This window comes from Pseudomonas sp. LBUM1651 (assembly GCF_059716135.1).
In genome coordinates, this window is the sequence record NZ_CP166805.1 from 1,259,296 (window position 1) to 1,484,939 (window position 225,644).

Sequence of the window (225,644 nt, forward strand, 5' to 3'; positions counted from 1 at the left end):
TATCCAGCACATCAACGTGGTGGGTAACACGGTCTTCCCTGATGAAGACCTGATCGACCTGTTCGAACTCAAGACCACCAACTGGTTGTCGTTCTTCAAGAACGACGACAAGTACGCTCGTGAAAAGCTTTCCGGTGACCTGGAGCGTCTGCGTTCCTACTACCTGGACCGTGGCTATATCAACATGGATATCGCGTCGACCCAGGTGTCCATCACCCCGGACAAGAAACACGTCTACATCACCGTCAACGTCAACGAAGGCGAGAAGTACACCGTTCGTGACGTCAAGCTGAGCGGCGACCTGAAAGTCCCTGAGGACCAGGTCAAGTCGCTGCTGCTGGTGCAGAAAGGCCAGGTGTTCTCGCGCAAGCTGATGACCACCACGTCCGAACTGATTACCCGTCGTCTGGGTAACGAGGGCTACACCTTCGCCAACGTCAACGGCGTGCCTCAGCCGCACGATGAAGACCACACCGTCGATATCACTTTCGCTGTCGATCCGGGCAAGCGTGCCTACGTCAACCGCATCAACTTCCGTGGCAACACCAAGTCCGAAGACGAAGTGCTGCGCCGTGAAATGCGTCAGATGGAAGGTGGCTGGGCCTCGACTTACCTGATCGACCAGTCCAAGACCCGTCTTGAGCGCCTGGGCTTCTTCAAGGAAGTCAACGTCGAAACCCCGGCCGTTCCAGGTGTCGATGACCAGGTTGACGTGAACTACAGCGTTGAAGAACAAGCTTCCGGTTCGATTACCGCCAGCGTCGGCTTCGCACAGAGTGCCGGTCTGATCCTCGGTGGTTCGATCACCCAGAACAACTTCCTGGGTACCGGTAACAAGGTCAGCCTCGGCTTGACCCGCAGTGAATACCAGAGCCGCTATAACTTCGGTTATGTCGACCCCTACTGGACTGCTGACGGTGTGAGCCTGGGTTACAACGCGTTCTATCGCACCACTGACTACGACGACCTCGACGTTGACGTAGCCAGCTATGCCGTAGACAGCCTGGGTGCGGGCGTGAGCGTCGGTTACCCGATCAGCGAAACGTCGCGTCTGACCTTCGGCCTGACCGCGCAACAAGACAAGATCAAGACCGGCCTGTACACCGTTGACGAGATCTTCGACTTCGTTAACAAGGAAGGCGACAACTACCTGAACTTCAAGGCTTCGGCCGGTTGGTCCGAGTCGACCCTGAACAAAGGTGTACTGGCGACCCGTGGTCACTCTCAAAGCCTTGTGCTGGAAACCACGACACCGGGCAGTGATCTGTCGTTCTTCAAACTCGACTACCGTGGCCAGTTGTTCCAGCCATTGTCTGATAACTACACCGTGCGCCTGCACACCGAACTGGGGTATGGCGACGGCTACGGTTCAACCGATGGCTTGCCGTTCTATGAAAACTACTATGCTGGTGGTTTCAACTCGGTTCGTGGCTTCAAGGACAGCACCCTGGGCCCGCGCAGTACGCCTAGCCGTGGCACGAACCCGGGGACCGCGTTCGATCCGGACCAGGATCCACTGCCGTTTGGTGGCAACGTCCTGATACAGGGTGGTGCAGAGCTTCTGTTCCCTCTGCCGTTCGTCAAGGATCAGCGCTCCCTGCGTACCTCGGTATTCTGGGATGTGGGTAACGTTTTCGACTCGCAGTGCAAGGACGCCACCAACGCAAACGGTTCGTCGTCCAATACCCAGTGCAACGATATCAGCCTGAGCAACATGGCCAGCTCTGTCGGTGTAGGTGTGACATGGGTTACCGCACTGGGTCCTCTGAGTTTCGCGTTGGCCATGCCGATCAAGAAACCGGATGAGGCTGAAACTCAAGTGTTCCAATTCTCCCTCGGCCAGACGTTCTAAGCGTCTGACCCAAGATAACGACAATGGATTTTGTAGGAGTGCATCGTGCGTAAGTTGACTCAATTGGTTCTCCTGGCGACCGTACTGGTAGCAGGTCCGGCTTTTGCCGACATGAAAATCGCCGTTCTGAACTATCAGATGGCTCTGCTGGAATCCGACGCGGCCAAGAAATACGCCGTGGATGCCGAGAAGAAGTTCGGCCCGCAGCTGACCAAGCTCAAGACCCTGGAAAGCAGCGCCAAGGGCATTCAGGACCGTCTGATGGCGGGCGGCGACAAGATGCAGCAAGGCGAGCGTGAGCGTCTGGAACTTGAATTCAAGCAAAAGGCCCGTGACTTCCAGTTCCAGTCCAAGGAACTGAACGAAGCCAAAGCCGTTGCTGACCGTGAAATGCTGAAGCAGCTCAAGCCGAAACTGGACAGTGCTGTGGAAGAAGTCATCAAGAAAGGTGCTTTTGACCTGGTCTTCGAGCGTGGCGCAGTGATTGATGTCAAACCTCAGTACGACATCACTCGCCAGGTTATCGAGCGCATGAATCAGCTGAAGTAATCCATGACAGCGACCATAAAACTCGGCCAGTTGGCCGAGTTCCTCGGCGCCACCCTGCGTGGCGACCCGGAGAAGGAAATTACTGGGCTAGCCACTTTGCAAGAGGCTGGCCCAGCTCAGTTGAGCTTTCTGGCAAATCCTCAATACCGTAAATTCCTGGCCGACAGCCGGGCTGCAGCCTTGTTGCTGAAAGCCGCTGACGCCGAAAGTTTTTCCGGTGATGCGCTGGTCGTGCCCGACCCTTACCTGGCCTATGCACGTGTTTCCCACCTGTTCGATCCCAAGCCCAAGGCGGCTGCCGGTATTCATCCGACAGCGGTAGTGGCGGAGGATGCGGTGGTCGATCCGGCTGCGAGTATCGGTGCCTTTGTGGTCATCGAAAGCGGGGCGCGAGTTGATGCGGGTACGACCATCGGCGCGCATTGCTTCATCGGCGCCCGTAGCGTCATTGGCGAAGGTGGCTGGCTCGCACCGCGCGTCACGCTGTATCACGACGTGCGCATCGGCAAGCGGGTGGTGATTCAATCCGGTGCGGTACTGGGTGGCGAAGGCTTCGGCTTTGCCAACGAGAAAGGCATCTGGCAGAAAATCGCCCAGATCGGTGGTGTGCTGGTCGGTGACGATGTGGAGATCGGCGTGAATACCGCCATCGACCGCGGTGCGCTGGCCGATACCGTCATCGGTAATGGCGTCAAGCTCGACAATCAGATTCAGATCGCCCACAACGTCCAGGTCGGTGATCACACCGCCATGGCCGCGTGCGTGGGGATTTCCGGCAGCACCAAGATCGGCAAGCATTGCATGCTCGCCGGTGGCGTTGGGCTGGTGGGGCATATCGAAATTTGCGACAAGGTTTTCATCACCGGGATGACCATGGTGACCCATTCGATTACCGAACCGGGTTCCTACTCTTCCGGTACGGCCATGCAACCGGCTGCCGAATGGCGCAAAAGCGCGGCACGTATCCGTCAGCTCGATGACATCGCGCGGCGACTGCGACAGCTGGAAAAGCGGACAGGGGAAGTGACCCCTGACGGTAATGCTTCATCAGATGGCTGATACCATTTCCATATCAAGTGTGCACAGCCGCTAGACTGCCTCCTTGATTTGCTAGAGGAACGCGCGTCAGTCGCGCGTTTCCAATCTTTACATAGGCTTCCCCCCGAAATGATGGACATCAACGAGATTCGCGAATACCTGCCTCACCGTTACCCGTTCCTGCTGGTGGACCGGGTCGTGGAACTGGACGTGGAAGGCAAGCGCATTCGCGCCTACAAGAATGTCAGCATCAACGAACCGTTCTTCAATGGTCACTTCCCGGCGCATCCAATCATGCCGGGTGTACTGATCATCGAAGCGATGGCTCAGGCTGCCGGGATCCTTGGTTTCAAAATGCTCGACGTGAAACCGGCCGACGGCACCCTTTACTACTTCGTCGGCTCCGACAAGCTGCGCTTCCGTCAGCCAGTGCTGCCGGGCGATCAGTTGATCCTCGAAGCCAAGTTCCTGAGCTGCAAGCGCCAGATCTGGAAATTCGAATGCCAGGCTTCGGTCGATGGCAAGCCAGTCTGCTCCGCTGAAATCATCTGCGCGGAACGCAAACTATGAGTTTGATTGACCCTCGTGCAATCATCGATCCGGCGGCCATTCTGGCCGACGACGTTGAGGTCGGCCCCTGGTCGATCATCGGCGCAGGTGTGGAAATCGGCGAGGGGACAGTGATCGGGCCGCATGTGATTCTCAAAGGCCCGACCCGAATCGGTAAGCACAATCGCATCTACCAGTTTTCTTCGGTAGGCGAGGACACGCCCGATCTGAAATACAAAGGTGAAGAAACCCGTCTGGTCATCGGCGACCATAACGTCATCCGTGAAGGCGTGACGATTCATCGCGGGACCATTCAGGACCGTTCGGAAACGACCCTGGGCGATCACAACCTGATCATGGCCTATGCCCATATCGGCCACGACAGCGTCATCGGCAACCACTGCATCCTGGTCAACAACACCGCGCTGGCGGGCCATGTGCACGTTGAAGACTGGGCGATCCTGTCCGGTTTCACCCTGGTTCACCAGTATTGCCATATCGGCGCCCACAGCTTTTCCGGTATGGGCACCGCCATCGGCAAGGACGTTCCAGCCTACGTCACCGTGTTCGGCAACCCGGCCGAAGCGCGCAGCATGAACTTCGAAGGCATGCGTCGCCGTGGTTTCAGCGAAGACGCGATCCACGCCCTGCGTCGTGCCTACAAGGTGGTTTACCGCCAGGGCCTGACCGTCGAGCAAGCGCTCGCCGAACTGGCCGAACCCTCGGCGCAGTTTCCGGAAGTCGCGGTGTTCCGTGATTCCATCCAGTCTTCGACCCGCGGCATCACGCGTTAATCATGGCTAATCTGCGTATTGCGCTGGTGGCGGGTGAGGCTTCCGGTGACATTCTGGGCGCCGGTCTCATGCGTGCGCTCAAGGCACAGCATCCGGCGGTCGAGTTCATCGGTGTCGGTGGTCCGCTGATGCAGGCCGAGGGCCTGACCTCGTATTTCCCGATGGAACGTCTCTCGGTCATGGGCCTGGTGGAAGTGCTGGGTCGGCTGCGCGAGTTGCTCAAGCGCCGCAAGAAGCTGGTTGCTGACCTGATCGCCGAGAAGCCGGATGTGTTCATCGGTATCGATGCCCCGGACTTCAACCTGAATATCGAACTCAAGCTGCGTCAGGCCGGGATCAAGACCGTGCATTACGTCAGCCCGTCGGTGTGGGCGTGGCGGCAGAAGCGGGTATTGAAGATTCGCGAAGGTTGCGACCTGATGCTGACGCTGTTTCCGTTCGAAGCAAAATTCTATGAAGAGAAAGGTGTGCCGGTGCGGTTTGTCGGGCATTCCCTGGCCGATGCGATCCCGCTTGAAGCGGATCGCGCTGCTGCACGGGCCGAGCTCGGTCTGCCGGACGGGCCGTTGGTCGCGCTGATGCCCGGCAGTCGCGGTGGTGAAGTGGGTCGTCTGGGGGCGTTGTTCCTCGATACCGCCCAGCGTCTGCGCGCCCTGCGTCCTGGTGTGCGGTTCGTCATGCCGTGCGCCAGTCCTCAGCGCCGCGCGCAGCTTGAAGAGTTGCTCGTCGGTCGCGATCTGCCGCTGACCCTGCTCGACGGCAAGTCCCATCTGGCGCTGGCAGCTTGCGACGCGGTGTTGATCGCCTCCGGAACGGCTACCCTTGAAGCGTTGTTGTACAAGCGGCCGATGGTCGTTGCCTATCGTTTGGCGCCACTGACGTTCTGGATTCTCAAGCGCATGGTCAAGAGCCCCTACGTCTCGTTGCCGAACCTGTTGGCCCAGCGCCTGTTGGTGCCCGAGTTGCTGCAGGACGACGCGACCGTTGAAGCGCTGGCCCAGACGTTGTCGCCATTGATCGAAGGTGGCGAAGAGCAGACTCGCGGCTTTGATGAAATTCACCGGACCCTTCGTCTGGATGCCTCCAACCAGGCTGCAGATGCAGTGCTGAAGCTGATCGGCCAAGTACAATGAGTAAAACAAGCATGCAAATGGGGCTGGATTTCACCTTGGTCGCTGAAGTCGAAGATCTGGTTGCCGGTGTTGACGAAGTCGGTCGCGGCCCGCTTTGTGGCGCCGTGGTAACCGCGGCTGTGATCCTCGATCCGAACCGTCCGATCCTGGGCTTGAACGATTCGAAGAAGCTCACCGAAGCCCGTCGCGAAAAGCTCTACGACGAAATCTGCGAAAAAGCTTTGAGCTGGTGCATCGCGCGTGCAGAAGTCGAAGAAATCGACGAGTTGAACATCCTCCATGCCACTATGCTGGCCATGCAGCGCGCGATCGAAGGCCTGCACATTCAGCCGAAACTGGCGATGATCGACGGTAACCGCTGCCCGAAACTGTCCATGCGTGCCGAAGCGGTGGTCAAGGGGGACAGCAAGGTTCCAGCCATTGCTGCTGCATCGATTCTGGCCAAGGTCAGCCGCGACCGCGAGATGGCCGCCTTCGAATTGATTTACCCGGGTTACGGCATCGGTGGTCACAAAGGCTATCCGACGCCCGTTCATCTGGAGGCGCTGGCACGCTTGGGCCCGACTCCGATTCATCGCCGCTCGTTTGCGCCTGTGCGGCTGGCGTATGAGGCGCGCGAAAGCTTCATAGAGAGTTAGTCGCAAGGCTGATGTTTTTCCCAAGGCCCGGTACAATCCGGGCCTTGTTGTCTTCACGTTTCTAGACAGGATCACTATGCCGGCTTCATTCGTTCATCTACGCCTGCACACTGAATATTCCCTGGTCGACGGTCTGGTGCGGATCAAACCGCTGGTCAAGACCCTGGTCGGCATGAACATGCCTGCCGTAGCGGTCACCGACCAGAACAACATGTGTTCCCTGGTCAAATTCTATAAAGCTGCCATGGGCGCAGGCATCAAGCCGATCTGCGGCGCTGACCTGTGGCTGTCGAACAAGGATCCGGACAACGCCCTGAGCCGGATCAGCCTGCTGGCAATGAACGCTGTCGGCTATCGCAACCTCACTGAACTGATCTCCCGCGGCTTCATCGACGGCCAGCGCAATGGCTCGGTCATCATCGAGCGTGAGTGGGTGGCCGAGGCCAGCGAAGGCTTGATCATGTTGTCGGCGGCGAAAGAAGGCGAGATTGGTCTGGCCATGCTCAGCGGCAATCCGGCTGAAGCGGAAAAGCTGGCGCGCGAATGGATGGCGGTGTTCCCGGATCGCTTTTACCTGGAAATCCAGCGCACCAATCGCCCCAACGATGAAGAACAACTGCACGGCGCCGTGGCCCTGGCCGAGAAAATCGGCGCGCCACTCGTGGCAACCAACGACGTGCGCTTCATCAAGCAGGAAGACTTTGCTGCTCACGAGACCCGCGTCTGCATCGGTGAGGGCCGCGCCCTCGACGATCCGCGGCGTTCGAAGAATTACAGCGATCAGCAATACCTCAAAAGCGCCGAGGAAATGGCCGAGCTGTTCAGCGACATTCCCGAGGCGCTGGAAAACACCGTCGAGATCGCCAAGCGCTGCAACATCGAAGTGAAACTGGGCACGCACTTCCTGCCCAACTTCCCGATTCCCGATGGCATGACCATCGACGAGTATTTCCGCAAGGTGTCTTTCGACGGTCTGGAAGATCGTCTGAGCGTGCTGCTGCCCAAGGACACCACCGAAGACTATGAAGCCAAGCGCCAGGTCTATGTCGACCGGTTGAATTTCGAGCTGGATATCATCATCCAGATGGGCTTCCCCGGCTACTTCCTGATCGTGATGGACTTTATCCAGTGGGCCAAGAGTAACGGCGTGCCGGTTGGCCCGGGCCGTGGATCGGGTGCCGGGTCGCTGGTGGCCTATGTACAGAAGATCACCGACCTCGACCCGCTGGAATATGACCTGCTGTTCGAACGTTTCCTCAACCCGGAACGGGTATCGATGCCCGACTTCGACGTCGACTTCTGCATGGACGGTCGTGACCGGGTCATCGACTACGTGGCCGAAAAGTACGGCCGCAACGCGGTAAGCCAGATCATCACCTTCGGTTCCATGGCCGCCAAGGCAGTGGTCCGTGACGTGGCGCGGGTGCAGGGCAAGTCCTACGGTCTGGCGGATCGTCTGTCGAAGATGATTCCGTTCGAAGTCGGCATGACCCTGGAAAAAGCCTACGAGCAGGAAGAAATCCTCCGTGACTTCATCAAGGTCGATGAAGAAGCCGCGGAAATCTGGGAAATGGCGCGCAAGCTCGAAGGCGTTGTGCGTAACGTCGGCAAGCACGCCGGTGGCGTGGTCATCGCGCCGACCAAGCTGACTGACTTTTCGCCGATTTATTGCGACGAGGCCGGTGATGGCCTGGTAACACAGTTCGACAAGGACGACGTTGAAGCCGCCGGCCTGGTGAAGTTCGACTTCCTCGGTCTGCGGACCCTGACGGTTATCGACTGGGCGTTGAAAACCATCAATCGCGATCGCGCCAAGGTCGACGAGCCACCGCTGGACATCGCGTTCATCCCGCTGGACGACAAGCCGACCTACGCGCTGCTGCAAAAAGCTGAAACCACCGCGGTGTTCCAGCTCGAGTCGCGCGGCATGAAAGAGCTGATCAAAAAGCTCAAGCCCGACTGCCTGGAAGACTTGATCGCACTGGTGGCCCTGTTCCGTCCGGGCCCTTTGCAATCCGGCATGGTTGACGACTTTATCAACCGCAAGCACGGTCGCGCGGAGCTCGCGTACCCGCACTCGGACTACCAGTACGAAGGCTTGAAGCCGGTTCTGGCACCGACTTACGGCATCATCCTGTATCAGGAACAGGTGATGCAGATTGCCCAGGTCATGGCCGGTTACACCCTCGGTGGTGCGGACATGCTGCGTCGGGCCATGGGTAAGAAAAAGCCCGAGGAAATGGCCAAGCAGCGTGGCGGTTTCATTGAAGGTTGCGCCACCAACAACATCGACGCAGACCTGGCCGGTAACATTTTCGACCTGGTGGAAAAGTTCGCCGGTTACGGCTTCAACAAATCCCACTCCGCTGCGTATGGCCTGGTGTCGTACCAGACCGCGTGGCTGAAAACGCACTACCCGGCGCCGTTCATGGCCGCTGTACTGTCGGCGGATATGCACAACACCGACAAGGTCGTGACCTTGATCGAAGAAATTCGCACCATGAAGCTGCGTCTCGACGCGCCGGATGTGAATACCTCGGAGTTCAAGTTCACGGTGAACGACGAAGGCCGCATCATCTACGGCCTCGGCGCGATCAAGGGTGTGGGCGAAGGGCCGGTGGAAGCGATCACCGAGGCGCGTCAGGAGGGGCCGTTCAAGGACCTGTTCGATTTCTGCGCCCGTGTCGACCTCAAACGCATCAACAAGCGCACCCTCGACGGTTTGATCCGCAGCGGTGCGCTGGACCGTCTGGGCCCGTATTTCCATGACGAACCGAAAGCCTATCAAGCCAGCATCGACCAGAACCGCGCGGTGTTGCTGAATGCGATGGAAGGGGCGATCAAGGCCGCGGAACAGACCGCTCGCACTCACGACAGTGGTCACGCCGACTTGTTTGGCGGGCTATTTGTAGAAGAAGACGCCGACGTCTACGCCAATCACCGCAAGGCGAAAGAGCTGACCCTGAAGGAACGCCTGAAAGGGGAGAAAGACACCCTGGGCCTGTACCTGACCGGTCACCCGATCGACGAATACGAAGGTGAGATCCGCCGTTTTGCCCGTCAACGGATCATCGACCTGAAGCCGGCTCGTGATACACAGACCGTCGCAGGCATGATCATCGCCCTGCGGGTGATGAAGAACAAAAAGGGCGACAAGATGGGGTTCATCACCCTTGACGACCGCTCTGGCCGGATCGAAGCTTCGTTGTTCGCTGATGCGTTCCATTCGGCGCAGTCGCTGTTGCAGACTGACGCCATGGTGGTGGTCGAAGGCGAGGTCAGCAACGACGACTTCTCCGGCGGTTTGCGTCTGCGGGTCAAGCGGGTGATGAGCATGGAAGATGCGCGCACCAACCTGGCCGAAAGTCTGCGTTTGAAGCTGCAGACCAAAGATTTGAAAGGCGATCAACTACGCTGGCTGGGTGAGCTGTTCAAGCGTCACCGCGGCGCTTGCCCGATCACCATGGAATACACGAGCCCCGATGCGAAGGCCTTGCTGCAGTTCGGCGAGACCTGGCGAATCGACCCGGCGGATGCGTTGATTCAAGCCCTGCGTGACCAGTTCGGGCGAGACAACGTCTTCCTCCAATACCGTTGACGGTCAGGTACCCTCTGTACGGCCTGATCTCGACCTGAATTTTTAATCTCGACCTGAACGCGCCTCTCCCTTAAGGTAGGGCGCGAATAGACAACCGGCCGGCCCAAGCTCTCTTGGACGTCGACCCTAGACGGACGCCTATGAACCCGAATTTTCTAGATTTCGAACAGCCGATCGCCGACCTGCAAGCCAAGATCGAAGAGTTGCGCTTGGTCGGTAACGACAATTCGCTGAATATCGGCGATGAGATCTCCCGCCTGCAGGACAAAAGCAGCACGCTGACCGAGGATATCTTCGGCAAGCTGACCAGCTGGCAGATCGCGCGTCTGGCGCGTCACCCGAAACGTCCATACACCCTGGACTACATCGAACACATCTTCACCGAGTTCGACGAACTGCACGGCGACCGTCACTTCTCCGACGACGCTGCCATCGTTGGCGGCGTGGCCCGCCTGGATGACCAGCCGGTGATGATCATCGGTCACCAGAAAGGCCGCGAAGTGCGCGAGAAGGTTCGCCGCAACTTCGGCATGCCGCGTCCGGAAGGCTACCGCAAGGCTTGCCGCCTGATGGAAATGGCCGAACGCTTCAAAATGCCGATCCTGACCTTCATCGATACGCCGGGCGCCTACCCTGGTATCGACGCTGAAGAGCGCAACCAGAGCGAAGCGATTGCCTGGAACCTGCGCGTCATGGCCCGCCTGAAAACCCCAATCATCGCCACCGTGATCGGTGAGGGTGGTTCCGGTGGTGCGCTGGCGATCGGCGTTTGCGATCAACTGAACATGCTGCAGTATTCGACCTACGCAGTGATCTCGCCGGAAGGTTGCGCCTCGATTCTGTGGAAGACCGCCGAGAAAGCGCCGGACGCTGCTGAGGCCATGGGCATCACTGCCGAGCGCCTGAAAGGCCTGGGCATCGTCGACAAAGTGATCGGCGAGCCTTTGGGCGGCGCGCACCGTAATCCGGCCGCTGCGGCTGCATCGATCCGTGCCGAGTTGAGCTCGCAGCTGGCGATGTTGAAGAAGTTCGACAATGACGCGCTGCTGGCCCGTCGTTATGAGCGTCTGATGAGCTACGGTCTCTGAGATCGCTCCTCCATCATGTAGGAGCAAGGCTTGCCCGCGATAGGGACGCCTCGGTTTAACAGACCGGCCGCGTTATCGTTCATCGCGAGCAAGCTCGGCTCCTACAGGTTTTGGTGCGTCAATGACACTTTGTACAACGCTTCTCAAGCAACTTGCTCCATGGCGCAACGCCGCAACCTGGCACGTCGCCTTCTCCGGTGGTCTCGACTCCACCGTTCTGCTGCACCTTCTCGTACACCTCGCAAAAACCGAATCCCTGCCGGCACTAAACGCCATCCACGTACATCACGGCCTTCAGGCTGTGGCTGATGCGTGGCCGGATCATTGTCAGTCGGTCTGTGATGCGCTGGGGGTGCCGCTGCAGGTTATTCGCGTGCAGGTTCAACCCGGCGCCAGCCTTGAGCGTGCTGCCCGGGATGCGCGATACGCCGCGTTCATCGAGGCGACTCAGGCCAATGAAGTGTTGATGACCGCCCAGCACCGTAACGATCAGGCGGAAACGTTGTTATTTCGGATGTTGCGTGGGGCAGGGGTGAGGGGGGTGTCGGGGATGCCACGCCAGCGCCCACTCGGTAAAGGGCAGTTGCTGCGGCCAATGCTCGATATCACGCGGGCTGAACTTGAAGCCTATGCGGCCGAGCATCGGCTTGGCTGGATTGAAGATCCTTCGAACCAGGATCGGCAATTCTCGCGAAATTACCTGCGCCATCAGGTTTTCCCGGTATTGACCGAGCGCTGGCCGCAAGCGGTAACGACCATGGCCCGCAGTGCTGCGCACCTGAGCGAAGCGCAGGGATTGCTCGATGAGCTTGCGCAAATCGACCTGGCTGACGCCAGCACTGCCAATGACTTTGATTGGCTGGGATTGCCGTCCCTGGAACTGGCGGCATTGGAAAAGCTGTCTGCTGCACGTCAGCGTAATGCGTTAAGTCATTGGCTAGAACCGCTGACGCGACTGCCGGACAGTGACCATTGGTCGGGTTGGGAGAATTTACGTGATGCCAGCGGCGATGCTTGCCCGATCTGGCGGCTGGCAGATGGCGAATTGCATCGCGCGGGTGGGCGTATCTGGTGGTTGTCCGGCAGTTGGTTGCGTACGTCGCGCGCCGTCGGAAACTGGCCCGACCCCTCGCTATCGCTGGTGTTGCCGGACAACGGCGTGCTCACACTCACCGGTCAAATCCCCGATGGCCTGCTGCATATCCGCTATCGTGAGGGAGGAGAGGTGATGAATCTGCCCGGTCGCGGCCATCGCGATCTGAAGCGATTGCTCAATGAAAGCGGCGTGCCGGGTTTCGTCCGTGGCAGATTGCCGCTGCTCTACCGAGGCGAGCAATTGCTGGCGGTGGCCAACCTGCGGGGCTTGGACGGCAGTGCAAAGGAGCGTTGGAATTTGCATTGGCAGCCACCGCACGAAGATCAAGGTTTGAGCTGAAAGGGGCTTTCCGGTAGACTACGCTCCCTTCTTGATACAACTTCTGTGGATTCGCCTGAATTGCAGGAGTTGCCGATTACCAAGCAGTCTTTGCTGGGCGATTCCAAAAAATGTGTAGCGAGCAACGTACCGGTGTTTCATCTCCCGGTCTGCCCCAACGCGGCGGTTTTTTTGAAAGGTGCACTGTGATTAATGCAGGTGATCGGGGGCTTCGGCCTTCCTTCGCTTTCCCCGGCGGCTCGGACCGCTTTAACGCAGACTTCTAGGGTTTTTCATGACGCGCTACATATTCGTCACGGGCGGTGTTGTTTCTTCATTGGGGAAAGGCATTGCATCGGCTTCATTGGCGGCCATCCTGGAGGCGCGGGGACTTAAGGTCACCATGCTGAAGCTGGATCCGTACATCAACGTCGACCCGGGCACCATGAGCCCGTTCCAGCACGGTGAAGTGTTCGTCACCCACGACGGCGCCGAGACCGACCTGGACCTGGGCCACTACGAGCGGTTCATCCGCACGACCATGACCCAGAACAACAACTTCACCACCGGCCGTGTCTACGAACACGTCCTGCGCAAAGAGCGCCGTGGTGATTACCTGGGCGCCACCATCCAGGTGATCCCGCACATCACCGACGAAATCAAGCGCCGGATCATCAAGGGCGCCGGCGATGCCGACGTGGCGATGGTCGAGATCGGTGGCACCGTGGGTGACATCGAATCCCAGCCGTTCCTCGAAGCCATCCGTCAATTGCGTTTCGAAGTCGGCGCCAAGCGCGCGATGCTGATGCACCTGACGCTGGTGCCGTACATCGCCACTGCCGGCGAAACCAAAACCAAGCCAACCCAGCATTCGGTCAAGGAACTGCGTTCCATCGGCCTGCAACCTGATGTGCTGGTGTGCCGCTCCGATCACCCGATCGACATCTCCTCGCGTCGCAAGATCGCACAGTTCACCAACGTTGAAGAACGTGCGGTGATTGCGCTGGAAGACGCCGACACCATCTACAAGATCCCGGGCATCCTGCACTCTCAGGGCCTGGATGATTTTGTGGTCGAGCGTTTCGGCCTGCAATGCGGCGGCGCCGATCTGTCCGAGTGGGAAGCCGTGGTCGACGCCAAGCTCAACCCTGAGCACGAAGTCACCATCGCCATGGTCGGCAAGTACATGGAACTGCTGGACGCCTACAAGTCGCTGATCGAAGCGATGAGTCACGCCGGCATTAGCAACCGCACCAAGGTCAACCTGCGCTACATCGATTCCGAAGACATCGAAAACCAGGGCACCGCGCTGCTGGAAGGCGTCGACGCGATCCTGGTTCCAGGCGGCTTCGGTCTGCGTGGCGTGGAAGGCAAGATCACCGCCGTCCAGTACGCTCGCGAAAACAAGGTTCCGTACCTCGGCATCTGCCTGGGCATGCAAGTGGCCGTGATCGAGTTTGCTCGTAACGTCATGGGCTGGAAAGACGCCAACTCCACCGAGTTCGATCGCGCAAGCGGTCACCCGGTCGTGGGTCTGATCACCGAGTGGGAAGATGCCACCGGCGCGGTCGAAACCCGTACCGAAACGTCCGATCTGGGCGGCACCATGCGCCTCGGCGCACAGGATTGCCTGCTTGAGCCGGGTTCCCTGGTACACGACTGCTACGGTAAGGACGTGATCGTCGAGCGTCACCGTCACCGCTACGAAGTGAACAACAACCTGCTGCCGAAAATCATGGAAGCGGGTCTGAAAATCTCCGGTCGCTCCGGTGATGGCGCGCTGGTTGAAGTGGTCGAAGCCCCGGATCATCCATGGTTCGTCGCTTGCCAGTTCCACCCTGAGTTCACCTCGACGCCACGCGACGGTCACCCGTTGTTCAGCGGTTTCGTCAAAGCAGCTTTGGCTCAACACCAGAAGAAGGCTTGAACCTTATGGCGCAGAAGATCATCCGCGTAGGCGATATCGAGATTGCCAACGACAAGCCTATGGTGCTGTTCGGTGGCATGAACGTGCTGGAAAGCCGCGACATGGCGATGCAGGTCTGCGAAGAATACGTAAAGGTCACCGAGAAACTCGGTATCCCTTACGTGTTCAAGGCCAGCTTCGACAAGGCCAACCGCTCTTCCGTGACTTCTTACCGTGGCCCCGGCCTGGAAGAGGGCATGCGGATTTTCCAGGACATCAAGCAAGCCTTCGGCGTGCCGATCATCACCGACGTCCACGAGCCTGATCAGGCCGCGGTCGTCGCTGAAGTCTGCGACATCATCCAGCTGCCGGCCTTCCTGTCGCGCCAGACCGACCTCGTAGTCGCGATGGCCAAAACCGGTGCGGTGATCAACATCAAGAAAGCCCAGTTCCTCGCGCCTCAGGAGATGAAACACATCCTGAACAAGTGCGTGGAAGCGGGTAACGATCAGTTGATCCTCTGCGAACGCGGTTCGAGCTTCGGCTACAACAACCTGGTCGTCGACATGCTCGGCTTCGGCATCATGAAGCAGTTCGAATACCCGGTGTTCTTCGACGTGACCCACGCGCTGCAAATGCCCGGCGGTCGCTCCGATTCCGCCGGCGGTCGCCGCGCTCAGGTCCTCGATCTGGCGAAAGCCGGGATCAGCCAGTCACTGGCCGGTCTGTTCCTCGAAGCGCACCCGGACCCGGACAACGCCAAATGCGACGGCCCTTGCGCCTTGCGTCTGGACAAACTGGAGCCATTCCTGGCCCAGCTCAAAGCTTTGGACGAACTGGTGAAGAGTTTTCCGACGGTAGAAACCGCGTAATCCTCATTTCTCCCTGTAGGAGCCGAGCTTGCTCGCGAAGGGGCCCGAGAGAGCGCCATTAGCAAGCCGGTCTTATGCAACAATGTGACCCACAAGTTATAAATCGAGCGGTACAGAGCGTTTTCGTCAACTTTGGAGTGTTTACAACAATGGCAAAAATCGTCGACATCAAAGGTCGTGAAGTTCTCGACTCCCGTGGCAACCCCACCGTGGAAGCGGACGTGCTTCTCGATAACGGCATCATCGGCAGCGCATGCGCGCCGTCCGGTGCTTCCACTGGCTCGCGTGAAGCGCTCGAGCTGCGTGATGGCGACAAGAGCCGTTACCTGGGCAAGGGCGTTCTGAAAGCCGTCGCCAACATCAACGGTCCGATCCGCGACCTGTTGAAAGGTACAGACCCAAGCGACCAGAAAGCCCTCGATCACGCGATGATCAAGCTCGACGGCACTGAAAACAAAGGTTCCCTGGGCGCCAACGCGATCCTCGCCGTTTCCCTGGCCGCGGCCAAGGCAGCAGCACAGGACCAGGACCTGCCGCTGTACGCACACATCGCCAACCTGAACGGCACCCCGGGTGTCTACTCGATGCCGGTTCCGATGATGAACATCATCAACGGTGGCGAGCACGCCGATAACAACGTCGACATCCAGGAATTCATGGTTCAGCCGGTTGGCGCCAAGTCTTTCTCGGAAGGTCTGCGCATGGGCACCGAGATTTTCCATCACCTCAAAGCCGTTCTGAAGGCCCGTGGCCTGAGCACTGCTGTCGGTGACGAAGGTGGTTTCGCGCCGAACCTGGCGTCCAACGAAGATGCTTTGAAAGTGATCTCCGAAGCGGTGGCCAACGCCGGTTACAAACTGGGCACCGACGTGACCCTGGCACTGGACTGCGCGGCCAGCGAATTCTACGAAGACGGCAAGTACAACCTGTCCGGCGAAGGCCAGGTGTTCACCGCTGAAGGTTTCGCCGACTACCTGAAAGGTCTGACCGAGCGTTACCCGATCATCTCCATCGAAGATGGCCTGGACGAGTCCGACTGGGCTGGCTGGAAAATCCTCACCGACAAGATCGGCGAGAAAACCCAGCTGGTAGGCGACGACCTGTTCGTGACCAACACCAAGATCCTGAAAGAAGGCATCGATAAAAAGATCGCCAACTCGATCCTGATCAAGTTCAACCAGATCGGCACCCTGACCGAAACCCTGGAAGCAATCCAGATGGCCAAGGCTGCTGGTTACACTGCCGTGATCTCGCACCGCTCCGGCGAAACCGAAGATTCGACCATTGCCGATCTGGCTGTGGGCACTTCGGCTGGCCAGATCAAGACCGGCTCCCTGTGCCGTTCCGATCGCGTTTCCAAGTACAACCAACTGCTGCGTATCGAAGAGCAGTTGAATGGCAAAGCCAAGTACAACGGCCGCAGCGAGTTTCGCGGCTGATTGCTACAAGGTAAAAAAGACACCGGATTGTGTCGAAAAAATCGCTAGAGCGACGTTTTTGCCACTAATCTGATGCCTTAAGAGCACAAGCCTGGATATTCCAGGCTTCGTGCTATCAGACGCTTCAAAGTTTTGGCATGGCTGTCTTTTTTCCTGGATACCCGATATTCGATGCGCAGTCCCAATTGGTTGTTCCTCGTTTTGCTCTTGTTGCTGGCTGGCCTGCAATACCGCCTGTGGGTGGGTAATGGCAGTCTGGCGCAAGTGGCCGAGCTGACTCAGCAGATCGCGGATCAACACGCTGAGAACGAAGGGTTGCTGGAACGCAATCGGGTGATGGACGCCGAAGTCAGTGAATTGAAAAAAGGCATGGAGACCGTTGAGGAGCGGGCTCGCCATGAGTTGGGCATGGTCAAGGACGGTGAAACCCTTTACCAGTTGGCTCAATGAATTCCTCGTTACCGGCCTTCTGGGCCGTGATTCCTGCCGCGGGCGTCGGTGCCCGTATGGCCGCGGACCGTCCCAAGCAATACTTGCAACTGGGCGGGCGCACTATTCTTGAACACAGCCTTGGCTGTTTCCTTGATCACCCTGCCCTTAAGGGGTTGGTGATCAGTCTTGCTGTGGATGATCCTTATTGGCCGAATCTGGCGTGCGCTGGCGATTCGCGTATTCAACGCGTTGATGGCGGCGACGAGCGTTCCGGGTCGGTACTCAATGCCTTGCTGCATCTGCATGCGCTGGGTGCTGGCGATGAGGATTGGGTGTTGGTGCACGATGCTGCACGGCCCAATCTGAGTCGTGATGATCTGGACAAGTTGCTGGTTGAACTGGCTGACGATCCGGTCGGCGGACTGCTGGCGGTTCCGGCGCGCGATACCCTGAAGCGGGTCGACAAGCTCGGTCGTGTAGTTGAAACCGTGGATCGCAGTGTGATCTGGCAAGCGTACACACCGCAGATGTTTCGCCTCGGCGCCTTGCATCGGGCCTTGGCCGACAGTCTGGTCGCCGATGCGGTCATTACCGATGAAGCATCGGCGATGGAATGGGCAGGACTGGCGCCACGCTTGATTGAAGGGCGTGCGGACAACCTGAAAGTCACTCGCCCTGAGGATCTTGAGTGGTTGCGTCAGCGCTGGTCCAACCGTCGCTGAATGATTCGTAGACTGTACTGCCGCTATCGCGAGCAGGCTCGCTCCCACATTCGACTGCGTTCTTTCTGAATGAACTCGATTAACTGTGGGAGACCGGCTTGCCGGCGATAGCGGTGGTTCAGACAACAAATCCGGCACTGATGTGCATCAGCCTCGATACTCCGGCCGCTCGGCCAATCCTTCCTTCAGATAATCCACCAACTTGCGCACCTTGGGCGACAAGTGTCGTTGCTGTGGATAAAGCGCCCACACCGCCGTGTTAGGGGGTTGATGCGCCTCCAGCAATGAAATCAAAGAGCCGACTTTCAGATGTTCCAGCACGTAATAGTCCGGCAACTGACACAACCCGACGCCCTGTAACGCCGCATCCAGCACCGCTTGCCCACTGTTGCAGCGCCAGTTTCCTTGTACTCGCTGAGAAAATTCCCGCCCGTTCTGTTCCAGTTGCCACAGGTCCGAACTGCCGACGAGGCAGTTGTGGCGGCTCAGTTCCGACAAGCTGTGTGGGCGGCCATATCGTTCCAGATAAGACGGTGACGCGCATAAGTACATGCGCCGTGGCGCCAGGCGCGTTGCCACCAATCGCGAATCCTGAAGGCGACCGAGGCGGATCGCCAGGTCCAGACCTTCATGCACCAGGTCGAGTTGACGGTTGCTCAGTTCGATATCGATTCGAAGTTGTGGATAAAGCCCCATGAATCGCGTTACCAGCGGCACGATGAAGCGCTCGCCGTACGCCACCGCGCAGGTCATGCGCAACATGCCTTTGGGCTCGCTGGTCAGGTCGCCGACCGCTCTGAGCGCTTCTTCACGACCGTCCTGCAACCGCTGGCAATGCTGCAAAAAAGTTTGCCCGGCTTCGGTCAGCGTGACGCGACGGGTGCTGCGATAAAGCAGTCGCGTCTGAAGGCGCTCTTCCAGGCGTACTATTTGGCGACTGATGTGGGAGGAAGAAACCCCCAGACGTTCCGCCGCCGCCGTAAATTGGCTGCACTCGGCCACGGCGACGAATTCATCGATACCTTCCCAGCGGTTCTCGGACATCAAGGATTATCCCTGTGTAGCAATAATGTTTTGCTTTTGTCCGGATTATTCATCGTTAGGTGCTGTATTACACTCCTTGTCTCGTTTTTATTCACTGGAGAATCCACATGATCAAGTCGCGCGCCGCCGTTGCCTTCGAGGCCAAGAAACCCCTCGAGATCGTTGAAGTCGATGTCGCCATGCCAAAGGCCGGTGAAGTCTTGCTGCGTGTGGTTGCCTCCGGTGTCTGCCATACCGATGCGTACACGCTGTCGGGCGCCGATCCGGAAGGCATCTTCCCGTCGATCCTCGGTCACGAAGGTGGCGCGGTGGTTGAAGCCATCGGTGAGGGCGTAACCTCCGTGGCTGTCGGCGATCACGTCATCCCGCTGTACACCCCGGAATGCCGCCAGTGCAAATTCTGCCTGTCGGGCAAGACCAACCTGTGTCAGGCGATTCGTGCGACCCAGGGCAAAGGCCTGATGCCAGATGGCACTACGCGTTTTTCCTACAAGGGCCAGCCGATTTTCCACTACATGGGTACCTCGACGTTCTCCGAGTACACCGTGTTGCCGGAAATCTCCGTGGCCAAGATTCCGAAAGAAGCGCCACTGGAAAAAGTCTGCCTGCTGGGCTGCGGCGTCACCACCGGCATCGGCGCGGTGCTCAATACGGCCAAGGTAAAACCGGGTGATACCGTGGCCATTTTCGGCCTCGGCGGTATCGGTCTGTCGGCGGTCATCGGTGCTGTAAAAGCCAAGGCTGCACGGATCATCGCCATCGACATCAACCCGGCCAAGTTCGAGATCGCCAAGCAGCTCGGTGCAACCGACTGCGTAAACCCGAAAGATTTCGACCGTCCGATTCAGGAAGTCATCGTCGACATGACCGATGGCGGCGTCGATTTTTCCTTCGAGTGCATCGGCAATGTCCAATTGATGCGCGCTGCACTCGAGTGCTGCCACAAGGGTTGGGGCGAGTCGGTGATCATCGGCGTGGCCGGTGCCGGACAGGAAATCGCTACCCGTCCATTCCAGTTGGTGACTGGTCGCGTCTGGCGCGGTTCGGCGTTCGGCGGTGTGCGTGGTCGCACCGAATTGCCAAGCTATGTCGAAATGGCTGAAACCGGCGAAATCCCGTTGGACACGTTCATCACCCACACCATGGGTCTGGAAGATATCAACAAGGCTTTCGACCTGATGCATGAAGGAAAAAGCATCCGTTCCGTCATCCATTTCTGAGGTCCGCCATGAGCCTGGAAAATATCTCCTGTCAGAAAAGCTTCGGCGGTTGGCACAAACGCTACCGGCACCGCTCCGATGTACTGGGCTGCGACATGGTGTTTGCCGTGTACTTGCCGCCGCAAGCGGAGCAGGGCGGCAAACTGCCGGTGCTGTACTGGTTGTCCGGCCTGACCTGCACCGACGAGAACTTCATGCACAAGGCCGGCGCCCTGCGCATGGCCGCGGAGCTCGGGCTGATCATCGTTGCACCGGATACCAGCCCTCGTGGCCCTGATGTGCCGGGCGACCCGGACGGTGCCTGGGACTTCGGTCTCGGTGCCGGGTTCTATTTGAATGCCACGCAGGAACCCTGGTCCCGTCACTATCGGATGCATGACTATGTCGTGCAGGAATTGCCGGCATTGGTCGAGGCCCATTTCCCCGCTTCGGACAAGCGCGGCATCAGCGGTCATTCCATGGGCGGCCACGGCGCGCTGGTCTGCGCATTGCGCAATCCGGGTCGGTATCAGTCGGTGTCGGCGTTTTCGCCAATCAACAATCCGATGGACTGCCCTTGGGGGCAGAAAGCCTTTTCCCGTTACCTGGGAGAAGACCGTTCGAAATGGCGCGAATGGGATGCCTGCGCATTGATTGCCGAGGCCGACGAGAAGCTGCCGCTATTGGTCGATCAAGGTGATCGTGATGATTTCCTGGCCACGCAGCTCAAGCCTGAAGCCTTGCAACAAGCGACCAAACTGGCCGGTCATCCGCTGACGTTGCGTCTGCAACCGGGCTACGACCACAGCTATTTCTTCATCGCCAGCTTCATCGACGACCACTTGCAACATCACGGACGCGCTCTAGGCGTCTAATGCAGGTAGAATCACGCCCTGACAAAAATCGGGGCGTTTTTTTATGCGTATTGGCCACGGATATGATGTGCACCGTTTCGCTGAAGGCGATTTCATTACTCTGGGCGGCGTGCGCATTGCACACGGCTTCGGGCTGCTCGCTCACTCCGACGGTGACGTCCTGCTGCACGCCTTGAGCGATGCCTTGCTCGGCGCCGCTGCGCTGGGTGATATCGGCAAGCACTTCCCGGACACCGACCCAAAATTCAAGGGCGCCGACAGCCGTGTGCTGTTGCGTCACGTCGTCGCACTGGTCCACGCCAAAGGCTGGAAAGTCGGCAACGTCGATAACACCATCGTCGCCCAGGCGCCGAAAATGGCCCCGCATATCGAATCGATGCGCGCGCTGATTGCCGTGGATCTTCAAGTTGAGTTGGATCAAGTGAACGTGAAAGCTACCACCACCGAAAAGCTCGGCTTTGTCGGTCGCGAAGAAGGTATCGCCGTGCATTCCGTTGCTTTGTTGCTGCGCGCATGAACGAACTGCAATTGCTCGGCCCGCGTGCCTACGGTGAAGCCCTCGGCACCGCAGTGTTGAAAGCCACGGCGGAAGACTTCCAGGTCGACGAAGTGCTCAACATCCCGCTCAGTGGCGATGGCGAACATCTGTGGATCTGGGTGGAAAAGCGCGGCCTGAATACCGAAGAAGCGGCACGGCGAATTGCCAAGGCAGCGGGCGTGCCATTGCGCACCGTCAGTTACGCCGGCCTCAAGGATCGCCAGGCGCTGACGCGCCAATGGTTCAGCGTGCAACTGCCGGGCAAGGCCGACCCTGATCTGTCGGCGGCGGAAAACGATACGCTGAAGATCCTCCAGACCGGCCGGCACAAACGCAAGCTGCAACGCGGTGCCCATTCGGCCAACGGTTTCACCTTGCGCCTGACTCAATTCGCGGGCGACAAAGCGGCCATCGAAGCGCGCCTGCAGTTGATCGCCAAACAAGGTATTCCCAACTATTTCGGCTCCCAGCGGTTCGGGTTCGACGGCGGCAATGTGGTCGACGCCCGAGCCTGGGCCGCGCGCAAGGCTTTGCCGGAGCAACGCAACGTTCGTTCGCGCTTGCTCTCCACCGCGCGCAGTTTTCTGTTCAACCAGGTGTTGGCGGCGCGTGTGGCTGATGGCACCTGGCAGCAGGCGCAGGTCGGTGATCTGCTGGCGTTCACTGACAGCCGAAGCTTCTTTCCGGCCGGTGAGGCCGAGTGCAGTGACCCGCGACTGGCGATACTCGATCTGCACCCGACCGGCCCGCAGTGGGGCGAAGGTGACTCGCCGGCGACGGGCGCTGTCCATGAACTGGAGCAGGCAATCGCCGCGCGCGAAGCGGATCTGCGCGATTGGTTGATTAACGCCGGTATGAGCCACGAACGTCGCATCCTGCGACTGCCCATTGGTGGGTTGACGTGGCATTATCCCGAGCCTGACATTCTGCAACTGGAATTCGTCCTGCCGGCCGGATGCTTCGCCACCGTATTGGTGCGTGAGCTCGTTGATCTGGTGCCGGTGGGGCAGACGGACAGCCCATGCGTATTCTGATTTCTAACGACGATGGGGTAACCGCACCCGGTCTCGCCGCGCTTTATGCTGCGCTGGCGGATTACACCGAATGCGTGGTTATCGCCCCGGACCAGGACAAAAGCGGCGCCAGCAGTTCGCTGACGCTCGACCGTCCGTTGCACCCGCAGACCTTGGCCAACGGCTTTATCAGCCTCAATGGCACACCGACCGATTGCGTGCACTTGGGCCTCAACGGCTTGCTGGAACGCGAACCGGACATGGTGGTTTCCGGTATCAACCTGGGCGCCAACCTGGGGGACGATGTGTTGTATTCCGGCACCGTGGCCGCGGCCCTTGAAGGGCGTTTCCTGGAGCGTCCTTCGTTTGCCTTTTCGTTGGTCTCACGGCAAGTCGAGAACCTTCCCACAGCCGCTTACTACGCGCGCAAACTGGTGGAAGCCCACGCCGACCTTGACCTGCCACCGCGCACGGTACTGAACGTGAACATTCCCAATTTGCCGCTGGACCATATCCGCGGAATCCAGCTGACTCGCCTCGGTCATCGCGCCCGCGCGGCGGCACCGATGAAAGTGGTCGACCCACGTGGCAAGTCCGGTTACTGGATCGCTGCGGCGGGCGATGCCGAAGACGGCGGCCCGGGCACCGATTTCCATGCGGTGATGCAAGGCTATGTGTCCATCACGCCACTGCAACTGGATCGCACCTTCAATGATGCCTTCCGAAGCCTCGATGGCTGGCTGGAGGGATTGCGCTAATGGCTCGTGAACAAGACCCGATGCATCGCGGCATCGGGATGACCTCGCAACGCACCCGCGAGCGTCTGATTCAGCGGTTGTATGAGGAGGGCATTTCCAACGCTAAGGTGCTGGAAGTGATCCGCCGTACGCCGCGTCACCTGTTTGTCGACGAGGCGCTGGCGCACCGTGCCTACGAAGACACGGCGCTGCCGATCGGCAACAACCAGACGATCTCCCAGCCTTACATGGTGGCCCGCATGAGCGAGCTGCTGCTGGAAGCGGGGCCGCTGGACAAGGTGATGGAAATCGGCACGGGGTCGGGTTATCAGACCGCGATCCTGTCGCAATTGGTCGAGCGGGTTTTTTCCGTCGAGCGCATCAAGGTTTTGCAGGACCGGGCCAAGGAACGTCTGGTCGACCTCAACCTGCGCAACGTGGTCTTCCGCTGGGGCGATGGTTGGGAAGGCTGGCCGGCGCTGGCACCGTACAACGGCATCATCGTGACGGCGGTGGCGACCGATGTGCCTCAGGCATTGCTCGACCAGTTGGCGCCCGGAGGGCGACTGGTGATACCGGTCGGGTCGGGTGAGGTTCAACAGTTGATGCTGATCATCCGCGAAGAACACGGGTTTTCCAGGCGTGTTCTGGGGGCGGTGCGTTTCGTTCCATTGCTCAACGGGCCACTGGCCTGAGCATTTGTTTCGTCCCGGTGAATTCTCTTCGATTACCCCTGTCTTACAGCGGCGTCGATCAGTTAAACGGGCTTCATCGTCAGGTAGCAAACGTGTGCTTCGCTTCATTAAAGGTAAAGCCTGCACCGCCCGTTATACTGGCGACACTTCATGCCGGGAGCACGGCAATTCAACATTTCAGCCACCACAAAGGGAGCGGCGGGTGAGTCTCACAGTCATTGCGCAGCGAATGGGTATAACGAGCTTTCAGCGCCTGGTGACTGGCCTTGTCTTGAGTACCTTGCTGGTCGGTTGTTCCAGCACCAAATCGAGCGACGTGCGCGTCGTCGATCGCAACAATGCCGTCGCCCAGCGTCCGGCAGTGACCACGGGCCAATACGTGGTTCGACCTAAAGACACGCTGTTCTCGATCGCATTTCGCTACGGCTGGGACTACAAAGCCCTCGCGGCGCGCAACAACATTCCTACGCCATACACGATACATCCGGGTCAGACGATTCGCTTTGACGGTCGCACCGGTTCAACGCCGACGGCGGTGGTCAGTCCGGCCGATTCGGCACCTTCATCGTCGAGTAAAACCACCGTAATCCGGCGCCAGCCAAATGGCGCAACTACGACGACAACGGTGGTTGCACCGTCCGTCGCCAACAAGCCAGCACCCGCTCCGATGCCTCCGGCAGGCCCGGCCCCGACCGGCTGGGGATGGCCTTCTAATGGCATCCTGATTGGAAAATTCTCTTCAAACGGTAGTTTGAATAAAGGAATTGATATCGCCGGAGATTTGGGACAGCCTGTTTTAGCTGCGTCTGATGGGACGGTGGTATACGCCGGGAGTGGCTTAAGGGGCTACGGCGAATTGGTCATCATCAAACACAGCGATACCTACGTTAGCGCCTACGGACATAACCGCAGGCTGTTGGTTCGGGAGGGGCAGCAGGTCAAGGTCGGACAGACAATTGCCGAAATGGGGTCAACGGGTACAGACCGGGTGAAACTGCATTTTGAGATTCGCCGACAAGGTAAACCTGTAGATCCGCTGCAGTTCCTGCCACGTCGTTGATTTGTTACCAGCTTGTTCCGTCACGTAGAGGGAACAAGCTCCAGCGTTGCCAAGGATTGAGGCGCCGCTTGAGCTTGAGGTCGAACTCACCAAAGGACTATAACAATGGCTCTCAGTAAAGAAGTGCCGGAGTTTGACATCGACGATGAGGTTCTCCTGATGGAGACCGGCATCGGGACGGATTCGATGTCGAATGATGAAGGGGCTGCTCCACCTTCCGTTCGTGCCAAATCCAAACACTCCGCCTCGTTAAAGCAACACAAGTACATTGACTACACGCGTGCACTCGATGCGACGCAGCTGTACCTCAATGAGATCGGCTTTTCCCCTCTGCTGTCCCCCGAGGAAGAAGTTCACTTTGCACGCTTGTCGCAAAGTGGCGATCCGGCCGGGCGCAAACGCATGATTGAAAGCAACCTGCGGCTGGTGGTGAAAATCGCCCGACGCTATGTCAATCGTGGCTTGTCGCTACTGGACCTGATCGAAGAGGGCAACCTCGGGCTGATCCGGGCGGTAGAGAAGTTCGACCCCGAACGTGGCTTCCGCTTTTCGACCTACGCAACCTGGTGGATTCGTCAGACCATCGAGCGCGCAATCATGAATCAGACCCGGACCATCCGGTTGCCGATCCATGTGGTCAAAGAGCTCAACGTGTACCTGCGGGCCGCACGGGAGCTGACGCAAAAACTCGATCACGAACCCTCACCCGAAGAAATCGCCAACCTGCTGGAAAAACCGGTGGGAGAGGTCAAGCGCATGCTCGGCCTGAACGAGCGGGTTTCTTCGGTCGACGTCTCGCTGGGTCCGGATTCGGATAAAACCCTGCTGGACACCCTTACCGATGACCGCCCAACCGATCCATGCGAACTGCTGCAGGATGACGACCTGTCTCAGAGCATCGATCAATGGCTCTCGGAACTGACCGACAAGCAGCGCGAGGTGGTGATACGCCGCTTCGGTCTGCGCGGTCATGAGAGCAGCACGCTGGAAGATGTAGGCCTGGAAATTGGCCTGACCCGCGAACGCGTCAGACAGATCCAGGTTGAAGGCCTGAAGCGTCTGCGGGAGATTCTGGAGAAGAATGGTCTGTCCAGCGAGTCGCTGTTTCAATAAGCAAATCGCTTGAGCAGCAAGCAGAAAGCCCCGACTGGTTCGGGGCTTTTTGTTGTCACTGTAGGAGCCGGCTTGCTGGCGATGAACGATCACGCGGTTTACCTGGTTAACCGCGGTGTCTGGATCGCCAGCAAGCCGGCTCCTACACATTCAGCGCTAGACGGAGAAACCTGAGAGATCTCAGCTTTGTAGTGTCGCGCTGTAAGTCTTTACTTACTCTTTCGTAAGTGTTCGTTATTTTTACACCCTGGCAGACATCTATTGTCGCTTGGTGTCAGTTCTATCTGATTGAATAGTATTGATATTTATAAAAGTTAACGGCATATGACCGTTCGTTTTCGCCTGTGAGGCCGATTGCGCTTGCCCGGGAACTCTCTAGTATTCAGGTTGTGTCGACGGACGGACACGCCCTTCAAGGATGAGGGGAAAGGACATTGCAGGACGCGATTCATCAGGACGATGAAAAGGAACACAGGGAATAGGGAAAAAATGTGGGCGGGTCAAACCGCCCCTTTTTTTGCCTGCAGAAAAGCAAAAAGGCCCGCAAGGGGCCTTTTCGGGAACGCGGGGGAAATCAGCGTTCGAGGTCTTTGATCTTGCCTTTGACGCCATCCCACTCTTCGGCATCGGGCAGCGATTCTTTCTTCTCGGTGATGTTGGGCCAGATTTCGGCCAACTCAACGTTCAGCTGAATGAATTCCTGCATCTCTTCCGGGACTTCATCTTCAGAGAAGATGGCCACGGCAGGGCATTCTGGTTCGCACAGTGCGCAGTCGATGCACTCATCCGGGTGAATCACCAGGAAGTTCGGGCCTTCGTAAAAGCAGTCCACCGGACAGACTTCTACGCAGTCGGTGTACTTGCACTTGATGCAGTTGTCGGTGACGACGAAGGTCATTTCTAATTTTCTCCTCAGGCGGCGGCAGCGGAGCCCCTTCACGTTGGGGTCGCCAGGTTTGGGAGCGATAGTCTGCAGACCAGGCTATTAGCCTGCAGCATCCCAAACCGCGCGAGATTCTAACAGCTTGCAGGCAAGTGCGTTAGATCCGTGTCTTTAGTGTATAGAGCATTTCTAGCGCGCGACGCGGCGTCAGGTCGTCCAGATCCAGTTTGGCCAGTTCATCGAGCACCGGATGCGGCAGGCTGGCGAACATGTCGCTCTGTTGCGGCGCGGCCGGTTTGCCTTTGGCAGTCTTGGGCACTTCATGGGGCAGCGCGGTGGCTTCCAGGCGACCCAGGTGCTCGCGAGCGCGCACGATCACTTCGCTCGGCACGCCGGCCAGCTGCGCAACGGCCAGGCCGTAACTCTGGCTGGCAGGCCCGGGTAGCACATGGTGCAGGAACACGATGCGCTCGTTGTGCTCGGTGGCATTGAGGTGCACGTTGGCCACCAGCGGTTGCGCTTCCGGCAGCACCGTCAGCTCGAAGTAGTGGGTGGCGAACAGTGTGTAAGCCCGCAGGTGCGCCAGGCGTTCGGCCGCGGCCCAGGCCAGGGACAGACCGTCGAAGGTGCTGGTGCCGCGACCGACTTCGTCCATCAGCACCAGGCTGCGTTCGGTGGCGTTGTGCAAAATGTTCGCGGTTTCGCTCATTTCGACCATGAAGGTCGAGCGTCCACCGGCCAGGTCATCGCTGGAACCGATCCGGGTGAAGATTCGGTCCACCAGCGACAATTCGCAACTGGCCGCCGGCACGAAACTGCCGATGTGCGCCAGCAACACGATCAATGCGGTCTGACGCATGTAGGTGGATTTACCGCCCATGTTCGGACCGGTGATCACCAGCATGCGGGTACTGTCGTCGAGGCTCAGGTCATTGGCCACGAACGGCGTGGTCAGCACTTGCTCGACCACCGGGTGACGGCCCTGGCTGATGCGCATGCATGGCTCGTCGACGAAGCGCGGGCAATTCAGGTCGAGATTCAATGCGCGTTCGGCGAGGTTGCTCAGTACGTCCAGCTCGGCCAGTGCAGCGGCGGTGTCTTGCAACGGTGGCAACTGGGCGATCAGGTCTTCGAGCAGCGCTTCGTAAAGCATTTTTTCGCGAGCCAGGGCGCGGCTCTTGGCCGACAGTGCCTTGTCCTCGAATGCCTTGAGTTCCGGCGTGATAAAACGCTCGGCGCCTTTCAGCGTCTGGCGACGAATGTAGTCGGCCGGCGCCGATTCGGCCTGCTTGCTCGGCAACTCGATGAAGTAACCGTGAATGCGGTTGTACCCGACTTTCAGGTGCGACAGGCCGGTGCGGGCCTTTTCGCGTGCTTCCAGATCGATCAGGAACTGCCCGGCGTTTTCGCTGAGCGATTGCAGATCGTCGAGTTCGCTGTCGTAACCGGTTTTCAACACGCCGCCATCGCGGATCACCGCAGGCGGGTTGTCGATGATGGCTTTTTCCAGCAGCGCCGCCAGTTCCGGGTAGGTGCTGGTGGTCCTGGCCAGTTGAATGATGTGCGGCGCTTCCAGCTCGGTCATCGCCACTTGCAACTCAGGCAGTGCACCGAGTGCATCGCGCAGACGAGCGAGGTCGCGAGGACGGGCATTTCGCAAACCGATTCGCGCCAGGATCCGCTCGATGTCACCGATTTCCTTGAGCTGCGGTTGCAGCTTTTCGAAACGGTAGCCGTCGAGCAGGCAAGTGATCGAGGTCTGACGCGCCAACAAAACAGTCAAATCCCGCAGCGGGCGGTTCAGCCAACGGGTCAGCAGGCGACTGCCCATGGCGGTCTGGCAGCGATCGACCACCGATTGCAGCGTGTTGTCGCGGCCGCCGGCCAGGTTGGTGTCCAGTTCCAGGTTGCGACGACTCGCGCCGTCCAGCACCACGGTGTCGTCCAGGCGTTCATGCCGCAGGCTGCGCAAATGGGGCAGGGCGGTGCGCTGGGTTTCCTTGGCGTAGCTGAGCAGGCAGCCGGCGGCGCCGATGGCCAGGGTCAGGTTCTCGCAACCGAAACCTTTGAGGTCCTGAGTCGAGAACTGCTGGCACAAACTTTTCAGCGCCGAGTCGCGCTCGAAATCCCACGGCGCACGACGACGTACCCCACGGCGTTTTTCCGCCGGCAAATCCTTCGGCCAGTCATCCGGGATCATCAGCTCCACCGGATTGACCCGCTCCAGTTCCGCCAGCAGGTTTTCCCAGCCCTTGATCTCCAGCACGGTGAAGTTGCCGCTGGTGATGTCCAGCACCGCCAGCCCGAACAGACGCTCGTCACCCAGCACCGCCGCGATCAGGTTATCCCGACGCTCATCCAGCAGCGCTTCATCACTGACCGTGCCCGGCGTGATGATCCGCACCACCTGACGATCTACCGGCCCCTTGCTGGTCGCCGGATCGCCGACCTGCTCACAGATCACCACCGATTCGCCGAGCTTGACCAGTTTCGCCAGGTAACCTTCCGCGGCGTGGTAAGGAATCCCGCACATCGGAATCGCCTGACCGGCCGACTGCCCACGGGCGGTCAGGGTGATGTCCAGCAACTTGGCGGCCTTCTTCGCGTCTTCATAGAAGATCTCGTAGAAGTCACCCATGCGGTAGAACATCAGCTGGTCGGGGTGCTGGTTCTTCAGGCGCCAGTATTGCTGCATCATCGGCGTATGGCTGGATAAATCTGAAATTGCTTTATTCATCAGTGGTTTAGCAGGGTTCGTTAAAAGGTATGGGGCAAAAATGGAACATTTTAGTTCGCATTTGGACGCTTGGCCGGATGTGTAGATGCTCGGTCAGCAACTCCCTCAACCATCCACATTACGTACACCTGGCCAGGCATGGCGAAGTTTTTGTGTCCTAATATGCTTTTTGCAATGGACGCAAGGTTAACACGGGTGATCAGGCGCCAGCAGGCGTAGCTGTGGTGAATAGGAATGAGCGGGTCGCTTGCATGTATCCGATCCATGAAGTACACCTACCGCCAGAAGCGCTTCGTGTTTACCGCGGCATCTCTGGCGAGCAGTTCCATGGCAGCAACGCCTCATAGTCCGCCACCGACTGCGCATGCGGCAGCCGCTCCAGTACGTGGCGCAGCCACGTATAGGGCTCCTGGCCGTTGACCTTGGCGGTCTCGACCAGGCTGTAGATCTGCGCACTGGCGGTGGCGCCTTTGGGCGTATCGCTAAACAGCCAAGCCTTGCGCCCGATCACGAACGGCTTGATCGCGCGTTCCGCAGGGTTGTTGTCGATCGGTAAAAACCCAGCCTCCACGTAGCGCTCCAGCCGGCTCCAGTTGCTGGTCAGATAATTCACGGCCTTGCCCAGCACACTTTGCGGCGTCACTTGTGGCTGCGTTTTCTCCAGCCAGTTTTTCAACTGGGACAGGACCGGCAGGCTCAGTTCCTGACGGCCAGTAAAACGCTGTTCATCGCTGACGTCCTTGAGTTCACGCTCGATGCCGTACAGCTTGTTGATCATCGTCAGCGCGATATCGGCGCGTCCCGTCTTGCCCTTGGGCTGCACTTTTTGCGCATCGACGAATTTGCGCCGGGCATGGGCCATGCACGCCAGGCGTTCCACGCCCGGTTGCAACGCCAGCGCGTTATAACCGGCGTAATCGTCGGTCATCACGTAGCAGCGATAACTTTCCAGCAGGCGCAACGGCACGTCCTGCGCCCGGCTGGAGGTGTAGTCGAACAGCACGACTTTTCGATCCGGCGGCCCGCTGGCCTGCACCCACATCCAGGATTGGCTGGTCGGGTCTCGATCAGGCTCTTTGAGTACCTGGACGCGGGTTTCATCACAGTGGATGACCGGGCTTTCCAGCAACCGATCACGCATCAGATTCAGCAGCGGTTGCAAGTGCTCGCCGCACTGGATCACCCATCGCGCCAGGGTCTGGCGTGGGATATCGATGCCATGCCGGCTGAGTACCGTCTCGAAGCGGTGCAGCGGCAAGCCGTCGACATACTTGGTGGTCAGCAGCATCGCCAGCACGCTCGGGCTGGCCATGCTCTTCTCAATCAACTGAGCGGGTTTGTCTGCGGTGACCGGAGCCGTTTCACAACCGCGGCAACCGTAGACTTTGCGGATGTGTTTGATCACCCGGATCTGCATCGGCACGATGTCCAGCTGCTCGCTGGTTTCTTCGCTGATCACATGCTTGCGGCAACCGCAGGCACAGGTCAGTTCGTGCTCGGGCAGTTCGTGGATGACTTCGATACGCGGCAGATCGGCTGACAGGGGCTTGCGTTTGCCACGGCGCGGGGCCGGAGCAACGACTTCCTCTTCAGCGTCATCAATGGCCAGCAACGGTTCGCTTTCAGGCTCGTTGAACAGAGCCAGTTGCGGCGTGTTGGACTCGACCGTCTGTTCGGATTTACGTCCAAACAGACGGTCGCGCAGCAGCTTGATCTGCTCTTTGAGATCGACGATATAGGTCTGATAAGCCTGAGCCACTTCGTCCTGACGGCTGAGTGCCTCAAGCAACATTTGCTTGAGTAAAACAGGATCATCAGGAAGGTTGTCGGGCATGGATGGCATGCCCCGGATTATACCCGTCAGGCGACAAATCTTGGAGTCAAAACCTGATGTGGACGGTTGCGCCACAGGTCAAAACCGTCGAGCAACCAGTTCAATTCCTGGACGCTCAGCACGATGGCCTCGTCGCTGGCGTCGGGGGAAGTTTTAAAGCGTTCGGATTCCAGGCGCTTGAGCCAAAGGCAGAAGCCGTTGCGCTCCCAGTAGAGGATTTTCACTCGGTTGCGGTGGCGATCCAGGAAGACGAAAAGCACGGGCTCGAACACGGCGACCTTGATATCCAGCTCGACCAGCGCAGCCAGGCCGTCGATGGATTTTCGGAAGTCCACGGCCTTGGGGTAGAGGTACACTTTTTCGAATTTGGCGTCGGGTCGCATCATGGCGGGCTGGCTCCAGAGAAAATCGGGAGCACACCATCGGGGATCAGGTGGCGACTTTGAATGTGGGGTTCATGGAGCCCTTACGCTTGCATCCCATAAGTCTTCTGCGTAGATGGCTCAGGACGCGATCATCGGATGGCCGACACGTACTGATTCCTGTGGGTTTCTGAAAGGTTGCCCACTTTATTTTCCACGATGGGGGGGAACCGATGGTAGAGGGTTTTTTTCTTGCTTGCGTTGCCGGGGGCTTACTATCGAACGCTGTTGCTGACTGATCACCGCGAGTCCATCTCCAGTTCAGTGCCCCGCCGTCAGCGTATAAAATTAACTCTGAGCGAGAACAGTCGCTCTTTTTATGGATGCTGCGTTTGGCCGGCTTCGTAACGGCGGTATTCTTTACTGCGTCGTTGTTCTCGATAGGGCCAATTTTCTGCGTGCATCTCCGACATCCTGGTCTGCATGTTTGAATGTTCTTTCGTTCGCCAATGATATGTACTTGAGACCATTCCGAGAGAAACTGCCACTAGCGGATACGCGAAATACTTTCCGTAAATCAGCAGAATTGTTGTTGCTGTTAGCATGCCCAGGCAAAGGGCTGCATCTCTTGAGCGGTCGCCATGCAATAGTGCGTTACAGGCGAATAGTGTCAATGGTACTGCCAACATCATACAAAAATATATGAATCCCAACAAACCAAGGTCTTGCCAGGCGGACAGTATGTTGTGTATGTATAAACCTGGTTCATAGTTTCCATAGTCCCCGATAATGGGGCTTTTCATGATTTTCTCGAATCCTTCTCGAGCTATTTGATCTCGAACATTTGATGAGTTGTCTTCAGAAAGGTTTACTAGTCTGAACGTCCTGTTTGACCAAGTGTCTGCACTAAACGCCAGCAGCATTGCGATTGCGATGACTGCAACAAAAACGGTTGTTATTGACGATAGTATTCTTTGCTTTGATACAGTCGCCTCAAATACAGTAAAGAATATCAGTGTCGCTACAAATTCACTTCTTGCGCTGTTCAGGTACAGGCAGATAAAGCCTAGAACAAACAAGCTATATCTTCCTGTTTTTGACTCTGTTTTGGCAATTGTTAATGTGAAAAAAGGGAAGTATGCCAGAGCGAATGTTTGGTAGTTCGCAACAATGCCGGGATGTTCAGATAGCGTATCAATAGCAAACCTCCCTTCTTCAGAGTAATACAGGATAAGTGCGCTCATTGCGAGGGTTAATGTTATAAGTGTTTTTTTGAAGCTTTTATCTGTCGTGTTAATGTTTTTAAAAATAAAGTAGCATGCAAGTAAGTTTATAAATAACAAAAAATTGGTTCGTGAGTTCTGTATGTGTTGATCGGTCAGGAAGTGATACGCTGCAATGGATCCAAAGGACATGATGAAAATATAGAACACGAGGTTGCTTTTTTTGATTGTTGGTTTGAATAGAAGTTTGACGAAGGAGTAGCCTACTAGCGGTACAAGAACAGTTGCCCCAACAATGCTTATATACCCGCCAAGTACAGGCGGTATGTACCCTAGGCCCATTGCGACGTGATAAAAAAAGGCCCCGGGGAATAGCAGTACAAGAGAGAGCAGAGAAAATTTTCCAACGTCAGTCATCGACATTCCTTTGTTAGCGCGAATTTTTAGGTGTCATTATCGCGATTTCGCTGAACGGCACATAGAGGTTTTTTGATGTCAGCATGAAAAAGGTCTTTGCTTTCTGACGATCTTCACGATGCCGCCTGATCTGTTGCCAGCACCTCGCCATGGAGCGAGTATTTTTTGTCTGGAAAAAGCATGACTGCAACAGACTGCACGCACTCTGTGGACCGGCGCTAGCGGTAAGGGCCTTGTCGGCCAGATTATGGTGGCCTGGGTCATCCGCACTGCGTGAAGGATGACAAGATCAGATTGTGGTGGGGGAAGGTACGATGCCAAGGTATGACTCAAGCTCTGGCAGCTCAATTGTCAAGCCATTTTTGCTACTTGTGCATTGATTATGCAAAACAGCATTTGTCTTGTGTCAAAAGATCAAGCACTATGCGCGTTATGCAAAAACGCAATGTTTCTACCGTCTTAAGAGCGCTGCTCGACCAGCACGGGATCTCCCCCACGGAGCTTCACCGTCGCACCGGCGTGCCTCAATCCACTCTCTCGCGAATCCTCAGCGGGAAGATCGTCGATCCTTCGGACAAACACATCTCGAAGATCGCCGAGTACTTCTCCGTGAGCACCGACCAGTTACGGGGTCGTGCGGATGTCGCGCCCGCCGTCAATTCCGGTCGCGATGATTTGCATTCGGAACTCAAGGACATAAGCCTGTGGGACGACGATACGCCCGTCGATGACGACGAGGTGTCGGTCCCCTTTCTTCGCGAGGTTGAATTGGCTGCTGGATCAGGAAGATTCGTCATCGAAGAAAGCGAGCGCTCTAGCCTGCGCTTCGGCAAGCGCAGCTTGCGCCACAATGGTGTGCAGTTCGACCAGGCCAAATGCGTGACGGTGCGCGGCAACAGCATGTTGCCGGTACTGCGCGACGGCGCCACCGTGGGGGTCAATGCCGGCAAATGCGGGATCGGCGATATCATTGATGGCGATCTGTATGCCATCAATCACAACGGTCAACTGCGGGTTAAACAGCTTTATCGTTTGCCAACGGGGATACGCCTGCGCAGCTTCAATCGCGATGAGCATCCGGACGAGGACTACACCTTCCAGGAAATTCAGGAAGAGCAGATCGTCATCCTTGGTCACGTCTTCTGGTGGGGCATGTACGCCCGTTAACCTCACCGCTGTCAGATAAAACCCGCCACTGCGCGGGTTTTTTTCGTCTGCTGAAAACCGCCAACGCCTTGTCTGCGGGGCTTTCATGCGTCAGCGCATTCTCAATGCATAAATAAATGCATTTGTGCATTGACTGTATATGCATCCATGCATATTCTTTGTCTCAAGCCGCTCAACAAAGCAGCTCGAAAACGAAGCTCTTTAGGTACACCACAAAGGCAGCGATGAACCGGCCTCAACGGTTCAGAGGGTTGGCAACTGACCCGGGTGTGCAGCGTAAAGCACCGAAAGCAGTTATCTGGCGGGCAGGGGCCGCGGTCGGAAAAACAATCTGAATGGACCCGTACCGCGCCAGTAGTGCCGAAAGGTCAACGCGAAGGATCGCATTACTGAAAAGCCTGGGCGACCGGGCTTTTTGGAATGCCTGCCTCACGTCAGGTATATCAGCCCCCAATTGGGGATCGACTGCGCAGCAACCGATGCGCGATGAATACACTCCACTCAATAGGTAAAACCATGAACGGACTCAAGAAAATCATTGCCCCACTGATGTTGACTCTGGCCCTTGTCGGTGCTGCCGGCAGCGCAACTGCGGCGAACCTCCTGGTCAACGGCAGCTTTGAACAACCCGGTTGCAGCGACAGCTGTGTGCTGGACACGACGGCAAAAGCCAACTTCATTACGGGCTGGACCACCTTTCTGTCGGGTGCCGAGTATTTCAACATGCGCGCCTCGATCCCTGGCTCTGCGGCAGCGGAAGGTGCAGTGATCGTCGATCTGGCTAACAGCGTTTACGCCAATGGCGGCGGGATTCAGCAGAACTTTGCCACCGTTATAGGGGCCAGGTACCGATTGACTTTCAGCATGGGCAATTCGATGTACGCCAACCGATCCGGTGATGGTGTCGTGCAAGTGAAAGTGGCCGGTCAGACCGCGCTCTTCAACACACCAACAGCCAAAGGTGGCGTTGTCGAGTGGAACACCGTGGCTTATGACTTCACAGCGACCACGACCCAGACAACGCTGGCCTTTTCCAATGAGCAGAACCCGTACGTCAACTTCGCTTTCATCGACAACGTGATCGTTGAAAAACTGTAGTTCTTCGTCGATCAAAACCAGGCGGCTCATTTCCGAGAAGCCCATCTCATCGATCCCAAGGAGGCGTGACATGACAAACGAGCAACAAGCGTTGCTGGACATGCCGATCTGGCTGGTCATCGTGCTCGCCTTGATGGGCGGGGTGTCTGGCGAAATGTGGCGTGCCGACAAGGAGGGCGCCCGCGGCTGGTCATTGCTGCGGCGCCTGGCTTTGCGTTCCGGGGCCTGCATGATCTGCGGGGTCTCGGCCATCATGCTGCTGTACGCCGCCGGCATGTCGATCTGGGCGGCTGGCGCGTTCGGTTGCCTCACGGCGATGGCCGGCGCCGACGTCGCCATCGGCCTTTACGAACGCTGGGCAGCCAAGCGGATCGGCGTGTGTGAAGTGCCGCCACGCGATTCCCGCCCGGATCAATAAATCCAAACCCCTTTGCCGTTCTGGCAACGCCGACACGCTGCATCCCCCCGAGCAGCCGAACGCTTCAATATTTGAACTGGAAGCCCCTTATGTCCCCCGACATCGATAAGCCGTCGCGGCTGTTGTTTGCCATTGCCGAAGCACTGCGTTCGGCTGACCTGGGTTTGAAAGTCGGAGGTCGTCAGGACTTCGACGGCACGTTCGATCAGGCGTGGATTCTGATCGCCATCGAACGCAATGCACCCGGCGACCGCGCCAATGACGGGCGCATCGCCCATGTCCTGACGCTCTCGCTGCAAGTCATTGTGTCGCCGACGCTGGACGACCCCGGGTTGGCCGCTTGCGATCTGGCCGCCGTCCTCAAGGGATGGGTGACGGATAACCGATGGGGTTTGTCGGGTAGCCAATGCGACCTGCCCGTGAACATCGATGCCTTGCCGTCAACGCTCATCAGCGATACGCGGGAGTACCTGGCCTGGACCCTTTCCTTTACCCAGACGCTGTACCTCGGCGCGTTGCTGCTGGACGACCCGCTGGGCGTCCCGAAATTTGCCCGCACCTGGGAAGTCTCGAACATCGACGACCCGGACCAATACACCGAACTCGAGGGCTGAGCCATGTTCGATGCGCTTTTACGCCAGCAGATCGGCCCGATCATTGAGCGCCTGGCCGAGATGGAGGCCGAACTTGAAGACTTGCACCGGCGAACCGACAGCTTGTGTCGCATCGGCGTGTGCCAGGAAGTCGATGCGGCCAGTAACACCTGCCGGGTCAGACACGGTGAATTACTGACCCCGGCCATCCGCTTTTTCAACCCCAGCGCCGGGGCGCAAAGCGAGTCGCGGATCCCCTCGGTCGGCGAGCAATGCCTGTTGCTCAACCATGGCGGCGGCGAGGGCAGCGCTCAATCCGTGGCGTTGTTCGGGCTCAACGGCAATCAGTTTCCACCCGCCTCGACACAGGCTTCGCTGACGCGTCGCCTTTATTTGGACGGCACTGAAAGCGGCTACGACGACGCCCATCACGCCTTGCACTGGAAGAACGGCCCGGCGGCGTTCAATGGCTCTCGCGAAGCGCTCGAGTTGAATCTCGGCCCGGCGAGCCTTGCGATCACGCCTGAGGCCATCGAACTGCAACTGGGCGCGGTCGGCTTGCGACTCGACGCTTCCGGTGTGCACCTGAGCGGCCCGGTGGTGGATCACCAGGGACGCATCATCAGTACCGCATAACGAGTTTCCCATGATCGGAATCGATAGAAACACCGGGGCGGCGGTCGACGACTGGCCGCAGTTTGTGCAGCGCGCGACCCGGGCGCTGACCACGCCGTTGGGCACCCGTCAGAAGCGTCCTTTGTATGGCTCGCTGATCCCGGATCTGCTGGGCCGCAACCTCGGCGACGACCTGCTGATCCTTGCCCAGAGTCATGCGGCGCAGGCGTTCTACAACGAACAGAACGGCATCAGTGATTTCCAGCCGCAGGCCATTGTCGCCGGCCGGCAAGGTGCCGGACTTGTACTGCGATTCGCCGGCACCTGGAAAAACCGCAACCAGACCTTCGAGGTGGTGACATGAGCATGTTGATCCCTGGCCAGAACCAGTTGGCCGAACCGTCGATCGTCACCGTCGAAGCGTTCGAAGACCTGCTCGCCGAGTTCAAGACGTTTGTCGTCGAGTACGTCGGCGCCCGGTCTCCCGAAACGGCGGCGAAGCTCAAGGCCAGTCTTGAAAACGAAAGCGAGTTGCTGACCCTGGCGCTTGAGGCGTTTTGTGTGCGCCTGCAAATTCACGAACGAAAATACAACGCCCGCATCAAGCAGATGCTGGCCTGGTGGGCGACCGGCAGCAATCTGGATGCCCGTCTCGCGGACATGGGCCTTGAGCGTCAGCTGCTCGACCCGGGCGATCCGGCGGCATTCCCGCCGATTGCCCCCTTGTACGAAAGCGACGATGACGCCCGGTTGCGCTACTACCTGGCGCCGCATGCACCGGCGGCCGGCTCGCGCATGCAGTATCGCCGCGAGGTGTTCACCCTTGGCGAGCGTCCTGCGGTGAAGGTGGAAACGGCGGCGCCGGGGGAGGTGATGGTCACGTACACCTTCGATCCAGACGGCCATGCGGCGCAGGTCAAGGATGGCAACGGACGTCGCACGGCGCCCGGTGAGATGATGGTCACGGTGCTTGCAAGGGAAGGCGATGGCACCGCGTCCGAAGAGCTGCTCGACGGTGTGCGCCAGCACTTCGCCCGGCCTGATGTGCGACCAGAAACGGATCGGGTCACGGTGCAGGGCGCCCACATCAAAAACTACAAAATCCGCGTCGTCGCGAGGATCAACGCCGGCCCTGATTCGGGGCTGACCAAGGTGGCCGCACAAGAGCAACTGCAAGCGTATGCCCAGAGTTGTCATCGCCTGGAAGGGCGGGTCGACCCGAGCTGGATCGACTACACGCTGCACAGCGCCGGCGCGGTTCAGCTCGAGATTCTCGAACCGATCGAGCCGATTGTGACGACCGCCTTCGAAGCGCCTTGGTGCACGGGTGTCGAGGTCGAGGTGCTCACGCTATGAGTGACCAAACACCTCGCCCGAGCCTGTTGCCGTCCAACAGCTCAGCGCTGGAAAAAGCCCTGGATCTCGGTTTCGGCACCTTGCTTGATCGCATCACGCCGCCGTTCCCCGAGCTGATGAACCCGACCGCGACGCCCTTGGCGTTTCTGCCGTATCTCGCCGCGGATCGCGGTGTCAGCGAATGGAGCTCCGAGGCGGCCGAAGCGGAAAAACGCTTAACGGTCGAACTCGCCTGGCCCACGGCGCGGCAGGCGGGGACGCGACAGGCGCTGGAAAACGCCGCGAAAGGATTGCGGTTGATGCCTGAAGTACGGGCCTGGTACGAGCAGACGCCACCGGGCCAGCCTTACAGCTTTTCCGTCAGGGCGTTTACGGAACAGCCCTACAGCGAAGAAATCGACGCACGTCTTGACCGACGCCTGGCGGACGCCAAAAGCGAACGGGACATTCTGTCGGTGTCCGTTGGTTTGAGCGCGTTTGGCAGTCACGTCATCGGCGCGGCGACGGTGTGCGGTGAACTCACCACGGTGTATCCGATTGTCATCGAAGGGCTCGAAGCCTCGGGTCAGGCCTTTATGGCTGCCGGGCTCTACGCCGTTGAAACATCCACTATTTATCCTCAGGGGGCCTGAATGGCTGACTATTACACCCTGCTCACGAATGCAGGGATTGCCTACGAAACCGCCTGCAAGGCGGCGGGCGTGCCGATCAAACTGTCACAGATTTCGGTCGGCGACGGCGGCGGCGCGGTTTACAACCCGGCGGCAACGGCCACTGCGCTTAAACGAGAAGTGTGGCGCGGGCCACTGAATGCGCTGTTCCAGGATGAGAAAAATCCGAGTTGGCTGCTGGCCGAAGTGACCATTCCGCCGGAAGAGGGCGGTTGGTATGTGCGTGAAGCGGGGCTCTGGACTGACACCGGGATTTTGTACGCCATCGTCAAATACCCGGAGTCGTTCAAGCCGGTGTTGGCGACGTCGGGGTCTGGGAAAGAGTTCTACATTCGCTCGATTTTTGAGACGAGTAATGCGTCGAACGTCACGCTGTTGATTGACGACACCGTGGTTAAAGCGACACGTGCCTGGGTGATGAGCTATCTCGCCGATGAGTTGGCGAAGCTGGATGGCAAGCAGTCGGTGCGCGTGGCTGCCACGGAAAACATCGTGCTCAGTGGTGCGCAGCAAATCGACGGCGTCGCGGTGCTGTCAGGCCAGCGAGTTCTGGTGGCGGCGCAAACGACGGCGAAGGATAACGGCATCTATGTTGCGGCTAATAGCGCATGGGTGCGGGCGACTGATGCCAACGCGAGCGCCAAGGTAACGCCGGGCCTGACCGTCATGGTGGAGGAGGGCGCGGCGAACGGTGATTCGCTTTGGCACCTGGTTACGAACGGTCCGATCACGTTGGGCACTACTGCACTGAGCTTTGAAATGCTTGCCGGTAGAACGGGGATTCAGGCCGGGACCTACAAGAGCCTTACAGTCGACAAATACGGTCGCGCCACTGCTGGCACGAATCCGGAAACGCTGGCTGGTTTTGGGATCAAGGACACTTACACGAAACCTGAAATCGAGGCGATGATTGCGCAGGCTTCGGCGCTGCCGGTTGGTGCCATGGTGACCTTTCCTGCGGAAAGCGTTCCACCAGGTTTTCTTGAGGTGGACAACAGCCTGTTTAAAGACTCGCTTTATCCAGATCTGGCGACCTATCTGAATCGTAAGTACAACTTGCCGGGCGATGGGGCGGGCTACACCCGATTACCTGAGTCGCGTGGCGAGTTCGTGCGCGGCTGGGACCATGGTCGCGGAGTAGATCCGGGCCGCGCGATTGGCAGTTGGCAGAAAGGTAGTATTTCGGCGATTGATACCAATTTGCCGGCGACCCAATCCATTGCTTCCAATATCAATGATCATGCTGCATCAAGGATCAAAACGGGGTATGACAGTGGCGATACGGGGCTTTATTCGGGTGTAACACTTATGGGGGTGAACCCGGCAGCGAACTATGCGCTGCCCGGTGGTCCCGAGGTTACGTATGGCATCACCCGACCCAACAACGTGGCGTTCATGTTGTGCATCAAGGCCTGGAACGCGCCGATCAATCAGGGAAACGTTGATGTCGCGGCGCTGGTCCTCGAAATGCAGCACCAAAGGCCGATGGAGCCCGGTTGGCAGACTTTTTCAGCGCCGGGTGTATCCAACTTCACCGTTCCTCAAGGCACCAAGCCCGACTCTGTTTTCGACGTTGAAGTTTGGGGCGGTGGCGGTGGTGGTGCCGGGGGTTCAAACGGAGCTGCCGCAGGTGGCGGTGGTGGTGGGGGAGGATACTCCTACAAGCGTCTTACAGGGTTGGCTGCCGGAACCGTGATCAAGGTTACGGTCGGGGCCGGTGGAGCGGCTGGGGCTTGGGGGTATTCCGGTGGCACTGGCGGCACAAGCTCATTTGACACCTATTGCAGCGCGACAGGCGGGGGCGCTGGTCAGGTCGTCTCCGGTGGTGGACCAGGCTCTCTTGGTGGTCTTGGCGCAGGAGGGGATCTTAATTTTTCAGGCGATTGTGGAGAGCCTTGCGAAATCACGGCTGGCGGTGGTGGCGGCATGGCCGCTCGTGGTGCCGGTGGCGGTCTTAGTGGATGGGCTGCAGCTGGTGGCGCAGGCTTCGCTCCAGGCGGCGGTGGTGGTGGCGGCGATGGGCCGAGTTATGCCGGCGGGGTCGGCGCTGCTGGCATGGTAGTGATTAAATGGAGATGACTATGAGGAGCTTTGCACGCCTTGATGGTGGCCGAGTGGTTGAGCGATTGGATGCTGATGAATTGCCGCCGTTCCATGCGTCGCTGATCTGGGTCGAATGCGATTCGGCAGTGGCGGTTGGTTGGCTGAATGTTGGCGGGGAGTTGGTCGCGCCAATCGTCCCGATCGTGGGGCCGATTGAGTTAATAGCGGCTGGTCGAGCCTGGCGCGATGAAGCAATTGAAAGCGTTAAATGGATGCGCGAACGCCATCGGGACGAAGTCGATCTTGGACTAGGCACCAGGTTAAGTGCTGTTCAATTCAGGGAATTGCTTGAGTATCTGCAATCGCTACGCGACTGGCCTCTGGCCGATGGATTTCCTGCACCGGAAAGCCGCCCGGCGTCCCCACTCTGGATCGCCGAACAATCCCAATAAACGCCCCGCACCGTCGGGGCGTTTTCTTATCCGCAAAACAACCCACACAACACCCGACAGCCCCTGACCCAAGGGGCTTTTTCGTTCAAGGAGAAACAGAAATGGCAGAACGCCAAACGTACACCGTGCTCCTCCCATTCCCCACCGGGGGTGGTCACTGGTCGAGCATCGGCCAGGAACTGCAACTGCTCGATGTGGAGGCCAACGCGTTGCGCAGCGCTGGTCGTCTGGAGCTGAAAAATATCGCGGTTGCCGAGTCGGCCGCATCCTCCACCCCGGCCAAAAAGGCCGCTGCCAAGAAGGCTGAATAACCATGGCTGAGGTTTTGAACTTCGAGCACAACGGCATTACCGTCAATGCCACCGAATCCCCCGAGGCCATGGGTGGCCTGGGCGACAACGTCATTGGTCTGATCGGCACCGCGCCGAAGGCTGATCCGTTGATTCCACGCAACGCGCCGTTCCGCATCAACAGCTTCACCACCCACGCGCTGCTCGATCCGACCGGCACCGAGGCGGGCACGCTGTATCACGCGGTCTTCCAGATCCTGAAAGTGGTCAAGGTACCGGTCTACGTGGTCATCGTCGAAGAGGGCGCGACCCCGGCGGACACACTGAACAATGTGATCGGCGGCATCGATCCGCTGACCGGCCGCAAGCTCGGCCTCGCGGCATTGGGCAGCGTGCCTGAAGACCTGACCATCATCGGCGCGCCGGGCTTCACCAGCACCAAAGCCGTGGCCGGTGAGTTCGCGTCTTTCGGCAAGCGCATCAAGGCCCGTGTGGTGCTCGACGGCAAGGATGCCGCGGTCGCCGATCAGGTGACCTACAGCCAGGAACTGGGCGGCGCGGAGCTGGGTTTCGACCGCTGCCTGCTGGTGCACAACATGCCGTCGGTGTACTCCAAGGCAGCCAAGAAAAACGTCTTCCTGTCGCCGTCGAGCCTGGCCATCGCGGCCCTGGCCAAGGTCAAGCAATGGGAGAGCCCGGGCAATCAGGTGACCTACGCCGAGGACGTTTCGCGGGTCGTGGAATACAACATCCTCGACACCTCCACCGAGGGCGATCTGCTCAACCGCTACGGCATCAGCTACTACGCCCGCACCATCCTCGGCGGCTTCTCGCTGCTGGGTAACCGCTCCATCACCGGCAAGTTCATCAGCTACGTCGGCCTCGAAGATGCGATCAGCCGCAAGCTGGTCAAGGCCGGTCAGAAAGCCATGGCCAAGAACCTGACCAAGTCCTTCATGGATCAGGAGGTCAAGCGCATCAACGACTGGCTGCAAACACTGGTCGCCGACGAAACCATTCCCGGCGGCAGCGTGTACCTGCACCCGGAATTGAACAGCGTCGAGAAGTACAAGAACGGCACCTGGTACGTGGTCATCGACTACGGCCGCTACGCGCCGAACGAACACATGGTTTATCAACTCAATGCCCGCGATGAAATCATCGAGCAGTTCCTGGAGGACGTTCTCTAATGTTTACCAACCGCGTAAGACAGGCCATCGCGGCCACCCTGCAAGGCCTGCCGTTGTCGGCGACCGTGGATGAGTTCACGCCGCCGAAGATCGAATTCGATATGGAGCCGATGACGGGCGGGCGCTTCATTGCCGAGGAGATGGTCAAGAGCGGCAAAGTGCTCGGCGCGACCCTCATTCTGCAAGGCGCCGGTCCCGAAGTCATGCTCGCCCTCGGCGTGAAGCTGGGCGATGACATTCTGTTGAACGTCCGTGAAGCCGGACAGGATCAGGATGGCAACACCTGGTTCACCTACCACACCGTCGGCGGCAAGCTCAAATCCCTGACCGAGGCCAAGCTGAAGATGGGCGAAAAACCCCTCACCACGCTTGAGCTGTCTTGCCGCACCTACAACCGTCTCGAAAACGGCATCCCGGTGATCGACATCGACGTACGCACCCAGAAGTTCGTGCTCAACGGCGTCGACATTCTCGGCGACGCCCGCCGCGCGGTGCTGATCCCTTAAACCTGTGGGAGCGAGACCGGCTTGCCGGCGAATGCGATGTGTCAGTCGAAATCAACTTTGAATGTCAATCCGCTATCGCGAGCAGGCTCGCTCCCACAAGGTTTACTGCGCAACGCCTTCCCATGATTCACCAAGGAATTCAATTCATGTCCTGGACACCTCCTGTTCACGCCTTGTTGTCGCCGATCACCGCCGACGATCAGTCGTCGATCGAGCAGATTCAGCTCAAACCGTTGTACTACGCCGCACAGAAAGAGGCCCTGGCCCGTGCCGGCGATGATGAAGACGATCAGTTTTTCGAACTGGCGCTGCTGGCCACCGGGCTGTCGGTCAAGGAACTCGATCAACTCAAGCGCCCGGACTACGTGAGCATCGCGCAGTACGTGCACGACATGTCGACCTTGCCGGCGTCGCATTTCCTTGCGCAAGCGGACGAGGGTGAACAACCGTCGGCCGATCCCGACGAAGTGACCTTGTTGCAACCGCTCCACGTAGCAGGTCGCACCATGACGTCCCTGACCCTCGAAATGCCGGTACTGCGCGCGACCAAGGCGATGAAAAAACTCAAGACGCCCAAGGAACGCGCCGAGTTCATCACCGCCCATTGCACCGGACTGATGATTCCCGATCTGGCCCTGCTGACCGTGCCCGACTGGACGCAGCTTCAGGTACGCATCGACGATTTTTTAAACAAACCGGCGGCCTTCTTTCAGAGCGCGACATCGAAGTAATCCTCGATGTGGTGCCGCTCATTTACCCGGTAAGTGAAGCGGACATTCTGGAGTGGGACGTCGGCAAGGCATTGCGCCGCTACGACATCGCGATCACTCGCCTTGGCGTGAAACAGGAGTAGAGGGGATGGCGGAGGAAAAATATTCGCTCAAAAACACAGCCATCAGTGATGACTGGTTGGCATTTCGCGATGTGGGTCTGAGCAGTGCCGTGTCATCGGTAGTGACGGGAGAGGGCGCTCAGGGACTGGCGCCCAGCTTGAGTCAGGCGTTGGCCACGGTGAGTCTCAAAATCAGTCTGCTGACCACAGCTCTGGAGTCGTTGAACCTGACGTTTTCCTCGCAGCGCTCGTTGATGCTGGCGGCAGGTTCCAGCGCCAGGACAGCGTTCACCCGCGTGCAAAATAGCGTGAGCGAAGCGGATGGCACCCTTGAGCCGCCGACGCTGCTCAAGTCGGTCGGCGTGAGGAACGCTGGCGAGGCTGATCGATTACCCGCGCGTCAGCGCGAGCCGGTGATGCAGTCAAGTCAGAGCGTCGCCAGTGTCCCGCTGATGACTGCCGCAATCTCTGCGTCAACGTTCAAAACCCCGGCCATGACGGATGCAGAGAAGCTGGTCGGCTGGCGCGCACCTTTGAAGCTCGACCGCCCCGAGGTTTTTGATCAGCCGCAGGTAATCAATCGCCCGGGGGGCATACCCGGCGAGCAGCAGTCGAACATCGTCAACGCGCGCGACAATCTTTTACCCATGGCCACCGGCAATGCACCGCCGGTGGCAACAGAAAGCACGCCTGCCTCCCCGGATTCTTCAAACAGTGGTCTGAAGGCGCTGGCTGAAACCGCAGCAGCGCAAATCAAGTCGTTGATCGGGAGACAGGTTAATGCTGTGTTCGATGAGATGACCAATCAGATGGCCAAGCGGGTTTTGGGGGTGGCGTCTGCCCGGCTTCCGAAACAGTTCGGTGAAGTGTTTTCGGAAGACTTCAGAGATAAGACTCGGGCGAACAAGCCGGACACAGGCAAGGGCTCGACAGTGCGGGTGAGTGCACGAGGCTCGCGCGGTACTCCCCGTCTGGTGGCGCTGACGACCTCGATGCGCTCTCTGACCCGCCGCGCACCTGGGCCGCTGAAAGCCGTCGGTGCTGCGGTGGACGTCGTCGCAGGCGCGCTTACCGGCAACGCTCGCATGGTCGGTGCAGGCCTGGGCGTAGCGGGTGGCGGCTGGGCGGGTGCTACCGCAGGTTCTGCTGTGGGGGCCACGTTGGGCAGTGTTGTCCCGGTGATCGGCACGGCCATTGGCGGCGTTCTGGGGGGACTGATTGGTGGCTGGCTGGGCAGTGAGTCGGGTGCGGCCCTGGGCGAAAAGCTCGCCTCCCCGGCAGCCGACCGCCTGGCCTCGCCAGAACAGGTCAACAAAGAACTGACCAGCGCACCGACACAAAACCAGCAGATCAATTACTCACCGTCGATCCAGGTCACCTGCACGGGGGCGGAGAGCTCCGAGCACATCCGAACGATTGTGGCGCAACAGCTGCAGACGCAGTTCCACGGTGAATTTGTCCCACTGATGACCACCAACGCCCTCGCCACCCGACGTGGCGCGGCCCTGACCGATGGAGGTATGTAATGCGCCAGCAAATGGCATTGGGCAGTTTCATTTTCGGCCTGTCCCGTCACTTCGCGTACAGCGGCATCGTGCACGCCTCGGACGGTGGCTGGGTGGAGCTGGACATTGTGACCGGCAAGCCGAAATCCAGTCAGACCGGGCAAAAGGCCCAGACGCTGAAGATTACGGGGACGTCGATGTACTCGGTGGCCATGGACCGGCTCACTGAGCTGCGCGCGCTACAGGAACAGCGTAAGCCGGTGCCGTTGGTGGATGGCATCGGACGCAATTGGGGGCTTTGGCGAATCAATACGGTGACGGAGACCCAGAGCATGATCATTGATGACGGCACGGCGATGGTCATCGGTTGGGCAGTAGACCTGTCGGAGTTCATCCATGCGTAGAGTTCGAAGTATGGCCGGTGATTCGGTGAACCTGTTGCTCTACCGCGAACTGGGTCGCTCTGACGATGCCGTCGAAGAGGCACTGTGGCGGCTGAACCCCACACTGGCGGAACCGGGGCCGGTATTGCCCGCGGGTGTCTGGGTGGTACTGCCGGAAATTGACGCAAAACCCGTTGTGACCACGCCGGTTACCGCGTGGGATTAAGGAGGCTCCATGGCATTGGGTTTCACGCCAGCGATACACATTTATGGGGCCAATGAGGCCCTGATCAATAAGCGCCTGATCAGTTGGGAGCACATTGATGCCGCCGGTATCGAGTCCGATCAATTGACCTTGACGCTCGATCTGGAAGGGCTCGAAGGGCTGCCGATCCTGGGTGGCAAGGTTGGCCTGCGGGTCGGTTACGCGGAGTCCGGGTTGGTGGACAAGGGCCAGTTCATGGTGTCTCGCCTGACGCCGACGCTGTTCCCGCTTCGCTTGACGCTGGTGGCCACTGCGGCGCCGTTCAGTGTCGCGGACAAGACCGGGTTCCTGCTGCGTCGATCGGCCAGTCATGGCCCGACCACCCTGGGTGCGCTGTTTCGCGAGATAGCTTCCCGGCACGGCTTTTCGCCACGTGTGGCTCCCCAACTGGCACTGAAAAAAATCCATCACATCGATCAGTCCAACGAAAGCGACATGGCGTTTCTGACACGCCTTGCTCTCAGGCATCAAGCAATCGCCAAACCGGTGAATGAGCTATATGTGCTGGCGCTCCCCGGTCAGGTCAAGTCGCTGTCGGGCAAGGTGTTGCCCGAGGTGAAATTGTCGGTGACCACTGACAATCGTCCAGGCGATCGCGCCTTCATCTCCGCCACGCTCGATGACACTGCCCGGGCGAAAAATCAAGGCTGCAAGACGAGTTGGTGGGACGCGGCGGCCGGGTTGGTGCGGGTGGTTGAAACCGGTAGCGCGCCGTTCAAGGTCATAGGCCGGCTCTGTCAGAATGAACAAGACGCCAGGGACGTCGGTGAGGGTGAGGTGCGCAAATTGTTGCGTGAAAAACTCAAGGTGAAAATCGCCTGCCCGGGCAATCCGGCCCTGTCCGCCGAGGGCGTTTTACTGCTGGACCCCTCCTGGCCGGACTTCATGCGCGGTTAGTGGTCAATCGACAAGGTCACTGCCAGCGGCGATAAATATCAAAGCTATCGCTGCGTGATCGATGCGACCTGCCTGGACGCCACCCAATAACGCATTGGCACCGGTCTGGTTGATCAATGGCGAACGGAACATGACTCATGCCGCTTACTGTTCTGCAATTACAGCAAATACTTCCAGACGCCCGCAGCCAAGCGGGCGTTTTCATTTCCGCCCTCAATGGCGCCATGGATGGCCATTCCATAAACACGCCCAAACGCCGCGCCGCTTTCCTTGCGCAAGTGGGTCACGAATCGGGGCAGTTGCAGTACGTGCGCGAACTCGGCGGTGACCAGTATTTGAGCAAATACGACACCGGCCTGTTGGCCGCTCGTTTGGGTAATACAGCAGCGCTCGACGGCGACGGTCAAAAGTACCGTGGTCGTGGCTTGGTTCAGATTACCGGCCACGACAACTATCAACAGTGCAGTCTCGGTTTGTTCGGCGACGAGCGTCTGCTCGAATTGCCGGAACTACTGGAACAACCGCAATGGGCCGCCGAATCCGCCGCCTGGTTCTGGGCGAAAAACGGCCTCAACGAACTGGCTGATCGTGACCAGTTCAACAGCATCACCCGCCGGATCAACGGTGGCCTGAACGGGCTGCACAACCGTTTGCAACTGTGGGCGCGGGCGAGGGCGGTGTTATGCCAGCCTTCGGTCTGATCCCGGTGTCTTGGCGGGTGATTGGCGTTGTTGGGTTACTGGCTGTTTTGGCCGGTGGCCCGGCGACGGTGGCGTGGCGATTTCAGGAGGGGCGTTACGGGCGGCAACTGGCGGAACAGGCCAGGGCGCACGCCGAGATGCTCAACCAACAGACCCTGGCGGCCGCCGCCCGACAACAGGCCGAGCAGGACAAGCGCCTGGCGCTGGAGCAGCAGCTGTCGGTCAGCGAACAAACCCATTATCGAGCGCTTAGCGATGCCCAACGTGATCAAGGTCGCTTGCGCGATCGTCTTGCCACTGCTGATGTGCGGCTGTCAGTCCTCCTCGATGCCGGCGACACTTCCACCGTCTGCGCAGTGCCAACCGCCTCCCGCGCCGGCGGCGTGGATCATGGCACCCTACGAGCCCGACTTGACCCGGCGCATGCTCAACGAATTATCGCCATCACCGACACCGGCGACCGTGCGCTGATTGCCTTGCAGGCTTGTCAGGCCTACGTCCGGGCGCTCGGTCGCTAACATTTTGATCGATCCTGTAACTTGCAAGCGCGATCCGCTCGTGTACGGTAGTTCCCATTCCGCCCGCTCAGGAGATGACCGTGAAAGAAATCACCCAACTGGCCGCTGAACTTGGCCGGCGCCTGCAGGTTCTGAATGCTCACGTCGCCGCAGCCGAGTCCTGTACCGGCGGTGGAATTTCCGAGGCTATCACGCGCATTCCGGGGAGTTCTGCGTGGTTCGAGGCCGGTTATGTCACGTACTCCAACCGTCAGAAAACCGAGCAATTGAATGTCCCGGTCGAGTTGTTTGCGACGGTGGGGGCGGTCAGTCGCGAGGTGGTCGAGGCCATGGTGCGAGGCGCGCAGGAAAAAAGCCGGGCGTATTTTACTGTGGCGGTCAGCGGTGTCGCAGGGCCGGACGGCGGTTCGCCGAGCAAGCCGGTGGGTACGGTCTGGCTGGCCTGGGGCGTGGGAGATCGGGTCTTCAGCGAGGTACAGCACTTCCCCGGTAACCGCGACGAGGTCCGCCGACAAACGGTGAGGGCCGCGCTAGAGGGGCTGCTGCGTCATGCCTCCGGAGAAATCTCAAATCAGGGGTAGGCGATCCTGAATCGCTGTGGAATAATACTGGCTACTTATACAGGTGTTGGCCGTCAGGCCTTATTGATTACGTGAGGACTTTAATGGACGACAACAAGAAGAAAGCCTTGGCTGCGGCCCTGGGTCAGATCGAACGTCAATTCGGCAAAGGTGCCGTAATGCGTATGGGCGATCAGGACCGTCAGGCGATCCCGGCTATCTCCACTGGCTCTCTGGGTCTGGACATCGCGCTCGGCATTGGCGGTCTGCCAAAAGGCCGTATCGTTGAAATCTACGGTCCTGAATCCTCCGGTAAAACCACGCTGACACTGTCGGTGATCGCCCAGGCTCAAAAAGCCGGCGCGACCTGCGCATTCGTCGACGCCGAACACGCCCTCGACCCTGAGTACGCCGGCAAACTTGGCGTCAACGTCGACGACCTGCTGGTTTCCCAGCCGGACACCGGCGAGCAGGCCCTGGAAATCACCGACATGCTGGTGCGTTCCAACGCGGTTGACGTGATCATCGTCGACTCCGTGGCCGCCCTGGTTCCAAAGGCTGAAATCGAAGGCGAAATGGGTGACATGCACGTGGGCCTGCAAGCCCGTCTGATGTCCCAGGCGCTGCGTAAAATCACCGGTAACATCAAGAACGCCAACTGCCTGGTGATCTTCATCAACCAGATCCGTATGAAAATCGGCGTGATGTTCGGCAGCCCGGAAACCACCACCGGTGGTAACGCGCTGAAGTTCTATGCGTCGGTTCGTCTGGACATCCGCCGTACTGGCGCGGTGAAAGAAGGTGATGAAGTCGTCGGTAGCGAAACCCGCGTCAAGGTTGTGAAGAACAAGGTCGCTTCGCCGTTCCGCCAGGCCGAGTTCCAGATTCTCTACGGCAAGGGCATCTACCTCAATGGTGAGATGATCGACCTGGGTGTTCTGCACGGTTTCGTCGAGAAATCCGGTGCCTGGTATGCCTACGAAGGTACCAAGATCGGTCAGGGCAAGGCCAACTCGGCCAAGTTCCTGGCGGACAACCCGGAAATCGCCGCGAAACTTGAGAAGCAGCTGCGCGACAAGCTGCTGACTCCAGCGCCGGACGTCAAAGCATCGCCAGTCAAAGAGACTGAAGATGACCTGGCTGACGCTGATATCTGATTGATCCGATGACCGCCGTACTCGATACACTCGTCGCAGTGCGGCGAACCGCAATGGACCTGCTCGCACGACGCGAGCACGGTCGAGTCGAGCTGACGCGTAAACTGCGTCAGCGCGGCGCCCTCCCTGAAATGATCGACACAGCACTCGACCGCTTGACGGAAGAAGGCCTGCTGTCCGAATCCCGTTACCTCGAAAGCTTCGTTTCCTACCGTGCCCGTTCCGGCTATGGCCCTTTGCGTATCCGCGAAGAGTTGAGCCAGCGTGGCCTGCAACGCAACGACATCGAACTCGCGTTACGCGAGAGCGGTATCAACTGGCAGGAACAACTGGAAGACACCTGGCGGCGCAAGTTTTCCGGGCGTTTACCGATAGACGCCCGGGAACGCGCCAAACAAGGGCGGTTCCTGAGTTATCGGGGCTATTCCATGGAAATGATCAGCCGCTTGTTCAGCGGCCGAGGGATGGACGATTGACTGAAACGGCTCGCTATTTCGATAGCGGGCCGTTTTTTTTTCGCCTCACGTAACCTTCGAGGGTTCCCGCGTGCGTTGTTGCGCCTGAGGTTTGGGCTGCGCCCAGTTTTCCGGCAGGTTGATGTAGTCCACCAGTTCCCGCAGGCGTCCATGGTCACGGGCGTTAAAGGTGAAGGCCAGGCGTGCAAGGTGGCTGAACTGCGGCTCGTCGTGCTCCTCACCGCTGTAGACATGCTGATGGAAGTGATCGCTCAGACACAGGTCGGCGAACGCTTGTTGCATGTGTTCCAGCGCATCGTCACTGAGCTGGTGATTCATGCGGATCACGAACTGATGCTTGAGCCAGCGGCTGGAGTGGAAGTTGCTGTAGAACTGATTGATCTGCTCCACCGCCTCTTCGGCGCTATAGACCAGGCTCACCAGCTTCATGTCGGTAGGCAGGATGTAGCGATTCTCCTCCAGTTGATTGCGGATGAAGTCCAGGGCGCCTTGCCAGAACTTGCCTCCCGGAGCATCCAGCAGCACCACTGGCACCAGCGGGCTTTTACCGGTCTGGATCAGCGTCAGCACTTCAAGCGCCTCGTCCAGCGTACCGAAACCGCCGGGGCACAAGACCAGCGCATCGGCTTCCTTGACGAAGAACAGCTTGCGGGTAAAGAAGAAGTGGAACGGCAGCAAGTTGGTGGTGCCGTTCACAGTGGGATTGGCATGCTGCTCGAAGGGCAGGGTGATGTTGAACCCCAGGCTGTGTTCCAGGCCGGCACCTTCGTGGGCGGCCGCCATAATGCCGCCGCCGGCACCGGTGATCACCATCAGGTCCGAGCGCGCCAGTGCAGCGCCGAGTTCTCGGGCCAGACCGTATAACGGGTGTTCTATCGGCGTTCGGGCCGAGCCGAAAACAGTGACTTTGCGTCGCCCCCGGAACTGTTCGAGCACACGGAAGGCATGCTCCAGTTCGCGCAGGGCTTGCAGGGTTATCTTGGCATTCCAGCGATTGTGATCTTCCTGGGCCATGCGCAGCACGGTCAGGATCATGTCGCGGTAGATCGGGATGTTCGGGCTGTTGGGTGAAACCAGGTTGAGTTGTTCTCCGACCTTGCTGATGAGGTCGTGGCCGCTTTCTTCGAAATGACGGCTCAGGAGGTCATTCGGTTGGTAAGGCATCAACTTCTCCTTCCATACAGGCTCTGTTGTTCCTTTGGATGAAGGACACATTCGCATCAAAAAACGAAACCAGGCAGCCCCTTTTCTGCCCTGAAAAGTGAACGGGAACACTATGAATCTAGACCCTCGCGGTGGTTTTCGCTGACTTGATCATTGCGCTGCAAAGTCTTTCCTGGCAACCACTTATTGACGATTTGCAAGGTGATTTCACCGCTCGTCTGAACCTGCGCCAAGTGTCCGGCATTCTGATTTACTAAATTACAAGCGTGACACGACATCTTTGCGTCAATGGCAGGGCGCGCGGTACAAGCGGTTCAAGGATTTTGTCGCTCAAGCAAGGGCGAAGTGCAAGGAGGCGGGATGCTATGGCCAGAGTCATTCTGGAGATTGATACGCAACTGTATCGATTATTGAAGTCATCGGCCGAGACCAATCATTTGAGTCTTGAAGAGGAGTGCTGCCGGCGTCTGGAGGGAGCCGACCGGCGCTCGCGCTATTTACAAGCGCTGGTGGCAGAACTGCGCGCCGAGGATGAACAGCGGCGCGCCAATTCCCATTAAATTACTTTTTCCTGGCCGGAGTAGCTTTCGGGCAGTCCGATTCCTGATAGCTGGCGGAGCCGACTGAGCGGTTGGTCTTCACCTCAGTGAAGTCGTAACGCATGACAGCGCCCTTGGCCATCAGTTTGCGGAACGATGGGTTGTTGCACACAGAGGCGCCAAGTTGGAAATACACGGCTTTCGGGTCGGCACGCATCTTGTTGGCGTGGCTGCTTTGTACGCTTAGATGGTTGATCAGCGTGTTGCCTTCGACGGTGTAGCCCTGATCAAGAATGTCTTCGTTGATCGCCCGTGGAGTACCAACACTGCTTTGTGTGGCGACGTTTCGCAGCTCTCTGTTGAGATTCTGCTCACTCAAGGATGCAGCCTGAGCGCTGAAGGACGACGCCAGCAGAATGGCAGCGGTGGGAACGATAAGGCGCAGCATGAAACTCTCCTGGTTCAGTGACTGGTGGTTCGACCCATCACATGACTGTGCGTTCAGTGGTGGCGAATTATAGGGGAGCCCGTCTGGACGGTACAGGCTTGCGCCGGCCGCTCTGGTAAACTGCCGGCCTTTATTGCCCTGAGTCCTGCTCGTGTCGAGTTTTCCTGTCTGCCGGTGTTGCCCACGATGAACCACGCTCCCAACGCCGTAGCCCGCTTGCGTGATCAACGCGAAGAAGAAGGCATCAAGCCGATTCAGGCCCGTGGCTGGAGGGCGCCGCGCTGCCGTGCCTGCCGCGTGATCGAAAGCCACTGCCTGTGCGCGTGGCGTCCGCAGGTCGAGACCCGCTCTGGCGTGTGTCTGATCATGACCAACAAGGAAGTGTTCAAACCGAGCAACACGGGGTGGCTGATCGCTGACGTGGTGCGCGACAACCATGCGTTCATCTGGTCGCGTACGGAAACCGATCCGCAGTTGCTGGCATTGCTCGCCGACCCGCAGTGGCAACCGTATCTGGTCTTTCCAGGCGAGTACGTCGAGCCTGAGCGAGTGACGAACACGGTCGAAGTCGATGGCACAAAGCGGCCGCTGTTCATTCTGCTGGACGCGACCTGGACTGAAGCCCGGAAGATATTCCGTAAAAGTCCTTATTTTGATGCGCTGCCGATCCTGAGCCTGCTGCCCGAGAAGCTTTCACGCTATCGGCTGCGCCGGTCGACCCGCAGCGAGCATTTGTGCACGGCCGAAGTGGCGGCGCTGTGCCTCGATCTGGCGGGAGATGTGGAGGCCGCGTCGGCACTGGACGCTTATTTCGACGTGTTCAGCCAACATTACCTCGATGCCAAACACCAACTGGAAATGAATGTTGCAACACCGGCACACGCCGAGCTGATGCCTTTCGTGCAGAACATCGCCACCGTCAGGGCCTGATTGTCGCCCATACTGCAAAGAACTGTACCGGCCAAGCACCTTGACCACCCCGGCTTCGCTGGGCATGCTTGGCGCCGATTAGGGCGCGGCCGCAGTTTGATTCGCCGCTTCTTTACGTGAAAAGCTACGTGGATTGCCACGTGATTGGCGTTGAACGTGCCCTGTTGGTGCAGCTCCGTGGCTGTACCTCGAGTTGTTTGAAAAACAGGATCATTTGAAAAATGGCCACATACGAAATCCTGATTGCCGATGACCACCCTCTTTTTCGTAGCGCCCTGCATCAAGCGTTGACCCTGGGCCTTGGCCCGGACGTCCGTCTGGTGGAAGTGGCAAGCATCGCCGAGCTGGAAACCCGTCTCGACGAAAAGTCCGACTGGGATCTGGTGCTGCTGGACCTGAACATGCCGGGCGCCTACGGCTTTTCCGGGCTGGTGCTGTTGCGCGGTCAGTACCCGCAAATTCCGGTGGTGATGGTGTCGGCCCAGGAAGAAGCCTCGATCATGGTCAAGTCCCGTGAGTTCGGGGCCAGCGGCTTTATTCCTAAATCGAGTGACCTGAGCGTGATCCAGAAAGCCGTACGTGCGGTGCTGGATGGCGATGTATTCTGGCCGCCCCAGGCGTTCGAAGCCGTCAGCGTTTCCGATGAAGCCAAGGCCGCCAGTGAAGGCCTTGCCAGCCTGACACCTCAGCAGTTCCGGGTGTTGACCATGGTCTGTGAAGGGTTGCTGAACAAGCAGATTGCCTACGAACTGAGCGTGTCCGAAGCAACAATCAAGGCGCACGTCACGGCGATTTTCCGTAAGCTGAATGTGCGGACCCGGACCCAGGCGGCTTTGCTCCTGCAACAACTTGAGTCAATTTCAAGCCACTAAGGATCGGTGTCTTCACGCTTTTTTGACTTTCGTTGATCTAGCTTTCCCACTCCTTTTTGGTCAGTTGCCATTTCTATGTCCCCTTTCAAAGGCCAGACCGGCCTGAAACGCATCCTCAACGCTTCCGGTTATTCGCTGGACGGCCTGCGCGCAGCCTTCACCGGCGAAGCGGCTTTTCGGCAACTGGTGTTGCTCAATGTCATCCTGATCCCGATTTCGTTCTTTTTGAACGTCAGCCGCGTCGAGCAAGCGCTGTTGATTGCCGTCTGCCTGCTGGCATTGATCGTCGAATTGCTCAACTCGGCAGTGGAAGCGGCCATCGACCGCATTTCTCTTGAGCTGCACCCGCTGTCCAAGAACGCCAAGGACATGGGCAGCGCCGCACAACTCGTGGCGTTGACCATGATCGCGCTGGTGTGGGCGGTGATCCTGCTTTAAGCGATGGTGGGCAGCACGATCTCGTCGCTGCGCTGAACCCCGGCGGTGAAGGCGCGGCACAGATCGAGGAATTCGCGCATCGCTGACGTCTGATATTTCTGTTTGTGCCAGATGAAATAGAACTGTCGCGCCAGGTCCAGATCTGGTGTTTCCACCGGCACCAGGCTGCCGCGCCGGAACGCATCGCGCAGGGCCAGCCGCGAAATGCAGCCAATCCCCAATCCTGACTCCACCGCGCGCTTGATGGCTTCGGTGTGTTCCAGCTCCAGGCGGATGTTCAACGCGCTGCGATGGTGACGCATGGCTTGATCAAAGGTCAGCCGCGTGCCCGAGCCTTGTTCTCGAAGAATCCACGCCTCGTGGCTCAGCTCGTCCATGGTCGCGGTGCCGCGAATGGCCAGCGGATGCTGCGGCGCGCAAAACACCACCAACTCATCCTCGACCCAACTCTGCACTTCAATGTCCGGATGGCTACAGTCACCTTCGATCAGACCCAGATCAATTTCATAGTGAGCGACTTGTTGCACGATGTTGGCCGTGTTCTGCACGTGCAGCTTCACTTGGCTTTCCGGATGGCGCTGCATGAAGCTGCCGATCAGCAGCGTTGCGAGGTAATTGCCGATCGTAAGGGTAGCGCCGACCGCCAGCGAGCCGAAACCGGACTTGCCGTTGAGCAGGTCTTCGATTTCCTTGGCCTGGTCGAGCAGCGCCACCGCTTGTGGCAACAGCTGTTTGCCGAGGGCGTTGAGGCTCAGCCGTTTGCCGGCGCGGTCGAACAGCTGGCAGCTGGACTGGCGCTCCAGTTCGGTGATCGAGGTGCTCGCCGCCGATTGCGAGAGGTTGAGCAAGCCCGCAGCACGGGATACGCTTTCCTGCTGGGCGACGGCGACGAAGACTTGAAGTTGACGGAGAGTAAATCGCATATCTATATAACCGATAACCCTTATCTTAATAATCCATTTAACAGATATTGTCGCTGCCATTAGAATGCGATGCAATTGCGCACATCATCGGCGCAGGCAAAATCTCCAGGAGTCCCACGTACATGAGCAACATGAACCACGAGCGTGTCCTCAGTGTTCACCACTGGAACGACACTCTGTTCAGCTTCAAGTGCACCCGCGATCCGGGCCTGCGCTTCGAGAACGGTCAGTTCGTGATGATCGGCCTGCAACAGCCCAACGGCCGCCCGCTTATGCGCGCTTACTCGATTGCCAGCCCGAACTGGGAAGAGCATCTAGAGTTCTTCAGCATCAAGGTGCCTGATGGCCCGCTGACTTCCCAGTTGCAGCATCTGAAGGAAGGCGACGAGATCATCATCAGCAAGAAGCCTACGGGCACGCTGGTACTGGACGACTTGAAGCCTGGCAAACATTTGTACCTGCTCAGCACCGGTACCGGTCTGGCGCCGTTCATGAGCGTCATCCAGGACCCGGAAACCTACGAGCGTTTCGAAAAAGTGATCCTGTGCCACGGCGTACGTTACGTCAACGAAGTCGCTTATCGCGAATTCATCACCGAGCACCTGCCGCAGAACGAGTTCTTCGGCGAGGCCCTGCGTGACAAGTTGATCTACTACCCGACCGTGACCCGCGAGCCATTCGAGAACGAAGGTCGCCTGACCGACCTGATGCGCAGCGGCAAGCTGTTCAGCGACATCGGCCTGCCACCGATCAACCCGCAGGACGACCGCGCCATGCTGTGCGGCAGTCCAAGCATGCTCGACGAGACCAGCGAAGTGTTGAACAGCTTCGGCCTGAAAGTTTCGCCGCGGATGCGCGAGCCGGGTGATTACCTGATCGAGCGTGCGTTCGTCGAGAAGTAGGAACACCGCATCATTGAAAAGCCCCCATTGCCTGTGCAGGCAAATGGGGGCTTTTTTATGTCCGGCACAATCCCTGTAGGAGCACGGCTTGCCGGCGATGGCGTCCTTGAGATCGCCATCGCGAGCAAGCTCTGCTCCTACAAATCAGGGGCGGGGATGACTTCGAGGACACGGATAAATCCTGCTTCGGGATAATGCCACCGCACATCCACATCCCAGAACTGCGCGCCATATTCCCGCTCAGGCGCAGGCGTTTGGTAAGCCGGGCGCGGATCCTGCGCCAGACATTGTTCAATTAGCTCGATCAAGGGCTCTTCAAGACGCTGAGCATGCCCATGCGCCTGCTGCAACGCCGAATCCGTCCACTGCACGGGAATCAACTGTGGCGCAGCGCTGGCGATGCTGTTGGAGGCCGTGTCGATAATGTCGGCGTAAGGCACGTAGGGTTTGATGTCGATAATCGGCGTACCGTCGAGTAGGTCGATGCCGGATATCCACAGGCGATTGGCTTCGACCTTGTCCAGTTTCACCACCGACTGGCCGATGCCGTTGGGCCGGTGCGTCGCACGGGTGGCGAACACACCCATGGACTTGTTGCCGCCGAGGCGAGGAGGGCGGACTTTCAGGCGTGGTTTTTCTTCCAGGGCCTGGTGGAACAGGAACAGCAGCCAGACATGGCTCACCTGCTCCAGACCTTGCACCGCATCACCCTGATCGAACGGCGCCACCAGTTCCAGCACGCCGCGGGCGGCTGGCGCCAATTGCGGCTGGCGCGGGATGGCGAACTTCTCCTTGAAGCAGGAGCGCACGAAGCCGATGGGGGAAACGCTGTAGGTCATGGTTTGGGGTCGAGGCGGGAATGAGGCGGGCATGATAACCCGGCGGGCCTCAAGACTGGTGGTGACTGAGCGGGCCTATTCGCGGGCAAGTCGAATCGTCGCACCGCTCGCTCCTACAGGGTTCTCAAGCGAACACAGAGTTTGTGTACGCCAAAGAACCTGTAGGAGCGAGGCTTGCCCGCGAAGGCCGCACCGCCGATTTCAGAGGCTAAACCCACCATCCAAAGGAATAATATTCCCGGTCATATAAGCCCCGGCCGTACTCGCCAGACTGATCGCCAACGCCGCCATCTCTTCCTCCCGACCCCAGCGGTTCATTGGAATCAACGCCGTATCTTCCGCCATCGCCTGCTCATCATTGCCGATGTGCTGGGTCATCTTGCTCGGAAAGCGCCCCGGTGCAATCACGTTGACGTTGATGTGCTGGCTCACCAGTTCCCGCGCCAGAATCCGCGACAGTTGGTGCAGGGCCGCTTTACTGGGTCCGTAGGCATAAGCCTGTTCGCCGAAGGAAGAAATCGCCGCCACCGAGCCGATGTTGATGATCCGCGCCGGATTCGCTTCGGACCCGGCCTTGCGCAGCAGCGGCAAGAACTGCTGGATGCAGTTGAACACCGACGTCACGTTGAGCTGCATGACCTTTTCCCAGCCTTTGACCGGATAACTCTCCAGCGGCGCACCCCAGGTGGTGCCGGCGTTGTTCACCAGAATATCCAGATGGGTGATCTGTTCGCCCAGCCGCGTGGCCAGTTGCAGTACACCTTCTTCAGTGGCCAGGTTGGCGGCCACCCCGTAGCAAACACCGAATGCGCTCAACTCGTCAGCGGTCTGCTGACAGGCTTCGGCATCCCGTGCGCAGACGTACACCGTAGCGCCGGCCTCGACATAGGCCTTGGCGATCATTTTGCCGATACCACGGGTGCCGCCGGTCACCAGAGCGGTGCGGCCGTGCAGGGAAAAATACGGGTGCATGGCGAATCCTGAGAGCTGAGGGTCAATACACCCTAGTCGTCAGCCGCCCGAAGCGGAGCCACTATTTTTGCGCGGAATGAGGATCCATACAGCCGTCCTGCCACCGCCCCTGTAGGAGCACAGCTTGCTGGCGATGGCGATCTTCAAAACGCCTTCGCCAGCAAGCTGCGCTCCTACAGGGCGCGGCGCGCGATTACTGCGGGCGAACGCGCAGCGTCAGGCCCTTGAGGAAGTTGCGCAGCAACTGGTCGCCGCACGGGCGATAGTTGGTGTGGCCGAACTTGCGGAACAGCGCGCTCAGCTCAGGCTTGGACACCGGGAACTCAGCGGCCTTGAGGATCGCGTGCATGTCGTCTTCCTTCAATTCGAAGGCCACACGCAGTTTCTTCAGGATGATGTTGTTGGTGACCGGCACTTCGATCGGTTGCGGCGGACGGCTTTCGTCCTTGCCGCGCTTGAAGATCACCAGGCCGTCGAGAAAATGCGCCATGACTTCGTCCGGGCAGCGTACGAAACCTTCCTCGTCTTCTTCTTTCTTGTCGAGGTACGTCAACAGGTCTTCCAGGGACACGTCCATGCCGCCGAGCTTGATGATCTCGATGACTTTCTTGTCGCTGATGTCGAGCATGTAGCGCACGCTGCGCAGTACGTCGTTATGAATCATGGTGTTCAATCCTGATATTCAGCAGTGGGCGCCGCGTAAGCAGCGGCGCCGAAATGTAGGGCGGCGTGAAAAGTCTTAGAACTTCTCTTTGCCGGACAGGTAGCGCCATTGCCCCAAAGGCACTTTGCCGATGGACACGCCGCCGATGCGGATGCGGCGGATGGCGACGACCTTCAGGCCGACGGCCTGGCAGAACAGGGCAATCACGCCCGGTTGTGGGTTCTTCATCGCAAAACGCAGGCGGTTTTCGTTCTGCCAGCTGGCTTTGACCGGCGGCAGTTCCTTGCCCTTGTAGGTCAGGCCGTGGTTCAGGCGATTGAGGCCGTGAGCCACCATGTCGCCTTCAACCTCGACCACATACTCTTGCTCGATTTTCGCGGAATCGGCGGTGAGCTTGCGCAGGATCTTCCAGTCCTGGGTGAACACCAGCAGACCGCTGGCGTTGGCCTGCAGGTCGGTGCTGGCGGTCAGGCGCAGGAAATGGCCCTTGAGCGGACGTTTGCTGAAACGGTGCTCTTCGCTCAGGGTTTCGGCGCTGATGGTCGCCATCGCCGTTTCCGCGTCCATGCCTGCCGGGACGTTGAACAGGATGGTCACCGGCTCCGGCGCAGTCGCCTTGGCTTCTGGATCGAGCTCGACTTTCTGGGTGTCGACCTTGAACTGCGGCTCGTCGATGACTTCGCCGTCCACGGTGACCCAGCCGCCCTCGATGAACAGCTCAGCCTCCCGACGGGAACAGCCGACGAGTTCGATGAGGCGTTTGGAGAGACGAATCGGGTCAGTCATGACAGGGCCGTAACAAAAAAGGGGTGGGCATTGTACCTGCTGGGCGCCGGTTAATCCCGGCTCCATTTCAGTACGGTTGAATTTCCTGTGGGAGCTGGCCTGCCAGCGATGCAGACGCTACGGTTTGTCAGATACACCGAGGTGATGCAATCGCTGGCAGGCCAGCTCCCACAGTGGTTCTATGGTGTGTCAGGCATGTTTTGAGCGCTGCTGGTTTTGGCGTAGCCGCATGTGCAGCAGCGGATAAGGCTGCCCCATGCCGTCATGCTCGGTGCGGCCGATCACCTCGAAGCCCTGTTTGAAGTAGAAACCCAGCGCCTGCGGGTTCTGTTCGTTGACGTCCAGTTCATCGGCGTTCAGGTGTTCCATGGCGTAACGCAGCAACTGTTTGCCGAGGCCCTGGCCGCGATGAGCGGGGTCGATGAAGAGCATTTCGATCTTGCCCGCCGCCACGCCGGCGAACCCGGTAATACGTTGGCGCGAGTCTTTGGTGCAGATCAGCATCACCGCGTCGAGGTAGCGGGTCAGCACCAGGTTCTTCAGCAGTTCGATGTAGCTGTCCGGCAGAAAGTCATGGGTGGCGCGCACCGAGGCCTCCCAGACTTGCGTCAGTTCCTGATAGTCGCTCTGTTTCGGCGTGTGGATGACCGAATGTTGGCGCATGGCCGAATGCCCCTTTTGCGGTGGATGGTGCGAGTCCTTTCTCCCTCAAAACGATAGACGTAAAAAAGCCCCGCATCTCGTCAAGAAAGCAGGGCTTTTCGTATTTTTTGCGTTTAGATCTGTTCAGCCCACAGGTCGTATTCGTCGGCGTCGGTGACCTTGCACCAGACTTTGTCGCCCGGTTTCAGGTTGCTGCCGTTGTCGATGAACACGTTGCCGTCGATTTCCGGGGCATCGAAGAAGCAGCGGCCGACGGCGCCTTGCTCGTCGACTTCATCGACCAGCACTTCGATTTCACGGCCAACGCGCATTTGCAGACGCGCCGAGCTGATGGCTTGCTGGTGCGCCATGAAGCGGTCCCAACGGTCCTGCTTGACGTCATCCGGCACGATGTCCAGGTCGAGGTCGTTGGCCGGTGCGCCTTCGACCGGCGAGTACTGGAAGCAGCCGACGCGGTCGAGCTGGGCTTCGGTCAGCCAGTTCAGCAGGTACTGGAAGTCTTCTTCGGTTTCGCCGGGGAAACCGACGATGAAGGTCGAACGGATGATCAGGTCCGGGCAGATCTCGCGCCAGTTCTTGATGCGCGCCAGGGTCTTGTCTTCGAAAGCCGGGCGTTTCATTGACTTCAGGACTTTCGGGCTGGCGTGCTGGAACGGGATGTCCAGGTACGGCAGGATTTTCCCGGCGGCCATCAGCGGGATCAGCTCGTCGACGTGCGGGTACGGGTAAACGTAGTGCAAGCGCACCCAGACACCGAGGGTGCTCAGGGCTTCGCAGAGTTCGGTCATGCGGGTTTTCACCGGCGCGCCGTTCCAGAAACCGGTGCGGTACTTAACGTCGACGCCGTAGGCGCTGGTGTCTTGCGAGATCACCAGCAGCTCTTTGACGCCGGCCTTGACCAGGCGCTGGGCTTCGTCGAGCACGTCACCGACCGGGCGGCTGACCAGTTTGCCGCGCATCGACGGGATGATGCAGAAGCTGCAGCTGTGGTTGCAGCCTTCGGAAATCTTCAGGTAGGCGTAGTGGCGCGGGGTCAGCTTGATGCCTTGCGGCGGCACCAGGTCGATCAACGGGTTGTGATCCTGACGCGGCGGCACGACGTCGTGCACGGCATTGACCACTTGCTCGTACTGCTGCGGACCGGTCACGGCCAGCACGCTCGGGTGCACGTTGCGGATGTTGCCTTCTTCGACGCCCATGCAGCCGGTCACGATGACCTTGCCGTTTTCCTTGATGGCTTCGCCGATCACTTCCAGGGATTCGGCCTTGGCCGAGTCGATGAAGCCGCAGGTGTTGACCACCACGACGTCGGCGTCCTGATAGGTGGACACAACGTCATAGCCTTCCATGCGCAGCTGGGTAAGGATGCGCTCGGAGTCGACCAGTGCTTTGGGGCAACCCAGGGATACGAAGCCAACCTTTGGATTGGCCGGCGCAGGAGTGGTGGACATGTCTAACCTCGGTATTTTGGGACGTCTTGTGCCGAAGGCGACAGGACGACAGACGGGCGCTTGGTACGCCTCTGATCAAAAAGTGCGCAATTCTAGCGATGAGACGTTCACTTGACCAGCTTTATGGAGGGAAATACGACGAGTGCTGCGCTATGCTTCGCGCCGTTACGCTTTACTGATTTTTTACAGTCAACAAAACGTCTGTAACGTGAAGTAAAACAGCGCATGCTGCACGAAGCATAGTGCTTCTTATAAAGAAGTCCGGGTCTGAGTAGTAGGAGTTTTGGATGGGGCAGGCAAGTAGTCAGGCGGCGGGCGCGGAGCATTCGGCGGCAAAACCGATCGGCATGCTGGTCGCGGCGGTCGGGGTGGTTTATGGCGATATCGGCACGAGCCCGCTGTACACCCTCAAAGAAGTGTTTTCCGGTCAGTATGGTGTACAGGTTGACCATGACGGCGTGTTCGGGATTCTGGCGCTGATTTTCTGGTCGCTGATCTGGGTCGTTTCAATCAAATACGTGCTGTTCGTGCTGCGTGCCGACAACCAGGGCGAAGGCGGGATCATGGCCTTGACCGCTTTGGCTCGACGGGCCGCGGCGGGGCACACCAGGTTGCGCATGCTGCTGGTGGTCTGCGGGCTGATCGGCGCGGCGCTGTTTTATGGCGACAGCATGATCACACCGGCGATTTCCGTGCTCTCGGCGATTGAAGGTCTGGAGCTGGCGTTCGAGGGCATCGACCATTGGGTGGTGCCGCTGTCGTTGATCGTGCTGGTGGCGCTTTTCCTGATTCAACGTCACGGCACCGCGCGGATCGGCATTCTGTTCGGGCCGATCATGGTCACCTGGTTTGTGGTGCTGGGGGCGCTCGGTGTCTACGGCATCATGCAGCAACCGCAAGTGTTGCAAGCGATGAACCCGGTCTGGGGCGTGCGTTTCTTCATCGTGCACCCGGGCATGGGGGTGGCGATCCTCGGTGCGGTCGTGCTTGCACTGACCGGCGCCGAAGCGCTGTACGCCGACATGGGCCACTTCGGCCGCAAGCCGATTGCTCGTGCCTGGTTCATCCTGGTGTTGCCAGCGCTGGTGTTGAACTATTTCGGCCAGGGTGCGTTGTTGCTCGGCGATCCTGAAGCGGCCCGCAACCCGTTCTACCTGCTGGCGCCGAGCTGGGCGCTGATCCCGCTGGTAGGCTTGTCGACCATGGCCACGGTGATTGCCTCTCAAGCGGTGATCTCGGGTGCGTTCTCCCTGACCCGTCAGGCAATTCAGCTCGGCTACATTCCGCGCATGCAAATTCAACACACCTCGAGTGCCGAACAGGGCCAGATCTATATCGGCGCGGTAAACTGGTCGTTGATGGTCGGCGTGATCCTGCTGGTGCTGGGCTTCGAGTCCTCCGGTGCCCTGGCCTCGGCCTACGGCGTGGCAGTGACTGGCACCATGCTGATGACCACCATCCTGGTGTCGGCTGTGATATTGCTGCTGTGGAAATGGCCTCCGATTCTTGCAGTTCCGCTGTTGCTCGGTTTCCTGTTGGTAGACGGTCTGTACTTTGCCGCCAACGTGCCGAAAATCGTTCAGGGCGGGGCGTTTCCGGTGATCGCCGGTATCGTGCTGTTCGTGCTGATGACCACCTGGAAGCGCGGCAAACAGCTGCTGGTGGAGCGTATGGACGAAGGCGGGCTGCCACTGCCGATTTTCATCAGCAGTATCGCCGTGCAACCGCCGCATCGTGTCCAGGGCACCGCGGTGTTCCTCACCGCCCGCCCGGACGCCGTGCCCCACGCACTGTTGCACAACCTGCTGCATAACCAGGTGCTGCACGAGCAAGTGGTGCTGCTGACGGTGGTGTACGAAGACATCCCGCGGGTACCGCCGACACGGCGCTTTGAGGTCGATTCCTACGGCGAAGGTTTCTTCCGGGTGATCCTGCACTTTGGCTTCGTCGACGAGCCGGACGTGCCGCAAGCGCTGAAGTTGTGCCACCTCGAAGACCTCGACTTCAGCCCGATGCGCACCACCTACTTCCTCAGTCGCGAGACGGTCATCGCCTCCAAACTCGAAGGCATGGCTCGCTGGCGCGAGGCGTTGTTTGCATTCATGTTGAAGAATGCGAATGGCAATTTGCGGTTCTTTAATTTGCCGTTGAATCGGGTGATTGAATTGGGGACGCAGGTCGAGATGTAAGGCCATCAAAAAGCCCCCGTTGCCAATGCGGCAGCGGGGGCTTTTTTGTGGTTGGGCACTTGATTCGCGCTGACGAAGATCCCCTGTAGGAGCGAGCTTGCTCGCGATGGTCGTGAACGATAACGCGTAAAAACAGATGCCCCGCGGCGCCCTTGGGTTTTTCGCGAGCAAGCTCGCTCCTACAGGGAAAACTCAGGCAGTTAGTTTTTAGATTCTGTTTTTGCCGGAGCAGGCCGCTGCAGCACCTTCATCGCATCATCAATTACAGCCTTGCTCATCGCCGTCAAATAATGCGCGGCCCAGATGTGCCGGTCGGTATCACGGTTAAAGGCAGCCTCTCTGGTCAGGTCCTTGGCAAGGAATAGAAAGTCGGAAGCCATAGCTACAACGGTTACCACTCGCCTGTAGCAGCGGAAAAGCTGGCGGCGTGAGAACCTAAAAAAATGTCCAAAATTACTGGACAAGTTCAGCCTGCTCGCGAAAGCGTTGTGTCAGTCACAGGTATTTTGGATGTGCAGCCGTCTTCGCGAGCAGGCTCGCTCCCACAGGGGAACAGGGGTGTCTGCTGGAATGAAAAAGCCCCCGCAATCATAAGGCTGCGGGGGCTTCACTTGTAGGAGCGAGCTTGCTCGCGATGGTCGTCAACGATAACGCAGCTAGCCTGATACTTCATCGAATCCTCAGGTTTATCGCGAGCAAGCTCGCTCCTACTCAGCCGCCGCCTCCTTCGCTTGACGCTTCTCGATCACATCCACCAACCGCTGGGCCAGTTTCGGGTAGTTTTCGTCGAAGTGGTGGCCGCCGGGCAGTTTGATGGCTTCGCCCACGGCGGTCTTGTCGGTGCAGCCGCTTTCGTCGATTTCCTCTTCACCGAAGATGCACACCACTTTCTCCGGCGGCAGCTTGGCCATTTCCGGGCCGGTGGCGGCTTCTTTGCCGGCGTTGCCGAGCCAGCCTTCGACTTCGATCTCGAAGCTGCCGGTGCGGGCGAAGGCCAGCAGGATGATTGCGTCGACGCGTTGCTGTTCCGATGCTTCCAGGCGGTTGTAGATCGCTGGCAATACGTCGGCACCGAACGAGTAGCCGGTCAGGATGAAGCGCTTGGTGCCCCATTTCTGCCGGTAGTGTTGCATCAGTTCGGCGAGGTCCAGCGCGCTTTGCTCCGGGCTCTTGTGCTGCCAGTAGTAGCGCAGGGTGTCGATGCCGACCACCGGGTAGCCGATCTTGGCCATTTCGCCCGCCACATCGCGGTCCAGGTCGCGCCAGCCGCCGTCGCCGGACAGGAACAGGGTGACGGTGTCCTTGGCCTGGCCGGCCGGGACTTCAACCACTGGAATCTGCAGGCCGCCAGCGGCTTTGTCGCCACCGACGAGGAGCTTGCGCAGTTCGTTGTTCAGCACTTGCGGCAGGTTGATGTCGTAGTCGCTGATGCTGGTTTCGGCGTTGGGTTGGTCGCGCACGAAGCCGGCGCTGGTGTCGTCCGGGTTGTCGTTCCACGCCACCAGCCAGTGACCGTGAGCGGCGCTTTTCGGTAGCAGGTGCGTGCAGCCGGGTTTTTCCAGTGCCAGGTCCACCGAAACCGCCTGGGACTTGTCGTCCTTCTGCTCGGACAACCAGCGCCACGCCAGCACAGCGCCAGGGCCGATGCCGCTGACCAGGGTCGCCGGGCCTTTGAGTTCTCTCAGGCCCGCTTGCAGGGCGCGGCTTTGCAGCAGGCATTCCTTGGGCAGGATCACCTGAACGATCTGCGCCGAGCCGGTGCGGCTGAGGGTCATCAATTGTTTGTCGCTGAGCTTCTGGTCTTCATTGACCGCCACCAGCACCTGGGTGCGTGGCGTGTTGCCGGGGATGACGCGGGTCATCGCGGCGCCGCCGGCCGGTGTCAGCAGTTCGAGGGTCGGTTCTGGTGCCGGGCGTTTGAGGTACCAGTAACCGCCACCGAGAATCAGGGCCAGCACTACCAGAGTGGCCAGTACGTACCGCAAGGAGCGTTGAATCATCAGCGTTTCACCAATCCAGTCAAGCCGCCCGCAATCAGGGCAGCAGTGTCGGCCAGGGCAACCAGCGGATCGAGTCCGGCGGGCACGGCCATATAACGGGGTTCCCAGTCAGGCTGGAACTTGTCTTTGAAGCGGCGCAAGCCTTGGAAGTTGTAGAGCTGCTCTCCACGGCGGAATACCATTGAGCCCAGACGCTGGGTCAGTGGTGCGCCGCGACGGGGTTGCAACCCCGACAACGGCACCATGCCCAGGCTGAAGCGCGCGTATCCATGATTTTTATAATGTTGAATCAGGCCGACCATCATGAACTCCATGGTCAGCTTGGGGGCGTCGGGGTGTGCGCGCATCAGGTCGAGGCTGGCCAGGTCATGGCCGTAAGTCTCGAGCAAATTGGCGAACGCCACCGGGCGTCCTTCAAAACGAATCACCGCGACGCGGAAATGCTTGAGGTAGTCATCACTGAAACGGCCGAGGGAGAAGCCTTTCTCGCGCACGTTCTTGCCGGTCAGCCAGGCATCGGAAATCACCTTGAGCTCATCCATCGGCGCATGTCCCGGCTCATGGATTTCCAGCGACAGGCCATCACGGGTGCCACGGTTCCAGGTGTAGCGCAGGTCTTTCATCTCTTTGCCCTTGGCTTCGAGATCAAAGCGCTGCAGATCGACACGGGCTTCTTCGCCGAGCTTGATCGCGGTCAGGCCGATGTCCATGTAGTACGGCAGGTTTTCCGCGCGGACTTGATAGAACACGGGCCGGGCATGGTGGATGTCACAGAGGTCGCGGAACTGCCAGATCATTTCCGCCCGTGGCTGGGTCGGGCCGATCGGGTCGTACAAGGCCACGAGGCTGCGCCCACGGCGGGCGTACATCAGGAACGCCTCGTCATTGGGGTGAAACAGCAGCGCCTTGTCGCCGGTCAGGGCCAGGCCGCCATCCGGTTGCGCGGAGGCCATCAGGATTTTTACCGCGCGGTCCAGCTCATCCGGTGTGGGCAGGTGGATCACCGGGCGCGCGGTGCGCAGCAGCCAGGTCAGGGACACCACCACCAGCAGCACGGCGGCGCCGAGCAGCGAGCGCAAGCCACGCGGGGCGTCGGCGTCGAGGGTGAACTGCCACCAGAGTTGATGGCTGTACGGAACGTCCTGATAAGCGAACAGCAGCAGCCAGATCGATGCACCGAGCACGCACAGGCTCGACACCAGATACAGCGGCGAGAACGGCAGTTCGGTCAAACGGCTCGGGCGATAGAACGAGCGCCGGAAAACCCCCAGCAGGCTCGCGGTCAGGGTCATCAGGCAGGCTTCTTCCCAGTCGAAGCCTTTGAGCAGCGAGAGCACGGCACCGACCAGCAACAGAATGGTGGTGAGCATCCAGGCGGCCGACAGTCTGCGGCGCAGGCCTTGAGCCAGCAACAGGCAAAGTACACCGACCAGGCTGGCGCCGAAGTGCGAAGCGTCGACCAGTCGATGGGGAATCAGAAAGCCGATGTGTTCCAGGCGCGTATCGATTTCGGGGGTCACGCCGGAGAACAGCAACACCACGCCGGACAGGAACACCAGCACCGCCAGAATCGGCGCGGCCAGACCGGAGGCAGCGCGCAAAGACTGACGGGTCTGAAACAGGCGCTGGCCTTCGTTGATCAGCAGCAGCACGCACGCGACCAGTAGCGGCAGCACCACGTAGATCAGGCGATAGAGCAGCAGCGCGGCGGCCAGCGGTGCAGCGCCGAGTTTGTCGGCGAAGGCGGCCAGCAGAATCGCTTCGAATACCCCGACACCGCCGGGAACATGGCTGAGCACGCCGGCGGCCAACGCAAGCAGGTACACCAGCAGGAACGCGCCGAAGGGCGGCGCTTCCGGCAGCAACAGATAAAGCACGGTCGCGGCAGCTGCGACGTCGAGGGCAGTAATGATCAGTTGCAGGAACGTCAGGCGGCGGCCCGGAAGGCGCAAGGTGCGACGACCGACCTTGACCAGCAGGTTGTCCGGATAAGGCTGCTCCGGCAGACGTCGGCGATAGATGCCGACGGCCAATACGGTAAACAGCAGCAACACCGCAGCGGCAACCGCAGCCAGCAGCATCTGAGAGAGGCCCAGGGCGGCCGAGGCAGCAGGCAGGTTACTGAGCGTCGCGAGGGCAGCCAGCGGGGGCAGGGCGCAGCCGAGCGAGAGGCTGGCGAACAGCGTCATGTGAGCGACTTCCGAAGCCCCCAGACCATGACGTGCATATAAACGATAGCGAACCGAGCCCCCCGAGAGCATCGACAGACCGATGGCATTGCCGATGGCGAATGCAGTGAACCCGCCGAGGGCAAGAATGCGCGGCGCCAGCGTTACGCCGGCATAGCGGCTGGCCGACCATTCGTAGCTGAGCAATATGATGAAGCCGACGACCGTCGCCGCAAGTGCGCCCAGCAGTGCCGGTTTCGGTACTTCAAGAATCGAGTCGTGCAGAGCGTACAGATCGAGTTCGCTCAGCAAGTGGCGACAGGCAATCAGCGCGATCGCGAACAACAGCAGGGTGACCGCCAGACCGATGGGCTGGCGATACTTGCTGACCCGATCAAGCAAGCGCAAACGCTCGGGCTTGATGGGTTGTGTCGCTGTGACAGTGTCTTGTGGATCAGACGAGTTGGCGCGCATCAATCACCTCTTGGATTGTGCGCGACAGGATGGGGGTATCCAGCCAAGTTACCAATCCCTGTAGAAAAAAATAATCACAAATATTAACGCCTCTCACCGTGAAGCGGCGATGGCATGTCATGGGTCGTAGAGGGTTCTGTCTGCGATTCAGCATTGTCTGAACTCACAGCATTGAAGATCCGGAACGCTTCACTACACAGTGACAGGTCATTGTTGCGAAAGGACTTTTTCAACAGATACAAAAAAGGCCACTCTTTCGAGTAGCCTTTTTTGATGTTTGGTTGCGGGAGCCGGATTTGAACCGACGACCTTCGGGTTATGAGCCCGACGAGCTACCAGACTGCTCCATCCCGCGTCTGTGTGGCGGCATTCTATAGAGATACGCCGGTGTGTCAACCGTTAATGCGGAACCCGGTCAAATAAGCGTGAATAAGCGGCGAACGGTCGCAGGGGAGCGTTAAGTTTCGGAATCAGAACGATTTCTCGTCAGGTCTGTAGGAGCGAGCTTGCTCGCGAAAAACTATGGCCACCACGGGGTATCTGATTTCACGCGTTATCGTTCACGACCATCGCGAGCTCGCTCCTACAAGTATTGGTGTTTTCTTCACGCGCACAAAAAAGGCCACTCTTTCGAGTAGCCTTTTTTGATGTTTGGTTGCGGGAGCCGGATTTGAACCGACGACCTTCGGGTTATGAGCCCGACGAGCTACCAGACTGCTCCATCCCGCGTCTGTGTGTCGGCATTCTACAGAGGATCGCCGGGCTGTCAACCTTCAATCGGGATAAAACCTGTTCTGGTTCAATCGCTTAGCTTGAAAGTGCGACGGTGTAATCGGCTGCGAGTCAGGCATGGCAAGGCTTTCAGCTCTATCGTAGGTGGTCTTTCGATTGAGAAAATAAATTCATCCACGACTTTTCCTACGAGCGGGAAAGAACATTCAGACCACTGGTGCTATATACAGGTGTCAGTGAGATACTGCCGATCCGGCCTGCCTTTCCTCCTTTTCTACATCATGAATACCGCTTTCATATGACCCAGCGAAAAATCATCCACGTCGATTGTGACTGCTTCTACGCTGCCATCGAGATGCGTGACGACCCGCGCCTGGCCGGAAAACCGCTGGCGGTGGGCGGGTCGGCGGATCGGCGCGGAGTGATTGCCACCTGCAACTATGAAGCGCGGGCGTATGGCGTGCGTTCGGCGATGTCTTCCGGGCACGCCTTGAAGTTGTGTCCGGACCTGACCATCGTCAAGCCGCGCATGGACGCCTATCGAGAAGCGTCGAAGGAAATTCACACGATCTTTCGCGATTACACCGACCTGATCGAACCGCTTTCCCTAGATGAGGCCTACCTCGATGTGTCGGACAGCGCGTACTTCGGCGGCAGCGCCACTCGGATTGCCCAGGACATCCGCCGACGGGTGTCCAATCAGTTGCATATCACGGTCTCGGCCGGCGTGGCGCCGAACAAGTTCCTGGCCAAGATTGCCAGCGACTGGAAAAAGCCCAATGGTTTGTTCGTCATTACACCGGATCAGGTCGAGGATTTTGTCAGTGGCTTGCCCGTGAGCAAGCTGCACGGCGTGGGCAAAGTAACCGCCGACAAACTGGGCAGGCTCGGCATTGTCGATTGCTCGCATTTGCGCGAATGGGACAAGTTGGCGCTGGTGCGTGAATTCGGCAGCTTTGGCGAGCGATTGTGGAGTCTGGCCCGTGGGATCGATGAGCGGCTGGTGCACAACGACAGTCGGCGGCAATCGATCAGTGTCGAAAACACGTACGACGTGGATCTGCCGGATCTGGTGAGCTGCCTGGATAAATTACCGGAGTTGCTGGAAACCCTGGCGGGCCGCATGGCGCGAATTGACGACAGTTATCGGCCGGGCAAGCCGTTCGTCAAGGTCAAATTCCATGACTTTACCCAGACTACGCTGGAGCAGGCCGGGGCAGGGCGGGATCTTCAGAGTTATAAGCTGTTGCTGACCCAGGCGTTCAATCGCGGCGGGAAGCCGGTGCGGTTGTTGGGGATTGGGGTGCGGTTGGAGGATTTGCGGGGCGGGTTTGAGCAGATGGAGTTGTTTGAGCGGTAGATTTGCGGTGGATGTGAGGCCATACCTATTGTAGGAGCGAGCTTGCTCGCGAAGGTATATCAGGCACATTGCGGTCGACTGACACACCATCGCGAGCAAGCTCGCTCCTGCAAGGGCTTAATTCGGTCCCGGATCCGCCACCAGTCGCCCGGCATCCTTGGTCAACGACTTGAGGAATTCGGTCTGCAGCTCTGGATCGTTGCGAGTCAGCTCGATCAGGCTCTGTTCCAGCTCGCTGGCTTCTTCTTCCAGACCCAGCTCCGACAGACGTTTGACCCGGTGTACCCACTGGCTCACTTCGTCGTCTTCAAGATCGTCGTAAATCAGCCCGTGGGCTTCGAGCAGTTTGCCGCGCAACGAGCTGCTGACTGCCAGGGACGAGTCGCTGTGCACATCGTCCTGACCGTCTTCGACCTTGATCAGCAGCCGGCTGAGGTGATTGATGTCATGTTCGGCGAACGGGCTGTCCAGCAAGTTCAGGCGCAACACACCGTTTTTGTCGGTGCTCAGCTCGAACGTTTCCTTGCCGGCCTTGACCTCCACCGGACGCTCGCTCCACGGCAGGCTCGAGTATTCCGTGCGTTTGTCGAGCTGGACTTCGTCGATACCCGCCAGGTTCTGCTGCGCACGACCGTGAGACGGCGCGTTCATGAACGGGTTGAGCCCGGCGAAACCGTAACTGAACCAGTCCTTGGTCACGCTATCCGGCAAGTTGCCGAGGGTGAACACGTTGACCACGTTCGCGCCGACACCGGCCACCACGGCCACCGCGCCCAGTGGGATCTCGTAGATCTCCCGCCAGGGTTGGTAAGGCGTGTAGCGATCGTAATGCCGCGTGACTTCGAACTCGGTGACTTCGAAGGTCTTCTGCTCGTGGATTTTCACCCGGCGTTGCGGCAGCTCAAGCACCTTGGGCTCACCGACATCGATCTGCAGGCTGTGGTCGAGCAATTTGCGCTCGACACGTTCCTCGTGCTCGCTGCGTTGCGACATGTGATTGGCGCAGCCGCTGACCAGCAGGGTGCCGCACAGGGCGGCACCACCGAGGCCTAAGGTGTTTCGCTTGAACATGACTTCTCTATCTGGTGTCAGCGGCGGATACGGGCCTGGAGGAAGGACAGCACGTCAGCGACCGGCAGCGCTTGCGCCTCGGCCTCGGTGCGGCTCTTGTATTCCAGATTGCCTTCGGCGAGGCCGCGGTCACTGACCACGATCCGGTGAGGAATGCCGATCAGCTCCATGTCCGCGAACTTGATGCCCGGGCTGGTTTTCTTGTCGCGATCGTCCAGTAGCACTTCGAAGCCGGCTGCCGTCAGTTCTGCATACAGCTTGTCGGTGGCTTCGCGAACCTGCTCGTTGTCGTAGCGCAGTGGTACCAGCGCGATCTGGAATGGAGCCAGTGTGTCGCTCCAGATGATCCCGTTCTCGTCGTTGTTCTGCTCGATGGCGGCTGCCACCACGCGGGAAACGCCGATGCCGTAGCAACCCATTTCCAGGGTGACCGGCTTGCCGTTTTCGCCCAGCACTTCGCACTTCATCGCTTTGCTGTACTTGTTGCCCAGCTGGAAGATGTGCCCGACTTCGATGCCGCGCTTGATTTCCAGGGTGCCTTTGCCGTCAGGGCTAGGGTCGCCAGCCACGACGTTACGCAGGTCGGCAACGGTCGGAACTGGCAGGTCACGCTCCCAGTTCACGCCGAAGTAGTGCTTGTCGTCGATGTTCGCACCGATACCGAAGTCGCTCATCAGCTCGACGGAACGGTCGATGATGATCGGCAGCGGCAGGTTCAACGGGCCGAGAGAACCAGCGCCGGCGCCAATCGCGTCACGCAATTCGCTTTCGGAAGCCATGACCAGCGGGCTGGCAACGCCTGGCTGGTTGGAGGCCTTGATTTCGTTCAGCTCGTGGTCGCCACGGATGATCAGGGCAATCAGCTTGCCTTTCTCTTCAGCGTGAACCACCAGGGTCTTGATGGTCTTCTCGATCGGCAGGTTGAAGCCTTCGACCAGTTGCGCGATGGTCTTGGCGTTCGGTGTGTCGACCAGACGCAGCTCTTCGGCCGGGGCGGCGCGCGACGTTTCACGCGGTACGGCCTCGGCTTTCTCGATGTTCGCGGCGTACTCGGAACCGTTGCTGAAGACGATGTCGTCTTCGCCGGATTCGGCCAGTACGTGGAACTCGTGGGAGCCGGCGCCGCCGATGGAGCCGTTGTCGGCTTCAACGGGGCGGAACTTCAGGCCCAGGCGGGTGAACACGTTGCAGTACGCCTGGTGCATGCGGTCGTAGGTGACCTGCAGCGAAGGCTGGTCAGCGTGGAACGAATAGGCGTCCTTCATGATGAATTCGCGGCCGCGCATCAAACCGAAGCGTGGGCGGATTTCGTCGCGGAATTTGGTCTGGATCTGATACAGGTTGATCGGCAGCTGTTTGTAGCTGCTCAACTCGTTGCGCATCAGGTCGGTGATCACTTCTTCGTGGGTCGGGCCGGCGCAGAAGTCACGACCGTGGCGATCCTTGAAGCGCAGCAATTCAGGGCCGTATTCTTCCCAGCGACCGGATTCCTGCCACAGCTCAGCCGGTTGAGTACTCGGCATCAACACTTCGAGAGAGCCCGCGGCGTTCATTTCTTCACGAACGACGGCTTCGACCTTGCGCATCACTCGCAAGCCCATTGGTAGCCAGGTGTACAGGCCCGAGGCGAGTTTGCGGATCATGCCGGCGCGCAGCATCAGCTGATGGCTGATCACGACCGCGTCGGAAGGCGTTTCTTTCTGTGTGGCGAGCAAAAATTGACTGGTGCGCATGGTTGGCCGTTGTCGGTTGCTGATGACGAGAAATGACGGGGCATTGTACGGGCGAGATCTGCTGGCGTACAGGCGCGCGGTCGGTGGTGTGGCAGGAGGGCGGGAATCCCGCCACCCACTGCGATGCTTCCTACGATTCTTCCGCGACCTGGGTCGGAACCGGCTCAGGCCTTGGTGTCGGGCCTTCGCGGCGGTTCTCCTGGAACCAGTGCAGGGCGATCAACAGCAGCGTCGGAACACCCAACAGCGCGGTGATCAGGAAGAAATTGTGATAGCCGAACTTTTCCACCATGACCCCCGAATAGCCACCGATCAGGCGTGGAAGCAAGAGCATGATCGAGCTGAGCAGGGCGTATTGGGTGGCAGAGAACTTGAGGTTGGTCAGGCTCGACAAGTAGGCGACGAACGCCGAGGTCGCCAGGCCCGAGCTGAAGTTGTCCAGGGAAATGGTGCCAATCAGCATGTTCAGGTTCGCCCCCATGTCGGCGAGCATCAGGAACAGCAGATTAGTCCCGGCCGACATGACGCCACCGATGAACAGGATCGGCAGAATGCCGAAGCGCACGATCAGCAGGCCGCCCATGCCGGCGCCGACCAATGTCATGATCAGCCCGAAGATTTTGCTGACGCTGGCAATCTGATCCTTGGTGAAACCCTGGTCGATATAAAACACGTTGGCCATCACGCCCATGACCGTATCTGACATCCGATACGTGGCGATCAGTCCGAGCAGCAATAGTGCCTGCCAGCGGTAACGCAGAATGAAATCGTTGACCGGGGTCAGCACTGGTGCGAGGCCGCGGCGCCCCACAGCCGAAAGGCACACCGCGGTGAGCGTGGTGTAGAGGATCGCCCGCAGGAATGCGCGGTCTTCAAGCAACAGGTCGAGCACGCTCACGCCGTCGAACAGCACGCTGGCGAAATCGGTGTTGTAGAGCTGGGTGAACATCGCGGGAACGGACACCAGCAGCACGATCAGCACGAACACCGAGGCCAGTTGATGCACAAAACTGTAGCGCCCGGCCTGCAGTTGGGTGCGTAGCGGCACTGGCGGTTCACGCATGAAGAAAGAGGTCAGCAACGCCGGGACCATCAGGGCGCCAAACAGCAGATAAGTGCCGGCCCATGCCGAATGCTTGTAGTTGAAACCGGTGGAGCCGAAGCCTTCGGCGAAGAACAGGGCGCCGGCCGTTGCCAGCAGCGCCGCGATCCGATAGCCGGCCATGTAACTGGCGGCGAGGGCAGCCTGGCGAGTATCGTCGGCGATTTCCAGGCGATAGGCGTCGACGGCAATGTCTTGCGTCGCCGAGGCGAAGGCAACAACTACCGCAATGGCGATAAGCCAGGAAAGATGCTTTTGCGGGTCGCAGAAACCCATCCCGACCAGGCCGAGGATCACCAGCGCCTGGGAAAGCACCAGCCACGAGCGTCGGCGACCGAGCTTGCCGAGGAATGGCAGGCGCCATTGGTCGAGCAGCGGCGACCAGACCCATTTAAAGGCGTAGGCCAGGCCGATCAGGCTTGCATAGCCGATGGTTTCGCGAGCCACACCGGCTTCACGCAACCAGACCGAAAGTGTCGAAAACACCAGCATGTAGGGCAGGCCGGCGGCGAAACCGAGCAACAACAGCACAAGTGTTGAAGGGCTGGCATAGGCGGCGAGCGCGGCGCGCCAGGTTTTACGGGGCATGGGCTGAAGTCTGCCTCAAGATTACGGAAACAAAGCGCGCACTCTAACCGCTGTGCTCTACCGGGCGCCAGCCATGGCGCTGAATATCAACACGATTATTCAGGACACTGATGCCTTCGGCGCGTAATCGCGCGCGCTGCTCATCCCCTGAAGGACTGCCCACGGCCAGGCTGATCCGACCGCCGGCACCGAGCACGCGGTGCCAGGGCAGTTTGGTGTCGCCGGGCAACTGGCTCAGGGTACGACCGACCCAGCGCGCCGCGCGGCCCAGTCCTGCCAGCTCGGCAAGCTGACCATAACTCACGACTTTGCCCTCGGGCACCTGGGACAGGGTCAGATAGAGCGCCGTGCGTCGGATTTGCGCGGCACTCTCTGTTTCGGTGGTTGGGTCGGTCACGTCCAGCTTCCTGTAGGAGCGAGCTTGCTCGCGATGGTCGTTAACGATAACGCGGGTTGTCTAAATGCACGCGTTGTTCTGACGTTTTTCGCGAGCAAGCTCGCTCCTACACGGGATTACCGTCTGTAGAGTAAATCTTCGATCGCCCATTGAGAAATGAACTCAATGGAAATAGTCGTGTCAGTCCAAGCTAGGGCCTTATTCCTTCGGATAATGCCGACTTTTTTCGCAAACTTGAGCCTGTATTTGCTTATGGTGTCCAGAACCCTGCTGTGCCTCGCTGTCTTGAGCGCTTCCACGCCCTTGCTCGCCGATACCGTCTGGTTGAAGAACGGTGACAAACTGAGCGGCAAGATCACGCTGTTCGACGGCGGCAAACTGTTGATTCAGACGGAGTACGCCGGCGCGGTGCCTATCGACTGGAAGCAGGTCAAAACCCTGGAAAGCGATCAGGAGTTGCTGGTCAAGCAGGATGCGTACAAAGGCGAGAAGGCCAGGTCGCTGCATGCGGCAGACGACGGCAAGGTGACGCTGGAAAACGGCGAGGCGCCGAAGACGGTCGAGCTGGCGAGTATCCAGCAGATTCTCAAACCCAAACCGGTCGTCGAAGATCTGGTCTGGAAAGGGAATATAGATGCGGCGCTGGATTACCAGCGGGCGGAAAAGGACACCGATGACTACGATATCGACTTCAAGACTTCTGCGCGCCATGGCAGATGGCGTCATATCGCCGAAGGCGAGTACAACCGTGAATTCCAGGATGACGTGGTCGCCAGCGACAACTGGCGGGGCGAATACTCGCTCGACCGATTCCTGACCGAGAAATGGTTTTGGCAGGGTCGCGCGGTCTATAAACGCGACAAGGTTGAAGACCTCTCCCGTCAGCGCACCGTCGGTACCGGTCCGGGTTACCAGTTCTGGGATGACGAGCTAGGCGCATTCTCGCTGGGCTCGCTGGTTAACCGCACCGACTACGAGTTCTCCGACGGCACCAAGGAAAACTTCTATTCCCTGGCGATGAAATGGGATTACAACCGCTACCTGATTGGCAAGAAGGTGGAGTTCTTCACCAATGGCGAAGTGGGCAAGCCGTTGTCGGGCGTGGCGGATTATTCACTCGATGCCGAAATGGGCTTGCGCTACAAAGTGACCGATTGGGCGTCGCTTAACCTGAAAGCCGAGCGAGACATCATCAGCGGTACTGATGATGCGGATCTGGAGAAGACCCGCTACACCGCAGGATTCGGCGTAGCCTGGTAAAGCTTGGTAGATCAAAAGATCGCAGCCTTCGGCAGCTCCTACAGGGATTGACGTAAATTCTGTAGGAGCTGTCGAAGGCTGCGATCTTTTTTGCCCGGTAAAAACACACAGGCACAAAAAAGCCCCGCTTTTAAGGGCGGGGCTTTTTACTAAAGCAAGTACAAGTTAGATAACTTGAACTTCTTCAGCTTGCATGCCTTTCTGACCGCGGGTAGCGATGAAAGAAACCTGTTGGCCTTCTTTCAGGCTTTTGAAGCCGTCGGATTGGATAGCTTTGAAGTGAACGAACAGGTCGTCACCGGATTGTGGAGTGATGAAGCCGAAGCCTTTTTCATCGTTGAACCACTTAACGGTACCAGTTTGGCGATTAGACATGGTGTAACTCCTTGAACAAAGATAACTGCGACGCAGGAAGAACCCTGGCCGAGACTGAGTGCAAAGAGCAGGAAAAATTCTTGTAGATGGTTGGATCGAAATTCAACATATCGTGTAGAGATTCTCAGTGACACAAGCAGCACAGTGGCGCCACCTTAACCCTTTTTCCGGAACGTGCCAATGCTTCCTGCGAAGGTTTCTCTGTTTTCATGACTGACGGTGCATCGTATGGCGGCGAAGCTGCGGAATTTACGGGGGATGGTCGAGAATTGCGCCACGGTCTTTGAACCCGAAGCGCGCGCCCGGTAAGATGCCGGACAGATTTTTTCCACCTCGCTATTCAGGACACCCGCCATGAGCATCAAATCGGACAAGTGGATTCGCCGCATGGCGCAAGAGCACGGCATGATCGAACCGTTCGTCGAGCGCCAGGTGCGCGGCAGCGACGATAGCCGTGTGATCTCCTACGGCGTGTCGAGTTACGGCTACGACGTTCGTTGCACTAATCATTTCAAGGTGTTCACCAACATTAATTCGGCCATCGTCGACCCGAAAAATTTCGATGCCGGCAGCTTCGTCGACATCCACAGCGACGTCTGCATCATCCCGCCGAACTCTTTCGCCCTGGCCAGCACCGTCGAATACTTCCGTATTCCGCGCAACGTATTGACCATCTGCCTGGGCAAAAGCACCTACGCCCGCTGCGGCATCATCGTCAACGTCACCCCGCTTGAGCCTGAGTGGGAGGGGCACGTGACCCTGGAATTCTCGAACACAACTAACCTGCCGGCGAAAATCTATGCCAACGAAGGCGTGGCGCAGATGCTGTTCCTTGAATCCGACGAAGAGTGCGAAGTGTCCTACAAGGACCGTGGCGGCAAGTATCAGGGCCAACGCGGCGTGACCCTGCCACGCACCTGATCGATTCATCTGGCAGGTCGCGGGAATTCTTGAGCGGGTAGACACTCTACTGGGGTGTACTGCCCGGTTCGCGTACAGCGGACGGGGCCAATGCTCAGGAGTGCTTTATGAAGATCGATCCGCGAATAAGTGCCGAACTGGCAAGGCTTGAGCCCAATCAGGTTGGCGTTTTGGCCTGGTCCTTGTTGGCACATCCGCCAATCAGTATGGCGGGGGGCATCCCCGGTCAGCCTGATCCCGATACCCCCAACGAACAACCCACCGAACCTGGTGAGCCGACCCTGCCGGATGAGCCGCCTCCCGCTCCGGTTGCCTGATCGCCGTAGACCTGTAGGAGCAGAGCTTGCTCGCGAATGCGGTGTGTCAGTCCATATCTTCCTTTCCTGACACACCGCCTTCGCGAGCAAGCTCTGCTCCTACAAGGGGCGGGGGCTTACTTGAGGTTGCCGCTGAGGAACTGCTTCAACCGTTCACTCTTCGGATTGCCCAGCACGTCCTCCGGCGCGCCTTCTTCCTCGACCAGCCCCTGGTGCAGAAACAGCACCTGACTAGACACTTTGCGGGCGAAGCTCATTTCGTGGGTGACCATGATCATGGTCCGGCCTTCTTCGGCCAGGCCTTGGATCACCCTGAGCACTTCACCCACCAACTCCGGATCGAGCGCCGAGGTCGGTTCGTCGAACAGCATGACTTCCGGTTCCATGGCCAACGCGCGGGCAATGGCGACCCGTTGTTGCTGACCCCCGGAAAGAAACGCCGGGTACTGGTCCGCCACGCGTGCAGCCAGGCCGACCTTGTCGAGATAACGACGGGCGCGGTCTTCGGCTTCCTGCTTGCTGCAACCCAGCACCCGGCGCGGGGCCATGGTGATGTTTTCCAGCACGGTCATGTGGCTCCACAGGTTGAAGTGCTGGAACACCATGGCCAGGCGGGTGCGAATCCGCTGCAGTTCATCGGCGTCGGCCACGTGCATGCCGTGGCGATCCTTGATCATGCGGATGTTCTGACCGTCCAGGGTCATGGCGCCGTCGTTGGGTTGTTCGAGAAAGTTGATGCAGCGCAGAAAGGTACTTTTACCCGAGCCGCTGGCGCCGATCAAACTGATGACGTCGCCGGTGTTGGCCTTGAGTGAAACGCCTTTGAGCACATGATGATCGCCATAGCTTTTATGCAGGCCTTCGATGGTCAGTTTGTACATGGGGCATGCATCCTCAAGGCGAAAGTAGGTAGCCGCGGCGATAGGCTTCGGTGCCCGCGACATGGGCGATCACCATGCCGGCAGTGGCCATGCGCCGCAGCGAGCGGGCGTACATCAGCCCGGCGACTGTGCAGTGAATGGGGGTGACGCGATCATTGATCGGGTCGATGATTTCGGCGACCAGTTGCCCGGCTTCGAGGTACTCCCCCGGCAGCGCGGTGAACACCAGCAAACCGCCCACGGGCGTGGCCACCGGTTCGACGGCGGCCAGCGGCGTGGCGGGATACGGCAGTTCCGGCAGGGGCGCCGGTTCGCCGGCAATGGCGCCGTAGTGAGTCAGGTAATCGAGCAACGCCTGGCAGTCGAGGCTGGCCAATGGATGATTGACGTCACCCTGGCCGCGCAATTCGACGGTGACCGAGAAGCTACCGAGCGGAATGTCGAAGTGCTCGCCGAAGCGTTCCTGCAACTGCCACCAGAGCAGGGTGAAGCATTCGTCGAACGACCGGCCGCCGGAATCGGTGGCCAGCAGACTCGCTTCGGCACCGATGTAGCGGGCCAACGGCTCGACCTGGGGCCAGGCCTCGGGCGTGGTGTAGAGGTGCGCGACCGCTTCGAAATCGCAATGCAGGTCCAGCACCATGTCCGCATCACAGGCCAGTCGTTGCAGGATCAGGCGCTGGGATTGCAGTTGAGTGCTGGCGGACTGTCGCGCCAGTGCATGACGCAGGGTGCTGCGGATCAGTTCGAGGTTGCGCTGCGGATCGTCGCCGAGCTGACCTTCGATCTCATTGCCGACCTCTTCGCTCAAATCGACGAACCAGCGGTTGAAGTTCTGTCCGCTTTCGAGCTCGTAACGGCCCAGCGGCACATCCATCAGCACTTGTTCGAGGCCGACCGGGTTGGCCACCGGCACCAGCACGATTTCGCTGCGCAGGCGGCCGGCAGCTTCAAGCTCCGCCAGACGCTGTTTGAGGTGCCAGGCGACCAGCATGCCGGGCATTTCATCGGCGTGCAGGGACGCCTGGATGTAGATCTTGCCTTGGGCCGACGTCGGGCCGAAGTGGAAGCTGTGAATCTGTCGTGCGGTCCCCGGCAGCGGGGCCAGCAGGTCATGTATCTGGTGGCGCATTCTTTGTTTCCTGAAGCAGACAAGTCCTAGTGGGTCGGCCCGAGGAACGCCAGCCATCGGCGTTCGGCGAGGCGGAACAGGCCGACCAGCGCAAAGGTAACGGTCAGGTAGATCAGCGCGGCGATGCCGAACGACTGGAAGGTCAGGAAGGTCGCCGAGTTGGCGTCCCGGGCGACTTTCAAGACATCCGGGATGGTCGCGGTGAACGCCACGGTGGTCGAGTGCAGCATCAGAATCACTTCGTTGCTGTAATAAGGCAACGAGCGACGCAGGGCTGAAGGCATGATCACGTAGGCATACAGCTTCCAGCCAGTCAGACCGTAGGCCTTGGCGGCTTCGACTTCACCGTGTGCCATGCTGCGAATCGCCCCAGCGAAAATCTCCGTGGTGTAGGCGCATGTGTTCAGGGCGAAAGCCAGGATGGTGCAGTTCATCGCGTCGCGAAAGAACGCATCGAGTATGGGCTGCTCCCGCACGGCGGCGAGGCTGTAAATGCCGGTGTAACAAATCAGCAACTGGATATACAGCGGCGTCCCGCGGAACAGATAGGTGTAGAACTGCACCGGCCAGCGAATGTAGAAATGCGGCGACACCCGGGCGATGGACAGCGGGATCGACACCAGGAAACCGATGAAGATCGACGCACTGAGCAGCCACAGGGTCATGGCCAGGCCGGTGATGGTGTAACCGTCGGTGTAGAGGAAGGGTTTCCAGTATTCCTGCAGGAGTTCGATCATCGTACGGCCTCTCGGGAACCGGCGGCGTAACGGCGTTCGAGCCAGCGCAGGACGAAGTTGGACGCGCTGGTGATCAGAAGATAGATCAGCGCGGCAAGCACCAGGAAGTAAAACAGTTGATAGGTGCTTTTACCGGCGTCCTGAGCCGCTTTGACCAAGTCAGCGAGGCCGATGATCGACACCAGCGCGGTGGCCTTGAGCATCACCATCCAGTTGTTACCGATGCCCGGCAGGGCAAAGCGCATCATCTGCGGGAACACCACGATACGAAAACGCTGGCCACGTTTGAGACCATACGCAGTGGCGGCTTCGACCTGACCCCGGGGGACCGCGAGGATCGCGCCACGGAAAGTTTCGGTGAAGTACGCGCCATAAATGAAGCCCAGGGTGATGACCCCGGCGCTGAACGGGTTGATCTCGATGTATTCCCATTCCATGAAATCGGTAAACGACGTCAGCCAGGTTTGCAGGCTGTAGAAGATCAACAGCATCAGCACCAGGTCCGGCACGCCGCGGATCAGCGTGGTGTAGAGCTGGGCTGGTACGCGCACCAGTTTGACTTTTGACAGCTTGGCACTGGCGCCGAGCAGGCCGAGCAATACGGCCAGCAAAAGTGACAACACCGACAATTTGATGGTCATCCAGGTGCCTTCCATCAGCAACGGACCGAAGCCCTTGAGGCTGAAGGCAGATAGCCCCAGGCTTTGTAATAGGTTTTCGAACATAAATCAGCAACCTGATCGGATGAAAAAAGCGCCCATCGTGAGATGGGCGCCGGGCATTATTTGCCGCTGTACAGATTCAGATCGCCAAAGTGTTTCTTCTGAATGGTGGCGTAGGTGCCATCGTCGTGTAACGCTTTGATACCTTTATTCAAAAGTTCTTTGAGGTCTTTGTTACCTTTAGAGATACCGATCGCTGTTTTGGACGGCAGCAATTCGCTGTCGACCGGCTTGCTGACTTCGTAGCCCTCGCCTTTAGGCGACTTCAAAAAGCCCAGTTCAGCTTGCAGCATGTCCTGGATCGCCCCGTCGAGGCGACCGGACATCAAGTCTGAATACACCTGGTCCTGGTTCTGATAGGCCTGGGTTTTCACGCCAGCCTTGTCCAGTACGGCCTTGGCGTAGGCTTCCTGAATGGTGCCTTGCTCGTAGCCTACGGTCTTGCCCTTCAATGAAGCGACGTCTTCGGTCAGGCCGGAGCCTTTCTTGAACACATAAGCGGTTGGGCCGGAGAACAGCTCGTCGGAGAAGTCGATGACTTTTTCGCGGGCCGGGGTGACGGTCATCGAAGAGATTACACCGTCGAATTTATTGGCCTTCAGGCCTGGGATCATGCCGTCGAAATCGCTTTCGACCCATTTGCACTTGACCTTCAGCTCGGCGCAGATCGCGTTCCCCAGATCGATGTCGAAGCCGACCAGGCTACCGTCGGCCGCTTTCGACTCGAACGGAGCATAGGAAGGGTCAACGCCAAAACGCAGTTCTTTGTACTCCTTGGCCAACGCGGAGCCGGCAGCCATGCACAACGCCAGTGCAGAAAGGGTCAGCAATGCTTTTTTCATTATTCAAATCCCTAAGAACCAATATGAGCGCTTGTGGCGCAGAAATTATTGTTACTGGAACGCGTAAGACCTAATGAAAGTAGCAATTTCCGAACCAGAGTGCCGAACAAGCGTTTTAAAAGGTGATTCAGGAAATGGCTGGGCGGGATTTATGCACGAAAACGGGCGTCGGTAAATGACTGCACCTGTATCGAGCATATGCACATGCTTTTGTAGGAGCTGGCTTGCCAGCGAAGAATCTGAAAGCACCGCGTTTCTTCAGGAAAAGCGCGTCATCGTTGACGTCCATCGCTGGCAAGCCAGCTCCTACAGGAGATCGTGTTAACCCAGCAAATCCTGCAGGGTTCCAAGATTGTCAGCTTCTTCCACCGATTTATCCTGCCGCCACCGCAGCATCCGCGGAAACCGCACCGCTATCCCGCTCTTGTGCCGCTTCGACAGAGCAATCCCTTCAAACCCCAATTCAAACACCAGGCTCGGTTTCACGCTGCTGACCGGTCCAAATTTTTCGACGGTAGTCTTGCGCACAATGCTGTCAACCTCGCGCATCTCTGCGTCGGTGAGCCCCGAATAGGCCTTGGCGAACGGCACCAAGGTGCGTTCGCTGGCGTCGGACGGGCCGTCCCACACGGCGAAGGTGTAATCGCTGTAGAGACTGGCCCGGCGGCCATGCCCGCGCTGCGCATAGATCAGCACCGCGTCGACGCTGAACGGGTCGACTTTCCATTTCCACCAGACGCCCATGTCTTTGGTACGGCCAACCCCATACAGGGCGTCGCGGGCCTTGAGCATCATGCCTTCGACGCCCAGGCTGCGGGAGGCTTCCCGTTGGCGGGCGAGGTCGAACCAGTCTTCACCGGTGAGCACGGGGGAGGGCAGTAACACCGGGTTGTTGCAGTGTGCGATGACGTGTTCCAGTTGGGTGCGACGCCTGGCTTGAGGCTGGTTGCGCCAGTCTTCGCCCGCCCACTCCAGCAAGTCATAGGCGAGGACAACCACCGGTACTTCATCGAGGATTTTCTTGCCCAGGGTTTTACGGCCGATCCGCTGTTGCAGCAGGGCGAACGGTTGCACCGCGGGCGGCATTGGCGCCCGTGGATCGAAGGCATCTTCGGTATCCGGTGGCGCGGTTTTCCACGCAACGATTTCACCGTCGATCACCGTGCCGTCGGGCAGGCCGTGGACCAGGCTGTCGAGTTCGGGAAAGCGTTCGGTGACCAACTCTTCACCGCGCGACCAGATCCACAGTCGGCCGTCGCGCTTGACCACTTGGGCACGGATGCCGTCCCACTTCCATTCCACTTGCCAGTGGCTGGCCGGGCCGAGCAAGCCTTCGAACTGTTCGACCGGTTGCGACAGTGCATGTGCCAGAAAAAACGGATACGGCTGACCGCCGCGCTGAGCATGTTCGTCCGACGATTCGGCGGCGATCAGTTTCAGGTAACTGGCCGCGCTCGGGCGATTGGACAGGTCGGTGTAACCCACCAGCCGCTGGGCCACGCGTTTGCTGTCGAGCTGCGCCATGGCCGCCAGGGCTCGAGTCACCAACAATTTTGAGACGCCGACGCGGAAACTGCCGGTGATCAGTTTGATGCAGAGCATCAGGCTGGGGCGGTCCAGTTGCGACCAGAGTCCGGGCAACTGTTCGGCGAGCACTTCGGGAGATTCGCCGCGCAACGGCAGCAGTTTTTCCTCGATCCACACCGCCAATCCGTCGGTGGAACGGTGGGGCGTTTCGGGCAGTACCAGCGAGATGGTTTCCGCCAGATCGCCGACCGCCTGATAACTCTCCTCGAACAACCACGGCGACAGGCCGGAATACGCCACGGCCAGTTCACGCAGGATGCGCACCGGCACCAGTTGGCGAGGGCGTCCGCCGGACAGAAAGTACACCGCCCATGCGGCGTCTTCCGGCGCGGCCTGGGCGAAGTAATGTTGCATCGCCGCCAGTTTGGCGTTGCTCGAGGTCGTGGCATCCAGTTCCGCATACAACTCGGCGAAGGCCTTCATGGCAGCACCTCGGCGCTCTCGGGCTCGGTGGTTGCGATGTCTTCTTCATCGTCGCCGTATTCGGTGTTGAACCCTTGGGCATCCAGACCTTGTTCGCGCAAATGGCGCACCAGGACCGCCACCGAACCGTGGGTGACCATGACGCGCTCGGCACCGGTCTGCTCGATCGCCCAAAGCAAGCCCGGCCAGTCGGCGTGGTCGGATAACACGAAGCCACGGTCCACACCGCGCCGCCGCCGTGTGCCGCGCAAACGCATCCAGCCGCTGGCAAAGCCATCGCTGTAGTCACCGAAGCGCCGCATCCAGGTGCTGCCGCCAGCGGAAGGCGGGGCCAGGATGAGCGCCTTGCGCATGATCGGGTCGCTCTTGTTTACGTCACCGGCGTAGATCGTCGGCGGTAAATAAACGCCGCTTTCGCGATACACCCGGTTGAGTGGCTCGACGGCACCTTGCACCAGAATGGGACCGAGGCTGGCGTCGATGCCGTGGAGAATCCGCTGTGCTTTGCCGAAGGAATAGCAGAACAGCACGCTGGCCTTGTCTTCGGCGGCGTTGGCCTGCCACCACTGATTGATCTCGGCAAAGACTTGCGCCTGGGGTTGCCAGCGATAAATCGGCAGACCGAAGGTCGATTCGGTGATGAAGGTGTGGCAACGCACCGGTTCGAACGGCGCGCACGTGCCGTCGGGCTCGATCTTGTAATCCCCCGAGGCGACCCAGACTTCGCCGCCGTATTCCAGGCGCACCTGCGCCGAGCCGAGCACATGGCCGGCGGGATGGAAACTCAGGGTGACGCCGTGGTGCAGCAACCGTTCGCCGTACGCCAGGGTTTGCAGATTGATGTCCTGACCCAGTCGCGCGCGCAAAATCCCTTCGCCGGGCGCGGCCGCCAGATAGTGCTGGTTGCCGCCTCGGGCATGGTCGCCGTGGGCGTGGGTGATGACCGAACGCTCTACCGGCCGCCACGGGTCGATATAAAAATCGCCGGCGGGGCAGTACAAACCTTCGGGACGCGCGATAACAAGATCCATGTTGTTACCAAAATGGAGGGACTTGTTAGCTATGAGGTTTGGGCGAGGTCAGAAGTTCTATCGAAATTTCACGGGCAAACGACATTCCAATGTGGGAGCGACCTGTGGCGAGGGGGCTTGCCCCCGTTCGGTTCCGAAGCAGTCGTAAAACCCGACGACGTGGTTTGGCTGAAAGAATTCTGGGGCCGCTTCGCGACCCAACGGGGGCAAGCCCCCTCGCCACAGGGCGCTCCCACGGTGGGCGAGTGGTGAACCTTATTTTCCGGGTGTCAGGGTCAATCGCTTGGTCCCGTATACCTTGTCGTAGTTCTGCGGCTGCATCGGCAAACTCACGTATTGCCCTTTGAGCCACGGCTCCACGCTGTCGAGGTAGTTCGGGCTGGCCGGATTACCGGACTGACCGGTGCCGTTCTGGCCCATCAGCGGTTCGGCCTGGCCGAAGTCGACGATGAAGCGCATGGCCGGTGCCAGCGTGGTGTTGAAATCCTGGCCCCAGGCGAACGCCGAGGTGTTCAGCGTGGTGTGATCGCCCCCGGCCGCGAGCGGACCGCGCACGGTCTGGCCACTGGCATTCTTCCACTCATAACGGTGCAATTTGCCCCACTGCCAGGCTTTGTGGTCGCCGCCCAACTGGCTGTCGCCGGCGGTAATGGCGGCTGCAAGGCTTCGGGCGAGGATCGCCGGTTTGTCTTCTTTCTGCGGCGTGCGCGCGTCATCCCAGAACGGGCTGTCTTCACGGCCCAGCAGGTGATCGGCCTGGGCCGCGTAGGACAACTTACCGTTGGCGATAAAGGCTTTCCACGCCGGGCTGCTTTCCGGGCCCAGTTCGTCGAGGAAAATCTGTTTGGTGCTTTCCTGCAGGAACAACTCGTAAATCGCCGCATCGGCGGAGGTCGGGGCGAGTTTGCCGTCGAACGCCTTCAGGCGGGTAAACGCTTCGTGAGCCTTGCCGCGATCAGCGACTGGCAGCGCCTCGATAGCCTGCTTCAGCGGCTGGGCCATGCCCGGTGCTTCAAACATCTTTTTCAGTTTGGCGGCGAACGTAGTGGTCTGATCGTATTGCATAGCGATCACACTGCGCGTGTCGTGTTTGCCCACACCAGCCAGTTCGGCCATGCGCTCGCCACGCTCCGGTGCCGACCAGGAATTGGACAACTGCATGCCGTAACCACGGGGAATGACCCGCTGGTTGGCGGTGCCGAGCCAGCCTTGCGCCGGGTCCTGATCGTACGGGTGCAGCATCGGGTCGGCGTAACCGTCCCAGTCGTAACGACCTTCCCAACCCGGCGACGGCAGCAGGCCTTCGCCTTCGCGGCGGTTCGGGTAACGGCCGGTGACTTGCCAGCCGATGTTGCTGGCGTCGGCGAAGACCAGGTTCAGCGTGATCGCGCGAATTTCACGGCTGGCGTCCGAGGCTTTCTCGACGTTCTGCGCACGGGACAGGTCGAAAAACGCGTCCAGTGATTTGTCATCGGTGAAGTTCGGTGTCTGCAATGCCAAACCCAGGCCGTTATCCAACGCTGTGCCTTTGGCGCTGTTGAGCAGCGGTCCGTGGCGGGTTTCGTACACCGCTTCGCGAATCGGCCGCTGGCCTTTGACGAAATAGGTTTCGTTGCGAACGATAGCCGGCTGCCATTTACCGCCGATTTCGTAGGAAAGCCCGCTGCCCTGGCGTTTGATCTTTTCCAGGAACAGGTCCTGGTTGTCGCCCATGACCGAGGTCATGCTCCACGCCACTTTGCCGTTGAAGCCGCCCAGCACCATCGGCAAACCGGCGATGGTTACGCCGGACGCTTGATATTTCGGCGTACGAATCTGCACGTAACTGAACAACGACGGCACGCCCAGCGGCCCATGGCTGTCGCTGGCCAGCAGGCTTTTACCGCTGCGGCTGCGTTGCGGGGCGATCGCCCAGTTGTTCGATGACGTGGCGCCCAGCAGATTCAGATCGGACAGTTGACCGGTGGCCTTGCTGATTTCGGCGAGCCCCGGAATCGCCCCGTTCAGCTTGACGCCCTGAAGTTTTTCAGCCTCGGCCACCGGCAGTTTTTCGTCGGGAGCGGACGGTGTCAGCCAGGCGAGCTTGTCGGTGGTGAGCGTCTGCGCGAGCACCAGCGAGGAAATTTCCTCGGGCAGGTTCGCCGATTGGCTGAAATTCAGCAGGCAGAAAATCAGCGCCGAATCTTCCGGTTTCCAGTACTCGGGTTTGTAGCCGGTGGCCGCAAGGTCTGCCGGGAGTTTGTCGCGGTAGCGGAACAGGTAGGCGTTGACCCCGCGGGCATAGACTTCGAAGAAGCGTTTAAGGCGCGGCGACGAGGCTTTGTACAGCTCGGCGGCGCTTTTCTTCAGGTTGACGGCGCGCATGTAGCGGTCGGCGTCCAGCAGGTCCGAGCCGGACATCTCCGACAACCGGCCTTGGGCCAGCAGGCGCAGGGTGACCATTTGCGTGATGCGGTCGCTCGCGTGCACGTAACCGAGGGTGAACAGTGCGTCGTGGAACGTGCTGCTTTCGATCAACGGCATGCCCATGGCATTGCGGCGCACCGAAACGTTCTGCGCCAGACCCTTGAGCGGCTGCACGCCGGTAGTCGGCGGAAGGGTGTCCTGGGTGTTCCAGGTCTGACAACCGGTCAGGCTCAAAACACCGGCCACTGCTGCGGCAACGCCGAACCGGGGAAGAAAATGTGTAAGGGCTGGCGAGGCCATGGCAAAGCTCCTGCGGGGGTAGAGGCGCAATAAAGGCGCTACGTTAGAGAGCAGGAGGTGGCCGCGCAAGCGGGGTATGGGGTTATTTCAGGATTTGTCTGATAAACCGAGGTCAGCGATGTCCCTGTGGCGAGGGGGCTTGCCCCCGTTGGAGTGCGCAGCACTCCCAATCCAGGCACCATGTTTCAACTGAGGGTATGCGGTGTCTGGATTGCGACTGCTGCGCAGCCGAGCGGGAGCAAGCTCCCTCGCCACAGGTCATGCGTCGTTCTTAGGGTTTTGGTGGGTTGACCTTCGCCGCGAGCGCATACGCCTTCACCGTCGCCGGCCGATTCTGGATGTGGTTGAACCAGCGCAGCACATTCGGGAAATCTTCCAGATTCTGGCTCTGCCACTTGTGGGAAACGATCCACGGGTAGATCGCCATGTCGGCAATGCTGTATTCGTTGCCGGCGACAAATTCGTTGTTCGCCAGTTGCTTGTCGAGTACGCCGTATAGGCGCGCCGTCTCATCGATGTAGCGCTTGATCGCGTAAGGGATTTTCTCCGGCGCGAATTGGCTGAAGTGATGATTCTGCCCGGCCATCGGCCCCAGCCCGCCCATCTGCCAGAACAACCATTGCAGCGCCTGCTGACGACCGCGCAGGTCTTTGGGCAGGAACTTGCCAGTCTTTTCCGCCATGTACAGCAGAATCGCCCCGGACTCGAACAGCGACAAAGGTTCCCCGCCATCGGCGGGCTCATGATCGACGATCGCCGGGATTCTGTTGTTCGGAGAGATTTTCAGGAAGTGCGGCTGGAACTGTTCGTTCTGGCTGATGTTGATCGGGTGCACGTTGTAAGGCAGGCCGGCTTCTTCCAGGAAAATCGAGATTTTGTGGCCGTTGGGGGTGGTCCAGTAATACAGGTCGATCATGAAGTACTCCACATCAAGAGACGTCGTAAGGGATGGACAGCAACCGCGGGCGTCAGGTCGTCCTGTTTGCGATCGAGGACTTGCCTGTAGGAGGAGGTGATGCTGAAGTGCGTGAAATTCAATGACCTTGCGTGAGAAAAGTCGGCATGGAGCTCAAGACCAACGCGGCACTGATCATCATCGATCAACAAAAAGGCATTTTGGAGCCCAGGCTCGGCCGGCGAAACAATCCTCAGGCCGAGGTGCGGATTCTGGAACTGCTGGGTCTTTGGCGTGGAACCGGGCGACCGGTGATTCACGTCCAGCATCTGTCGCGTTCGCCGGACTCGGTGTTCTGGCCGCAGCAATCGGGCGTGGAGTTTCAGGAGCGGTTCCAGCCATTGGCTGGCGAGCAGATGATTCAGAAACAGGTGCCGGATGCGTTTTGTGCCACGGGGTTGGAGGCGAAGTTGCGTGAGGCGGGGATCGATCAGTTGGTCATTGTCGGCGTTGCGACCAACAACTCGGTGGAATCCACGGCGCGAACGGCCGGGAATCTGGGGTTTGACACGTGGGTGGTGGAGGATGCGTGTTTCACGTTCGACAAGGCGGATTACTTTGGTAATGCCCGCTCTGCCGAGGACGTGCATGCCATGTCGCTGGGTAATCTGCATGGGGAGTATGCGACGGTTGTCAGCAGTGCGCAGATCTTGATGACGGCTGTAAACCTGTAGGCGCAAGGCTTGCCCGCGAAGAACGATTACGCGGTTTACCTGAATTAACGCGGTGCCTTCTTCGCGGGCAAGCCTTGCTCCTACAGGGGAACTGCGTCTTTCACAGATCCAGTGTGTGGGGCTTGCTCGCGAAGGCGATTCAACAGACGAAGAAGAACTTCGCCCGAAGCATCAAGCGCCGTGGCACTTCTTGAATTTCTTGCCATTGCCGCACGGGCAAGGATCGTTGCGACCAACGTCCTTCAGGGCGTTGCGTACCGGTTCCTGGTGCGCGTGGCCGCAGTTCGGGCCGTGAACATGGCCATGGTCGTGATCATGGTGGTCGTGATGGTCATGATCGTGGTTGCAGTCAGGGCCATGGACGTGGGGTTGCTGGGTCATCGGGTGTGCTCCGGAATTAAATCGGCGGGGATTATCACGCCTTTGCGCGCCAGGTGCACGTAGTGCGCGATGAACACACCGGTTTCCAGCTCACCTTCCAGCCGATAGGGGACGGGTTGATCGGCTTTTTTCAGCATCTTCACCAGATCCCGCACCTTCGGCCACAGGTTGGTGCGGACCGGCACCTTGAAATACCCGCTGCGTTTGGGGCTGACGGTAAACCAGTGCTCGTGCTCGCCTTCGGTCAGCAGAATGTCACCCAGATGAATCCGGTATTCGAGGCCGCGCACCGTCAGGTCGCTGTCACGGGGATTGTCGACACGAAAGTACAGCATGAAACGCTGCTGCATCAGTTTGGCCTCGACGACTTCGACCTTGACCAGGTGCACGGCGGGTTCCGGCTCGTCGTTGCTGAACCAGGACGCGCAACCGCCGAGCCCGAGAAACAGGAGCAAGGTGAGCAGGTGCAGTGCGAGCCGACGGGTGATCATGGTCATGTTTCTCCCTTGACCCCAGTCTAGCCCTTCAGAATCACCTCAACTGCCGAAATACCCCGCGCAGCACTTCTTGAACTTCTGCCCGCTGGCGCAAGGGCAGGCATCGTTGCGTCCGGCCTTGAGTGGCACGGTGGGGTCGATAAAGTACCAGTGGCCGGCGTTCTGCACGAACGACGAACGCTCGCGGTGGCTGTGTTCGCCGCTGCCGTCGTGCCAGCGTGCGGTGAACGTCACGAACGCGTGTTCCGGCTGACCGCCAAACACCTCGGAGCTTTCCACCTCAAGACCCAGCCAGGTGCTTTGGGCGCTCCAGTCACTGATGGACTGCCGATCCAGGCCCGCCTGTTGCGCGGGCAGGGTGGTCGCTACCAGATAATCGATCAGGCCCAGCACATAAGCGCTGTAGCGCGACCGCATCAAGGCTTCGGCGCAGGGGGCCGGGTGACCGGCATGGTAATGACCGCAGCAGGCGTCGAGCAGGGTGCCGCTGCCGCAAGGGCAAATGGATGTACTCATTGCGTTACCACCAATATTTCCCGAAGTTTTCCGGATTGGCCCAGAAGCGTGAGTTGAGCCAGTCGGGCACTTGTTTGTATTCAAGCAGATCGTAGGTGAACAGGGTCAGCACCTGATCGTCGCGCTGGAAACGTTCGCTGGCTTGCAGGGCCAGGGAGAAAAAATCCGTCTCCTGCCAGCCACTGGCCGGCAAGTCCGCGAGCACCGCTATGCGACTGGCATTGAGGTTGCGGATCCCGCCGAGCAAATTCAGACCCTCGCGCTTGGGCAAGTGTTCGAGGCAATCGACCACCAGCGCCAGATCAAAGCGGCGCGCCGCCAGCTCGGCCGGCAACGGCCCGGGCGCCGCATGAGCGACGCAGGTGTCAGGGTGCGCGAGCTTGAACGCTTCAAGCGCGGGAAACTCACTGGCGCCGATCAGCAACAGGCGCAGCGGGGCGTAACGATCCAGCAAAGCGGCCAGCGCCTGCTGCGGCGTGCGCGAAGAAATACCTGCAATCATCGAAGATCCTCAATCAGAGCGCCAAGACTAGCCTGCCCAAACGCCCAGATATAGAGCGGCTTAGCGCCAAAAGTGCCGATCGCCCGTGAACACGGGACCAAACAGCCATGGCCTATTGCTGGCGGAGATGAAAACTCGGGTCTTTACTCCCTGAATCGGTTCTAAGCCGATCCCTCAGGAGAAAACTAGATGAGCATAGTTCGGACAGCATTACCCTTGGTTCTGCTAACCAGTGTGTTGACTGGTTGCGCAGGTTTGCAGAAAACCGACTGGCCGACCTGTGCGGCAGTCGGTGGTGTAGTGGGTGCGGGTCTCGGCGCGACCGAGAGCTCGGCATGGGCAGGGTATGGCGCGCTGCTGGTCGGCGGTACCGCCGCAGCCTATTGCTGGGTTCACGGTGATGGCGACGAAGACGGCGATGGCGTGCCGGACAGCCGCGACAAGTGCCCGGGTACGCCTAGAGGCGTGCAGGTCGATGCCGATGGTTGCCCACCACCAGTCCCTGCGCCAGTGGTTGAAGAGGCGGTTGTGGTCAAGGAAGAAACCATTGTCATCCGCGATGTTCACTTCCAGTTCGACAAAGCCACACTCACCCCTTCCGATAAAGATGTACTCAATACCATCGCCACACGCCTGAAACAGGAGTCTTCCACCGCTCAATTGACCGTGACCGGTCACACCGACAGCGTAGGCAGCGATGCCTACAACCAGAAACTGTCGGATCGTCGCGCGCACTCGGTGGTTGAATACCTGATCTCCCAAGGCGTACCACGCAGCAGCTTCGTATCCGTGACCGGTGCCGGTGAAAGCCAGCCGGTGGCCGATAATAAAACCGCTGACGGCCGTGCGTTGAACCGTCGCACGGAAATCAAAATCAACCGCTGACCCCTCGCACTCCGCGGCTTGTGCAGTCGCGGATGCGGGTCTTTACTCCTGTGTGACCGGCATCTGCCGGTAACACAGGAGCTTTCAACCATGAGCCTTCTCCCAAGGACCCTCTTGCCGGTTCTGCTGCTTGGCAGCCTGTTGACCGGTTGCGCGACTCACAGCGATGGCACTGCCCCCCTCAATCAACGCACCTGGCCAATCTGCAGCGTTATCGGCGGTCTGGTCGGTGGAGGCCTGGGCGCTCTGGAGAGTAGCGGTTGGGCGGCGGGCGGAGCGGCACTGGGTATCTTGACTGGGGGCTTGATCTGCTACGCCCAGGACGGCGATGAAGACGACGATGGTGTATTCGATCGACGTGATCGCTGCCCTGATACACCGGCCAATACCCCGGTCGAACACCATGGTTGCCCGCTGCCGCAGTACCCGGCCAGCGTGAAACCTGTGCAAACCGAAGTCATCACTCTGAGCGATGCAGGCGACGTGCTGTTTGCCTTCAACAAATCCGACCTGACGCCCTCGATGCAAAGTCAGCTGGATGCGCTGATGCCCAAACTGCAAAGCGCCGATGTGGTGAGCGTCAAAGTGATCGGCCATACCGACAGTGTGGGTTCGGACACTTATAATCAGGCGCTCTCGGAACGACGCGCCAGCAGCGTGGCGGCTTACTTGTTGGGCATGGGCCTGGCGCCGAACAAACTCACCAGCGAAGGTCGGGGCGAAAGTCAGCCCGTGGCCGATAACGAAACAGACGAAGGCCGCGCAAAAAACCGCCGCGTGGAATTGCACATCAATCGCTGAGCCGCGTGATAGAGCCGTCGGGCAGCCATTGCGGTTGTTCCGACAGCCATTCGGCGGCCTTCATGAAGAATTTTCCGTTGCCCTCTGGCTTATCCCGCGTGGAAGCCGTTACTGTGCGCGCAAAGAATAATTCTCAACGGAGGAGCGTATGAAGGTGTTTTGGGGGCTGGGGAAGCTGTTGACCCTGCTGTTCTGGCTGGTGGTGCTGGTCAATCTGATGACGCCGTTTGTCAATCCGCTGCACCTGTTGGTCAATCTGGCCGGCGGCCTGTTGGCGTTCCTTCATCTTCTTGAGGCGGTGTTCTGTTTCCGCAGCCTCAGAGGTCGCGCCCACCCTTGGCGTGATCGCTTGAAGATTGTCTTTTTCGGTGTTTTCCACCTGCAAACCATTCCGGCTCCCGCCGTGCCAAAGGCATCCCATGCGTAAACTCTGTCTGCTCGCCGCTCTCATCAGCCCGCTCGCCTGCGCCCAAGTGGTCAGCGTCGAAACCAACTCGCTGATGCGCCTGCCCAACACCGCCAGTACCTTGCAGCTGGAACGCCTGGAAGTGGCCGATTACGGCACGTTGCTGATTCCCTCGAACGTGACCGAAGTCACCGTGGGCGAATTGCACCTGGGGCGTGAAGCGCGGATCGCCATCGTGCCGAGCGAAAATGCCCTGGAGTTGAAGATCAACCGTGCCGAACTGTCCGAAGGCAGCCAGATCACCGCTCGCGGCGCGCCGGGCACTTACCTCAAGGCGGCCCGCTCGGGGCGCAATCTGAATGTGCAGATCAAGACGCTGAGTGCACCGCAGTTGTTGGTTGATGCTCGTGGCGGCGCCGGGGCACCGGGTTTTGTCGGCCTCGATGGCGCCAATGGTCAGGCGCCGGGTTGCACTTGGGGCCAGGCTGGCCGCGGTGCGGATGGCAGCAATGGCAGCGATGGTCAGCCGGGTGCGCCGGGCGCGCTGGTCAGGTTGGAAGTGCCGCGCGATTACCCGGCGGAGCAGATCAAGGTTCAAGTGGCTGGCGGCGCGGGTGGTCTGGCCGGTCCTGGCGGTAAGCCGGGGGCGGGCGGCAAGGCCAAGGGTTGCCTGGTGTACAAGGCCGATGGCGGCAAGAGTGGCAAACCTGGCACTGACGGCCAGCCGGGACCTGCGGGGGCTGCGGGTTCTGTGACTGTACAAAGGTTGTAAGAACGACCGAACCCCTGTGGCGAGGGAGCTTGCTCCCGCTGGGTCGCGAAGCGGCCCCAAAACCGGTGACCGTGTTTTTTCAGAATGTACGCGGTAACCGGTTTACGACTGCTTCGCAGCCGAACGGGAGCAAGCTCCCTCGCCACAAGGACCGTGTATTACTCAGAATATCGGCCTGGCCGCAGCAATCGCCACCAGCACCAACCCGACAATCAGATTAATCCCCACCAACTTGCGAATCCTCCCCAGCACCGCAGCCCCCGTCGGCCAGTCCTGCGCCGTCACCGCCGTGCGCAATTCCGGCAACAGCAAGGCCTGAATCCGGATAAACAGCGCCGTCATCACCACGTACAACCCCATCATCACTTGCACATAACGCGGCGCGGTCTCAAAACCGGCGTATTGCAGATGGATCATGCCCACGCCGCTGATCGGCAACAGCACCACGGCCACCCAGACCCAGCGGAAAAAACCTTGAAACACTTCTACCCACAGCTTCAAGCGGGCAGGGCCCTCCAGCGCCTTCACCGCCGCAGGACGCAAGACCATCCAGGCGAAAAACATGCCGCCGACCCACACCAGGGCGGACAGGACATGCAGGGTGTAAACGATGCCAAAAAGTGTCATTGAGGTACTCCGTTCTGCGCGGGATTAATTAGCGCGGTATGATAGCCGCCGATCCGAACCACTGAAAATTTATCCAGCGTTTTTTGCGCCCGACAATCCATGATCAGCACCGAACTCAAAACCACGATCCAGGGCGCCTACTCGCGTTTTCTCGAAGCCAAGAGCCTCAAACCGCGCTACGGCCAACGCCTGATGATCGCCGAAATTGCCAAAGTCCTCGGTGACATCGACACCGACGACGAAGGCCGGCGCAGTGGCGACCCCGCGATTGTCGCGGTGGAAGCCGGCACCGGTACCGGCAAGACCGTGGCCTACAGCCTGGCGGCGATCCCGACCGCGAAGGCCGCCGGCAAACGCCTGGTGATCGCCACGGCCACCGTGGCCCTGCAGGAGCAGATCGTCTACAAGGATTTGCCCGACCTGATGCGCAACAGCGGGCTGAATTTCAGCTTCGCCCTGGCCAAGGGCCGTGGGCGCTACATGTGCCTGTCCAAGCTCGACATGTTGCTCCAGGAAGGTCACGCACAAACCGCCACCGCGCAGCTATTCGAAGAAGAAGGCTTCAAGATCGAGGTCGATGAGGCCAGCCAGAAGCTGTTCACCAGCATGATCGAGAAACTCGCCGGCAATAAATGGGACGGCGACCGCGACAGTTGGTCCACCGCCCTGGAAGACGCCGATTGGGCGCGCCTGACCACCGATCACAGCCAGTGCACCAACCGTCATTGCCCGAACTTCGGCCAGTGCGCCTTTTACAAGGCCCGCGAAGGCATGGGCAAGGTCGACGTCATCGTCACCAACCACGACATGGTCCTGGCCGACCTGGCATTGGGCGGCGGTGCGGTTCTGCCGGACCCGCGCGACACCATCTACGTGTTCGACGAAGGCCACCACCTGCCGGACAAGGCCATCGGCCACTTCGCCCATTACACGCGCCTGCGTTCCACCGCCGACTGGCTGGAAACCACCGCCAAGAACCTCACCAAATTACTTGCGCAGCATCCGTTGCCGGGCGATCTGGGCAAGTTGATCGAGCAGGTGCCGGAACTGGCCCGTGAGATCAAAACCCAGCAGCAATTCATGTTCACTGCCTGCGAACAGGTCGCCGATTTCAAACCCGGCGAAGACGTCGAAGGCCGCGAGCGGCCGCGTCACCGTTTCGTCGGCGGGGTGATTCCCGAGCACATGCGCGAAATGGGCGTCGAGCTGAAGAAGGGCTTCGCCCGCCTCACCGACCTGTTCACCCGGCTCACCGAATTGCTCAAGGAAGGCATGGACGGCGAGGTCAACATCGGCATCGCCAGCAACCAGGCCGAAGAGTGGTATCCGCTGTTCGGCAGCCTGTTGTCGCGTTCTTCGGGCAACTGGGAGTTGTGGGGCGCGTTCACCGCTGAAGACCCGGAAGACAACCCGCCCATGGCGCGCTGGCTGACCCTGGCCGAAAGCGGTTCGCTGTTCGACATCGAGGTCAACGCCAGCCCGATCCTCGCGGCGGAAATGCTCCGTCGCAACCTGTGGAACGTCGCCTATGGCGCACTGGTGACCTCGGCGACCCTGACCGCGCTGGGCACCTTCGACCGTTTCCGCATGCGTGCCGGCCTGCCGAAAAAAGCCGTAACCGCCGTGGTCCCGAGCCCGTTCCATCACGCCGACGCCGGTGTGCTGCGAGTGCCGGACCTGAAAGCCGACCCGCGTGATGCGCCGGCCCACACCGCCGCGATCATTCGCGATTTGCCGCAACTGGTCGAAGGTTCGCGCGGCACGCTGGTGCTGTTCTCCTCGCGCAAGCAGATGCAGGACGTGTTCGACGGCCTCGACCGCGACTGGCGCAAACAAGTGTTCATTCAAGGCAACCTGTCGAAACAGGAAACCCTGAACAAGCACAAGGCGCGCGTCGATGGCGGTGATTCCAGCGTGCTGTTCGGCCTGGCGAGTTTCGCCGAAGGGGTCGATTTGCCTGGTGCGTACTGCGAGCACGTGGTGATCGCGAAGATTCCGTTCTCGGTGCCGGACGATCCGGTCGAAGCGGCACTGGCTGAATGGATCGAAGCCCGTGGCGGCAATCCGTTCATGGAAATCTCCGTGCCGGACGCTTCGCTGAAACTGGTCCAGGCCTGCGGTCGCTTGCTGCGTACCGAAGAAGACCGCGGCACCATCACCTTGCTCGATCGACGTCTGGTGACCCAGCGTTATGGCAAAGCGATTCTCAATGCGTTGCCGCCATTCCGTCGAGAAATTTCCTGATACAGCGGTGGGCAAATCTGCCCGCCGCGTTGTCTATCTCTCTGCCATCGCTTTTCCACTGGCCCATTGAGGTCGTTAGGGAGAATTTCGTTCTCATGATTCGCCGTTCCTTGCCCGCCGTATTTGCCCTGTTGTTCGCAACGCCCTTGTTGGCCGCTCCCGCAGGCCAGCAGACGCTGTTCAACTTTGTGCGCCCCGCCGACGTGGTCCAGGTGGCGACTCAGGACGCCAGCCTGCCGCAATCCAATGCAGAGCAAACAGCCGAAGGCGAAGTGCTGCGTCGGGTGACGTTCAACCCGGTGGCACAGCCAACCCTGCGTTTGACCCCGCAGACCGGCGCCTGGGACTGGTCGCAGTCGGGCATGATGAGCCTGCGGATCCAGAGCGCGATGAATTGGGCCGTGACCCTCTACGTGAAAATCCAGAGCAACGATGGCAAGACGCTGGTCAGTCGCGTTGACCTGCCGGCCGGTCCTGCGCAAACGTTGCTGGTGCCATTGGTCGCCACTTCGCCGCTGAGCCAAGGCATGAAGGCGGGGCCGCCGATGCCGATGACCGTCGACGGTCAACGCATCCTGTTGGCCAGCAGCGCCGGTGAACTGGATCGCAGCCAGGTGGTGTCTGTGACCTTGTCGATGGATCAGCCGAAAGTCGCCCAAAGCATCCTGCTGGAACGCTTTGGCGTGCAGGACGGCGAGGGCGTGACCCAAGCCGTTTACGGCGGTCTGGTGGACGCTTTCGGGCAATCGACTCGAGCCAAATGGCCGGAAAAGGTCAGCACCGACGAGCAACTCAAAAGCGCCGCCGCCAAGGAACAGCAACAAACCAAAACCTGGTTGGCCGAAGGTGAGAAGTCGTCGCTGGACAAATTCGGTGGCTGGATAAAAGGCCCGGCGTTCAAGGCCAGTGGCTTTTTCCGCACCGAGAAACGTGACGGTCGCTGGTACCTCGTGACGCCGCAAGGGCATCCGTTTTATTCGCTCGGGGTCAACACGGTTACCCCGGACGTCAACCAGACCTACATCGCCGGCCGCGAGTGGATGTTCGAGTCGCTGCCAAAACCCGACGAACCGCTGGCCAGTCACTTTGGTGAAGGCGACAACCGTGGCGGCAATGGCGTCGATCAGGGCCGTGCCTTTAACGCCGGTCGCTGGTACGACTTCTATGGTGCCAACCTGCAGCGTTTGTATGGCGCTCCTTGCGCACTGGGCAGCGACACCAAGACCGGTGTCGCCGAAGCGGCCAAGGCCGATGCGGTTGAGGCGACGGTCGAAAAAGCCGCTGAGCAACCCGTAGTTCCTTCCACGACCGAATCCGGTGTTGTCGAACCCGCCAAGACTGGCGTAGAGGAAGCAACGGTCGCGAAAGCGGCTGAGCAGAGACCCGCAGAGCCCTGTACAGCGGTGATTGATGAACAACGCTGGGCCAGCCACACCCTGGATCGCCTGCAAGCCTGGGGTTTCAACACCATCGGCAACTGGAGCGCCCCGGCACTGGCCAACGCTGATCGCGTGCCCTACACCTTGCCGCTGTCAATCGTCGGCGATTACGCCAGCATCAGCACAGGCACCGACTGGTGGGGCGGCATGCCCGACCCGTTCGACCCGCGTTTCGCCATGGCCACCGAGCGTGCCGTGGCCATCGCCGCCCGCGATCATCGTGACGATCCGTGGCTGATCGGTTATTTCGCCGACAACGAACTGGCCTGGGCCGGTCCCGGTGACGACCCGAAAGCCCGCTACGCGCTGGCCTACGGCACCTTGAAAATGACCACCGACGTGCCGGCCAAACGTGCGTTCCTCAAGCAATTGCGCGACAAATACCGCAATCAGGCAGGCCTTTCCAAAGCCTGGGGCATCGACCTGCCGGCCTGGGAATTGATGGAAGACCCGGGCTTCGTACCGCCGCTGCCAAGCGCCGAGCACCCGGAAATCGAGGCCGACTTCAAATACTTCCAGAAGGTCTTTGCCGACACGTACTTCAAAACCATTTCCGACTCGCTCAAGTGGCACGCACCGAACCAGCTGTTGCTGGGCGGTCGCTTTGCCATCAGCACCCCGGAAGCCGTGGAATCCTGCGCGCAGTACTGCGACGTATTGAGCTTCAACCTGTACACCCTGCAACCGCAGGACGGTTACGACTTCGCGAAACTGCGCAGCCTGGATAAGCCGGTGCTGATCACTGAATTCAACTTTGGCTCGGCCGATCGTGGCCCGTTCTGGGGCGGCGTGACGCAACTGGCCAAGGAAGAAGACCGCGGCCCGGCTTACGCCAACTTCCTGAAACAGGCGCTCAGTGAGCCGTCAATTGTTGGCGTGCACTGGTTCCAGTACCTCGATCAACCGGTGACCGGACGTCTGCTGGATGGTGAGAATGGGCACTTTGGTTTGGTCGGCATTACCGATCTGCCGTTTCAGGGCTTTGTCGACAGTGTGCGCAAGAGCAACCTGGCGGCCGTTGATCAGTTGGGTAAAGAGGCCGAGAAGGCCAAGGCTGAAGCGGATAAAGCCAGCCACGACGCAGAAGGCGGGCGAAAAGCTGAAGCCGGCAAAGGCCCGGGGAAGGGCACCGGACAGGCGGGTGGGCACTCCGGGAATGGCCATTAAGGCCTGAGACCGCATCATCGTTCTTCGCGGGCAAGCCTTGCTCCTACAGGTTATGTGTCGTTCACAACATTCGTGATCGACACATAACCTGTAGGAGCAAGGCTTGCCCGCGAAGGCGTCCTCAAAAACACTATAAATTCCAGATCCAATACACGGACAAACCGACCGCCCGGCCCGCCCCTGTTCCCAAAACCGCCAATGGCTGGAACAATGCGGGCCACTTTGTAGAGCTTTGTCCGAGGGAGTAGCGGGTGCAGATTCAGGGTCATTACGAACTCAGGTTCGAAGCGGTGAGTGAGGCGTTCGCCGCGTTGTTCGACGATCCTCAGGAACGTGGCGCAGCGCTGTGCATCCAGGTCGGTGGAGAAACCGTTGTCGATCTCTGGTCCGGCACCGCCGACAAGGATGGCCATGAGGCCTGGCACAGCGACACCATCGCCAACCTGTTCTCCTGCACCAAGACCTTCACCGCTGTCACGGCCCTGCAACTGGTGGCCGAAGGCAAGCTGCAACTGGACGCCCCGGTTGCCCGCTACTGGCCCGAATTTGCCGCCGCCGACAAGGAATCCGTCACCCTGCGTCAATTGCTCTGCCATCAGGCCGGTCTGCCGGCGCTGCGTGAGTTGCTGGCCCCCGAGGCGCTTTACGACTGGCACACCATGGTCGATGCCCTGGCGGCCGAATCACCGTGGTGGACGCCGGGCACCGCTCACGGTTATGCCGCGATCACCTATGGCTGGCTGGTCGGCGAGTTGCTGCGTCGGGCCGACGGACGTGGGCCGGGCGAGTCGATCGTGGCCCGCGTCGCCAAACCGCTGGGGCTGGATTTCCATGTCGGTCTGGCGGATGAAGAATTCCATCGCGTGGCGCACATCGCCCGTGGCAAAGGCAACGTCGGTGATGCTGCCGCCCAGCGCCTGCTGCAAGTGACGATGCGCGAACCGACGGCCATGACTACGCGGGCCTTCACCAACCCGCCGTCGGTCCTGACCAGCACCAACAAACCCGAGTGGCGGCGCATGCAGCAACCGGCGGCCAATGGCCACGGCAATGCCCGCAGCCTGGCCGGGTTCTACGCCGGTCTGCTCGACGGCAGCCTGCTGGAAAGCGAGATGCTCGACGAGCTGACCCGCGAACACAGCCTCGGCGAGGACAAGACTTTGCTGACCCGGACCCGCTTCGGCCTGGGTTGCATGCTCGATCAACCGGACGTCCCCAACGCCACTTACGGTCTCGGCCCACGAGCGTTCGGCCATCCGGGCGCTGGCGGTTCCATCGGTTTTGCTGACCCTGAGCACGATGTCGCCTTCGGTTTTGTGACAAATACACTGGGGCCTTACGTCTTGATGGATCCGCGCGCGCAAAACCTTGCACGGGTACTGGCCACTTGTCTGTAAAACGCGCTTAAGGGTTCCAGGGCCGGAACCCGAAGGCCTTTATGTTTTCCAAGCGTCTGTTTATCCGGGTCATGCCGGCCTGATTTTTTATGACTTCATTTTTGTGGATATCCAATGTCACTCAATAAAACCACCCTCGCTTTGGCCTTGTGTGTCGCTGTCACCGGCTGTGCGCAGACTCCACAAAATGATTCGGATGGCAGCAGCTGGTGGCCGTTCGGGTCCTCCGACAAAGTCGCGGCAAAAGAGCCGACTCCCGCTCCGGCACCTGTGAAACCAGCCGCTGCGGCCCCGGTGGCAAAAGCTGAAAGCTCCAATCCTTGGTACTGGCCGTTCGGCTCTGAGGAAGATCTGGACAAGAAGCCAGAGGTGAAACCTGAAGCCAAACCGGTCGAAGTGGCCAAGGCTGAGGCGGATGCAGGTGGCAAGTGGTGGTGGCCGTTCGGCGGCAAAGAGCAGAGCACTGCTAAAGCTGTGCCGATGCCTGATCCGAAAGTCACTCAGGCCTGGCTCGATGACTACGAACCGCGCCTGCGCGAGGCGATCAAGGACAGCAATCTGCAACTCGAGCGCCGTGAAAACGTGCTGGTGGTTACCGCGCCGGTAGAAGGCTCGTTCAACCCCGACCGTCCGGCCATGTTGCTGCCGGTAACCTTGGGTCCGTTCACTCGCGTGGCGAAAATCCTCGAAGTCGATCCGAAGACCGCCGTACTGGTACTCGGTCACAGCGATACCTCGGGCGCCGCACCGGCCAACGTAAAACTGAGTCAGGAACGGGCACAAGCCGTGGCGGCAATCTTCCGTCTCAGCGGCTTGCAGCGTGATCGTCTGATGCTGCGCGGCATGGGCGGCGAAGCCCCGCGTGCAGCGAACGACAGCAATGAAGGTCGTGCCTTGAACCGTCGCGTTGAACTGTTGGTGACCCCGCAAAACACCATGGTCGCGCTGCTGAGCAAATACAACATGCCAGCCCCGGCGCCGGTAAAAATGGTCGCAGCCCAGGACGTCAAGCCAGTGGTCAAGCCCGTCACGCCGGCTCCTGCTGCGAAGAAAGCCGCTGTGCCTGCCGCGAAAAAAGCGCCGGCCAAGAAAGCCGCCGCCAAGAAGGCACCGGCCAAAACTGCGACGCCAGCTAAAAAGACCGCGCCGGCCAAAGCCGCAGCAACTGACAAGAAAGTCGTTGCCGCCGATGCTGTGAAAAAGTGATTCGTTAACCAAAAGGAATGCGCCATGACCCAGGGCCTGGCTGATATGCGTCGCGACTACACCCGAGATGGCCTGACCGAGGCACAAGCCCCGGCCGAGCCGTTCGCGCTGTTCCATCAGTGGTTCGCTGACGCGGTGAAAACCGAGCAGGCGCCGGTGGAAGCCAACGCCATGACCCTGGCCACCGTCGACCAGGACGGTCGGCCGCATTGCCGCATTCTGCTGCTCAAGGGCCTGGACGAACACGGCTTCACGTTCTTCACCAACTACGACAGCGCCAAGGGCCAGCACCTGGCCGCGAATCCGTTCGCGGCCATGACCTTTTTCTGGCCGGCCCTGGAACGCCAGGTGCGCATCGAAGGTCGGGTGGTGAAGGTCACGCCCGAAGAGTCCGATGCCTATTTTCAGGTCCGTCCACTGGGCAGCCGCCTCGGTGCCTGGGCTTCACCGCAAAGCCACGTGATCGCCGATCGCGCCGAACTGGAAGCGCTGCTCAAGAACACCGAGCAACGTTTCAGCGATACACAGCCTCATTGCCCCGAGCACTGGGGCGGTTATCGCCTGTTGCCTGAGCGCATCGAATTCTGGCAGGGCCGTTCGAGCCGTCTGCACGATCGCCTCAACTACCGCTTACAGGGCGCCGACTGGATTCTTGAACGTCTGGCACCCTAAGCAGTCTACCGACCGGGATAGCCTGCCGCAGCGGCCTCCAGCCACTGAGGCAGGTCCCGACGCTTGATCTTCTGCGCTTGAGCGTTCGCCAGTTGCTGGAGCATGAAGACTTTCTTATGCTCGTCCTCTCCAGCCAAGGCTAACGCCAGGTCGCGGTCCATCCAGCGTTTGATCCGTACGTACAACCACCCATGGAAGTACAGACCGGCGACAGTGGTGACGACAATGATGAAGTAATCCATGACAATCCCTGGTTCAGCGGCGCAGCTTCCGCCATTTGCCGCTACTGTGTGCTGAGTTCGTGGAGGCGCCTGTACCTGGCCTGAATCAAACCAATTTTATCCGGGTCACGTCGTGACAGGCGTCAAGCTGCGGAGTTTAATGAATACCTGTCCTTTGGAGTTGATGCTATGCGTAAGTCTGTTCTGCTGGTTGCTTCCTTTTCCACGATGGCAATGTTGCTCACTGGCTGCCAATCGAGCTTGACCGGTGACTCCTATTCCCGTGACGAAGCGCGTCGTGTGCAGACCGTTCGCATGGGCACCATCGAATCCCTGCGTCCGGTGAAAATCGAAGGCACCAAGACCCCGATCGGCGGCCTCGCCGGTGCAGCAGTGGGCGGTGTTGGCGGCAGCGCTATTGGCGGCGGTCGCGGCAGTATCGTTGCGGCGGTCATCGGCGCCGTTGCGGGCGGCCTGATCGGTTCGGCCACTGAAGAAGGCCTGACCCGCGCCCAGGGCGTCGAAATCACCGTTCGCGAAGACGACGGCAGCATGCGCGCCTACGTGCAGCAGGTTCAGGAAAATGAGGTGTTCCGCGTGGGTGAGCGTGTGCGGATTGCTACGGTTGATGGTACTAGCCGCGTTTCGCATTAAGCAGGAACGGGTAACAAAGCAAAACCCCGATCAGGTGTCTGGTCGGGGTTTTTGTTTTTTTACCAATCTGACCGATTAGTCGCGTTACTCATCTGAGTACCCGACAATTTGGAAAAAGTATTGCGGATCGTAGAACGCTCGTTTGAGCATGGTTTGCAATTCTTCAATCTGAAGAGCGTCGAGATCGTATCCGAAGATTTCATCCTCGGGCTCCTTCCATCCCATTATTGTTCGCAGCTCTTCAATCTTCGTGGCCGGGATGTGCACTTCAAAACCCAGCTCCTCAGTTTCCTTATCAAAAGCAAAAATTACGTGATTCACGGTTCAATCCTTCTCGTTGAATCTGCCGGCTTGGTTTGATTTCCTGTCTGTGCGTCAAACTCACCAAGATGGCGACCTCGTTTGTCGTACATCTCTGATCGACGATGATGCTGTCGGCCTGTTTCGTCGGTGGATAAACCCAGATATGCGGCGCTTGCGGTGCAGCCTCCAGTGCTGGAATCCCGAGGATGTCGGAACCATCCACGGCCGGTGTCCAGATCAGTTCGATGCCGTCACCGAGGTCAGCCACCTGTTGGCTACCGCGCATTGTGAACTGCACAACATCGACCATTTCCCAATCACGGTTCTTGCCGGTGTAAAAACCGTAGCCTTTGAGAGTGCCGTCAGCCTGTTGCTCGACTCGAAGTCGCACGCGGGTGCGTGCTTGTTTGAGGGCGCGCAATTGATCTTCGTGGTAAAGCGCGCTGTCGCCCAGGCTCGGCGTCCAGAACACCGCGACCAGGCCGGCCAAGATGGTGGCTCCAGCAGCGCCGAGTGCTGCAGTCGGAGCAGCGAGCGCCGGGGAATGAAGCGCAAGACGTCCAATGCCGAGCGAAAGGGTACTGCCACTGATCGTTTCGAGATTCAGCAGCCCCGCATCATCTGGTTCCCGAGCGCCGAGCCAGGCAATTTCTCCGTAATCTTTGAGGCTGTCGGTCGGCACCATTCCCGAGGGATTCGAGTAATCGATGATGGCGTCCGGCAGCTTGCAGGATTTGGCGAAGACACATCCGGCTTGAGCCGGTTTTTGCTTTTCTGCCAGGAACTGACGGCCGCGCTCGAAGGCATCTTGCCTGGCGAGCATGGCCTCGTAAGCGTTTTGTCTGGCGTCCTGCTCGGCCAATTCGGTGGCGGTCACGTAGCGGTAGGTGACGTGATGCCCATCACCGGAGGGTGGATTTTTAATCCGGGGAATGTCCTTGTTGCCAGCCACTGATTGTCCTTGAGAGTTCGTCCATCGACAGCCCCGAAAGGGGCTGCGCGACGTTAACGAACGTGGCTAATCGTGGCTGTAGGACGAGTCTTGAATGACGCTAAGAGTTGTCTCTGTTTAACAGGATTGCAGCACGGTGCTCTTGCGACTCGCCGCCGCTGTCACCGCATAACCGATCAATGCCGCCAATATCGAACCGGTCAAAATCCCCATCCGGTCCATCCCGGCGTACTCACTGGCGCCCGGCACGAACGCAAGGGAACCGACAAACAGACTCATGGTGAAGCCGATCCCGCAGAGGATCGCAACACCCAGCACCTGACCCCAATTGGCGCCTTGGGGCAGGGCGGCGATGCCGGTTTTCACTGCCAGCCAGGTCAGGCCGAATACGCCCAGCGTCTTGCCCAGCAGCAGGCCGACCGCGATGCCCATCGGCACGTGGTGGGTGAAGCTTTCGACGTTCACGCCGCTCAGGGACAGGCCGGCGTTGGCGAAGGCGAACAGCGGCAGGATGCCGTAGGCCACCCATGGATGCAGGGCGTGTTCGAGCGTCAGCAGCGGCGACGGCTCGGCGTTTTTCGTGCGCAATGGAATGCAGAACGCCAGGGTCACGCCAGCCAGTGTCGCGTGGACACCGCTCTTGAGCACGCAAACCCAGAGGATCAGGCCGATGATCATGTACGGCCCGAGTTTCACCACGCCGAGCCGGTTCATCCCGATCAGCGCTGCGATACATGCCGCGGCCAGCCCCAGGGACAGGGTCGACAATTCACCGGAATAGAAGATCGCAATGACGATGATGGCGCCGAGGTCGTCGATGATCGCCAGGGTCATCAGGAACAGCTTCAGCGACACCGGCACTCGCTTGCCCAGCAGGGCGAGCACGCCGAGGGCGAAGGCGATGTCGGTGGCCATCGGGATGGCCCAGCCACCCAGGGCTGCCGGGTCGTCTCGGTTCAGGAACCAGTAAATCAGCGCCGGCACCACCATGCCGCCAATCGCGGCCGCGCCCGGCAGGACGATTTGCGAAGGTTTCGACAGCTGACCATCGAGGACTTCGCGCTTCACTTCCAGGCCGATCAGTAGAAAGAACAGGGCCATCAGGCCGTCGTTGATCCACAGCAGCAACGGCTTGGCGATTTTCAGCGCGCCGATCTGGGCGACCACGGGGGTGTCCAGCAATCCGTTATAGAGCCACGACAGCGACGAGTTGTTGATGATCAAGGCCAGGGCTGCAGCGGCGATCAGTAACAGACCGCTGGCAGCTTCCAACTGAAAGAAACGCGTGAACGTGCTACGCAGAGGCAAGGTCGCTCTCCATCGATGAATTCAAAAGGTGGCACACCCTAACCCGTACCGTTAGTTGTTAAAACAAAAGTTATATTCTTTTTTGTTATATGCCATTACAACGCTAGCGGTGAACGAAACTGAGCCTAGCAGTTGCCGAGCGTATTCAAGCTCAGCTGTATCTGTGCGTGATGTAGGTTTTTTCCTAAGCTTATGAGCTGAGCCTTGCAACAAGGCCGACTCGACGAGAAAACCACCATGAGCGACAACCGACAGTGGGCCCGCGAAGCCATCCGGATCATCGAAGCCGACTTCCAGCGCAGCGCCGACACCCACCTGATCCCTTTGCCGCTGCCAGGTTTTCCGGGCATCGAGTTGTACTTCAAGGATGAGTCCAGCCATCCCACCGGCAGCCTTAAACACCGGTTGGCCCGCTCGTTGTTCCTCTATGCCTTGTGTAACGGCTGGCTCAAACCCGGCGCACCGGTGATTGAAGCGTCCAGCGGTTCGACGGCGATTTCGGAGGCGTACTTCGCCCGTTTGCTCGGATTGCCGTTCATTGCGGTGATGCCGGCGACGACCTCCAAAGAGAAGATCGCGCAGATCGCTTTCTACGGGGGCAAGAGCCATCTGGTGGACGATCCGACGCAGATCTACGCCGAGTCCGAGCGCCTGGCTCGCGAACACGATGGGCACTTCATCGATCAGTTCACTTACGCCGAACGCGCCACCGACTGGCGGGCGAACAACAACATCGCCGAATCGATCTTCCATCAGATGCGTTTCGAGCAACACCCCGAACCGAGCTGGCTGATTTCCAGCCCCGGCACCGGTGGCACCACCGCGACCCTCGGCCGTTACGTGCGTTATCGCCAGCACCGCACCCGCGTGCTGTGCGCCGATGCCGAACGCTCGGTGTTCTTCGAGTACTACCAGACTGGCGATGCCAGCCTGCGACTGGATCACGGTTCGCGGATTGAAGGCATCGGTCGGCCACGGGTGGAAGCGTCGTTCCTGCCCAAGGTGATTGATGCGATGGTCAAAGTGCCGGACGCCCTGTCACTGGCGGCCATGCATTACCTGGCGCAGCATTTGGGACGACGGGTTGGCGGATCGAGCGGGACCAACCTGATCGGCGCCTTGATGGCGGCCCAGCAGATGATGGCCGCGGGCGAGTCGGGGTCGATCGTGGCGATTCTCTGTGATGGCGGCGAACGCTATGAGACCAGCTATTACGATCAGGCCTGGCTCAAGGCCCAAGGGTATGAGTTGAGTGGTTTGATGGATGCCGTGGCGGCGACTGTCGAGCGCGGCGAACCGTTGCCCGCCACCGTGCTGCGCGCCAATATCTGATAAAGCAAAAAGATCGCAGCCTTCGGCAGCTCCTACAGGGGATGGTGTACACCCTGTAGGAGCTGCCGAAGGCTGCGATCTTTTGATCTTAAGGCTTTAAGCTTCGAGACCGAGGATGTCGCGAGCGACGGCTTCGGCGATGCGAATCCCGTCCACACCTGCCGACAGAATCCCGCCCGCATAACCCGCGCCTTCACCCGCCGGGAACAAGCCCTTCACGTTCAGGCTCTGCATCGACTCGTTACGGGTAATCCGCAGCGGCGACGATGTACGCGTCTCGATCCCGGTCAACACCGCGTCATGCAGCGAGTAACCACGAATCTGCTTCTCGAACGCCGGCAAGGCTTCGCGAATGGCTTCGATGGCGAATGCCGGCAAGGCCAGCGCCAAATCACCCAGCGCAACGCCTGGCTTGTAGGACGGTTCAACACTGCCCAGCTCGGTGGACGGTTTGCCTGCGATGAAATCGCCAACCAGTTGCGCCGGCGCTTCGTAGTTGCTGCCGCCCAGCACAAAGGCGTGGGATTCCAGGCGTTCCTGCAACTCGATACCGGCCAGCGGGCCGCCCGGATAATCGACTTCCGGGGTGATGCCGACGACGATCCCGGAGTTGGCGTTGCGTTCGTTACGCGAGTACTGGCTCATGCCGTTGGTCACGACGCGATTCGGCTCGGAGGTCGCCGCGACCACGGTGCCGCCCGGGCACATGCAGAAGCTGTAGACCGAGCGACCGTTCTTGGCGTGGTGCACCAGTTTGTAGTCGGCGGCACCCAGTTTCGGGTGGCCGGCGTATTTGCCCAGGCGCGCGCGGTCGATCAGCGACTGTGGGTGTTCGATGCGGAAGCCCACCGAGAACGGCTTGGCTTCCATGAACACGCCGCGACCGTGAAGCATGCGGAAGGTGTCGCGGGCGCTGTGGCCGAGGGCCAGAATCACGTGTTTCGAATGGATCTGCTCGCCGCCGTTGAGCTCGACGCCGACCAGTTGGCCGTCCTCGATCAACACGTCGGTGACGCGCTGCTGGAAGCGTACTTCTCCGCCCAGGGCGCGAATCTGCTCACGCATGTTTTCCACAACGCCGGTCAGACGGAATGTACCGATGTGCGGTTTGCTGACGTAGAGGATTTCTTCCGGCGCGCCGGCTTTGACGAATTCATGCAGGACTTTGCGACCGATGAATTTCGGGTCCTTGATCTGGCTGTAGAGCTTGCCGTCGGAGAACGTCCCCGCGCCGCCTTCACCAAATTGCACGTTGGACTCGGGGTTGAGCACGCTTTTACGCCACAGGCCCCAGGTGTCTTTGGTGCGCTGGCGCACTTCGGTGCCGCGCTCGAGGATGATCGGCTTGAAGCCCATCTGCGCCAGCAGCAGCCCGGCGAAAATCCCGCAGGGCCCGAAGCCGACGACGACCGGGCGTTGTTCGAGATCGGCCGGCGCCTGGCCGACCACTTTGTAGCTGACATCCGGTGCCACGTTGACGTTTCGGTCATCGGCGAACTTGTGCAGCAACGCCGCCTCATCCTTCGCAGTGAGGTCGATGGTGTAGATGAAGCACAGGTCGGAGGACTTTTTGCGCGCATCGTAGCTGCGCTTGAACAAGGTGTAATCGAGCAGGTCATCACTGGCGATGCCCAGGCGCTGCACGATGGCAGGGCGCAGGTCTTCATCGGGATGGTCGATCGGCAGCTTGAGTTCGGTGATTCGTAACATGACAGGATCCGGTTCGCGGGGCGCACAACTGCGCCAAGGCGTTTGAAGCCCGCGATTATAAGCCTCAAAGAACGATTCCCGTGAGGCTTAAACGATCAGTCGTCGCGCGATCCGCCGAAATACCCGCAGCCACGTTGAACCTGGCCATCGATGCGCAATTCGGCGCTCATGTGCTGGACGCTGCCGGTGCTGCTGTCGACGCAACGTTGCGGTGCGACCCACAGTTCGATGTGCTGGTTGTTGGCTTCGGTGCTGAGGTTGAAGCGGCCATCGCCCAGTTGTTCTTCAACATAAGGTATGGCCAGGGGTGGTTGTCCCGCACGGTCGATGACCATGCCTTTGCCGCTGACCTTGACGTTCCACTCCGGGCCGTGGCCGGCGGCGCGCAGGATCAGCAGTTTGAAATTCGGATCGCCGCAGGCGGTGCCCGACCGTTCGACGCGGTATAGCTGCTCCAGATCGAGGCGGCTGTCGACGATCTTTCCGCGCACATCAGCGAACAGCTTGCCCTGGGCATCGGCGAGGGTCGCGAACTCTTGCAGGACGCTGGTGCCGCCGGTGTCATTGACCAGGTAACTGCGCTGCTCATTGCATGGCTGGAACAACAGCTTGCCGTCGGCCGCCTTCAGTTGACCCTGCATTCGGGTCTGGCCCACGTGGGAAGCACTTTCACGCGGACCATCCAGCAACTGGCAGGCAGCGAACAGCGGAAGCAGGGCAACAAGGACTAAGGAACGGGCAACACGCATCTTTGGCTCTCCAGACAAGTGCCGCCACGTTACTCAGCCTGACCGTTCATCACAACCCCGCTGGCGCACGTTGATCAACCTGACCGTTCATCAAAACCCCGCTGGCGCACGTTGATCAACCTTACCGTTCATCACAACCCCGCTGGCGCACGTTGATCAACCTTACCGTTCATCACAACCCCGCTGGCGCACGTTGATCAACCTTACCGTTCATCACAACCCTGCTGACGCACGTTGATCAACCTGTAGGAGCACAGCTTGCTGGCGAAGGCGATCTTGAGGACGCCATCGCCGGCAAGCCGTGCTCCAGATTGCGCTGGTTTAGCCGACGCGAAAGGTCTGACCCGTTTGCAGGCCTTCGACGCTTTTGGCGTAGGCCAGTGCCACATCGGCGGCCGGAACCGGTTTGTACCCGCGGAAGTACGGCGCGTATTTGCCCATGGCTTCGAGCAACACGTTAGGGCTCACCGAGTTCACCCGCAGACCGCGCGGCAGTTCAATCGCCGCGGCGCGCACGAAGCTGTCGAGGGCGCCGTTGACCAGTGCCGCCGAGGCACCGCTGCGAATCGGATCGTGGCTGAGTACGCCGGTGGTGAGGGTGAACGAGGCGCCGTCGTTGGCATATTCGCGACCGATCAACAGCAGGTTGACCTGGCCCATCAGCTTGTCTTTCAGACCGAGTGCGAAACTGTCTTCGGTCATTTCACCGAGCGGTGCGAAGGTCACGTTGCCCGCGGCGCAGACCAGCGCGTCGAACTTGCCGGTCTGTTCGAACAGTGTGCGAATCGAGGCGCTGTCGCTGATATCCACATGGAAGTCGCCGCTGTTGCGACCGATGCGAATGATCTCGTGACGCTCGGACAATTCCTTGTCGATCGCCGAACCGATGGTGCCGCCTGCGCCTATCAAAAGAATTTTCATGCTGCTGAACCTCATGTGTGTTGAAAGTGGCTTCAGTCTAGAGTGGTTTTTTCTGCGGATAAGCGCGCTAATAGGCAACCTTTGGTTTTCAAATGGAAACAATCCATGAGCGAAATGGATGATCTGGCGGCGTTTGCGGTGTTGATCGAAGCGGGCAGTTTCACCTTGGCGGCGCAGCAATTGGGTTGCAGCAAAGGGCAATTGTCCAAGCGCATCAGCCTGCTTGAGACGCGGTTTTCCGTGGTGCTGCTGCAACGCACCACGCGCCGCTTGAGCCTGACGGCGGCGGGGGCGGCGCTGTTGCCGCAAGCCCAGGCCCTGGTGGTACAAGTGGAAAGGGCACGTCAGGCATTGGCGCGGTTGAAGGACGACATGGCCGGGCCGGTGCGTATGACGGTTCCGGTATCCCTGGGAGAAACGTTCTTCGATGGCTTGTTGCTGGAGTTTTCCCAGCAGTACCCCGACGTGCAGATTGAGCTGGACCTCAGCAACAACTATCGTGATTTGTCCGGTGACGGTTTTGATCTGGCGGTGCGTTCCGAAGTGGGCAACGACGAGCGCCTGGTCGCACGACCGCTGCTGGCCTGGCACGAGCTGACCTGCGCCAGCCCGGGCTACCTCGAGCAATACGGCGAACCGGTGACGCCACAAGCTCTCGCGGAACACCGCTGTTTACTCAACAGCCATTACAGCGGCCGCGAAGAATGGCTTTATCACCAGCAACACGAGTTGTTGCGGATTCGGGTGTCGGGACCGTTCGCCAGCAACCATTACAGCCTGCTGAAGAAAGCGGCACTGGCCGGCGCCGGTATTGCGCGTCTGCCGTCCTACCTGTTGCAAACGGAATTGGCTGACGGGCGTTTGCGCTGGCTCCTGCGCGACTATCAGACACGTCGCATGCCGATGTACCTGGTGCATCCGTATCAGGGCGGGCTGCCGAAACGCACGCAGGTGCTGGCGGATTATTTGATTGGCTGGTTCAAGCGCAGTGGGGAGGCGTTGGACCGGCTGTAGCGAAACCTTCAACCACCGCACAACCCTGTGGCGAGGGGGCTTGTCGGACCGCCGCACCGCCCCGTTCGGCTGCGCAGCAGTTGTAAAAACGGTAAACGCGGTATGTCTGCAGAACCGAGTCTTCAGGTATTGGGGCTGCTTCGCAGCCCGACGGGGCGGTGCGGCGGTCCGACAAGCCCCCTCGCCACAGGGTTCATTGGGTCAGCCATTATCGATAGGTACAAAAAAACGGCCCGAAGGCCGTTTTTTTGTTTACCGCAAACGCTCAACCACCGAGGTACGCTTCGCGCACTTTCGGGTCGGTCAGCAGCGCTTCGCCGGTGCCTTGCATCACCACCCGGCCGTTCTCCAGAACGTACGCGCGGTCAGCGATTTTCAGTGCCTGGTTGGCGTTCTGCTCCACCAGGAACACCGTCACGCCATCCTTGCGCAGCTGCTCGATGATGTCGAAGATCTGCTGGATGATGATCGGTGCCAGGCCCAACGATGGCTCGTCAAGCAGCAACAGCTTGGGCTTGCTCATCAGCGCACGGCCGATGGCGAGCATCTGCTGTTCGCCGCCGGACATGGTGCCGCCGCGCTGGGCGAAGCGTTCTTTCAGGCGTGGGAAAAGTCCGAGAACCTTGTCCATCTGTTCCTGATAATCGCCCTTGTCGGTGAAGAATCCGCCCATGGCGAGGTTTTCTTCCACGGTCAGGCGCGCAAACACTCGACGACCTTCCGGCACCACTGCGATGCTTTTACGCATGATCTGCGACGAGTCCTGGCCGACGAGCTCTTCGCCCATGTAGCGGATGCTGCCGCTGTGGGCTTGCGGCGAACCGCAGAGGGTCATCAGCAGGGTCGACTTGCCGGCACCGTTGGCACCGATCAGGGTCACGATTTCGCCCTGGCGGACTTCGACGTTGACGCTGTGCAGGGCCTGGATCTTGCCGTAGAAGGTGGAAACGTTTTCGAATTGCAGCATTTACGCTTCCCCCAGGTAGGCTTTGATCACTTCAGGATTGTCGCGGATCTGTTCCGGCGTGCCGTTGGCCAGAGGCGTGCCCTGGTTGATCACGACGATGTGGTCGGAAATGCTCATGACCAGCTTCATGTCGTGTTCGATCAGCAGCACGGTGACGTTGTGCTCTTCGCGCAACATGCTGATCAGCGCCTTGAGGTCTTCGGTTTCCTTCGGGTTCAGGCCGGCGGCCGGTTCGTCGAGCATGAGGATCCGCGGGCGGGTCATCATGCAGCGGGCGATTTCCAGGCGACGTTGCTGACCGTAGGCCAGGGTGCCGGCCGGACGGTTGGCAAACTCCTTGAGGTTGACCTTGTCCAGCCAGAACTCGGCGAATTCCATCGCCTCGCGCTCGCTCTTGCGGAACCCCGGAGTCTTGAACAGGCCTGCCAGGAAGTTGGTGTTCAGGTGGCGGTGCTGGGCGATCAAGAGGTTCTCGACCGCGGTCATCTCCTTGAACAGCCGCACGTTCTGGAAGGTGCGTACCACGCCTTTGAGGGCGATCTTGTGGCCGGGCAGGCCTTCGATCGGCTCGCCGTCCAGCAGGATGCTGCCACCGCTCGGTTTGTAGAAACCGGTCAGGCAGTTGAACACGGTGGTCTTGCCGGCGCCGTTGGGGCCGATCAGTGCCACAACCTGTTTTTCTTTCACAGTCAGGGCCACGCCGTTGACCGCCAGCAAGCCGCCGAAGCGCATGCTCAAATTGTCTACTTTAAGGATCTCGCGGCTCATTTGCGCAGCTCCATGTGAGGACGTTGCATGGGCAGCAGACCTTGAGGACGCCAGATCATCATCAGCACCATCAAGGCGCCGAACATCAACATGCGGTATTCACTGAATTCACGCATCATTTCCGGCAACAGGATCATCACCACGGCCGCGAGGATAACGCCCAGTTGCGAGCCCATGCCACCCAATACGACGATGGCGAGGATGATCGCCGACTCGATGAAGGTGAAGGACTCCGGTGTCACCAGACCCTGACGGGCGGCGAAGAAACTGCCGGCGAAACCGGCGAAGCTGGCGCCCAGGGTGAAGGCCGACAGTTTGATCACCGTCGGATTGAGCCCCAGGGCACGGCAGGCGATTTCATCTTCACGCAACGCTTCCCACGCACGGCCGATCGGCATGCGCAGCAAACGGTTGATCACGAACAGCGCAGCCAGAGCCAGCAACAGTGCAACCAGGTACAGGAAAATCACCTTGTTGATGGAGTTGTAGGCCAGACCGAAGTATTCGTGGAACGTCTGCATGCCTTCGGCAGCCTTACGCTCGAACGTCAGGCCGAAGAAGGTCGGCTTTTCAATGTTGCTGATGCCGTTCGGGCCGCCTGTGAGGTCGGTGAGGTTACGCAGGAACAGACGGATGATTTCACCGAAGCCCAGCGTCACGATTGCCAGGTAGTCACCGCGCAGTCGCAGTACCGGGAAGCCGAGCAGGAAGCCGAAGGTGGCCGCCATCAGGCCGGCGATCGGCAGGCAGATCCAGAAGCTCAAACCGTAGTAATGCGACAGCAGCGCATAGCTGTAGGCGCCGACGGCATAAAATCCGACGTAACCAAGGTCGAGCAGGCCGGCCAGGCCGACCACGATGTTCAGGCCGAGGCCGAGCATCACGTAGATCAGCACCAGGGTGGCAATATCCACCGCCCCGCGAGAACCGAAGAACGGCCAGACCAGGGCGCCGACGATCAACGCAATGATGATCCAGCGCTGGGTGGACGGCAGGGTCAGGAAGTGGCTGGTCTTCGCCGGGATCAACGGCATGTTGGGTGAGGAACGCCAGGCCGAGCTGATCTGCTGGTCGAACAGCACGCGCAGGAACATCAGCACCGAGCACACCGCGATGGTGATCAGTGTGGCGTTACTGGTGCCGTGCACTTCGAGGTGGATGCCGACGATGGTCAGTTTCAGGCCCAGTACCGGGTACGCCACGGCCCACACCAGCAAGGCACTGAACAGTGCCTGTTTAAGATTCCTAGTCATACTTTTTCAACCTCCGGACGGCCCAGGATGCCGGTCGGCCGGAACAACAGAACCAGAACCAACAAGCCGAAAGCCACGACGTCCTTGTACTGGTCGCCGAAGATATCGGCACCAAAGGCTTCCGCCACCCCTAATACCAACCCGCCGAGCATGGCCCCGGGGATGCTGCCGATACCGCCAAGCACCGCTGCGGTGAAGGCCTTGAGTCCGACGAGGAACCCGGCGTTTGGATTGATCACACCGTATTGCATGCTCAGCAAGACGGCCGCGATGGCTGCCAGTGCGGCACCGATGACGAAGGTCAGGGCGATGATGTTGTTGGTGTTGATACCCAGCAGGTTGGCCATCTTGATGTCTTCGGCACAGGCGCGGCAGGCACGACCCAGGCGAGAGCGGGAGATGAACAGTGTCAAGCCGAGCATGGCGACCAGGGTCACCACGAACACCACGATTTGCATGTAGGAAATCAGCACTTCATGTGCACCACCTGGCCCGAAGGTGAAGCTGCCGGGGATCAGGTTGGCAATGGATTTGTCCTTGGAGTCTTGCGCCAGCAGAACCGTGTTCTGCAGGAAGATCGACATGCCGATGGCGGAAATCAGCGGGATCAGACGGTTGCTGCCGCGCAAGGGGCGGTAGGCGATCCGTTCGATGCTGTAGCCGTAGGCACTGGTCACGACGATAGTCGCGAGGAAAGCGGCGGTGATCAACAGCGGAACGCTGTCGAGCCCCAGCATGGCCAGCCCGGCGATGGCGATGAACGCCACGTAGGAGCCGATCATGTACACCTCGCCGTGGGCGAAGTTGATCATTCCAATGATGCCGTAAACCATCGTATAGCCGATGGCGATCAGGGCATACGTGCTGCCAATGGTCAGACCATTAACCAGCTGTTGGAGGAAGTGATAGATGTCAGGCATTACAGCGCTCCTAAAAACCTGATACGCATTTCACTGGTGGAGTCATTTTCCCGCTCGAGCCCCGTGGATCTGCATCCACTTCGAACGCGAGGTTTGCCAGCGAACCGCTGATGACGGTTTTGAGATTTTCAGGCGGGGAGGCTGGCGGATCACGCCAGCGCGGCCCAATACGTTCGTAAAACAAAGCCCACGGCACGCCGTGGGCTTTATTGGCAGTCAGTCAGGCAAGGCCTTACTGAGGCGAAGCTTCAGTTTTTGATTTGCCGAAGTGCCACTCGTAAACCACAAATTTGAAGTCCTTCAGGTCGCCTTTGTCGTCGAAGCTCAGGTCGCCAGTCGGGGTCTTGAAGGTGCCCTTGTGGATGGCTTCAGCCACTTTGGCAGTGTCTTCGGACTTGGCGGCCTTGATGCCGTCGGCGATCACGGTCACAGCCGAGTAGGCCGGGAACACGAACGGACCGCTCGGGTCTTCTTTTTTCGCTTTGAACGCATCAGCCAGGGCGACGTTGGCCGGATCCTGGTCGAAGGATTTCGGCAGAGTCACCAGCAGACCTTCCGAAGCCTTCTGAGCGATCTGCGAGATCGAGTCGTTACCCACGCCTTCCGGACCCATGAACTTGGCTTTCAGGCCTTTTTCATCCGCCTGACGCAGGATCAGACCCAGCTCAGGGTGGTAGCCGCCGTAGTAAACGAAGTCGACGTTGGCTTGTTTGAGTTTCTGGATGATCGACGAGAAGTCCTTGTCGCCGGCGTTGATGCCTTCGAACACGGCAACCTTGGTGCCTTTTTTCTCGAGGGTTTGTTTAACAGCGGTGGCGATGCCTTCACCGTATTGCTGTTTGTCGTGCAGGACAGCAACGATTTTCGGTTTTACGTGATCGGCAATGTAGTTACCGGCGGCAGGGCCCTGGGCGCTGTCCAGACCGATGGTGCGGAACACCATTTTGTAACCACGGTTGGTGATGTCCGGGCTGGTGGCAGCCGGGGTGATCATGATCACGCCTTCGTCTTCGTAGATGTCCGAAGCCGGTTGAGTGGAGCTGGAGCACAGGTGACCGACCACGAACTTGACGCCGTCGTTGACGACCTTGTTCGCGACAGCCACAGCTTGTTTTGGATCACAGGCGTCATCGTATTCAACGGCTTCGAGTTTCTTGCCGTCTACGCCGCCCTTGGCGTTGATCTGTTCGATGGCCATTTTGGCGCCACTGAACTGCATGTCGCCGTATTGGGCTACAGGACCGGTTTTAGGGCCGGCGATGCCGATCTTGATGGTGTCAGCTGCGAACGAATGGCTGGCAACCCCGGCCAGAACCATAGCGGCAAACAGTTTGGAAATCTGCTTAGTAGCCTTAGTCATAGTGCTCCACTCTTACTGTTGTAGTTTTTATAGTCCTGGCGCCGTAGCAGCAGAACCGGGTCAGATATCTTCGACATCCTCCGGAAAATGCCCCCGGCAACTGTACCGGTACAGTGTAGAGCGCCGATTGTTAGCCTGGGAAGCTGGCGCCAGGGGGCAAAATCAGGGGGTGTCGCTTTTTTGAAAGAAAAAGACAGAATTGCGGCGGGGGCTTCAGCTGAAATATCAGCAATCCTTGGCTTTCCTGCAGTTTTCAATCGGTGACTCAATTGCTTCCGGGTTTTTCTGCCAGACCACCAACGTTATCATCCACGTCGATTTCTTTTCCGGACAGGACCCATGACTCAAGAACCTAGCACCCTCTATGCCAAGCTGCTTGGTGAAACCGCATCTATTACCTGGAAAGAGCTGGAGCCGTTCTTCGCCAAGGGTGCCCTATTGTGGGTCGATCCCGGTCTGGATTTGATCGCGGCGGCCGAGGCCGTGGCGACGGACGAAGGCGAGAAAGTGGCTGCCTGGCTGGCCGCCGACGAGGTCGCCAAGCTGTCTGAAACGCGGGCGCTGGATCTGTTCGAACGCGATCCGGAGTTGTGGGCAGTGGTGGTTTCGCCGTGGATTCTGATCCAGGAAAGGGCGACGAAGTGAATCTCTGCACCGAATGAGTGCACTGGTTCGCCGAACAAAAGTGTGTAGCCGAGTAGCGTGATGGCATGTTGCCGTAGAGAAAGGCCACAGAAGGGTCTTGGCGAGGGTGACGTAAACGTAACGGGAACAGTTTATTGAGCAGCCGATGGGCTGCTTAATTGTTTCTGGATGTTGTAATTTGCGGTGAATGTGCTGGCCCCAATCGCGAGCAGGCTCGCTCCCACAATTGACCGAGTTATTCCAGGAGGAATGCGATCAAATGTGGGAGCGAGCCTGCTCGCGATTGGAGCGACGCGGTGTCAAGTCAGACCGAGAACGTCTTGCCGGTATGGTTATTCAACGAAATAACCTTGGTCTTGCCAATCCGGTGACGGTAGATCTCGCGCAGGTACTTGATCGCCTTCTTCACGCAATCGCGCGACAGGCGAATGTCATTGATCGAGACGAACTTGTCCTTGTCGCTGATCAGCTCGCGATACTTCTTCTCGTACATCGGTTTGATCGCATACCAGTTGGTATCGAGGATCTTCGCCGGGTTTTCGAACTCGTTGAGCAAGTCGTCGATCAGGTCTTCGTCAAACTCTTCATTGATGATGAAGTCCAGGATCGAGTTATCCAGCGTGTCGTCGAAGCGGTACGGGTTCTTCGCGAAGCAGCGCTTGATGAACGCGACGATCAGCGTCAGGAAATCGTCCGACAGGCATGGGCTCTTGGCGATCAATGTGGTCAACGACAAGTTGGCCGACGCGCCGATCACCAGGGCATAACGCTTGAGCGTGGTGTTCGGGAACAGGCTGTTGAGGTGAGTCTTCAACCGGTTCAGGTCCATGTAGGACAATTTGTAGTCCTTCGGCAAGGACACGATCGAGACCACCGACGAGCAGTTCTTGAAGAAGTGCAGGTCGTGCAACGCGGCCGCGTCATAACCGGAATTCTTGTACTGCTCCAGCGACGCCCGATAGCGCTTGGATTCGATCGGCAACAGGCTGATGCCTTCGATGGCCTGGGTGACCTTGTTGAAGTGCGGCAGGTCGATGGAGCGGAAGAACAGGTCATCGATGTTCAGGCGCTGCGGCTCTTTTTCGAACACCTTGAACTTGTCGCTGCTCGGCGGCGGCGTTTCCGGCACTACGGATTCGGCGTAGGCAATCGCCACCGGGCCGGCCAGACTCATGAACAGGTCGTTGGCGTCGAGGCGAATGGTCTCGCCGATGTCGATGCCGGCGCGACGGAAATAGTTCTGGTCGTAGTCAGTCGTGACCGCCTGCGCCGTCAGAATATTGAAGATCTGCTGCGAGATGTACTGGTTGGCGTGCTTTTCCATCGCGTTGACGTCGATGTTCTGGATGTTGCCGTCATCGCTTTCTTCGGCATAACGCATGATGTCGTTGGAGATCAGCATCATGGCGTTCCATGGGCGGATACGACCCATGACGCTGGCTTCGCTGCTGTCTTCATTGGCGAAGTTGTAGGAGAAGTCCCACTCTTCCGACAGGTATTTGCACAGCAGGCGACCGGCGTTGATGTGCAGCGCCTCGGACATTTCACTGCGGTGATCGGAAATGTTCGGCAGTACGCAAATGCCGCTGGTGAAGATCGGCTCGAAGACGAAGGAATGACCGCTCTTGCCGTCATGCTCGTCCATCGGCTTGGTGTCGAACGTCTTGTTCATGTACGAGTGCTGCTGGGCCAGGCCGAATTCCGAAGCCATGCCCGAACCGGTACCGCCGCCGGCACTGAAGATCGAGAAATACAGGCGCGACTGGTTGGCCTTGATGCCGCAGCTGTCGATCAGGTACGAGTGAATCATCTTCCAGTCCGGGCTGGAGAAACGCTGGGTGTCCTTGTTCAGGATGATCTTGGCCAGGTACTGGCCGAGGATCGGCGCGTTACCGGCGCCACCGGCGTGGACTTCCGACAAGTCCATGATTTTCATTTTGCTGTAGTCGCGCAGGAAGCCGCTTTTTTCGCCCTTGCGCGAGAAACGGATGCGACCGGCGATGTCTTTGTCCAGGTCGCCGAGCATCACCAGCGGCTCGACCAGAAACACCGGTTTGGTGGCCTTGTTCGGCCCCAGGCGCAGGTTGTTGCGGATCCACTGGGCCGGGCTGTAGCCCTTTTCGGCGTAGCGTTTGTCCGGCGACAGGCGGTCTTCGTTGTTGAATTCGTTGAGGTAGAACTTGCGCGCGTTGTACACCAGCTCCGCGACGTCCAGCGCAATGTTCGAGCCGCAGCGACCGAGGCCGATCAGGCACACCGACGGGAATTCCTGATCGCTGTGCTGTTCGTTATCGCCTTCCAGGTGCGGCGGGCGCGGGAACACCAGGTCGCGCAGGCCGTCGAGGTTATCGAGGATGCGGTCCGTGTTGGTTTCGGTGAAATACAGGTATTGCTGAGTCGCCAGCGGGCGCGACGGCGTCAATGGCTTCGACGGTGCGGGGCTGTTCGCCGCGGGGCTCAGCGTCAGATCGGATATCGCAGTGGCCGGATTGTTTTTGGAAGTCATTGTGCGCCATGTACCTGGGCTGGTCGGTCGGGCGACTGCTGTCGTCGAACCGTCACGGATGGGTTCTCGCGTCTTTATTTCAGCGCGTAATTGGCCCAAGCGTCAGGGGGTTGGCCTGAGCATCACTCGGGGGAATCCTTTCCTTAGTCATGATAAATCGGCCAATATTTGGCGATCTTTAATCGAAAACAAGGCCAAATGATGTCAACCCTACCTTCGTTGGGTTTTGACGGGCCGCTTCGAACCCGTGAAGTGGCACGTGCGCACGCTGCTCAAGGACCTCGACATCGCTGTGAAGTTTTCCCGTGCTTTGGGGATGTCCTGGATGAACGATCGATCGATCTTCAGCGTGTTGAGTGGCAGGCGCTTGAGGTAGGTCAGGGAGGAATAACCGGTGCCGAAGTCGTCGATCGACAGCGAAACGCCGAGGGCGCGGATCTGGCGCAGCAATACCAGCTTCTCGGCGAGGTTGTTCATCAGAGCGTTCTCGGTCACTTCCAGTTCCAGGCGCTGCGGCGCGACCCCGGCTGCCCGCAGCGCCTGTTCGATTTCATTGGCCAGCGCTTCACGCGCGAGGTTCAGGGGCGAGCGATTCACGGCGATATGAAGTGCTTCGCAACCCTGGCGCGACAACGCGGCCAGGTCTTCGCAGGCTTTGCGCAGGACCCAATTGTCCAGCTCGGCGATCAGGCCGTTGGCCTCGGCGATGCCAATGAACCGGTCCGGTGCCAGCAGTTCGTGAACCGGATGTTGCCAGCGAGCCAGCGCTTCAAGCCGTAGTGGCACATTGGCTCTAATGATTTTGGCATTGGCTTGATAGCGTTTGGCGCTAAGGCTCAGGCGATCTGCTCAAAAGGCATTTCGAACTCGGGTTGCAGGGCGGGCAGGCCGAATGCCGCCCTGGCTGCATCACAATCCACGTTCGCCTCGCCATTGGCCCACGCGGCGTCGAATTCCCGACAGGTGCTGGAGCGCTTGTCATAAATCGAACACTGCACGGTGCTGCCCACTTCGCCGACCAGCCCGATACAACGGGTGGGCTTGCAGTCCGTGCCGAGCATGGCGACCCGGCTGGGGCTGATCGGCGCGACAAGCTCGTCGGGCACCGTTCCTCCCGCCGAGGTGCACTCTCCCCAGAAAAAAGAGACACGAAAATGAGAACAGCAGGCACCGCAATTCAGACACGGACTGGCTTCGGACATGGGCGATAATCAAAGGAGAGTGGGGGACGGTGGGGCAGACAAGGCCGCTATTCTAGGCTTCGCAACGGGCTTTGGAAGGGGGGCGAGAGGTATTTTTTTTTACGTCTGACAGGGCTGTTGAAACAACGGTTTTACCCTGTAGTCACTGGGCTTTAGCGGTCCGCAGGGCCGGGCATTGTGCGCAGGCTCGCCATGGGCTGATATCAGCCTTACGAATCATTACAGACAGCTACGGCGAGCCTGACTAGATTGCAGGTTCCGGAGACGGTGAAGCCCTCAATAACAATCAAAGAGACGGACTCATGCAGAACTCGACCCAAGCGACGAATGCCTGGCGCATTCTGTTCCTGCTGTTCCTGGCCAATCTGTTCAACTTCTTCGACCGCACCATTCCCGCCATTATCATCGAGCCAATCCGTATGGAATGGCACCTCAGCGATTTTCAATTGGGGATCTTCGGGACCGCATTCACCATCGTCTACGCGATTGCCGGCCTGCCTTTGGGGCGGATGGCCGATACCGGCTCACGCGCCAAACTGATGGGCTGGGGCCTGGCAGCGTGGAGCGGGCTGACCGCCGTTAACGGGCTGGTGGGCAGTTTCTGGAGTTTCCTGATCGTGCGCATGGGCATCGGTATTGGTGAAGCCAGTTATGCACCCGCCGCCAATTCATTGATCGGCGACTTGTTCCCTGCCCACCGCCGTGCGCGCGCGATGGGTATTTTCATGCTGGGTTTGCCATTGGGACTGCTGCTGGCGTTCTTCACTATCGGCTGGATGGTCAAGGTCTTCGACAGCTGGCGTGCACCGTTTTTCATCGCGGCAGTGCCGGGGCTGATCCTGGCGATCTTCATGTTTTTCATCAAGGAGCCGAAACGCGGCGCGGCCGAAAGTGTGCAGGTCTCGCAGGAACGTGTGGACCGGCCGATCCGCCGAGTGCTGGCAGTGCCGACATTCCTGTGGCTGGTCATGGCGGGGCTGTGTTTCAACTTTGCCAGCTATGCCTGCAACTCGTTTATGGTGCCGATGTTGCAGCGTTATTTTCTGATGCCTTTGCATGAGGCCGCCGTGGCAACGGGCGTCATCGTGGGTGTGACGGGGCTGTTCGGCTTGACCTTGGGAGGTTGGGTCGCGGACAAGATTCACCAGCGCGTGGCCAATGGGCGACTGCTGTTTGCGGGATTCAGCCTGATCATCTCGGCGGTGTGCACCGCTTGGGCGTTGCATGCGGGGCGGATCGAAATCGGGGTGTTTGTGGCGATGTTCAGCGTCGGCTGGTTGTTTGCCTACAACTTCTACACCTGCGTTTACACGGCGATTCAGGACGTGGTCGAACCGCGCCTGCGGGCGACCGCAATAGCGTTATTCTTTGCCGGGTTGTATTTGCTCGGTGGTGGATTGGGGCCGGTGGTGGTGGGTGCTTTGTCCGATCACTTTGCGCACACGGCCATGCTGGCGGCCGGTGCCGAGCAGATGACCGAAGCGTTCAAGGCCGTCGGGCTACATGACGCGATGTACCTGATCCCGGTGGCGCTGTTCTTTACGATGGTGTTTCTGTTTCTGGCATCACGGTGTTTTGTGCGGGATGCGAAGCGGATGAAGGATGGTTTGGTGGCGGTGGTTGAGCCGCAGATACCGGCGGTCACCGCGTAGAAAAATTGGAATAGAGAACTTGTAGGAGTCGGCTTGCTGGCGATGAGGGCCGGTTAATCACCGTCAAATTCAAGGACCTCATCGCCAGCAAGCCGGCTCCTACAGGGATTGTTGTTGTGGCGGAGGTTGTGGTTTTTCGAGGCAAAAAAAGGCCCGCATCGCTGCGGGCCTTCTTTTTTGCGGTGGAGCAGGGGGCGATTAACCCGCCACCAACACTCGAATCGCTTCCAGTCGCAACGCAGCCTTGTCGAGCATGGCCAGGCCTTGCTCACGCTGTTTGCGCAAGGCAACCAGTTCGCTGTCCCGTACGGTCGGGTTGACCGCTTGCAACGCGGTCAGACGCGCCAGTTCTTCATCGGTATCGGCAGCCAGGCGACGCTGCGCCTCAGCCACACGCTCGGCGTGACGCGGGAAGATCTTCTCTTCACCGGCGTTGATCCGTGGCGTCAACTGATCGCGCTGGGCCTGGATGAACTTGTTGGCGCTGGCGCGCGGCACGCTTTCCAATTGATCGTTCAGGGTTTCGAACGACACGCGGGCGGACAGGTCGTTGCCATTGGCATCGAGCAGGCAGCGCAGCGCGGCCGGCGGCAGGTAACGGCCCAGTTGCAGCGAGCGCGGCGCAACCACTTCGCTGACGTAGAGCAATTCCAGCAACACGGTGCCAGGTTTCAGCGCCTTGTTCTTGATCAGCGCCACGGCGGTGTTGCCCATCGAACCGGACAGCACCAGGTCCATGCCGCCCTGCACCATCGGGTGTTCCCAGGTGATGAACTGCATGTCTTCGCGAGACAGCGCCTGGTTGCGGTCGTAGGTGATGGTCACGCCTTCGTCGTCGCCCAGCGGGAAGCTGGCGTCGAGCATTTTTTCACTCGGCTTGAGGATCAGCGCGTTTTCCGAATGGTCTTCGCTGTCGATGCCGAAGGCGTCGAACAGGGTTTCCATATAGATCGGCAGGGCGAATTGATCGTCTTGCTCAAGAATGTCCTCGACCAGCGCATCACCTTCGCCAGCACCGCCGGAGTTGAGCTCCAGCAAACGGTCGCGGCCAGTATGCAGTTCGGCTTCCAGACGCTCACGCTCGGCGCGGGCTTCGTCGATCAGCGCTTGCCACTCGCCATCGTCGGCATTTTCCAGCAGCGGCAGCAGGCGCGGGCCGAACTGGTGCTGCAAGGCGTTGCCGGTCGGGCAGGTGTTGAGGAACGCGTTCAGCGCTTCGTGATACCACTGGAACAACCGCTCTTGCGGGCTGGTTTCCAGGTACGGCACGTGCAGTTCGATGATGTGCTTCTGGCCGATCCGGTCGAGACGACCGATCCGCTGCTCCAGCAGGTCCGGGTGCGACGGCAGATCGAACAGCACCAGGTGGTGCGAGAACTGGAAGTTGCGACCTTCACTGCCGATTTCCGAGCAGATCAGCACTTGCGCACCGAACTCTTCGTCGGCGAAGTAGGCGGCGGCGCGGTCACGCTCGAGGATGTTCATGCCCTCGTGGAACACCGTGGCCGGGATGCCGGAACGCACGCGCAGGGCGTCTTCCAGATCCATGGCGGTCTCGGCGTGGGCGCAGATCACCAGCACTTTGGTGCGCTTGAGCATCTTCAGCTGATCGATCAGCCACTCGACGCGCGGGTCGAATTTCCACCAGCGTTCTTCTTCGTTGGCGTCCGGCTGGGCCTGGAAGCTGACTTCCGGGTACAGCTCGGCGTGATCGCCCAGCGGCAGTTCGAGGTATTCGTCGGGGCACGGCAGCGGATACGGGTGCAGTTTGCGTTCCGGGAAACCCTGCACCGCGGCGCGGGTATTACGGAACAGCACGCGGCCGGTGCCGTGGCGGTCCAGCAGTTCGCGGACCAGACGGGCGCTGGCTTCGGTGTCGCCATCGTTGACGGCGGTCAGCAGCGCTTCGCCCTCGTTGCCGAGGAAACCGTGAATGGTCTTGTGCGCTTCAGGCGACAGGCGCCCCTTGTCCAGCAGCTCCTGAACGGCTTCGGCCACCGGGCGATAGTTTTCGCTCTCGGCGCGGAAAGCGTGCAGGTCATGGAAACGGTTCGGGTCGAGCAGGCGCAGACGTGCGAAGTGGCTGTCCTGACCCAGTTGTTCCGGGGTCGCGGTCAGCAGCAATACGCCAGGAATGACTTCGGCGAGTTGTTCGACCAGCGAGTATTCCGGGCTGGCCTTGTCTTCGTGCCACACCAGGTGGTGGGCTTCGTCGACGACCATCAAGTCCCAACCGGCGGCGAACAGCGCGTCCTGAGCCTTCTCGTCTTCCACCAGCCATTCCAGCGCAACCAGCGCGAGCTGGGTGTCTTCGAACGGGTTGGCGGCGTCGCTTTCGATGAAGCGTTCTTCGTCGAACAGCGCGACTTGCAGGTTGAAGCGGCGGCGCATCTCGACCAGCCACTGGTGCTGCAGGTTTTCCGGGACCAGGATCAGCACGCGGTTGGCGCGACCCGAGAGCAGTTGGCGATGGATCACCAGGCCGGCTTCGATGGTCTTGCCCAGGCCCACTTCGTCCGCCAGCAGAACCCGCGGCGCAATGCGGTCGGCCACTTCACGGGCGATGTGCAACTGGTGCGCGATCGGTTGCGCACGCACGCCACCCAGGCCCCAGAGGGAGGATTGCAACTGACGGCTGGTGTGTTCAAGCGTGTGGTAGCGCAGGGAGAACCAGGCCAGCGGGTCAATCTGCCCGGCGAACAGACGGTCGCTGGCCAGACGGAACTGAATGAAGTTCGACAGCTGGGTTTCCGGCAGGGTGACCACTTCGTTCTGCGCGTTGAGGCCGTGGTAGACCAGCAGGCCGTCGACGTCGTCGACTTCCTGGACAGTCAGTTTCCAGCCTTCGAAGTGAGTGATCGAGTCGCCCGGCGAAAACCGCACGCGGGTGAGGGGCGCATTCCGTAGCGCGTACTGGCGAGTGTCGCCAGTGGCCGGATAGAGCACGGTCAACAAGCGGCCGTCCTGTGCCAGAACGGTGCCCAAACCCAGCTCGGCTTCGCTGTCACTGATCCAGCGTTGCCCCGGTTGATACTGCTGCGCCATGCTGCCTGACTCCCACCTTGAAAAAGCGGGCTATCTTAACGGAATGAGGGCTTCAGGGCCAAAGGACTCTCATAAAAACTGACGGTATTACGATAGTTCAACGATGCAAGGGGCGCAGGTCGGGGCACCTATTCGTGCCAAACGGGTCACAGTTTGCGACCGATGGCTCAAGTCGCCATCCCCGCAGCCGACAGCCTGCTGACAGGAGACAACTAATTATGCTGCCACCGATGCTCCCATTGAGTGCCGTGCCGATCACTTCCCAGCACGACCCGATCCGCCAGCGCCCGGACATTCCGCCCGTTGTGCCGGTGCAGGAAAGCTCCAACGAAAGCACGATCGATCTGCAACAGCGCGACCCGGAAGAGGCGGCATTTCAGCTGCGCGAGGAACAGCGCCGCAAGCAGGAACAGCAAAGGCGTCGTCGTGAAGCCGATGAGGATCCTGACGAACACCTGGCGATTCCCGGCACCGAGCTCAACGCCGACAACACCGTGCCGGTAGCACCGCTGATTGAAGACGAGCCGCGTCAGGGCTTGTGGGTCGACATTCAGATTTAAGCCTTGGTGAGTTCGTTGAGGGCGTTCAGCAATACCTCTATTTCTTCTTCGGTGTTGAGGTAACTGACGGCAATCCGCGCGATGCTTTCCAGCCCTCTTGCCTGCATGTCCAGTGGCGTATAGGCCACCCCATTGGCGCCGATGTTGATCCCTCGCTGCGCCAGTTGCTGCTTCAAATCGACACTGTCCCAACCCTTGAGCGTGAAGGCGATCAGGCCTGATTGCTGATCGGTGGCCCCCAGGTTGTGCAGCGTCAGCCCGCTGATGGTGCCGAGACGTTCGCGCAGGTGCCGACACAACCCATCGATCCGCTGACGAATGCGGGTCGCGCCCAACCGGTTGAACTCCTCCAGCGCATTGGCCAATCCCGCCAGCAAGGCCACCGACACTTCGCTGGTTTCAAAGCGCCGAGCATCGTCGCGCACGGAAAAGCTTTCGCCGTCCCAGGGGGCGGATAGCACGTCCAGATGGCCGGGCACGAGTCGTTCGAGGAACCCCGGTTTGACATACATCAGCGCCGTACCTCGCGGGCCACGGAGGAATTTACGCCCGGCGCCCTTGAGCACATCGCAGTTCAACGCCTGCACGTCGCAAGGCAGTTGCCCGAGTGCCTGACCGGCGTCGATGAAGTAGGCAATCCCGTGCTGTCGCGCCACGGCGCCTATGGCCTCGGCGGGATTGATCAGGCCGCCGTTGGCCGGGAGCCAGGTCAGCGCGATCAGCTTCACTTTCGGGTCGATCATCCGATTGAGGGCAGGGACGGATACCGCGCCTGTCTCATCGCAGGGAATCACCTCAAGCTGCGCGCCCGCACTGACGGCCCGGGACATGCAGGCCAGATTGCCGCCCCATTCATGGCGACCGACCAGGATCCGGTCGCCGGCCCGCCACGGCCCTAACGCGTTGAACGCCATGCCCCAGGCCGCCGAGCCGCTGCTGGCGAACGCGATGCTTTCAGTGTTGGCGTTGAGCAATGTCGCCGCCGCGTGGCGGGCGCGGGCCTGGATGCTCTGATCGGCGGCCTCCATCGGACCGCAGGTGGCTTCGCGCTGCAACTGCTCGATCATCGCGTCGAGGGTAGCCTGGCTGGGCAACGAAGCCCCGGCATGGTTGAAGTGAATCACGCTGGTGCAACCCGGTGTGGCCGCGCGCAACCGCTCCACCTCGGCGAAATTCACGGCCGCAACTCGAATATCGCGTCGATTTCCACCGCCACGCCGCCGGGCAAGCTCGATACACCCACGGCTGTGCGTACATGCCGGCCTTTTTCGCCAAGGGCGTTGACCAAAAGGTTGGAGGCGCCATTGGCAACGGCACCTTGACGCTGGAAGTCAGGAGCGCTGGCGATAAACACGCCCATGCGGATGATGCGCACCAGTTTCGACAGGTCATCGTTTAGCGCATCGCTGAGTTGCGCCAGGAGGCCCAAGGCAGCGAGTTCGGCGGCGTTGGCGCCTTCATCATCGGAGATCGATTCGCCAAGTCGACCGATGAAAGCCGGTTTGCCGTCCTGCAACGGGATCTGGCCGGAAATGAACAGCTGGTTCTGGCTGACTACATGGTTGACGTAATTGGCGATGGGCTGGCTCGGCGTCGGCAGGCTCAGGCCCAGTTGCTGGACACGGTGGGCGAGTGAATCGGTCATGGTGAATCCTCCTGAATGAAGGCTTCAGCATGTTGGCGTCCGGGTGGCGCGACAAACGGATAGATTTAATTCGACGTATTCAAATAATTCATGCATGAGCCATTTCATTCAGCCATTCACCGAAACATTCCGCTGCGTAGCTGGAAGGCCGATCGGGCGTGACCAGCCAATAACCGATTTCGCTGATGAATGGCGGGGTGTCAAAGGCTTCCACCAACGCGCCTTCCTTGAGTCGGCGTTCGATCAAATGGTGACGCCCCATGGCAATGCCCTGGCCGGCCACGACGGCTTCGACAACGATGTTGTAGTCGTGGAGCATCACGCTGGGGTAGTGGCTGAGGTCGATGCCATTGCGCGCGCTCCAGTCGAGCCATTCGAACGGTTGATAGGATTTGGCCATGAGTAACGGGCCGATGCCGGTGCCCTGGGTTTTGAATGCCGGGCTGCAAACCGGTGTCAGTGTTTCTGCCATGAAGCGCTGAGCCCGGACTTTCGGCCAGCCGCCCTTGCCATAACGAATCGCCAGGTCGACTTCGCCACCGCCAACGTCGGACAGTTCTACCGAAGGCAGCAGCTCGACATGGATGTGTGGATGGCGCGCGTTAAAGTCGGCCAGACGCGGCACCAGCCACAGCGTGGCAAATGAGGCGAGGAGGCCGATGCGCAGTGTGGTTTCATGATGATCGTTGCCGCGCAATTCACGGGTGGCCAGGGCAATGGATTCCAGGGCCGGTTGAATCTGCCGGTAGTACGCTTCGCCGGCTGGCGTCAGATCGATGGCCCTGGTGCGGCGGATAAACAGCCGCTGGTTCAGGAACTGCTCCAGTTTCTGCACTTGATGGCTGATTGCGCTTTGGGTTACCGACAATTCATCGGCGGCCTTGATGAAGCTCAAATGGCGAGCCACGGCCTCGAAGGCGCGCAGGGCCATCAAGGGCGGCAGATCCTGGTGCAATTCCACGGCGCGGGTCCTTTGGGTCCATCGCAAAAACGCGATTGTGCGGTGAAAAAACCGCTTCGGTACATATTTTGTTAAGCCGCCGTTACGCGGGTGACTGGTCAGCGCCGGCGCCAGACCGCATTATTGGCGCAATCCTGTCGAGCGATGCGGCAGTGTAATTTTCCTTCACGCGATGCACTGACCACCATGAGCCAAGACGACAAGCTGATCGACCTTAACGCCGAACGCGCCAAGCGTGTTCACGATCTCAACGACAAACGCTTGAATGAAGTCCGCCAGGCATTCGAGCAAGCAATGCCATTGGGTAAAGCGAAGAAGAAGCCGAAGAACAAACCGAAAAAGCGTTAATCCCCCGGCATCCGTTGATGCAAATCAGTTTTCCCCCTCCTTTGCGCCCTGTCTCGGGCGATATTGACCCCGGTCAATTTTCTCTCCTGCCTGATTGGTTAACTTAGCCCCATCGCAACAGGGTAAGTGCAGGAGGCCAGTCATGTTTTTCGACAACGTGGTGATCGCCGGAGTGCTGACAGTCGGCCTCATGGTTCTGTTTTTTGCAGGATTTGGATTTTTTATCTGGAAGGATTCGCACAAGCGGAAAAAACCGTAGGTCTTTCTGGATGCAATGAGCACGCAAGGCATTTTGGGCAACTTCGGTTGCCCTTTTTTTTGCCTGCGAAAATCTATCGGCTTATGGACATCTCCTGTAGGAGCCGAGCTTGCTCGCGATGAGGCCATAGCAGTCGCCATCCATGTCGACTGTTAGACCGCTATCGCGAGCAAGCTCGGCTCCTACAGGTTTTGTGGTGTATTACGATTTACCGGCAACCATAAAAAAAGGCGCGAGCCTCACGGATCGCGCCTTTTTCGTTGCAGCGAAGTATCAGCTGCCCAGTGCCTTCGACGCCAGCCAGAACAGACCGGCCGACAGGGTCACGGTCGCTGGCAGGGTCAGGACCCAGGCCAGCAGGATGGTTCTGACGGTGCCGCCCTGCAGGCCGCTTTTGTTGGCGACCATGGTGCCGGCCACACCTGAAGACAGGACGTGGGTGGTGGAAACCGGCAGACTGAAGATGTTGGCCATGCCGATCAGGCTCGCGGTCGTGATCTGCGCCGACATGCCTTGGGAGTAAGTCATGCCTTGCTTGCCGATCTTCTCGCCGATGGTCAGCACCACGCGCTTCCAGCCCACCATGGTGCCCAGGCCCAGGGCCAGTGCAACCGCCAGAATCACCCAGAACGGGGCGTATTCGGTGGTGGTGGTCAGGTCTTTGCGCAGCTTGTTCAGGTCAGCCTTTTCACGGGCCGCGAGGCCGGGCAGCTTGCCGACTTTCTTCGCCGTGTCATCCAGGCAGAGCAGGTAGCGACGGACTTCGATACGGCTTTCCGCCGACAGCGAATGGTAGTCGGCGACACCTTTGAGGGTGTCGAGCAGGGCCGTGATGGTCGGTTCGGTCTGTTGCGGGTTGCAACGGAATTTCTCCGGCAGATCACCTTCCACGCTTTTGCCCAGGGCCAGGTATTCACCCAGCGTATCGGCATTGCGCTTGTAGAACTGGTTCAGGTGCAGGGTCGCATCGCGAGTGCGTTCGATCTGGTAGGTGGTGCTGCCCAGGTCGAGTACGAACTGCGCCGGAACGATACCGATCAGCACCAGCATGATCAGGCCGATACCTTTCTGGCCATCGTTGGAACCGTGCACGAAGCTCACGGCCATGGCCGAAATCACCAGCACCAGGCGGTTCCAGAACGGCGGATGCTTCTTGTCGTCGATCTTGCGGCGCTGTTCCGGCGTCTTGTGCATCTTCGACAGTGGACGCCACCATTTAAGGCCGATCAGGATCAGCGCGGCGATCAGGAACCCGGCCATCGGCGAAAACACCAGCGAAGCCGCGATATCGATCGCCTTCTGCCAGTTGACGCCATCGGCCAATGGAATGTCGTTGATCAGGGCGTTGGCCAGGCCAACCCCGAGGATCGAACCGATCAGCGTGTGGGAGCTGGAGGCCGGGATACCGAAGTACCAGGTGCCCAGGTTCCAGGTGATGGCGGCGGCAAGCAACGAGAACACCATGGCCAGTCCGTGACCGGTGTTCACATTGATCAGCAGTTCTACCGGCAGCAGGTGGACGATGGCATACGCCACGCCAACACCGCCCAGCAGCACGCCGAGGAAGTTGAACACACCGGAAAAGAATACGGCCAGATGCGGCGGCATGGCTTTGGTGTAGATAACAGTGGCAACCGCGTTAGCGGTGTCATGAAAGCCGTTGATGAACTCGAAGGCGAGGACAAAGGCGAGGGCGAGCAAGAGGCTCGCAAGCACCCAAGCATCCAGTCCGCTGAATAAATCGATCATGAAGGTTTTCTGACCCGGTCGTAAGGGGGCGCGATTATGCCAGAAAAGACTGGTAATCGATGCACTAGCTGCTCATCGGTAACATTCTTCAACGAATTTTCTTGCAGCAATACCCCGAGGGCGGGGTCTTTTTCGGGTTCTGCAAGTGGTTGAATTTCTTTGGAAAGCCCGCAGGCACAAGGGTTTCTCTCGAAGAGTCGAGAGACGTAAAGGCTTGTATGAAATATCTGAGAAGAGGGCCAGACATGAGCCAATTACCTCATCAGATAGATGAGGTGACCGCTGCCCGCTCGTAGCGGGCGCGAATGGCAACATCAATGCATCCCGCTTTTAACGGGGGCAGACGCAGGCCCTTGAAAGGAGTCAGGCCGAGGCGATCATGGCTCTTCGGCTTTGAGTTCCTTTTCCATCTTCTGCAGTTCCTGGGTGAAAGCCTGGTCCTGAACGGTGGCGCGTTTACGCCAGGGTTTGCGTTCCGGTTCGGGCTGAGCGGCGTAGGTGGTGACTTCCCCGCCGTAAACTTCCTTGTAACGTTGTTCCTGGCGCTCAAGTTCCGCGCGCAGTTCGTCTTTCGTCACAGTGCTACCTGTATGGGTTGAGATTAATTCTGGTAAATCGCGCTGCATCAAATGCATCGACCACGCTCGCCGAAAGGACAATGCCCGCAAAGGCATTGTTTTACGGCAAGGCAATCGATACTTCCATGTTGCAGGCGGCCACGGCACCAGAGCAAACAGCTGACGTAGCATCAGTTTCCTATTTCAGCGAGCGCGCTGTCGGAGCATTGAAATGAGCGTCAGGCGCTTGCTGCAGGCAGCCACGATGGAACATCGCGCTACCGGGTGACGGAACCGGCGAGAAGAAGAACCGAGCCGTCACTGAATTGCATTATAGCGGTCGATTTGAAGAACACTATCGCCAAAGAGTTAAAAATGGATCTTCATGTGTGATCGTTTTATTACTTGCAACTTTTTACCTTCACTTGGCCGCGATGTCTTTCTGGCGTCATTAAGTCGAACAAGTTAGGACATAACATGGGGGCTTTAACTCAGAGTTCAAGCACGGAGGTAAAACCATGTAACGGGGAAGGACGCACAGGTGCTCGGCCAACGCTCTGTAACGGCAACCGATTGCGATAATCGGCCGAGGGTTCGATAATCGCCCAGTCTTGGCTGCCTGTGGCTTGTGTGCCAAACCCGGAGCCGCTTGTAATAGCCGTCGCCGATTGGTGTGGGAAAAGGACCTGATATGAACGAGCAAATGCGTAATTCCTTCGCTTCAGTAGCGCCGCCGATCGTCGCGTCGCCCGCCAAGCGGATCCAGGCCTTGACCGGCGACCCGGACTTCATGACGTCCCTGGCCCGAGGTCTGGCCGTGGTGCAAGCGTTCCAGGAGCGCAAACGGCACCTGACCATCGCCCAGATCAGTCACCGCACGGAAATTCCCCGCGCCGCCGTGCGACGTTGCCTGCACACCTTGATCAAACTCGGCTACGCCACCACCGACGGTCGCACCTATTCACTGCTGCCCAAAGTGCTGACCCTCGGCCATGCCTATCTGTCCTCGACCCCGCTGGCGGTGTCTGCCCAGCCCTATCTCGACCGCATGAGCGAACAACTCCACGAGGCCTGCAACATGGCCACGCTGGAAGGCGATGACATTTTGTACATCGCTCGCTCGGCGACGACTCAGCGGCTGATTTCCGTCGACCTGTCGGTAGGCGGACGCCTCCCGGCCTATTGCACCTCCATGGGCAGGATTCTTCTCGCTGCACTGGATGACACGTCGCTGCGCGAATACCTCGACCACGCAGACCTGCAAGCCAAGACCAGCCGCACCTTGCACACTCCCGAAGCGTTGCTCGAATGCCTGCAGGAAGTGCGGCAACAAGGCTGGTGCATCGTCGATCAGGAATTGGAACAAGGCCTGCGTTCGATTGCCGTTCCGGTGTACGACGCTTCCGGACAAGTAGTGGCGGCGCTCAACGTCAGCACGCATGCCGGTCGGGTCAGCCGCAACGAGCTGGAGCAACGGTTCCTGCCGGGTCTGCTGGCGGCCAGTCGCAATCTCAGCGCCCAGCTCTTCGCTTAAGCTGTTCGATAATCGCCCAAACTCGTGTTTAACGAATTGACGCACTTTCCCCAGGATCACTAATGTCGCGGCAGCGCCAGCCCAGGCTGGCACCTGTCCGACTGCGTTCTTGCGTGGAATAAAAATAATGAACCAGCCTCAGTCTGCTGTAGGTAACTGCCTCGACGTGCAGTCCTTCATCAATGCTCAACCCATCTCGCGCTACCAGTGGCGAGTGGTGATCCTGTGTTTCCTGATTGTTTTCCTTGATGGCCTCGACACCGCGGCCATGGGCTTCATCGCGCCGGCGCTGTCCCAGGACTGGGGCATCGATCGCGCCAGCCTTGGCCCGGTGATGAGTGCGGCGTTGATCGGCATGGTCTTCGGCGCACTGGGCTCCGGCCCGTTGGCTGACCGCTTCGGGCGAAAAGTCGTACTGGTCGGCGCGGTGCTGTTGTTCGGCGCCTTCAGCCTGGCGTCGGCTTACAGCACCAATGTCGATCAACTGCTGGTGCTGCGCTTCCTGACCGGCCTGGGCCTTGGCGCCGGGATGCCAAACGCCACGACATTGCTGTCGGAATACACCCCGGAGCGCAAGAAATCCTTGCTGGTGACCAGCATGTTCTGCGGCTTCAACCTCGGCATGGCCGGTGGCGGGTTCATTTCGGCCAAGCTGATTCCGGCGTTCGGCTGGCACAGCCTGCTGCTGATCGGCGGGATTCTGCCGCTGATCCTTGCCGTCGTCTTGCTGTTCTGGCTGCCGGAGTCGGCACGTTACCTGGTCGTGCGCAATCGGGGCACCGACAAAGTGCGCAAGGCGCTGGCGCCAATCGATCCGACGGTCGTCGCTCAAGCATCCAGCTTCAGCGTACCGGAACAGAAAATCGTGAAGGCCCGCAACGTGTTTGCGGTGATCTTCTCCGGCACCTACAGCACCGGCACCTTGTTGTTGTGGCTGACCTACTTCATGGGCCTGGTGATCGTTTACCTGCTGACCAGTTGGCTGCCGACGCTGATGCGTGACAGTGGCGCGAGCATGGAACAGGCAGCATTCATCGGCGCGCTGTTCCAGTTCGGCGGCGTATTGAGCGCAGTGGGCGTGGGCTGGGCGATGGACCGGTTCAATCCGCACAAGGTCATCGGCACTTTCTACCTGCTGGCCGGGGTGTTTGCCTACGCGGTGGGGCAGAGCCTGGGCAACATCACGCTATTGGCGACACTGGTGCTGGTGGCCGGGATGTGTGTCAACGGCGCGCAATCGGCGATGCCTTCGCTGGCGGCGCGGTTTTATCCGACCCAGGGGCGGGCGACCGGTGTGTCGTGGATGCTCGGGATTGGTCGGTTCGGTGCAATTCTCGGTGCGTGGATGGGCGCGACGTTGTTGGGGTTGGGCTGGAACTTTGAACAAGTGCTGACGGCGCTGGTGATCCCGGCGGCGTTGGCGACGACGGCGGTGGTGATCAAGGGCATGGTCAGTCATGCGGATGCGACCTGATCGTCTGATCCGGAATCTCAGGTGATTTTGATGGCCTCTTCGCGGGCAAGCCTCGCTCCAGGTTCAGCGTCGTTCACATGGTTGGATGCGACACAAATCCTGTAGGAGCGAGCGGTGCGACGTTTCGACTTGCCCGCGAAGCTTTTAGCGATCGATAGTCAAGCAACAATCTGTTCGATAAACGAACACTTAGTCGATTATCGGATTGTTTGGCGTTTTGCACAGGCTTAACCTTCAGTCATTCCGGCGCGCGCATCGCGCCTTTTTCGACCACTGTCGGTTCATAACAAAACGGGAGCCTGCCCCATGGCTGAAATCCTTTCGCTGCACGACGCGGTGAAGCAATTCGTCAACGACGGCGATACCGTCGCGCTCGAAGGCTTCACTCACCTGATCCCTACGGCGGCGGGTCACGAAATCATTCGTCAGGGCAAGAAAGATCTGACGCTGGTACGGATGACACCTGACCTGATCTACGACCAATTGATCGGTGCCGGTTGTGCTCGCAAGCTGATTTTCTCCTGGGGTGGCAACCCGGGCGTCGGTTCGCTGCACCGTCTGCGCGACGCAGTCGAGAAGCAGTGGCCGCATGCGCTGGAAATCGAAGAACACAGCCACGCCGACCTGGCAAATGCCTACGTCGCTGGCGCCTCCGGCCTACCGTTCGCGGTGCTGCGTGCCTACGCCGGCTCCGACCTGCCGAAGGTCAACCCGCTGATCAAGAGCGTCACTTGCCCGTTCACCGGTGAAGTATTGGCGGCGGTGCCTTCGGTGCGTCCGGACATCACCGTGATCCACGCGCAGAAAGCCGACCGTAAAGGCAACGTGCTGCTGTGGGGCATTCTCGGCGTGCAGAAAGAAGCCGCACTGGCCGCCAAGCGTTGCATCGTCACCGTCGAAGAAATCGTCGACGATCTCAACGCACCGATGAACTCCTGTGTGCTGCCGACCTGGGCCTTGAGTGCGGTTTGCCACGTCCCTGGCGGTGCGCATCCGTCCTACGCTCACGGCTACAACGAGCGCGATAACCGTTTCTATCAGGCCTGGGACCCGATTGCCCGCGACCGTGAAACCTTCACCGCGTGGATCAACGAATACATCCATGGCTGCGCTGACTTCAGCGAGTTCCAGGCCAAGCTGGCCGCTGCATCGGAGGCGAAGTAATGACTTACACCACCAATGAAATGATGACCGTCGCCGCGGCCCGTCGCCTGAAGAACGGTTCGGTGTGCTTCGTCGGTATCGGCCTGCCGTCGAAAGCCGCCAACCTGGCGCGTCTGACGTCCTCGCCGGATGTAGTACTTATCTACGAATCGGGTCCGATCGGTGCCAAGCCGAGCGTACTGCCGCTGTCGATCGGTGACGGTGAACTGGCGGAAACTGCTGACACTGTCGTCCCGACCGGTGAGATTTTTCGCTACTGGCTGCAGGGCGGGCGCATCGACGTCGGTTTCCTCGGCGCCGCGCAAGTCGACCGCTTCGGCAACATCAACACCACGGTGGTCGGGGACTATCACCAGCCAAAAGTCCGTCTGCCGGGTGCCGGTGGTGCACCGGAGATTGCCGGTTCGGCCAAAAGCGTTTTGATCATCCTTAAACAGTCGGCGCGTTCCTTCGTCGACAAGCTCGACTTCATCACCTCGGTCGGCCATGGCGAGGGCGGTGATTCGCGCAAGCGTCTCGGTCTGCCGGGCGCCGGTCCGGTCGGCATCATCACCGACCTGTGCATCATGGAACCGGAAGCGGGCACCCATGAATTCGTGGTCACTGCGTTGCACCCTGGCGTGACCCGCGAGCAAGTGACCGCAGCGACAGGTTGGGCCATTCGTTTCGCCGAGACGGTTGAAAACACCGCCGAGCCCACCGAGGTTGAACTGAAAGCGCTCAGGGATCTGGAAGCCCGCACCGCCGCCGCCCACGGCCAAGCACCCGGAGAAGCGTGATGCGTGACGTTTATATCTGCGACGCGATTCGCACCCCCATCGGCCGTTTCGGCGGTGGCCTGTCAGCCGTTCGCGCCGACGACCTGGCCGCCGTGCCGATCAAGGCGTTGATGGAACGCAACCCGTCGGTGGACTGGAACGCGGTGGACGAAGTGTTCCTCGGCTGCGCCAACCAGGCCGGCGAAGACAACCGTAACGTGGCGCGCATGGCGCTGCTGTTGGCGGGCCTGCCGGAAACCATCCCGGGCGTGACCCTCAATCGCCTCTGCGCTTCGGGCATGGACGCGATCGGCACCGCGTTCCGCGCCATCGCCAGCGGCGAAATGGAGTTGGCGATTGCCGGCGGCGTCGAGTCGATGTCCCGCGCGCCGTTTGTGATGGGCAAGGCGGATGCGGCGTTCTCGCGCAACATGAAGCTGGAAGACACCACCATCGGCTGGCGTTTCATCAACCCGTTGATGAAAGCCCAATACGGTGTCGATGCAATGCCGCAGACCGCCGACAACGTGGCGGACGATTACGAAGTTTCCCGCGAAGATCAGGACGCTTTCGCCCTGCGTAGTCAGCAGCGGACAGCCGCCGCGCAAGCGGCAGGATTTTTCGCAGAAGAAATCGTCGAAGTGCGCATTGCCCACAAGAAGGGTGAAACAGTCGTCAGCCAGGACGAACATCCTCGCGCCGACACGACGCTGGAAACCCTGGCCAAACTAAAACCGGTCAACGGCCCCGACAAAACCGTTACTGCCGGCAATGCGTCGGGTGTGAACGACGGTGCCGCAGCGCTGATCCTGGCCTCGGCCGAAGCCGTGAAAAAACACGGTTTGACCGCTCGCGCCAAAGTGCTGGGCATGGCGAGTGCCGGCGTTGCACCGCGGGTAATGGGCATCGGCCCGGTCCCGGCGGTGCGCAAGCTGACCGAACGCCTGGGCCTGGCAGTCAGTGATTTCGACGTGATCGAACTCAACGAAGCCTTCGCCAGTCAGGGCTTGGCCGTGCTGCGTGAACTGGGGCTGGCGGACGACGCGACTCAGGTCAACCCCAACGGTGGCGCCATTGCCTTGGGTCATCCGTTGGGCATGAGTGGTGCGCGTCTGGTGCTGACGGCGTTGCATCACCTGGAAAAAACCGGTGGCAAGAAAGGTCTGGCGACCATGTGTGTCGGCGTCGGCCAGGGTCTGGCCTTGGCAATCGAACGCGTCTGACGCGCAGCAGTGACAATAAGAACAGAGGAAAGCGAAATGACTGACAAGCCTGGTTACCGTCGCCCGCAGGAAGGCACCCAGCCGGAGTACCTGCAGCCGACTTATCAATCTACCAACCTGCGCTCGCCGTCCAAGCCGTTGGTGTTTCTGCCCCATTCGCTGTCGGAAATTACCGGCCCGACGGTCGGTGCCGAGCGCGTCAGCGAGAAGGACAACGACCTGACCGCCCAGCACACGGGCGAGCCATTGGGCGAACGCATCATCATTCACGGCCGCGTGCTGGATGAAAACGGTCTGCCGGTGCCGGGGATTCTGGTGGAGATCTGGCAGGCCAACGCCGCCGGCCGCTACAACCATGCCCGCGACCTACATGACGCACCGCTGGACCCGAACTTCACCGGCACCGGCCGCACCGTGACCGACGCCGATGGCGGGTACCAGTTCCAGAGCATCAAGCCCGGCGCCTACCCGTGGGGCAACCACCACAACGCCTGGCGTCCGGCGCACATCCATTTCTCACTGTTCGGGCCGAGCATTCTGACGCGCCTCGTCACCCAGATGTATTTCCCCGGTGACCCGCTGCTGGCGTACGACCCGATCTACAACTGCGTGCCGGACACCCGCGCCAAAGAGCGCCTGATTGCCAGTTTCGACCTGGAAAAAACCATCCCTTCCTACGCCCTCGGTTATCGCTGGGACATCATCTTGCGCGGCCGCGATGCCACGCCGATGGAGAAATAAGATGACGCTGACTGCGACCACGTCCCACACCGTCGGGCCGTATTACCACATCGGCCTGACCTGGCTGAACCGCGAAAACCTGACTGTCGAACAAACCCTGGGCGAGCGCGTGGCGATCACCGGGCAAGTCGTCGATGGCAACGGCGACGTCGTCAACGACGCGATGCTGGAAGTCTGGCAGGCCAACGCCGCCGGCAAGTACGACCACCCCGAAGACGATCAGGACAAACCCCTGGACCCGAACTTCGAAGGCTTTGGCCGGATTCCGGTGGATGCCGAAGGGCGCTTCCGGTTCACCACGATCAAGCCGGGCACGGTGGAAGGTCTCAAAGGCACGACCCAGGCACCGCACCTGGTGGTACTGGTGTTTGCTCGCGGGTTGGTGAAGCACTTGCTGACGCGGATTTACTTTGATGGCGAGCCGGCGAATGTGTCGGATCCGTTGCTGGAGTGCGTGCCGGCGGAGCGTCGCGGTACCTTGCTGGCGAAGCAGGATGCGTCCGGTGTGTACCAGTGGAATGTGATTCTGCAGGGCACTGATGTGGAGACGGTGTTCTTCGATTATTGAGTGAGCGCACTACACCTGTAGCGAGGGGGCTTGTCGGAACGCCGCACCGCCCCGTTCGGCTGCGAAGCAGTCGTAAAACCGGTGCACGCGTTCTAGCTGCAGATATGCGGTGCCTGGTTTTGGGGTCGCTTCGCAACCCAACGGGGGCAAGCCCCCTCGCCACAGGGATCGGGTTGCTGATCCATCTGTGGAACGGGACTGTTGCAAAGTGTGTCTAGACTGTCACTGCCCCCAAAGAATGAAGAACAATGACAACCTCTACCGCTACTACAGCGCATTACACCGGCGAAGAGCGCAGCAAGCGCATCTTCGCGATTGTCGGCGCCTCGTCCGGTAACCTTGTCAAATGGTTCGACTTCTACGTCTACGCCTTTTGTGCGATCTATTTTGCGCCAGCCTTTTTTCCGTCCGATAACCCGACTGTGCAACTGGTGAATACTGCGGGCGTGTTCGCGGCCGGGTTCCTGATGCGACCCATTGGCGGCTGGATTTTCGGTCGTGTCGCGGACAAGCACGGTCGCAAGAATTCGATGATGATTTCGATTCTGATGATGTGCTTCGGTTCGTTGCTCATCGCCTGCCTGCCGACCTACAAGGACATCGGCGTCTGGGCGCCGATCATGCTGTTGTTCGCGCGCTTGATCCAGGGCCTGTCGGTGGGCGGTGAGTACGGCACCACCGCGACCTGCATGAGTGAAGTTGCGCTCAAGGGCCAGCGCGGTTTTTTTGCCTCATTCCAGTACGTGACACTGATTGTCGGGCAACTGCTGGCGGTGTCGCTGGTGGTGATCCTGCAACAGTTCCTCACCGAAGATGACCTGCGTGCCTACGGCTGGCGGATTCCGTTCGTGGTCGGTGCAGCCGCCGCATTGATCTCGCTGTTCCTGCGTCGTTCGCTCAAGGAAACCACCAGCAAGGAAATGCGCGACAACAAGGACGCCGGCAGCATCCGCGCATTGACCGAAACAGGCGAAATACCTGCACCACGACCTTTGATCCATCTGCGTGGGCCACACCGGCCCACGCCTTCAGGGACTGTTTATGAACCAGCGACCGGGCAATCAATTGTTCGATGCCTATTTCACTGCCCGCGATATGCGTGACGTGTTCTGCGATCAGGGCCGGGTTCAGGCCATGCTCGATTTCGAAGCGGCGCTGGCTCGGGCCGAGGCGAAGGTCGGCTTGATTCCGCAGACCGCTGTGGCGTCTATCGAAGCAGCCTGTCGTGCCGGGCATTACGACTTCGCTGCCCTCGGCGATGCGATTGCCACGGCCGGCAATTCGGCGATTCCATTGGTGAAAGCCTTGGGTAAACAGATCGCGACCACCGACGCCAAAGCCGAGCGCTATGTGCATCTGGGCGCCACCAGCCAGGACGTGATGGACACTGGCCTGGTGCTGCAACTGCGCCGGGCGCTGGAACTGATTGAATGCGATCTGGCGCAACTGGGCGAAACCCTCGCGACGCAAGCCTTGCGTTTCGTCGCCACGCCGCTGGCGGGACGCACCTGGTTGCAACACGCGACGCCGGTCACCCTGGGCATGAAGATCGCCGGTTGGCTGGGCGCCGTTACCCGCAGCCGTCAACGCCTGCAAGAACTCAAACCGCGTCTGCTGGTGCTGCAATTCGGCGGCGCCTCCGGAACCCTTGCGGCCCTCGGCGCACAGGCGATGCCGATTGCCGAAGCGCTGGCCGGGGAACTGCAACTGACCTTGCCCGACCAGCCCTGGCACACCCAGCGTGATCGCCTGGTGGAATTCGCTTCGGTGCTGGGATTGATCGCCGGCAGCCTCGGCAAACTCGGCCGCGACATCAGCCTGTTGATGCAGACCGAAGCGGGCGAAGTGTTCGAACCCTCGGCGCCGGGCAAGGGCGGCTCGTCGACCATGCCGCACAAACGCAACCCGGTGGGCGCTGCGGTGCTGATCGGCGCGGCTACCCGCGTGCCCGGTTTGCTCTCGACCCTGTTCAGCGCGATGCCGCAAGAACACGAGCGCAGCCTGGGCCTGTGGCATGCCGAGTGGGAAACCCTGCCGGAGATTTGTTGCCTGGTGTCCGGCAGTCTCAAACAAGCGCTGCTGGTGGCGAACGGACTGGAAGTGGACGCCGAACGCATGGCCCGCAACCTCGACCTGACCCAAGGCCTGGTGCTGGCCGAAGCAGTGAGCATTGTCCTTGCGCAACGGGTCGGCCGCGACACCGCACACCATTTGTTGGAACAATGCTGCGAGCGCGCCGTGGCCGAGCAACGGCATTTGCGCGCGGTCCTCGGCGACGAGCCGCCAGTGACCGCCGAACTCTCGCCTGCTGAACTCGATGATCTGCTGGACCCCGCCCACTATCTCGGTCAATCCCGTACGTGGGTCGAGCGAGCGGTGGCTGAACATTCTGCGTTGACTGCCTGAAGGAGACTGCTGTGGCTTTCGTACAACTCGCCGAGGGCGAACTGAATTACCAACTCGATGGACCTGAAAACGCGCCGGTGCTGGTACTGTCCAACTCGCTGGGCACCAACCTGCACATGTGGGACGCGCAGATTGCAGCGTTCACCGAGCATTTCCGGGTGCTGCGTTTCGACACCCGCGGGCACGGCAAATCGCTGGTCACGCCGGGACCGTACAGCATCGAGCAATTGGGCCGTGACGTGCTCGCCTTGCTGGATGCGTTGCACATCGACAAAGCGCATTTCTGCGGCCTGTCGATGGGTGGCTTGATCGGCCAGTGGCTGGGCATCCATGCCGGTAATCGATTGAACAAACTGGTGGTGTGCAACACCGCGGCGAAAATCGGCGATCCGTCGATCTGGAACCCACGCATCGAAACCGTCCTGCGTGACGGTGCGGCGGCCATGGTCGCGCTGCGCGATGCATCGATTGCGCGCTGGTTCACCCCGGACTTTGCCCAAGCCAATCCTGCTGCGGCCAAGAAGATTACCGACATGCTCGCGGCCACTTCTCCAGAAGGTTATGCGGCCAATTGTGCGGCGGTACGCGATGCCGATTTCCGTGATCAGCTGTCCTCGATCAAGGTGCCGCTGCTGGTCATCGCCGGCACCGAAGACGCGGTCACGCCGCCATCCGGTGGGCACTTCATCGAGGAACACGTGCAGGGCGCCGAGTACGCCGAGTTCTACGCCGCGCACCTGTCCAACGTTCAGGCCGGTGCTGACTTCAGCGACCGTGTGCTGGCGTTTCTGTCAGCTGATTAAGGGGATTGTTGTGGACGAGAAACAACGTTACGACGATGGGCTGAATGTCCGCCGCGCCGTGCTCGGCGACGCCCACGTCGACCGCAGCCTGAACGCGCTGTCCGAGTTCAACTCGGAGTTTCAGGAAATGATCACCCGTCACGCCTGGGGCGACATCTGGACCCGCCCGGGCCTGCCGCGCCACACCCGCAGCCTGATCACCATCGCCATGCTGATCGGCATGAACCGCAATGAAGAACTCAAGTTGCACCTGCGCGCCGCCGCCAACAACGGCGTGACCCGCGGCGAGATCAAGGAAGTGATCATGCAGAGCGCGATCTACTGCGGCATCCCGGCGGCGAATGCGACGTTCCACCTGGCGGAATCGGTGTGGGATGAGTTGGGGGTTGAGTCGCGGGAGTGATTCCGGAGATTTGTGGGGGCTGAACTGGCGCCTTCGCGAGCAAGCTCGCTCCCACAGGTGTTGTGTACGACCGGTCCACTGTGGGAGCGAGACCGGCTTGCCGGCGAAAGCGCTGGTGGGCTTGATACATCAATTGGCTGGATAACCGATTTCGCGATCAATCAAACCTTCGCGACGATGAAGATTCGCTTGAACGGAAACAGCGTGTGCCCATCCTCTTCCTGCGGGTAATGCGCATGGACCCGCATGATGAAGTGATAGATGAACCGCGCCAATTCATCATCCTTCAGCCCTTGCATCGCCGCCCGCAAGGCTGACACCTTGATCCAGTCATAAACCGGCGACTTGCCGTCAACGACTTGCAGCTGCTCGGTTTCCCAGATATCCAGCGAGCCGGTCAGCGGCGCGAGCAGATGGTAATAATCCGCAAGCGACAACAGGGGGCGTCTGGCCAGGGTCTCGCGCAGCTGCGAGGTGCCCAGCGGTTTGCCGTTGGCGCCTCCATCGTTGAGCGTGTCGAGCATCAACTGATACCACAACGCATCCCGCCAGTCGGGCATGTGCGCCGCCAGGCAACCGCCGGGGTTCAGGTGCCTGAGCAGCCATGGCAGCAGTTTTTCGTGATCGTCGATGAAATGCAGCACGGCGGCGGCGAACAGCAGATCGAAGGGCTGCTCGGGTTGCCAGCGCTGTAGGTCGCACTGTTTCCATATCGCTTTGATCGGTAGTTGACGGGCCTGGTCCAGCATTTCTTCTGAACTGTCGATGCCGAGCAACTTTGCGCGAGGCCAACACTTGGCCAGCAACTGTGTGGCAATGCCGGTACCGCATCCCAGATCGCAGATGCGCCCAGGCTTATCGAGTTCGACACGCTCGAGCAGTTCGATGACCGGCCGTTGCCTGAGGCGGGAAAACTGCTGGTACGCCTTGGCGTCCCAGTCGACGCAGGCGTTCCCTGCCGTTTCAAGTTTGACGCTCATGAGGTGGTCCTCTCTGGCGATTACAGTTGTCTTCCGATGACGTTCAGGGTTTTCAGGACAACGGCCACGCCTTTGCGTGTGTCCGGGTCGTTCAGCCGTCTGATCAAGGCCAGGACACCCGGTGGTTTCGGGGCCGCGGCGACTTCGGCGTGGGCCATGCGCACGGCATTGCTGACTGTCCAGGTGGCCGCGGTGGCGTTTTCGAACTGCTGCGCCAGTTTTTCCACCATGGCGGCGTCCAGCAGGTCGATCATGTCCGAGACCAGCGACAGCAAGTCGACAATGTTGTCCAGTCGCCCGCCGTCGATCAGCGGCTGCAATTTCGTCATCAACGCATCGAGCCCCGCCGACCTGTCGGCCGTGCCGATGGCGAGGGTTTCATCTGACAGGTTTGTCATTGTTTTTGCCTCCCTGAGCCCGTCATAGCATGCCCCGGGCAACCGCCCAGTACAGACCGCGGTTGAAGCCGTTCCTGAGCAGGCCGCCGAGTTTGGTTGGTGGGGTCGGCAGGACATCACGGGTGTAGTCGTACCACAGCGGCATGCCGGCATTGAGACCCATCTGTGCCGCGGCCTGAACTCGCCCGTCGTATACATCGACGGGACCACCAAGCCGGATCTCGGCGGCAATGTTGTTGGCAATCACCGGTGCCTGGTTATGGCACGCACCACCGGCCTTGCTCACCGGCAGATCGACGGTGTCGCCGATCACGTAGACGTTTTCCAATCTGTAGACCTGCAGGGTTTCATGATTGGTCGGTAACCAGCCTTCGTTGTTGAGCGCTTGCGATGCCCCGGACTCCAGCACCGCATCCACGGCGCGAATCGGCGGCGTTGCCATCAGGATGTCGAAGGGCTGCGCGTCGCCTTCTTCGGAGTAGGCGATTCTGCTGTCGGGATCGACGCGATCCAGGGTGAACCCACGCTGAAAGCGGATGTTTTTCTGCTCGAAAATGCTTGGCAGAACTTCTCCTGTCGGTCGTTGCAGGAACAGGCAGTTGCGCAGTAACTGGGCCGTTGTCGGGTAGGTGTAGATGATTTCCACCTTGTCCCGCACACCACGACGCCGCAAAAAATCATCAAGCATCAAGGTGGTTTCGACGGGCGCGATACCGCATTGATGGGGAACATTCGGCGTTTGCGGGAAGGACACGGTAATGAAGATCCGGCCTTTTTCGATGGCGCTCAATTTTTGCGCCAGTTGCCTGGCCGGTTCGTATTGATAGAAGTGATCTCCGGCTTCTTTCAAACCTTCGATGCGTTCCGGGGCGGGCACACAACCGGTGGCGATGACCAGAAAATCATAGGCGTAGACTTTGCCGCTGCGGGTCTTCAAGCATTGCCCGGGGAAATCAAAACGCGTCACTTCTTCAACGTTGAAGGTGATTTCCGGACGCAACAATGAGCGTTCCGGGCGTTTGAGTTCCTCCTGAAAAAACAGGTTGAACGCCACGTACATGAACGCAGGTTTGTAGAAGTGATCGGGGGAGTTGGACAGCAGGGTAATCGAGACTTCGCCGCGCAGGATTTCTGGATACAGCTTGCTGGCCAGTTGATTGGCCAGCATGGTTCCACCGACGCCGCCACCGACGATAACTATTCGCTTGCTCATACCTGACCTCCGTGGTCATGGCAGCTTCGCGTACAGCATCCGGAGATAACGGAAGAAAAAAAGGGCTCCTACTTCGGGCTGGAGAATTTAAACGCACTGATGACTGTATCTGCGGTTCCATAATTCGCCAGTTCATGGCGACCAGCGGTCAGCGCCAGCGTTTCCTGCAAGAGGGCGACGCGGGCGCCGAGCCTTACAACAAACTGATCGGATAGCTGACGATCAACCGGTTCTCGTCGAACTCGTTGTTGCTGTAGTCGCGGCGCATGGTCGAGTTGCGCCATTTGACGTTCAGGTCCTTCAGTGCGCCGCTCTGCACGGTGTAGCCCAGTTCACTTTCGCGTCCCCATTCCTTGCCGTCGGTGACGGTGCCGGTGTGCACGTTTTCGCCGCTGATGTAGCGGTTCATCAGGGTCAGGCCCGGTAGGCCGAGTGCGACGAAGTTGTAGTCGTGGCGCAGCTGCCAGGATTTTTCCTGGGCGTTGTCATAACTGGAGTTGTAGCTGTCGTTGGCCAGGGTGCCGCCGCTGGTGCCGTTGACCCGCATCCAGGCGCTGTCGCCGGTGAGTTTTTGCAGGCCGACGTAGAAGGTGTTGCCGCCGTATTTGGCGGAGAACATCCCTGACCAGGTCTTGTTGTCCAGATCACCGGCGCGGGCACTGCCGTCATCCTTGCCGTAGAAGAAACCGAGGTTGGCGCCGAGGGTCCAGTCGCCGACGGGCTGGGTGTGAATCAGGTTGACGTATTGCTGGCTGTAGATGTCCTTGAGTTCGGTGTTCCACAGACCGATTTGCGTGCGCTTTTCGTTGAACAGGTATTCGCCGCCCTGGAAGTTGAAGCGGTCGGAGGTGAACGCCGCTTTGCCGGTCATCGACAGGTCGCTCATGCTGCTGTCGTCACGCGGGCTGTTCTGGCGGAACTGACCGCCGTAGAGCGTCAGGCCATTGATTTCCTTCGACGTGATCTGGCCGCCGCGGAAGGTTTGCGGCAGTGAGCGACCGTCGTCCGAACGCAGGATCGGCAGCACCGGCATCCATTCGCCGACCTTCACTTCGGTTTGCGACAGCTTGGCCTTGAACGCCACGTTGGTGCGACCGAAGCTGTCCGCCGGGCGACCGTCGTGATCCAGCGGCAGCAGTTGCGTGCCACCCGTGCCTTTGCCTCCGTCGAGTTTCACCGAGTACAGCCCCAGCACATCCATGCCGAACCCGACGGTGCCCTGGGTGAATCCGGACTTCGCGTCGAGGATGAAACTTTGCGTCCACTCCTCAGCCTTGCCCTGCGCCTTGGTCGGGTTGGTGAAGTTGCGGTTGATGTAGAAGTTGCGCAGGTTGAGGTTGACCTTGGCACCTTCGACAAAACCTGACTCTTCGGCCGTAGCGGGCAGGGCCGCGCCGGTCAGCGCGATGGCGATCAGGCCCGGAAAGAGGTACTGCGCAGTGGAAGGGGTCATGTGCTCGGGTCTCTCTGATTCTTGGGGATGAAACGGGTTGATGCCGCAACCGCCGGGTTGCAGACAAAAGATTCGAATTCAAATGAAACGGGGCGAGATTAGCCGGGCAGGGCGGGGCGCGGGGGCATGGTGTCGAACCTGTTGTTATTGGTTTTGTGTGGCGAATGGTGCGGGGAATGAACTGGATGGTTCAATTGGTAAAAGCGGGTTTTGGGCGGTTATCGAACGTAAGATTGGTCTGGATTTTGGGTTGTCTGTGCTGGCCCCATCGCGAGCAGGCTCGCTCCCACAGGGGACTGGTGGTGTGCATGCAATTTGTGCCAGACACAAATCCACTGTGGGAGCGAGCCTGCTCGCGAAGGGGCCAGACCTGTCAACACACCTTTCTGTGACCCAACAAAAAGCCCACCAAAAGGTGGGCTTCTTATTTACAGCTTGATCAGAACAACTTCAGCTTCGGCGCTTCTTCTTTCAGCGGCTCGATTTTCGCAGTCTGCTCATTCCAGCCACCGCCCAGTGCCTTGTACAGATTCACGGCACTGGTCAGTTGCGCCAGACGGTCGGTGATCAGTGCCTGCTGGGCACTGAACAGCTGACGCTGGGCATCGAGGAAGGTCAGGTTGCTGTCGACGCCAATGCGATAACGACGCTCGGCCAGACGGTAGTAGTCCTGGTTGGCGGTGACGAAATCACGCTGGGCCTGCAACTGCTCGGTGTAGGTCTGGCGGGCGGCCAGGCCGTCGGCGACTTCCTGGAAGGCCGTTTGAATGGACTTCTCGTAGTTCGCCACGCCGATGTCTTTCTGGATTTTCGAGTAATCCAGGCTGGCGCGCAGGCTGCCGGCGTTGAAGATCGGCAGATTGATTTGCGGCTGGAACAGCCAGGTGCCGGAGCCGCCCTTGAACAGACCGGACAGGTCCGGGCTCAGGGTCCCGGCGTTGGCGGTCAGGCTGATGCTCGGGAAGAACGCTGCCCGTGCCGCGCCGATGTTGGCGTTGGCCGCTTTCAGGTTGTATTCGGCCTGAAGGATGTCCGGACGACGTTGCAGCAAGTCCGACGGCAGGCCGGGCGGTACGTCACTCAGCAGGTCGTCAGACAGCGGCTTGGCTTCTTGCAGATTGGCCGGGATGCCGGTGCCGAGCAGCAGCACCAGGCTGTTTTCATCCTGGGCGACCTGACGCGTATAACGGGCCAGTTGTGCGCGGGCGTTTTCCACCGAGGTACGCGACTGCGCCAGATCCAGGGCGGAAGCCACACCCACTTCGTTGCTGCGCGCAGTGAGCTTGTAGCTCTCCTCGAACGCTCCGAGAGTGTCTTGAGTCAGCTTGCGCAGCTCTTTGTCGGCCTGCCAGGTCAGGTAGGCATTCGCCACGCTGGCCACCAGGCTGATCTGCGTGCTGCGACGGCCTTCTTCCGTGGCGAAGTATTTCTGCAGGGCTTCTTCGCTCAGGCTGCGTACCCGACCGAACAGGTCGAGTTCATAAGCGCTGATGCCAACGGTAGCGGAGTAGGAACTGGTGATGCCCGCTTGGCCCGTCTGCGAAGCATCCGCCGGAACCCGCTGACGGGTGCCGGTGCCATTGGCCGACACGGCCGGGTACAGGTCCGCACGCTGGATGCGGTACTGCGCCGCGAACGCGTCGATGTTCAGCGCCGCGACACGCAGGTCACGGTTGTTTTCCAGGGCGACCTGGATCATCTGTTGCAATGCCGGGTCATGGAAAAACTGCTTCCAGCCCTGTTCGGCGGCGGCCTGTGCAGGCGCCTGGGTCGGCGAATACGCGGGGCCTTGCGGGTATTGCGCTGCCACCGGTGCTTCAGGCTGCTGATAATCGGGTATCAGCGAGCAGCCGCTCAGCACGAAGGCCGCAACGGCGATGGAGAGTAGCGACTTGCTCATTGGCCAGCCTCTTTAGAAGGTTCAATAGCGTCGTCCTGATCGGCGATTTTACGCTGACCCATGGCCGACACGGTGACAAAGAACAGCGGGACCCAGAAGATCGCCAGTACGGTGGCGGTGATCATACCGCCAATTACCACAGTACCGATGGCGTGTTGGCTGCCCGAGCCGGCGCCGGTGGAAATGGCCAGAGGCACCACGCCGAGAATGAACGCCAGGGAGGTCATGATGATCGGCCGCAAACGCATGCGACAAGCCTCAATCGCAGCCTCCTGCAAGCTCTTGCCCTGTTCATGCAGATCCTTGGCGAACTCGACGATCAGAATGGCGTTTTTCGCCGCCAGCCCGATGGTGGTCAACAGACCCACGAGGAAGTACACGTCGTTGGACAGCCCCCGCAGGCTGGTGGCCATCAGCGCACCGATAATCCCCAGTGGCACCACGAGCACGACCGCAATCGGAATCGACCAGCTTTCATACAGCGCCGCCAGGCACAGGAACACCATCAGGATCGACAGCGCGAACAGCGCCGGCGCCTGGGAGCCCGCCAGTCGTTCTTCATACGACAGACCGGTCCAGGAAATACCGACACCGGCCGGCAGTTTCTGGGCAAGCGCCTCGACTTCGGCCATGGCTTCACCGGTGGAATAACCCGGAGCCGGGGCGCCGAGGATTTCCATCGCTTCTACGCCGTTGTAACGCGACAGTTTCGGCGCACCGTAAATCCACTCGCCCTTGGCGAAAGCCGAGAACGGGACCATGGTGCCGGCGCTGTTACGTACGTACCATTTCTTGACGTCTTCAGGGCTCATGCGCGCGCCCGGCTGGCCTTGCACGTAAACCTTCTTCACCCGACCACGGTCGACGAAGTCGTTGACGTAGCTACTGCCCAGGGCAATCGACAGAGTGCTGTTAATGTCGGTGAGGGTCACACCGAGGGCGCTGGCTTTCTCATCGTCGATTTCCAGCTGGTATTGCGGTTCGTCGTTCAGCCCGTTCGGACGGACCTGCGACAGCACCTTGCTTTGCGCCGCCATGCCGAGGAACTGGTTGCGCGCTTCCATCAGCTTGTCGTGACCGATACCGGCGCGGTCCTGGAGGAACACGTCAAAACCGGTGGCGTTACCCAGTTCCAGTACCGCCGGTGGCGCGAACGCAAACACCATCGCATCACGGAACGTGAAGAAGTGCTGTTGGGCACGGGCCGCGAGTTTGAACACGCTGTTGTCGGCGTTACGTTCTTCCCACGGTCTGAGCATGATGAACGCCATACCCGAGCTCTGGCCACGGCCGGCGAAGTTGAAGCCGGTCACGGTAAACACCGAGGCAACCGCGTCGCCTTCACCGCCGTCCTTGCTCGGACGCAGCAGGAACTCACGCATTTCGTCCACGACCACTTGCGTGCGCTGGGCACTGGAACCGGCCGGCGTCTGCACTTGGGCGAACAGTACGCCCTGGTCTTCTTCTGGAAGGAACGAGGACGGGATCCGCATGAACAGCCAGATCATGCCGATGAAGATGATCACGTAGACCAGCAGGTACGGCACCTTGTTGCGGAGAATATTGCCAACGCCGCGCTCGTAGCTTTTCACGCTACGGTCGAAGTTGCGGTTGAACCAGCCAAAGAAGCCGCGTTTCGGAACGCCGTGCTCGCCCTTGGGAATGGCCTTGAGCATGGTGGCGCAGAGTGCCGGGGTGAAGATCAGCGCGACCAGTACCGACAGGGCCATGGCCGAGACGATGGTGATCGAGAACTGCTTATAGATCACACCAGTGGAACCGCCAAAGAACGCCATCGGCAACAGTACCGCCGACAGAACCAGAGCAATACCGACCAGCGCGCCCTGGATCTGCCCCATGGATTTCTTGGTGGCTTCCTTGGGTGACAAGCCTTCTTCGCTCATGACCCGTTCGACGTTTTCCACCACGACGATGGCGTCGTCCACCAGCAGGCCGATGGCCAACACCATGCCGAACATGGTCAGGGTGTTGATGCTGAAACCGAATGCCGCGAGGATGCCGAACGTACCCAGCAATACCACCGGCACAGTCATCGTGGTGATGACGGTGGCGCGGAAGTTTTGCAGGAACAGGAACATCACCAGGAACACCAGCACGATCGCTTCGACCAGGGTTTCAACCACACCCTTGATCGACTCGGTCACCACCGGCGTGGTGTCATACGGGAACACCACTTCCATCCCTTGCGGGAAGAACGGCTTGAGGCTCTCGATAGTTTTGCGCAGGGCTTTTGCGGTGTCGAGGGCGTTGGCGCCGGTGGCCAGTTTCACTGCCAGACCGGACGCCGGGCTGCCGTTGAACTGGGCACTGACCGAGTAGTTTTCACCGCCCAGACCGACGTCCGCCACATCGCCGACACGCACTTGCGAGCCGTCCTTGTTGACCTTCAACAGGATCGCCTTGAACTGCTCGGCGGTTTGCAGACGGGTCTTGCCGATGATCGTCGCATTCAACTGCTGACCGGCCACTGCAGGCAAGCCACCGAGCTGACCCGAGGAAATCTGCACGTTCTGCGCAGCGATGGCGGTTTTCACGTCGCCGGGGGTCAGGTTGAAGTTGTTCAACTTGGCCGGGTCGAGCCAGATCCGCATCGCGTACTGGGCACCGAAGACCTGGAAGTCACCGACACCGGCGGTCCGCGAGATCGGGTCCTGCATGTTCGACACGATGTAGTTGGCCAGGTCGTCCTTGGTCATGCTGCCGTCGCGCGAGACCACGCCGATCACCATCAGGAAGTTCTTCACTGCCTTGGTGACGCGGATACCCTGTTGCTGCACTTCTTGCGGCAGCAGCGGGGTGGCCAGGTTCAGCTTGTTCTGGACCTGAACCTGAGCGGTATCGGAGTTGGTGCCTTGTTCGAACGTCGCGGTAATGGTCATGCTGCCGTCGGAGTTACTTTCCGAGGCGACATAACGCAGGTTATCGATACCGTTGAGCTGTTGCTCGATCACCTGCACCACGGTGTCCTGCACGGTTTGTGCGGACGCACCCGGGTAGGTCACCTGGATCGCAATGGCCGGAGGCGCAATGCTCGGGTATTGGTTGATCGGGAGTTTGAGGATCGATAGAGCCCCGACCAGCATGATCACCAGGGCAATTACCCAGGCGAAAATCGGACGGTCGATAAAAAATTTCGACATGGTTTACTCCCCTTTGCCGCTGGAAGCCTTGTTAGCTGCCTGTGCGGGGGCCGGGTTCTTTGCGCCAACGTTAGTCGCCTCAGTGGCCTTGACTTCAATGCCAGGTTTGACGAATTGCAGTCCTTCGGTGATCAGGCGATCGCCGGCCTTCAGGCCGTCTTCGATCAGCCATTGGCTGCCGACAGTGCGGCTGGCCTTGAGCTGACGCAGCTGGACCTTGTTGTCCGGACCGACGACCAGCGCGGTCGGGGTGCCTTTGAGGTCGCGGGTCACGCCTTGTTGCGGTGCCAGAATGGCGGCGGCGTTGACACCGGCCTGAAGCTGGGCGTGAACGAACATGCCGGGCAGCAGGGTTTGATCCGGGTTCGGGAACACCGCACGCAAGGTCACGGAGCCGGTAGTCTGGTCAACCGAGACTTCGGAGAACTCGAGCTTGCCGTCCAGCTTGTACTGGCTGCCGTCTTCGAGGGTCAGCTTGACCGCCGCCGAGTTGTCGCCAGATTTTTGCAGACGACCGCTTTCCAGTTCGCGGCGCAGTTCAAGCAGCTCCACGGAAGACTGGGTGACGTCGACGTAGATCGGATCAAGTTGCTGGATCACCGCCATGGCGTCGACCTGGCCACTGGTGACCAGTGCGCCTTCGGTGACGCTGGAACGGCCGATACGACCGGAGAGCGGAGCGTAGACCTTGGTGTAGCGCACATTGATCTGGGCGCTTTGCATCGCGGCTTCCGATTGCAGGCGGTTGGCCAGGGCGGTGTCGTATTCCTGACGGCTCACGGCCTGTTCGTTGACCAGTTGCTTGTAGCGATCGGAAATCGATTTGGTCTGTTGCAGATTGGCTTCGGCGCTTTTCAGCGTGGCTTCATAAACCGCCGGATCGATCTGATACAGCTGCTGGCCGGCCTTGACGTCGCCGCCTTCCTTGAACAGACGCTTGAGAATGATGCCGTTGACCTGAGGGCGAACTTCGGCGATGCGATAGGCGCTGGTGCGACCCGGCAGCTCGGACGTCAGGGTGAAGGCTTGCGGTTGCAGGGTGACAACGCCGACCTGAGGCGGTGGAGGGGCCGGTGGCGCCTCTTCCTTTTTACATCCGCTGAGCAGCGTTGCGAGGGCGACGGCAGCGACCAGAGCGGTAACAGCTGGCTTGAATTGCATGAAAATCCTCGGGTCAGGCGCGCAAATTGCGCACAAGAAATGTGTAAGGGTAAAAAATGTGCGCTGGGTGGATAAGTAGCTTGCTAAGGAATATACTTACGTTCATGGTTGTTTGTAAATACCTTGGCTGCGTACCCACTCCGTTACATAAGCCGTTTCAAAAGTTCGGATTGTAGGCCGGGGACGACGCCCAAGAGCGTTCACCCCACTTTTGTTCAGCGGATGTTCAGGCATCGCTGAAGCACCCTGATTGAGGTTGTACCGACATGGTCCGTCGTACCAAAGAGGAAGCTCAGGAAACCCGTAGCCAGATTCTCGAAGCGGCAGAGAAAGCCTTTTACGAACGGGGCGTAGCGCGCACCACGCTGGCGGATATCGCGACCCTGGCCGGCGTGACGCGCGGGGCTATCTACTGGCATTTCAGTAACAAGGCGGATCTGGTGCAGGCCATGCTCGATACGTTGCATGAGCCGCTGGATGAAATGGCCAAGGCCAGTGAAAGCGAAGATGAACTCGACCCACTGGGTTGCATGCGCAAGCTGCTGATTCATTTGTTTCATCAAGTTGCCCTGGACCCGAAAACCCGACGCATCAATGAGATTTTGTTTCATAAGTGCGAATTCACCGATGAAATGTGCGATCTGCGCCAGCAGCGCCGGGAAGTCAGCCTTGATTGCAATGTGCGTATCGGCCTCGCGCTGAGTAATGCGGTGAATCGGGGACAAATGCCCGAGGACCTCGACACGGCCCGCGCGGCTATCAGCCTGCACGCCTACATCGATGGCATGCTGTATCAGTGGCTATTGGCGCCCGACAGTTTTCAACTGCACACCGAAGCCGAGCGTTGGGTCGATACCGGGTTGGATATGCTGCGCCTGAGCCCCAGCCTGCGCAAATGAAACAAAATGCGAAATTGGATCCGTTTCCGTCAATAGACGCGGGCGAAGATCATCTCTTCGCCCGCGTTGTCGTGATGGGATGCTTTTATATACGCACGCGCTCCGGGATGACAGGTAGCGAGCTACGTATTTTGTAGGAATTTTGTGTCGCAGTTGTGAAAAGGTGAGAGCGATCCCGAATGCTCGCTGCTTCAGCCCAGCGTGATTTCCACCTCGAAGCTGAAAGGCTCATTCTCTCCCATGCTCGTGATGTTGGTTGAGCAATTGATTTTGGATGAGCCAATGGAGGTGACGGTGTTTTTTACCGTGGCACTGTGTCTTGGCGAAAAAGCGCCGAAGGATTTGTTCATTATCATGCCGAGATCAAAACGAACCCCGACGTTCTGATCGATAAAATCAACAAACTGATTGAACATAATTTTATTTTTGGGCCAAGGGTAACCGTACGTATAGGCGAAATCGGATTTGAATGCTGTCTTTGTGTGAGGGGGAAGCTGGAATGACTGGCGCTCTGATAGGTGCAAAGGCAGGCTGGTTTGTGCGATTTTAAAAGTGTGCGGCGTGTTATTAATGAGTTTGACGATCACGCGAGTGGTTTTTGCGCTTCTATCTTGATTTCGCCACAGCTCGATTCTCTGGTTCAGAGCGCGCTCTGACTCAATCACTTCAAGAAAGTTGATTAACTCTACCTTGGCGATCCCGATCAACTCATCCAGTGCTTGCTGATTCTCTTCGCTGAATAGCAGCGGCGTCAGGTTGTAAAGTGCACCAATGGATGTGTAATTGAAGAACGATAGTAGATCTTCGTACTTGTTACTGGTTTCTTGGATGTCGTTCATATCGATTCCTTTCGATCAAATAAGTGGTTTTACGGTGGATTGCGGCTCAGCGATCCATGATGACGGCAAGCATGCTGTAGTTGTAGGGATAGCTGTCGCTCGTAGCTTCAAGAAAGGACTGGCTGAAAATCGGGACTTCCCCAATGGACAGGGCATGGTGTTCCCAGAAAAACTCAATTTTGGGTGGGCGATGATTCAGGCGTTTTTGATGAGTGTATTGAAAAGCCGTTTTTATATGCACGGTCTGACTGTAGTTGGTGTATATGGCCTGGGTGCTGAAAATGGTTTTTCTAATGCCGTGTTCGATGTTAATGCTTTGGGGTAACTGTGGATTGCCCTCGATCGTTATAAGTTGAGTGCAAAGTGGCATGATCCTGGAGGGGAATGCTGATGGAGTATCATCCAGGCTGACATCGTCCCGCCAGTAGATCGAGTCTGTGAAATTTCTGAGTGTCAGTGTGAAAATAAGTTTGTTGTCCGGTTGTGCTTGCATGTTGGATTACTTGTAAGTTGTGTGGAATGCTGAAGGTAAGCTCGCTCTAAGTTTTGGTGCAATGCAGATGTTGTTTCATTAGTTGAACGTTTGCCGATATAAAAAAGCCCCAGGTATTTCTACCTGGGGCTTTTTTACATAGGCGGAGGTTACATCACTGGATAGTCGATATAACCCACCGGACCTTTAGCGTAAAACAATTCCGGGCGCGCATCGTTCAGCGGCGCATCGGCCTTCAAGCGTGCCGGCAGGTCCGGGTTGGCAATGAACGGCACGCCGAAGGCGACCGCATCGGCCTTGCCGCTGGCCAGCCAGGCGTTGGCGCTGTCCTTGGTGAAGCGTTCGTTGGCGATGTACGGGCCGCCGAAGGCTTCTTTCAATTGTGGGCCGAGGCTGTCGCCGGCTTCTTTTTCGCGCGAGCAGATAAACGCGATGCCACGTTTGCCCAGTTCACGGGCGACGTAGGTGAAGGTCTCGGCCAGGTTGTCGTCGCCCATGTCATGGGAGTCGGCGCGCGGAGCCAGGTGTACACCGACGCGGCCAGCGCCCCAGACTTCGATCGCCGCGTCAGTCACTTCCAGCAACAGGCGCGCACGGTTTTCCAGGGAGCCGCCGTAGTTGTCGGTGCGCTGGTTGGTGCTGCTTTGCAGGAACTGGTCGAGCAGGTAACCGTTGGCGCCGTGGATTTCCACGCCGTCGAAACCGGCCGCCTTGGCGTTTTCTGCACCGGTGCGATAGGCGTCGACGATGTCGGCGATTTCAGCGATTTCCAGAGCACGCGGCGTTGGGTAGTCGGCCAGTGGGCGAACCAGGCTGACGTGACCTTTTGGCTGGATGGCGCTCGGTGCGACCGGCGCTTCACCGTTCAGGTACGACTCGTGGGACACCCGGCCAACGTGCCACAGCTGCAGGAAGATCTTGCCGCCCGCGCCGTGGATCGCTTTGGTCACGTTGGCCCAGCCACGCACCTGGTCGTTGGACCAGATACCCGGGGTGTCCGGGTAGCCGACGCCCATCGGCGTGACCGAGGTGGCTTCGCTGAGGATCAGGCCGGCCGAGGCACGTTGTACGTAGTATTCGGCCATCAGCGCGTTCGGCACACGGCCTTCGTCGGCGCGGCAGCGGGTCAGCGGTGCCATGATGATGCGGTTGGCGAGCTCGATGTCGCCCAGTTTGATCGGATCGAAAATAGTCGTCATGAAATGCACCCTCGTGAGGTATCAGTGAGTCAGTTGGTAGCAGGGGCCAGTTCGGGATTACCGCTCTGACGGAAAGTAATCAGGGTCACCAGCAGGGCGAGTACCGCCAGTGCGGCGGCCGCGAGTGGCACGCTGGTCAGGCCGTAGCCGTGGGCGATGACGCTGCCGCCGACCCAGGCGCCGAGTGCGTTGCCGACGTTGAACGCGCCGATGTTCAGGGTCGACACCAGGTTCGGTGCAGCCTTGCCGTAGGTCACCACGTTCACTTGCAGGGCAGGCACGGCGGCGAAGCACGCGGTGGCCCAGAGGAACAGGGTGATTTCGGTCGGGATCAGTGCAACGCTGGTCCAGGTCAGCACGGTGGAGACCACCGCCATGCTGATGAACACGCCGATCAGCGTCGCCGCCAGGCCTTTGTCAGCCATTTTGCCGCCGATGATGTTGCCGACGGTCAGGCCCAGGCCGATGAGCATCAGGGTCCAGGTCACGCCGCGTGGCGAGACGCCGGTCACCTCGCCCAGCAGCGGCGCGACATAGGTGAACAGGGTGAAGACCGATGCCGCGAACAATGCCGTCATGCTCAACGACAGCCAGATGCCGGCGCCTTTGAGAGCACGCAGTTCGGCGCGCATGTCGAGTTTTTCTTCGTCGCGCTTGGCTGGCAGGAAGCGGATCAGGCCGATCAGGGCAATCACACCGATCACGGTCACGGCCCAGAAGGTCGAGCGCCAGCCGGCTTGTTGACCGAGCGCGGTGCCCAGTGGCACGCCGAGGACGTTGGCCAGGGTCAGGCCGGTGAACATCAGGGCCACGGCCGAAGCGCGTTTGTTCGCCGGAACCAGGCCTGCCGCTACCACCGAACCGATGCCGAAGAAGGCGCCGTGGCAGAGGGCAGTCACCACCCGGGCAAACATCAGCACGTTGTAGTCACTGGCCACTGCACACAGCAGATTGCCGATGATGAATATGCCCATTAACGCCACCAGTGCGGCCTTGCGTGGCAACTTCGCGGTGGCCAGTGCCATGAACGGCGCACCGATGGCCACGCCGAGGGCGTAACCGGTCACCAGCCAGCCGGCGCCGGGGATCGACACGCCGAGGTCGGCCGCCACTTCGGGCAGCAGGCCCATGATGACGAACTCGGTGGTGCCGATGGCGAAGGCGCTCAAGGCCAGAATGAGGAGCGAGAGGGGCATTGTTTAATTCCTTGTCGGAGCGCTGAGCTCCTTGACGATGGCGTCGAGGAACGCCTGGATCACGTCCTCGTTGCGTTTGAAGAAGTGCCATTGACCGGCTTTCTGGCTGCTGATCAGACCCGCCCGTTGCAAGGTCGCCAAATGCGCCGACACGGTCGACTGCGACAGGCCGCAGCGTTGATCGATCTGCCCGGCGCAAATGCCGTACTCGTGGTTGTGGATCTGTTCCGGGAACTGAACCTTGGGGTCTTTCAGCCAGGTGAGAATGTCTCGGCGTACTGGGTGTGCCAGGGCTTTTATTATTTCGTCGAGGTCGATGGTCATGGGATTGGGCTCGTGATGAGTAAAACGCTATATCGCGATGAGGCGAACTTTAAATCGGTACTTCGCGATATACCAATATGATTTTGATCTGACGATCGTGTAAATCGGTATATCGAGTTATAACGATATGATGGTGTAAAGAGGAGTATCCGCAGTGCTAAGCTGCGCGACATGAACTATCTCGCACATCTTCACCTCGGTGGCCAGCGTCCCGGTCAATTGCTCGGCAGTCTGTATGGCGATTTCGTCAAGGGGCGGCTGCAAGGGCAGTTCGACCCGGAGATCGAGGCGGCCATCCAGTTGCATCGCAGCATCGACGTGTTTACCGACCGCCATCCGTTGGTGGATGTGGCGCTGTCGCGATTTTCCCTGACCCGCCGGCGTTACGCCGGGATCGTGCTGGATGTGTTTTTCGACCATTGCCTGGCGCGTGACTGGACGCTGTACGCGGATCTGCCGTTGGAGCAGTTCACTTCGGATGTGTACCGGGTGCTGTCCGCCGAGCGGCAATTGCCGGAGCGGTTGGCAAGGATTGCGCCGCACATGGTGGCGAATGACTGGTTGGGTTCTTACCGGGAGTTCGACGTGCTGGAGCAGGTTTTGCGGGGGATTTCGCGGCGGTTGACCAAGCCTGAGGAGTTGGCGGCGGCGATGCAGGAGTTGCGGATGTTGTATGAGCCGTTGAGCGAGGACTTCAGATTGTTCTACCCGCAACTTCAGCTTTTTGCGCAGAACCATCCAACAACATAGATCCCTTGTGGGAGCGAGCCTGCTCGTGAATGCGGTGTATCAGTCGACATCTACGTTGGATGACAGACCGCATTCACGAGCAGGCTCGCTCCCACAGGGGATGTGTGTTTAAGCGGCTATGGCGGGACGCATCGGAACTCGCGGTGTTTCCGGAATCGTCCCAAACAATGCCTTCTGCACCGCCTGCTGCGCTTCAAACGCCAGCGCCGCACGCTCGCGACCTTCGCAAGCAATCGGCTTGAGCAGATGAACCTCCACCTCACCCCGATCATTGGCAAACAGGCGCATCAGGTGCGAGAGCAGATCATCATCGCCAATGAACGGCGCCAGCGAATCCACTTCGCCTTCGCGCAGATAACGAATCGCCACCGGTTGCAGCTTCACCTGCGAATCAATCGCCGCTGACAGCAGCCGACCATGAAAGGTGCGCAACGAGCGGCCATCGGTGGTGGTGCCTTCCGGAAACATCAGCAGCGGATGGGCGTGTTCCAGATGACGGGTCATCTGCTTGCGGATCAACTGGCTGTCGCCTGAGCCGCGACGGATAAACAGACTGCCAGCCTTGGCCGCCAACCAGCCCGCTACCGGCCAGGTGCGCACTTCGGCCTTGGACAGGAACGACATTGGCGTGAGCATGCCCAGCAACGGGATGTCGGTCCAGGACACGTGGTTGCTGACCCAGAGCATCGACTCCTTCGGCAATTCACCATGCACGGTCACGCGAAAGGGCAGGGCATTCGCCAGACGCGCCATGAAGAAACGCGACCAGCGCTGACGGCGGACCATCGAATGGGCGATGCCCAAACGTTCGAACAGCCCGAAGACGCTGGCCATGCTCAAGCCCAGCGCAACCACCACCAACACTCGCGCAATCCGCGCGTACACCCGCAAGCGGCTCATTACACAGCCGCCTTGAAGTGCTTGGCGTAACGCGGGCAGAGTTCGTCGCGCTTGAGCAGGATGAACACGTCGGCCACCTGGAAATCTTCGTCCCAGCACGGCTCGCCGCAGATCTTCGCACCAAGGCGCATGTAGGCCTTGAGCAGCGGCGGCATCTCCGCGATGACGTTGGAGGGGATATCTAAAACAGGCAGCGGTTTTTTCGGCTCGGCACGCAGGTGTTCGGTGCACAGATAACGTTCGCGCAGACGTTGCATGATCGCGTGGGCCTGAATGCCGCCGTCCTGCATCGGGATGCTCGCGCAACCCATCAAATAGCTGTAGCCGCCCTGGTTCAGGACTTCGGCCAGTTCACCCCAGAGCACGGCGATGGTGCCGCCATTGCGGTAGGCCGGGTCGACGCAGGTGCGGCCGATTTCGAGGATCGGACCTTTGAGGTGAACCAGACCGTGGAGGCTGAATTCTTCTTCGCTGTAAAACTTGCCCAGGCTGCTGGCGGCCGTGTGGTCGAGCAAGCGAGTGGTCGCCACCAGGCGCCCGGTGTTCAAGTCGCGCACGCCGATGTGAGCGCAGTGAACATCATAATCATCCATGTCCAGACCCAGCTCCGCGCCTTTCAGCTTGGCGTTGAATTCGCCGCTGAACACGTTGAAGCGCAAGGCCTGGGCTTCCTGCAAAGCCTCGGCGCCCACCAGGCGTTCGGCTTGCAGGCGGCGTTCATTGCCGGTGTCGCTGATGCGGGCGATCTGAGTCATGGCGAATCTCCGTGCGGGCTGCTCACCCGTCTTTGGGTTACAGCGGATCGACTTTCTTTATCCAGCCTTGTTGTGCAAAGTCAGGCTATGTAGCCCCGGTGTCATCGCCATGAAGCTTTGGTGATGCTTATATGACAGCCCACGAGGAACCTCTTATGCCCTGGCAAACCCTGTTGAAACGTCGTGATCGCTTGCCCGTCAACCCGGACCTGGCAGAGGGTTTCGCGACCTTGTTACAGCAATTGGGCACGGTCACGCCGTTTGAATTGGCGGTGGTCGGTGGACGCCTGATGGCGACACCGGGGCTGGCTTTTCTGGTGGGGTATCAGGCGGCGTTGCGCATGCTCTGGCCGAGTGCGCCGCCTAGCCTCGGCGCGTTGTGCGCGACCGAACAGCGCAGCCTGCGGGTGGCGGACATGCAGACACGTCTGACCGACCTGCGCCTGAGCGGACGCAAGGATTTCGTCACCGCCGGCGATGCCGCGGACTGGCTGTTGATCGCCGCCCGCAGTGAAGAACCGGGCGACGATCCGCGCCTGAGCCTGGCCGTGGTCTATCCCGGCGAACCGGGTGTCCGGGTGGAAAAACTCCCGGCGATCCCGCTGATGCCGGACATCAGCCACGGTCGGTTGTTGCTGGAAAACGCGCTGTGCGAATTGCTGGCGGGGGATGGCTGGGACGCGTACGTCAAACCGTTCCGCACCCTCGAAGACATCTATGTGCTGAGCGCCATGACGGCGTGGTTGTATGGGGTGGGTCAGGACAGTGACTGGCCGCAGAGCTTGTCATTGCGTTTGCTGGCGCTGTTGGCCGGGTGTGCGGAAGTCAGTCGGCAGGCGCCGAACAACCCGGCCGGGCATGTGCTGCTGGGCGGGTTGTTTGCGCAGTTTGACGGGTTGAAGGTTGAGGTGAATCAGGCATTGGCCGATGGACCGCCGGAGTGGGCGGCGATGTGGCAGCGGGATCAGTCGGTGATGGATCTGGCGTCGGGGGCCAGGGGTAAGCGGTTGGCCAAGGCACTTGCCGGATCTTCACTGAATTGACCGGCCTCATCGCGAGCAGGCTCGCTCCAACAGGGGAATGCATTTCAAAACGTGGGAGCGAGCCTGCTCGCGAATACGGCCTTGGCCCCACAGCTAAGCTCCGTCCCGGAGCCGGAGTAGATAGTCCGAGATCTGCCCCGTGCTCAAGTCGCGAAACTTCCCGCGAAGTATTTCGTTCAATGCCTCTGATGTCAGGCCAAGCTTTTGCGCAGCCTCAGCCTGACTCAGCAAACCTGATTCCAGGAGAATGCCAATCTTCATGACGTATTCAGATTTGGCTCGCATTTCACTAGAATCGGGATTGCCCAGCGCTTGATAAACGCAGCTGTCGCTTCCGTCGATTTCATTCATTTGCCGACACCTCACTCAAACATCGCAAAATCAGCCCGCCTCACCGCATCCGATACAGACCCTTTCACACTCATCCCCCGCCCCGGCGCAAACCCCGGAAAGAACACCAACCCCTCCGATTCAAACCGATACGCCAACGCCAACCGGTTTTCATCCGCCACATCACGCTTCGCCTCAAATCGCTCAATCGCATCGACCGAAACGCCAGACTCCCGAGACAACTCATCAACACTCCAACCCAACATCGCCCGGGCCTGGGCGCAATGGGCGGGGGTGAATTGGAATAGGGCGATACGTTCCAGGGTGATTTTCATCGCATAAGAGGCCATGGTGTTCTCCGGGCTCAAGAGTGCTGATCCAAAATGTACTGTGTTTTTGTACAGTTGTTTTGCGTCCGGATCAAACTCATTTTTATTTCGACCCATCCAACCAGACGGACGGTGCCTGACCCAGTACACGGCGAAACATCGTCGAAAATGCCGCCGGACTGTCGTACCCGAAATCCAAAGCAATCCGCGTCACCGGCTCACCCACTGTCAACCGCGCGAGGGCCAACACCACACAGGCGCGCTGCCGCCATTGACTGAAACTCAGATCGGTCTGTTGGCGAAACAGGCGGTTGAACGTGCGCAAACTGATGTGCAACTGATCCGCCCATTGCTGTGGCGACTGATGAGCATCGGGGCGCTGCAAAAAGCCTTGGCACAACGCGAGCAAACGCGCATCGACAGGCAGCGGAATGTGCAATGGCAGGTGAGCACTGCGCGCCAGTTCATGCAGCAGCAAATCAATCAACACCCCGTCGCGCCCCGCCTGGTTATACGCCAACGGAATCTCCACCGCTTCCATCAGCAAATGCCGCATCAACGGCGAAACACTGATCACCTGACAACGATCCCCCAAATCGACCGCCAGCGGTTCGATGTACAAACTCCGCGTACTCACCCCCAGCATCAACACCTCATGCGCCATCCCCGCCGGAATCCACACCGCCCGTTGCGGCGGCACCACCCAGTTGCCGTCATGCGTGCTGACCTGCATCACCCCGGTAGCGCCGTACAACAACTGTGCCCGTCGGTGTGTATGACGGGGCAACACTTGACCGTAGGAATAATCCGTACCGATCGCCACCACCGACCGTGGCGTGTCATCCAGCAAATTAATCGAAACATTGCGCATCAAGCGGCTTCCAGCAGTTGGCGTAAACGCAAACATTATTGGCTGACTTACTGAGGCAGGCCAAGTCGCATCGCTCTATCGTCGACCCTCTCAACCAACGGACGACGCGCAATGTTCTATCTCTTGCTGACACTCTTCGGCTGCATGACCGGCGTCACCGCCGTTCTGTTCGGCTTCGGCGGCGGGTTTGTCGTGGTGCCATTGCTGTACCGCATGCTCGTGGCCGGCCATGGTGCAGACAACCCGATTGGCCAATCGGCGATGCACATTGCGGTGGCTACCTCGACCTGCGTGATGATCGTCAACGCGCTGGTCGCCACTGGAAAACATCGTCGTGCCGGTAATCTGATTCGCCATTATCTGTGGCCGCTGGGTGGGTTTATCGGGTTGGGGGCTGTGGGCGGCGCAGTCGCGGCGATATGGGTGAGTGGTGAGGTGATTCGGTATGCGTTCATTGCGTACCTGGGCGTGACCATTGTGGATTGCCTGTTCCGACGCGGATTTCTTACGCATACCAGTAACGGAATCCCACGGCGATTGGCGAGGGCGGAAGTGTCGGGTGGCGGTGTAGGAATCGGCGCCATCGCGACGTTTCTCGGCGTCGGCGGCAGTGTCATGACCGTGCCGTTGTTGCGCCGTTGCGGGTTGAGCATGTCGCAGGCGACGTCCATGGCCAATCCGCTAAGCTTGCCCGTGGCGCTGGCCGGGACGGTGACTTACATGTCGATGGCGGGGTTCACTGAGTCTGATCTGGGCGTGTGGTTTGTTGGTTACGTAGATCTGCTGGCATTTGCCGTTTTGACGATGGGGTCGTTGGCGGGCATTCGACTGGCCACGCCTTGGATCGGACGGATACCGGATCGAATCCATGCACGGGTGTACATCGGTTTGCTGGTAGTGGTGATGATCAGCATGTGTCTGAATTGAACGCCGTCACATCGCCTCCAACCCCGGCGCTTCACGAATAATGAAGTGATCCAGGTTCTCGATATTTGCACTGAACACCCCGAACGTCTGCTCGGGGTTTTTCTTGCTCGGCACCTGCTTCAACTCCGGCGTCACGCCATAAAAGAAACAAAACAACTCCGTCTCACTGTCGATGGCGTGCTTGATCTCCTCCAGAAACGCTTTGCGCTTGCGGTAGTTCTCGATCAACTTCTTGCTCAAGTAAACGTTGACCGAATAAGGTTTCTTCTTCGCCTCATCCGCTTGCTTGAACCAGACCTTCTGCTCGAAATCGATGCGAAAGCTCTGGGTGTAATCCTTGATCTCCTTGATCTTGCCCCAGTAAATCAGCCCCTTGTTGTCCGTCAGGTATTCGATCTTCTTGAAGAATGACCCATAAGGCGCCGTGTGCTCGCCAATCTTCAGCGGCATGCGCTTAAGCAGGTCCTTGTCCTCGAAGTTCGACACGAAACACTCCACCGGGTGGGCGAAGATGCTGGTCTTGTCTGGCGCTGACTCGCGGGTTGGATGCTCGACGTTACTGACTGTTGAAGGTGTTCGCGGCTCATCCCGCGTGACGTCTGCAGCCACAGCCGGGCTCGACGGCTTACGCACATACTGACGCCGAGTCAGTAACAACTCCGACGGAAAATGCTCCTCGCGGCTGTCATCCGCTTCCGCACCGTCCGCGTCCACACCTGACGGCGGCGTCTTGAGACTGACATAAGGACAATCCGCGACATGCCGGGTACTGGGCGTGTTCTTGAAGTGCGGGGTGCGAACGTAATTCACGTTCTTGGCGTTGAACGTCGTCAACACATTCAACCCATCGAACGCCAACCGACAGGCATCGTTGGGGCACTGGAAGTGCTCCTTGGCGGAATCGAAATCCATGGTCTCGTCGAAATTCAAATCCCGCACGTCATAGATCGACAGCTTGTCGTCGAGGCTGAGGCAGTAGGCGAGGTCGAATTTCATGGTGGATTCAGTTGTCGGGGAAGAAGCGAGTATTAATAGCGGGAGGTGGTGAGGAATGCACTCAATGCTTTCAACAGTTGCGCCAAACCTGCGGGAGCACGCCAACTCGTGAGTCTCAACTCCATCAACGCAAGCAACGCTTCAAAGTGCGTCTTCGCCCGCCATCTCTACACGATTTCTGCCTGAGCGCTTTGCCTCGTACAAGGCTGTATCCGCCAAGCTGTAGGCGGTATCGAAACTTGTTCCCACTGAATTGGCGCTAACGCCGAAACTCGCCGTGATTTGTCGGTTCACGGGACAGCCAAACACGTGAGATGCAATCGCCTCCCGCATGGCTTCCGCAAGGCTCAAGCCTTCCTCGATTTCGCCGGCGGGGATCAGTACCGTAAATTCTTCACCGCCCACTCGCCCGATTATTCCGCTGTCACCGACGATCCTGCGCAGGCAGCCGACTATTCCCTGAATGACCGCATCCCCGGCAGGGTGACCGAACTCGTCATTCACCAGCTTGAAGTGATCGATGTCCAGGACGATCATCACCGCACCGACTTTTTGCAGGGTCTGTACGGACAGATCAATCACGGCGCTGCGATTGAGCACGCCCGTCAGGCCATCGTGAGTCGCGCGATATTCGAGCTGGCGGGCCAGTATCTGCAGTTGCGCATTAAGGGTATTCATTTCGCGCTCGGCCCGGTCGCTTCGACCAATCAGCCGGCGAGTTTCGCGCATCAAACGCTCAAAGTGCGAAGTCATATCGGCAAGCGAGCGCTGGTACGTTTCGGCATCCGCCCCGCTCAGCGCCAACGTCGAGCGAGCGCGCTCAAGCGCATCATTTTCGCTTTTGAACAGATCGGGAGCCGAGTCACCAGAATCCCCAACGGTAGTGACTGGAGCGGTCATTTTTGTCATTACCTCAGGTGGTGATCGAGTGATCATTGAAAATAATGGATTCGAAGTCAGCCTTCAGCTCCTCACCAAACTCAAAAATCGTTTCGTCTTCCTCGTCGTGGTACCAGTTAACTTCAATCCGGTTGCCAGCTTGAGCCGAACGATCAAGCGCATCGAAAATGCTGAACAGCATTTTGGTACTGGAACTATTGAAATACGCCAACGCGATATTGGTCGTGATCGTCGCGTCTGTACGCCCCTCCAGAAAACTGCGTAGCTGCTGGATGATCGGGGCATAAAAAGCAGCCGCGTTTTCGGGGTAAGACTCGCCTTTTATGGACAGCAGGTTTTGATCGAAACGAAAGTCCACTTCCGGCGATGTTGCGGTTGCGTCAATGTAGAAATTATCCATAACTCTCTCGACTCAAATGATGGCTTTAAGACAAAACAGGGTAGTGTCCGGGTCATCCGCTCTTGGATGAAAGTCAAACTCCAAGGGCGCGCAAGCGTCGCGCGCCATCGTCAAAAAGCCCAGGCCGGCCCCCTTGCTGTCCACTGGAGTCTCCGCCCGCAACGTCACCTTGTAGGCGTGCTTGATCTCTTCAAGTGACATGTTGCGCAAGGGTTCGAGCTTCTCTCGGAGGCGATCAACGTCCGTTGATGCAATGGGATTGGCGCAGAGCATCAGGTGGTGTTCACCTTCCTTGCTTATACACACCGCGCCCTGGCGCAGTACCGATTCATCGGCAACCGTGGTTTGCAGCAAATCCGAGGAGTAATGCAGGATGTTCTGCGAGAGCTCAACAAACGATGAGAACAACTTACGTCGTGTCGGACCACTCACCCCAGAGATTTCGAGTTGCAGTTTCACAACTTCCGCCATCGCTGAAATGATGTGATGCGAGAAATAACCCATGTGATAAAAAATGACATTCCGTTGCTGGGCCAAATCGAAAAACGTGCAGTCGTGATGCACAGACGCAGGATTAAGCATCATCAGTTCCTAATGCGGGCACAAAAAAGGGTCAAGTCGTCACGACGGGTTTGTTCTCCCTGCCAGGCTGCGAACGTGCGTTGCAACGCTTCGCAGATGAGCGTTGACGATTTATCACGGTGTTCCAGTATGGTTTCGAACGCCTTGCGCTTACCGAAGGCGATTTTTTTGGGACCGCCAATTTGGTCCGTGAGGCCATCAGTGGCGATGAAAATGAGGCTGCCAGGTGGCAGGTGAACAGTGCTCACCGTCCACGAGTAGTCCAAACCGCTATCCACATAACCGACGCCGATGCGCTGACCGGCAATGGTTTCAAGTTCGTCGGCGTCAGGCTTCAACACATTCAGCGACATCCTGGCCCCGGCAAAACTCAATACGTGAGTGGCCGAATCGAACCAAAAGAAAGCGGCGTCCAGGCCGTCATCCGACTCCGGGGTGCCATCCAGTCCGTTGACTTGCCCCAGTAGACCTTTGACGCCCCGGTTAACGGCAGACAGGAGATGCCCAGGGTCGCGCGGGCCTATCTGGGTCAGCGCCTGGGTTAATGAAGAGGAGGCGATCAACGTCATGAAAGCGCCTGGCACACCGTGACCGGTGCAGTCTGCAATCGCCCCAAACCATCCGGTCGGGTAGGCACAGAAATGATAAAAGTCGCCGCCGACAACATCCCGTGGCTCCCACAGCAATGTCGCGTCATCCAGCGTCAACGCCAAGGCATCACGGGAGGCCCGAAGCATCGCGCGTTGAATGACACTCGCGTATTCGATGCTCTGCATCATCTGGCGGTTCTTTTCGGCTTGCATGGCCGCCACCACCGCCATCAACTGCAAGCCATTTCCCAAACCTGCGAAACTACCGTTTCTCGTCACGATGAAGCCGTCGGCGAGGGCCTTCTCACCGTACTCCACCGTCTTGAACGTCAACTCTTCGATGCTCATCTCGGCGTCGACGATTAACGGTTCCTTGTCCATAAAAGCGATGCAGCTTTTCTTGTCAAAAAGCTCACGGTGAAACGGTTTGCTCATTTGCGACAAGAAAATGTTGCGGTTAATAAGGCCTACCGGGCGCGAGTCTTCCACCACCGCCAGGCACACGACATCGCGCTGCGCGGTGAAAATTTCCATCACCAGGGTGTTGTTGCTATCCAGGCTGATCGCAGGCGCTTCATTGCATAAATCACCGGCGCACTTGTGGTCTTTTGGCAGCTTGGGATGCATGAAAGTGAAGTGTTCTGCGTTCATAACTGAATCATCGCACCGGGTAAATGGGGGATGATGGCAGGGTGATGTTAAGCTGATATTACAGTGGGGTGATTTGTGTGGGGAGTGAGGATTTGAGGTCGCCTGTACGGCAATAACGCTGAGGTTTCCAGCCCACCTCAAATCCCCTGTGGGAGCGAGCCTGCTCGCGACCAAACCAGGCAAAAGTCGCGTTGGATGAATGCCAGTCAGTTAAACCGTAACGCGATCCCGTAGCAGCTGGCGAAGCCTGCGTTCGGCTGCGAAGCAGTCGTGAAATCAAACGATAGGGTGAATCAGGAGAGCGCGGGTTTACGATTTCTCTGCAATTGATCCGGTGAGCTCCCTCGCCAAAAATTCTCTTCAATTACTCAGGCAACAAGCGCTCTACCTTCGTGTATAGCGAAGCAGTGAATTCATCCCTGTCGCTCGAATGGTGGCAGCGACGATGACAGTTCGGACATAGCGCCACGGCATTGCTCGGACGATCCGAACCTTCCTGCGCTAAATGCTTAACGTGATGGACCTCAAGAAACGGCCTGCCATCCTTTTCAAACGGAGCGGGCTCGCCACAGCCTTCGCATCTACCGTTAGCCTGTTGGCGAACCCAAGCTCTCACCTCAGGATCGCGAACAAAAGATTTGCCGCTGGACTGAGTTTGCTCGGGGCGCTCAATCCCCTTCGGCTCATCTTTAAGCGGTTGTCGCTCAAGTTTGGCAGCTCGTTGCTCCAATGTTTCTTCATCCGCTGTCGGGGCAAAATCCTCAGGTGTCAAAGTACTTGGAGCGTTGAGCGCTTCTCGGATGCTTCGCGCAACATTCGCGCCGACATTCTTGGCGGGTTTGTACCCCGCAATACGAGCTCGACCCAGCTCCTCCAGCACGGTAGAGATGTTCTGCATCCGAAATTCAACCGACCCTTTGGTCCGACCGGCTAAGGTTCCCTCGCGCAGGATGCGGTTCTCCTCAGTCTTAACGACTTTCTGACCGCTCTGCTCGCGGGACAACATGCTGAGATAGGCGTCTACCGCAGCCTGAATCTCAATGTCAGTCCAATCGCTGTTGCTCTTTTCCGTGTCCATACAATCGCCGAGGGCTGAAAACCCTCGGACGATACTGAGTGGCCATTACGACTGTCTACGAAAATTCCTACAGAAAAGACCGACGCTTCTTTCAGTTGATCCTACAAAGCTAGCCAACCGAATGCTTTGAGGACTGAAACGCCTCCAAAACCTTCCGCCACCAAGGCTTAACCACCGGCACCCGCCGCCGCCGCGTGCGATTGAGCAACAGATAAGGCATGTCCCGCAGTCGAATCCAGCCTTCATCTTGCCAATGCAACAGACTCAACGACATTTCCGGCCAATCCAACAAACTCAACATCGGCCGATCTGCATTCTTCGACTGCCCGGCGTCGCGCAAGGCTGGCACTACTTGATGAGTCAACCATTCACGCAACAGCCGATGCCCCGGCGCGTAGTGATATACCAACAACGCATACACACCGGATTCGCTGAGCATCAGCCGTTTTTCCGGTTGGCCGTGGTACTCAATCAACAACGTATGTCTCTGATCCTCGTCCAGTTTGCTGACCACACGATCATTCAGATGGAAACCCATTAAACGACCCAGATCGCGGGCGCAGAACCATGGCTGGTTTTCTAGTAGGAGGGCATGGAGGGCAAGGTTGTGGCGAGTGAAGACTGTTACAGAGAAGGGATCAGTCATGACTGATCTCCAGAATGGCGAAAGTGCGGGGTAGATCGTGTTCAGGCATATCCATTACCTCTACGTGTAGATTTAGGAGGGCCTGACCCCAACGTAGAGTGGACTTAAAAAATCCCAACGAGCAATGCCTTCGCACATCCGAACGACAAATCACCAAAGGGTGAGTTGCGTGTCTGTGTGATTGACCAAGCTTCTACGTTGGGCGTTTCTTAGGCACCTGCAATGGAGCTTAGAGGTGCTTTGACAGGGCATCAATGCGGACGGAGCTGTAAGTGCTGTAGGAGTTTTAGCGTCGTAGCGTAGGGATGAAAAAATGGGGTTCTCATTCCCCAATAAAAAAGCCCCGATCAGATCGGGGCTTTCAGTATTTCGATTTATCGACTCAGGTCGCTACCGTCAAATCGCGGTTAGCTCGGGAATCAATCCCAGCTCAACGCCCCACCAGTCTGATACTCAATAACTCTCGTCTCAAAGAAATTCTTCTCTTTCTTCAAGTCCATAATCTCGCTCATCCAAGGGAACGGATTCGTAGTCCCTGGATACTCTTCTTTAAGACCGATCTGCGAAAGACGACGGTTAGCGATGAACTTCAGGTAGTCCTCCATCATCGCCGCGTTCATGCCCAACACGCCGCGAGGCATGGTGTCACGTGCGTATTCAATCTCCAGCTGAGTCCCCTGCAGAATCATCTGCGAAGCCTCTTCCTTCATCTCAGCATCCCACAAATGCGGGTTTTCGATTTTGATCTGGTTGATCACGTCGATGCCGAAGTTCAGGTGCATGGATTCGTCGCGCAGGATGTATTGGAACTGCTCGGCGACGCCGGTCATTTTGTTGCGGCGGCCCATGGAGAGGATCTGGGTGAAGCCGCAGTAGAAGAAGATGCCTTCCAGGACGCAGTAGTAGGCGATCAGGTTGCGCAGCAACTCTTTGTCGGTTTCGACGGTGCCGGTTTCGAACTTCGGATCGGAGATCGAGCGGGTGTATTTGAGGCCCCAGGTGGCTTTTTTCGCGACCGACGGAATCTCGTGGTACATGTTGAAGATCTCGCCTTCATCCATGGCCAGTGATTCGATGCAGTACTGGTAGGCGTGGGTGTGGATCGCCTCTTCGAAGGCCTGGCGCAGGATGTACTGGCGGCATTCCGGGTTGGTGATCAGGCGGTACACGGCCAGCACCAGGTTGTTGGCAACCAGGGAGTCGGCGGTGGAGAAGAAGCCGAGGTTGCGCATGACGATGCGGCGCTCGTCGTCGGTCAGGCCTTCCGGGTCTTTCCAGAGGGCGATGTCGGCGGTCATGTTGACTTCTTGCGGCATCCAGTGGTTTGCGCAACCGTCCAGGTATTTCTGCCAGGCCCAGTCGTACTTGAACGGTACGAGTTGGTTGAGGTCGGCGCGGCAGTTGATCATGCGCTTTTCGTCGACGGCGACACGGGCGGAGGCGCCTTCGAGTTCGGCGAGGCCTTCGGCGATGTCGAGGTTGTCCAGGGCTGCTTTGGCACGGGCGATTGCGGCAGAGTCGGTCGCGGTTACGGCGCGAGCTTCTTGAGCGGCGACACCACCAGCGGTGTCGAGTCGGTCCATGTTGGCTTCAGTCGCGTGGCCGGCGTTGGCGCCTTTAACCACGGTCTCGCCGCTGTCTTCTTTGTCGAATTCGTCCCAGCTCAGCATGACGTGTCGTCTCCTGCGTGAGGGCCAGATGCCCGTGTGAAAACTGATTGGTTGGTTTTTCACACGGCCGTACTGGCCGCGTTGGATAGCGTTTTTTGCAGCGGTACACGCAGGCAAATAAACATAATTTTGTACGGGGTCCGAGAGCCTCTGACGGGCGCAGAAATCGGTGAGGACTTCGGCGTGGGCTTCAGACTGGCTGTCATCCCTGTAAGGGAATATTGCAGGCCCGTTTAAGCCGGCATTATAGGGAAATTTTTGCGGCCGTGGTGGGGCGAATCCGCGCATGGAGCGGTCGAGAAGGAGGGTTTTTCGGTCGGAGCGAGGGTTTACAGGGCTTTGGCTGGAGATCGCGGGGGAAGATTTTTTTTTATAAATTTTGGCAGGCAAAATTTTTGTTCAAAAAACAGCCAAAAAGCTACGTTTTTTACTACATGTTGTGTTTTGAGTCGGTTTTCGACGCTGCCAGACACAACTAAGCCCGACCGAGGTCGGGCTATAAAGTCACGCTCGATGATCAGCTCAGACGAGCTGCACCCACGTGGTCTGCACCATCGGCAGCAACCTTGGCCGCGCCGGTGTGATCGCTACCGTCAGCAGCGACTTTGGCAGCGCCAGTGTGATCAAAACCGTCGGAAGCCAGTTTACCTGCACCGATGTGATCGGCACCGTCGGCGGCGAAGGAGGCCGAGCCGGTGTGGTCGTAACCATCAGAAGCGACAGCCGCTTCGGTGGTGAAAGCTGCCGAGCCCGTGCGGTCGTAACCGTCGGCGGCGAAGGTGTTGGCGGCCAGGACAGACAGGGTCAGGGCGAGGAACAGTTTGGTTTTCATGGTAGTGGCTCCAGGTTCGTTGGCGTTGTGTGCCTTGGTGTGGAATTCATACTGCGCCGAAAAATTCGATTAAAAAGCGCAAATAAACGCTTAAAGATATCGTATAAATCGATTTATACGGTTCGGCGCTTCATCTGCCTTGAACAGCGGGGCGGATGGGTCGAACCGTTAAGGGGGAGTGCGGGAGATCAGCCGTTGGAGCAGCCGTTGCCCATGACGCTGTAGCGCAGAATGTGGCGTTGGCCTTTGGAGTCGTCATATTCCATTTTCATGGGGACAACTCCGCACACATTGGAGACTTCGCTCATGGAGACAACTTTGGCGATGTCCAGGTGAGTGGAGTAAGTGTATTCCTCGATAGCCGGTTGTTGCTGCGCGACATCAGTCGGGACCTCGTCGGCCATGGCGGTTGCGCACAGGCTGGAGAGGGCCAGAACTAATAAAGCTTTCATTTCGGTTTTACCTTTTAGAGGTCGAGTGGGGTCACGCAACCTTTTTGGGGTTGCGTGTGGAACTTCATTACCGGTTTTTTGATTAACTGCCTTCGTGGGGGCTGCAACTTGGTTAATCAGGGTTTGCCTTGTTGGCGGGGCTGATTTTAGGCGTGGGGGGAGCGTTCATATAGGTGGGGTTTTGATAAACACCTTTGACAGATTTCGTAACAATCACGGAATAACGTGTCGGAGGCGGTTTGTTGGCTATCTTGATGACGGGGTTTTTCAGGTGGACCGCGTTATCGTTCTTCGCGGGCAAGCCATGCTCCTACAGGGGTTGCGGGGTGTTTGGGGCGGTGGTTCCGGGCTTATCACGATAATTTGTAGGGGCTTGTTACTACCATGGTCGAATGGTTCTATAGGTCCGGCCCGGCTACAACTGGGGTCATACAAAAACAACTATTCCACCGAGGTAAGAAAGATGAGTGCGGCTTCTCTGTATCCCGTTCGTCCCGAGGTTCTGTCCAATACGCTGACTGACGAGGCAACCTACAAAGCCATGTACCAGCAGTCGGTGGTCAACCCGGACGGCTTCTGGCGCGAGCAAGCCAAGCGCCTCGACTGGATCAAGCCTTTCACCACGGTGAAGCAGACGTCTTTCGATGATCACCATGTCGACATCAAATGGTTCGCCGACGGCACCCTGAACGTTTCCTACAACTGCCTCGACCGTCATCTGGCCGAGCGCGGCGATCAAATCGCGATCATTTGGGAAGGGGATGACCCTGCCGAGAGCCGCAACATCACCTATCGCGAGCTGCACGAACAAGTCTGCAAGTTCGCCAACGCCCTGCGCGGCCAGGATGTTCACCGCGGTGACGTGGTGACTATCTATATGCCGATGATCCCCGAAGCCGTGGTCGCCATGCTGGCCTGCACCCGGATCGGCGCGATTCACTCGGTGGTGTTCGGTGGTTTCTCGCCGGAAGCGCTGGCCGGTCGCATCATCGACTGCAAATCCAAAGTGGTGATCACCGCTGACGAAGGCGTTCGTGCCGGCAAGAAGATCCCGCTCAAGACCAATGTCGACGACGCGCTGACCAACCCGGAAACCAGCAGCATTCAGAAGGTCATCGTGTGCAAGCGCACCGGTGGCAACATCAAGTGGAACCAGCATCGCGACATCTGGTTCGAAGACCTGATGAAAGTGGCGGGCACTGTCTGCGCGCCGAAAGAAATGGGTGCTGAAGAAGCGCTGTTCATCCTTTATACCTCCGGTTCGACCGGTAAGCCGAAGGGTGTACAGCACACCACCGCCGGCTATCTGTTGTACGCGGCGATGACCCACGAGCGCGTGTTCGACTACCGTCCGGGCGAAGTCTACTGGTGCACCGCCGACGTCGGTTGGGTCACTGGCCACACCTATATTGTTTATGGCCCGCTGGCCAACGGTGCGACCACGCTGCTGTTTGAAGGCGTGCCGAACTATCCGGACATCACCCGGGTGGCGAAAATCGTCGACAAGCATAAGGTCAACATTCTCTACACCGCCCCCACCGCCATCCGCGCGATGATGGCGTCGGGCAAGGCTGCCATTGAAGACTTCGATGGCAGCAGTTTGCGTTTGTTGGGTTCGGTCGGTGAGCCGATCAACCCGGAAGCGTGGGACTGGTACTACAAGAACGTTGGCCAGTCCCGTTGCCCGATCGTCGACACCTGGTGGCAGACCGAAACCGGCGCGACCCTGATGAGCCCGCTGCCGGGTGCGCACGCGCTCAAGCCGGGTTCTGCTGCACGTCCGTTCTTCGGCGTGGTGCCGGCATTGGTGGATAACCTGGGCAACATCATCGAAGGCGTTGCCGAGGGCAACCTGGTGATTCTCGATTCGTGGCCAGGTCAGGCGCGCACGCTGTATGGCGACCATGACCGTTTTGTCGACACCTACTTCAAGACCTTCCGCGGCATGTATTTCACCGGTGACGGTGCCCGTCGTGACGAGGACGGTTATTACTGGATCACTGGGCGTGTGGATGACGTGCTCAACGTGTCCGGTCACCGCATGGGTACTGCCGAGATTGAAAGTGCGATGGTCGCTCACCCGAAAGTCGCTGAGGCTGCCGTGGTCGGCGTACCGCACGACATCAAGGGGCAGGGCATTTATGTCTACGTGACGCTGAACGCTGGCGAGGAGACGAGCGAGCAATTGCGTCTGGAACTGAAGAACTGGGTGCGCAAGGAGATCGGCCCGATTGCTTCGCCGGATGTGATTCAGTGGGCGCCGGGGCTGCCGAAAACGCGTTCGGGCAAGATCATGCGGCGGATTCTGCGCAAGATTGCGACCGCTGAATATGATGGGTTGGGGGATATCTCCACCCTGGCCGATCCGGGTGTGGTGCAGCATTTGATTGATACGCATAAGACGATGAATGTTGCGTAAGTAGCGTTCCGAGTCATCGAAGCCCCGCCAGACCCAGTGTCTGTCGGGTTTTTTTATTGCCTGAGGTTTTTGTGTTGGTAGTCCGGGCCTCTTCGCTAGCAGGCTAGCTCCCACAGGGGGCTCCAGTGGATTCACAATTTGAACCGGGCGCAGTTCCCTTGTGGGAGACCCAGTGTCTGGCGGGTTTTTTTTACTGCCTGAGGTTTTTGTGTTGATAGCCCGGGCCTCTTCGCTAGCAGGCTAGCTCCCACAGGGGGCTCCAGTGGATTCACAATTTGAACCGGGCGCAGTTCCCTTGTGGGAGACCCAGTGTCTGGCGGGTTTTTTTTACTGCCTGAGGTTTTTGTGTTGGTAGTCCGGGCCTCTTCGCTAGCAGGCTAGCTCCCACAGGGGGCTCCAGTGGATTCACAATTTGAACCGGGCGCAGTTCCCTTGTGGGAGACCCAGTGTCTGGCGGGTTTTTTTTACTGCCTGAGGTTTTTGTGTTGATAGCCCGGGCCTCTTCGCTAGCAGGCTAGCTCCCACAGGGGGCTCCAGTGGATTCACAATTTGAACCGGGCGCAGTTCCTCTGTGGGATACCCAGTGCCTGTCGGGGTTTTTTACTGCCTGAGGTTTTTGTGTTGGTAGTCCGGGCCTCTTCGCTAGCAGGCTAGCTCCCACAGGGGGCTCCAGTGGATTCACAATTTGAACCGGGCGCAGTTCCCTTGTGGGAGACCCAGTGTCTGGCGGGTTTTTTTTACTGCCTGAGGTTTTTGTGTTGATAGCCCGGGCCTCTTCGCTAGCAGGCTAGCTCCCACAGGGGGCTCCAGTGGATTCACAATTTGAACCGGGCGCAGTTCCTCTGTGGGATACCCAGTGCCTGTCGGGTTTTTTTACTGCCTGAGGTTTTTGTGTTGATAGCCCGGGCCTCTTCGCTAGCAGGCTAGCTCCCACAGGGGGCTCCAGTGGATTCATAATTTGAACCGAGCGCAGTTCCTCTGTGGGATACCCAGTGCCTGTCGGGGTTTTTTACTGCCTGAGGTTTTTGTGTTGATAGCCCGGGCCTCTTCGCTAGCAGGCTAGCTCCCACAGGGGGCTCCAGTGGATTCATAATTTGAACCGAGCGCAGTTCCTCTGTGGGAGCTAGCCTGCTAGCGATGGCGATCTGTCAGGCGCGAAATAAACATCAACCAATAATTATCGGCTTCATCCGTAGTCCATTTCCCACTGTTACCCGCCACCCTTCAAGTAACTGAATGTGTAACCGCTCGCGCCGATACGGGGCATTGAGAAACGCCATAAGCCCGCAACGGTGCATTTCAGCTCGGCAAAAAAATAAGAACCAACGCTACGCTTGCCGGATTAGAAGGCTTTGCCAATAATAGGCCCGCAATTTGCAACATGGATCGGTTCACTGTCTTTTGCTCTTGCATGAAATTGCAAGGCTGTCAACGTGCCCAAACGGCTTTCTCGGTGCTTCTGTAATTTGTTGTCGCATTGAAGAAATATCGGCTTCGGGCCTGTCGTTAGAATGCCGATCACTCGCTCGTTGTTGCTCGCGTTGAAAAAAACGCGCGATTCCTACGACGCAGCATCGCTTTCCGGTTCCACTCATTCGCATATTGGGCTGTCGCTCACTCTGCCGTTTTAGCCCTTTACCGATGGAGTCCCAAGATGAAGAAACTCGTGCTGCTTGGCGCCCTGGCACTGTCCGTGCTGTCCCTGCCAACCTTCGCCGATGAAAAGCCTCTGAAAATTGGTATCGAAGCGGCATACCCTCCGTTCGCTTCCAAAGCACCGGACGGCAGCATCGTTGGTTTCGACTACGACATCGGCAACGCCCTGTGCGAAGAGATGAAGCTCAAGTGCGTGTGGGTCGAGCAAGAGTTCGATGGTCTGATCCCGGCACTCAAAGTGCGCAAGATCGACGCGATCCTGTCGTCCATGTCGATCACTGAAGACCGCAAGAAGTCTGTGGACTTCACCAACAAGTACTACAACACCCCGGCTCGCCTGGTCATGAAGGCCGGCACCCAAGTCAGCGACGGCCTGACCGAGCTGAAGGGCAAGAACATCGGCGTGCAGCGTGGTTCGATCCACGAGCGTTTCGCCCGCGAAGTCCTGGCCCCGTTGGGTGCCGAGATCAAGCCATACGGTTCGCAGAACGAAATCTACCTCGACGTCGCTGCCGGTCGCCTCGACGGCACCGTGGCAGACGCTACGCTGCTGGATGACGGTTTCCTGAAAACCGACGCCGGCAAAGGTTTTGCCTTCGTTGGCCCGGCCTTCACCGACGTCAAATACTTCGGCGACGGCGTAGGTATCGCGGTGCGCAAGGGCGACGCGCTGAAAGACAAGATCAACACCGCGATCGCCGCCATTCGCGAGAACGGCAAGTACAAGCAAATCCAGGACAAGTACTTCGCCTTCGATATCTACGGCAAGTAACACGTCCAGGCGACAAGTCTGAATGGCGCAAGCAACAGGATCTCTGAGGTTTGCGCCATTTTTTCATCCCAACTTTCGAGGACCTGAATCATGTTGAAAGGCTACGGGGCTGTCATCCTCGATGGCGCATGGCTGACGCTTCAGCTCGCCTTGTCGTCCATGGCCCTGGCCATCCTTCTGGGTCTGATCGGCGTTGCGCTGCGTCTTTCCCCGGTGCGCTGGCTGGCCTGGCTGGGCGATCTGTATTCCACGGTCATCCGCGGGATTCCCGACCTGGTGCTGATCCTGCTGATTTTCTACGGTGGTCAGGACCTGCTCAACCGCGTGGCTCCGATGCTGGGCTATGACGATTACATCGACCTGAACCCGTTGGCCGCCGGTATCGGCACCCTGGGTTTCATCTTCGGTGCGTACCTGTCGGAGACCTTCCGTGGCGCGTTCATGGCGATCCCGAAGGGGCAGGCAGAAGCCGGCATGGCGTACGGCATGAGCAGTTTCCAGGTGTTCTTCCGGGTGTTGGTGCCGCAGATGATTCGTCTGGCGATTCCGGGTTTCACCAACAACTGGCTGGTACTGACCAAGGCCACCGCGCTGATTTCGGTGGTGGGTCTGCAAGACATGATGTTCAAGGCCAAGCAGGCGGCAGACGCCACCCGCGAGCCTTTCACCTTCTTCCTCGCAGTGGCGGCGATGTACCTGGTGATCACCAGTGTCTCGTTGCTGGCATTGCGTCACCTTGAGAAGCGCTACTCGGTAGGCGTAAGGGCGGCTGATCTATGATCTTCGACTACAACGTCATTTGGGAGGCCTTGCCGCTGTACTTCGGCGGCCTGGTGACCACCCTCAAATTGCTCGCGCTGTCGCTGTTTTTCGGTCTGCTGGCGGCCTTGCCGCTGGGGCTGATGCGTGTCTCGAAGAACGCGGTCGTCAACATGTCGGCCTGGCTCTTCACCTACGTGATTCGCGGCACGCCGATGCTGGTGCAGCTGTTTTTGATCTACTACGGTCTGGCGCAATTCGAAGCGGTACGCGAAAGCTTCTTGTGGCCGTGGCTGTCCAGCGCGACGTTCTGCGCGTGCCTGGCCTTCGCCATCAACACCAGCGCCTACACCGCAGAAATCATCGCCGGCAGCCTGCGCGCTACGCCGAACGGTGAAATCGAAGCGGCCAAGGCCATGGGCATGTCGCGCTTCAAGATGTACAAGCGCATCCTGCTGCCATCGGCCCTGCGCCGGGCGCTGCCGCAGTACAGCAACGAAGTGATCATGATGCTGCAGACCACCAGTCTGGCGTCCATCGTGACCCTGATCGACATCACCGGTGCCGCGCGCACGGTCAACGCTCAGTTCTACCTGCCGTTCGAAGCCTACATCACCGCCGGTGTGTTTTACCTGTGCCTGACCTTCATTCTGGTGCGGATGTTCAAACTGGCCGAGCGCCGCTGGCTGGGCTATCTGGCCCCGCGGAAGCACTGATATGGAACGCATCGATCATTCATTGCCGTGGAGCCACTTGGGCAGCGAACGCCAGATTTCGGTGTTCCGCTTCGGCAGTGGCGAGCGCAAGGCCTACATCCAGGCCAGCCTGCACGCCGATGAATTGCCGGGCATGCGTACGGCTTGGGAGCTGAAAAAGCGCCTGGCCGAACTTGAAGCCCAAGGCTTGCTCAACGGTGTGATCGAACTGGTGCCGGTGGCCAATCCTCTGGGCCTCGGCCAATTGCTTCAGGGCAATCATCAAGGGCGTTTTGAGGCGGGCAGCGGCAAGAACTTCAACAGGGATTTTTTCGAGCTCAGCGCGCCAGTGGCCGCCGAGCTGGAAGGGCACCTGGGTGATGATCCGCACGCCAATATTCAGCTGATCCGTCAGGCCATGAGCGATGTGCTCGCCGCATTGCCGCCAGCCGCCAGTCAGTTGCAAGGCATGCAGCGCATTTTGCTCAGCCATGCCTGCACTGCTGACGTGGTGCTGGATCTGCATTGCGATGCCGAAGCGGCGCTGCACATGTACGCCTTGCCGCAACACTGGCCGCAATGGCGTTCGTTGGCCGCGCATTTGAACGTGAAGGTGGGTTTGCTGGCGGAAGATTCCGGCGGCAGTTCGTTTGACGAAGCGTGCTCGCTGCCCTGGTTGCGTCTGTCGCGTCAGTTCCCTGATGCGCAGATTCCCCTGGCCTGCCTGGCGACTACCATTGAACTGGGTGGTCAGGCCGATACCGGTCGCCCAGAAGCGATGGCTTACGCCGAAGGCATTTTGGCGTTCCTCGCCGAGCAAGGCTTGATCAGCGGCGAATGGCCAAAACCTGCGCAGGACGCTTGCGAAGGCCTGCCATTCGAAGGCACCGAATTACTGTTTGCGCCACACCCTGGCGTGATCAGTTTCTTGCGTAAACCCGGTGAGTGGATTGAAGCCGGCGACGAGATTTTCGAAGTGATCGATCCGTTATCGGATCGGGTCAGCACGGTGTGTGCTGGTACGTCCGGGGTGCTGTTTGCCATTGAACGGCTGCGCTATGCCCAACCCGGTTTCTGGCTGGCCAAGGTGGCGGGGCGCGAAGCGCTGCGTCACGGGCGCTTGCTCAACGACTGACTGACTGTTTTTGTGAGAACCGACCGCATGTACAAGCTTGAAGTCCAAGACCTGCATAAACGCTATGGCAGTCACGAAGTGCTCAAGGGCGTGTCCCTGAAAGCGGCGGCTGGCGATGTGATCAGCATCATCGGCTCCAGTGGCTCCGGCAAAAGTACCTTCCTGCGCTGCATCAACCTGCTGGAGCAGCCGCACGCAGGCAGGATTCTGCTCAACAACGAAGAGCTGAAACTGGTGGCCAACAAGGACGGCGCGCTGAAGGCTGCCGACCCGAAACAACTGCAACGCATGCGTTCGCGCCTGTCGATGGTGTTCCAGCATTTCAATCTGTGGTCGCACATGACCGCGCTGGAAAACATCATGGAAGCGCCGGTCCACGTGCTCGGCATGTCCAAGGCCGAAGCCCGCGAGAAAGCCGAGCACTACCTGAACAAGGTCGGCGTGGCACATCGTAAAGACGCTTACCCGGGCCACATGTCCGGTGGCGAACAGCAGCGCGTAGCGATTGCCCGTGCGTTGGCGATGGAGCCTGAGGTGATGCTGTTCGACGAGCCGACCTCGGCCCTCGACCCGGAACTGGTCGGTGACGTGCTGAAAGTCATGCAGGCCTTGGCCCTCGAAGGCCGGACCATGGTGGTGGTGACGCACGAAATGGGCTTCGCCCGTGAGGTGTCGAACCAGCTGGTGTTCCTGCACAAAGGTGTCGTCGAAGAAAGCGGCAACCCGCGTGAGGTGCTGGTCAATCCACAGTCCGAACGTCTGCAACAATTCCTCTCGGGCAGCCTGAAGTAAACCGAACTCCCGTTGCGCACCGGGATAGTGCATGCTTCGCAATCTAGAAGCTGGCTCCGATCCCTGTGGGAGCTGGCCTGCCAGCGATAGCGGTGGGCCAGTTTGCATCTCTGGCACAGACACACCGCCATCGCTGGCAGGCCAGCTCCCACAGTTTGATCTCCATCGGTTTTGAGATTTGCGTTCATTTACGGGCTAGCATTGGCCCATGCCTTCATCACTGTTCTTCGCTTCGGATTGCCCGCCCATGACTGCCCATCGAATTGGTTTCCTGATTTGGCCCAGCACTAAAGCACTGACGCTTGCGCTGGCTGAGGAGGCCTTGCGTGTTGCCCAGCGTGTGCATCCGGACGTGGTCTACGAACTGTCGTTTTTGCAGGCCGAACCGCCGACCGAAGGCGCCTGGCAATTGCCGGGTGAACCCTGGGCCGGCAAGCTCGAAAACTTCCAGAAACTGTTTCTGCTCGCTGATGAGCCGCCGACCACCCTCGCGCCGGCGCTCAGCAGTGCGCTGAAACAACTGGTGCGAGCCGGTTGCGTGATCGGTGGTCTGTCGGCCGGTGTTTACCCGTTGGCGCAACTCGGTTTGCTCGACGGTTATCGCGCTGCCGTGCATTGGCGCTGGCAGGACGATTTCGCCGAACGTTTCCCTAAGGTCATTGCCACCAGTCATCTGTTCGACTGGGATCGCGATCGCCTGACCGCGTGCGGCGGCTTGTCGGTACTCGACTTGCTGTTGGCGGTACTGGCCCGTGATCACGGTGCCGAACTGGCGGGCGCCGTGTCCGAAGAACTGGTGGTCGAACGCATCCGCGAAGGCGGCGAACGCCAACGCATTCCGCTGCAGAATCGCCTCGGTTCCAGCCATCCGAAGCTCACCCAAGCGGTGTTGCTGATGGAAGCCAACATCGAAGAGCCGCTGACCACCGACGAAATCGCCCAGCATGTGTGCGTGTCCCGTCGGCAGTTGGAGCGCATCTTCAAGCAATACCTCAACCGTGTGCCGAGCCAGTACTACCTGGAATTGCGCCTGAACAAGGCCCGACAAATGTTGATGCAAACCAGCAAGTCGATCATCCAGATCGGCCTGTCGTGTGGCTTCTCTTCGGGGCCGCATTTCTCCAGCGCCTACCGCAACTTCTTCGGCGCCACGCCGCGGGAAGATCGCAACCAGCGGCGCAGCAGCAGTCCTTTCGAGTTGTCGTCGGTGCCGTCCGAGCGCGGCTGATCTATTCGTCGATCTCGGAACCGTCAGAGGTGGAAATTTGCGTTTCACCTCGATTGATCACCTCTTCCACGCCAAAATCCGCGCCCGTGCGTTCGAAGTAACTGATCAGCCGTACCAGGCTTTCTTCTGAAAAGGGATTGCCTCTCAAGGTGATGTTCTCTGCAATTTCCACTGGCAGTTCCATCAGGTCGCTGGGCACTTCGGTGATTGCATTCGTGCTCAGGTCTGCCCAGTCCAGGTCGGTCATCTGAAACAGACCATTGGGTATTTCGGTGATGCCGGTATCGTTGAGCAGGACGGTGGACAGGTCCGGCATCTGACTCAGATCAGGTGTTCTTCCCAGTGCGTTGGAACCCAGATCGAGGTAGTCGAGCTGTTCCATTCCCGCCAATGCGTTTGCCGACTCCGCTGACAAGCTGACGCGGCAGTGGGGAAGTGACAGTGACCGCAGTCGACCCATCTTGAACACCGCATCGGGAAGGTCACCGAGGTCACAGTCGCGCAGCCTCAGGCTTCTGAGGTTGGGGAAAGACTCCAGAAATTGCCCCATGCGAGTCACGCCCTCGACACTGTGCAGCTCCAGCGCGGACACATGACTGAAGTCGGCGTTGAGGGTCGGCAGCTCTCCATTTATCGGGTAATTGATGACCAGTTCAAACGTTGGCTCAAGCGTGTCATTGAAATCATCCAGTTCGGATTGATGCCGCCAGCACTGCTCCAGCACTTGCTTGAATTCGTCGCGGTTGGCGTGCTCGACAAACAGTTGGTAGGCGTTGAAGGGCTCACCCGTCAGCGGGTGACGAGGTGGCAGGTCGGCTGTCCATACCGACAGGTCGTTGCTCAGCTGAGCGAGCTCAGCTTCCAGGTTTGTCAGCTCCATCCGGCCATCTTCCAGCGTGCCGGGCAACTCGTAGACGAAATCGCTTGCCTGCTCGACTTCCATGTTTGGGTAGAGCTTCCTGGCCCGTTCTATATCCGCCTCGGGGGCATAGACGCCCAAGTCGTAAGAGGTTTCGAAGTAGTGAAGCTTGATGAGTTGTCGTGCACTGTCGGTGAGCGGGTTGTGCGAAAGATGCACGCCGCGTTTGTCGTGCACCGGGCTGTCGAACATCCCGGCAGGCAACTCGGTGATCCGGTTGTTCATCAGCATGAGGGTGTCGAGCCTGGGGTGTTTCATGGCGCTGCCGGGGATTTCAGTCAGGCCGGTATCGCTCAGATCCAGGTGCACGAGTTCAGGTAAGGAGTCGATGCCAGGTACCGTATCAAACGGGTTCCGGAACAGGTCCAGCATCACCAGTTTTTTCAATGAGGACAGCTTTGACCAGGCGACAACGTCAAACGTGATGCCGCAATCGTTGAGCACCAATGCATCGAGGTTTGCCATCCGTGGGATGGCGTCGGGCAGGGTGGTCAGGGCGAAGCGGCGTAAATCGAGGCGACGAAGGCCATTGAAACGCTGCAGAAAACCGTGAATGCCTTGCTCCGCATGGCTGCCTTCAAGGGCAAGCAATGAGACGTGACTGAAGTCGGCAGTCAATACCGGCATATCGCCCAGGATCGGCTCTGCGAACCGCAGCACATATCGGGCACTGCTGTCGGCGGCGTCCAGGTCCCGGTCTGTTTGTCGTCGCCAACTGCGCTGGATTTCCTGAGCCAGCAGGCGGCGGTTGTGCTGCTGGGCTTGTTGTTCCAGTTCGCTCAGCGTGAGCCCGGTGTCGGGATGGACGGTGGGGGCTTCTCTTATCCAGTTGTCCAGGTCGTGATGCAGTCGTTCCAGCTCACGGCTCAGGCGAGAAAGCTCTACGCGAGCGCCATCGGGGTGTTGCTGTAAACGGGCGACGACCGACCGGAGTTCCTCCCGGGTCAGGCTTGGATAAACCTCGAGAACCCTGTCGTCCAGTGTCGGTTTCGGGTGGCCAATACGGTGATAACCCTCCGTACCACCGGAAAGGCGCATGGTTGTCGGGTCATAGAAGGTTTTGCGATGGGGGTTTTTCGCAAATAACGTGCGTAATCCGGGTTGATCCATCGCGTGTTCTGCAATGCGCTCTTTGAAGGGCTGCACGTCTTCAACGGAGAGATTTAACGCATTGCGTTCAGCGTCCGGCAGTGCTTGAAGGAGTGCTTGGAAGAAGTCTCCCGGGACTGGAGATTCGCCATTTTCATCATGTACGTAGTAGCCGTCTTCGGTGCGTACCAGTGTTTTAACGATTGCAGCGTCGGCTTGGCCAATGCTGTCGAGCGTCTGCCCATTGGGGGAGTAGTCCTTGACTTCAATGCGCAGTCGGTTCGGCCATTCGGGCATCGAATCCAGGCTGTGCAAGGCCAGCCGGTTGGTGTCCGTGGCGTCCAGCGAATCAATGTAAAACCCTTCATAAGCGCGGATGGTGCGCACAGTCTCCATGGCTTTCTGCGCGACGTCTTTCAGGCGCTGGGGCACGCGGCCACTGTGCAGTTGCCGCAGTTCGGTACCGGTTGCATTGCTCACCAGTTCTTGCGCGACATCGGTCGGCAGTCCTTTTACTTCGCCAAGTAGTTGTTGAACCTGCAGATTGTCTGTTGTTTCCTGAGCCCGGTAGCGAAGTTCAAACAGGGACTTGCGGTACCTCAGTGCGGTAGCGGCGATCAGTTCTCTGAGCATTTGCGTTTGAGGGCCCAGCTCTGGCACGGGAGTATCGTCAGGCCATGAGTCGTATCGGGTCAGCAGTTGATGTTGCATGGCCGGATCGGCTTTTCGATAGAACTCCGGCTGGTCACTGCTGATCTGCTCGATAAAGGTCTTGATGTCCTGATTGATCTTGAACCGCTTGATGCTGTCGGTCAGCGGTGACGGTGGGCGAAGGTTATCGACATGCGCTTCACGCAGCACGTTGTCGTGATAGCCGCTGATACGCAAAATCTGCTCGCGCTCGGCACTGGAAAACGACTCGACGCTATGGCCGAGGCGGCGCATGACGGTTTCCCGATCCCACGTCAGTGGACGCTCCAATGCTGTCCGCCAGGCACCCTGATTGTTGTGTATCAAAGGCGGCTGGTAAGCATCGACCCGGTTCGGATGTTGAATCTGAAACCCGCCAGTCTCGCTCTTCGGTTTTACTGCGTAGAGCTTGTCTTCGAGGGGCAACAGGGTTTGGCCCTGATGTTGATACAAGCCGAGATGATCGGGTTTGGCATCTGTCGGCAAGACAACGGATTGTTCGTAAGGGGCGAGATCCGGCTTCCAGTATCGGGTTTTGCCTCCGGCTGCCTCGACGGGTTTGAGCGGAGCGATCAGCGCCAGCGTTTCGCGGGACAGGAGGCGGCTGAATGCGCCGGCGGCCATGGCGCCGCCCACCGCAAATGTCCCGACCTGGACGACTGTCTCAACGACCGATATCAGTTGCCCGAACGCTTCTTTTTTCAGCCCCTCGGCCCAATCGACGATACCTTCGAAGGCTTCGTCGAGTACCTGGTAGGCCATGTAGGCCAGCATCAACTCACCCAGAAAGGGAACAAAGGGCAGGGCAACGAACGAGGCTACTTCAAGAATCGCTTTGGCGACGCGACTGAAAGCGTCCCACAGCGCCCATCGCGCCGTTCGGTCGGCACTGGCAGTAGAAACCGCGAGGGTGCGCGCGTCATTGAGGATCTTGTTCAGTTGCTGCTGATAGAGGTGCGTCCACACATCGGTTCTGATCGGGCTCACCGAGAACTTCAGGTCGGGCTTGTCGATGGGGGTATCGCGCCAGCTTGGCAGCGGGTCGCCGTGTTGATGTTCATGCCAGATCACGGCGCTGAGTCGGCGGTTGAGGTCAGCGAAAAAGTGTCCCCTCTGCTGATGATCGACAAAGCGACTGAAGAATGACTGGTAGGCGGGCGAGCGCAGTTTGCGGGTCAGGTCGGTCATGAACGACAAGGTGTCGGGGTACTGTTTGAGCGGGTGTTCCGGATCGTCGGGGATGTAGGCGATGATCCGCGAAGCCTGTCGTGTCAGTTCAAGCCGTGGCGCGAAAATGACGATCCCGGTCAGCAATGAGGACATCATCGTCAGGTCATGGCAGTGCAACCTCCAGTCGTCCAGCCACACATTTGCGCGACCTTCAGCGATATCGAGAATCGAACGATAAGCGTCGGAGGGCAGATCATTCCGAGTGTGTGCCAGTTGCAGTGCGGATCGCAGGGCTGCCTTGTGCGTCTTGATGACGTTCGACTTCAACATCGCGCCCGCCACAGGATTGGTCAACCCCAGATTGTCCTTGAGGTAAGCCTCGTACTGACCGCCGATATCCAGTTCTCTGCACAGCCTTGTGAAGCTCTGGATGGAGAGTTGGCGCTTGATCGCCGGCAGCGTATCGAACTGTCCGGTGGGTGAAGGTTCGGTGATGAATGTCGAGGCGGACTCATAGGCGTCCGCGTTGGTCTCGGAATCCTGGAAATTGTGCAGCGCTGCGTCGAGCAGTGAAACCGTCCAGGTGCGTGCAGCACCGGTTTTGATCGGGAACCATGGGATCGTTTGCGGAATGTACAGGCGCAGGAAGGTCGTCTTGACGTTCAGCTCCAGGTCGAAGCGGCTTTTCAGCGCCTCTCTCAAGAGCGGTTCGGCAAAGTCGCGGGCGTTCTGCAATTTGTCCAGCATCGCCTCCAGGCGATTGCGCTGAGTCCAGTGCTCTTCGCTGGCTGTTTTCAATGACAGATGCTGCTGACGGGTTGCCGTGGTGTGCCAGCCAGGCACTTCCAGTCGGGCGCTTTTGAGTGCGTTGCGCGTTGCGGGTGATGCTTTCAAGACCCAGTCGGGCAGATTGTTGAACGCGTGATGGAAGTGCGCGTCTGTCTGAGCGGCAAGCTCGGGTTCGTGTTGATTCATGCGCTATTCCCTTAGCGTTTTGGATTGAACCCAAGGAAAACAGACGATGAAGCATGGCGTGCGGTACATAATTACCGCACCGCTTCACAAGCCTGCCTGTAACCTGTGCCGCCGGTTTAAACTGCGCCTTTGCGACGCTATATGTCGCATTGCCGTAAACCCGGGAAAATCCGGGGTTTGCGCTATAAGAAGTTGTCGCTTGGCGGCAAGGCCGGGCTGAAAACTGTCCTTACAATCCCCCCATCGCTCGCCAGTTTCAGGCGGGTGTTCCTCTTCAGGAGACTCCGATGTCCGTTGAGCACGCTGCGGTAGAACGCGCCGATTTCGATCAGGTAATGGTTCCCAACTATTCGCCTGCCGCCTTCATTCCTGTGCGTGGCGCCGGTTCCCGCGTTTGGGACCAGTCTGGCCGCGAGCTGATCGACTTCGCCGGCGGGATTGCCGTCAACGTATTGGGCCATGCGCACCCGGCGCTGGTCGGTGCCTTGACCGAGCAGGCGAACAAGCTGTGGCACGTGTCCAACGTGTTCACCAATGAGCCGGCTCTGCGCCTGGCGCATAAGCTGATCAACGCGACCTTTGCCGAGCGTGCGTTCTTCTGCAACTCTGGCGCAGAAGCCAACGAGGCCGCGTTCAAGCTGGCCCGTCGTGTCGGCTTCGACCGGTTCGGCAGCGAGAAGTACGAAATCATCGCCGCGCTCAACAGCTTCCACGGCCGCACCCTGTTCACCGTGAACGTCGGTGGCCAGTCGAAGTACTCCGATGGTTTCGGTCCGAAGATCACTGGCATCACCCATGTGCCGTACAACGATCTGGCTGCGCTGAAAGCCGCCATTTCCGACAAGACCTGCGCTGTGGTCCTGGAACCGATCCAGGGCGAGAGCGGTGTCATCCCGGCCGAACTTGAATACCTGCAAGGCGCCCGTGACCTCTGCACCGCGCACAACGCGCTGTTGATCTTCGACGAAGTGCAGACCGGCATGGGCCGTACCGGCAAGCTGTTCGCCTACCAGCAATACGGCGTGATCCCGGACATCCTGACCAGCGCCAAGAGCCTGGGCGGCGGTTTCCCGATCGCGGCGATGCTGACCACCGAAGACCTGGCCAAACACTTGGTCGTCGGCACCCACGGCACCACCTACGGCGGCAACCCGCTGGCGTGCGCAGTGGCCGAAGCGGTGATTGACGTGATCAACACCCCTGAAGTGCTGGCCGGCGTCAACGCCAAGCACGACAAGTTCAAGGCGCGCCTGGAGCAGATCGGCGAGAAATACGGCCTGTTCACCAAGGTCCGCGGCATGGGCCTGTTGATCGGTTGCGTGCTGAGCGATGCCTGGAAGGGCAAGGCCAAGGACATCTTCAACGCCGCCGAGCGCGAAGGCCTGATGGTTCTGCAAGCCGGTCCGGACGTGGTGCGTTTTGCGCCAAGCCTGGTGGTGGAAGATGCTGACATTGATGAGGGTCTGGACCGTTTCGAGCGCGCTGCGGCGAAACTGACGCAAGCCTGATAGACCCTTCGACGCCTGACCTTTCAGGCGTCGATCCAAATTTTTGTTTCGGGCTGGATCAAAAGTGTGGGAGCTAGCCTGCTAGCGATGGGGGCCTGATAGCCAACATCATTGTTGCCTGACAGGACGATATCGCTAGCAGGCTAGCTCCCACAGTTGACTCTGAGTTGTTTCAGGGATGGCCCGGGATTTTTTCTTCTGTAAGTTCTGAGATTAAGGAGTGACACCATGCTGGTGATGCGCCCCGCGCAAATGGCTGATCTGGGCGAGGTACAGCGTCTGGCTGCGGACAGCCCGATTGGTGTCACTTCCTTGCCGGATGACGTTGAACGCCTGAGCGACAAGATCGCCGCGAGCGAAGCTTCGTTCGCCGCCGAAGTCAGCTTCAACGGTGAAGAGAGCTATTTCTTCGTCCTCGAAGACTCCGCCACCGGCAAGCTGGTGGGCTGTTCGGCCATCGTGGCGTCGGCCGGTTATTCGGAGCCGTTCTACAGCTTCCGCAATGAAACCTTCGTGCACGCCTCTCGCGAGCTGAAGATTCATAACAAGATTCACGTGCTCTCCCAGTGCCACGACCTGACCGGCAACAGTTTGCTGACCAGTTTCTACGTGCAGCGCGAGTTGGTGGGGTCGCCCTGGGCCGAGCTCAATTCCCGTGGCCGCTTGCTGTTCGTGGCCAGCCATCCGGAGCGCTTTGCCGATTCCGTGGTGACCGAGATCGTCGGTTACAGCGACGAAAACGGCGACTCGCCGTTCTGGGACGCCATCGGTCGCAACTTCTTCGACCTCAACTACGCCGAAGCCGAGCGTCTGTGCGGGCTGAAGAGCCGGACCTTCCTCGCCGAACTGATGCCGCATTACCCGATCTACGTGCCACTGCTGCCGGACTCCGCGCAAGAAGCGATGGGCCAGGTGCATCCACGGGCGCAAATCACCTTCGACATCCTGATGCGCGAAGGCTTCGAGACCGATCACTACATCGACATTTTCGACGGCGGCCCGACCCTGCATGCACGTGTCTCGGGGATCCGTTCGATCGCCCAGAGCCGTGTGGTCCCGGTGAAAATCGGCGAGCCGGTCAAGGGCGCCGGTCGTCAGTATCTGGTGGCCAACGCCCAGTTGCAGGATTACCGCGCCGTGTTGCTCGAGCTCGATTACGCGCCGGGCAAGCCCGTGACCCTGGACCTGGAAACAGCCGAAGCCCTGGGCGTCGGTGAAGGTGCGAGCGTGCGCCTGGTGGCGGTTTAACGACTGCTTTAATGCCTGAAAAGCAGAGAGTTTCGCGGGTGGCGCAAGCGGCCCGTTTGAGGAGATAGCATGATCGTTCGTCCCGTACGCAGCAGCGATTTACCCGCTCTGATCGACCTGGCCCGCAGCACCGGCACCGGCCTGACCACCTTGCCGGCCAACGAAGAACGTCTGGCCCACCGGGTCGGCTGGGCCGAGAAGACCTTCCGCGGCGAAGCCGGGCGCGGCGATGCGGACTATCTGTTCGTACTCGAAGATGACGACGGTCGCGTGGTGGGGATTTCCGCCATTGCCGGCGCCGTCGGTCTGCGTGAGCCCTGGTACAACTTCCGGGTTGGCCTGACGGTCAGCGCGTCCCAAGAGCTGAACATCTATCGCGAAATCCCGACGCTGTTCCTGGCAAACGACCTGACCGGCAACTCTGAATTGTGCTCGCTGTTCCTGCACGCCGATTACCGCACGGGCCTCAACGGTCGCATGCTGGCAAAGGCGCGGATGCTGTTCATCGCCGAGTTCCCGCAGCTGTTCGGCAACAAGATCATCGCCGAGATGCGCGGCGTGTCCGACGAAGCCGGGCGTTCGCCCTTCTGGGAAAGCCTGGGCCGACACTTCTTCAAGATGGAATTCAGCCAGGCCGATTACCTGACCGGTGTGGGCAATAAGGCGTTTATCGCCGAACTGATGCCGAAATTCCCGCTGTACACCTGCTTCCTGTCGCCGGATGCGCGCAACGTGATCGGTCAGGTGCATCCGGACACCGAGCCGGCGCTGTCGATGCTCAAGAGCGAAGGTTTCAGCTATCAAGGCTACGTCGACATTTTCGACGCCGGCCCTGCGGTGGAGTGCGAAACCGTCAAGATCCGCGCCGTGCGCGACAGCCAGGCGCTGGTGTTGGCCATTGGTACGCCGGGTGACGACGCCACGCCTTTCCTGATTCACAACCGCAAGCGCGACGACTGCCGGATCACTGCCGCGCCAGCACGCTTCGCCGCCGGCACGTTGGTCGTCGATCCGCTGACCGCCAAACGTCTTCAACTCAACGCCGGCGATCAAGTGCGCGCTGTTCCGTTGTCTGCTGCTCGGGAGTCGAAATAATGAATTCGCTATACATCGCAGGTGAATGGCTGGCCGGTCAGGGTGAAGCCTTCCAGTCGCTGAACCCGGTGACCCAGCAAGTGCTGTGGGCCGGCGAGGGCGCTACCGCCGCTCAAGTTGAGTCGGCCGTGCAAGCTGCGCGTCAGGCGTTTCCGGGTTGGGCCCGTCGCACGCTGGATGAGCGCATCACCGTGCTGGAGGCTTTTGCCGCGGCGCTGAAAAACAACGCTGACGAATTGGCGCGCTGCATCGGTGAAGAAACCGGTAAACCGCTGTGGGAAGCGGCGACTGAAGTGACCAGCATGGTCAACAAGATTGCGATCTCGGTGCAGAGCTACCGTGAGCGCACCGGCGAGAAGAGCGGCCCGCTGGGCGACGCCACCGCCGTGTTGCGCCACAAGCCACACGGCGTGGTCGCGGTGTTCGGTCCTTACAATTTCCCGGGCCACTTGCCGAACGGTCACATCGTGCCGGCGCTGCTGGCCGGTAACAGCGTGCTGTTCAAGCCGAGCGAACTGACCCCGAAAGTCGCCGAACTGACGGTCAAGTGCTGGATTGAAGCCGGCCTGCCGGCAGGCGTGTTGAACTTGCTGCAAGGCGCTCGCGAAACCGGTATCGCCCTGGCGGCGAATCCGGGCATCGACGGCCTGTTCTTCACCGGTTCGAGCCGCACCGGCAATCATCTGCACCAGCAGTTCGCCGGTCGTCCGGACAAGATCCTGGCATTGGAGATGGGCGGTAATAACCCGCTGGTGGTCGATGAGGTCGCTGATCTTGATGCTGCGGTTTACACCATCATCCAGTCGGCGTTCATCTCCGCTGGTCAGCGTTGCACCTGTGCCCGCCGCTTGCTGGTGCCGCGAGGCGCCTGGGGCGACACGCTGCTGGCGCGTCTGGTGGCGGTCAGTTCGACGATTGAAGTCGGTGCTTTTGATCAGCAACCGGCGCCGTTCATGGGTTCGGTGATTTCCCTTGGCGCGGCAAAAGCGCTGATGGACGCGCAGGAGCATCTGCTGGCCAATGGCGCGGTGGCGTTGCTGGAAATGACTCAGCCTCAAGCGCAAGCCGCGTTGCTGACCCCTGGCATTCTGGATGTAACGGCAGTGGCCGATCGTCCTGACGAAGAGCTGTTCGGCCCTCTGCTGCAAGTGATCCGCTACGCTGATTTTGAAGCGGCGATCGCTGAAGCCAACGACACCGACTATGGCCTGGCGGCCGGTCTGCTGTCGGATTCCGAAGCACGTTATCAGCAGTTCTGGCTGGAAAGCCGTGCCGGTATCGTCAACTGGAACAAACAGCTGACCGGTGCTGCGAGCAGCGCGCCATTCGGCGGCGTCGGCGCCTCGGGCAACCATCGCGCCAGTGCTTACTACGCGGCGGATTACTGCGCGTACCCGGTGGCGTCGCTGGAAACGCCGAGCCTGGTGTTGCCGGCGGCCCTTACGCCAGGCGTGAAGATGGCGTGATGCCCATCGCCAGCAGGCTGGCTCCCACAGGTTCGGTGGTGTTCACACATTTTGTGTACCACCCAATCACTGTGGGAGCCAACCTGCTGGCTCCCACAGGTTCGGCGGTGTTCACACATTTTGTGTACGGCGCGATCACTGTGGGAGCCAGCCTGCTGGCGATGGCCGCGCCTCGGTCTCAAATCTAGTTACTGAAGCCTATAACAACAGATTCTCGTGGAGCCTCGCTGATGAAATCCTATGAAGTCAATTTTGACGGTCTAGTGGGGCCGACCCATAACTACGGCGGCCTGTCCTACGGCAACGTCGCGTCCCAGAGCAACAGCCAGCAATCTTCGAATCCGAAGGAAGCCGCGCTGCAAGGCCTGGCGAAAATGAAAGCGCTGATGGAAATGGGCTTTCAGCAAGGCGTGCTGGCGCCACAAGAGCGTCCTGACGTCGCTGCCCTGCGTCGCCTGGGCTTCAGCGGCACCGACGCGCAAGTGATCGAGCAAGCCGCCAAAGACGCGATGCCGTTGCTGGTCGCCAGTTGCTCGGCCTCGAGCATGTGGGTGGCCAACGCCGCCACCGTCAGCCCAAGCGCTGATACTGCCGACGGCCGCGTGCATTTCACTGCCGCCAACCTCAACTGCAAATACCACCGCAGCATCGAACACCCGACCACCAGCCGCGTGCTGGGCGCGATGTTCGCTGACCAGAAACACTTCGCTCATCACGCCGCGTTGCCGGCCGTGGCGCAGTTCGGTGACGAAGGCGCGGCCAACCACACCCGTTTCTGCCGTGAATACGGTGAAGCCGGCGTCGAGTTCTTTGTGTTCGGTCGCAGCGCCTTCGACACCCGCTACCCGGCGCCGCAGAAGTACCCGGCGCGCCAGACTCTCGAAGCCTCCCAAGCGGTTGCCCGCCTGCACGGCCTGAGCGATGACGGCGTGGTCTATGCCCAGCAGAACCCTTCGGTGATCGATCAGGGCGTGTTCCACAACGACGTGATCGCGGTGGGTAACGGCGAAGTGCTGTTCTATCACGAGGACGCGTTCCTCGACACCGACCAGATGCTGGCCGAGCTGCAAGGCAAACTCGCCAAGGTCGGCGGGAAATTTCAGTCGATCTGCGTACCGCGTTCTGCGGTCACCGTGGAAGACGCGGTGCGTTCCTACCTGTTCAACAGCCAGCTGCTGTCGCGTCCTGACGGCTCGATGCTGTTGATCGTGCCGGAAGAATGCCGTGGCAACGAGCGCGTCTGGCAATACCTGCAAGGTTTGACCAGCTCTGGCGGCCTGATCCGCGAAGTCAAAGTCTTCGACCTCAAGCAAAGTATGCAGAACGGCGGTGGTCCGGCGTGCCTGCGCTTGCGCGTCGCCCTCAACGAAACCGAACTGGCGGCCGTCAACCCAGGGGTTATCATGACCGCACCGTTGTACGGCACGCTGACCGAATGGGTCGACAAGCACTACCGCGACCGCATGGCTGAAACCGATCTCGCGGACCCGCAATTGTTGCTTGAGTGCCGGACGGCACTGGATGAACTGACGCAAATCCTTAAACTGGGCGCGGTTTATCCATTCCAGATCAATTGAACGTCGAGAGCGTAAAACACATGAGCGATACCCTGCAGCTGATCCTTGAAGACACCGACGGCACGCAACTGGAAACGTCCTGCACCCGCGTCGCGGTCCTGTGGCAAGGCAAAGAGCTGTGGATTCAGCACGACGGCCGCGGCCAACTGCTGATCGGCGTGGACGTCGAAGAAGGTGACGCTGAGTACGCAAACCTGCTGCTGCGCCCATTGGCGACTAATCTGGTAAGTCTGCAACTGGAAATGGAACCGGCTGAAGTCGGTGACGAAGACCACGTGCACGGCCCGGATTGCGCACACGACCACTAAGGAAACCGCTCTATGCTCGCCCTCGGCAAACTGCTTGAACTGACCCTCGCCGGCCGCGAACCGGCGGAGAAGACTCAACTGACTGTCGAAGGCGTGCGGATGCGCTGGTTGAGCGAAGGTGCGCTGGAAGTCCGGCCACCTGAAGCGCGCGACAATGGCCTGGACCTGCTGCTGTCAGCCGGCATCCATGGCAACGAAACAGCGCCGATCGAGTTGCTTGATCGCCTGTTGCATGACATCGCCCGCGGCGACTTGAAGCCGCGCGCACGCATTCTGTTCCTGTTCGGCAACCCGGAAGCGATTCGCAAGGGCGAGCGCTTCATCGAGCAGGACGTCAATCGGCTGTTCAACGGCCGTCACGAACAAACCAGCGGTTCCGAAGCCCTGCGCGCCTGTGAACTGGAGCGGCTGGCAGCCAGTTTCTTCAGCCTGCCGGATCGTGAACGCCTGCACTACGACCTGCACACAGCAATTCGTGGCTCAAAAATCGAGCAGTTCGCCCTGTATCCGTGGAAAGAAGGTCGCCAGCATTCCCGTCAGGAGCTGGCTCGCCTGCGCGCCGCCGGTATGGAAGCGGTGCTGCTGCAAAACAAGCCGTCCATCGTTTTCAGTTCCTACACCTACGACAAACTGGGGGTCGAGTCTTTCACCCTGGAGTTGGGCAAGGCGCGGCCGTTCGGGCAGAACGATGGCGTCAACGTCTCCCTGCTGGAAACCCGCCTCAAACAGATCATCGAAGGCACCGAGCCGGAACTGACCGAAGCGGCGCTGGATGGGTTGCAGTTGTTCAGCGTGGCGCGGGAAATCATCAAGCACAGCGACAGCTTCCGCCTGAACCTGCCGGCGGACATCGAAAACTTTTCGGAGCTGGAAGTGGGTTATCTGCTGGCCGAAGACATCGCCCAGACCCGCTGGATCATCGAGGAAAAGGGCGCCCGGATCATCTTCCCGAACCCCAAGGTGAAAAATGGCCTGCGCGCCGGCATCCTGATCGTGCCGACCACCGACGAAAACCTGGCCTGAGTTCACCGCAAACCAATGTGGGAGCTAGCCTGCTAGCGATTGCAATGTGTCAGTCACCCTGGTTGTCGACTGATACTCCGCTATCGCCAGCAGGCTAGCTCCCACAGTTATGTCCGGTGTTTAGACGGCTAAGGCACGCGGCTCGGTGCGGCGCAGTGCACGAACCTTCTGCAGCGTATCCGCACACGTTCTTCCCGAACCCCAAGGTGAAAAATGGCCTGCGCGCCGGCATCCTGATCGTGCCGACCACCGACGAAAACCTGGCCTGAGTTCACCGCAAACCAATGTGGGAGCTAGCCTGCTAGCGATTGCAATGTGTCAGTCACCCTGGTTGTCGACTGATACTCCGCTATCGCCAGCAGGCTAGCTCCCACAGTTATGTCCGGTGTTTAGACGGCTAAGGCACGCGGCTCGGTGCGGCGCAGTGCGCGAACCTTCTGCAGGGTGTCCGCACACGTTCTTCCCGAACCCCAAGGTGAAAAATGGCCTGCGCGCCGGCATCCTGATCGTGCCGACCACCGACGAAAACCTGGCCTGAGTTCACCGCAAACCAATGTGGGAGCTAGCCTGCTAGCGATTGCAATGTGTCAGTCACCCTGGTTGTCGACTGATACTCCGCTATCGCCAGCAGGCTAGCTCCCACAGTTATGTCCGGTGTTTAGACGGCTAAGGCACGCGGCTCGGTGCGGCGCAGTGCACGAACCTTCTGCAGGGTGTCCGCACACGTCTTCGCCGCTTCCTGACCTTTATGCACGAAATGCTCGAAGAAGAACTTCTGATGTTCTTCACCGGCATGGAAGTGGTGCGGGGTCAACACCACCGAGAACACCGGCACTTCGGTTTCCAGCTGAACCTGCATCAACCCGCTGATGACCGACTGGGCGACGAATTCGTGACGGTAAATCCCGCCATCGACCACCAGGCCAGCGGCAACAATGCCAGCATAACGACCGGATTTGGCCAGCAGTTTGGCGTGCAAAGGGATTTCAAAGGCGCCGCCGACTTCGAAGAAATCGATCTCCGATTCCTGATAACCCTGCGCAATCATTTCGGCGACGAAGCCCTGACGGCTCTGGTCGACGATTTCCTTGTGCCAGCAGGCCTGGATGAACGCAACGCGCTCGCCGTGATGGTGTTTGCTTTTGCTGTCGATTGCGGTGGGTTGCATGTTCTGACTCCTGTTTATGTAAAAAACAGGGCATATGAATCGAATGGGATTTAAGGGTGCGCACGCTCGCACGAATGCCCGCGGACGGCCCTTTGGCGCCAATCCCGTTCTCTCTTCATCCGGACTATGACCGTCGGCCCCGGGATCACACCGGGTCTGCTGACCTTGTCGCCAGTCACCGCCGAAGCCGTGCTGTCGCCAAGCGCTCGCGGGCTATGCGCATTGCGCGCAATTACCGCCGGTGGGGAGTTGCACCCCGCCCTGAGAACGTTTTGCCGTCAGATTGTCTGGCGGCGCAGCGTTTTTAACACATATTTCGCACCTGTGCATTGCGGCTATCTGATGATTGCTATCGATTTTTTCGCTCGCTTGATCAGCCTTTTCCACCTCCAAGGGTTGATTATTCGTCGTCATGACCGCAGTAATTCCATCCTGAACGGGATTTTCCCCTGCTGACCGAGGCCAGATTCATGAGCGTTATCGATCTTCGCAGCGACACCGTCACCCAACCGACCTCAGGGATGCTCCACGCGATGGCCAACGCGGCCACCGGTGACGACGTCTACGGCGAAGATCCGACCGTCAATCGACTGGAAGCCGAGCTTGCCAGTCGGTTGGGTTTTGCCGCGGCGCTATTCGTTCCGACGGGCACCATGAGCAACTTGCTGGGCTTGATGGCGCACTGCGAGCGCGGTGACGAATACATCGTCGGCCAACAGGCCCACACCTATAAGTACGAAGGCGGTGGTGCGGCGGTGCTCGGATCGATCCAGCCTCAGCCGCTGGAGGTGCAGGCCGATGGCTCGCTGGATCTGGAGCAGGTTGCCGCAGCGATCAAGCCGGACGACTTCCATTTCGCTCGTACCCGCTTGCTGGCGCTGGAAAACACGATGCAGGGCAAGGTTCTGCCGCTGGAATACCTGGCCCGGGCCCGCAGCTTCACCCGTGAACACGGTCTGGCCCTGCACCTGGACGGCGCTCGCCTGTATAACGCCGCCGTCAAACTGGGTGTCGAAGCCCGTGAAATCACGCAGTATTTCGATTCGGTCTCGGTTTGCCTGTCCAAAGGCCTGGGCGCGCCGATCGGTTCGGTGCTGTGCGGCTCGGTGGAGTTGATCGGCAAGGCGCGACGCCTGCGCAAGATGGTCGGCGGCGGAATGCGTCAGGCCGGTATTCTGGCGGCGGCAGGTTTGTATGCCCTGGATAAAAACATTCACCGACTGGCCGACGACCACGCCAATGCTCAGTTTTTGGCCGACGGTTTACGTAAGGCCGGTTACAGCGTCGAGCCGGTGCAGACCAACATGGTTTATGTGCAAATGGGTGATAAGGCCGAGGCGATCAAAGCCTTTGCCGCCGAGCGCGGGATCAAGTTGAGCGCTGCCAGTCGCCTTAGAATGGTCACGCATATGGACGTCAGCCGCGCGCATATCGAGCAAGTCGTCGCGACATTCGTCGAGTTTTCGCGCAACTGACCGCGTTAGCCGTCCAATTGACCGTTTCTATCGTATAAACACGCTGTACCCCGCGCGCAGGGCCGATATAATGCGGCCCTTTGCCGTCGCTTCGTCTGTTGACGTTTCGCACAGGCCTTTGGCCGCAGCCTCCGTGGAAGATCCTAATGAAAAGCGCAGAAATCCGTGAAGCCTTCCTTCGCTTCTTCGAAGAGCAAGGCCACACCCGTGTAGCCTCCAGCTCTTTGATTCCGGGCAACGACCCAACCCTGCTGTTCACTAACGCGGGGATGAACCAGTTCAAGGACTGCTTCCTGGGCCAGGAAAAGCGCGCGTACACCCGCGCCGTCAGCAGCCAGAAATGCGTGCGCGCCGGCGGCAAGCACAACGACCTGGAAAACGTCGGTTATACCGCCCGTCACCACACTTTCTTCGAAATGCTGGGTAACTTCAGCTTCGGTGATTACTTCAAGCGCGACGCGATCACCTACGCCTGGAACTTCCTGACCTCCGACAAGTGGCTGAACCTGCCGAAAGAAAAGCTCTGGGTCACCGTCTACGCCAGCGATGACGAGGCCTACGACATCTGGACCAAGGAAATCGGCGTTCCAGCCGAGCGCATGGTTCGCATCGGCGACAACAAAGGCGCGCCATATGCGTCGGACAACTTCTGGACCATGGGCGATACCGGCCCGTGCGGCCCTTGCACCGAGATTTTCTACGATCACGGCGCCGACATCTGGGGTGGCCCACCGGGCTCGCCGGAAGAAGACGGCGACCGCTACATCGAAATCTGGAACAACGTGTTCATGCAGTTCAACCGCACCGCCGATGGCGTGTTGCATCCGCTGCCAGCACCGTCGGTCGACACCGGCATGGGCCTGGAGCGGATCAGTGCCGTGCTGCAGCACGTTCACTCGAACTATGAAATCGACCTGTTCCAGAGCCTGCTGAACGCATCGGCCAAAGCCATCGGTTGCACCAACGACGCACAGGCTTCCCTGAAAGTCGTGGCCGACCACATTCGTTCCTGCGGTTTCCTGGTTGCCGACGGAGTGCTGCCGTCCAACGAAGGCCGCGGCTACGTGCTGCGCCGGATCATCCGTCGCGCCTGCCGTCACGGCAACAAACTGGGCGCCAAGGGCAGCTTCTTCTACCAGATCGTTGCGGCCCTGGTCGCCGAAATGGGCGAAGCGTTCCCTGAGTTGAAATCCCAGCAGGCGCACATCGAACGCGTGCTGAAAGCTGAAGAAGAGCAGTTCTCCAAGACCCTGGAGCACGGCCTGAAGATCCTCGAGCAGGATCTGGCCGAGCTCAAAGGCGACGTGGTGCCGGGCGACGTGGTGTTCAAGCTCTACGACACCTACGGCTTCCCGATGGACCTGACCGGCGACATCGCTCGCGAGCGCAGCCTGACCATCGACGAAGAAGGCTTCGAGCGCGAAATGGAAGCCCAGCGCGTCCGTGCCCGTTCCGCCAGTTCCTTTGGCCTGGACTACAACAGCCTGGTCAAGGTTGACGTTGCCACCGAATTCACCGGTTACAAAGCCACCAGCGGTTCGGCGAAAGTCGTTGCTCTCTATAAAGACGGGCAGTCGGTCGACGTTCTAAGCGAAGGCGAAGAGGGCGTGGTCGTTCTCGATCAGACCCCGTTCTACGCTGAATCCGGTGGTCAGATCGGCGATTGCGGTTATCTGCAATCGAGCAGCGGCCGTTTCGACGTGCGTGACACCACCAAAACCGGCGGCGCGTTCCTGCACCACGGCGTACTGGCTTCGGGCAGCCTGCTGATCGGCGCTCCGGTTGAAACCCACGTTGAAGCCGATGTACGTCACGCGACGTCGCTGAACCACTCAGCCACCCACCTGCTGCACGCTGCGCTGCGTAAAGTGCTGGGCGATCACGTTCAGCAGAAAGGCTCGCTGGTCGACAGTCAGCGCCTGCGCTTTGACTTCAGCCACTTCGAAGCCATCAAGCCTGAGCAGTTGAAGGCGCTGGAAGAAATCGTCAATGCCGAGATTCGCAAGAACTCCGCCGTTGAAACCGAAGAAACCGACATCGAAACCGCCAAGAAGAAAGGCGCCATGGCGCTGTTTGGCGAGAAGTACGGCGACAGCGTGCGCGTGTTGAGCATGGGCGGTGATTTCTCCGTCGAACTGTGCGGTGGCATCCACGCCAACCGTACCGGCGACATCGGTCTGCTGAAAATCATCAGCGAAGGCGGCGTGGCTTCCGGTGTGCGTCGTATCGAAGCAGTCACCGGCGCAGCAGCGCTGGCATACTTGAACGCTGCCGAAGAACAACTCAAGGAAGCGGCCAACCTGGTCAAGGGCAGCCGCGACAACCTGATCGACAAGCTGTCGGCTGTGCTGGAGCGCAACCGTCTGCTGGAGAAGCAACTCGAGCAGTTGCAGGCCAAGGCTGCCAGCGCAGCGGGCGACGATCTGTCGGCCTCTGCCCTGGACGTCAAAGGCGTGAAAGTGCTGGCCGTGCGTCTGGACGGTCAGGACGCCAAGACGCTGCTGGCGCTGGTCGATCAACTGAAAAACAAACTCGGCCGCGCAGTGATCCTGCTCGGCAGTGTCCATGAGGAAAAGGTCGTTCTGGTTGCAGGCGTAACCAAAGACCTGACTGGCCAACTCAAAGCCGGTGATTTGATGAAGCAAGCCGCTGCGGCAGTGGGCGGGAAGGGCGGTGGTCGTCCGGACATGGCGCAGGGCGGTGGTACTGACGCTGGCGCACTGGATGCCGCATTGGCCCTGACTGTTCCATTTGTAGAGCAGGGTTTATAAGGCAGTGTGTCCGGCCCGCAGTCTAGTGGCGGGCCGGAACGCTGTTTGAGTGATTATTTGGGCGCCCTTCATGGGCAGAGGCGGCTTTGAAATGGCTTTGATCGTACAGAAATTTGGAGGCACCTCGGTCGGCACTGTCGAGAGAATCGAGCAGGTCGCCGACAAGGTTAAGAAATTCCGCGATGCCGGCGATGACCTGGTGGTTGTGCTGTCTGCAATGAGCGGCGAAACCAACCGTCTGATCGATCTGGCCAAGCAAATCAGTGGCGACGGCCAACCGGTTCCGCGTGAGCTGGACGTGATCGTCTCCACCGGTGAGCAGGTGACGATTGCCCTGCTGGCCATGGCGCTGATCAAGCGCGGTGTGCCAGCGGTGTCCTACACCGGCAACCAGGTGCGGATTCTGACGGACAGCGCGCACAATAAAGCGCGTATCTTGCAGATTGATGACCAGAAGATTCGCGGTGATCTGAAAGCAGGTCGCGTGGTGGTTGTCGCCGGTTTCCAGGGCGTCGACGAGCACGGCAACATCACCACCCTCGGTCGTGGCGGTTCCGACACCACCGGCGTGGCGCTGGCGGCGGCCTTGAAGGCTGACGAATGCCAGATCTACACCGATGTCGACGGCGTTTACACCACCGACCCGCGTGTGGTGTCCGTGGCTCAGCGCCTGGACAAGATCACCTTCGAAGAGATGCTGGAAATGGCCAGCCTCGGTTCCAAGGTGTTGCAGATCCGTGCGGTCGAGTTCGCCGGCAAGTACAACGTTCCGCTGCGCGTACTGCACAGCTTCAAGGAGGGTCCGGGCACCCTCATTACTATTGATGAAGAGGAAACCATGGAACAGCCGATCATTTCCGGCATCGCTTTCAATCGCGATGAAGCCAAGCTGACCATCCGTGGCGTGCCAGACACCCCGGGCGTTGCATTCAAGATTCTCGGCCCGATCAGCGCCGCGAACATCGAAGTCGACATGATCGTGCAGAACGTTGCGCACGATAACACCACCGACTTCACCTTCACGGTGCACCGCAATGACTTCCAGGCCGCGCAAACCGTGCTGGAAAACACCGCTCGCGAGATCGGTGCCCGTGAAGTCGTTGGCGACATCAAGATCGCCAAGGTCTCGATCGTCGGTGTCGGCATGCGCTCCCACGCAGGCGTGGCCAGCCGCATGTTCGAATCCCTGGCGAAAGAAAGCATCAACATCCAGATGATCTCGACGTCGGAAATCAAAGTCTCCGTTGTGATCGAAGAGAAGTACCTGGAACTGGCTGTGCGCGCTCTGCACACAGCTTTCGAACTGGACGCACCAGCTCGCCAAGGCGAGTAATGCGTTTGCCGAAGGGCGCGGTCTGACCGCGCCCTTTGTTTTTTTGAATGGTGCGACCTAGAGCTGTTCTTTTGCTCGCGCTAGTCAATACTCAGGCATGTAGGGTTGCGATCGTTCCGGTTGTAGGTCGAATGCCTTTTTTTTGCAGACTGTTGTTCCTGAAATGAAATGCGTGAGGAGAAAGGTATGCTGATTCTGACTCGTCGGTGCGCAGAAAGCCTGATTATTGGTGATGGCGAAATCACCGTGACCGTGCTCGGCGTCAAAGGAAATCAAGTGCGTATTGGCGTTAATGCGCCTAAAGAGGTTGCTGTTCACCGTGAGGAAATCTACTTGCGGATCAAGAAAGAGAAGGACGACGAACCAAGCCATTAATTTTTATCGTTTTTTATGTTTGCAAACGGGGAAGAAGCTGGTTAATATACGCCCCGTGTTGCGGAGAGCTGGCCGAGTGGCCGAAGGCGCTCCCCTGCTAAGGGAGTACACCTCAAAAGGGTGTCGGGGGTTCGAATCCCCCGTTCTCCGCCATTATTTGCGTAGTACGTTGTAATCTGGCTTCTTCGGTAAGTTGTTGAAATTACTAGAAAAAAGCGCTTTACAAAAAGATTCGACGGCCTATAATGCGCGGCAACAAATGCACTCGTAGCTCAGCTGGATAGAGTACTCGGCTACGAACCGAGCGGTCACAGGTTCGAATCCTGTCGAGTGCACCATTTAAGAGTTGTTTGCAGTGATGTGAATAGCTTGGCTTCAACCAGTTGTGATCTGGTATAAAACCACAAATGCACTCGTAGCTCAGCTGGATAGAGTACTCGGCTACGAACCGAGCGGTCACAGGTTCGAATCCTGTCGAGTGCACCAAACACCAAAAAGCCCGCGTTTAACGCGGGCTTTTTGCCGTCTGGGTTTTGGCTTTTCCCTTGGTACATCCTTTCTCATCGAAGTCGACGTGAGCACTGCGACCCCGCTTGGTGTCGTAACGGTAGCTTGTGGTCGAATTGCGCACCGTGATCTTGTCAGGCTTGCCGAGTGCGCTTTCGACATCCTGCTGACTCATGCCGGCAACCACCCGTTGATTGATGATCGCTTCCCGTCGCTCCCGCGCGTTGATCACGTTCCCGCATTTATCCTCGGTCTGGCCGACGATCGTCGGCTCCCTTCTTTTGATTTTCATACCTGATGTTTCGCGCGTGTCCGCTTCCGGCATAAGGGCTACCGTGCTGCCGGGTGTGAAGGTGCGCACATCCTGGAGCGAAAGGCTGTCACCGGCCTCACAGCTCAATGTGGTGAAGCTAATGCGGCCGTTGGCTGCCTCGCAGCGGTGAACGGTGGTGGAAAATGCCTCTAGCGGTAGGCAGAGCAGGGCGATCAGCAAAAAATACTGTGCATTCAATAGCATCAAACGTCCTCCATGACGGTCTGACTCTAGGGTAGCCGTTACATTTGCAGCGCTGGTGTGTTTTCTTTTCAGAATGAGTCGTCGGATTTTCATGGATCAGGATGGCGCTCAGGTTTGTCTCGCAAGCGCTTGTTTCAGCCAAGATTTTTTAACGTTTAAAACCGTCGGGCGGTGTATCATTGCGCCCGTCAGCCCCGCCGGGGCTTGTGGAATACCTCCATGGACTTACCCAGTAGTAACTCAGTAAACCGTTTTTCCAATCATGAATTGACTGATTGATCCTTCCGGCGTGCCCCGCTGCTGGGAGTGGAGTTCGCCTATGTCCGAAGTTGAAGTAAAGAAAACGCAAGAAAGCCTGCAGGACCGCCTCGCTCAAGTCGTTGAGCTGTTGCAGCGTCAGCGGGTGGTCGAAGACCTGACTCATCGCCAGGAAGGCCCGCATCACGACCGGGTCGAGAACCTGGTTCACCGGCAAAACCTCGTCGAGCTGCAACGCAAGCTCGATGACCTGCACTCCGCCGACGTCGCCTATATCCTTGAAGCCTTGCCGCTGGACGATCGTCTGACGCTCTGGCAATTGGTCAAGGCTGATCGCGACGGCGACATCCTGCTCGAAGTCTCCGACTCGGTGCGTGAAACCCTGATCGCCGACATGGACGATCATGAGCTTCTGGCGGCGGCCAAGGACATGGATGCCGACGAACTCGCTGACCTGGCTTCCGAGCTGCCGCGCGACGTCGTCCATGAGCTGATGGAAACCCTCGATGGTCAACAGCGTGAGCGCGTTCGCTCCGCGTTGTCCTATGACGAGGAGCAGGTCGGTGCGCTGATGGACTTCGAGATGGTGACGATCCGTGAGGATGTCAGTCTCGAAGTGGTCTTGCGCTACCTGCGTCGCCTCAAAGAGCTGCCAGGCCACACGGACAAACTGTTTGTGGTCGATTACGACGGCGTGCTCAAGGGCGTGTTGCCGATCAAGCGTCTGTTGGTCAACGACCCGGAAAAACAAGTTTCGGAAGTCATGGCCAGCGATCCGGTGAGTTTTCACCCGGACGAAGATGCCTACGATGCCGCACAGGCGTTCGAACGTTACGACTTGATCTCGGCGCCCGTGGTCGACAAAAACGGCAAGCTGATCGGCCGTCTGACCATCGATGAAATGGTCGACCTGATTCGTGAAGAGAGCGAAAACGAAGTTCTCAACATGGCGGGTCTGCGTGAAGAAGAAGATATTTTCGCGTCGGTCTGGAAATCCCTGCGTAACCGCTGGGCCTGGCTGGCGGTCAACCTGATCACCGCGTTCATTGCCTCCCGCGTGATCGGTTTGTTCGAAGGTTCGATCGAGAAGCTGGTGGCGCTGGCGGCATTGATGCCGATCGTAGCGGGTATCGGTGGCAACTCGGGTAACCAGACCATCACCATGATCGTTCGCGCCATGGCGCTGGACCAGGTGAGCACCGGCAACACGTCACGCCTGATGCGCAAGGAGTTGGCCGTAGGCCTGATCAATGGCCTGGTGTGGGGCGGCGTGATTGGTGTTGTCGCCTACATGCTGTACGGCAGTTGGTCGCTTGGTGTGGTGATGACCGCCGCCATGACGCTTAACCTGTTGCTGGCGGCGTTGATGGGGGTGTTGATTCCCATGACCCTGGCGCGCCTCGGACGCGATCCGGCGATGGGCGCCAGTGTGATGATCACCGCCATGACCGACAGCGGAGGTTTCTTCATCTTCCTGGGACTGGCAACCATCTTCCTGCTCTGATTTCCGGTGACCTTAAACCCGCTAATCGGCTGGTAAAAACCGCCTCTGTAGGAGCCAGGCTTGCCGGCGAAGGCATCCTTGAAATCGCCTTCGCCGGCAAGCCTGGCTCCTACAGATATAACTAACCCGCCAATTGGCGGGTTTTTTTTGCCTGGATTTCAGGCAAAAAAAAGCCAGCAATCAGGCTGGCTTGAGCTTTCGGATGAATCAGGAGGCGTCTGCGGCCATTTCGGCGTCATGGGCAATCAGCGAAACAAGTGCGTTTTGCTGGCGATGGGAAAGTTGGCGGAAGCGTTGCAGCAGTTCGCGTTCGTGCAGTGACAGCTCCGGGCTGTCCAGGCGCATGCTCAACTCTTCGCCCAGTGCGCCTTCCTGAATAAGACTCTGCTCAAGGCGCGCAATGATTTCGGAGTTCATGCTGCGATGATGATTGCGAGCCACCTCGGCAATGCGTTCACGCATTCCGTCTGGCAGACGTACGACGAACTTGTCAGCCGTACGGCTGGAATAAATTGCCTGTTTCAATGGGCGCATATATTTAACCGGTTAGTTCAGGGGAGCGGTTCTCGGGATTGGCCGCACGATGTCTGATAGGACAAGGACTCTGGCCAAATGTTCAACCTGAATTGATAGAGGCTCGCATCATGCCTCAACTTAGCCAGTTCATTGGCGTCAATTCTGTGACAAATATTGAACTGGATACCGGCGTTATGCCAGCACCAATTTTCAGAAATGCGGACTGGTTTTGAAAACTTTGCCCAGTCCGTATCGCTGGCCGCGTCCTGTCCTCTACAGGTAATGTCCGAAGACACCTGAAGGTACATGCCATGCGGAGTCGATCACGATTCCTTACCTTGTACAGAATAGTGGCAAATGGCCGATTTACTAGTGGCAACCACGTCATGGGGGCTATTTCAGGATGGATGGCAGACTGGTTTACTTGAGGAGCCCTCCGGGTCCGGCAGGACAGTCTCATTGAGGTGGCTCGAAAGCGTCTTCCGGCTAAATGCTGCGAAGTGGTGCGGCGGATGATTACGAAGGCGGCTTCGCGCTGTGCTGCCCATCTGTTGAATCTGCTGCGCGTCAGCGCAAGACCGGGTCAAACTTGATCTTGCGGCCAGCGACCAGCGCCAGCACGAACAGTGCGCTGAAAACACCGCAGGCAATCAGGGGCAGGGTGACAACTGAGTCCTGGACCAGTGACAAATGAAGAATGCCGCTCAGTAGGGCAAGGATGAAAAATCCTGCGGCCGATTTGGACATGCTGTGCTCCTGATGGGGGTTGTTCAAAATACCAGGCGTTCTGAAGACGGCGCCGGCAGCAGGATATTTTCCTGGCTCACTTCCTGACTGACAAAGCCGTGCTGATCACTCAACACCGCCAATTGCGGCGCCCTCTGTACTTGAAGGTAATGGGGCATGCGTTGGGCGACTGGCTCGGCGCCGCTCTCGGGGGAAAAGTGAAAACCCAGCAAGACCGCCAGAGCGATTGCGTTCGAGAGTAAAAGGGCGCTGTTCATGAGGCTGGCCTCCGTTGTTCTTGAGAACACCTGAAGCAGCCGACGTGCCAAGAGTCTAACGCTTATTAAATCCTTTAAAAACAACAAGCTAGGATATTCCTGAGAGCTGCCTGCATTGCAATTTGCAATGACGGCTTTTTGCGGTGATGCAATTTGCACGGTAAACAAATCCCTCGCTGTCGAGGGGCGCCTGCCTACACTTAAAAAGCGCTAAGGACGACATGACAAACGCAGACCCGCCCGTTAACATGCACGCCGTCCATCGCACCGCGTTTTCTCGCGGGCGACTTGTGTCTCAGTAGCTCAATTGGATAGAGCATCCCCCTCCTAAGGGGAAGGTTGGCAGTTCGAACCTGCCCTGGGACACCATATAATTCGGGCCTCTCAAGACTTTTCCCTGATAGATCGGTTTAGCTGTGACAGCAGGGTGGCAGCAGCAGGCAAAAGAAAGCCCCGCCGGGCCATGCTCGGGCGGGGCTTTTTATTCCAATCACTTTCGGGGCGAAGATTACCCATCAACCAGTATGATGGGTGTGAGCTTGCAACGAACCCTGGACCCCGTTGCGGATCAACTCGGCTCCTTCAAACCACGTTTGGGTCGATTGATAGGCGCCTTGCAGCAGCTGATCGGTCTGGCTGAAGTCGAACTCTGAAGCGTCCAGCGGACACAACGGCGCGACCGCTAGTCAATTGCACAGACTTGCCCATCCATTTGCATTCCATCTAGCCAGCACGCTTCGTGGCCATGACCGGCAGAGATCGACCCTAAGCTGACGGTGGGAGACTGGGAGTGATCGGCCAGAAGCAGCCATACCAATCGCCGAAACTTGATACCCGCCTGCCGTAGCAGCGGCCGCAAGGCCGCTTCACAGGACCACGATGAGTCAGGAAGGTCGCTAAGGTGACTTTTCAACAGAATTTGTCGAAGCGGCCCTTCGTGCAACAAAGGCACCATTGCCTGAGCGTAGGTGCCGCTGATCTCGCGGCAAAAGAGCGGGTGCGCGAACTGATGGAGTGTGCCTACGCAGAGGCCGGACTGTGTTCGTTAGGCTGTGAAATTGCACTCCGCTAGACCACCCGTTTGCATTCGAGCTGACCAGTAATTTGCGTTCGATCTGACCACCGAATGCATCGGATTGATCAGCACGCTTCGTAGCCATGACCGGCAGAGAACTGCCCATAGGTGCTGGTGGTGACAGGCAGAAATGGCCACTAGCAGACGATCAGCACATAGCGGCTGGGGGTTACCCGATCTACACTCTTCCTTTCTAACCGCGGACTCGGGTTCGTGTCAGGCGGGTATTTCACCGGAAGCGGGAAGTCTTTTTCAGAGCGCCCCTAAAAATCAGGTTACTTAGTTCTATTATGAAAATCCAAGGGTAAGAAAAGACACGAAATAATAGCTTATACGTTTTTATAATCCGCTAAACTGAAGTAATCAATATATCTGGCGCGATGTGAGGCGTTGTTACAAGATCGTTACTTGACAGTAGATAGTTTTTTTGTGTTACAAGGCGGTGGAAATTATTAAGTGGGAGATACGTAAATGGTTAAGCTCGCTGAACACCTCTCTGTTAATGACATCCTGCTCGGAGTAGATGTACCTAATAAAACAGGATTGTTTGAACTTGTTGGGCAGCATATGGAACAGACACATAAACTGCCTCGGAACTGCGTTACGACCAGTCTTTTACGACGGGAGCAGGCGGGCAGCACCGGCATAGGGGAGGGAGTTGCGGTACCTCATGCGAGGCTGAGTGAACTTGATTCGATTCATGCACTGTATCTACGGCCAAAGGGCCTTATGGCTTTCAATGCTCCCGATAGAAAGCCTGTTTCCGATATTGTTGTGCTTCTCGTGCCCGCCCCTGCAGCTCCTCTTCATCTCGATCTGCTTGCAGAAATCGCACGTTTGTTCTCCGATGATAAGTTTCGCGAAGAGCTTGATCGATGTGAGAATGAACAGGAAATCAAGAATCTTTTTGATCGTAGTTGAATGAGCATAAAGCCCTCGCTACTTGAGGCTCAAGAGATCATGAGTCGGTGGAGAATAAGGCCTTTCCGTTCTTTTTTCCTATTGCCGCTTAAAAAAGTTTCTGGCGACCACCCTCCTTAAGACGTTCGGACAATTTGACCAGTTCAGCTAAGGAGTCGGCTTTCATCTTACGCATCAAGGCGCCCCGCCGTACTTTCACCGTGACTTCGCTGACGCCCAGCCTTGCGGCGATCTGTTTATTCAATAGCCCGGTGACCACCAGATTCATGACATCACGCTCCCCTTCGGAGAGGCTGGCATGACGACCCTGCAAATCAGTCAGAGCCGCGGCCGCCTCACGCCTTTCGCGGTCATTGCGCAGGCCCCGTGCAATGGCGTCGAGCAGGTCCTGCTCGCGAAACGGCTTCGTCAAAAACTCTAGAGCGCCGGCTTTCATGGCCCTCACCGACATGGGGATGTCGCCATGGGCAGTGATGAATATCACCGGCAGCAAGATCCCGGAACGCAACATTTCGTCCTGAAAGTCCAACCCGCTCATGCCCGGCATGCGCACATCCAGAATCAGGCAGCCAGGTGCGTCAGGACGTCGGGCCTCGACGAATTCGCGAGTGGAGCCGAACGTCATGCTGGTCAGCCCGACCGAAGCCAGCAGGTCTTCCAGTGAGGCGCGTATCGAGACGTCGTCGTCGACGACATAAACCATGGATTCGACCGGGGCCAGAACGACAGCGTCTGTCATCAGTTTTCCTTGTAGCCGCAGGGCAAGGTGAAGTGGAAAGTGGCACCGAGCTGCGGGTTGACGCAGACCCATATTCGGCCGTCATGGGCTTCGATAATAGAGCGGCTGATGGCCAGCCCGATGCCCATGCCGTCGTGTTTAGTGGTGTAGAAGGCATCGAAGACCCGCTCGCAATCCTCCTGGGCCAGGCCACTGCCTTGGTCGCAGATCGAGAAGTGCAATTGGTCGCGTGGACCGTGTTCGACATGTAATTCCAACGTACGCCGATCGGGGTCGACATCGCGCATGGCGTCCACGGCATTCATGGCCAGGTTCAACAACACCCTGGTGATGTTTGTCGTCTCGTTCATCATGGGTCGCCGCCCACGGCTCTGATCGGTGCCGGCCAGCCAGCCGCCACTCAGATTTATAAGCGCACCCCGGCCAGCTAAGCCGCGCTATTATCCCGCCAATTAAAACGGGGGATAACTATGCTCAACGGCTTGTGGTTGGGGTTTTTCGTGGTGGCGGCGATTGCCGGCTTTTCGCGCTGGTTGCTGGGGGATGACCCGACGGTATTCGCCGCCATGGTCGAAAGCCTGTTCGCCATGGCCAAGCTGTCGGTCGAAGTCATGGTCCTGCTGTTCGGCACCCTGACGCTCTGGCTCGGCTTCCTGCGAATCGCAGAGAAGGCCGGCCTGGTCGATGTGCTGGCGCGCCTGCTGAGCCCGCTGTTCGCCCGCTTGATGCCGGAAGTGCCGCGTGGCCACCCGGCCCTGGGCCTGATCACCCTGAGTTTCACCGCCAACGGCCTGGGCTTGGACAACGCCGCCACGCCCATCGGCCTGCGGGCGATGAAGGCCTTGCAGGAACTCAACCCGAGCAACATCGCGGCGAGCAACGCCCAGGTGCTGTTCATGGTGATGAACGCCTCGTCCTTCGTCCTGCTGCCGGTGTCGATCTTTATGTACCGCACCCAGCAAGGGGCGGCGGATCCGGCCATGGTGTTCCTGCCGATCCTGCTGGCCAACAGCGTCTCCACCCTCAGCGGGCTGCTGTCGGTGGCCGTGATGCAGCGCCTGAAACTCTGGGACCCGGTGCTACTGGCCTGGTTCGGCGCGGGCGCGCTGCTGCTCGGTGGATTTATGGCGATACTCGCCGGGCTCTCAGCGACCGCGCTGGCGGCGCTCTCCTCGCTGCTGGGCAACCTGACCCTGTTCGGCCTGATCCTGACCTTCCTACTGCTGGGCGCGTTGAAGCGGGTGGCGGTCTACGAGACCTTCATCGAGGGCGCCAAGGAAGGTTTTGAGGTGGCGAAAAACCTCCTACCCTACCTGATCGCCATGCTCTGCGCCGTGGGTGTACTGCGCGCCTCCGGTGCCCTGGACCTGGCGCTCGACGGAATCCGCTGGCTGGTCGAGGGCCTGGGCTGGGATACGCGCTTCGTCGAGGCGCTGCCCACCGGCCTGGTCAAACCCTTCTCCGGCAGCGCGGCGCGCGCCATGTTGATCGAGACTATGCAGACCCACGGCGTCGACAGCTTCCCGGCGCTGGTCGCCGCGACCATGCAGGGCAGCACCGAGACCACCTTCTATGTGCTGGCGGTGTATTTCGGCTCGGTCGGCCTGCAGCGCGCCCGGCATGCCGTGGGCTGCGCCCTGCTGGCGGATCTGGTCGGGGTGGTGGCCTCGATTGTGGTGTGCTATTGGTTTTTCGGCTAAGGGACACCCAGGGATTACCCCATGCTGTTGCGGTGACTACCGCCGACGTCACCGACCGCAAAGGGGCGATGCTGGCGCTCAAGCGTTGCAACAAAAGGCCAAAGCCGACGGTCGGCATCAAAACCCCAAAGTCAGCTTCTGGCCGATTTCTGCCGGTCACGACGAGCCGAAATCGACCCGCAGCAAGCGCTTGGCGCTACCTGCAAACCATGAATCTGGCATATGGAGGCGGCTTGATCCAGTGACGGTGTACACGCATCTTCGTGATGCAAGTATTGGCGCCTTACCCGGGAACCGGCCAGAACTCACCATAACTTCCATGTGTAATCGACATTCACCCGCAGCTCATTGTCATCCCGATGGCTGGCCTGGGCGCCGAAGTCGTTGCGGTACCAGGCGTTGCGCACCCGCAGGGCCAGGCCTTTGAGAGGCGTGCCCTGAAGCACATAGTTCAGTTCGATGTCCTTTTCGCTTTCTTTCAGGTTGCTGCCGCCCAACTTGGGCAACTCGATATTATCGCCGCTGACGTAGCGCAGCACGCCATTGAGTCCGGGCAAACCCAGGGCGACAAAGTTGTAGTCATAGCGCACCTGCCAGCTGCGCTCCTTGGGATTCAGAAAGTCGGAGCTCAGGGAACCCTCGGTGATCACCAACGGCTCGGTGCCTAACAGGTACGGCATGCCTGTCTTGCCGCTCAGTTGCATGTAGCCGGCGCCGAATTTGTGGGCTCCCAGGCTGTACGTCAGCATCAGGGCGGCGTTGCGGTTGTCCACTGTGCCTGCTTTGGCCGCGCCGTCCTCACCCGTGACAAACAGGCGGAAGTCGCTTTTCAGGCTGCCGGGGCCCATCGGCCGATTGTCGACAAAGCCATAGAAGTCCTTGCGGTACAGGTCCGCGAGTTCTGCGTGGTAGTACTTCAGCGTCAGTTGCGGTGACCAGGCGTAGTCGCCTCCGAGGAAGGAAAAGCGGTCGGACTCAGCCGCACCGTTGAAGCGCCCGTTGGGCGAGGCCACCGACATTTTCTGGTAGTCGGTGGAGTCGCGTAGGTTGATGCGGTCGAGCCAGCCGACGTGCAGGGTCAGCTTGTCGATTTCCTGGGACTTGAGGTACGCGCCGCGAAACGTCTGTGGCAGCAGGCGAGTAGGGCTGGCGAAAGCGATCGGAAGGAACGTGCTGATGGTGCCCAATTGCAGCTCGCTTTTCGACGCCCTGACTTTGGCCGTCAGGCCCAGCTCCGAATATTCATCGGCCGGCTCACGGGTGGTGGCGCTAAACGGTAGCAGGCCGGTACCGGTGCGAGCGCGTGAGGAATCCAGGCGCACACCCAGCAAACCTTGAGCATCAAGGCCGAACCCCACCGGCCCTTCCGTAAAACCGGAACGCACATTGAGAATGAAGCCCTGCGCCCATTCGCGGGCGGCGGCCTGAGGCGTGGCATTCACGTAATTGCGGTCAAAGTAATAGTTGCGCATCACCAGATCGGCGTGACTGTCGTCGACAAAACCGCTGGCGCAAGCCTGACCAAGGTATAAAACGCAGGCGCAGGCGCTGAGCGCCCCAAGAGAATTCCTGAGCATGGCAGTGTTCACTTTTATTGTTGTTGGAATAAGCCCGCGCCCATCGCGACGCGGGGTGTAACGGGTAGAAAGTCAGTCGGCTTGCGAGCCGTTGCGCCGCACTGACAGGTAAAACATCGCCAGCGCCGCTATGACAATCCCCGGTGCCGAGGCCAGCATCACCCCGGTGGTGCCGGTGCCCAAGGCGAGCATCTTGCCGGCCACCAACGGGCCGCTCATGGCGCCCAATCGGCCGATGGCGACCGCGCAGCCGACACCTGTCGCACGCACGGACGGACGATAGAAATGCGGTGCCAGGGCATACAGCACGCATTGCCCGCCCGTGGCGAAAAAGCCGGCAACGAACCCGGCCACCAGCATGCTCTGCAGCTGACTGGCCAGACCCAGGGCGGTCAGCGAAGCGAGAATGCCGAGATAGATCAGCGCCGACAGCGCCCAGGCCGGCAAGCGGTCCATGACCCAGCCCAGCAGCAAGGTGCCGGACGCTGCGCCAATTTGCAGCGCCAGCATCACCCAGCTGGCCTGGGTACCGCTGAAGCCCTGGCCGATCAACAGGCTGGGCAGCCAATTGATCAGGATGTAGACCACCATGAGCGTGAAGAAGTAGCTGACCCAGATCATCGCGGTCGGCACTGCCGCGCCCTCACGAAACAGGCCCCGGACCACGCCGACCGGAGCGACGTTCTGGCCGCGCTGGAGAAACTGTGCCGACTCGGGCAGATAAAGTGCCAACAGCGGCACAATCAACAGCGGCACCACTCCGCCGACATAGAACACCACTTGCCAGCCACCGGCCAGATCGGCGATGCCAATAGTAGCTGCGAGCGCAGCACCCAACGGCACGCCGCAATACATCAGGCTAACGGCTGTGCCACGCAGGCGCGGGCTCGCCACTTCACTGCTCAGGGCGATCAGGTTAGGCAACGCGGCGCCCAGGCCCACGCCCGTGAGGCAGCGGGCAACCAACAGGCTGTTGAAGTCCCAAGCCATGGCGGTGACCAGCGAGAACAGCCCGAACAGCGCCACCGACACCATCAGCACGCGTTTGCGACCGATGCGATCCGCGAGCATGCCGCCGAGGAAGGCTCCGGGCAGCAGGCCGAAAATCCCGGCGCTGAAGACCCAGCCCATGTGTAGCTTGTCCAGTTGGAAAGCTGCCGCCATACCTTGAGCTGCAATGCCCGAGGCTTGCAGATCCAGGCCTTCCATCAGGGCGACGAGGAAACACAGACCGATGGTCCGCGCCATGTGTAACGGTGTTATCACGTTTAGCGATGTCATATGGAATACCCGTTTTATTGTTGTAGTGGGCAAAGCAAACCCGTCCGGCCGCTGCGTGGGCGACCAGCCGGGGGTGATGCACGGTTCAGCGTTTGAGCAGATCCAGCGCCACGTCGACGATCATGTCTTCCTGACCACCGACCATCCGGCGCTTGCCCAGCTCGACGAGGATGTCGAGGGTCTTGAGGCCGTACTTGGTAGCGGCGATTTCGGCGTGGCGCAGGAAGCTTGAGTAAACCCCGGCATAACCCAGCGCTAGGGTTTCGCGGTCGACCCGCACCGGCCGGTCCTGCAACGGGCGCACGATGTCGTCAGCGGCGTCCATCAGCGTGTACAGGTCGGTGCCGTGGTTCCAGCCCAGGCGTTCGGCGGCGGCGATGAACACTTCCAGCGGGGCATTGCCGGCCCCGGCGCCCATGCCGGCAAGGCTGGCGTCGATGCGGTCGCAGCCTTCCTCGACCGCGGTGATCGAGTTGGCCACGCCCAGGCTCAGGTTGTGGTGCGCGTGCATGCCGGTTTCGGTTTCCGGCTTGAGCACGGCTTTGAACGCGCGGAAACGGTCGCGGATGTCCTGCATGTTCATCGCGCCACCGGAGTCGGCCATGTACACGCAGGTGGCGCCATAGCTTTCCATCAACTTCGCCTGAGCGGCCAACTGCTCGGCCGGGATCATGTGGCTCATCATCAGGAAACCGACGGTATCCATACCCAGCTCGCGGGCGTATTCGATGTGCTGTTTCGAGACATCGGCTTCGGTGCAATGGGTGGCGATGCGCACCACCCGGGCCCCGGCGTTGTAGGCCGCTTTCAGGTCATGCACCGTGCCGATACCGGGCAGCAGCAACGTGGTGATTTTGGCGTGGCTGATGACATCGGCCGCCGCTTCGATCCATTCCAGATCGGTGTGCGCCGCGAAGCCGTAGTTGAAGCTCGAGCCTTGCAGGCCGTCACCATGGGCGACCTCAATCGAGTCGACCTTGGCCTTGTCCAGGGCGCGGGCGATGTCCTGCACATTCTGGATCGAATACTGGTGGCGAATTGCGTGGCTGCCATCGCGCAGGGTCACGTCGGAGATATAGAGTTTTTTGCCAGGATTAAAAGTCATGTCAGTCTCCTCAGGCGTTCAGCATCGACTGCGCCATGCGCTCGGCGGTGGCCAAGGCAGCGGAGGTCATGATGTCGAGATTGCCGGCGTAAGCCGGCAGGTAATGGGCGGCGCCTTCGACTTCGAGGAACACCGAGGTCTTGAGCCCGGAGAACGTGCCCAGGCCCGGAATGTGCAGCGGCGCCTCTTCGGGAATGACGTCGAACTGCACCCATTGCTTGAGACGATAGCCGGGCACGTAGGCCTGCACAGCGGTCGCCATCTCCAGGATGGACGCTTCGATTTGGGCCTGATCGGCCGCCTCGGACAGCACAAACACCGTATCGCGCATCATCAGTGGTGGCTCGGCCGGGTTCATCACAATGATCGCCTTACCCTTGGCTGCGCCGCCGATCACTTCGATGGCTTTGGAGGTGGTTTCGGTGAACTCGTCGATGTTGGCCCGAGTGCCAGGGCCAGCGGATTTGCTGGCAATCGAGGCGACGATTTCGGCGTAGTGCACCTTGGCCACGCGCGACACGGCCGCGACCATCGGGATGGTTGCCTGGCCGCCACAAGTGACCATGTTGACGTTGAGCTGGTTGAGGTTCTGCTCCAGGTTGACCACCGGCACGCAATATGGACCGATGGCTGCCGGGGTCAGGTCGATCAAGCGGATGCCGGGTTTGATCGAGCGCAGGAAGGCGTCGTTCTTGACGTGGGCACCGGCCGAGGTGGCATCGAAGACGAAGTCGATGTCCTTGAACACGTCCATGCGGGTCAGGCCTTCAACGCCTTCATGGGTGATGGCCACGCCCATGCGCTGGGCGCGCGCCAGGCCGTCGGAGGCCGGGTCGATGCCGACCATGACCGCCATTTCCAAATGCTTGGCGTTACGCAGGATCTTGATCATCAGGTCGGTGCCGATGTTGCCGGAACCGATGATGGCGACTTTGAGTTTATTCATTGTTATTGCCTCATGTGCACGCAAGTCGCCGATCACTCGGCGCTACTGTCTACCGTGAAGTCCACACCGACTCGGCCGATGCCTTCAATTTCAGCTTCGAAACGATCACCACCGGCCACCGCCACCATCGGCCCGAGTGCGCCGGTCAGAATGATGTCGCCCGCCCGCAGCGGATCGCCGAGGCGAGCCATGGTCCGGGCCAGCCAGACGGCCGCGTTGAGCGGATGCCCGAGGCATTCGGCGCCACTGCCGCTGGACACTTCTTCGCCGTTGCGGGTCATGCGCATGCTGGCTTGGCGCAGGTCAAGTCCGTCGATGCGCCGGGCCGGACTGCCCAGCACAAAGCAGCCGCTGGAGGCGTTGTCCGCCACGGTATCGACGAAGCGGATGTTCCAGTTCTGTACTCGGCTGCCAACGATCTCCAGCGCCGGGACCACCCAGCCGGTGGCCGCCATTACTTCAGCAAAGCTGGTGTCGGCGCGGGGCAGATCACGTTCGAGGATCAAGGCGATTTCAGCCTCGATCTTGGGCTGCAATACGCGACCTACGGGCACGGTTTCGTTGTCGCCGTAGCACATGTCGGCGAACAGCGTGCCGAAGTCTGGCTGGTCCACGCCCAATTGGGCTTGGACCTTGGGGTTGGTCAGGCCGATCTTGCGCCCAATCACGCGGCGCCCGTTGGCCACGCCGTGGTCGACGTTGAGGCGCTGGATGGTGTACGCGGCTGCTGCGTTGTCTTCACCGATCTGCTCGCGCAGCGGCCCGATGGCTTCGCCATGGGCTTCGGCCTGGCGCAGGTCGGCGGCGAGCTGTTGCAGTGTGTCTTGAGTCAGATTCATGTCAGCCTCGGTGATCAGTGGGTCAGGAAGTCCAGGACCAAGCGGTTGAACTTCTCGGCGTGTTCCCACTGCGCCCAGTGGCCGCAACGGTTGAACACGTGCAGCTGCGCCTTGGGCAGGCCGGCCAGCAGGCGCAAGCCAGTGTCCATGGGCACGAAGCGGTCCTCGCGGCCCCAGACGAGCAAGGTGTCGGCGGTGATTTCGTGTAGGCGGTGGCTGAAATCCGGAAATTGCTTGGGGTTGAGAGTGCTGCTCTTGACGAAGTTTTCCAGGTGATCGCGGCGCGCCAGAATGTTGTCCAGGCGGGTCTGGAACAGTTCGTCGGTCAGGCCACTGGCATCGAAAACGAAGACGTTCATCATCTTCTTCAGGTTCTCGATGGTCGGCTCGCGGTACAGCGCGCCGATCAGCTTGATGCCTTCAGTGGGTTGGGGAACAAACGCGCTTGGGCCGCCGGTACCGCCGCCCATCAGGATCAGTTTGCCGATCCGCTCAGGATATTCCAGGGCGAAGGCGACGGTGCTGTGGGCACCCATCGAGTTGCCGATGATGTGTACGCGGTCCAGATCCAGCACATCGAGCAGGCCCTTGAGCGCTTGCGCATTGAGGTTCGAGCGCGAGCCTTCGCTGACGATCGTGTCGCTTTTGCTCCAGCCTGGGCAATCCATCAGGATCACGCGGTAACCGGCATTCAGCAGCGGCTCGATATTGCGATGGAAGTTGGCCCAGCCGCTGGCGCCCGGGCCGGAGCCGTGCAGCATGACCACGGTTTCGGCACCTTCGCCAACGTCGTTGTAGTGCAGTTGCAGGTCCAGGTCGCCTTCCTTGATACGGGCAAAGCGGCTGGTGGAAGCTTCGGTGAATGCAGTGGCTGTCATGGCAGTGTTCCTTGAATTCAATGATGGTTGCTCAGCGGCTGTGCGCCTAGGGCGCCGAAGCCTGCAATCCACTCGGGAATCGGACGGTAATAGCGACCTTCGGTTTGATACGGGCCGAAGGCACTAAGGGCGGCGAAGGCGGCGACCCAGGTTTTCACTTCATGTGTGGACTTGCCGGCCAATGCCGACAGCTCGTCATTACCCAGCGCATCGAGGTCGCTCAGGCGGCCCTGTTCAAGGGTGTCGAGAAACTGCTGGTCCCAAACCGGATTAAGCGGGTGCAGACTGCGTTGGTCTTCAACGAAGTCCCGGGCAGCCTGGATGACTCGTTCCTGGCGCGCCTGTCGCTCATTAGCCGGCAATTGGCGACCGCTGCCCATCAGCCGATCGGCCATGCGCGCATCGACTTTGGCCAGTTCCGGCACCGGAGGTTGATGGGACAACCCTCCGGAAGCCAGGAACAGCACGCGTTTGTTCAGCGACTGCGCCCACTGGCCAATTGATTCACCGAGCAAACGGGCACGCTTGAAGCCCGGCAGGGGCACGGCGACAGAGTTGATGAACACCGGGATCACCGGGCAGCCTTGTAAGCCACCCAGCAATAGTTCCAGCGGTTGGGCGAACGCATGGTCGACCTGCATGCGATAAGACACAGCGGCGTCGACACCGGCATCCAACACAGCCTGGGCGCAGGATTCGGCCAGTGCTTTGGGCACGTCCAACGGGCCGGCGGCCGTATCGAAATCGCCGATGGCGTGGGCCGCCATGCCGATGCAGAAGGCCGGCATCACGTCGTAGAAAAAGCCGTTGTAGTGGTCGGGGCCGAACAGCACGATCAGCTCCGGCTCAAAGCGGGCGATGCGCTCACGGGCATCAGCGATTACCCCATCGACCTCGGCCAGCACGTCGGGCGTCGGATCGACGTAGCCCACTAGGGGGGTGTGCGACAAGCAGTGCAAATAAGCGCTCATGTCAAGCCACCTTGCTGACAACAGCTTTCGCAGCCGGTTGCGGCAGGACTTTGAGCGCCCGGGCCAATTCATCGCAGGCATGGTCAACGGTTTGGGGGATGGCCAGGCCGGCGAGGAAGCGGTCTGGACGCACCAGGGCGATGGACGAAGTGCCGCGAGCGAACCATTCCTTGAGACGACCGGTGCTGTCTCCGACGCGGATCACGTCGGGGCCGGCATCACTCGGTGCTCTGAGCTGGACATCCGGCAACACTTGAATAAAGCGTGTGCCCAGGGCTTTCCATTGCGTAATTTGCGCCGGCGTCAGGCCCCAGGTCGGATCGCAGCCCCAGGCGATAATCGCAAAGTTTTCGCCGATCACTTCATCCAGCAACACAGTGTTGCCGGCGTCAGTCAACACCTTCGGCTGAATGAACATCTTGCCTACCGGCGAGCCCCTTTCACTCGGCACGATCAAGGCGCCCCGGGTGTATTGCGGCATCGGTTTGAAGCGCATTTCCACGAAGTAGCGTTTGACCGGCGGCAGGTAGTTGAGCAGCCACGACACGCCATCGCGCAGCGTGCCTTGCCAGCGTTTCGGCGGTGCCAACACGTGGCCGGCGAGCACGGAAAGATTGATCATTGCCTTGGCGTGGTCGCGGCGCTCCTGTTCGTAGCTGTCGAGCAGGCTGTCGGCCGCCAGCCCCTTGATCACCAGCGACAGCTTCCACGCCAGGTTCGAGGCATCGCGCATGCCGCTGTTGTACCCCTGGCCTTGCCACACCGGCATGATATGCGCGGCATCGCCCGCCAGCAGCACCCGGCCCTGACGGAACCGACCGGCCAGGCGAGCGTTATGGGTATAGACGCGGCTGCGGATCAACTCGATGTGGTCCGGGTTCGGCAACACCTTGGCCAGTAGCTTGCGCATGTTCTCGGGCTTGCTCAGCTCTGCCTCTGTTTCGCCGGGCATCACCATGAACTCGAATCGACGCACGCCATGGGGCAGGGCGGCGGACACGTAAGGACGCACGGGGTCACAGCATAGATAAACATGGGGCGTGGCCAGCGGGTCGTTGGCAATGTCGACCACGATCCACTGATTGGGTGCGGTCTTGCCTTCGAAACTGATGTCCAGGCTGCGCCGCACCAGGCTGTTGCCGCCGTCGCAGCCAATCAGGTACTTGGCCTGCAAGCGTTCGCCGCGACCCTCTGAATTTTTGAGGGTGAGCGCCACACCACTGTCGCTTTGCTCGAAGCCTTCGAGTTCGCGACTGAATAACACCTTGACGTTGGCAAAACGCGCCAGACCTTCGAACAAAACACGGTCGGCCAAGGGTTGAATGAACGCGTTGCGGCGTGACCAGCCGAACTCGTCGGTTTTCGGCTGAATATCGGCAAAGCAGCGACCCTTGGGAGTCAGGAAGCGCATGGCGTGCCACGGCGTGGTGTGCGGCAGCACGTTGTCGGCCAAGCCGACTGCTTGAAAAGTACGCAGGCTTTCGTCGTCCAGACCGATGGCGCGGGGATAGTCGATCAGGCTCTCGAGCTTTTCCACCAAGGTGACGTTCACGCCACATTGACCCAGATAGTTGGCGATCATCAGGCCAACCGGGCCGGCGCCGACAATCGCGACATCGGTGGTCAGGTCCAATGAGGAAGGAGTGGGTGCAGAACTCATGGTCATCTCCGTACAGCGCTTTTGGATTTCTTATTGGGCGTAGTATGGAAATCACAAGGCTGGTCGACAACGACAACTCTTGTTGGTGTGCGCTGAGTGCACATGATTGATTTACAACGATAAAGGATCCAGCCATGAGCGAGACCGAATACAAAGCCGTACGTGGCCTGATGCGAGGTTTGGCACTGATTAATGGCTTGAACCGCTTCGACGGCGGCGCCAGCACCGCGCAACTGGCTGAGCAGAGCGGGCTGCATCGCACCACCGTGCGCAGGCTGTTGGAGACCTTGCAGGCTGAAGGTTATGTGCGGCGTAGCGAGTCGGATGACAGTTATCGTCTGACGTTGAAAGTGCGCGAACTCAGTGAAGGTTTTCGCGATGAGCAATGGATTTCCTCCCTCGCCGCGCCCTTGCTCGGAGAGTTGTTGCAGGAAGTCATCTGGCCCACCGACCTGTGCACGCTGGACGGCGATGCCATGGTCATTCGCGAGACCACTCATCGCTTCAGCCGCCTGTCGTTTCACCGCTCCATGGTTGGCCGGCGCCTGCCCTTGCTAATGACCGCGACCGGGCGTGCGTACTTTGCGTTCTGCCCACCCGCCGAGCGGGAAGAGCTGATCGAATTGATGATCAGCCGCGAAGATGAACAATCGGTGCTGGCCGCGGATCGTCGTTTTGTCGATCGGCTGGTGGAGCACACCCTGGCCAAGGGGTATGGCGAAAACAATTCGCACTGGGGCCTGGAACGCAAGATCGCCGCCATTGCCATCCCGGTCATGCACGAGGAACAGGTGATGGGCTGCCTGAATCTGGTGTACATCGCTAAAGCGATGCCCATTGAGGAAGCCGCTCGTCGCTACTTGCCGGCGATGCAGGGCGTAGTGAAACAGATCCAGGCTCAATTGGGCTGATGTTGCCTGCGTCTGAAAGCCACTCACTGGGTAAGGCTTACCGGTGTTGGGGTAGTAAAAGTCAGTTGCCTGCACGCTATGCCGACTAGGAGTACTTTTTCATCCAGGACCTGCGCCCGGTCATGATCATTAATCCGGTCAACACAAAGTTGGAGGGCAGAATGTCGGCGGCTTGAAGGACAGCAACGGCTTCGCGTTTAGCTCAGAGATGATGCGCATCGTCCGAGAGCAGGGCTTGGGAATGCTTGCCTACACCTGGCCAAAACCGGGTCACGACGCAGCAGTGGACAAGGTTTCCTACGTCGCCCTGTTCAAACCCTGGGATGGGGTGCTTGGCACGGGCATGTACATCGATGATATCAACGCGCAGTTTCGCAAAAACCTGACGCAGATGGCGCTGTTGGGGTTAGTCATCGCTCTGGTGCTGGCTACCTTTATCAGCCTGATCGTACGCAGCATTTCGCGCACCCTCAGGCAAACAGTCGAAGCCATGGCCAATATCGCCAGTGGCGAAGGCGACCTGACTCTTCAATTGCAGGTCAGAGGTCGTGACGAGCTAAGTGCGTTGGCTAGGCACTTCAACGTGTTCACTGACAAACTGAGCCACGTCGTTGCAGAGCTGCTGGGCGTGGCGCAGCTACTCGAGCAGGCCGCCCATTCCCTCAGCAACAGCGCCAATACGGCGCAGCAGCAAAGCGGCGAGCAATCCCAGCAAATGGAAATGGTGGCCACGGCAATCAATGAGGTGGCCTACAGCGTGCAGGATGTTGCCAGGAATGCTGAGCACGCCTCCAATGAAGTGCGCAGTGCCGAGCAGCAGGCTGAGCGCGGTTTGGTCAGTATCGATCGCAGTTTGAATCAGATTGATCAGTTATCCACGACCATTGCGCAGGCCGTCGATGCGATTCAGGCGCTGGTGCTGGACAGTAACCGCTACAGAACATCGACTAAATCGCCCCTGATTAAGTAGGCACTCGGGACCGTCTGCTTTTGGCCGATTTCTGCCTGTCGCCACCGTCAGCTTTGGGTTGTGGATTGCGGCCCTTCGTGGCAGGCAGCAATTGGCCGCTCTCTGTCGGTCGTCACTACGGCGCCTGTTGGTCAAGTCGAATCACAGCTTCAGCTTTTTGTGAGCTCCTGAGGCCGCTTTCGGCTGAGCAAAATAACCTTGCCTTGATCCCACTCTTTATCTGCATACAAACAGTCTAGGTATCTACCCCATAACTCCAGAGCAGCCTTTTTCTCTGGTAGATAGCTGTATCGATCGTAGTGAATCGATTGCACATCGTTGCGTCCGTGAGATAAAAGCCAGCTACGGATTTCCTTCGTAATTCCAAGTGCAGCCATCAGCGTTTCAGCACTTACCCGAACGTTCGCGTAACTGAAATATCGCGTTTTACCGGACCCACTCAAGGCTTTTCCAGCATCACTGAATCGCTTGCCCGCTGTATCCGGACGAATACAGCGCCGGCCAATACAAAACGGACCGGGCCCGATTTTGCTCTCAAACAAAGGCGTCAGGATTTTTTTAATCCTGGCGGTCAGGGGTAGCAGGTGATCCCATGCTTGAGTCTTTTGCCCTTTTCCGTCGGTAAGATGTAGAAGGTCA

211 protein-coding genes, 6 tRNA genes, 9 pseudogenes and 1 riboswitch (2 of these 227 only partly in view) are annotated in these 225,644 nt (G+C 59.2%); of the genes and pseudogenes, 120 read left to right on the forward strand and 106 right to left on the reverse strand.

What is annotated here, in order from left to right; all coding sequences use genetic code 11:
* The 15 genes from bamA to ispD all read left to right on the forward strand — a co-directional run.
* Positions 1 to 1,852, forward strand: the 3' portion of a protein-coding gene (bamA, locus tag ACA066_RS05775) for an outer membrane protein assembly factor BamA (protein WP_497698479.1). The gene continues 524 nt to the left of window position 1, outside the view; 1,852 of the gene's 2,376 nt are visible here — the last part of the coding sequence; its start codon lies beyond the left edge, outside the window; it ends in the stop codon at positions 1,850 to 1,852.
* Positions 1,853 to 1,897: 45 nt separating this feature from the next.
* Positions 1,898 to 2,401 carry an OmpH/Skp family outer membrane protein gene (locus ACA066_RS05780; RefSeq protein ID WP_008028980.1) on the forward strand — a complete coding sequence of 168 codons (504 nt, stop codon included), beginning with the start codon at positions 1,898 to 1,900 and terminating at the stop codon, positions 2,399 to 2,401.
* A gap of 3 nt (positions 2,402 to 2,404) precedes the next feature.
* Entirely contained in the window at positions 2,405 to 3,460 is a 1,056-nt protein-coding gene (lpxD, locus tag ACA066_RS05785; RefSeq protein ID WP_497698480.1) for a UDP-3-O-(3-hydroxymyristoyl)glucosamine N-acyltransferase, read from the forward strand.
* A 108-nt stretch (positions 3,461 to 3,568) separates the two neighbouring features.
* The gene (fabZ, locus tag ACA066_RS05790) at positions 3,569 to 4,009 is read left to right on the forward strand and encodes a 3-hydroxyacyl-ACP dehydratase FabZ (protein ID WP_128607522.1); all 441 of its coding nucleotides are present in this window, start codon (positions 3,569 to 3,571) and stop codon (positions 4,007 to 4,009) included.
* The gene (lpxA, locus tag ACA066_RS05795; protein ID WP_497698481.1) at positions 4,006 to 4,782 is read left to right on the forward strand and encodes an acyl-ACP--UDP-N-acetylglucosamine O-acyltransferase; all 777 of its coding nucleotides are present in this window, start codon (positions 4,006 to 4,008) and stop codon (positions 4,780 to 4,782) included. The genes fabZ and lpxA overlap by 4 nt, the downstream gene beginning before the upstream one ends.
* 2 nt (positions 4,783 to 4,784) lie before the next feature.
* Positions 4,785 to 5,915 (forward strand): lipid-A-disaccharide synthase, encoded by a 1,131-nt coding sequence (gene lpxB, locus ACA066_RS05800; protein WP_497698482.1) that lies wholly within the window; start codon positions 4,785 to 4,787, stop codon positions 5,913 to 5,915.
* Between the two features lie 11 nt (positions 5,916 to 5,926).
* Positions 5,927 to 6,553, forward strand: coding sequence for a ribonuclease HII (gene rnhB / locus ACA066_RS05805; RefSeq protein WP_497699809.1), 627 nt, complete (start codon positions 5,927 to 5,929; stop codon positions 6,551 to 6,553).
* 76 nt (positions 6,554 to 6,629) lie between these two features.
* The gene (gene dnaE, locus ACA066_RS05810; protein WP_497698483.1) at positions 6,630 to 10,151 is read left to right on the forward strand and encodes a DNA polymerase III subunit alpha; all 3,522 of its coding nucleotides are present in this window, start codon (positions 6,630 to 6,632) and stop codon (positions 10,149 to 10,151) included.
* A gap of 140 nt (positions 10,152 to 10,291) precedes the next feature.
* Positions 10,292 to 11,239, forward strand: a complete 948-nt coding sequence (locus ACA066_RS05815) for an acetyl-CoA carboxylase carboxyltransferase subunit alpha (RefSeq protein ID WP_497698484.1) — start codon at positions 10,292 to 10,294, stop codon at positions 11,237 to 11,239.
* A gap of 121 nt (positions 11,240 to 11,360) precedes the next feature.
* Positions 11,361 to 12,674 carry a tRNA lysidine(34) synthetase TilS gene (tilS, locus tag ACA066_RS05820; protein ID WP_497698485.1) on the forward strand — a complete coding sequence of 438 codons (1,314 nt, stop codon included), beginning with the start codon at positions 11,361 to 11,363 and terminating at the stop codon, positions 12,672 to 12,674.
* Positions 12,675 to 12,948: 274 nt separating this feature from the next.
* Positions 12,949 to 14,580, forward strand: coding sequence for a CTP synthase (gene pyrG / locus ACA066_RS05825; protein WP_157714753.1), 1,632 nt, complete (start codon positions 12,949 to 12,951; stop codon positions 14,578 to 14,580).
* Between the two features lie 5 nt (positions 14,581 to 14,585).
* Positions 14,586 to 15,431 (forward strand): 3-deoxy-8-phosphooctulonate synthase, encoded by an 846-nt coding sequence (gene kdsA, locus ACA066_RS05830; RefSeq protein ID WP_150630801.1) that lies wholly within the window; start codon positions 14,586 to 14,588, stop codon positions 15,429 to 15,431.
* Positions 15,432 to 15,580: 149 nt separating this feature from the next.
* The gene (eno, locus tag ACA066_RS05835) at positions 15,581 to 16,870 is read left to right on the forward strand and encodes a phosphopyruvate hydratase (protein WP_008039408.1); all 1,290 of its coding nucleotides are present in this window, start codon (positions 15,581 to 15,583) and stop codon (positions 16,868 to 16,870) included.
* Between the two features lie 171 nt (positions 16,871 to 17,041).
* A complete protein-coding gene (gene ftsB, locus ACA066_RS05840; protein WP_008028992.1) occupies positions 17,042 to 17,320 on the forward strand; it encodes a cell division protein FtsB in 279 nt (92 codons plus the stop codon).
* Positions 17,317 to 18,024, forward strand: a complete 708-nt coding sequence (gene ispD, locus ACA066_RS05845; RefSeq protein ID WP_497698486.1) for a 2-C-methyl-D-erythritol 4-phosphate cytidylyltransferase — start codon at positions 17,317 to 17,319, stop codon at positions 18,022 to 18,024. Before ftsB ends, ispD begins: the two co-directional genes overlap by 4 nt.
* 147 nt (positions 18,025 to 18,171) lie before the next feature.
* On the opposite strand, the gene ACA066_RS05850 is transcribed toward ispD, so the two are convergent.
* Positions 18,172 to 19,068 carry a LysR family transcriptional regulator gene (locus ACA066_RS05850; RefSeq protein WP_497698487.1) on the reverse strand — a complete coding sequence of 299 codons (897 nt, stop codon included), beginning with the start codon at positions 19,066 to 19,068 and terminating at the stop codon, positions 18,172 to 18,174.
* A gap of 107 nt (positions 19,069 to 19,175) precedes the next feature.
* Here ACA066_RS05850 and ACA066_RS05855 point away from each other — a divergent pair, with 107 nt between their 5' ends.
* From ACA066_RS05855 to rpoS, 8 genes are all read left to right on the forward strand, one after another.
* Positions 19,176 to 20,288 carry an S-(hydroxymethyl)glutathione dehydrogenase/class III alcohol dehydrogenase gene (locus ACA066_RS05855; protein WP_214380986.1) on the forward strand — a complete coding sequence of 371 codons (1,113 nt, stop codon included), beginning with the start codon at positions 19,176 to 19,178 and terminating at the stop codon, positions 20,286 to 20,288.
* An 8-nt stretch (positions 20,289 to 20,296) separates the two neighbouring features.
* A complete protein-coding gene (fghA, locus tag ACA066_RS05860) occupies positions 20,297 to 21,142 on the forward strand; it encodes an S-formylglutathione hydrolase (RefSeq protein WP_253437255.1) in 846 nt (281 codons plus the stop codon).
* A gap of 43 nt (positions 21,143 to 21,185) precedes the next feature.
* The gene (ispF, locus tag ACA066_RS05865; RefSeq protein WP_497698488.1) at positions 21,186 to 21,659 is read left to right on the forward strand and encodes a 2-C-methyl-D-erythritol 2,4-cyclodiphosphate synthase; all 474 of its coding nucleotides are present in this window, start codon (positions 21,186 to 21,188) and stop codon (positions 21,657 to 21,659) included.
* The gene (gene truD / locus ACA066_RS05870; RefSeq protein WP_497698489.1) at positions 21,656 to 22,714 is read left to right on the forward strand and encodes a tRNA pseudouridine(13) synthase TruD; all 1,059 of its coding nucleotides are present in this window, start codon (positions 21,656 to 21,658) and stop codon (positions 22,712 to 22,714) included. Before ispF ends, truD begins: the two co-directional genes overlap by 4 nt.
* A complete protein-coding gene (gene surE, locus ACA066_RS05875; protein WP_438661944.1) occupies positions 22,702 to 23,451 on the forward strand; it encodes a 5'/3'-nucleotidase SurE in 750 nt (249 codons plus the stop codon). The genes truD and surE overlap by 13 nt, the downstream gene beginning before the upstream one ends.
* Positions 23,452 to 23,489: 38 nt before the next feature.
* Positions 23,490 to 24,125, forward strand: a complete 636-nt coding sequence (locus ACA066_RS05880; RefSeq protein WP_174602683.1) for a protein-L-isoaspartate(D-aspartate) O-methyltransferase — start codon at positions 23,490 to 23,492, stop codon at positions 24,123 to 24,125.
* Between the two features lie 202 nt (positions 24,126 to 24,327).
* Positions 24,328 to 25,185 (forward strand): peptidoglycan DD-metalloendopeptidase family protein, encoded by an 858-nt coding sequence (locus tag ACA066_RS05885; RefSeq protein ID WP_214380994.1) that lies wholly within the window; start codon positions 24,328 to 24,330, stop codon positions 25,183 to 25,185.
* A 105-nt stretch (positions 25,186 to 25,290) separates the two neighbouring features.
* Complete coding sequence (gene rpoS, locus ACA066_RS05890) at positions 25,291 to 26,298, forward strand: RNA polymerase sigma factor RpoS (RefSeq protein WP_008154012.1); 1,008 nt, start codon at positions 25,291 to 25,293, stop codon at positions 26,296 to 26,298.
* A gap of 574 nt (positions 26,299 to 26,872) precedes the next feature.
* Here the strand turns inward: rpoS and fdxA are convergent.
* The 5 genes from fdxA to ACA066_RS05915 all read right to left on the reverse strand — a co-directional run bounded on the left by fdxA (position 26,873) and on the right by ACA066_RS05915 (position 33,754).
* Positions 26,873 to 27,196, reverse strand: a complete 324-nt coding sequence (gene fdxA, locus ACA066_RS05895) for a ferredoxin FdxA (protein ID WP_007908827.1) — start codon at positions 27,194 to 27,196, stop codon at positions 26,873 to 26,875.
* Between the two features lie 142 nt (positions 27,197 to 27,338).
* Positions 27,339 to 29,906 carry a DNA mismatch repair protein MutS gene (gene mutS, locus ACA066_RS05900; RefSeq protein ID WP_497699810.1) on the reverse strand — a complete coding sequence of 856 codons (2,568 nt, stop codon included), beginning with the start codon at positions 29,904 to 29,906 and terminating at the stop codon, positions 27,339 to 27,341.
* Between the two features lie 310 nt (positions 29,907 to 30,216).
* Positions 30,217 to 31,761 carry an IS66 family transposase gene (tnpC, locus tag ACA066_RS05905; RefSeq protein ID WP_497698490.1) on the reverse strand — a complete coding sequence of 515 codons (1,545 nt, stop codon included), beginning with the start codon at positions 31,759 to 31,761 and terminating at the stop codon, positions 30,217 to 30,219.
* Positions 31,762 to 31,778: 17 nt separating this feature from the next.
* On the reverse strand, positions 31,779 to 32,138 hold the full coding sequence (gene tnpB / locus ACA066_RS05910) for an IS66 family insertion sequence element accessory protein TnpB (RefSeq protein ID WP_497698491.1): 360 nt from the start codon (positions 32,136 to 32,138) through the stop codon (positions 31,779 to 31,781).
* A gap of 353 nt (positions 32,139 to 32,491) precedes the next feature.
* Entirely contained in the window at positions 32,492 to 33,754 is a 1,263-nt protein-coding gene (locus ACA066_RS05915; protein WP_497698492.1) for an O-antigen ligase family protein, read from the reverse strand.
* Positions 33,755 to 34,186: 432 nt separating this feature from the next.
* Between ACA066_RS05915 and ACA066_RS05920 the strand changes: the two genes are divergently transcribed.
* From ACA066_RS05920 to recX, 23 genes and pseudogenes are all read left to right on the forward strand, one after another.
* On the forward strand, positions 34,187 to 34,921 hold the full coding sequence (locus ACA066_RS05920; RefSeq protein ID WP_497699811.1) for a LexA family transcriptional regulator: 735 nt from the start codon (positions 34,187 to 34,189) through the stop codon (positions 34,919 to 34,921).
* A 516-nt stretch (positions 34,922 to 35,437) separates the two neighbouring features.
* Entirely contained in the window at positions 35,438 to 36,019 is a 582-nt protein-coding gene (locus ACA066_RS05925) for a DUF642 domain-containing protein (RefSeq protein ID WP_497698493.1), read from the forward strand.
* A gap of 70 nt (positions 36,020 to 36,089) precedes the next feature.
* Complete coding sequence (locus ACA066_RS05930; RefSeq protein WP_084322300.1) at positions 36,090 to 36,437, forward strand: phage holin family protein; 348 nt, start codon at positions 36,090 to 36,092, stop codon at positions 36,435 to 36,437.
* 89 nt (positions 36,438 to 36,526) lie between these two features.
* Positions 36,527 to 37,051: a hypothetical protein gene (locus ACA066_RS05935; protein ID WP_497698494.1), complete on the forward strand. Its 525-nt coding sequence runs from the start codon at positions 36,527 to 36,529 to the stop codon at positions 37,049 to 37,051.
* A gap of 3 nt (positions 37,052 to 37,054) precedes the next feature.
* Positions 37,055 to 37,666 (forward strand): phage baseplate assembly protein V, encoded by a 612-nt coding sequence (locus tag ACA066_RS05940; RefSeq protein WP_497698495.1) that lies wholly within the window; start codon positions 37,055 to 37,057, stop codon positions 37,664 to 37,666.
* A gap of 10 nt (positions 37,667 to 37,676) precedes the next feature.
* Positions 37,677 to 38,009, forward strand: coding sequence for a phage baseplate protein (locus tag ACA066_RS05945; protein ID WP_497698496.1), 333 nt, complete (start codon positions 37,677 to 37,679; stop codon positions 38,007 to 38,009).
* Positions 38,006 to 39,001 carry a baseplate J/gp47 family protein gene (locus ACA066_RS05950; protein ID WP_497698497.1) on the forward strand — a complete coding sequence of 332 codons (996 nt, stop codon included), beginning with the start codon at positions 38,006 to 38,008 and terminating at the stop codon, positions 38,999 to 39,001. Before ACA066_RS05945 ends, ACA066_RS05950 begins: the two co-directional genes overlap by 4 nt.
* Positions 38,998 to 39,633, forward strand: coding sequence for a phage tail protein I (locus tag ACA066_RS05955; RefSeq protein WP_497698498.1), 636 nt, complete (start codon positions 38,998 to 39,000; stop codon positions 39,631 to 39,633). The genes ACA066_RS05950 and ACA066_RS05955 overlap by 4 nt, the downstream gene beginning before the upstream one ends.
* Complete coding sequence (locus ACA066_RS05960; RefSeq protein WP_497698499.1) at positions 39,634 to 41,751, forward strand: phage tail-collar fiber domain-containing protein; 2,118 nt, start codon at positions 39,634 to 39,636, stop codon at positions 41,749 to 41,751.
* 2 nt (positions 41,752 to 41,753) lie between these two features.
* On the forward strand, positions 41,754 to 42,167 hold the full coding sequence (locus ACA066_RS05965) for a hypothetical protein (RefSeq protein WP_497698500.1): 414 nt from the start codon (positions 41,754 to 41,756) through the stop codon (positions 42,165 to 42,167).
* Positions 42,168 to 42,268: 101 nt separating this feature from the next.
* Positions 42,269 to 42,478, forward strand: coding sequence for a hypothetical protein (locus ACA066_RS05970; RefSeq protein ID WP_497698501.1), 210 nt, complete (start codon positions 42,269 to 42,271; stop codon positions 42,476 to 42,478).
* 2 nt (positions 42,479 to 42,480) lie between these two features.
* Entirely contained in the window at positions 42,481 to 43,647 is a 1,167-nt protein-coding gene (locus ACA066_RS05975; protein ID WP_497698502.1) for a phage tail sheath protein, read from the forward strand.
* Complete coding sequence (locus ACA066_RS05980; RefSeq protein WP_497698503.1) at positions 43,647 to 44,153, forward strand: phage major tail tube protein; 507 nt, start codon at positions 43,647 to 43,649, stop codon at positions 44,151 to 44,153. Before ACA066_RS05975 ends, ACA066_RS05980 begins: the two co-directional genes overlap by 1 nt.
* A 146-nt stretch (positions 44,154 to 44,299) precedes the next feature.
* Positions 44,300 to 44,884: a phage tail assembly protein gene (locus ACA066_RS05985; protein ID WP_497698504.1), complete on the forward strand. Its 585-nt coding sequence runs from the start codon at positions 44,300 to 44,302 to the stop codon at positions 44,882 to 44,884.
* Between the two features lie 127 nt (positions 44,885 to 45,011).
* Positions 45,012 to 46,511 (forward strand): hypothetical protein, encoded by a 1,500-nt coding sequence (locus ACA066_RS05990; RefSeq protein ID WP_497698505.1) that lies wholly within the window; start codon positions 45,012 to 45,014, stop codon positions 46,509 to 46,511.
* Entirely contained in the window at positions 46,511 to 46,894 is a 384-nt protein-coding gene (locus ACA066_RS05995; protein WP_497698506.1) for a phage tail protein, read from the forward strand. The genes ACA066_RS05990 and ACA066_RS05995 overlap by 1 nt, the downstream gene beginning before the upstream one ends.
* Positions 46,887 to 47,099: a tail protein X gene (locus tag ACA066_RS06000; RefSeq protein WP_497698507.1), complete on the forward strand. Its 213-nt coding sequence runs from the start codon at positions 46,887 to 46,889 to the stop codon at positions 47,097 to 47,099. Before ACA066_RS05995 ends, ACA066_RS06000 begins: the two co-directional genes overlap by 8 nt.
* A gap of 9 nt (positions 47,100 to 47,108) precedes the next feature.
* A pseudogene (locus ACA066_RS06005) lies at positions 47,109 to 48,125 on the forward strand (phage late control D family protein).
* A gap of 47 nt (positions 48,126 to 48,172) precedes the next feature.
* Complete coding sequence (locus ACA066_RS06010; protein ID WP_497698508.1) at positions 48,173 to 48,736, forward strand: glycoside hydrolase family 19 protein; 564 nt, start codon at positions 48,173 to 48,175, stop codon at positions 48,734 to 48,736.
* The gene (locus ACA066_RS06015; protein WP_497698509.1) at positions 48,718 to 49,254 is read left to right on the forward strand and encodes a lysis system spanin subunit; all 537 of its coding nucleotides are present in this window, start codon (positions 48,718 to 48,720) and stop codon (positions 49,252 to 49,254) included. The genes ACA066_RS06010 and ACA066_RS06015 overlap by 19 nt, the downstream gene beginning before the upstream one ends.
* A gap of 80 nt (positions 49,255 to 49,334) precedes the next feature.
* The gene (locus ACA066_RS06020; protein ID WP_497698510.1) at positions 49,335 to 49,835 is read left to right on the forward strand and encodes a CinA family protein; all 501 of its coding nucleotides are present in this window, start codon (positions 49,335 to 49,337) and stop codon (positions 49,833 to 49,835) included.
* Between the two features lie 83 nt (positions 49,836 to 49,918).
* Positions 49,919 to 50,971, forward strand: coding sequence for a recombinase RecA (recA, locus tag ACA066_RS06025; protein ID WP_017336758.1), 1,053 nt, complete (start codon positions 49,919 to 49,921; stop codon positions 50,969 to 50,971).
* A gap of 8 nt (positions 50,972 to 50,979) precedes the next feature.
* Positions 50,980 to 51,447, forward strand: a complete 468-nt coding sequence (gene recX / locus ACA066_RS06030; RefSeq protein WP_497698511.1) for a recombination regulator RecX — start codon at positions 50,980 to 50,982, stop codon at positions 51,445 to 51,447.
* Between the two features lie 45 nt (positions 51,448 to 51,492).
* On the opposite strand, the gene ACA066_RS06035 is transcribed toward recX, so the two are convergent.
* Positions 51,493 to 52,611 (reverse strand): LOG family protein, encoded by a 1,119-nt coding sequence (locus ACA066_RS06035; RefSeq protein WP_497698512.1) that lies wholly within the window; start codon positions 52,609 to 52,611, stop codon positions 51,493 to 51,495.
* A 365-nt stretch (positions 52,612 to 52,976) separates the two neighbouring features.
* Here ACA066_RS06035 and ACA066_RS06040 point away from each other — a divergent pair, with 365 nt between their 5' ends.
* Complete coding sequence (locus tag ACA066_RS06040) at positions 52,977 to 53,171, forward strand: hypothetical protein (RefSeq protein ID WP_282376920.1); 195 nt, start codon at positions 52,977 to 52,979, stop codon at positions 53,169 to 53,171.
* Between the two features lies 1 nt (position 53,172).
* Here ACA066_RS06040 and ACA066_RS06045 read toward each other — a convergent pair whose 3' ends face one another.
* Positions 53,173 to 53,598 carry a PA3611 family quorum-sensing-regulated virulence factor gene (locus ACA066_RS06045; RefSeq protein ID WP_497698513.1) on the reverse strand — a complete coding sequence of 142 codons (426 nt, stop codon included), beginning with the start codon at positions 53,596 to 53,598 and terminating at the stop codon, positions 53,173 to 53,175.
* A gap of 186 nt (positions 53,599 to 53,784) precedes the next feature.
* Between ACA066_RS06045 and ACA066_RS06050 the strand changes: the two genes are divergently transcribed.
* The 3 genes from ACA066_RS06050 (at position 53,785) to ACA066_RS06060 (ending at position 55,838) form a co-directional block, all read left to right on the forward strand.
* Positions 53,785 to 54,528, forward strand: a complete 744-nt coding sequence (locus ACA066_RS06050) for a tRNA-uridine aminocarboxypropyltransferase (protein ID WP_497698514.1) — start codon at positions 53,785 to 53,787, stop codon at positions 54,526 to 54,528.
* A gap of 221 nt (positions 54,529 to 54,749) precedes the next feature.
* The gene (gene erdR / locus ACA066_RS06055) at positions 54,750 to 55,400 is read left to right on the forward strand and encodes a response regulator transcription factor ErdR (RefSeq protein WP_017336764.1); all 651 of its coding nucleotides are present in this window, start codon (positions 54,750 to 54,752) and stop codon (positions 55,398 to 55,400) included.
* Positions 55,401 to 55,469: 69 nt separating this feature from the next.
* On the forward strand, positions 55,470 to 55,838 hold the full coding sequence (locus ACA066_RS06060; RefSeq protein ID WP_497699812.1) for a diacylglycerol kinase: 369 nt from the start codon (positions 55,470 to 55,472) through the stop codon (positions 55,836 to 55,838).
* Here ACA066_RS06060 and ACA066_RS06065 read toward each other — a convergent pair.
* Complete coding sequence (locus tag ACA066_RS06065; RefSeq protein ID WP_497402305.1) at positions 55,835 to 56,761, reverse strand: LysR family transcriptional regulator; 927 nt, start codon at positions 56,759 to 56,761, stop codon at positions 55,835 to 55,837. The two genes, ACA066_RS06060 and ACA066_RS06065, sit on opposite strands and share 4 nt — an antisense overlap.
* A 122-nt stretch (positions 56,762 to 56,883) precedes the next feature.
* Here ACA066_RS06065 and fpr point away from each other — a divergent pair, with 122 nt between their 5' ends.
* Positions 56,884 to 57,663: a ferredoxin-NADP reductase gene (gene fpr, locus ACA066_RS06070; protein ID WP_003443014.1), complete on the forward strand. Its 780-nt coding sequence runs from the start codon at positions 56,884 to 56,886 to the stop codon at positions 57,661 to 57,663.
* Between the two features lie 137 nt (positions 57,664 to 57,800).
* On the opposite strand, the gene tsaA is transcribed toward fpr, so the two are convergent.
* From tsaA to rimO, 6 genes are all read right to left on the reverse strand, one after another.
* Entirely contained in the window at positions 57,801 to 58,502 is a 702-nt protein-coding gene (tsaA, locus tag ACA066_RS06075; RefSeq protein ID WP_497698515.1) for a tRNA (N6-threonylcarbamoyladenosine(37)-N6)-methyltransferase TrmO, read from the reverse strand.
* Between the two features lie 201 nt (positions 58,503 to 58,703).
* Positions 58,704 to 59,474, reverse strand: a complete 771-nt coding sequence (locus ACA066_RS06080; protein WP_497698516.1) for an SDR family oxidoreductase — start codon at positions 59,472 to 59,474, stop codon at positions 58,704 to 58,706.
* A gap of 193 nt (positions 59,475 to 59,667) precedes the next feature.
* Positions 59,668 to 60,138: a YehS family protein gene (locus tag ACA066_RS06085; RefSeq protein ID WP_017336769.1), complete on the reverse strand. Its 471-nt coding sequence runs from the start codon at positions 60,136 to 60,138 to the stop codon at positions 59,668 to 59,670.
* Between the two features lie 75 nt (positions 60,139 to 60,213).
* The gene (locus ACA066_RS06090) at positions 60,214 to 60,924 is read right to left on the reverse strand and encodes an rRNA pseudouridine synthase (RefSeq protein WP_090187685.1); all 711 of its coding nucleotides are present in this window, start codon (positions 60,922 to 60,924) and stop codon (positions 60,214 to 60,216) included.
* A 189-nt stretch (positions 60,925 to 61,113) separates the two neighbouring features.
* The gene (locus tag ACA066_RS06095; RefSeq protein WP_497698517.1) at positions 61,114 to 61,587 is read right to left on the reverse strand and encodes a GNAT family N-acetyltransferase; all 474 of its coding nucleotides are present in this window, start codon (positions 61,585 to 61,587) and stop codon (positions 61,114 to 61,116) included.
* Between the two features lie 113 nt (positions 61,588 to 61,700).
* A complete protein-coding gene (gene rimO / locus ACA066_RS06100; protein ID WP_008030039.1) occupies positions 61,701 to 63,038 on the reverse strand; it encodes a 30S ribosomal protein S12 methylthiotransferase RimO in 1,338 nt (445 codons plus the stop codon).
* Positions 63,039 to 63,325: 287 nt separating this feature from the next.
* On the opposite strand from rimO, the gene ACA066_RS06105 reads away from it, so the two are divergent.
* The gene (locus ACA066_RS06105; protein WP_497698518.1) at positions 63,326 to 65,227 is read left to right on the forward strand and encodes a potassium transporter Kup; all 1,902 of its coding nucleotides are present in this window, start codon (positions 63,326 to 63,328) and stop codon (positions 65,225 to 65,227) included.
* A gap of 200 nt (positions 65,228 to 65,427) precedes the next feature.
* Here the strand turns inward: ACA066_RS06105 and ACA066_RS06110 are convergent, their stop codons facing one another.
* The 5 genes from ACA066_RS06110 to ACA066_RS06130 form a co-directional block, all read right to left on the reverse strand.
* The gene (locus tag ACA066_RS06110) at positions 65,428 to 65,697 is read right to left on the reverse strand and encodes a DUF3077 domain-containing protein (protein ID WP_497699813.1); all 270 of its coding nucleotides are present in this window, start codon (positions 65,695 to 65,697) and stop codon (positions 65,428 to 65,430) included.
* Positions 65,698 to 65,934: 237 nt separating this feature from the next.
* Positions 65,935 to 67,227: a virulence factor family protein gene (locus tag ACA066_RS06115; protein ID WP_497698519.1), complete on the reverse strand. Its 1,293-nt coding sequence runs from the start codon at positions 67,225 to 67,227 to the stop codon at positions 65,935 to 65,937.
* Positions 67,227 to 69,869 carry a bifunctional lysylphosphatidylglycerol flippase/synthetase MprF gene (mprF, locus tag ACA066_RS06120; RefSeq protein ID WP_497698520.1) on the reverse strand — a complete coding sequence of 881 codons (2,643 nt, stop codon included), beginning with the start codon at positions 69,867 to 69,869 and terminating at the stop codon, positions 67,227 to 67,229. The genes ACA066_RS06115 and mprF overlap by 1 nt, the downstream gene beginning before the upstream one ends.
* Before the next feature lie 278 nt (positions 69,870 to 70,147).
* Positions 70,148 to 70,224 (reverse strand) — tRNA-Met (locus ACA066_RS06125).
* Between the two features lie 297 nt (positions 70,225 to 70,521).
* Positions 70,522 to 70,598 (reverse strand) — tRNA-Met (locus ACA066_RS06130).
* 301 nt (positions 70,599 to 70,899) lie between these two features.
* On the opposite strand from ACA066_RS06130, the gene dinB reads away from it, so the two are divergent.
* On the forward strand, positions 70,900 to 71,961 hold the full coding sequence (dinB, locus tag ACA066_RS06135) for a DNA polymerase IV (RefSeq protein ID WP_497698521.1): 1,062 nt from the start codon (positions 70,900 to 70,902) through the stop codon (positions 71,959 to 71,961).
* Between the two features lie 117 nt (positions 71,962 to 72,078).
* Here the strand turns inward: dinB and ACA066_RS06140 are convergent, their stop codons facing one another.
* The 4 genes from ACA066_RS06140 to ACA066_RS06155 form a co-directional block, all read right to left on the reverse strand.
* On the reverse strand, positions 72,079 to 73,032 hold the full coding sequence (locus ACA066_RS06140; protein ID WP_497698522.1) for a hypothetical protein: 954 nt from the start codon (positions 73,030 to 73,032) through the stop codon (positions 72,079 to 72,081).
* Positions 73,033 to 73,049: 17 nt separating this feature from the next.
* Positions 73,050 to 74,765 (reverse strand): proline--tRNA ligase, encoded by a 1,716-nt coding sequence (locus ACA066_RS06145; protein ID WP_497402323.1) that lies wholly within the window; start codon positions 74,763 to 74,765, stop codon positions 73,050 to 73,052.
* A gap of 130 nt (positions 74,766 to 74,895) precedes the next feature.
* A complete protein-coding gene (locus ACA066_RS06150) occupies positions 74,896 to 76,455 on the reverse strand; it encodes an AmpG family muropeptide MFS transporter (RefSeq protein ID WP_497698523.1) in 1,560 nt (519 codons plus the stop codon).
* Positions 76,456 to 76,498: 43 nt separating this feature from the next.
* Positions 76,499 to 76,852, reverse strand: a complete 354-nt coding sequence (locus ACA066_RS06155) for an MGMT family protein (protein WP_497698524.1) — start codon at positions 76,850 to 76,852, stop codon at positions 76,499 to 76,501.
* A 252-nt stretch (positions 76,853 to 77,104) separates the two neighbouring features.
* Here ACA066_RS06155 and ACA066_RS06160 point away from each other — a divergent pair, with 252 nt between their 5' ends.
* Positions 77,105 to 78,112: a DUF481 domain-containing protein gene (locus tag ACA066_RS06160; protein ID WP_497698525.1), complete on the forward strand. Its 1,008-nt coding sequence runs from the start codon at positions 77,105 to 77,107 to the stop codon at positions 78,110 to 78,112.
* 165 nt (positions 78,113 to 78,277) lie between these two features.
* On the opposite strand, the gene ACA066_RS06165 is transcribed toward ACA066_RS06160, so the two are convergent.
* Complete coding sequence (locus ACA066_RS06165; protein ID WP_002554837.1) at positions 78,278 to 78,487, reverse strand: cold-shock protein; 210 nt, start codon at positions 78,485 to 78,487, stop codon at positions 78,278 to 78,280.
* Between the two features lie 354 nt (positions 78,488 to 78,841).
* On the opposite strand from ACA066_RS06165, the gene dcd reads away from it, so the two are divergent.
* Both dcd and ACA066_RS06175 read left to right on the forward strand, forming a co-directional pair.
* On the forward strand, positions 78,842 to 79,408 hold the full coding sequence (dcd, locus tag ACA066_RS06170) for a dCTP deaminase (RefSeq protein WP_007904652.1): 567 nt from the start codon (positions 78,842 to 78,844) through the stop codon (positions 79,406 to 79,408).
* Positions 79,409 to 79,515: 107 nt separating this feature from the next.
* Positions 79,516 to 79,725: a hypothetical protein gene (locus ACA066_RS06175; protein WP_017336784.1), complete on the forward strand. Its 210-nt coding sequence runs from the start codon at positions 79,516 to 79,518 to the stop codon at positions 79,723 to 79,725.
* 116 nt (positions 79,726 to 79,841) lie between these two features.
* Here the strand turns inward: ACA066_RS06175 and ACA066_RS06180 are convergent, their stop codons facing one another.
* The 9 genes from ACA066_RS06180 to ACA066_RS06220 form a co-directional block, all read right to left on the reverse strand.
* On the reverse strand, positions 79,842 to 80,606 hold the full coding sequence (locus tag ACA066_RS06180; protein WP_462007233.1) for an ABC transporter ATP-binding protein: 765 nt from the start codon (positions 80,604 to 80,606) through the stop codon (positions 79,842 to 79,844).
* Between the two features lie 13 nt (positions 80,607 to 80,619).
* Entirely contained in the window at positions 80,620 to 81,738 is a 1,119-nt protein-coding gene (locus tag ACA066_RS06185) for a succinylglutamate desuccinylase/aspartoacylase family protein (protein ID WP_497698526.1), read from the reverse strand.
* Positions 81,739 to 81,764: 26 nt separating this feature from the next.
* Positions 81,765 to 82,475, reverse strand: a complete 711-nt coding sequence (locus ACA066_RS06190; protein ID WP_497698527.1) for an ABC transporter permease — start codon at positions 82,473 to 82,475, stop codon at positions 81,765 to 81,767.
* Positions 82,472 to 83,200, reverse strand: a complete 729-nt coding sequence (locus ACA066_RS06195) for an ABC transporter permease (RefSeq protein ID WP_497698528.1) — start codon at positions 83,198 to 83,200, stop codon at positions 82,472 to 82,474. Before ACA066_RS06195 ends, ACA066_RS06190 begins: the two co-directional genes overlap by 4 nt.
* Positions 83,201 to 83,256: 56 nt before the next feature.
* Entirely contained in the window at positions 83,257 to 84,039 is a 783-nt protein-coding gene (locus ACA066_RS06200; protein ID WP_497698529.1) for a transporter substrate-binding domain-containing protein, read from the reverse strand.
* Between the two features lie 321 nt (positions 84,040 to 84,360).
* Positions 84,361 to 86,049 carry an ATP-dependent DNA ligase gene (locus tag ACA066_RS06205; protein ID WP_497698530.1) on the reverse strand — a complete coding sequence of 563 codons (1,689 nt, stop codon included), beginning with the start codon at positions 86,047 to 86,049 and terminating at the stop codon, positions 84,361 to 84,363.
* Positions 86,046 to 87,080: a ligase-associated DNA damage response exonuclease gene (locus ACA066_RS06210; protein ID WP_497698531.1), complete on the reverse strand. Its 1,035-nt coding sequence runs from the start codon at positions 87,078 to 87,080 to the stop codon at positions 86,046 to 86,048. Before ACA066_RS06210 ends, ACA066_RS06205 begins: the two co-directional genes overlap by 4 nt.
* 255 nt (positions 87,081 to 87,335) lie before the next feature.
* Positions 87,336 to 89,786, reverse strand: a complete 2,451-nt coding sequence (locus ACA066_RS06215) for a penicillin acylase family protein (RefSeq protein WP_497698532.1) — start codon at positions 89,784 to 89,786, stop codon at positions 87,336 to 87,338.
* Positions 89,787 to 90,057: 271 nt separating this feature from the next.
* A complete protein-coding gene (locus ACA066_RS06220) occupies positions 90,058 to 90,702 on the reverse strand; it encodes a glutathione binding-like protein (RefSeq protein WP_497698533.1) in 645 nt (214 codons plus the stop codon).
* A 146-nt stretch (positions 90,703 to 90,848) separates the two neighbouring features.
* Here ACA066_RS06220 and ACA066_RS06225 point away from each other — a divergent pair, with 146 nt between their 5' ends.
* Entirely contained in the window at positions 90,849 to 91,415 is a 567-nt protein-coding gene (locus ACA066_RS06225) for a cysteine hydrolase family protein (protein ID WP_497699814.1), read from the forward strand.
* A 171-nt stretch (positions 91,416 to 91,586) separates the two neighbouring features.
* On the opposite strand, the gene ACA066_RS06230 is transcribed toward ACA066_RS06225, so the two are convergent.
* From ACA066_RS06230 to ACA066_RS06245, 4 genes are read right to left on the reverse strand one after another with little or no spacing between them, the layout of a single operon-like run.
* Complete coding sequence (locus tag ACA066_RS06230; RefSeq protein WP_007906737.1) at positions 91,587 to 91,796, reverse strand: SEC-C metal-binding domain-containing protein; 210 nt, start codon at positions 91,794 to 91,796, stop codon at positions 91,587 to 91,589.
* Positions 91,793 to 92,287 carry an LEA/WHy family protein gene (locus ACA066_RS06235; protein ID WP_497699815.1) on the reverse strand — a complete coding sequence of 165 codons (495 nt, stop codon included), beginning with the start codon at positions 92,285 to 92,287 and terminating at the stop codon, positions 91,793 to 91,795. The genes ACA066_RS06230 and ACA066_RS06235 overlap by 4 nt, the downstream gene beginning before the upstream one ends.
* Positions 92,288 to 92,332: 45 nt before the next feature.
* Entirely contained in the window at positions 92,333 to 92,809 is a 477-nt protein-coding gene (locus tag ACA066_RS06240) for a YchJ family protein (RefSeq protein WP_497698534.1), read from the reverse strand.
* Positions 92,810 to 92,813: 4 nt separating this feature from the next.
* Positions 92,814 to 93,311 (reverse strand): DUF6231 family protein, encoded by a 498-nt coding sequence (locus ACA066_RS06245; RefSeq protein WP_497698535.1) that lies wholly within the window; start codon positions 93,309 to 93,311, stop codon positions 92,814 to 92,816.
* A gap of 189 nt (positions 93,312 to 93,500) precedes the next feature.
* Between ACA066_RS06245 and ACA066_RS06250 the strand changes: the two genes are divergently transcribed.
* The 4 genes from ACA066_RS06250 (at position 93,501) to ACA066_RS06265 (ending at position 96,175) form a co-directional block, all read left to right on the forward strand.
* On the forward strand, positions 93,501 to 94,196 hold the full coding sequence (locus tag ACA066_RS06250; protein ID WP_497402353.1) for a PA1041 family peptidoglycan-binding anchor lipoprotein: 696 nt from the start codon (positions 93,501 to 93,503) through the stop codon (positions 94,194 to 94,196).
* A 90-nt stretch (positions 94,197 to 94,286) separates the two neighbouring features.
* The gene (locus ACA066_RS06255) at positions 94,287 to 94,997 is read left to right on the forward strand and encodes a PA1041 family peptidoglycan-binding anchor lipoprotein (RefSeq protein ID WP_497698536.1); all 711 of its coding nucleotides are present in this window, start codon (positions 94,287 to 94,289) and stop codon (positions 94,995 to 94,997) included.
* A gap of 148 nt (positions 94,998 to 95,145) precedes the next feature.
* Complete coding sequence (locus ACA066_RS06260; RefSeq protein ID WP_461951563.1) at positions 95,146 to 95,424, forward strand: DUF1145 domain-containing protein; 279 nt, start codon at positions 95,146 to 95,148, stop codon at positions 95,422 to 95,424.
* Positions 95,417 to 96,175 (forward strand): collagen-like triple helix repeat-containing protein, encoded by a 759-nt coding sequence (locus ACA066_RS06265; RefSeq protein WP_497698537.1) that lies wholly within the window; start codon positions 95,417 to 95,419, stop codon positions 96,173 to 96,175. Before ACA066_RS06260 ends, ACA066_RS06265 begins: the two co-directional genes overlap by 8 nt.
* A 162-nt stretch (positions 96,176 to 96,337) precedes the next feature.
* On the opposite strand, the gene ACA066_RS06270 is transcribed toward ACA066_RS06265, so the two are convergent.
* Positions 96,338 to 96,802: a CopD family protein gene (locus ACA066_RS06270; RefSeq protein ID WP_497698538.1), complete on the reverse strand. Its 465-nt coding sequence runs from the start codon at positions 96,800 to 96,802 to the stop codon at positions 96,338 to 96,340.
* Between the two features lie 99 nt (positions 96,803 to 96,901).
* Between ACA066_RS06270 and dinG the strand changes: the two genes are divergently transcribed.
* The 5 genes from dinG to pdxH all read left to right on the forward strand — a co-directional run bounded on the left by dinG (position 96,902) and on the right by pdxH (position 104,927).
* Complete coding sequence (gene dinG, locus ACA066_RS06275; protein WP_262162650.1) at positions 96,902 to 99,046, forward strand: ATP-dependent DNA helicase DinG; 2,145 nt, start codon at positions 96,902 to 96,904, stop codon at positions 99,044 to 99,046.
* 95 nt (positions 99,047 to 99,141) lie between these two features.
* Positions 99,142 to 101,652 carry a beta-agarase gene (locus tag ACA066_RS06280; protein WP_497698539.1) on the forward strand — a complete coding sequence of 837 codons (2,511 nt, stop codon included), beginning with the start codon at positions 99,142 to 99,144 and terminating at the stop codon, positions 101,650 to 101,652.
* Between the two features lie 251 nt (positions 101,653 to 101,903).
* Complete coding sequence (locus ACA066_RS06285; protein ID WP_497698540.1) at positions 101,904 to 103,049, forward strand: serine hydrolase domain-containing protein; 1,146 nt, start codon at positions 101,904 to 101,906, stop codon at positions 103,047 to 103,049.
* A 114-nt stretch (positions 103,050 to 103,163) separates the two neighbouring features.
* Positions 103,164 to 104,255, forward strand: a complete 1,092-nt coding sequence (locus ACA066_RS06290) for an OmpA family protein (protein ID WP_497698541.1) — start codon at positions 103,164 to 103,166, stop codon at positions 104,253 to 104,255.
* Positions 104,256 to 104,279: 24 nt separating this feature from the next.
* Entirely contained in the window at positions 104,280 to 104,927 is a 648-nt protein-coding gene (gene pdxH, locus ACA066_RS06295) for a pyridoxamine 5'-phosphate oxidase (protein WP_497698542.1), read from the forward strand.
* Positions 104,928 to 104,932: 5 nt separating this feature from the next.
* Here pdxH and ACA066_RS06300 read toward each other — a convergent pair whose 3' ends face one another.
* Positions 104,933 to 105,169, reverse strand: a complete 237-nt coding sequence (locus ACA066_RS06300) for a hypothetical protein (protein WP_497698543.1) — start codon at positions 105,167 to 105,169, stop codon at positions 104,933 to 104,935.
* A gap of 168 nt (positions 105,170 to 105,337) precedes the next feature.
* On the opposite strand from ACA066_RS06300, the gene ACA066_RS06305 reads away from it, so the two are divergent.
* Positions 105,338 to 105,802, forward strand: coding sequence for an outer membrane lipoprotein (locus tag ACA066_RS06305; protein ID WP_017336812.1), 465 nt, complete (start codon positions 105,338 to 105,340; stop codon positions 105,800 to 105,802).
* A gap of 84 nt (positions 105,803 to 105,886) precedes the next feature.
* Here the strand turns inward: ACA066_RS06305 and ACA066_RS06310 are convergent, their stop codons facing one another.
* The 4 genes and pseudogenes from ACA066_RS06310 to nhaA all read right to left on the reverse strand — a co-directional run bounded on the left by ACA066_RS06310 (position 105,887) and on the right by nhaA (position 108,365).
* Positions 105,887 to 106,123: a DUF7683 domain-containing protein gene (locus tag ACA066_RS06310; RefSeq protein WP_497698544.1), complete on the reverse strand. Its 237-nt coding sequence runs from the start codon at positions 106,121 to 106,123 to the stop codon at positions 105,887 to 105,889.
* Positions 106,120 to 106,215, reverse strand: a complete 96-nt coding sequence (locus tag ACA066_RS06315) for a colicin E3/pyocin S6 family cytotoxin (protein WP_497699816.1) — start codon at positions 106,213 to 106,215, stop codon at positions 106,120 to 106,122. Before ACA066_RS06315 ends, ACA066_RS06310 begins: the two co-directional genes overlap by 4 nt.
* Positions 106,216 to 106,220: 5 nt before the next feature.
* Positions 106,221 to 107,057 (reverse strand): annotated as a pseudogene (locus ACA066_RS06320) (S-type pyocin domain-containing protein); the annotation flags it as partial.
* Positions 107,058 to 107,174: 117 nt separating this feature from the next.
* Positions 107,175 to 108,365, reverse strand: coding sequence for a Na+/H+ antiporter NhaA (gene nhaA / locus ACA066_RS06325; protein WP_497698545.1), 1,191 nt, complete (start codon positions 108,363 to 108,365; stop codon positions 107,175 to 107,177).
* Positions 108,366 to 108,602: 237 nt separating this feature from the next.
* Between nhaA and ACA066_RS06330 the strand changes: the two genes are divergently transcribed.
* A complete protein-coding gene (locus ACA066_RS06330; protein ID WP_497698546.1) occupies positions 108,603 to 109,697 on the forward strand; it encodes a PLP-dependent cysteine synthase family protein in 1,095 nt (364 codons plus the stop codon).
* Positions 109,698 to 109,793: 96 nt separating this feature from the next.
* Here ACA066_RS06330 and ACA066_RS06335 read toward each other — a convergent pair whose 3' ends face one another.
* The 3 genes from ACA066_RS06335 to ACA066_RS06345 all read right to left on the reverse strand — a co-directional run bounded on the left by ACA066_RS06335 (position 109,794) and on the right by ACA066_RS06345 (position 113,077).
* Positions 109,794 to 111,407, reverse strand: coding sequence for an NAD(P)/FAD-dependent oxidoreductase (locus tag ACA066_RS06335; protein ID WP_497698547.1), 1,614 nt, complete (start codon positions 111,405 to 111,407; stop codon positions 109,794 to 109,796).
* Positions 111,408 to 111,502: 95 nt separating this feature from the next.
* Positions 111,503 to 112,156, reverse strand: coding sequence for a COG3650 family protein (locus tag ACA066_RS06340; protein ID WP_497698548.1), 654 nt, complete (start codon positions 112,154 to 112,156; stop codon positions 111,503 to 111,505).
* Between the two features lie 321 nt (positions 112,157 to 112,477).
* Positions 112,478 to 113,077: a short chain dehydrogenase gene (locus ACA066_RS06345; protein ID WP_497698549.1), complete on the reverse strand. Its 600-nt coding sequence runs from the start codon at positions 113,075 to 113,077 to the stop codon at positions 112,478 to 112,480.
* Positions 113,078 to 113,182: 105 nt separating this feature from the next.
* Here ACA066_RS06345 and ACA066_RS06350 point away from each other — a divergent pair, with 105 nt between their 5' ends.
* Positions 113,183 to 114,091, forward strand: coding sequence for a LysR family transcriptional regulator (locus tag ACA066_RS06350; protein WP_497698550.1), 909 nt, complete (start codon positions 113,183 to 113,185; stop codon positions 114,089 to 114,091).
* Positions 114,092 to 114,356: 265 nt separating this feature from the next.
* On the opposite strand, the gene ACA066_RS06355 is transcribed toward ACA066_RS06350, so the two are convergent.
* The 5 genes from ACA066_RS06355 to ACA066_RS06375 all read right to left on the reverse strand — a co-directional run bounded on the left by ACA066_RS06355 (position 114,357) and on the right by ACA066_RS06375 (position 119,359).
* Positions 114,357 to 115,058: an ABC transporter ATP-binding protein gene (locus tag ACA066_RS06355; protein ID WP_019580929.1), complete on the reverse strand. Its 702-nt coding sequence runs from the start codon at positions 115,056 to 115,058 to the stop codon at positions 114,357 to 114,359.
* Positions 115,059 to 115,826 carry a high-affinity branched-chain amino acid ABC transporter ATP-binding protein LivG gene (gene livG / locus ACA066_RS06360; RefSeq protein ID WP_497698551.1) on the reverse strand — a complete coding sequence of 256 codons (768 nt, stop codon included), beginning with the start codon at positions 115,824 to 115,826 and terminating at the stop codon, positions 115,059 to 115,061.
* Positions 115,823 to 117,079, reverse strand: a complete 1,257-nt coding sequence (locus ACA066_RS06365) for a high-affinity branched-chain amino acid ABC transporter permease LivM (protein ID WP_497402383.1) — start codon at positions 117,077 to 117,079, stop codon at positions 115,823 to 115,825. Before ACA066_RS06365 ends, livG begins: the two co-directional genes overlap by 4 nt.
* Positions 117,076 to 117,999: a high-affinity branched-chain amino acid ABC transporter permease LivH gene (livH, locus tag ACA066_RS06370; protein WP_462007204.1), complete on the reverse strand. Its 924-nt coding sequence runs from the start codon at positions 117,997 to 117,999 to the stop codon at positions 117,076 to 117,078. Before livH ends, ACA066_RS06365 begins: the two co-directional genes overlap by 4 nt.
* 232 nt (positions 118,000 to 118,231) lie before the next feature.
* Positions 118,232 to 119,359 (reverse strand): branched-chain amino acid ABC transporter substrate-binding protein, encoded by a 1,128-nt coding sequence (locus ACA066_RS06375; protein WP_497698552.1) that lies wholly within the window; start codon positions 119,357 to 119,359, stop codon positions 118,232 to 118,234.
* Between the two features lie 339 nt (positions 119,360 to 119,698).
* Here ACA066_RS06375 and ACA066_RS06380 point away from each other — a divergent pair, with 339 nt between their 5' ends.
* Entirely contained in the window at positions 119,699 to 120,004 is a 306-nt protein-coding gene (locus tag ACA066_RS06380; protein WP_084321763.1) for a DUF2288 domain-containing protein, read from the forward strand.
* Positions 120,005 to 120,308: 304 nt separating this feature from the next.
* On the opposite strand, the gene ACA066_RS06385 is transcribed toward ACA066_RS06380, so the two are convergent.
* Positions 120,309 to 122,510, reverse strand: a complete 2,202-nt coding sequence (locus ACA066_RS06385; protein ID WP_497698553.1) for a hypothetical protein — start codon at positions 122,508 to 122,510, stop codon at positions 120,309 to 120,311.
* Between the two features lie 235 nt (positions 122,511 to 122,745).
* On the opposite strand from ACA066_RS06385, the pseudogene ACA066_RS06390 reads away from it, so the two are divergent.
* Positions 122,746 to 122,826, forward strand: a pseudogene (locus tag ACA066_RS06390) (hypothetical protein); the annotation flags it as partial.
* Here the strand turns inward: ACA066_RS06390 and ACA066_RS06395 are convergent.
* Together ACA066_RS06395 and ACA066_RS06400 are read right to left on the reverse strand one after the other, a co-directional pair.
* Positions 122,813 to 123,287, reverse strand: a pseudogene (locus tag ACA066_RS06395) (EAL domain-containing protein); the annotation flags it as partial. The pseudogenes ACA066_RS06390 and ACA066_RS06395 sit on opposite strands and share 14 nt — an antisense overlap.
* A gap of 59 nt (positions 123,288 to 123,346) precedes the next feature.
* Entirely contained in the window at positions 123,347 to 123,712 is a 366-nt protein-coding gene (locus tag ACA066_RS06400; protein WP_497698554.1) for a YkgJ family cysteine cluster protein, read from the reverse strand.
* Positions 123,713 to 124,014: 302 nt separating this feature from the next.
* On the opposite strand from ACA066_RS06400, the gene ACA066_RS06405 reads away from it, so the two are divergent.
* Positions 124,015 to 125,364, forward strand: a complete 1,350-nt coding sequence (locus ACA066_RS06405; RefSeq protein ID WP_497698555.1) for a spinster family MFS transporter — start codon at positions 124,015 to 124,017, stop codon at positions 125,362 to 125,364.
* 198 nt (positions 125,365 to 125,562) lie between these two features.
* Here ACA066_RS06405 and rapA read toward each other — a convergent pair whose 3' ends face one another.
* Entirely contained in the window at positions 125,563 to 128,409 is a 2,847-nt protein-coding gene (gene rapA / locus ACA066_RS06410) for an RNA polymerase-associated protein RapA (protein ID WP_497698556.1), read from the reverse strand.
* Between the two features lie 218 nt (positions 128,410 to 128,627).
* Between rapA and ACA066_RS06415 the strand changes: the two genes are divergently transcribed.
* Positions 128,628 to 128,969: an aspartate-semialdehyde dehydrogenase gene (locus tag ACA066_RS06415; RefSeq protein WP_392886013.1), complete on the forward strand. Its 342-nt coding sequence runs from the start codon at positions 128,628 to 128,630 to the stop codon at positions 128,967 to 128,969.
* Here the strand turns inward: ACA066_RS06415 and ACA066_RS06420 are convergent.
* From ACA066_RS06420 to ACA066_RS06430, 3 genes are all read right to left on the reverse strand, one after another.
* Positions 128,966 to 130,147, reverse strand: coding sequence for an aminotransferase class V-fold PLP-dependent enzyme (locus ACA066_RS06420; protein WP_497698557.1), 1,182 nt, complete (start codon positions 130,145 to 130,147; stop codon positions 128,966 to 128,968). The genes ACA066_RS06415 and ACA066_RS06420 overlap by 4 nt on opposite strands.
* Entirely contained in the window at positions 130,144 to 130,614 is a 471-nt protein-coding gene (locus ACA066_RS06425) for a RidA family protein (RefSeq protein WP_497698558.1), read from the reverse strand. The genes ACA066_RS06420 and ACA066_RS06425 overlap by 4 nt, the downstream gene beginning before the upstream one ends.
* Before the next feature lie 88 nt (positions 130,615 to 130,702).
* Complete coding sequence (locus tag ACA066_RS06430) at positions 130,703 to 131,575, reverse strand: LysR substrate-binding domain-containing protein (RefSeq protein ID WP_497698559.1); 873 nt, start codon at positions 131,573 to 131,575, stop codon at positions 130,703 to 130,705.
* A 186-nt stretch (positions 131,576 to 131,761) separates the two neighbouring features.
* Here ACA066_RS06430 and ACA066_RS06435 point away from each other — a divergent pair, with 186 nt between their 5' ends.
* Both ACA066_RS06435 and ccoM read left to right on the forward strand, forming a co-directional pair.
* The gene (locus ACA066_RS06435) at positions 131,762 to 131,923 is read left to right on the forward strand and encodes a hypothetical protein (RefSeq protein WP_008016476.1); all 162 of its coding nucleotides are present in this window, start codon (positions 131,762 to 131,764) and stop codon (positions 131,921 to 131,923) included.
* A 142-nt stretch (positions 131,924 to 132,065) separates the two neighbouring features.
* Positions 132,066 to 132,182, forward strand: a complete 117-nt coding sequence (gene ccoM / locus ACA066_RS06440; protein WP_007906619.1) for a cytochrome c oxidase subunit CcoM — start codon at positions 132,066 to 132,068, stop codon at positions 132,180 to 132,182.
* Between the two features lie 273 nt (positions 132,183 to 132,455).
* Here ccoM and ACA066_RS06445 read toward each other — a convergent pair whose 3' ends face one another.
* On the reverse strand, positions 132,456 to 133,931 hold the full coding sequence (locus ACA066_RS06445) for an inorganic phosphate transporter (RefSeq protein WP_497698560.1): 1,476 nt from the start codon (positions 133,929 to 133,931) through the stop codon (positions 132,456 to 132,458).
* A 377-nt stretch (positions 133,932 to 134,308) separates the two neighbouring features.
* Complete coding sequence (locus tag ACA066_RS06450) at positions 134,309 to 134,509, reverse strand: hypothetical protein (RefSeq protein WP_007935837.1); 201 nt, start codon at positions 134,507 to 134,509, stop codon at positions 134,309 to 134,311.
* Positions 134,510 to 135,179: 670 nt separating this feature from the next.
* On the opposite strand from ACA066_RS06450, the gene pcaR reads away from it, so the two are divergent.
* The 11 genes and pseudogenes from pcaR (at position 135,180) to pcaC (ending at position 145,562) form a co-directional block, all read left to right on the forward strand.
* On the forward strand, positions 135,180 to 136,022 hold the full coding sequence (pcaR, locus tag ACA066_RS06455; protein WP_008025635.1) for a pca regulon transcriptional regulator PcaR: 843 nt from the start codon (positions 135,180 to 135,182) through the stop codon (positions 136,020 to 136,022).
* Between the two features lie 127 nt (positions 136,023 to 136,149).
* Positions 136,150 to 137,496 (forward strand): 4-hydroxybenzoate transporter PcaK, encoded by a 1,347-nt coding sequence (gene pcaK, locus ACA066_RS06460; RefSeq protein WP_497698561.1) that lies wholly within the window; start codon positions 136,150 to 136,152, stop codon positions 137,494 to 137,496.
* Between the two features lie 306 nt (positions 137,497 to 137,802).
* A complete protein-coding gene (locus ACA066_RS06465; RefSeq protein ID WP_150630976.1) occupies positions 137,803 to 138,660 on the forward strand; it encodes a CoA transferase subunit A in 858 nt (285 codons plus the stop codon).
* Positions 138,660 to 139,439, forward strand: a complete 780-nt coding sequence (locus tag ACA066_RS06470; RefSeq protein WP_084321748.1) for a CoA-transferase subunit beta — start codon at positions 138,660 to 138,662, stop codon at positions 139,437 to 139,439. The genes ACA066_RS06465 and ACA066_RS06470 overlap by 1 nt, the downstream gene beginning before the upstream one ends.
* Positions 139,436 to 140,641 carry a 3-oxoadipyl-CoA thiolase gene (gene pcaF / locus ACA066_RS06475; protein ID WP_497698562.1) on the forward strand — a complete coding sequence of 402 codons (1,206 nt, stop codon included), beginning with the start codon at positions 139,436 to 139,438 and terminating at the stop codon, positions 140,639 to 140,641. Before ACA066_RS06470 ends, pcaF begins: the two co-directional genes overlap by 4 nt.
* A gap of 36 nt (positions 140,642 to 140,677) precedes the next feature.
* A complete protein-coding gene (pcaH, locus tag ACA066_RS06480; protein ID WP_497698563.1) occupies positions 140,678 to 141,382 on the forward strand; it encodes a protocatechuate 3,4-dioxygenase subunit beta in 705 nt (234 codons plus the stop codon).
* A 1-nt stretch (position 141,383) separates the two neighbouring features.
* Positions 141,384 to 141,950, forward strand: coding sequence for a protocatechuate 3,4-dioxygenase subunit alpha (pcaG, locus tag ACA066_RS06485; protein WP_497698564.1), 567 nt, complete (start codon positions 141,384 to 141,386; stop codon positions 141,948 to 141,950).
* Between the two features lie 248 nt (positions 141,951 to 142,198).
* Positions 142,199 to 142,909: pseudogene (locus tag ACA066_RS06490) on the forward strand (MFS transporter); the annotation flags it as partial.
* Positions 142,910 to 142,991: 82 nt separating this feature from the next.
* Positions 142,992 to 144,356 (forward strand): 3-carboxy-cis,cis-muconate cycloisomerase, encoded by a 1,365-nt coding sequence (locus ACA066_RS06495; protein ID WP_497698565.1) that lies wholly within the window; start codon positions 142,992 to 142,994, stop codon positions 144,354 to 144,356.
* 11 nt (positions 144,357 to 144,367) lie between these two features.
* Positions 144,368 to 145,159: a 3-oxoadipate enol-lactonase gene (gene pcaD / locus ACA066_RS06500; RefSeq protein WP_497698566.1), complete on the forward strand. Its 792-nt coding sequence runs from the start codon at positions 144,368 to 144,370 to the stop codon at positions 145,157 to 145,159.
* A 10-nt stretch (positions 145,160 to 145,169) separates the two neighbouring features.
* The gene (gene pcaC, locus ACA066_RS06505) at positions 145,170 to 145,562 is read left to right on the forward strand and encodes a 4-carboxymuconolactone decarboxylase (protein WP_497698567.1); all 393 of its coding nucleotides are present in this window, start codon (positions 145,170 to 145,172) and stop codon (positions 145,560 to 145,562) included.
* Between the two features lie 161 nt (positions 145,563 to 145,723).
* Here pcaC and ACA066_RS06510 read toward each other — a convergent pair whose 3' ends face one another.
* The 7 genes from ACA066_RS06510 to emhA all read right to left on the reverse strand — a co-directional run bounded on the left by ACA066_RS06510 (position 145,724) and on the right by emhA (position 155,828).
* Positions 145,724 to 146,542, reverse strand: coding sequence for a methyltransferase domain-containing protein (locus ACA066_RS06510; RefSeq protein ID WP_497698568.1), 819 nt, complete (start codon positions 146,540 to 146,542; stop codon positions 145,724 to 145,726).
* Between the two features lie 20 nt (positions 146,543 to 146,562).
* Positions 146,563 to 146,940, reverse strand: coding sequence for a DUF1641 domain-containing protein (locus tag ACA066_RS06515; protein WP_497698569.1), 378 nt, complete (start codon positions 146,938 to 146,940; stop codon positions 146,563 to 146,565).
* 22 nt (positions 146,941 to 146,962) lie between these two features.
* Positions 146,963 to 148,153: an NAD(P)/FAD-dependent oxidoreductase gene (locus ACA066_RS06520; protein WP_497698570.1), complete on the reverse strand. Its 1,191-nt coding sequence runs from the start codon at positions 148,151 to 148,153 to the stop codon at positions 146,963 to 146,965.
* Between the two features lie 193 nt (positions 148,154 to 148,346).
* The gene (locus ACA066_RS06525; protein WP_497698571.1) at positions 148,347 to 149,606 is read right to left on the reverse strand and encodes an OprD family porin; all 1,260 of its coding nucleotides are present in this window, start codon (positions 149,604 to 149,606) and stop codon (positions 148,347 to 148,349) included.
* A gap of 439 nt (positions 149,607 to 150,045) precedes the next feature.
* Positions 150,046 to 151,506 (reverse strand): efflux RND transporter outer membrane subunit EmhC, encoded by a 1,461-nt coding sequence (gene emhC / locus ACA066_RS06530; protein ID WP_497698572.1) that lies wholly within the window; start codon positions 151,504 to 151,506, stop codon positions 150,046 to 150,048.
* Positions 151,503 to 154,667: an efflux RND transporter permease subunit EmhB gene (gene emhB / locus ACA066_RS06535; RefSeq protein ID WP_497698573.1), complete on the reverse strand. Its 3,165-nt coding sequence runs from the start codon at positions 154,665 to 154,667 to the stop codon at positions 151,503 to 151,505. The genes emhC and emhB overlap by 4 nt, the downstream gene beginning before the upstream one ends.
* 3 nt (positions 154,668 to 154,670) lie before the next feature.
* Entirely contained in the window at positions 154,671 to 155,828 is a 1,158-nt protein-coding gene (emhA, locus tag ACA066_RS06540) for an efflux RND transporter periplasmic adaptor subunit EmhA (protein WP_497698574.1), read from the reverse strand.
* 266 nt (positions 155,829 to 156,094) lie between these two features.
* Here emhA and emhR point away from each other — a divergent pair, with 266 nt between their 5' ends.
* A complete protein-coding gene (gene emhR, locus ACA066_RS06545) occupies positions 156,095 to 156,727 on the forward strand; it encodes an efflux system transcriptional repressor EmhR (RefSeq protein WP_497698575.1) in 633 nt (210 codons plus the stop codon).
* Positions 156,728 to 156,918: 191 nt separating this feature from the next.
* On the opposite strand, the gene ACA066_RS06550 is transcribed toward emhR, so the two are convergent.
* On the reverse strand, positions 156,919 to 157,566 hold the full coding sequence (locus ACA066_RS06550; RefSeq protein WP_497698576.1) for a hypothetical protein: 648 nt from the start codon (positions 157,564 to 157,566) through the stop codon (positions 156,919 to 156,921).
* Between ACA066_RS06550 and ACA066_RS06555 the strand changes: the two genes are divergently transcribed.
* Positions 157,556 to 157,891, forward strand: a complete 336-nt coding sequence (locus tag ACA066_RS06555; protein ID WP_497698577.1) for a hypothetical protein — start codon at positions 157,556 to 157,558, stop codon at positions 157,889 to 157,891. The two genes, ACA066_RS06550 and ACA066_RS06555, sit on opposite strands and share 11 nt — an antisense overlap.
* A gap of 317 nt (positions 157,892 to 158,208) precedes the next feature.
* Here the strand turns inward: ACA066_RS06555 and ACA066_RS06560 are convergent, their stop codons facing one another.
* Genes ACA066_RS06560 through ACA066_RS06570 form a run of 3 tightly spaced genes read right to left on the reverse strand, consistent with a single transcriptional unit; the run spans position 158,209 to position 160,778 of the window.
* Positions 158,209 to 159,258: an alkene reductase gene (locus ACA066_RS06560; RefSeq protein ID WP_497698578.1), complete on the reverse strand. Its 1,050-nt coding sequence runs from the start codon at positions 159,256 to 159,258 to the stop codon at positions 158,209 to 158,211.
* Between the two features lie 29 nt (positions 159,259 to 159,287).
* Complete coding sequence (locus ACA066_RS06565; protein ID WP_497698579.1) at positions 159,288 to 160,454, reverse strand: MFS transporter; 1,167 nt, start codon at positions 160,452 to 160,454, stop codon at positions 159,288 to 159,290.
* Positions 160,455 to 160,457: 3 nt separating this feature from the next.
* A complete protein-coding gene (locus ACA066_RS06570; protein ID WP_497698580.1) occupies positions 160,458 to 160,778 on the reverse strand; it encodes an ArsR/SmtB family transcription factor in 321 nt (106 codons plus the stop codon).
* Between the two features lie 171 nt (positions 160,779 to 160,949).
* On the opposite strand from ACA066_RS06570, the gene ACA066_RS06575 reads away from it, so the two are divergent.
* A complete protein-coding gene (locus ACA066_RS06575; RefSeq protein WP_497698581.1) occupies positions 160,950 to 161,528 on the forward strand; it encodes an acyl carrier protein phosphodiesterase in 579 nt (192 codons plus the stop codon).
* Between the two features lie 108 nt (positions 161,529 to 161,636).
* Here the strand turns inward: ACA066_RS06575 and ACA066_RS06580 are convergent, their stop codons facing one another.
* Together ACA066_RS06580 and olsB are read right to left on the reverse strand one after the other, a co-directional pair.
* On the reverse strand, positions 161,637 to 162,428 hold the full coding sequence (locus ACA066_RS06580; RefSeq protein WP_497698582.1) for a lysophospholipid acyltransferase family protein: 792 nt from the start codon (positions 162,426 to 162,428) through the stop codon (positions 161,637 to 161,639).
* Complete coding sequence (gene olsB, locus ACA066_RS06585; RefSeq protein ID WP_208671639.1) at positions 162,428 to 163,183, reverse strand: L-ornithine N(alpha)-acyltransferase; 756 nt, start codon at positions 163,181 to 163,183, stop codon at positions 162,428 to 162,430. Before olsB ends, ACA066_RS06580 begins: the two co-directional genes overlap by 1 nt.
* Before the next feature lie 155 nt (positions 163,184 to 163,338).
* Between olsB and ACA066_RS06590 the strand changes: the two genes are divergently transcribed.
* Positions 163,339 to 164,226: an acyl-CoA dehydrogenase gene (locus ACA066_RS06590; RefSeq protein ID WP_497698583.1), complete on the forward strand. Its 888-nt coding sequence runs from the start codon at positions 163,339 to 163,341 to the stop codon at positions 164,224 to 164,226.
* A gap of 93 nt (positions 164,227 to 164,319) precedes the next feature.
* On the opposite strand, the gene ACA066_RS06595 is transcribed toward ACA066_RS06590, so the two are convergent.
* The 3 genes from ACA066_RS06595 to ACA066_RS06605 all read right to left on the reverse strand — a co-directional run bounded on the left by ACA066_RS06595 (position 164,320) and on the right by ACA066_RS06605 (position 165,756).
* Positions 164,320 to 164,577: an XRE family transcriptional regulator gene (locus ACA066_RS06595; RefSeq protein WP_497698584.1), complete on the reverse strand. Its 258-nt coding sequence runs from the start codon at positions 164,575 to 164,577 to the stop codon at positions 164,320 to 164,322.
* A gap of 11 nt (positions 164,578 to 164,588) precedes the next feature.
* Entirely contained in the window at positions 164,589 to 164,906 is a 318-nt protein-coding gene (locus tag ACA066_RS06600; RefSeq protein ID WP_497698585.1) for a helix-turn-helix domain-containing protein, read from the reverse strand.
* A gap of 82 nt (positions 164,907 to 164,988) precedes the next feature.
* On the reverse strand, positions 164,989 to 165,756 hold the full coding sequence (locus ACA066_RS06605; protein ID WP_497698586.1) for an AraC family transcriptional regulator: 768 nt from the start codon (positions 165,754 to 165,756) through the stop codon (positions 164,989 to 164,991).
* A gap of 111 nt (positions 165,757 to 165,867) precedes the next feature.
* Between ACA066_RS06605 and ACA066_RS06610 the strand changes: the two genes are divergently transcribed.
* On the forward strand, positions 165,868 to 166,683 hold the full coding sequence (locus ACA066_RS06610) for a sulfite exporter TauE/SafE family protein (protein ID WP_497698587.1): 816 nt from the start codon (positions 165,868 to 165,870) through the stop codon (positions 166,681 to 166,683).
* A 6-nt stretch (positions 166,684 to 166,689) separates the two neighbouring features.
* Here ACA066_RS06610 and ACA066_RS06615 read toward each other — a convergent pair whose 3' ends face one another.
* From ACA066_RS06615 to ACA066_RS06660, 10 genes are all read right to left on the reverse strand, one after another.
* Entirely contained in the window at positions 166,690 to 167,679 is a 990-nt protein-coding gene (locus ACA066_RS06615; RefSeq protein WP_497698588.1) for a hypothetical protein, read from the reverse strand.
* Between the two features lie 141 nt (positions 167,680 to 167,820).
* Positions 167,821 to 168,579, reverse strand: coding sequence for a GGDEF domain-containing protein (locus ACA066_RS06620; RefSeq protein ID WP_497698589.1), 759 nt, complete (start codon positions 168,577 to 168,579; stop codon positions 167,821 to 167,823).
* A 13-nt stretch (positions 168,580 to 168,592) separates the two neighbouring features.
* Positions 168,593 to 168,979 carry a DUF1987 domain-containing protein gene (locus ACA066_RS06625; protein WP_214378022.1) on the reverse strand — a complete coding sequence of 129 codons (387 nt, stop codon included), beginning with the start codon at positions 168,977 to 168,979 and terminating at the stop codon, positions 168,593 to 168,595.
* A 12-nt stretch (positions 168,980 to 168,991) separates the two neighbouring features.
* Positions 168,992 to 169,561: a SiaB family protein kinase gene (locus ACA066_RS06630; protein ID WP_497699817.1), complete on the reverse strand. Its 570-nt coding sequence runs from the start codon at positions 169,559 to 169,561 to the stop codon at positions 168,992 to 168,994.
* A 2-nt stretch (positions 169,562 to 169,563) separates the two neighbouring features.
* A complete protein-coding gene (locus tag ACA066_RS06635; protein ID WP_497699818.1) occupies positions 169,564 to 170,778 on the reverse strand; it encodes a SpoIIE family protein phosphatase in 1,215 nt (404 codons plus the stop codon).
* 388 nt (positions 170,779 to 171,166) lie between these two features.
* On the reverse strand, positions 171,167 to 171,880 hold the full coding sequence (locus ACA066_RS06640) for an HNH endonuclease (protein WP_497698590.1): 714 nt from the start codon (positions 171,878 to 171,880) through the stop codon (positions 171,167 to 171,169).
* A 109-nt stretch (positions 171,881 to 171,989) separates the two neighbouring features.
* Positions 171,990 to 172,526: a BRO-N domain-containing protein gene (locus ACA066_RS06645; protein ID WP_497698591.1), complete on the reverse strand. Its 537-nt coding sequence runs from the start codon at positions 172,524 to 172,526 to the stop codon at positions 171,990 to 171,992.
* A gap of 419 nt (positions 172,527 to 172,945) precedes the next feature.
* The gene (locus ACA066_RS06650; RefSeq protein ID WP_084322765.1) at positions 172,946 to 174,196 is read right to left on the reverse strand and encodes a ribonucleotide-diphosphate reductase subunit beta; all 1,251 of its coding nucleotides are present in this window, start codon (positions 174,194 to 174,196) and stop codon (positions 172,946 to 172,948) included.
* Between the two features lie 517 nt (positions 174,197 to 174,713).
* The gene (locus tag ACA066_RS06655; RefSeq protein ID WP_497698592.1) at positions 174,714 to 175,028 is read right to left on the reverse strand and encodes a hypothetical protein; all 315 of its coding nucleotides are present in this window, start codon (positions 175,026 to 175,028) and stop codon (positions 174,714 to 174,716) included.
* A gap of 188 nt (positions 175,029 to 175,216) precedes the next feature.
* Positions 175,217 to 175,480, reverse strand: a complete 264-nt coding sequence (locus tag ACA066_RS06660) for a DUF2790 domain-containing protein (RefSeq protein WP_497698593.1) — start codon at positions 175,478 to 175,480, stop codon at positions 175,217 to 175,219.
* A gap of 463 nt (positions 175,481 to 175,943) precedes the next feature.
* On the opposite strand from ACA066_RS06660, the gene acs reads away from it, so the two are divergent.
* From acs to argR, 7 genes are all read left to right on the forward strand, one after another.
* Positions 175,944 to 177,899, forward strand: a complete 1,956-nt coding sequence (gene acs / locus ACA066_RS06665; protein WP_497698594.1) for an acetate--CoA ligase — start codon at positions 175,944 to 175,946, stop codon at positions 177,897 to 177,899.
* A 1,654-nt stretch (positions 177,900 to 179,553) separates the two neighbouring features.
* Positions 179,554 to 180,327 carry an ABC transporter substrate-binding protein gene (locus ACA066_RS06670; RefSeq protein ID WP_497698595.1) on the forward strand — a complete coding sequence of 258 codons (774 nt, stop codon included), beginning with the start codon at positions 179,554 to 179,556 and terminating at the stop codon, positions 180,325 to 180,327.
* 90 nt (positions 180,328 to 180,417) lie between these two features.
* Positions 180,418 to 181,107 (forward strand): ABC transporter permease, encoded by a 690-nt coding sequence (locus ACA066_RS06675; RefSeq protein ID WP_017340229.1) that lies wholly within the window; start codon positions 180,418 to 180,420, stop codon positions 181,105 to 181,107.
* The gene (locus tag ACA066_RS06680; protein ID WP_497698596.1) at positions 181,104 to 181,802 is read left to right on the forward strand and encodes an ABC transporter permease; all 699 of its coding nucleotides are present in this window, start codon (positions 181,104 to 181,106) and stop codon (positions 181,800 to 181,802) included. The genes ACA066_RS06675 and ACA066_RS06680 overlap by 4 nt, the downstream gene beginning before the upstream one ends.
* A 1-nt stretch (position 181,803) precedes the next feature.
* Positions 181,804 to 182,916, forward strand: coding sequence for a M14 family metallopeptidase (locus tag ACA066_RS06685; protein WP_497698597.1), 1,113 nt, complete (start codon positions 181,804 to 181,806; stop codon positions 182,914 to 182,916).
* A gap of 27 nt (positions 182,917 to 182,943) precedes the next feature.
* Positions 182,944 to 183,708, forward strand: a complete 765-nt coding sequence (locus ACA066_RS06690; RefSeq protein WP_033056742.1) for an ABC transporter ATP-binding protein — start codon at positions 182,944 to 182,946, stop codon at positions 183,706 to 183,708.
* Between the two features lie 247 nt (positions 183,709 to 183,955).
* Positions 183,956 to 184,936: a transcriptional regulator ArgR gene (argR, locus tag ACA066_RS06695; protein ID WP_007943887.1), complete on the forward strand. Its 981-nt coding sequence runs from the start codon at positions 183,956 to 183,958 to the stop codon at positions 184,934 to 184,936.
* Between the two features lies 1 nt (position 184,937).
* Here argR and ACA066_RS06700 read toward each other — a convergent pair whose 3' ends face one another.
* On the reverse strand, positions 184,938 to 189,779 hold the full coding sequence (locus ACA066_RS06700; protein ID WP_497698598.1) for a dermonecrotic toxin domain-containing protein: 4,842 nt from the start codon (positions 189,777 to 189,779) through the stop codon (positions 184,938 to 184,940).
* A gap of 287 nt (positions 189,780 to 190,066) precedes the next feature.
* Here ACA066_RS06700 and ACA066_RS06705 point away from each other — a divergent pair, with 287 nt between their 5' ends.
* The 7 genes from ACA066_RS06705 to astE all read left to right on the forward strand — a co-directional run bounded on the left by ACA066_RS06705 (position 190,067) and on the right by astE (position 198,004).
* On the forward strand, positions 190,067 to 191,287 hold the full coding sequence (locus ACA066_RS06705; RefSeq protein ID WP_253430855.1) for an aspartate aminotransferase family protein: 1,221 nt from the start codon (positions 190,067 to 190,069) through the stop codon (positions 191,285 to 191,287).
* A 228-nt stretch (positions 191,288 to 191,515) separates the two neighbouring features.
* The gene (gene aruF, locus ACA066_RS06710) at positions 191,516 to 192,535 is read left to right on the forward strand and encodes an arginine/ornithine succinyltransferase subunit alpha (protein ID WP_461953635.1); all 1,020 of its coding nucleotides are present in this window, start codon (positions 191,516 to 191,518) and stop codon (positions 192,533 to 192,535) included.
* Positions 192,536 to 192,604: 69 nt separating this feature from the next.
* Positions 192,605 to 193,630 (forward strand): arginine N-succinyltransferase, encoded by a 1,026-nt coding sequence (gene astA, locus ACA066_RS06715; protein ID WP_497698599.1) that lies wholly within the window; start codon positions 192,605 to 192,607, stop codon positions 193,628 to 193,630.
* A complete protein-coding gene (gene astD / locus ACA066_RS06720; protein WP_497699819.1) occupies positions 193,627 to 195,096 on the forward strand; it encodes a succinylglutamate-semialdehyde dehydrogenase in 1,470 nt (489 codons plus the stop codon). The genes astA and astD overlap by 4 nt, the downstream gene beginning before the upstream one ends.
* 230 nt (positions 195,097 to 195,326) lie before the next feature.
* Positions 195,327 to 196,673: an N-succinylarginine dihydrolase gene (astB, locus tag ACA066_RS06725; RefSeq protein WP_497698600.1), complete on the forward strand. Its 1,347-nt coding sequence runs from the start codon at positions 195,327 to 195,329 to the stop codon at positions 196,671 to 196,673.
* 20 nt (positions 196,674 to 196,693) lie between these two features.
* Positions 196,694 to 196,981 carry a hypothetical protein gene (locus tag ACA066_RS06730; protein ID WP_027923932.1) on the forward strand — a complete coding sequence of 96 codons (288 nt, stop codon included), beginning with the start codon at positions 196,694 to 196,696 and terminating at the stop codon, positions 196,979 to 196,981.
* A gap of 12 nt (positions 196,982 to 196,993) precedes the next feature.
* Positions 196,994 to 198,004, forward strand: coding sequence for a succinylglutamate desuccinylase (gene astE / locus ACA066_RS06735; RefSeq protein ID WP_497698601.1), 1,011 nt, complete (start codon positions 196,994 to 196,996; stop codon positions 198,002 to 198,004).
* 120 nt (positions 198,005 to 198,124) lie between these two features.
* Here astE and ACA066_RS06740 read toward each other — a convergent pair.
* The 3 genes and pseudogenes from ACA066_RS06740 to ACA066_RS06750 form a co-directional block, all read right to left on the reverse strand.
* Positions 198,125 to 198,202: pseudogene (locus ACA066_RS06740) on the reverse strand (6,7-dimethyl-8-ribityllumazine synthase); the annotation flags it as partial.
* A gap of 191 nt (positions 198,203 to 198,393) precedes the next feature.
* Positions 198,394 to 198,471: pseudogene (locus tag ACA066_RS06745) on the reverse strand (6,7-dimethyl-8-ribityllumazine synthase); the annotation flags it as partial.
* Between the two features lie 191 nt (positions 198,472 to 198,662).
* The gene (locus ACA066_RS06750) at positions 198,663 to 199,172 is read right to left on the reverse strand and encodes a 6,7-dimethyl-8-ribityllumazine synthase (RefSeq protein WP_497698602.1); all 510 of its coding nucleotides are present in this window, start codon (positions 199,170 to 199,172) and stop codon (positions 198,663 to 198,665) included.
* Between the two features lie 102 nt (positions 199,173 to 199,274).
* A riboswitch (FMN riboswitch) is annotated at positions 199,275 to 199,445 on the reverse strand.
* A gap of 197 nt (positions 199,446 to 199,642) precedes the next feature.
* On the opposite strand from ACA066_RS06750, the gene ltaE reads away from it, so the two are divergent.
* The 7 genes from ltaE to ACA066_RS06785 all read left to right on the forward strand — a co-directional run bounded on the left by ltaE (position 199,643) and on the right by ACA066_RS06785 (position 205,612).
* The gene (ltaE, locus tag ACA066_RS06755; protein ID WP_497698603.1) at positions 199,643 to 200,647 is read left to right on the forward strand and encodes a low-specificity L-threonine aldolase; all 1,005 of its coding nucleotides are present in this window, start codon (positions 199,643 to 199,645) and stop codon (positions 200,645 to 200,647) included.
* A 146-nt stretch (positions 200,648 to 200,793) separates the two neighbouring features.
* A complete protein-coding gene (alaS, locus tag ACA066_RS06760) occupies positions 200,794 to 203,418 on the forward strand; it encodes an alanine--tRNA ligase (RefSeq protein WP_497698604.1) in 2,625 nt (874 codons plus the stop codon).
* Between the two features lie 91 nt (positions 203,419 to 203,509).
* Positions 203,510 to 204,751, forward strand: a complete 1,242-nt coding sequence (locus ACA066_RS06765; protein ID WP_031319071.1) for an aspartate kinase — start codon at positions 203,510 to 203,512, stop codon at positions 204,749 to 204,751.
* Positions 204,752 to 204,937: 186 nt separating this feature from the next.
* Positions 204,938 to 205,126 carry a carbon storage regulator CsrA gene (gene csrA / locus ACA066_RS06770; RefSeq protein WP_003178872.1) on the forward strand — a complete coding sequence of 63 codons (189 nt, stop codon included), beginning with the start codon at positions 204,938 to 204,940 and terminating at the stop codon, positions 205,124 to 205,126.
* Between the two features lie 62 nt (positions 205,127 to 205,188).
* Positions 205,189 to 205,279: transfer RNA gene (locus ACA066_RS06775), tRNA-Ser, on the forward strand.
* A 108-nt stretch (positions 205,280 to 205,387) separates the two neighbouring features.
* Positions 205,388 to 205,464, forward strand: a tRNA-Arg gene (locus tag ACA066_RS06780).
* 71 nt (positions 205,465 to 205,535) lie between these two features.
* Positions 205,536 to 205,612 (forward strand) — tRNA-Arg (locus tag ACA066_RS06785).
* Between the two features lie 19 nt (positions 205,613 to 205,631).
* Here the strand turns inward: ACA066_RS06785 and ACA066_RS06790 are convergent.
* The gene (locus ACA066_RS06790; protein WP_497698605.1) at positions 205,632 to 206,150 is read right to left on the reverse strand and encodes a cell envelope protein SmpA; all 519 of its coding nucleotides are present in this window, start codon (positions 206,148 to 206,150) and stop codon (positions 205,632 to 205,634) included.
* Positions 206,151 to 206,469: 319 nt separating this feature from the next.
* Here ACA066_RS06790 and mgtE point away from each other — a divergent pair, with 319 nt between their 5' ends.
* The gene (gene mgtE, locus ACA066_RS06795) at positions 206,470 to 207,912 is read left to right on the forward strand and encodes a magnesium transporter (protein WP_497698606.1); all 1,443 of its coding nucleotides are present in this window, start codon (positions 206,470 to 206,472) and stop codon (positions 207,910 to 207,912) included.
* A gap of 207 nt (positions 207,913 to 208,119) precedes the next feature.
* Here the strand turns inward: mgtE and ACA066_RS06800 are convergent, their stop codons facing one another.
* From ACA066_RS06800 to ACA066_RS06810, 3 genes are all read right to left on the reverse strand, one after another.
* Positions 208,120 to 208,446: an Arc family DNA-binding protein gene (locus ACA066_RS06800; RefSeq protein ID WP_003178899.1), complete on the reverse strand. Its 327-nt coding sequence runs from the start codon at positions 208,444 to 208,446 to the stop codon at positions 208,120 to 208,122.
* Between the two features lie 549 nt (positions 208,447 to 208,995).
* Positions 208,996 to 209,175, reverse strand: coding sequence for a PA3371 family protein (locus tag ACA066_RS06805; protein ID WP_084322783.1), 180 nt, complete (start codon positions 209,173 to 209,175; stop codon positions 208,996 to 208,998).
* Positions 209,176 to 209,198: 23 nt separating this feature from the next.
* On the reverse strand, positions 209,199 to 209,432 hold the full coding sequence (locus ACA066_RS06810) for a hypothetical protein (protein ID WP_497698607.1): 234 nt from the start codon (positions 209,430 to 209,432) through the stop codon (positions 209,199 to 209,201).
* Positions 209,433 to 209,724: 292 nt separating this feature from the next.
* Between ACA066_RS06810 and ACA066_RS06815 the strand changes: the two genes are divergently transcribed.
* Together ACA066_RS06815 and ACA066_RS06820 are read left to right on the forward strand one after the other, a co-directional pair.
* Positions 209,725 to 209,801, forward strand: a tRNA-Arg gene (locus tag ACA066_RS06815).
* 1,177 nt (positions 209,802 to 210,978) lie between these two features.
* Complete coding sequence (locus tag ACA066_RS06820) at positions 210,979 to 211,428, forward strand: PTS sugar transporter subunit IIA (protein ID WP_497698608.1); 450 nt, start codon at positions 210,979 to 210,981, stop codon at positions 211,426 to 211,428.
* An 88-nt stretch (positions 211,429 to 211,516) separates the two neighbouring features.
* On the opposite strand, the gene ACA066_RS06825 is transcribed toward ACA066_RS06820, so the two are convergent.
* Together ACA066_RS06825 and ACA066_RS06830 are read right to left on the reverse strand one after the other, a co-directional pair.
* Positions 211,517 to 212,167, reverse strand: coding sequence for a response regulator transcription factor (locus ACA066_RS06825; RefSeq protein ID WP_497698609.1), 651 nt, complete (start codon positions 212,165 to 212,167; stop codon positions 211,517 to 211,519).
* Positions 212,167 to 212,520, reverse strand: coding sequence for an ATP-binding protein (locus ACA066_RS06830; RefSeq protein ID WP_497698610.1), 354 nt, complete (start codon positions 212,518 to 212,520; stop codon positions 212,167 to 212,169). Before ACA066_RS06830 ends, ACA066_RS06825 begins: the two co-directional genes overlap by 1 nt.
* A gap of 117 nt (positions 212,521 to 212,637) precedes the next feature.
* Between ACA066_RS06830 and ACA066_RS06835 the strand changes: the two genes are divergently transcribed.
* Positions 212,638 to 213,867, forward strand: coding sequence for a nucleoside recognition domain-containing protein (locus tag ACA066_RS06835; RefSeq protein WP_497698611.1), 1,230 nt, complete (start codon positions 212,638 to 212,640; stop codon positions 213,865 to 213,867).
* Positions 213,868 to 213,869: 2 nt separating this feature from the next.
* A pseudogene (locus ACA066_RS06840) lies at positions 213,870 to 213,956 on the forward strand (IS5/IS1182 family transposase); the annotation flags it as partial.
* 216 nt (positions 213,957 to 214,172) lie between these two features.
* Here the strand turns inward: ACA066_RS06840 and ACA066_RS06845 are convergent.
* From ACA066_RS06845 to ACA066_RS06880, 8 genes are all read right to left on the reverse strand, one after another.
* Positions 214,173 to 215,444: an OprD family porin gene (locus tag ACA066_RS06845; protein WP_497698612.1), complete on the reverse strand. Its 1,272-nt coding sequence runs from the start codon at positions 215,442 to 215,444 to the stop codon at positions 214,173 to 214,175.
* A 72-nt stretch (positions 215,445 to 215,516) separates the two neighbouring features.
* Positions 215,517 to 216,725 (reverse strand): 3-(3-hydroxy-phenyl)propionate transporter MhpT, encoded by a 1,209-nt coding sequence (gene mhpT, locus ACA066_RS06850; RefSeq protein ID WP_497698613.1) that lies wholly within the window; start codon positions 216,723 to 216,725, stop codon positions 215,517 to 215,519.
* A gap of 85 nt (positions 216,726 to 216,810) precedes the next feature.
* Positions 216,811 to 217,830, reverse strand: a complete 1,020-nt coding sequence (dmpG, locus tag ACA066_RS06855; RefSeq protein WP_497398784.1) for a 4-hydroxy-2-oxovalerate aldolase — start codon at positions 217,828 to 217,830, stop codon at positions 216,811 to 216,813.
* Positions 217,831 to 217,840: 10 nt separating this feature from the next.
* Positions 217,841 to 218,776: an acetaldehyde dehydrogenase (acetylating) gene (locus tag ACA066_RS06860; protein WP_497698614.1), complete on the reverse strand. Its 936-nt coding sequence runs from the start codon at positions 218,774 to 218,776 to the stop codon at positions 217,841 to 217,843.
* Positions 218,777 to 218,808: 32 nt separating this feature from the next.
* On the reverse strand, positions 218,809 to 219,615 hold the full coding sequence (gene mhpD, locus ACA066_RS06865; RefSeq protein ID WP_497698615.1) for a 2-keto-4-pentenoate hydratase: 807 nt from the start codon (positions 219,613 to 219,615) through the stop codon (positions 218,809 to 218,811).
* Positions 219,616 to 219,629: 14 nt separating this feature from the next.
* Positions 219,630 to 220,493, reverse strand: a complete 864-nt coding sequence (locus tag ACA066_RS06870) for an alpha/beta fold hydrolase (RefSeq protein WP_497698616.1) — start codon at positions 220,491 to 220,493, stop codon at positions 219,630 to 219,632.
* Positions 220,494 to 220,510: 17 nt separating this feature from the next.
* Positions 220,511 to 221,464, reverse strand: coding sequence for a 3-carboxyethylcatechol 2,3-dioxygenase (gene mhpB / locus ACA066_RS06875; protein WP_497698617.1), 954 nt, complete (start codon positions 221,462 to 221,464; stop codon positions 220,511 to 220,513).
* A 1-nt stretch (position 221,465) separates the two neighbouring features.
* The gene (locus ACA066_RS06880; protein WP_497698618.1) at positions 221,466 to 223,124 is read right to left on the reverse strand and encodes a bifunctional 3-(3-hydroxy-phenyl)propionate/3-hydroxycinnamic acid hydroxylase; all 1,659 of its coding nucleotides are present in this window, start codon (positions 223,122 to 223,124) and stop codon (positions 221,466 to 221,468) included.
* A gap of 134 nt (positions 223,125 to 223,258) precedes the next feature.
* On the opposite strand from ACA066_RS06880, the gene ACA066_RS06885 reads away from it, so the two are divergent.
* The 3 genes and pseudogenes from ACA066_RS06885 to ACA066_RS06895 all read left to right on the forward strand — a co-directional run bounded on the left by ACA066_RS06885 (position 223,259) and on the right by ACA066_RS06895 (position 225,005).
* Positions 223,259 to 224,035, forward strand: coding sequence for a DNA-binding transcriptional regulator (locus ACA066_RS06885; protein WP_497698619.1), 777 nt, complete (start codon positions 223,259 to 223,261; stop codon positions 224,033 to 224,035).
* Between the two features lie 151 nt (positions 224,036 to 224,186).
* Positions 224,187 to 224,411: pseudogene (locus ACA066_RS06890) on the forward strand (cache domain-containing protein); the annotation flags it as partial.
* Positions 224,412 to 224,426: 15 nt separating this feature from the next.
* Entirely contained in the window at positions 224,427 to 225,005 is a 579-nt protein-coding gene (locus tag ACA066_RS06895) for a HAMP domain-containing protein (protein WP_497699820.1), read from the forward strand.
* Positions 225,006 to 225,154: 149 nt separating this feature from the next.
* Here the strand turns inward: ACA066_RS06895 and ACA066_RS06900 are convergent, their stop codons facing one another.
* A protein-coding gene (locus ACA066_RS06900) for a site-specific integrase (RefSeq protein ID WP_497698620.1) crosses the window boundary here: on the reverse strand, positions 225,155 to 225,644 show its 3' portion. The gene runs 41 nt beyond the window's last position; 490 of the gene's 531 nt are visible here — the last part of the coding sequence; its start codon lies beyond the right edge, outside the window; the stop codon is at positions 225,155 to 225,157.

Excerpts from the sequence above, each read along its gene's own strand:
- emhR (WP_497698575.1), top strand. The coding sequence starts at position 156,095 with ATGGTCCGTCGTACCAAAGAGGAAGCTCAGGAAACCCGTAGCCAGATT.
- lpxA (WP_497698481.1), top strand. The coding sequence starts at position 4,006 with ATGAGTTTGATTGACCCTCGTGCAATCATCGATCCGGCGGCCATTCTG.
- ACA066_RS06095 (WP_497698517.1), bottom strand. The coding sequence starts at position 61,587 with ATGCGCCAACATTCGGTCATCCACACGCCGAAACAGAGCGACTATCAG.
- dmpG (WP_497398784.1), bottom strand. The coding sequence starts at position 217,830 with ATGACTTTTAATCCTGGCAAAAAACTCTATATCTCCGACGTGACCCTG.
- ACA066_RS06010 (WP_497698508.1), top strand. The coding sequence starts at position 48,173 with ATGCCGCTTACTGTTCTGCAATTACAGCAAATACTTCCAGACGCCCGC.
- ACA066_RS06150 (WP_497698523.1), bottom strand. The coding sequence starts at position 76,455 with ATGCCCCGTAAAACCTGGCGCGCCGCGCTCGCCGCCTATGCCAGCCCT.
- ACA066_RS06355 (WP_019580929.1), bottom strand. The coding sequence starts at position 115,058 with ATGCTGCAATTCGAAAACGTTTCCACCTTCTACGGCAAGATCCAGGCC.
- ACA066_RS06835 (WP_497698611.1), top strand. The coding sequence starts at position 212,638 with ATGCTCAACGGCTTGTGGTTGGGGTTTTTCGTGGTGGCGGCGATTGCC.
- ACA066_RS06590 (WP_497698583.1), top strand. The coding sequence starts at position 163,339 with ATGCCCTGGCAAACCCTGTTGAAACGTCGTGATCGCTTGCCCGTCAAC.
- ACA066_RS05915 (WP_497698492.1), bottom strand. The coding sequence starts at position 33,754 with ATGACTGACGTTGGAAAATTTTCTCTGCTCTCTCTTGTACTGCTATTC.
- rpoS (WP_008154012.1), top strand. The coding sequence starts at position 25,291 with ATGGCTCTCAGTAAAGAAGTGCCGGAGTTTGACATCGACGATGAGGTT.
- ACA066_RS06560 (WP_497698578.1), bottom strand. The coding sequence starts at position 159,258 with ATGACGACTATTTTCGATCCGATCAAACTGGGCGACATCGAGCTCGCC.
- ltaE (WP_497698603.1), top strand. The coding sequence starts at position 199,643 with ATGAGCGTTATCGATCTTCGCAGCGACACCGTCACCCAACCGACCTCA.
- ACA066_RS05855 (WP_214380986.1), top strand. The coding sequence starts at position 19,176 with ATGATCAAGTCGCGCGCCGCCGTTGCCTTCGAGGCCAAGAAACCCCTC.
- dcd (WP_007904652.1), top strand. The coding sequence starts at position 78,842 with ATGAGCATCAAATCGGACAAGTGGATTCGCCGCATGGCGCAAGAGCAC.
- ACA066_RS06550 (WP_497698576.1), bottom strand. The coding sequence starts at position 157,566 with ATGAACGACATCCAAGAAACCAGTAACAAGTACGAAGATCTACTATCG.
- dinG (WP_262162650.1), top strand. The coding sequence starts at position 96,902 with ATGATCAGCACCGAACTCAAAACCACGATCCAGGGCGCCTACTCGCGT.
- ACA066_RS06465 (WP_150630976.1), top strand. The coding sequence starts at position 137,803 with ATGGCTGAAATCCTTTCGCTGCACGACGCGGTGAAGCAATTCGTCAAC.
- ACA066_RS06820 (WP_497698608.1), top strand. The coding sequence starts at position 210,979 with ATGGTTAAGCTCGCTGAACACCTCTCTGTTAATGACATCCTGCTCGGA.
- ACA066_RS06245 (WP_497698535.1), bottom strand. The coding sequence starts at position 93,311 with ATGATTGCAGGTATTTCTTCGCGCACGCCGCAGCAGGCGCTGGCCGCT.
- ACA066_RS06210 (WP_497698531.1), bottom strand. The coding sequence starts at position 87,080 with ATGGATCTTGTTATCGCGCGTCCCGAAGGTTTGTACTGCCCCGCCGGC.
- ACA066_RS06180 (WP_462007233.1), bottom strand. The coding sequence starts at position 80,606 with ATGTACAAACTGACCATCGAAGGCCTGCATAAAAGCTATGGCGATCAT.
- mgtE (WP_497698606.1), top strand. The coding sequence starts at position 206,470 with ATGTCCGAAGTTGAAGTAAAGAAAACGCAAGAAAGCCTGCAGGACCGC.
- livG (WP_497698551.1), bottom strand. The coding sequence starts at position 115,826 with ATGAGCCGCGAGATCCTTAAAGTAGACAATTTGAGCATGCGCTTCGGC.
- ACA066_RS06085 (WP_017336769.1), bottom strand. The coding sequence starts at position 60,138 with ATGATTCATAACGACGTACTGCGCAGCGTGCGCTACATGCTCGACATC.
- ACA066_RS06230 (WP_007906737.1), bottom strand. The coding sequence starts at position 91,796 with ATGACCCAGCAACCCCACGTCCATGGCCCTGACTGCAACCACGATCAT.
- ACA066_RS06305 (WP_017336812.1), top strand. The coding sequence starts at position 105,338 with ATGCGTAAGTCTGTTCTGCTGGTTGCTTCCTTTTCCACGATGGCAATG.
- ACA066_RS06620 (WP_497698589.1), bottom strand. The coding sequence starts at position 168,579 with ATGACCGCTCCAGTCACTACCGTTGGGGATTCTGGTGACTCGGCTCCC.
- ACA066_RS06650 (WP_084322765.1), bottom strand. The coding sequence starts at position 174,196 with ATGCTGAGCTGGGACGAATTCGACAAAGAAGACAGCGGCGAGACCGTG.
- pdxH (WP_497698542.1), top strand. The coding sequence starts at position 104,280 with ATGACCCAGGGCCTGGCTGATATGCGTCGCGACTACACCCGAGATGGC.
- ACA066_RS05965 (WP_497698500.1), top strand. The coding sequence starts at position 41,754 with ATGAGGAGCTTTGCACGCCTTGATGGTGGCCGAGTGGTTGAGCGATTG.
- ACA066_RS06435 (WP_008016476.1), top strand. The coding sequence starts at position 131,762 with ATGAGCCAAGACGACAAGCTGATCGACCTTAACGCCGAACGCGCCAAG.
- surE (WP_438661944.1), top strand. The coding sequence starts at position 22,702 with ATGCGTATTCTGATTTCTAACGACGATGGGGTAACCGCACCCGGTCTC.
- ACA066_RS05920 (WP_497699811.1), top strand. The coding sequence starts at position 34,187 with ATGCAAAAACGCAATGTTTCTACCGTCTTAAGAGCGCTGCTCGACCAG.
- ACA066_RS06630 (WP_497699817.1), bottom strand. The coding sequence starts at position 169,561 with ATGCTTAATCCTGCGTCTGTGCATCACGACTGCACGTTTTTCGATTTG.
- ACA066_RS06765 (WP_031319071.1), top strand. The coding sequence starts at position 203,510 with ATGGCTTTGATCGTACAGAAATTTGGAGGCACCTCGGTCGGCACTGTC.
- ACA066_RS06205 (WP_497698530.1), bottom strand. The coding sequence starts at position 86,049 with ATGAAGGCCTTCGCCGAGTTGTATGCGGAACTGGATGCCACGACCTCG.
- ACA066_RS06165 (WP_002554837.1), bottom strand. The coding sequence starts at position 78,487 with ATGTCTAATCGCCAAACTGGTACCGTTAAGTGGTTCAACGATGAAAAA.
- ACA066_RS06790 (WP_497698605.1), bottom strand. The coding sequence starts at position 206,150 with ATGCTATTGAATGCACAGTATTTTTTGCTGATCGCCCTGCTCTGCCTA.
- ACA066_RS06190 (WP_497698527.1), bottom strand. The coding sequence starts at position 82,475 with ATGATCGAACTCCTGCAGGAATACTGGAAACCCTTCCTCTACACCGAC.
- ACA066_RS06750 (WP_497698602.1), bottom strand. The coding sequence starts at position 199,172 with ATGCAACCCACCGCAATCGACAGCAAAAGCAAACACCATCACGGCGAG.
- ACA066_RS06675 (WP_017340229.1), top strand. The coding sequence starts at position 180,418 with ATGTTGAAAGGCTACGGGGCTGTCATCCTCGATGGCGCATGGCTGACG.
- ACA066_RS05980 (WP_497698503.1), top strand. The coding sequence starts at position 43,647 with ATGTTTACCAACCGCGTAAGACAGGCCATCGCGGCCACCCTGCAAGGC.
- mhpT (WP_497698613.1), bottom strand. The coding sequence starts at position 216,725 with ATGACATCGCTAAACGTGATAACACCGTTACACATGGCGCGGACCATC.
- alaS (WP_497698604.1), top strand. The coding sequence starts at position 200,794 with ATGAAAAGCGCAGAAATCCGTGAAGCCTTCCTTCGCTTCTTCGAAGAG.
- fghA (WP_253437255.1), top strand. The coding sequence starts at position 20,297 with ATGAGCCTGGAAAATATCTCCTGTCAGAAAAGCTTCGGCGGTTGGCAC.
- ACA066_RS06140 (WP_497698522.1), bottom strand. The coding sequence starts at position 73,032 with ATGTTCAAGCGAAACACCTTAGGCCTCGGTGGTGCCGCCCTGTGCGGC.
- truD (WP_497698489.1), top strand. The coding sequence starts at position 21,656 with ATGAACGAACTGCAATTGCTCGGCCCGCGTGCCTACGGTGAAGCCCTC.
- ACA066_RS06160 (WP_497698525.1), top strand. The coding sequence starts at position 77,105 with ATGGTGTCCAGAACCCTGCTGTGCCTCGCTGTCTTGAGCGCTTCCACG.
- ACA066_RS05930 (WP_084322300.1), top strand. The coding sequence starts at position 36,090 with ATGACAAACGAGCAACAAGCGTTGCTGGACATGCCGATCTGGCTGGTC.
- pcaR (WP_008025635.1), top strand. The coding sequence starts at position 135,180 with ATGAACGAGCAAATGCGTAATTCCTTCGCTTCAGTAGCGCCGCCGATC.
- rimO (WP_008030039.1), bottom strand. The coding sequence starts at position 63,038 with ATGTCCACCACTCCTGCGCCGGCCAATCCAAAGGTTGGCTTCGTATCC.
- ACA066_RS06260 (WP_461951563.1), top strand. The coding sequence starts at position 95,146 with ATGAAGGTGTTTTGGGGGCTGGGGAAGCTGTTGACCCTGCTGTTCTGG.
- ACA066_RS06825 (WP_497698609.1), bottom strand. The coding sequence starts at position 212,167 with ATGACAGACGCTGTCGTTCTGGCCCCGGTCGAATCCATGGTTTATGTC.
- ispD (WP_497698486.1), top strand. The coding sequence starts at position 17,317 with ATGAATTCCTCGTTACCGGCCTTCTGGGCCGTGATTCCTGCCGCGGGC.
- ACA066_RS06565 (WP_497698579.1), bottom strand. The coding sequence starts at position 160,454 with ATGCCCCTCTCGCTCCTCATTCTGGCCTTGAGCGCCTTCGCCATCGGC.
- ACA066_RS05935 (WP_497698494.1), top strand. The coding sequence starts at position 36,527 with ATGTCCCCCGACATCGATAAGCCGTCGCGGCTGTTGTTTGCCATTGCC.
- ACA066_RS06730 (WP_027923932.1), top strand. The coding sequence starts at position 196,694 with ATGAGCGATACCCTGCAGCTGATCCTTGAAGACACCGACGGCACGCAA.
- ACA066_RS06315 (WP_497699816.1), bottom strand. The coding sequence starts at position 106,215 with ATGTACGACAAACGAGGTCGCCATCTTGGTGAGTTTGACGCACAGACA.
- ACA066_RS05970 (WP_497698501.1), top strand. The coding sequence starts at position 42,269 with ATGGCAGAACGCCAAACGTACACCGTGCTCCTCCCATTCCCCACCGGG.
- ACA066_RS06330 (WP_497698546.1), top strand. The coding sequence starts at position 108,603 with ATGAGCGACAACCGACAGTGGGCCCGCGAAGCCATCCGGATCATCGAA.
- ACA066_RS06880 (WP_497698618.1), bottom strand. The coding sequence starts at position 223,124 with ATGAGTTCTGCACCCACTCCTTCCTCATTGGACCTGACCACCGATGTC.
- mhpB (WP_497698617.1), bottom strand. The coding sequence starts at position 221,464 with ATGAGCGCTTATTTGCACTGCTTGTCGCACACCCCCCTAGTGGGCTAC.
- ACA066_RS06600 (WP_497698585.1), bottom strand. The coding sequence starts at position 164,906 with ATGGCCTCTTATGCGATGAAAATCACCCTGGAACGTATCGCCCTATTC.
- csrA (WP_003178872.1), top strand. The coding sequence starts at position 204,938 with ATGCTGATTCTGACTCGTCGGTGCGCAGAAAGCCTGATTATTGGTGAT.
- ACA066_RS05880 (WP_174602683.1), top strand. The coding sequence starts at position 23,490 with ATGACCTCGCAACGCACCCGCGAGCGTCTGATTCAGCGGTTGTATGAG.
- ACA066_RS06520 (WP_497698570.1), bottom strand. The coding sequence starts at position 148,153 with ATGAGCAAGCGAATAGTTATCGTCGGTGGCGGCGTCGGTGGAACCATG.
- ACA066_RS06705 (WP_253430855.1), top strand. The coding sequence starts at position 190,067 with ATGTCCGTTGAGCACGCTGCGGTAGAACGCGCCGATTTCGATCAGGTA.
- mhpD (WP_497698615.1), bottom strand. The coding sequence starts at position 219,615 with ATGAATCTGACTCAAGACACACTGCAACAGCTCGCCGCCGACCTGCGC.
- ACA066_RS05955 (WP_497698498.1), top strand. The coding sequence starts at position 38,998 with ATGAGTGACCAAACACCTCGCCCGAGCCTGTTGCCGTCCAACAGCTCA.
- argR (WP_007943887.1), top strand. The coding sequence starts at position 183,956 with ATGACTGCCCATCGAATTGGTTTCCTGATTTGGCCCAGCACTAAAGCA.
- ACA066_RS06240 (WP_497698534.1), bottom strand. The coding sequence starts at position 92,809 with ATGAGTACATCCATTTGCCCTTGCGGCAGCGGCACCCTGCTCGACGCC.
- ACA066_RS06885 (WP_497698619.1), top strand. The coding sequence starts at position 223,259 with ATGAGCGAGACCGAATACAAAGCCGTACGTGGCCTGATGCGAGGTTTG.
- ACA066_RS06670 (WP_497698595.1), top strand. The coding sequence starts at position 179,554 with ATGAAGAAACTCGTGCTGCTTGGCGCCCTGGCACTGTCCGTGCTGTCC.
- tnpC (WP_497698490.1), bottom strand. The coding sequence starts at position 31,761 with ATGCCATCCATGCCCGACAACCTTCCTGATGATCCTGTTTTACTCAAG.
- ACA066_RS06525 (WP_497698571.1), bottom strand. The coding sequence starts at position 149,606 with ATGACCCCTTCCACTGCGCAGTACCTCTTTCCGGGCCTGATCGCCATC.
- ACA066_RS06220 (WP_497698533.1), bottom strand. The coding sequence starts at position 90,702 with ATGATCGACCTGTATTACTGGACCACCCCCAACGGCCACAAAATCTCG.
- ACA066_RS06340 (WP_497698548.1), bottom strand. The coding sequence starts at position 112,156 with ATGCGTGTTGCCCGTTCCTTAGTCCTTGTTGCCCTGCTTCCGCTGTTC.
- pyrG (WP_157714753.1), top strand. The coding sequence starts at position 12,949 with ATGACGCGCTACATATTCGTCACGGGCGGTGTTGTTTCTTCATTGGGG.
- ACA066_RS06065 (WP_497402305.1), bottom strand. The coding sequence starts at position 56,761 with ATGCGATTTACTCTCCGTCAACTTCAAGTCTTCGTCGCCGTCGCCCAG.
- ACA066_RS06215 (WP_497698532.1), bottom strand. The coding sequence starts at position 89,786 with ATGGCCTCGCCAGCCCTTACACATTTTCTTCCCCGGTTCGGCGTTGCC.
- astB (WP_497698600.1), top strand. The coding sequence starts at position 195,327 with ATGAAATCCTATGAAGTCAATTTTGACGGTCTAGTGGGGCCGACCCAT.
- ACA066_RS05985 (WP_497698504.1), top strand. The coding sequence starts at position 44,300 with ATGTCCTGGACACCTCCTGTTCACGCCTTGTTGTCGCCGATCACCGCC.
- tnpB (WP_497698491.1), bottom strand. The coding sequence starts at position 32,138 with ATGATGCGACCCGACGCCAAATTCGAAAAAGTGTACCTCTACCCCAAG.
- fpr (WP_003443014.1), top strand. The coding sequence starts at position 56,884 with ATGAGCAACATGAACCACGAGCGTGTCCTCAGTGTTCACCACTGGAAC.
- ACA066_RS06805 (WP_084322783.1), bottom strand. The coding sequence starts at position 209,175 with ATGTCCAAATCGGCCGCAGGATTTTTCATCCTTGCCCTACTGAGCGGC.
- ACA066_RS06040 (WP_282376920.1), top strand. The coding sequence starts at position 52,977 with ATGGCCAGAGTCATTCTGGAGATTGATACGCAACTGTATCGATTATTG.
- ACA066_RS06680 (WP_497698596.1), top strand. The coding sequence starts at position 181,104 with ATGATCTTCGACTACAACGTCATTTGGGAGGCCTTGCCGCTGTACTTC.
- lpxD (WP_497698480.1), top strand. The coding sequence starts at position 2,405 with ATGACAGCGACCATAAAACTCGGCCAGTTGGCCGAGTTCCTCGGCGCC.
- ACA066_RS06045 (WP_497698513.1), bottom strand. The coding sequence starts at position 53,598 with ATGCTGCGCCTTATCGTTCCCACCGCTGCCATTCTGCTGGCGTCGTCC.
- ACA066_RS06515 (WP_497698569.1), bottom strand. The coding sequence starts at position 146,940 with ATGACAAACCTGTCAGATGAAACCCTCGCCATCGGCACGGCCGACAGG.
- ACA066_RS06185 (WP_497698526.1), bottom strand. The coding sequence starts at position 81,738 with ATGCGCCACCAGATACATGACCTGCTGGCCCCGCTGCCGGGGACCGCA.
- ACA066_RS05925 (WP_497698493.1), top strand. The coding sequence starts at position 35,438 with ATGAACGGACTCAAGAAAATCATTGCCCCACTGATGTTGACTCTGGCC.
- rapA (WP_497698556.1), bottom strand. The coding sequence starts at position 128,409 with ATGGCGCAGCAGTATCAACCGGGGCAACGCTGGATCAGTGACAGCGAA.
- emhC (WP_497698572.1), bottom strand. The coding sequence starts at position 151,506 with ATGAGCAAGTCGCTACTCTCCATCGCCGTTGCGGCCTTCGTGCTGAGC.
- erdR (WP_017336764.1), top strand. The coding sequence starts at position 54,750 with ATGGCCACATACGAAATCCTGATTGCCGATGACCACCCTCTTTTTCGT.
- ACA066_RS06225 (WP_497699814.1), top strand. The coding sequence starts at position 90,849 with ATGGAGCTCAAGACCAACGCGGCACTGATCATCATCGATCAACAAAAA.
- ACA066_RS06145 (WP_497402323.1), bottom strand. The coding sequence starts at position 74,765 with ATGCGCACCAGTCAATTTTTGCTCGCCACACAGAAAGAAACGCCTTCC.
- ACA066_RS06115 (WP_497698519.1), bottom strand. The coding sequence starts at position 67,227 with ATGATTCAACGCTCCTTGCGGTACGTACTGGCCACTCTGGTAGTGCTG.
- ACA066_RS06830 (WP_497698610.1), bottom strand. The coding sequence starts at position 212,520 with ATGATGAACGAGACGACAAACATCACCAGGGTGTTGTTGAACCTGGCC.
- ACA066_RS05850 (WP_497698487.1), bottom strand. The coding sequence starts at position 19,068 with ATGTCCGAGAACCGCTGGGAAGGTATCGATGAATTCGTCGCCGTGGCC.
- ACA066_RS06195 (WP_497698528.1), bottom strand. The coding sequence starts at position 83,200 with ATGTTCGAAAACCTATTACAAAGCCTGGGGCTATCTGCCTTCAGCCTC.
- ACA066_RS06580 (WP_497698582.1), bottom strand. The coding sequence starts at position 162,428 with ATGAGCCGCTTGCGGGTGTACGCGCGGATTGCGCGAGTGTTGGTGGTG.
- kdsA (WP_150630801.1), top strand. The coding sequence starts at position 14,586 with ATGGCGCAGAAGATCATCCGCGTAGGCGATATCGAGATTGCCAACGAC.
- ACA066_RS06445 (WP_497698560.1), bottom strand. The coding sequence starts at position 133,931 with ATGATCGATTTATTCAGCGGACTGGATGCTTGGGTGCTTGCGAGCCTC.
- ACA066_RS06595 (WP_497698584.1), bottom strand. The coding sequence starts at position 164,577 with ATGAATGAAATCGACGGAAGCGACAGCTGCGTTTATCAAGCGCTGGGC.
- lpxB (WP_497698482.1), top strand. The coding sequence starts at position 4,785 with ATGGCTAATCTGCGTATTGCGCTGGTGGCGGGTGAGGCTTCCGGTGAC.
- ACA066_RS05990 (WP_497698505.1), top strand. The coding sequence starts at position 45,012 with ATGGCGGAGGAAAAATATTCGCTCAAAAACACAGCCATCAGTGATGAC.
- ACA066_RS06255 (WP_497698536.1), top strand. The coding sequence starts at position 94,287 with ATGAGCCTTCTCCCAAGGACCCTCTTGCCGGTTCTGCTGCTTGGCAGC.
- ACA066_RS06625 (WP_214378022.1), bottom strand. The coding sequence starts at position 168,979 with ATGGATAATTTCTACATTGACGCAACCGCAACATCGCCGGAAGTGGAC.
- ACA066_RS06700 (WP_497698598.1), bottom strand. The coding sequence starts at position 189,779 with ATGAATCAACACGAACCCGAGCTTGCCGCTCAGACAGACGCGCACTTC.
- ACA066_RS06425 (WP_497698558.1), bottom strand. The coding sequence starts at position 130,614 with ATGACCGATTCACTCGCCCACCGTGTCCAGCAACTGGGCCTGAGCCTG.
- ACA066_RS06265 (WP_497698537.1), top strand. The coding sequence starts at position 95,417 with ATGCGTAAACTCTGTCTGCTCGCCGCTCTCATCAGCCCGCTCGCCTGC.
- ACA066_RS06270 (WP_497698538.1), bottom strand. The coding sequence starts at position 96,802 with ATGACACTTTTTGGCATCGTTTACACCCTGCATGTCCTGTCCGCCCTG.
- tsaA (WP_497698515.1), bottom strand. The coding sequence starts at position 58,502 with ATGACCTACAGCGTTTCCCCCATCGGCTTCGTGCGCTCCTGCTTCAAG.
- ACA066_RS06080 (WP_497698516.1), bottom strand. The coding sequence starts at position 59,474 with ATGCACCCGTATTTTTCCCTGCACGGCCGCACCGCTCTGGTGACCGGC.
- pcaK (WP_497698561.1), top strand. The coding sequence starts at position 136,150 with ATGAACCAGCCTCAGTCTGCTGTAGGTAACTGCCTCGACGTGCAGTCC.
- recX (WP_497698511.1), top strand. The coding sequence starts at position 50,980 with ATGACCGCCGTACTCGATACACTCGTCGCAGTGCGGCGAACCGCAATG.
- ACA066_RS06400 (WP_497698554.1), bottom strand. The coding sequence starts at position 123,712 with ATGTCCGAAGCCAGTCCGTGTCTGAATTGCGGTGCCTGCTGTTCTCAT.
- ACA066_RS06575 (WP_497698581.1), top strand. The coding sequence starts at position 160,950 with ATGAACTATCTCGCACATCTTCACCTCGGTGGCCAGCGTCCCGGTCAA.
- ACA066_RS06635 (WP_497699818.1), bottom strand. The coding sequence starts at position 170,778 with ATGCATCCCAAGCTGCCAAAAGACCACAAGTGCGCCGGTGATTTATGC.
- ACA066_RS06235 (WP_497699815.1), bottom strand. The coding sequence starts at position 92,287 with ATGATCACCCGTCGGCTCGCACTGCACCTGCTCACCTTGCTCCTGTTT.
- mprF (WP_497698520.1), bottom strand. The coding sequence starts at position 69,869 with ATGCGCGCCAACTCGTCTGATCCACAAGACACTGTCACAGCGACACAA.
- fabZ (WP_128607522.1), top strand. The coding sequence starts at position 3,569 with ATGATGGACATCAACGAGATTCGCGAATACCTGCCTCACCGTTACCCG.
- acs (WP_497698594.1), top strand. The coding sequence starts at position 175,944 with ATGAGTGCGGCTTCTCTGTATCCCGTTCGTCCCGAGGTTCTGTCCAAT.
- ACA066_RS06000 (WP_497698507.1), top strand. The coding sequence starts at position 46,887 with ATGCGTAGAGTTCGAAGTATGGCCGGTGATTCGGTGAACCTGTTGCTC.
- ACA066_RS05995 (WP_497698506.1), top strand. The coding sequence starts at position 46,511 with ATGCGCCAGCAAATGGCATTGGGCAGTTTCATTTTCGGCCTGTCCCGT.
- ACA066_RS05975 (WP_497698502.1), top strand. The coding sequence starts at position 42,481 with ATGGCTGAGGTTTTGAACTTCGAGCACAACGGCATTACCGTCAATGCC.
- ACA066_RS06105 (WP_497698518.1), top strand. The coding sequence starts at position 63,326 with ATGGGGCAGGCAAGTAGTCAGGCGGCGGGCGCGGAGCATTCGGCGGCA.
- ACA066_RS06615 (WP_497698588.1), bottom strand. The coding sequence starts at position 167,679 with ATGAAATTCGACCTCGCCTACTGCCTCAGCCTCGACGACAAGCTGTCG.
- ACA066_RS06290 (WP_497698541.1), top strand. The coding sequence starts at position 103,164 with ATGTCACTCAATAAAACCACCCTCGCTTTGGCCTTGTGTGTCGCTGTC.
- ACA066_RS06605 (WP_497698586.1), bottom strand. The coding sequence starts at position 165,756 with ATGCGCAATGTTTCGATTAATTTGCTGGATGACACGCCACGGTCGGTG.
- ACA066_RS06645 (WP_497698591.1), bottom strand. The coding sequence starts at position 172,526 with ATGACTGATCCCTTCTCTGTAACAGTCTTCACTCGCCACAACCTTGCC.
- ACA066_RS06015 (WP_497698509.1), top strand. The coding sequence starts at position 48,718 with ATGCCAGCCTTCGGTCTGATCCCGGTGTCTTGGCGGGTGATTGGCGTT.
- ACA066_RS06090 (WP_090187685.1), bottom strand. The coding sequence starts at position 60,924 with ATGACTGACCCGATTCGTCTCTCCAAACGCCTCATCGAACTCGTCGGC.
- ACA066_RS06610 (WP_497698587.1), top strand. The coding sequence starts at position 165,868 with ATGTTCTATCTCTTGCTGACACTCTTCGGCTGCATGACCGGCGTCACC.
- ACA066_RS06870 (WP_497698616.1), bottom strand. The coding sequence starts at position 220,493 with ATGACAGCCACTGCATTCACCGAAGCTTCCACCAGCCGCTTTGCCCGT.
- ACA066_RS06200 (WP_497698529.1), bottom strand. The coding sequence starts at position 84,039 with ATGAAAAAAGCATTGCTGACCCTTTCTGCACTGGCGTTGTGCATGGCT.
- astE (WP_497698601.1), top strand. The coding sequence starts at position 196,994 with ATGCTCGCCCTCGGCAAACTGCTTGAACTGACCCTCGCCGGCCGCGAA.
- ACA066_RS06250 (WP_497402353.1), top strand. The coding sequence starts at position 93,501 with ATGAGCATAGTTCGGACAGCATTACCCTTGGTTCTGCTAACCAGTGTG.
- ACA066_RS06555 (WP_497698577.1), top strand. The coding sequence starts at position 157,556 with ATGTCGTTCATATCGATTCCTTTCGATCAAATAAGTGGTTTTACGGTG.
- ACA066_RS06655 (WP_497698592.1), bottom strand. The coding sequence starts at position 175,028 with ATGAAAACCAAACTGTTCCTCGCCCTGACCCTGTCTGTCCTGGCCGCC.
- emhA (WP_497698574.1), bottom strand. The coding sequence starts at position 155,828 with ATGCAATTCAAGCCAGCTGTTACCGCTCTGGTCGCTGCCGTCGCCCTC.
- ACA066_RS06510 (WP_497698568.1), bottom strand. The coding sequence starts at position 146,542 with ATGAGCGTCAAACTTGAAACGGCAGGGAACGCCTGCGTCGACTGGGAC.
- ACA066_RS06035 (WP_497698512.1), bottom strand. The coding sequence starts at position 52,611 with ATGCCTTACCAACCGAATGACCTCCTGAGCCGTCATTTCGAAGAAAGC.
- fdxA (WP_007908827.1), bottom strand. The coding sequence starts at position 27,196 with ATGACCTTCGTCGTCACCGACAACTGCATCAAGTGCAAGTACACCGAC.
- ACA066_RS06415 (WP_392886013.1), top strand. The coding sequence starts at position 128,628 with ATGCTGCCACCGATGCTCCCATTGAGTGCCGTGCCGATCACTTCCCAG.
- ACA066_RS06570 (WP_497698580.1), bottom strand. The coding sequence starts at position 160,778 with ATGACCATCGACCTCGACGAAATAATAAAAGCCCTGGCACACCCAGTA.
- ACA066_RS06050 (WP_497698514.1), top strand. The coding sequence starts at position 53,785 with ATGAACCACGCTCCCAACGCCGTAGCCCGCTTGCGTGATCAACGCGAA.
- olsB (WP_208671639.1), bottom strand. The coding sequence starts at position 163,183 with ATGACTCAGATCGCCCGCATCAGCGACACCGGCAATGAACGCCGCCTG.
- ACA066_RS06470 (WP_084321748.1), top strand. The coding sequence starts at position 138,660 with ATGACTTACACCACCAATGAAATGATGACCGTCGCCGCGGCCCGTCGC.
- ACA066_RS06175 (WP_017336784.1), top strand. The coding sequence starts at position 79,516 with ATGAAGATCGATCCGCGAATAAGTGCCGAACTGGCAAGGCTTGAGCCC.
- ACA066_RS06350 (WP_497698550.1), top strand. The coding sequence starts at position 113,183 with ATGAGCGAAATGGATGATCTGGCGGCGTTTGCGGTGTTGATCGAAGCG.
- ACA066_RS06860 (WP_497698614.1), bottom strand. The coding sequence starts at position 218,776 with ATGAATAAACTCAAAGTCGCCATCATCGGTTCCGGCAACATCGGCACC.
- ACA066_RS06405 (WP_497698555.1), top strand. The coding sequence starts at position 124,015 with ATGCAGAACTCGACCCAAGCGACGAATGCCTGGCGCATTCTGTTCCTG.
- ACA066_RS06380 (WP_084321763.1), top strand. The coding sequence starts at position 119,699 with ATGACTCAAGAACCTAGCACCCTCTATGCCAAGCTGCTTGGTGAAACC.
- ACA066_RS05940 (WP_497698495.1), top strand. The coding sequence starts at position 37,055 with ATGTTCGATGCGCTTTTACGCCAGCAGATCGGCCCGATCATTGAGCGC.
- ACA066_RS06690 (WP_033056742.1), top strand. The coding sequence starts at position 182,944 with ATGTACAAGCTTGAAGTCCAAGACCTGCATAAACGCTATGGCAGTCAC.
- pcaH (WP_497698563.1), top strand. The coding sequence starts at position 140,678 with ATGACTGACAAGCCTGGTTACCGTCGCCCGCAGGAAGGCACCCAGCCG.
- recA (WP_017336758.1), top strand. The coding sequence starts at position 49,919 with ATGGACGACAACAAGAAGAAAGCCTTGGCTGCGGCCCTGGGTCAGATC.
- ACA066_RS06365 (WP_497402383.1), bottom strand. The coding sequence starts at position 117,079 with ATGACTAGGAATCTTAAACAGGCACTGTTCAGTGCCTTGCTGGTGTGG.
- ACA066_RS05945 (WP_497698496.1), top strand. The coding sequence starts at position 37,677 with ATGATCGGAATCGATAGAAACACCGGGGCGGCGGTCGACGACTGGCCG.
- ACA066_RS06375 (WP_497698552.1), bottom strand. The coding sequence starts at position 119,359 with ATGACTAAGGCTACTAAGCAGATTTCCAAACTGTTTGCCGCTATGGTT.
- ACA066_RS05950 (WP_497698497.1), top strand. The coding sequence starts at position 38,006 with ATGAGCATGTTGATCCCTGGCCAGAACCAGTTGGCCGAACCGTCGATC.
- ccoM (WP_007906619.1), top strand. The coding sequence starts at position 132,066 with ATGTTTTTCGACAACGTGGTGATCGCCGGAGTGCTGACAGTCGGCCTC.
- ACA066_RS06685 (WP_497698597.1), top strand. The coding sequence starts at position 181,804 with ATGGAACGCATCGATCATTCATTGCCGTGGAGCCACTTGGGCAGCGAA.
- ACA066_RS06640 (WP_497698590.1), bottom strand. The coding sequence starts at position 171,880 with ATGGACACGGAAAAGAGCAACAGCGATTGGACTGACATTGAGATTCAG.
- dinB (WP_497698521.1), top strand. The coding sequence starts at position 70,900 with ATGACCCAGCGAAAAATCATCCACGTCGATTGTGACTGCTTCTACGCT.
- ACA066_RS06280 (WP_497698539.1), top strand. The coding sequence starts at position 99,142 with ATGATTCGCCGTTCCTTGCCCGCCGTATTTGCCCTGTTGTTCGCAACG.
- ACA066_RS06300 (WP_497698543.1), bottom strand. The coding sequence starts at position 105,169 with ATGGATTACTTCATCATTGTCGTCACCACTGTCGCCGGTCTGTACTTC.
- ACA066_RS06660 (WP_497698593.1), bottom strand. The coding sequence starts at position 175,480 with ATGAAAGCTTTATTAGTTCTGGCCCTCTCCAGCCTGTGCGCAACCGCC.
- tilS (WP_497698485.1), top strand. The coding sequence starts at position 11,361 with ATGACACTTTGTACAACGCTTCTCAAGCAACTTGCTCCATGGCGCAAC.
- eno (WP_008039408.1), top strand. The coding sequence starts at position 15,581 with ATGGCAAAAATCGTCGACATCAAAGGTCGTGAAGTTCTCGACTCCCGT.
- ACA066_RS06335 (WP_497698547.1), bottom strand. The coding sequence starts at position 111,407 with ATGTTACGAATCACCGAACTCAAGCTGCCGATCGACCATCCCGATGAA.
- ACA066_RS06495 (WP_497698565.1), top strand. The coding sequence starts at position 142,992 with ATGAACCAGCGACCGGGCAATCAATTGTTCGATGCCTATTTCACTGCC.
- rnhB (WP_497699809.1), top strand. The coding sequence starts at position 5,927 with ATGCAAATGGGGCTGGATTTCACCTTGGTCGCTGAAGTCGAAGATCTG.
- ACA066_RS06845 (WP_497698612.1), bottom strand. The coding sequence starts at position 215,444 with ATGCTCAGGAATTCTCTTGGGGCGCTCAGCGCCTGCGCCTGCGTTTTA.
- aruF (WP_461953635.1), top strand. The coding sequence starts at position 191,516 with ATGCTGGTGATGCGCCCCGCGCAAATGGCTGATCTGGGCGAGGTACAG.
- ACA066_RS06800 (WP_003178899.1), bottom strand. The coding sequence starts at position 208,446 with ATGCGCCCATTGAAACAGGCAATTTATTCCAGCCGTACGGCTGACAAG.
- ACA066_RS06810 (WP_497698607.1), bottom strand. The coding sequence starts at position 209,432 with ATGAACAGCGCCCTTTTACTCTCGAACGCAATCGCTCTGGCGGTCTTG.
- ACA066_RS05815 (WP_497698484.1), top strand. The coding sequence starts at position 10,292 with ATGAACCCGAATTTTCTAGATTTCGAACAGCCGATCGCCGACCTGCAA.
- emhB (WP_497698573.1), bottom strand. The coding sequence starts at position 154,667 with ATGTCGAAATTTTTTATCGACCGTCCGATTTTCGCCTGGGTAATTGCC.
- astA (WP_497698599.1), top strand. The coding sequence starts at position 192,605 with ATGATCGTTCGTCCCGTACGCAGCAGCGATTTACCCGCTCTGATCGAC.
- livH (WP_462007204.1), bottom strand. The coding sequence starts at position 117,999 with ATGCCTGACATCTATCACTTCCTCCAACAGCTGGTTAATGGTCTGACC.
- ACA066_RS05960 (WP_497698499.1), top strand. The coding sequence starts at position 39,634 with ATGGCTGACTATTACACCCTGCTCACGAATGCAGGGATTGCCTACGAA.
- ftsB (WP_008028992.1), top strand. The coding sequence starts at position 17,042 with ATGCGCAGTCCCAATTGGTTGTTCCTCGTTTTGCTCTTGTTGCTGGCT.
- ACA066_RS06895 (WP_497699820.1), top strand. The coding sequence starts at position 224,427 with ATGGCGCTGTTGGGGTTAGTCATCGCTCTGGTGCTGGCTACCTTTATC.
- dnaE (WP_497698483.1), top strand. The coding sequence starts at position 6,630 with ATGCCGGCTTCATTCGTTCATCTACGCCTGCACACTGAATATTCCCTG.
- ACA066_RS06385 (WP_497698553.1), bottom strand. The coding sequence starts at position 122,510 with ATGACTTCCAAAAACAATCCGGCCACTGCGATATCCGATCTGACGCTG.
- ispF (WP_497698488.1), top strand. The coding sequence starts at position 21,186 with ATGCGTATTGGCCACGGATATGATGTGCACCGTTTCGCTGAAGGCGAT.
- pcaG (WP_497698564.1), top strand. The coding sequence starts at position 141,384 with ATGACGCTGACTGCGACCACGTCCCACACCGTCGGGCCGTATTACCAC.
- ACA066_RS06345 (WP_497698549.1), bottom strand. The coding sequence starts at position 113,077 with ATGAAAATTCTTTTGATAGGCGCAGGCGGCACCATCGGTTCGGCGATC.